Source organism: Methylovulum miyakonense HT12 (assembly GCF_000384075.1).
In the GTDB taxonomy this organism is placed as follows: Bacteria; Pseudomonadota; Gammaproteobacteria; order Methylococcales; family Methylomonadaceae; genus Methylovulum; species Methylovulum miyakonense.
Genome location: NZ_KB913025.1, coordinates 4037067 through 4267752, shown reverse-complemented (window position 1 = coordinate 4267752; position 230686 = coordinate 4037067). Strand labels below are relative to the sequence as shown.

Genomic DNA, 230686 nt, shown 5'->3' with positions numbered 1-230686 from the left:
TGCCGGAAGCCGTGCAAGTCGTCCAACGCCGTGCCGTGTTGCCTATTACGGAATTGGTTTTGCCAGGAAATGACGAACCTTTACCGAACCTCCTCGCGATCACCGATCCAGGCACTTTACGTCTGGATTTGCAACGCGCACCGTTGTTTGCCGCGACTATCACCGCCGCCCCTGATCCGGATAAATGGCTGCTTGCCTTGCTTAACCACCATATTATCCGCGACCACATCAGTGGCGAACTGGTGCTAAAAGAAATCCAGCAAATTCTAAACGGACAATCCCAGCACTTACCGCCTTCCTTACCCTACCGCGATTACATTGCCCAAGCCCGTGCCGTGTCGGTGGGTGAACATGAAGCTTTTTTCCGGCAACAATTGGGGGATATAGACGCACCGACCGCGCCGTTTGGATTTTTGGATGTCCAAGGTGACGGGACGCAAATTTCTGTGGCTAGCCTAGAGCTAAACACGGGATTGTCGGATGCTATCCACACCATCGCCCAGCAACTGGGCGTGTCTGCGGCGGTCTTGTTCCATGTCGCGTGGGCGCAGGTGTTGGCGCATTGTACCGGGCAAGATGCCGTAGTGTTCGGTACCGTGTTGACCGGACGTATGCAAGGTTCGGGCAGTACAGGGCAGGCTATGGGCATGTTCATGAATACCTTGCCTGTGCGTGTCCAGCTTGCAAATTTAACGCCCCGCCAAGTGGTTGCTGATACCCAGCAGCGCTTGATCGGATTATTGCATCATGAACACGCGGCATTGGCTTTGGCACAACGTTGCAGTTTAGTCCCCGCTTCTTTGCCATTGTTTACCGCGATTTTAAATTATCGCCATAGCAAAACCACTGATAACGCCATGCCAATGGCTTGGGATGGCATCCAGTTACTGGAAGCGGAAGAACGCACCAATTATCCGATCACGATGTCGGTGGATGATTTTGGGCAAACGTTTAGCCTGACGGCTCATTGTGTCAAAGGCATAAACCCTGAACGACTGGTTGCTTATCTGGAGACAGCGATTAGCCATTTGGCTGATGCGCTTAACACACATAGCGATTGCCCGGTCCGTCAATTGGCTATCTTGCCGGAACCAGAGCGGCGGCAATTGCTAGTGGAGTTCAACGCCAGTTATCAACATTTCCCGCAAGATATTTGTGTCCATCAGTTGTTTGAACGGCAAGCGGAGCAAAACCCTTGCGTCATCGCCTTAGTTTATGAAAACCAAAGCCTCAGCTATGCAGAGCTTAACCAACAAGCGAACCAGCTTGCCCATCAGTTGATTGCTTTAGGTGTTAAGCCAAATGACCGCGTCGGGATTTGTATTGTGCGGGGGGTGGCTTTGGTGGTCGCTGTTTTGGCGATACTGAAAACAGGAGGCGCTTATGTGCCTTTAGACCCGAATTATCCTAGCCAGCGTTTAGCTTATCTGCTTGAAGATAGCGCACTTGTTGCGCTAATCACCCAAGCCGATAACCAAAATCGTTTGCCTAAGTTGACGTTGCCCGTAGTGTTGGTGGATGAGGATTACAGCGCATTCCCTACCGATAACCCATCCAGTAAGACGCTGGGTTTTAGTTCAGACAATGTGGCTTATGTCATTTATACCTCAGGGTCTACGGGTTTGCCCAAAGGGGTGATGGTCACCCATAAAAGTTTAGGCAACCTGATTCAGGCGCAACCTGAGCTAGTGTCTGTTAACCCCGATAGCCGCATTTTGCAATTTGCCTCCTTGAGTTTTGATGCCAGCGTCTGGGAGCTGTTCACCGCTTTATGCCACGGGGCTTGTTTATGTCTGGCAAGTACTGAAGCTTTAGAGCCAGGTGGTCATTTAGCAAAAACTTTGTTGGAGCAGCGTATAACCCACGCGCTGTTGCCGCCATCCGTCGTGGCTCTCTTTCCCGATCCAGAAGCCTTTTCCCAATTGACCTTAATTGTCGGCGGCGAAGCTTGTCCACCTGCTTTGGCAAGACGATGGGCCAGACACTGCCGCTTGGTGAATGCCTACGGGCCAACCGAAGCCACTGTGTTTGTCACCCGTTATCTTTGTGCTACTGAACATGATGGTTCAGTCCCGATAGGCAAACCCATTCCGAATACACGTATTTATATTCTGGATGCGTATCTACAACCCGTGCCGATGGGTGTGACAGGTGAAATTTATATTGCCGGGGCGGGGTTAGCTAAAGGGTATTTAAACCGCCCCGAATTGACGGCTGAACGATTCATCACCAACCCGTTCCAGGCTGGTGATAGTCAGTTTGACCGCTTGTACAAAACGGGCGATTTGGGCCGGTGGCTAGAAGACGGCAATATCGCATATCAAGGGCGCAATGACTTTCAAGTGAAAATCCGGGGATTCCGTATCGAATTAGGGGAAATCGAAGCCCAACTTAGACAATGTGATGGCGTTAAGGAAGCGGTTGTCATTGCCCGCGAAGACCATCCGGGCGATAAACGTTTAGTGGCGTATTTGCTTGCCCAAGGGCACGCCAGTTTGCAGATTGCCAATGTCCGCGACCAACTGGCAAACGTGCTGAGCGAGTATATGTTGCCCAGTGCCTACGTCATCCTTAACGAATTGCCACTGACGGCTAACGGTAAACTGGATAGATCAGCCCTGCCAGCGCCGGATATTGCATCGCAGTTGCAAAACCAATATTTAGCGCCTCAAACTGATATGGAATGGGCTTTGGCGGCGATCTGGTCAGATTTGCTCCAGCTTGCCCACATTGGCCGCCATGACCGTTTCATCGAATTGGGCGGGCATTCGCTGATTGCGATTCAAGTCATGACTAGGCTCAACACGCAATTTGCCATTAACTTGCCATTGAAGGTGTTATTCGAAGCCGACACTATCGAAAAATTGGCGGAACGGGTTGTGATGGCGGTTAGCTTGAAAAATCAAAAGCTTTTGTTAGCAGAAGATGAATTTGCATACGAGGATATAGCATTATGACGCTAAAGGATTTGCTCGCCGATTTACAGGCTTTAAACGTCCAGCTTTATGTCGAGGAAGGAAATTTACGTTGCAAAGCCCCCGTGAACACCTTGACCGACGCCCTCAAAGCCCAGCTTAAAAGCAGAAAGCAGGAATTGCTGGAGCTGTTGGCACAAACAAACAATAACGAAGGGCAGATCAATCCTATTCCCCGCACTGCTCCGTTACCGCTTTCGTATGCCCAGCAGCGTTTGTGGTTTTTAGACCAAATGGAACCTGACAGCGCGTTTTATAACATCCCGATAGCTTTGCATTTGCAAGGCCAATTGAATAGCTTGGCTTTGGCGCAAAGTGTCGCTGAAATCATCCGCCGTCATGAAAGCTTGCGCACGACGTTTATCAACGTCAACGGGGAAGGCAGGCAAGTGATTGCCGATAGCTTGCATGTGCCGCTCAAACACGTTGATTTATCGGGATTACCCAAAACTATCCGGCAAGCTTTAGCGCAGCAACTTTGCCGGCAAGAAGCCAGCACGCCGTTTGATTTGGCGGGTGGGCCGTTGATCCGTACGCAATTGCTTAAGCTTCGCGAAGAAGAGGACGGGCAAGAGGTGATTTTTCTAGTGACCTTACACCACATTATTGCTGACGGTTGGTCGGCAGGTGTTTTGACGCGGGAATTTAGCAGTTTGTATCAAGCGTTCAGTGCAGGTGGGCAATCGCCGTTGGCGGAGCTTAGCATCCAATATGCCGATTATGCCTATTGGCAACGCCAGTGGCTGAGCGGGGCGGTTTTGCAAAAGCAAATCGACTATTGGCAGCAAACCTTGGCAGGAGCACCTAATTTATTGGCGTTGCCTACGGATTATCCTAGGCCACAACAGATGCGTCACCACGGTGCCAGCCATAGTTTTAATATCCCCTTTTTACTGTCAGAACAAATCCAAGCGTTAGGAAAACAGCACCGGACAACCTTATTTGTTGTGCTATTGACGGCGTTTAGTGCGTTATTGAGCCGTTACAGCCAACAAACCGATATATGTATCGGTACACCAGTCGCCAATCGCCAGCATCCAGGCACCGAAGGGCTGATTGGCTTTTTTGTCAATACCTTGGTGTTGCGGGCGGATTTAGCCGCTGATCCGTCGTTTGCCAGCTTGCTGTTACAAATGCACCAAACCGTGTTGGCGGCGCAAAGCCATCAAGATTTGCCTTTTGAACAACTGGTGACGCTGTTACAGCCCGAACGTAGCGCCAGCCATAGCCCTTTATTTCAAGTGCTGTTGAGTGTGGAAAACTATACCGCTCCGGCATTACTGGCCTTATCTGGTTTGCGTATCGGTGGACTCGAAAACACAAGCGCTAACGCCAAATTTGATTTGAGCCTACATATTAGGCAAACCGCAGAAGGTGGTTTGGCTTGTCAGTTCGAATACAACACCGATTTGTTTGCGGCAACGACAATTGCCCGCTGGAGCCAGCATTTTGTCAATTTATTGGCAGGCATTACCGAACACGCAGATGCACCGCTGTTGCGTTTGCCAATATTGACGGAAACCGAAACCCAACAATTGCAAATAGACCGTAATAGCTATATTGCGGCTGGGCATGGACAAGTTTGCATACACCGATTGTTTGAATTTCAAGCCGGACAAACGCCCGATGCGGTTGCGCTTACCTATGAAAACCAGCAATTAAGTTATGGGCAATTAAATAGGCAAGCGAATCGCTTGGCTTATTATTTGTTGGCTATAGGTGTCCGTCCTGATGACCGCGTGGCGATTTGTGTGCAACGGGGTTTGGATATGGTCATAGGTTTGCTGGCTATCCTCAAAGCCGGGGCGGCGTATGTGCCATTAGACCCGCATTATCCAGAAGAACGCTTGGCGTATCTGCTTAAAGACAGTGCGCCTAAGGCTTTGTTGACGCAAATCCAGTTATTGGCGCAAGTGTCTGCTTTGGCTTCCCCTGAGGTGACGGTGGTTTGTTTGGATGAACTGTCGGCACCGCCAGTAGGGCAGGACGTTTCAACCGCTGATATAAATTTTGCGGGTTTCCCCGACACAAACCCCGCCATTGTGGCGTTACATCCCGAACATTTGGCTTACATCATCTACACCTCCGGTTCCACCGGACAACCCAAAGGGGTTATGGTCAGCCATGCCAATGTCACGCGTTTGTTTGCCGTCACCCAAGCGCAATTTCAATTCTCTACCGATGATGTGTGGACATTATTCCACTCGTTTGCGTTTGATTTTTCGGTATGGGAAATCTGGGGGGCATTGCTGTATGGCGGACAATTGGTGATCGTTCCGCACGACACTGCGCGTAACCCCGACGCTTTTTATCAAGTGCTGTGTGACCAACACGTCACCGTGCTAAACCAAACGCCTGGGGCATTCCGCCAGCTTATCGCCGCCCAAGCCCAAAATCCCTTGCCGCATCATTTGCGGATGGTCATTTTTGGTGGCGAAGCCTTGGATTTCCGTAGCCTTGCCCCGTGGCTGGCCCGAAACACCTTGGCAGATACCCAGCTCATTAACATGTACGGGATCACCGAAATCACCGTCCATGCCACGTATAAAAAACTCAGCGAAACCGACATCCGTTTCGGGATGGGCAGTAATATCGGCAAGCCCTTGGCTGATTTGAAATTTTATTTGTTGGATGCCCATCAACAGCCCGTACCGCTGGGAGTGACGGGCGAGATTTATATTGCCGGGGCAGGTGTGGCAAAAGCTTATTTAAACCGACCGGAACTCACCGCTGAACGTTTTCCCGGCAATCTCTTCCCGCATGACGGCAACCCTTGTTTTTCGCGTTTGTACAAAACCGGAGATTTGGGGCGTTGGCTTCCCGATGGTAGCCTGGAATATCTGGGGCGTAACGATTTTCAAGTCAAGATCAGAGGCTACCGTATTGAACTGGGCGAGATAGAAGCCCAGCTTTGTTTATGTCAAGGTATCCGCGAGGCTATCGTTATCGCCCGTGAGGATGGGGGGGGCAACCAACGCTTAGTCGCTTACTGCATTCCCGAAACAGGCCATGAAGTGGATGCTTCAGGTTTGCGCGGGCAATTGGCGGATCGCCTTGCCGATTACATGCTGCCTAGTGCCTATGTCATGTTAAGTGCGTTCCCGCTGACCGCCCACGGCAAACTGGATCGCCAGAAGTTACCAGAATCTGATGGCGGTTCGGTCGTTAGCCGTCCTTACCAAGCCCCGCAAACTCAGACCGAAAAAACCTTAGCGACGATTTGGCAAGCATTATTGCATCTTGAGCAAGTCGGGCGTTATGACCATTTCTTTGAGTTGGGTGGCCATTCTTTATTGATTGTCACCCTCATTGATAGGATGCGCCAACAAGGTTTAGTGGCGACGGTGCGCACGGTTTTTGTCAATCCGACTTTAATGGATTTGGCGGCGGCTAGCGAAGGTGTGGATAACAACACGAAAGGGCATTTTACCGTACCACCCAATTTGCTTACGGAGGCTTGCACGGCGATACATCCCGAGCACTTGCCCTTAGTTAACCTGAGCCAAGCGGAGATTGACAGGATTGTCGCTTGTGTTCCTGGAGGTGTCGGCAATATCCAAGATATTTATCCGCTAGCGCCTTTGCAGGAAGGCATCCTTTTTCACCATCTGCTGGCAACGCAGGGTGATGCGTATTTAGTGCGCTCTTTGTTAAGTTTTAATGATCGTCCGCGTTTGGATGCTTTTTTAAAGGCGTTGCAAATTGTTATTGACCGCCATGATATTTTACGTACTGCCGTCCATTGGGACGGCCTAGCCCAGCCAGTGCAAGTGGCGCAACGCCACGCTTTATTGCCGGTTATCGAGTTGGTTTTGCAGGGTGACCATATCCGCGCCCAATTACTCGAGCATTCCGATCCATGGCAATTGCGGCTGAACATCAGCCGTGCGCCGCTGTTCGCCGCCTATATCGCGTTTGATCCGCACAGCAATGAATGGCTGTTGGCCTTGGTCAACCATCATTTAATTGATGATAACTACACGTTGCAATTGATCCTTGCCGAAATTCAGCTGATTTTACAAGGCCGTAGCGATCAATTACCGCCTGTGTTGCCTTACCGGAATTTCATCGCCCAAATGCACCAAGTTTCGGTGGCGGAGCATGAAGCCTATTTCCGTGCGCAACTGGGTGATATAAGCGAACCCACCGCGCCATTTGGCATAACCGATATTCAAGGCGACGGTCAGCAAACTAGCCAAGCCGGGTTGCTATTGGATGCCGAATTATCGCAACGCATTTACGGTACTGCCCAGCAATACGGCGTTAGCCCAGCGGTGTTGTTTCACTTGGCTTGGGGACAGGTTTTGGCGCAGTGTTGTGGTCAAGACGAAGTGGTCTTTGGTACGGTCTTGTCGGGGCGTTTGCAAGGCACAATAAGTGTGGGGCAGGTTTTAGGTCTGTTTATCAATACCTTACCGATACGCATTCCCTTAACGGGTCGTAGCGTCCGACAAGTCGTGGCAGACACTTACCTGCGCTTAAGCGGTTTGCTAGACCATGAACATGCCACTTTGGCTTTGGCGCAACGGTGTAGCTCGGTTGCGGCAGGATTGCCTTTATTCACCACATTGCTGAATTACCGCCATGCGCAGTTATTCGACGGGGCAGATGCCACCGACCCTGACGCTTTCCATTGGGATGGAATACAAGTGTTGGGTAAAGAAGAATGGACCAATTATCCTTTATCGGTTGATATTGATGACTTGGGTAAGGCATTTAGCCTACAAGCCCAATGCGTAATTGGTATCAACCCTAAGTGTATTGTCGAATATGTAAAAACCGCAATCACTGGTTTGGTGGATGCCCTTGAGAAATCGCCGGACGTTGCGATAAGCGTTTTAGATATTTTGTCCGAACCAGAAAAAACCCAATTGTTGGTGGAATTTAACCATACGGCTAAACCCTATCCTGATAACTTGTTAGTCCATCAGTTGTTTGAACAACAAGTGCAAAAAACACCGGATGCAGTCGCTGTTGTGTATGAAGGCCAAAGCCTGACGTATCACTTGCTTAACCAAAAGGCCAATCAGTTGGCGCATTATCTACGTAGTAATGGCGTCAAGCCAGATAGTGTGGTCGGGATTTGTGTCGGGCGATCAGTGTTGATAGTGGTTTGTGCTTTAGCTGTGCTGAAAGCCGGAGGGGCGTATTTGCCTTTAGACCCTGAATGGCCGGAAGAGCGTTTGCAATTGATGGTTGAAGATAGCCAGATAGTGGTTTTGTTGACGGATCAATCCATTAGCAATATTGATCAGGCAGTCATTATTAATTTGCTGGAGCAAAGCCAAGCCATCGACGCCCAAGCTAGAGATAATCCAGTCAATCGCGCCACAATGAGTAATTTGGCTTATGTGATTTATACCTCAGGGTCAACTAATCGGCCTAAAGGCGTTATGGTCAGTCATGGCAATTTGACCAATGCCTATTTTGCTTGGCGAGACGCTTACCAACTAGCCACAAAGCCCCGTACCCATTTGCAAATGGCGAATTTTTCTTTTGATGTCTGTACGGGCGATATGGTCAGGGCGTTATTGTCGGGTGATAAATTAGTGATTTGTCCGCGTCCGCTCTTATTGGATGCCCCAGGGCTTTATGGCTTGATGTGCCAAGAGCAAGTCAATGTCGCTGAATTTGTGCCGATCGTCTTAAGGAACCTGATGCAATACCTGGAAAAAGCAGGCAAGATTTTGGCTGGTATGGATTTATTGATCTGCGGCTCGGATACGTGGACATTCGCGGAATACCAGCATTATCAACGTTATTGTGCCAGCACCACACGGCTAATCAATAGCTATGGCCTGACCGAAGCGACGATAGACAGCACGTATTATGAAAATACCGGAACCACACTGGATGATGAGGTATTACCCATCGGGCGGCCTTTTGCCAATACCCGCATTTATATATTGGATAAATTCCTCAAAAACGTCCCGATAGGCGCGGTAGGCGAACTTTATCTTGCTGGAGGCGGTTTAGCGCGAGGGTATTTGCGCCAGCCCCGACTGACGGCGGAAAAATTTATCCCTGATCCTTTCAGTACCAAACCTAGCAGTCGTTTGTATAAAACGGGCGATTTAGCACGATACTTGCCCAACGGGGCGATTGAGTTTTTAGGCCGTAATGATTTCCAAATCAAAATCCGGGGGTTCCGTATCGAATTGGGCGAAATTGAAGCGCAATTAGGCCGTTGTCCAGGTGTCCGTGCGGCGGTCGTTATCGCCAGCGCTGATAGTACAGGTAATCAACGTCTGGTTGCTTACCTGACTGCTGAAAGCGGTCACGAGCTTAGCCCTTCTGCTTTACGTGGGCAACTTGCACAGCATCTGGCGGATTATATGCTGCCGAGCGTTTTTGTTGTTTTAAGCGAATTTCCGCTTAATTCAAATGGCAAGCTTGACCGTAAAGCGTTGCCAGCACCGGATGACAGCACTGTCATAAATCGCAATTACCAAGCCCCGCAAGGCCAAACCGAAATCCTTATCGCCAAACTATGGCAAGAACTTTTACAGTTAGGGCAGGTGGGGAGACAGGATCATTTCTTTGAATTGGGCGGGCATTCTTTGCTTGCTGTGCAATTCATTTCACGTTTGCAACAAGCTTTGGGTGTCGAAGTTGCCTTGCGTACGCTTTTTGCCCAGCCGACCCTGCATGAATTTGCTGCGGCTTTAGGCAATCATTCAGCAAACCGCAATCTAGTTCCCATCCGTACCAGCGGTACGCTGCGGCCTATATTTTTGGTTCATCCGGCAGGTGGTGAAGTCAATTATGTCCGTGACATGATGCCTTGGCTGGATGAAAACGTGCCTGTTTATGGCTTGGCGGCTTGTGGTTTTATGTCCGATGAAAGCCCCCTATCGACTATCGAAGAAATGGCGGCACTGTACCTACAAGCGATACGCTCAGTGCAAACGGAGGGGCCATATCGCCTAGCCGGATGGTCGGTCGGCGGGACAATTGCCTATGAAATGGCAAGCCAATTGATAGGTGCAGACCAAACCGTGGAATTTGTCGGCTTGCTGGATACGGGTTTTGAATATGACGCTGATGCGCCAGAAAGTGAGATCGACATTTTGTTAGGCATGATCCCTGACGATGCGCCTGAGAATGTTTTTACAGAATTAAACAGGCTGGCTACTGCGGCTGACCTCAACGCCATGCTGGATTATGCTTTAAGCAGCGGAATCTTATCCGCCGATATTGATAAGGCCACCGCCTTACGGGTATTGGCTGTCCACAAAGCGATCGCCAACGCCGCCAAGACCTATGCCTTAAAACCCATCCCGGCACGGTTGACTTTATTTGCCGCCCAAGGGAACCGTTTTGTTGAGGAAAATTGTGCAGGTTGGCAAGCTATTGCTGGCGGGCGTTTGCAAGTGATCCCTGTCGAAGGCGACCATATTTCAATCACTCAATTGCCGAATGTCCAGCATCTTGGTGTTGCCCTAAATAAGGCGTTAACCCATTGTGAAGACCCCGTAACCTTTCCTGAACAACGCTATGCTCCGGCAATCTTGATGCAAATGGGCAATGCAGCCATCAAACCGCTGTTTTGTGTGCCAGGGGCAGGGGCGGGTGTCACGTCGTTTTATGCCTTAAGCCAAGCCCTAGATCCACGTTTGCCTATCTATGGTATGCAGCCTAGGGGCTTGGATGGTGAACTGGTGCCCCATATTGATGTGGCCTCGGCGGCCTTGGCTTATATCAAAGCGCTACGGGACATTTCACCGCATGGCCCGTACCGCTTGCTGGGGCATTCTTTCGGCGGTTGGGTGGTTTTCGAAATGGCCTTGCAATTGACTGCCCAAGGCGAGCAGATTGAAACGTTAGTGGCTTTAGACACCGATGCCCCGTTAATGCCAAACCAACAAAAGCCACGCTATACCCAAATTGGCATGTTAATGGAATTGGTGAAGTTATTTGAGTTGGCGATTGACGGCACCTTAGGATTGGCTGCCGAGGATTTTGTCGGGTTAAGCCGCGACCAGCAACTCAACCGTTTATTGTGCCGTTTGATTGACGTGAAACTACTGCCGCCCAGAACCCATATCAAAACCTTGCAAGGGATTGTGCGGGTCTTTGAAACCAATGTGAATACTTGTTACACACCCGAAAAGGAATATACCGGCCCTTTGCATTTGGTGACAGTCACTGATGCAAAAAATGCGTCTGAAATAAACGGTCAGGAAGACTATTTACGGTCATGGCGACGGTTTGCACCTAAGGCTACCGTATTGGAAAGTGCAGGAAACCATATAACTGTATTATCGGCATCCCATGTAGGCAAATTAGCGGAAGTGATGAATGGTTTGCTGCTTGGCAAACGCCAATAATCAAAGGTTTTAGATAGTGAGGGGAATGGGGTAGCAAGATGATTTGCTACCCCTTTTGCGTGAGAGGTATTAGTTTGTTACGCAATCAAACGAAGTGCTAAAAGTAGTGTCTTGGCTGCCAGCACCACACACGAATTTTTCAACAAAATACTTGGTTGAATGGCCTTGTTTTTTGATTTCACCAACCACGATGTAGCCATAAGCCCCCGCAGTAGGGTAGTTGAAGGTTTTGGTGTAACCAGGTGAGCCTTCAATATCAATTTGGTTAAGTCCGGTCAACAAAGGGAAAAATTGAATGATCGGGGCATTAAAGTTTTCTGTAGCCAATTTGATCGGTAACGCGGTAATTTCAACTTTGTCACCTGCGGCTTTGTCCAAATATTCAGCCGTATCAAAATCACCCGGTACACTATTGCGCCACGCAAAGAAGTCAATACCATTCGGTTGACCAGCAATCGCTGGCTCGACATGTGAGCCTACGCCGATGAAATAATTGTTACCCAAGCCTCTAAGTTCATGCGCTTGTGCGGGTAAAGCAAGAGCCGCTAACGAAACAATGGCAGCAATCAAAGGTAATTTTTTAATAGTAAAGGTGCTCATTTTTGACATGGTTATTTCCAATAAAAATTATGTTGTGCGGATTGAATAAAGAGGTTAGTCAACCAATGCTTCCTTATCCAAACCAATTAACAAGAAACCGTATGAATTCTTGTGCTTGAAACCAAAGTCGCCGGTTTCAATAGCTATGCTGCATATCACATGCCAATTATTAGCGATGGGGTAATTTATTAAAGTAATTATTCAAGCTATTGTTATTATTGTGCTTTGATTTATGTTTCAGGGTATTGGATCAGCCTATAACGAAATTTCTAGCAAAGGCTTTAACTTTAATAGCTAAAAGAACCGTAGCTTTAACAAGGGCTTTTCTTAAAAATACACCCCAAAATAGGTGATATAACCTACTCCAGTTTCTAAAACGTTCCCCTAAGTCCTTCACGGTCAGGCACTACCTAATGAATGTGTGATATGGCCTAAATAACTGCGTGATATGGCATTAATTGAAGGGCTACAGAAAATTGAATGGAAGCGCATAGATACATAAGACCGGATAACCCTTGGATTCCGCTGAAAGGGTGGCAATTGAGACGCGTGGTCGCTTTCTTAGCGGATTGAAGCCTACAGCATAAGTACATGAGCAAAAGTTCTAGGGCTACGGCTGCCCGTCCTTAAAGGGGAGGGCAGTCGTTTTGTGCCGGAAAACTTATTCGTCATTGCTTATCGTTGGCTTAATGATCGTTGATGTGTTTTTGGAGATTTAGGAGGAATTATTGCGCCAATAGCTTAAATTTAGGCTATGTCACCGTTAATTATGGAATCACCCCCCCCAAAGCCCTGTCTGATCAGTTAACTGCCATTTGACGAGGACAAGCCCATGATTGCCGAAGACTTTAAGGAATTGCTGTCAAGCCTGTGCGGGCTTAGCCACCATCAGCGAAACGTGGCCAAGGCCGCACTTGACCGTCAAACCGACCTGCCCGAAGTCATAGAAGTGGTTGAAACCCGCTTTGAGCTGAAACCGGCTTGTCCGCATTGCGCGGGTATCCTGCTGTCGAGGTACGGCTTCGCCAGCGGCCTGCAGCGCTACCGTTGCCAAAGCTGCCGGAAAACCTTCAACGCCCTGACGGGATCGCCCTTGGCGCGGTTGCGCCATAAGCCCAAATGGCCGGGTTACTTGGCGGCGTTGGCGGAGTCGAAAACGGTGCGCGAGTCCGCCGCCGAGGCGGGCGTCCACCGTAACACCAGTTTCCGGTGGCGGCACTGGTTCCTGGACGGTATCAGCCTGGACTACCCCGGTGCGCTCGAAGGCATCACCGAAGCGGATGAAACCTATCTCCTGGAATCGGACAAGGGCAAGCGGAACTTAAGCCGCCAGCCCAGGAAACGTGGGGGCAGCGCCCAGAAGCGCGGCATCTCCGACGAACAGGTCTGCATCTTGGTGGCGCGTGACCGCTCCGGCCACACCCTGGATTTCGTCACCGGCAACGGCCAGCTGGCCAGGACGCGTTTGTCGGAAGCCCTCAAGCGGCTGCTGGCCACGGACGCGCTGCTGGTCAGTGACGGCAACCCCACCTACAGCGCGTTCTGCCGGACGGAAGGCATCAGCCACGAAGCCGTCAACCTTAGCCAACACCAGCGGGTCAAAGGGGCTTACCACATACAGAACGTCAATGCCTACCACAGCCGCTTCAAGCTGTGGCTAGACCGCTTTCATGGTGTCGCCACCGACTATTTGCCGCACTATCTCGGCTGGCGGCGGGTCTTTGAGCAGCACCATAACCCAACACCCCAATGGCTGCTCAATGCCGCCTTGGGGAATTTTCAACAATCAACGGTGACATAGCCTAAATTTATGGCTATGTCACCGTTGATTGTGGAAGCCTTAAATGACGCGGCTTTCAGCGAAAGCCGCAATCCGCATTAAATAAGGCTATGTTTGCGTTAATAGTTGAATCTGAACTTTTGTACTCACCCTGGTCTCATTGGGACAGGGGGTGGAACAATGAAGACAAAAGCCTATTGCGAGTGGTTGGAAGGGGTGGGCCGCCTCACCCGAAAGCAACGGACAGCCGTGCTCGTCCAGCTGAATGCGGCGGAATCCCGTGAAGCCATCGTCAGTGAATTGGAGAGCGGACACCTGCGCCCGTGCCCGCATTGCCAGAGCGGGCGACTGGGCCGCTGGGGCAGGCAATCGGGGTTACAGCGGTTCCGCTGCCGGGACTGCGGAAAATGTTTTAATGCTTTAACGGGCACCCCGCTTGCGCGGTTGCGGCATAAAGAGCGCTGGTTCGATTATAGCCAAGCCTTGATTGAAGGGCTCACCGTCCGTAAAGCCGCCGAGCGTTGTGGCGTGGCTAAAACCACGAGCTTTCGCTGGCGGCACCGTTTTCTCACCGAGGTGGCCGGGCTGAAGGCGACTGGCTTGACCGGCATTGTCGAAGCGGACGAAACCTATTTTCCGTTGTCATTCAAAGGCTCACGACAGTTACCAAGGCCGCCGCACCGCCGTGGCCATGCGGCCCATCAACGCGGGACGGGGGACGGTCAAGTGCCGGTATTGGTGCTACGTGACCGTCATGGTACCACCACCGACTTCAAACTGACGGCGGCCACGCAAGCCGAAGAGGCCGCCATTATTGGCCGCGTCGTCGCAGCGGACGCCGTGCTATGCACCGATGGCGGCGCAAGTCTCAAAGGCGCGGCGCGTCAGGCGGGTATTGCGCATCGTGCATTGAACCTATCGGCGGGGATTCGTGTGCTGGCCGGGGTTTACCACATCCAAAATGTCAATGCGTATGACAGCCGCCTCAAAACTTGGATGCGGCGGTTCCATGGGGTCGCCACCAAATACCTTGATAACTATCTGGGCTGGCGGCGCGGACTGGAGCGATGGGGCGAACAAATCACCCCCGGCGTCATCCTGCAAGCCGCTGTGGGGCGTTGCGTACCTTTCCAACTATTAACGCAAACATAGCCTTAAATAAGGCTTTGCGCCGAACATAAAATTTTTTCAACAACTAACGGTGACATAGCCAGGGCAATCGCGCTATTCAACGCCTTTCCCGAAGATCAGTTCTGCCCGGTAGCGGTCACTCAAACAAGCCCGGAGCTTACGTTTGCGTAGGCTGTCTTTAGTGGGCGCAGTATTGTTCAATAAATTCAGCGCCGCCCGCCTGACCAAAGCCAAGTTTTCCGGCGCATGGTTTGTCCTCGTCCGGTTTCGGTCTTCGCCAAACTGTACGTCCAGCACCCAATGCTGCCTGTTTTCAATAAGCCAGTGCTGCCGTACGGCTTGGGCGAAACGTTCCAGTCCGCCGAAAGAACACAAATAATAGCGGGATTCCACCGAGGTTTTGTCCCCGGCGATCTGGGTAGATTCGACCCTGCCGACCGCCGTCAAGCCTTTCCATTCCGGCTTTTGTTCGAGCCAGGCGATCTGGCTGCTTAATGAGTAACGGCGGATTTCGATGCGTCCGTGGTCTTTCTCCACGGTTTCGTGGACGGGCAACCGCCCTGCCGCCACTTCCGTCTCCAGCCACAGACTGACATCGTCGCACAAGTCTTTGTGGTTGTCCTTCAGGGCCAGGACATAATCCGCTTTGGCATCGACAATGAGTCCGGCAATGGCTTTTTGGCAGCCCATCGCACTTGTGCCCCAGAGGGTATCAATCGACACCACCGCGCCTTCAATGTCCAGCATCGACAACAGGTCGGGGATGGCGGTAATCTCGTTAGTTTTCTCCCCCACCGCCTGCTGCGCCAGCACCCAACGCGCCTTTGCCGCATAGGCGCTCAGCAAATGCACGGCCCTGTCGCCAGCACGGCTGCCGCGTAGCGTCTTGCCGTCCAGGCAGATTTGTTCGCCCGACAGGCTGGGCAAGGCGGCCTGGGCCCAACGCATGAACGCTTCCCGAAACACATCGGGGTCGATCCGGCCCAACACATCGCTTAAGNTGTCATGGGAGGGTATGCCATTGGTCAATACCAGGAAGCCACGCAACCAACTCTCTTTTTCCTTGGCAAATTCCTCCATCCCCACCCAGTCTTCTATGCCACTGAGCACCGCGCACAGCACTATCATTAGGATGTCGCTTAACCGGTGCAGTTTGTTTTTTGTCTCGCGGCGGGGGTCTTTAATTTCTTGGAAATACGGCTGTGGATTGGGCAGCATCCTTGTTCTCTCTGCAAATCGCCTATTTTATTACCCTTGTTACGTCAAGGGATAGAGGTAGCGCGATTGCCCTGGCAAGTTTCCCTCCCAATTTGCTGTTTTATCTCTACAAGCTCTCCCATTTTGTCGCCGGTAGCCTAAGCGCATTTCAGGCCACCGCAACAACGGCAATCTGCCTATTCAAATCCCGCCATCCCAATCAACAATGCCAGTGTGCATGGGGTAGGCATCCAAGTGACGGCTGGCGATGCTTTCAGCCCGGAACGGTCAAAAATTATTGGGCTTACCACTGCCCCTACGACCTCGCCATAATGGAAATGCGTACGGATTGGCTTGGGTTGTTGCCGGCCACGTTATCAGAACGTAAACAACAAATAGATCATTACAAAGCGTTGGCCCAGGCCGCGGCGGAAAGCGGGCTGGTGTCGGTAACCCATTATAAGGCCGGAAAGACGGGCCAGGGTTATGACCTTGGAGTGGTGCCCATTTTAACGTTTCATTGGTCTTCCGAAATGGCGCGCTTAGCCGGGCTGATATTAGCGGAGGCCGCCATGTCGCAAATGAATGAGCTTAAGCAATGGTTGTCGGCGATAGAAGCGGGCGCCAAGCCAGACTGCCGTGAATGCTTCCCGCCCAATATTTACCTTGTCCAACACGGGGACGCGGATATGCAGATGGTGGTTTGGCCTACGGTAGGAGAATAAGAACTAAGGTACGAGTTTAAGGAGGAAGGGATGAAGCTCACGCAGGAATTGATCGCTGGCTTCAGTCCGTACCGGACATCCCATCCCAACCGCTTCAGGCTGTTCGAGCTGAAAGAGCGGCGATTGGTGTTGTTTGCTTTGATATTGTCAGTCGTCTATTTGACCCAAAAAGTGGGTGATTTGGCTTATGCTAACGCACCAAAATTGCCATTACCTATCCTAAATGGTAGAAAAATCACAAAACTATCACAAAAGCATCCCCAAAAAGTGAATTGCCAAGCTTGTGCTTGCTGGTGATAATGCCGGAAACTTTACCTTGGCCTTACTATGAAACGACTGCTGATTATTGAAGATGACCCGGATATTGGCGATATGCTCGACATTAACTTGCGTGATGAAGGTTTTTTAGTCGAGCTGGCTATCGACGGTTTAAGCGGCCTGCATAAACTGAAATCGCAACACTATGATTTGCTGGTGCTGGATTTGATGCTGCCCGGTTTGGATGGCTTGGAAATTTGCCGGCAAGTCCGGCTGATGCCCCATTATCTGCCGATTATCATGATTAGCGCGAAATCCCAAGAAAACCAGCGGGTGTTGGGCTTGGAGCTGGGCGCGGACGATTATTTGGGCAAGCCGTTTTCGGTGTCGGAATTGGCGGCTCGCATCCGCGCTTTGTTCCGGCGCATTAATGCCCTGGAACATAGTCTACATGTCAAAACCGGGGTGCTGAGCTACCAAGATTTGCTGATTGATCCGCTCAAGCACGAAGTTAAATTGGCCGGGCAAGCCGTGACCTTGACCGCCAAGGAATTTGAATTGTTGTTGTTTTTTGCCCGCCATCCGGGCAAGGCTTTCACGCGTTTGGCCTTGCTTGACCAAGTCTGGGGCTACCAGCATGACGGCTATGAGCATACGGTCAACTCCCACATCAACCGCTTGCGTGGCAAAATCGAGCGCAACGCCGCCAAACCACAATTCATCCAAACTGTTTGGGGCGTGGGTTACAAATTTGCCGACGGCGGGGATGCCGTTTAATGAAATTGAAATCCCTGTACAGCCGCATCGCCTTGACTTTTGCCGTATTGATCCTGTTATTTGGCGGCTTGTGCGGTGCTTTGGATTTTTTTGCCGCCAAACGCCACCAGCAAGAAATCGTGCAAAGGCTCAGCCAAGACCTCGCCAAGCACATCGCCGACCATTGGCCCTTAGTGAAGGCCAATAATCTGGACACCGCCGCCATCGGCGAGCTGTTCCACATGCTGATGGTGGTCAACCCCAGCATTGAGGTGTATTTGTTGGATAAAGACGGCGTGATTAAGGCGCATCAAGCCCCACCCGGACGGGTGCAACTGACGCAAGTTCGGCTAGAACCCATCCGGGCTTTTTTGGCACACCAGCCCTTGCCCCTGTCCGGCGACAATCCGCGTATCCCAGAACAGCCCAGTGTGTTCAGTGCGACGGCCTTGCAGCAAGACGGCATCCCGGTGGGTTTTTTGTACATCATCCTGACGGGCGACGCTTACCAGCAACAAGCGGATCAGGTTTGGCAAGGCCATGTTTTCCAGAGCGCGATATGGGTAGGGATGGGTGCTTTGCTGTTGACCCTGTTGGTGGGCTTGGGTGTGTTTGCGGCGATTACCCGGCGTTTGGATGCGTTGACTTGCACCGTGGCGGCGTTTGAGGAGGCGGATTTTGTCGGCGGCTTGCACGTCTGCCCAAAAATCACCGCCAGCGGCGACGAGATCGGCGTTTTGTCGCGCACCTTCGAGCGCATGGCGGAGCGCATCGGCAACCAGATGCAGCTGATCAAACACCAAGACGAGCTGCGCCGTGAAATGATCGCCGATGTTTCCCATGACTTGCGGACACCGCTTACGTCGCTGCAAGGCTATTTGGAAACCGTGTTGCGCAAGGCCGATGATTTGCCGTTGGCAGAACGGCAACGCTATTTGTCGGTGGCGGTGCGGCAAAGCCGCAGGGTCAACTTATTGGCGGGCGAATTGTTTGAACTCGCCAAGCTGGAATGCGAAGCCACCTCTCCTAATTGCGAGACTTTTTTTATCCAGGAATTGGCGCAAGACGTTCTGCAAAAATTCCAGCTCGCCGCCGAAACCAAAGCGGTGAACATTAGCGTAGTTTGGCCGGAAGAACTGACGCCGGTGTTTGCCGACATCGCCATGATCGAACGGGTGTTGACCAACTTGCTGGATAACGCGCTGCGCCACACGCCCGCCAATGGCAGCATTACGGTAACCGTCAAACCCGGCCCCGACACCGTCAGCCTCCGCATTGCCGACACCGGCGAAGGCATCAGCCCGCAACAACTGGCAGGGCTATTTGACCGCCATTCGCCGTTACGGCAAAACGCCAGCAAAAAACACGGTGGCGGCGGTTTGGGCTTGCTGATCTGCAAACGCATTGTGCAATTGCATGGCAGCGGCATCACGGCGGACAGCCAATTGGGGCGAGGTACGGCATTCAGTTTTAGTTTGCCGACCCGAATGCCGGATTAAGCTATTTACAACCTTTTGTAATGAGCCCATTCGTGGCGGGAAATTGCCGAGGGCTGTCCTGGCAGCAGCGGCAATCCCACCTAATCCATCAGTGCCGCCGCCATCGCCGTCACGTCAATCGGGCATGCGCCTTTCATTACTTGGGCAATCGCCGCCATCCCTTCCAGCAGCACAAACAGCTTGTAAGCCAAGGCTTCGCCGTTAACGGTATCAATGGCGTACGCCAATTCCCGTAATACGCCCAGCTCCCATTCCTTAAAGCGTAGGCACGCTTGTTCAATACCTTGATCTTTGCCTGCGTACTCGCCCATTGCATTCACCGCCAAGCAGCCGTGGAAATTGACATCGCCGAACCAGCTTTTTGCATTCTCGAACATTGCCAGGATATTTTCCCGCGCCGAACGGTTTTGCCTATCCAACAACGTTTCAATGTGTTGTTGGTATTGGGCTTGGTAATGCGCCAAGACTGCAACCACCAAATCATTTTTACCGGGGAAGTATTGGTATAAGGTACGCTTGGAAATGCCAGCCTCGCGCATGATTAGGTCTACGCCGGTGGCGTAAAAACCGTTGTTTTTGAATAGCCGGAAGGCGGTTTCGACAATCAGTTGGCGTTTCGGGCGGTGTTTTTCAGGGGGCATGGCGGGCGGTTGTCTTAAGAAATTAAAACGATAGCATAGTAACAAGGCGAGGTTCAAGTAAAAAGTAAACCTATCAGTTTACAAAATGCTTGACGAAGTAAACCGATTTGTTTACTCTTATTACAGGTAAACAAATCGGTTTACTTTTTAACCAAAACACTTAAGGAGCTAAGTTATGCAACGTATTAATCCTGTTACCCAGCCTGAAGGCAAAGCTAAAGAATTGCTGGACAAAGTCCGGCACATGATGGGCGCCACGCCCAATCTTTTCACCACGTTTGCCCATGCCCCCGCTGCGTTGGAAGCGTATTTAGGCATGATAACCGCGCTGGGCAATGGTACGCTGGATGCCAAATTGCGGGAGCAATTGGCCGTCACTGTAGCTGGCTACAACGGCTGCAATTATTGCGCGTCGGCGCATGTCTTTTTGGGTGGCAAGGCGGGCGTAGGGCGCGATGAACTGGTCGCCAACAGCAAAGGCCAATCCGCGGACAGAAAAACCCAATCAGCCTTGACTTTTGCCCGCGCCTTGCTGGAAAAACGCGGCAATGTCTCCGACGACAGCTTCGCAGCAGTGCGTGCGGAGGGCTTTAGCGACCAGGAAATCATCGAAATTTTGGCGCATGTGGCCATGAATACCTTCACCAATTTTTTCAACAACGCGGCAAAAACCGAGATTGATTTTCCGTTTTTTGATATTAATGCCGCTTAAAACGTCATGAGGCAGAACCAATAGGTTATGCCGCAAACTGGGGAGGCGTGTGCAACGCCTCCTTTACTTGTAAGCCATCAGCACGGCAAATCACAAGCATTTGAAGGTTTTGTGATGGATTTGTGATAATTTCCGGCGACAATAAAGTTTCGTCCGCCCCTTTATCCGTTCCGCCACTTTTCAAAGACTTTTTATGACCGAACATAACCCTACCGAAGCCATTCAGTCCTACTACGGACAAACCTTGCAATCCAGCGAGGACTTAAAAACCAGTGCCTGTTGCACCTTAACGGCCATGCCTAAGCATTTGCAGGTCTTGTTGGCGGATGTGCATCCTGAAGTCAGCGAGCGGTTTTATGGTTGCGGCTCCCCGCTGCCACCCGCATTAACAGGGTGTACGGTGCTGGATTTAGGTTGCGGCTCAGGACGCGATTGTTATGTGTTGTCACGCTTGGTCGGCGAGCAAGGCCGCGTGATCGGCGTGGACATGACCGCCGGGCAATTGGTGGTCGCCACTGCCCATCTTGATTGGCACCAACAGCGTTACGGCTATGCCCAGGGCAATGTCGAATTCCGTTTAGGCCATATTGAAGATTTGGCGGCCTTAGGAATTGCCGACAATTCCATCGACGTTGTGGTGTCCAATTGTGTCATTAACCTGTCTGCGGACAAACCCAAGGTGCTGGCGGAGATATTCCGGGTGCTGAAACCGGGCGGCGAGCTGTATTTCTCCGATGTCTATGCCGACCGCCGCATCCCGGACGCGCTCAGGCATGATCCGGTGCTGCTCGGCGAATGCCTGGCAGGGGCGTGGTATTGGGAAGATTTCCGGCGCATGATGCAGGCCTTGGGCTGCCCTGATATGCGGGTGGTCAGCGCCACGCCAATCACTTTGGATGATGACGAGGTGGCTGACAAAATCGGCATGGTGAACTTCCGTTCAGTGACAGTTAGGGCATTCAAGCTGCCCTTGGAAGACCGTTGTGAAGATTTTGGACAAATCGCTGTTTATCATGGCGCGATACCCAACCATATCCACGCTTTTGCGTTGGACGACCACCACTTGTTTGAAACCGGCAAGCCGTTACGGGTGTGCGGCAACACCGCCGACATGCTGGCCTTAAGCCGATACTCCCCGTATTTCACGCTCATCGGCAACAAAACCACCCACTTTGGCCTGTTTGATTGCTCACCGCCCAATCTATCTGGTTTGCCATCTAACACCGTGGCGGCTTGTTGCTGATGGCAAACGCCATGACCGCCGTGGCGATATTCGTCAAAACCCCCGGTTTGTCGCCGGTCAAAACCCGTTTGGCGGCAACCGTGGGCAAACAGGCAGCGGAGGCATTCCATTTGCAGGCCGCGCATACCGTCGCCGCCACGCTCAGCCAACTGTCACCCGCCGCGCAAGGCTATTTTGCCGTCGCCGAAACCGAAGCCTTAAACCATCCGCATTGGCAAGCCTTGCCGTGCATCCCGCAAGGCGCGTGCGGTTTGGGCGAGCGTTTGGCGCGGGTTTACCAGCATTTGCGGCAACGCCACGCCAGCGTCATGTTTGTGGGTGCGGACAGCCCGCAAATGACCTTGGCAACTTTGTCGGCAGGGCTGGCGTGGCTGGCTGGCAGCAGCCAACCACGCTTGGTATACGGCCCCTGTACGGATGGCGGTTTTTGGCTGGTTGGCGGCAACTGCGCCATTGATGAACGGATTTGGACAGACGTAAGCTACAGCCGCGCCGACACGGGAAGCCAGTTGCTTAAGCGCATCAACCACTTGGGCGAAATAAAACACTTGCCGCTGCTGGGCGATGTTGACGAAGCCACCGATCTGCCTGGCTTGCAACAAGCTTTGCGGGAACTGCCAGAAGCCTCGCCCGAACAACGCCAATTGCTGGATTTTTTGGCAAGCTTGCCTTTTCCTTCACCGCAATCTTGGTAACGACCATGCGCGACAGTAAAGCCTTGTTGCTTAATAGCGATTTCCCTGCCCTTAAACGTGGCAAAACTGACATCTTGCAATTGAATTTGGGTTATTTGTGCAACTTGAGTTGCCAACATTGCCACGTCAACGCCGGCCCCAAGCGCACGGAATTGATGGCGCGGGCTACCATGCAAACGGCCTTGCAGCTTGCCGCCCAAGTCGGCGCGACCACCTTGGATTTGACTGGCGGCGCACCGGAGCTGAACCCGGATTTCCGCTGGTTGGTCACGGCGGCGCGGCAACAAGGCCTGCATATCATCAACCGATGTAACTTGACGGTGTTACTGCTAGCAGGCCAACACGACACGGTGGCCTTTTTGGCTGCGCAACAGGTGGAAATCACCGCGTCCTTGCCTTGTTACCTGGAAGCCAATGTCGATGCCCAACGCGGCAAAGGCGTGTTCCAAGATTCCTTGATTGCGTTGCGCCAGCTTAACGCCTTGGGTTACGGGCAAGAAGGCACGGGCTTGGTGCTGAATCTGGCCTACAACCCGCAAGGCGCAGTATTGCCGCCGCCGCAAGCCGCGTTGGAACAAGCCTACAAACAGTATCTACAGAGTGAATTCGGCATCCGCTTCAACCGCTTGTTCACCCTCACCAACATGCCCATCCAACGCTTCGGCGCGGTGTTACAAGCGGGCGGAGAATTTGACCGCTATCTGGCCTTGCTCAAACACGCGCACCAGCCTGCCAATTTGGCTCAAGTCATGTGCCGGAGTCTATTGAGCGTGGATTGGCAAGGTTTTGTTTACGATTGCGATTTCAACCAATTGCTGGATTTGCCGCTGGGCGGGCGGCGCACCCATGTAGCGGATTTGCTGGGTCGGGCGGCCATCACCGACGACATCCGCGTCGCCGACCATTGTTACGGCTGCACGGCGGGGCAAGGTTCCAGTTGCCAAGGCGGGTTGGCCTAAGTGATGTGTGGTTTGACAAACCGCTTGCCGTAAAACCCCAGCCAAACTAGCACCAACCCTCCAAATTCCACAGGTCTGGCCCATGCCGGGTGTTGATACGGAGTCAGGCTGGGGTCGTCCAAATTCAAGCCCGTGGCATACGCCAATAGCAGCATAGCCGATGCCGCCCAGGCCACCGGATTGCGGTGTATACAAGCGAACGGCAACAACCAGAGTAGATACCACGGGTTAAGCACTGGCGAGACCAGCAACAAACCGCCCAGCAACAGGTCGGCGCGGGGCAGGGCGTGGGTTTCATGCCGCCAGTACCGCCAGCCATACGCCAAAGCCGCCGCCAGTAGCAATCCGCCCAACACCAGTTTGGACGGCAAGGGTGGCAATAGCAAACGCATCAGGCCATATAAGGCCGAGTTGAATTCAAAACCGTCCGCAAACGCTTTAAGCCCTGCCGCATCGGTCGCCCCTTGCCACCAGAACGGCGCGTACAAGGCGACAAAACCCAGAGCAAACGCCAGCCAAGCCCGCCATCGCCAGTTCACCAACCAAAACGGCACCACCACCCACGCCGCCGCCTTGGCTGCCGCCGCCAACGCCAACAGCACGCCCGCTTGGATCAAGTATTTTCGTTGACCTGCCACCCATGCCGCCATCAGCAACGCAGGCAGCAAACCATCCGGGTGGGCGGTGAAGGCAATCTCCTTGATGACTAATGGATTCCAGGCATACAGCAACACCTGGCGGGGCGGGGCAAGTTTCAGCAAATGCTGGATCAGCCACACATCAACTAAACTTAACAACGCTTGCAACGCCCACACCTGCCCGCTGGCAAGCCAATGCGCCGCCAAAAACAGGTATTGGAAAGTCGGCGCATAAATGGTCGGGATGTCGGGGTGGTTGATTTGCCCTAAAATGGCTTGCCACGATGTGGGGATGTCGGGGTCGGTAAAAAACGCTTCCGGGGCGACACCGTAGGGTGAGCCGGATACGGCAAAACGGTAGCCGTCCCATAAATAACGGAAATAGTCGTCTTCAAACAAGGGCAAACCCAAACAACCGATGACGCGGAACAAAACCGCCATCAGCAGCACCTGTTTCGCCGTGGGCGGCTTGCCATGCGCAGTGGACGCATACGCCCAGCCATAGCTGATAAAAGCACCGGCCATTATCAATAAGAATATCGGCAATTGGTTGTTATAGGGGCTGTGTGAGAAAACCATGAGGCCTAGATAGCATAAGCTCAGGCCGAGGGTGGCGAGTTTTATTGGCATCATAATAAACGTTACGCGCATTCCCAATGCTATCGCTTGGGAATGCGGGATGGGAAGCTCCAGCTACCTGTCATTCTCGAAGCTGTTGCTTTTGCTTGGTAACGACGTAAGGTCGGTCTTTTTCGTGCCTTTCGTGCCTTTCGTGCCTTTCGTGCCTTTCGTGCTGTTCGTGGACACCATGCTTTTTCTAGGATGAACGCCATCGGCAGACATGCGCTCACGAGTCTTCACGCATCTGCACAGGCGAGGCGGGCAGTTTGTCCAGCATGACCGTGCCGTCGGAACGCAAGCGCCCGAACGTCAATGTCCCGGTTGGGCAGCCGCTGACGCAGGCCGAACAGCGTACGCATTGCGGGTCTTCCATCGGCTTGCCTTTGTTGGCGAAGGCCATTACGTCTATGCCTTGATGGCAAACCGTGGTGCAGATGTTGCAGGAGATGCACTTGTTCTTGTCGGCAAAAATACGGAACTGGCTGAAGCGGGCGTAAATGTGCATCAAGGCCGCCAGCGGGCAGAAAAAACGGCACCAGGTGCGCCCGCTGAAATGGAAATACAGCCCTAAGCCTAAAATACCCGCCAAGAAATAATCGACCACCTCGGCATAATTGAGCGGGATACCGAACAGCTCGAATTGGTAAGCCGCCTGCAAAAATACCGCCGCTAAACTCTCGCCAACCGTTGTACCCGTACCAACCCAAGCGGCAATCCGCACGGTCAACAGCAGCAAGGCCACCGCCAAAATCGCTTGGCCCGCCAGGTTCAGCTTATTCCAAACCGGGCCGTGCGGCATTTTTGTGCGCTGCGCGTCGCCCAAAGTTTCCGCCAACGCGCCGCAGGAACAAATCCAACCGCAGTACACGCCTTTGCCGTAGCGGTAGACCAGCCACGGCAACAGCACAAAAGTTTGCAAAAAACCAATCGCCAGCCAAGTGTAATTCGGTTGCTCGGTGAACACATTGGCGATGAACAAGGGCCAGGCCAAGATGAAGCCGACGCTACGCCAATATTCGCGGTTGCCGGTTTGGTCGCTGTACGGGAACAATTGGTCTGCCAGCCAAGCGGCCGCGCCGCTGTCGAACGCCCCGAATTCACCGGCTATCGGCAGCACCACAAACGGCAATAAAAACAGCGGAATAGCCTGCACCGCAAACAGCGTTAAAGTTTGCCGCCGCACATAAGGCGTGGGGGTGCGGGCGATGCGGCGCAGACCAAATAGCCCAATCGCCAGCGTATAGGCCAACTCGTAATAAAACCCCGTCGTTGCCAACGTCGGTTGCAGGGCGCGTAGCCACGGAACGTCATCGGGCCAAGCGGAAAAATCTAGGTTGGCGGGGGTCAGGCCGTGCGCGAACAGCCAATCGAAAACGCTGCCGCTGCCGGATTTGCCGCTGTATAAAAACGCCACCAGCATTAACACTAAAGCCAAGCTGGCGAATTTGCCCGCCGACCACTGTCCGCGCACCGGAATGCCCAGCCGTTTGAGGAAGTCGATAGGGGCTTTGCGGCCTATCATCACGAATACGGCGTCGTTAGCCAAGGCGATCATCTTGCCGGATTGCTGTAGCTGCACTTGCTCTTCGGTGATGCTGACGACTTGGCTGGAAAATAGTATGTTCTCGCCCAATAAAGCTTGCGCTTTGGCGATATTGTCCGGTTTCGGGCGGCTAAACTCGCTGCCACGGTAGCTCAGCGCCACCACCGCCCCCGCTTCAAACAAGCTGATGGCGGTTTCCAGGGCGGAATCGCCGCCGCCTACCACCAGCACTTTGCGGCCTTGGTAATCGTTAGGGTCAAACAAACGGTTATGGACTTTGGCCAACCCTTCGCCCGGCACGTTTAGCGTTGAGTGTTCGCCATTGCGTCCGGTGCAGACCAGCACCCGTTTGGCGTAAGCGTTGCCTTGCTGGTCGTTGAATTGCAAAACCAAGCGTTTATCGTCACGCACGATGCTGTCGACCCGCCGTAACTGGAATTGGATATTGGCGGTGACAGCTTGTTGCTGTAACTCCGCCAGCAAGGCTTCCTTGCGGGTGGCGGTCAGTTTGATGTCGCCGGCGGGCTGGAAGGCTTTCGGATAGGTATAAATCGGTTTGCCGTTGGTGAAATTGGCGATGGTGGCAAACGGTTCCGAAGCTTCGTAAATGACGAACTTCAAGCCTGCCTTGTGCGCCGCCAAGGCCGCCGACAAACCCGCAACCCCGCCGCCGATGATCGCTAAATCATAGGTGTCGGGATGTTTTTTGCATGGCTCCATAAACGCCTGTTCGTCAATAAAGGCCTGCACCGCCTTGGCGCCGGAATCGACGGCGAATTTCAATAAAGGAATGCCCAGCAAATCGCCGGCAATACGAATGCCGCTGACGGCGGTCAAACCAGCAGGGCCGGTTTCCGGCAAGGGTTCCGGTATGCCCGCCGGCCAACGCAGATGCAGCCAGTGGGCGTAATATGTTAGTAGGTTCATGGGCAGTGCGGTGAGTGGGTAGATAGGTGGTAAAGGGATGGGGTAAGAGACAAGTTCAGCAATTCTCATTATGACACCCACAAGGCTGGGATGACGTAAGGGAATCCCAACATATAAGTAGTCGTGCATAAATTCTTTAACATTTTTGTCGGAGTCCAAAACCTGTTTTGGACTCCTGCATCAAAGCATTGCAACAACCGCTATTGTTAAAAAACGCTTGAATGATTACTTAGCTAATCCCATATCAGTTGATAACGACTGCGCGTTATTGAAGGACGCGTAGTCGTTGTTTTAGGGTTTTCACAGTGCTGGAACGGGGTTGTACCCCGTTCCTTAACGTTTTTAGTGACGCTTAGTTGGCTCAAAACGTTAAGGATGGGGTTTCAAACCCCATCCTGCGCTAGCATTCATCCATCCCTCTAAATTTGGCGGATGTCCGGCCATCATGGCAAACGATGAGACGGTAGTGACGGGTCGTCACACCACAAACAGCCCCGCCATTGCCGCCACCGCAAACGCATGACCATACCCAACATACTGATAGCCGCACCGAACACGCCGCGCACCGTGCCGCTGATTTTAGACTTGCCCAGCCGCACCAGACAATCCACTGGCGTTTCGACAACCGTGAAACCCAATTGTAAGGCTTTGACCTGCATTTCCACCGTCCAACCATAAGTGGTGTCCTGCATCCCTAAGGCTTGTAAGGCGGGATCACGGATGGCGCGGAACGGCCCCAAATCGCTGACTTTTGCCGACCAAAGTAGGCCAATGATCGTTGCCACCGCTGCCGTGCCGACTTGTTGCGCCCAAGTCATCGCCCCGGCCTGAATATAACCTAAGGTGCGCGAGCCAATGACCAAATCGGCGCCATTGGCAATATGCGCCAGCAAATAACCGACTTGCTGGGCATTGACCGAACCATCGCCATCGACAAACACCACCACATCGGTGGCGGTGATCTGGTCTATAGCCGCCAAACACGCCGCACCGTAACCACGCCGTGGCTCAAACACCACGCTGGCTCCGGCGGCTTGCGCCAAGGCGGCGGTAGTATCGGTGCTGCCGTTGTCAGCGACAATGACGGCATCCACCAAGGGCCTACCGGAGAAATCTTGCAAAGCAAACAAGTTACCGACGACTTGGCCTATTGCCAATTCCTCGTTCAAGGCCGGGATGATGGCGGTGATATGTAAATTCTGGTACATAGCTCATCCGCCTAAAAACTGAAACCCAGATTGATGCCCGCCAAATCATGGTAGGACGTATTGCGCCCGTCCACGACCTTGGCATAGACCACGGTGACTGAAGTGGCCGGGGTCAGTTGGTAGCTTAGGTTGCCGCCCACGATTTGATAATCCTCTTTCACGCCGGGAAACCGCGCAAAGGTGAAACCGGGTGCGCCAATGTCGATGCCGCTTAAGGATTCCTGCACTTGGTAGTTGACACCGATACTGGTTTTGGCATTGATGGAATAATTACCCTTCAGGCTGGCAAAAAAATTGTCCGGCACTTGGCCTTCCAACGTGCGGTAACTGATCTGGCTGGACAAGGAAATGCCGTTCTCGAAGAACCGTCCAATCAAGGCCGAAAATTCGCCGCCCGATGCGCCGTCGCCAATGGCATTTAACGCCCCGACTTGATAATCGCCACGGATAATCCCGCCCGCCCGTAACGTGACCGTCAGCGGCGCGTCGATCAATTCATCCAAAACCCGCCAGCGCGCGCCTAAATTAGTATCGGTCAAACCATCCAAGCTAGCGCCATAGGGTGACGGGCCGTCCGCAGGTGTGCCAATAAATTCGGTGGACGAATAACCCAAACTGGCATCTAAGGCAAGACTGTCACTTAAGCCATATTCGCCATAGAAATTTACGGTGTGCTGGGACAAATCGGCAGGCAGTTTGACCAGCTGGTTGCCCATAAAAAAACGGTCGGTAGTTTGGTAAACATAAGACACTGAGCCATTGATGGCACCGGGTTCTGGCAACCAGGGGTTGCTGTTGGCCTGTGCGGCCTGGGTCGCTGTCAATAGTGCCAGCACCGTGAAAATACTTTGTCTGCTCATGATCTTTTCCCCCGTTAATCCAGTTTATAGCGGCGTTTCAGATACACGACAGCCGCGTCGCGCTCGGTTTCTGACAGTTTCTGCGCCAACTCACTGGCTTTTGCCAGTTGTGCGACTAATTCGGTGGCTTTGGCCTCGTCTAACTCTTGACTGGCCAGCGGGCAACTGGAACACGCCAATTTGCGATAAAACGCCGACTTGCCCAAATTGTAGGCTTGGTTGGCTTGGTCGCCGCCGCTGATACTGTAAGAGCCGGAAGCAAGCACCGAACTAGCGGCGGCAAGGCCAAGCGCCAGTACGGTTAATTGAATAGCGGATGTTTTCATAGCTTTTCCCAAATTAAAAAAGACGCTGATCGGCAAGATCGGAAGCCATTATCGGCGGCAACTATCACGAAATTATCACGTAAAAATCAAATAAATGTGATTAGCCAAGCCGTCCTTTTGTCCTGATAATCCGTCCCAACACCACGCATTGGCGAAGGAGACAACGATGAAAATCAGCACCTTGGGCTTTCCTGCCCATGAACAGGCCAAATTGGCCAAACTGTTACCACTGGGCAAAAACCGGGTTTATCACCTGCAAACACTTGAAGACGGCGCCTTGCCAGCCGTGGTGCTGGTGTTTGGCGAACAACACTTGGCGCATCCGGCATTAACACAGGCGACGGACGGTTCCGGATGCGCCATCGCCGTGGTTTCAGCCAAGCCGCCGAGTGGCGGGCAATTGCACATCCCTTATCCCTTGGTGGCTTCCCGCGTGTTGCGGATATTGGACGGTATCGGCGAAAGCTTGCCGCCGCCAAGCGCAGCCGCGTCTGTGCCATATCCGCTTGCTTGCACCGATACCCGCCAGCCCCGTTACCGGGTGCTGGTCGTGGATGACAGTCCGGCCATGCAGCAAGCCTTGGCATTGGAACTGGGCAAACTGGAAGAGGCCATGAGCATTGATTTTGCCGACAGCGGCGAAGCGGCTTTGCAGCAAACCCTGGCGCAGCCTTACGACTTGATTTTTCTGGACATCATGATGCCGGGGCTGGACGGCTTTGAGACCTGTAGCCGATTGCGCCAGCGTCCGGCCTTGAAAAAACTGCCCATCATCATGTTGTCGTCAAAAACCTCACCGATGGACGAGGTGAGAGGTGTCATCGCCGGGTGCACCACCTATTTGACCAAGCCGATTAACTCGGCGCAATTCCAAAAAACCATGCAGCGCATCACCAAGTGGTTGGCGCAGCACGTCGACGAGGTGGCGGCCTAGTGGGCTAGCCAAATTTGTACGCCACTCCAGCCCCATTTATCACCCCATAGCGAAGCAGACATGAGCAAAAAAATCCTCGTCATTGAAGACACCGCCCCTGACCAGCATCGGTTGCTGGGCATCTTGCAAACAGCCGGTCGCCAGCTCCAAGTGATAACCGCCAACAACGGCGTGGAAGGTATAGCGAAAGCCCGCTTGCACCAGCCGGATTTGATTTTCCTGGACGTGCTGATGCCGGAAATGGACGGCTACTGCGCCTGCCGGCAACTGACCACGGTAGCAGAGACCCGGCATATCCCCGTCGTCATCGTTTCGCAAAAAAACCAGCAGGCCGATCAGGTGTGGGCGAAGCTGCAAGGGGCGTGCACGCTGGTTGGCAAGCCTTACAGCGATGCCCAGATTTTGGCGGAACTGGCGAGGTTGGATTGATATGGCGGCGACTTCTGAAATGTTATCTGCTACCGACAATCAGGCCCTTGGTTTACGCCACGGCATCGCAATCGGCGGCTGGCGGTTGTTGTTGCCCGCAGGCCAAGCCGCCGAACTAATCAGCCAGCCGGACATCACCCCTTTGGCCTATCTGCCAGTCTGGTGTCTGGGTCTCATCAATTGGCACGGCAATGTCTTGCCGGTGTTTGATTGGGCGGCCTTGTTGGGGGCGACTCCGACTGTCCGGCCTTACCGTGTACTGGTGTTGGGTACGGCCCCGCACTTTTGGGCGTTATGTTTAAAAAATGACCCGCAACGGCTAACGGCTTTGCAACCCCTGCCCTTGATGGAAGTGAATGCACCACCGCTATTGCAACCTTATCTGCTCGGCGGCTACGGCGACGGACAGCACACTTGGCTGGACATCGCCTATGACAGCCTGTTATGGCACTTAAAAACCTTGGCAAGCCTAGACGGGCTATCACCGGCAACCCTTTAACCCCAATCCGTGGAGCTTATCCCATGTCTTTATTCTCTTGGTTCGGCGACATCCGCTTGCCGATAAAATTCCTGCTGGTGGCAAGTTTTCTGGGTTTTGGCCTTTTGGCCTTGGGGCTGAATTACCAACAAACCTTAAGCCTGAACGGGCAAGCCTTGGCGCGTAACAACCAGCTTAACACCTTATCCAATTTGGTCGATGCGGTCACCATCAACGCTTTGGAAGCACGGAATGCCGAAAAGGATTTCCAACTGGGCAAAGACCCCAAACAAGTGGATGTGTTTGAACACAGCATGGATAAGGTCGAGGAGGCCTTAAGCCTGATTAGCGGACAGCTCCGCACCGATGCCGACCGTGGCGTGGTCGATGGTATTCAACAGCAGCTTGACCGTTACCAGGATGATTTCCACCGTAGCGCCACGGCTAAAGCCAATGACCCGCAACAAGCGCAATGGCGGGTCGGCATGGAAAACGCGATAGCCGCCTTGTCGCCGTTGATGGAACGCTTTTACCGCATCAAGCAAGACTACCAGACCCAAGACGCTGCCGTCCATAAACAGGAACAACGGCTTAGGCTAGAATGGTTCGCCATTGCCGCAGGTTTGATGCTACTGACCTTGGTGACGGCAGGCCTCATCGTCCGCTATGGCGTGTTAAGGCCTGTCGCCGACCTCCACCGAACCATCAGCCACCTTGCCGATGGCGACATGACCGCCCGTAGCCATATCCACAGCCGTGATGAATTGGGACGCTTGGCGACCACGCTGGACCGCCTGCTTGACGAGCGCATCCAAGTCCTGACGGATAAAGAGCGGGAGAATGCCGAGCTGAACCGCTCCATTGTTGCCTTGCTGGAAAATCTGTTCCGGCTGGGCGAGCGTGACTTGACCGTGCGGGTACCCGTCGCCGCCGATGTCACGGGTGTGGTGTCCGATTCGGTCAATCGGCTGGCCGAATCCTTCGCCGCCGTGTTGCAAGAAGTGCGGCGCGTCGCCGATGATGTTGCCGACACCTCGTTGTCGGTAAAAACCCAAGCCACTGACGTGATGGATTCCGCCGATCTGGAGCAACAGGAAATCGCCCAGACCTTGATTGGTTTGAACCAAGCGGTGACGGCCATGCAAAGCATTTTTGGCTTGGCGCAAAATGCAGGTGACATCTCCCAGCAAACTATCCACAGCACCGAAACGGCGGAACAATCGGTCAACCAAACCCTTGCCAGCATCAATAAAATCCGCTCCACCATCCAGGGTGCCGAAAAGAAAATCAAACGCTTGGGCGAACGCTCGCAAGAAATTGGCGGCATCGTCAAATTGCTGGACAATTTCTCCGAACGTACCCACATCTTGTCGCTGAACGCCAGTATGCAGGCAGCGGCGGCAGGCATAGCGGGCAAAGGGTTGATGGTGGTGGTGGACGAAGTGCAACGCTTGGCGGAAAACTCCCGCGAGGCCGCCGCCGACATTGAGGGCCTGGTCAACAACATCCAATTGGAAACCGCCGACACCATGCAGGCCATCAACACCGTTATCGGCGATGTCGTGGCCGGCACGCAACTGGCCCAACAAGCGGGCGACACCATGCAAGCCACGCGCAACAACACCGAATCGCTGGTCAGCGCTGTGGCGCACATCGCCCGCCATGCCAGCGAACAAACCGAAGTGGCGGAGCAATTGCGTTTTCGCGCCGTCAGCATTGAAGCCAGTGCGGCTTCCACCAACGCCAAAATGCAGCACCAGACCCAGTTATCGGAAACCTTGGTGTCCGCCGCCGCGCTGCTGCAAACGGCGATAGCCCAGTTTAAGCTCGCCGAGGCTTAAAGTATGGATACGCTTAGCAAAACCCTTGCCGCGTCGAAGCCTGCGGATGCTGAAACTGAAGATAGGCAAACTGCCGCCGTCGATCCGGCCTTGTTGGCCATGCTAGCCGGACAACTGCAAAGCCAATACCAACACTGGCAAGACAATCCCGACCTAGCCGCCCTCCGTGTCCTAAGCGCCGCCTTGCCGCCCGTCGCCAACGCGGCGGCGGTGCTGGAATGGACAGGGTTGGTGCAATTTCTGCAATTGTTGGGCGACAACTTGATGATCTTCATTGACGACCCGGAAGCCTTAAGCGACGACGGCGGCCAGTTGATAGGGCAAGCATTGCTGCTGCTAGCAGGCTATTGCCGCAGTCCCGATGACAGCGCTTGCCAAGACGCTTTGCTGACGGTTTTCGCCAGTCCCGAATGGCCGTATTGTTTGGATGACGACAGCACGGCGGAACTTGCCAGACAACTGCAACAGGTTTGCCCAGCCGTAGCGCAGACAGCCGAGCGGCAAACGGCTTGCGTGGCAGATGTCGCGCTGAATCTGGCGGCAGATGTCGATCTGCACTTGCTGGCGATGGTGTTTGACGAGTTGCCACCCTTGACCGAACAATTGGCGGCGACGCTGGACAGCTACCAACGCCGCCGCGACCACAGCCAACTCCGCACCGCCCAACGCCAGGCCCATACCCTCAAAGGCTTGGCGGCGATGGTGGGCTGTCTAGGCATCGTCAACCTGACCCATCATTTGGAAGACCTGCTCGAAGTCTTGGACAAAGAGGGCTTAACGCCCGATGCCGAACTGCTCGCCTGCCTAATGGCGAGCGCCGACAGTTTGGCGGGCTGGGCGGAAGCATTGGTGCAACAACAACCGGCCCCCGCCAACAGTGTCGCCGTCTTGCAACGGGTGTTGGATAACGTCTACCGCTTTCAAAGTGGCGGTTTGGACAAAGGTAACGATACGTTGCAAACAATGCCGTCTTTGCCGGAGAACATCGAAGCTGAGCCGTTGCCTGACGCACCACCCAGTCGGCAAGAGGCCAACGCTGACAGCGCATTTGTCCGCGTCCCGATGGCTTTGCTGGACGAATTGCTCCGTCTGGTCGGGGAAAACCACAATGTCTTGGCGCAATTGCAGGCCCAAAACGGGCAACTGAAAGCCGTGTTGCAAGGCCATCGCCGCCATTACCAGCATCAGCAACGGCTGTTGGCGGAACTGGAGCGCGGCTTGGGCAACCCGGAATGGACAGCGGGCGATACGGGCGGTTTCGATAGTTTGGAAATGCAGCAATTTGGCGTGTGGCAAAGCCTGTTACCGCAAGTGTACGAAGCCATCGCCGACAGTTTTGAGACCGACAAAGCCGCCTTGGCGTTGGCGCGGCAAAGCCAAGACACTTTGGCGAATTTCGCCCAATTGCATCAGGCCAGCTTACAAACCACGCTGGACACACGCCTGATAGCCGCAGACAGCGTGTCCGCCCGTTTGCGGCGCACCGTCCGCCAAGCTTTGCGGGTCAGTGGCAAACAGGCCGAACTGCACATCGCCGGGGCGGACACCTTGCTGGATAGCCAACTGCTGGCGCAACTGGCCGACCCGCTGATGCACTTGATCCGCAACGCCATTGACCATGGTTTGGAAACGCCGGAACAACGCCTGGCCGCCGGCAAGCCGGAACTGGGGCAAATCACCATTAGCTTTAGCCGCGGACACGACCATCTCACCGTCATTTGCCAAGATGACGGGCAGGGCATAGACCGCGCCGCCGTGCGCCGTAGCGCGATAGGCAAGGGTTTGCTGGACGGAGCCACCGACCTTAGCGACAGCGAAACCGACCGCCTGATCCTGCTACCCGGTTTTTCCACGCGCGCCCCCGCCACGGAATTGTCCGGGCGCGGCATTGGCATGGACGTGGTCAACCAAGACATCAGCCGTTTGCAAGGGGCGTTGGACATTCGCTCCAGCCCAGGGTTGGGTTGCCTGTTTACGATGACTTTGCCGTCCAGTGCCTTGTTATTAAACGTGTTACTGGTCGAGTGCGGCGGGCAAACCGTCGCCCTAACCGCTTACGGCATCCGGCAAGTGCTGATGTCGGCGGGTACAGCCGATGCCAATCGCTATCAGCACAATGGGGCAAACTACCTGTTATATCGGCTGGAAAACTTATGGGACAGCCCCGTGTTGCCCGCCACCAAAAGGGCCCGTGCCGGCGTGGTGTTGGTGCAAGTGGCGGTCGAAGATTGGGTCGCCGTCCATTTGACGGCAATTATCGGCCACCGCGAAGTCGTGCTGAAAAGCCCCAGCCCTTATTTGCCTGCGGTATCGGGTTTGGTCGGGGCGGCCACACTCAGTAACAGCCGCATCGCCCCCGTGCTGGATTTGCCCGCGTTGATCCGCCGCCAACGTCTGCACGGCAAACTCAACCACCATGCGCTAACCGCCGCCGCGCCGAAACTGCCGTTAATCTTGGTGGTGGACGATTCCTTAAGCGCGCGCAAAACCACTGCCGACACACTGCGCGACAGCGGATTTCAGGTCATCACCGCCGTTGATGGCGTGGACGCGCTTAAACAACTACGACACGCCCGCCCGGATTTGCTGGTCACGGATTTGGAAATGCCGCGCATGAACGGCCTGGAGCTGACCGCCTTGCTGAAAAACCAAGCGGAAACTAAAGCCCTGCCGATTTTGATGATAAGCTCCCGCTCCAGCGACAAACACCGCCAACAAGCCAGCCATGCAGGGGTTGACGGCTATTTGTCCAAACCGTGGGTGGAGGCGGAACTGTTGCGGCAGGTGGAAGCCTTGCTGGTTAAAAGCCATGAAAAACAAGTCGGGGCATGAACCTTGTGACAGTCGTTAATTAGTAAGCTCCGGCATCGCGAAACATAGAGGTCATTTTGCATGAGGATTTTAAACGTTCCGGCGACCGATCAATTACTGGGTCAGTTTCGGACTAAATATCTGGAATATATCTATGAACCGCAGGATTTGCACTCTGAGTTTCTGAATAGGGACGCGGCCAGTTATATTCTGTGGCAAGGGAACGAAGCCGTTGGCCATTTCTTAATAGCTGGCACCACGCTTCTCGAATTCTATGCGATAGACGAGCGCCTTGCCGAACCCGCTTTCGATCATGTCTTGCATGCACGCTTTATAACACGGGCCATTTGTAAAACGTTCGATCCTATGATTTTGTCCTTGTCCCTAGGTCGTGCGGTGCAGGCTAAACCCATTTCGCTACACTTCACGACTATCGCCGACACGAGTTTTCGACAAAATCAATCAATCACTGTCCGTCCGGCCAGGGTGTCTGATCTGGTTTGTATAAGGGCGATCAACGATGGTTTTTTCGACTCCGACGAGGAAGTCAGCAGCTACATCGAAAAGAGTCATCTGCTTTTATATGAGGAAAATAACAATCTCTTAGGCTGCGGACTTGTTCAGCCTGTGATTGAAGGCCGATCTTTCTATGATCTCGGCATGCTTGTGAATCCTTTCCGGCGCAGGCAGGGGGTTGGCGAATATATTGTCCGTCACCTTAAGGCGCGTTGTCTATCGAGAGGCCTTCGTCCGATTTGTTGTTGCGGGATAGAGAACTTGGCTTCGCGCGCCTGCCTTGAAGCTGCTGGCTTCCGTAGCAGACATCGGACAATTGAATTTAGTTTTTAGATGCGGCGAGCATTCGATAAGCCGTAGTTCGTAGAGATAATGACATACTGAACAGAGTGAGGCGCATCGTTCGCGGTTGATGCGCCTCCTATCGCCTACACTACTTTGGCCTATTTGGGATTAAGTCAAATGCTCTGGGTAGGCAAAACCACTTGCCTACCCGTCATAACTCACTGGCTTAATTCACGGCAACTAAACTCCTAGCGCAACCAAAATAGCTTGTGGTTCCACTCTTTTCCGATAATCGCCGCCAACGGAGCCGGCAAACAACACACGACCATCTTGGGCGATGACAAAAGTTGCAGGCACGGGGATTTCGCCGGATTCATCGCCATAAAATCCGTGAAAATCGTAACCCAAGTCAGTCATGGCCTGAATCGGCGCATGACCATATTTGAAAACTGTAGTGTATTGGCTGGCGACTTGGTTGCCGATATCGCTTAACACTTCAAACTGTAACTGATTGGTTTCCGCCATACTTAAGGATTTGTCCGGAGTCATCGGCGACACGGCAACCAAAGTTGCCCCGGCTTTTTTGATCTGCGGCAAGATTTGCTGGTAGTTAGCCAATTGCAAATTACAGTAAGGACACCAGACTCCCCGGTAAAAAGTCAAAACGACCGGCCCGTGCTTGAGTAAATCCGCTAGGCTAATGGTTTCCCCTTTAGCGTTAGGCAAAGCAAATAACGGGGCTTGGTCGCCTTTTTGCAATTTGAGGGGCGACGGATAGCTTACCGCCAGTTGTTGGGCATCGGCATTGAACACCGCCAATTTGTCCGCAGGCAACATCGTGCCGAGTTGTTCGATCAGGCCCTTGACGTTTTCTTGGTAGGAAGGAATGTTTGTTTCTGTTGCGGTCATGAGTAATCTCCTGTGATTGATTAGACGCAACAGCATAATATCCGCATAATATAACGCATTAAACAGAGCTATATACAAAACATAATTGCGTAAAACGCACAAATGGACATCAGCACCCTCAAATTATTTATCGCCGTCATGCGCGAGCGCAGTTTCACCGACGTCGCCAATGCCTATCGCCTTGCGCCCTCGTCGGTGTCACGCACTATCGCGGCTTTGGAAAAAGAACTGGGCATCCGGTTGTTTCAACGTAGCACCCGCAAACTGGAACCGACCGAGGCGGGTATGATTTATTTCACACGCATTTCGCCATTTATTGACGAACTCGTAGCAGCCCAACAGTTCGCCGCCGATGTCAGTAAAGAGCCGCGCGGTACCTTGCGGGTGACCACGGCAACTTCGTATGGGCAGGTAGCCATCGTGCCGCTGTTGCCAAAATTTGCCAAACGCTACCCCCTGGTCTCTATTGAGCTAGTTCTAACCGATAATTACCTGGATTTGATTGAAGACCGGATTGATGTGGCTATCCGCCTGGGCAAGCTGGAAAATTCATCCCATATTGCCAAACGGCTAGCCAAAATGGATTTTTATATTTGCGCCAGCCCTGAATATCTCGATGAATATGGTAAACCGGAGCGACCGGAACAAATCAAAGATCACAAATGTTTACTGTTTCCAAGAGCCGGGCATAGTTTGAATTGGTTGCTTAAAGACCGGCAACAAAATATTACGGAAATTGCCATCGGCGGCAAATGTTTGATCACTAATGCGCTGGCCATAAAACAATGCTTGCTGAATGGCATGGGCCTATCATTGTTGCCAGATTGGTTGGTCGGGCAAGATATTAACGAAGGCCGCTTGATCCATTTGTTTACAGACTATGTGGCTACAGCAACTGATTTTGAAAGTTCGGTCTGGTTGTTATATCCTTCGAGGGATTATCTGCCATTAAAAACGCGGGTTTTTATTGATTTTTTACAGACCGAAATGGGTTCATAAACTATGGCTACGCAATCATGAGCAATGCAAGCTACTCCGGCGGCTGCCAGTGTGGCGCAGTACGCTTTCAGGTCAATGGTTCACTTGGCGACGCATCGGTCTGCCATTGCCGCATGTGCCAGAAAGCATTCGGCGGATTTTATGCGCCGCTCGTTTCGGTGCGCGGCGCAAAGCTGACGTGGACGAGGGGTACGCCGAAGCAATTCAAGTCGTCGAATTTTGTCACGCGCGGCTTTTGTGGCGACTGCGGCACGCCGCTCACCTACGATGCCCCGGATGGAATAGCGCTTGCAATCGGTGCTTTTGACGAACCACAAAAAATTGTGCCCGTTGTGCAATTTGGTGTCGAGGGGAAGCTGCCTTATGCCGACCTCATTCCAACCCTCGCCAACCGGGTTACGACGGACGATCTCGCAGCGGCACCGTTTCTGAACGATATCAAATCGTATCAGCACCCCGATCACGACACGGATACTTGGCCGCCGATATGACAAATCTGTAGCCTATTCAGCGCAGGGATATTCGCTACGTGGGCGCGGTGCAGGTGATCCGCTGGCTATGACAACAGGTAATTTTTGCCGTGCCATTGGCTTTGCAGTCCTTTTTAGCTTGGCTGGGTGGGCGGACATCTCATTCGATAACCAGGGCATCGCCTTGGCGGTGCTTTCCGGTGCATTGGCATTCGGTGTCGGTTATGCCTTGTGGTATCAAGCTTTACGGGGATTGTCCGCTACCCATGCCGCCACTGTGCAACTAAGCGTGCCTGTGCTGGTGGCAATAGGCGGCATCATTTTTCTTGACGAACCGATCAGCGTAAATTTTTTGGTGGTGGGAACGGTAATACTGGGTGGTATCGCCATGGTCATCATCCCGGCTCACAACAAGGCAAAATAACGGCAAATTAGCTGGTTAAACCGGCTGATATGGATCGGTTTCTCGCCGCCATAAGCATGTACGGTGAAAATCGGCCATTGCAAGCCAGTGACACCCGCCAACACATGCACCAATTCACCTGTCTTGAGCAGAGGCTTGGCGACAACATCGGGCAACAGGACAATCCCCAGATGGCGCAGCGCCAAGGCCACGGCACTGGGTAAGCTGCTGACGCGGGCGCAGGGGGGTAGATTCAAGTAAGTGGTTTCTGGCTTAGCAATGTCGCAGACTGCCACTTTCGGCACTTGCCAAGACGTGGCAATCCAACGGTGTTGACGCAAATCGTCCAGCGTTTGTGGCACAGCGTTGCGGTTAAGGTAAAGCGGTGTGGCACAAAACACTTCGGTCATGGTGCCAACGGGCAAGGCGCGGTAGCTGCTATCGGGCAATGCGCCAACGTGCAAGGCCATATCCAACTGGTTGGCAATCAAATCCAACGTGGTGTCGCTGACGATCAGTTCTGGTTCTAATTTTGGATATTCGCTACAAAGTTGTTCCAGTGCAGGGATGACCACGTCCATTTCCAGGCTGTGCGGGAAGGTCACGGCAAAACGGCCTTGTGGGTCACCACTGGCGTTGGCAATTTCGGTGAACAGTTGGTCGACCTGGTCTTGCAGCAATTGGCAACGCAACAGCAACTTTTCCCCAAATGCCGTCAACGATACACCGCGTGTGCTTCGGTTTAGTACCCGCATCCCCATTTCCGATTCCAATTGCCGGATGTGCTGGCTGGCTGCCGATTTGGTGATGCCCAGCCCCTGCGCCGCTTGGGTGAACGAGCCTTTTTGGGCGACAGCGGCAAACACCATGAGCTTATTAAGATGCCGGATATTGTTCATAAAAACTTAACAGTAATTGAAAATATAAGCGATTGTGCTAAAAAAATGCCAGCTCTACAATGATTTTCCTTTTGTTATTTTAGAGAAAACTATGTCTGCTTATATTCTTGTCAGTTTCACGCCAACCAATCCCGATAAACTCCAGCACTATGCCGCTGCCGTACCCGCCACTTTATCACCCTACAGTGGCGAGATGCTCGCCAAAGGCCCTGCGGAAAATTTGCATGGCGACAGCGGATTTGCGCTACAAGCCCTGATTGCCTTTCCAAGTAAAACGGAGGCCAGCGCTTGGTATGTTTCGGAGGCTTACCAAGCGTTGCTGCCGTTGCGTGATGCCGCAATGGTTTGCCAATTCACTTTATTAGCTTGAGCGGGGGAACGCTATGAAGACATTTTCCCTGCATACATTGGACACAGCCCCCGAAGCGAGCAAACCTTTATTATCAAAAGCCAAGCAAGACTTTGGTTTCATTCCCAACTTGCTTGCCGGGATGGCGGAATCGCCAGCCTTGTTGGAAGGCTACCGGAGTTTGGCGGCAAGTTTTGATAAAACCCGATTAAGCGAAGCTGAGCGGCAAATTATTTTACTGACGACCAGCCGCGTTAACGGTTGCCGTTACTGTATGGCGGCGCACACCGTCATAGCCAAATCTGGGGGTGTGCCTGATGACGTGGTTACTGCCTTGCGCAACCAAACCCCGCTTGCCGACCCGAAACTGGAAGCCTTACGCCAATTTGCCGAAGTGGTGGTCGAACGCCGGGGTTGGCTTGAGGAGACGGATTTACAAAATTTTTATATGGCAGGTTATACACAGGAAAACGTGTTGGATGTGATTCTCGGCGTGGGCTTAAAAATGCTCTCGAACTACACCAACCACATCGCGCAAACGCCGCTGGATACAGTTTTTGCAAAAGCCGTTTGGCCAGCGGGTTAAAAAACTGGATTCATCGGTCACACCCCAGTGATGTAAACCGTCTAATTGAGTTCAAGGCTGCGATTCCCAAAGCCCTAAACTTGAGAGAACAACGATGAGCAATTGTGAACAGATCATTACCGCCGTCAACACGATGGCTTTAGCAATGGCAGAAGGCCGTTTGGATGACGTGCTGTCCGCTTACGAACCCCATGCCACGTTGGTGGCGCAACCCGATATGCCTGTTTCAGGTGTTGGGTTGCGTGAAGCGTTCCAAGGATACATTGCCATGCAACCGAAGTTTGCCATGCCCCAACATGAAGTCATCGAAGCAGGCGACATCGCGCTGCATATTGCCCCGTGGACGATGACCGCAATAGACCCGGTGAGCGGTAATCCGATAGAACAAAGCGGCTTGTCTTTAGCCGTTTTCCGCCGTCAGCCGGATGGCCAGTGGCTGATGGTTATCGACAATCCGTATGGTTCGGTGTTGCTGGATGGCTAAACGGCAATACTGCTGAAATTCAGCCATTTTAAATGTAGGGCATAAACTGACGTTTTTGCCCTACAACCCTTACAACTCAGGAACCAACATGTACATTCCCGAACAGTTCAAAGAAACAAATTCAGAACGTATCTCCTCGCTCATCAATGGCAATTCATTTGGAATGCTGATCACAGTGCCTGATGGCGTGCCGTATGTCAGTCACTTGCCCTTCATTTTTGACCACACCGCAGGCCTCAAAGGCAAGCTACTCTGTCACATGGCGCGGGCAAATCCGCAATGGCAGCACTTTTCATCAGACGGTGAGGTGCTGGCTGTGTTCCAAGGGCCACATGCTTATGTTTCCCCTTCGTGGTATTCGTCACTTGGCGTTCCAACATGGAATTACGCTGTGGTTCACTTGCACGGCAAACCACGCCTCATCGACAGTGAGTCCGAGCTTGAAGCCCTGGTTGAACGGCTTACCCATGTTTATGAATCCCAGATGCCAAATCCGTGGCTACCAAACCTTGCAGGTGAACGGCGAACAAAACTTCTCAATATGATTGTAGGCTTTGAAATTGACATCACAAACATTCAGGCAAAATTCAAACTCAGTCAAAACCGCCCGCCTGAAGACCGACAAAGTGTCGTTGAGAAGCTGGACCAATCAAGCAATCAAACTGAGGTCGCAGTTGCAACTCTCATGTCCAAGGTGCTCGATGCCGAGTTCTAAGATTGCACTCAAGCGGCTGTCGCTACCGCGCCCGCCCCTTAGCTTTACGATAATAGCCCCAATTAATCCAATTTTTGACTAAGGAAAACCTTTGCCTAAACCTGCCGGGCCCCAACATCCTGAACTGTTGGAACATACCGTACGCCGGGCCCAACAAGGTGAGCGCAGCGCGTTGGAAACCGTTGTCCGCGCCATCCAGCCCGATGTCCATAAGCTTGCCCTGCGATTTTTGTGCTGCCCGCACGATGCCGAAGATGCCAGCCAAGAAATCCTGATCCGTGTCATCACGGGCTTAAGCACTTTCCGTGGTGACAGCAGCTTCCGTACTTGGGTGTACCGAGTCGCCAGCAACGCCTTGCTGAGTTTGCGCCCGCAACGCTTGGAACAACAAGGCTGGGATTTTGTTGGTTTCGCCGCCGATTTGGCACTGGGTTTGGCAGACGGGGATGACCACCTCTACGATAGCGTGCTGTTAGAAGAGGTGAAAATCGGCTGTACCTTGGCGATGTTGCAATGCTTGGACAGGGGGCATCGGCTGGCTTACATCGTGGGCGAAATTATGGAGCTGGATCACAGCCAAGCGGCGGCAGTGCTGGATATTGCCCCCGCCGCGTTCCGCAAGCGCCTGTCACGGGCGCGGGCCGACATTATCACATTCATGCAAGGTTACTGCGGATTGGTCAATCCCGACAATACCTGCCGTTGCCATAAACGGGTCAGTACGGCCATCACCTTGGGTAGGGTCGATGCCGCACACTTGATGTTTGCCAGCTCGCCACAACAAGCCCGGCAATTCCCACAGGTGTTGGCGCACATCCGGCAATTGGAGATGGCAAGAAGGGCTGCGGCGTTGTACCAATCGCATCCAGAACCCAGGCAAGCCAACGATATTGACCAGTGGCTCAGGCAGTTGCTGGAGGAGGGAATTCAGGCGTATTAGACTCCGCATTACCATACCCATTGGCGTAGAGAACCTGTTTTCCCACGCTAGCTTTATCGCCAGACTAACATAATAGTTTGTTGTTCTTATCAATGGCATGGCGGGTTTTGACGGCAAAAATAACGATTATTTGAAATTTCCGGGATGCATCCGTGACAGTTAAACGGTCAACTGTAAGTGGATGCCACTGGTTTCTTTACCAACTTTATTTTGAAGTGGGCAATCGGCATTGCACCCGTGCGATTTTTTCCGTTTCTGATCTTTATGGGCCAAAAACGGCTTTTTGCAACGCCGCCAATACTGTCTGCAAATCCAGCACAGTTTGTGGATTGGCAAGAACCTCAGCTTCGGTCAGTTGCTTCCCGTATAAAGGAATGGTCAACGACGCGTCGTCTATGATGTTTGCCGACATCATGCCCACAATCTCCCGCAAGGCGGCGTAAGCATGAACCGCCCGTCCTGAAACATTCAGCAAAGCCACTGGCTTGTTGACAAACGACTCATTGCCGACCATCCAATCCAACGCATTTTTTATCACTCCGGTAACGCCGTGGGCATATTCCGGGCTGGCGATGATAAGCACATCGGCTGCGATGATGTGGTTTTTTAAGTCCGCAACTGGCTCTGGCAAAGGTTCTTCTAAATCAGGGTTGAACAGCGGCAAATGGCCTAAACATGGGTAGACAAGCACGTCAATTGCCTCAGGGGCGATGTTTGCGAGCGTCCGCAACACGAGGGTATTCAAAGACGCAGCCCGTAAGCTACCTGATAGGGCGAGGATGCGCAGTTTTTTGGCAGATGTCGGCATGGGATAAAATGTCTTCAGATTAAGTTGGGTTGAACCGCTAAGCACGCGCAATTGAATAGAACGCTCGGTCGCATAGCCTAAGCCGTGATAGGCTTCACCGAGCCAGTAACTTAAATCCCCGATCTGGGCATCGGCTTCGGAGCGGGAGACTTTCACCCAGCCCACCACAACCCCATCGGCCAGCCGTTGCAGCAAAAAATGCCAAGCCTGGCCCGCTGCTATATCGGCATGTGCATCAGCCATCTTTTCCGCCACGGCTTGTCCGCTCATAGGCTCAGGCCAAGCGGCTAACCATTGGCTGACAGCGGGCGTAAGCAGGTTGGAGACAGTCGTGGCATCATCAAGATTAGGTATGCGAAGGCGCAAGCGTTCAGTCGTGATGGTGGGGAGCAACTGATTCGTGTGCTTTACCAAAATAGCTACGGTCAAGTTTTGTCGGCGAGGTGTACCTACGCCAGCCGCAAGCGGATAATCCATTTGTTTTCCGGTCTTTTGATAACCGCGCCGCAGATAAAACGCAATCAACTCCGTCCTTGCCGTCAATACCGCCATCACAAACGTAGCCGGTGCCCATTCGCTAATGGCATAGTTTTCTGCGTAAGCCAAAAGCTGTTTGCCGACACCTGCATCCTGCCAGCTAGGTTCAACCGCCAGCATTCCGATATGGCAATCGCCATCGGCTTTTTTAAGATGCACACAAGCAAGCAGGGCATCTTGGCGATAGGCCAGCAAAATCCGCGAATCGCTTGCTAAGATTAACTCCAGCACCTGGGCGGCGGCAATTCTAGGCCCTGACACTAAAAGGTTTTCATGCGTCCACCCCGCTGCCGTTTCAGGACGGTAAGCTCGGTTAACCAAAATGACGATATTGTTTATATCAACAGATGTGGCAATTTTGAAACTATCTATGGGCATGGAGGAATTATTTGGCTAAAAAACAAACCAATTGCAATTCATCAACGTATTCGCCATTTATATAAACGGAGCCGGGTTCTTGGGCGAATTGGCTAAAACCCATCGCCGCATAAAGCCCTATCGCCCGTGGGTTGGTCGCCAATACCGTCAAATACACTTGCCTTAGACCGTTGATATTGCCCGCCAAATTGAGCGTTTCCTGGACTAAGGCTTTGCCAACGCCTTGGCCCGTTGCGGCAGGATGCACAAACATGCGCAACAACACTGCCTTATGGCGTGTTTTAAATCGGGTTTCGCGGTCAAGGCTGACTGTACCCACCAACTGCGTGCCAATGAATGCGCCTAGCGTGAAACTTTCAGCCGTGAAACGGGTAGGAATGCGCGGTTGCGCATCATCTTCCAAAGCCACGCGGAAATACGTTTGTTGTTCCGTCAGCGCGTAGATCCAGAGCTGGGTATATTCGGTATGATCGGCTGCTTGTAGCAATCTGATGTGCATGTTTATCCATAATCTCAGATCCATCACTGATCAAGGTGTAATGCTCAACAGTTGGAAACGGGTCATAAAAATGATGTAACAACGCCCGCCAAGTTTGGTATTCGGCGGAACTACGGAAACCTTGGGTATGGGCTTCCAACGTCAACCAATTGACCAATAGAATATAGCGGCTTGAATTTTCCAGGCAACATTGCAATTGGTGCGAAACATAGCCATCCATCGCCATAATAAGCGGCTCGGCTTGCCGGAAGGCGGTTTCAAATTCGCTTTCTTTACCCGTAATGATATTGAGTATGGCGACTTCTAAGACCATGATGATTGCCTATCAACAGATAAATTTGGCGAGGCACCACCCTCAATATCCGGCAAGTGCTTATACACGTCTTCAACACTGGCGTAGCGCGTCAAAACATCAATTACCACAGACAACGGTTCAGGCAAAATTTCGGCAAAATCACGTTCTAAACCGTCAACGATGGCAAAGGCCAATTGCTCGAACGGCGGAGTAAATTCGGCTTTTACACCTGGTTTATTGCCACGGGCATCGATACGGTACCAACCGTGGCGTTTGAGATAAACCGCATTCAAGCCATGCAAACAATACGGCGAACCCTCACCATCCAAACTCAAGCGTTGGTAACACAGCCCAGAGGGAATGGCGTTAGCGCGTAATAAGGCCGCCAACAAATGGCTTTTTGCATAACAATAACCCGTGCCATGCAATAGTACATCGGAAGCTTTACAGGTCACCGGATTCAATTGATAGTCCCAGCTATGTTTGATTTCATCGCGGACGAACACAAAACAACGCTGGCTAATCTGTTCATCGGCTTGGCAACTCTGGGCCAGCTCAGCCGCTTTTGCAATAACAGCCGGATGCTGCCAATCCAGATATTGGCTATTTTCGAGATAATGATTCATATCAAAGGGATTAAAGTGTGTCGGGCGTTGACCAATAATCAGTATGCGTTTCATAGGGTATGTCAACGAAGGGTAGCAATGTTGGCGGCCTTATACAAATCACATTTAATTGAATTCTCCGTGATCATTTCGTGATGCTTGGCTGGGCACAATAGCCGTGCCTCAGCCAATCGGCTGATTGATGGGCAAACCCTTTAATTTGATCCGGAGCATGCAAGATGAAATTTAGCAAAAAAACGAATGTATTTACCACCGCCCTGTTAGCCACGCTAGCCACTACGGCCTTCGCCGAGGGCTTGGGCGATAACGTGGTCCCGGCACCGCCTTCTATTGGTTCGGTCGTGCCATTGACCTATTTTGGTCCCGCCCCTTCCAGCGTTAACCCCAGTTTTATCGGCCCGCACCAGTTATTAACGGCGGGTAAGGTCAACATCAACCGCCTGACCGTCACTTTGCCGTTGTACAAAGCGGTGTCACCCGAAGGCGAGACCTATTGGTATGTGTTGACCGACAGTAATGACCAGGCCAATTCTGAAGCTTTGGGCCTGAACTTCTCCGGCAAGCTGACTTATGCCGAGACCGGGCGCGGCGTACGTCATGCGACGCAGCAGTTTGACGGCACTGTCAAGTTTACCACCGCACAAGCAGGCGTTGATTTCGCCCCCAGGTTCAAAGTGGTGCCTGGGGATGCACCCAACTTATTCCCGCCTAAAGAGTTCAAGCCCGGTTCAATCGGTCAGGAGAATTACAGCCCGTTGATGAAAATCGACAATGTCGGCGGCTATATTTACAACGCCCCGATAGTCGCCAAGGGCACTGAGGAACAGCTCAATGCCTTTTGCGATGCAAACCCCGACAAACGCTTAGTCCATGACAAGACCCGCCGGATATGCCCCGCCGAAGGCACGGTCGAATTGAAACTGACCCTAGGTTTTACCTTCTCGCGCCCCCTGCTGTATTTGAGCCTGGAAGCCAGCCACGAATTGCCTGCCACGATGGAACAAGCCACTTTTGCACCGGGTTTGCAGGATATTGGGGTGGGCCGCGATGACAGCGCGTTCAGTGCCGTGGAACGCTTGTTCGCGGTCGTCAATGGCCCGATGGGGAAAGACAATCCGCAACGCCAAGGCTTTAACAGCGCCTTGGCAGGTGAGGGCGGGCCATTGAACGTACTGGGGGGCATCCCGACTGTGGCGACTGACTATAGCCCATTGTGGGACATCAACGCGGTTGAGTGGACGGCGGACGCCATCAAAAAAGGCTACCGTTCGCGTGTCCTTGGCGAGTTTGAACTGTTGGGTTTGGTACAACAAGGCTGGCTGACCGGCCCTGGCGGGGCGAAATTTGGTTCAACCGGATTTATTGTCAATTGCCCACCGGTCATGCGTCTGCTGTAAGTTTTTCCAGTTTCTTTACAAAACCATTGTTACTGCTTGCTTAGATTTGGCTTTACGATTGGCCTACATGGCGGATAACATTCTTGCATAGGATGTTATCCCTTTAAATGTTGTGTTAACTGACGGCAATAGGCCGGCAGGTAAATTTTTTATAGGGATAAGGGGATGGCCCACTTAATCGACAGAAGACAATTTTTACACTTGGCGGGCATAGGCGGGGGCGTGGCTTTTGTCTCCGGCTTAGGGTTTGATGTGTTTGCCGCTGATGGCTTAACGGATGGTTTGCCCGTAGAGGATTTTTATTTCGTGCAACTGTCCGATACCCACTGGGGCTTTAAAGGCGCGGATAAAAACCCTGATGCGGCAGGCACCTTGCAAAAAGCGGTTGCGGCGGTCAACGCCCTGGACAAACCGCCGGACTTTGTAGTGTTCACGGGCGATTTGACCCACACCACCGATGATGCCCAAGAACGCCGCCGCAGAATGGCGGAGTTTAAGGCCATTGTCAGTGAACTTAAGGTCAAGCAGGTCAAATTTATTCCCGGCGAACATGATGCTTCCTTAGATAAGGGCGAAGCTTACCAAGCGTATTTTGGCGATTTGCATTACAGCTTCGACCATAAAGGCATCCATTTCATTGCCTTGGATAATGTCTCCGATCCGGCGGCACAATTGGGGCCAACGCAGTTGGCTTGGTTGCAGGCGGATTTGCAAGTCTTGCCCGCCAATACCCCCATTGTGGTGTTCACCCATCGCCCTTTATTTGATTTATACGCCAAATGGGATTGGACTACCCGCGATGGCCAACAAGCGATTGACATGCTGATGGCTTTTGAAAACGTGGTGGTTTTTTATGGGCATATCCATCAGGAACACCATCATCTCACCGGGCATATCCCGCACCACGCGGCAAAATCGCTGATTTTTCCACTGCCGGCACCGGGGTCTGCACCAAAACGCGCCCCGATACCTTGGGATCCTGCCAAGCCCTACAACGGTTTAGGTTTTAGGAATATCGAAGCCTATCCGTGGAAAAACTACCGTGTTGAAGAAAAGACGCTTACCTGAGGACTTAACTTATGAACCACTATTTGAAAAAATGCCTGTTATGTATGCTATTGCTAGCACCGCTGACGGCAACCGCCGATACCGGTCCCACGGTCATTGTTATAAAAGCCAGTAAATTCTTATTCCAACCCGCCAAAATCGAGCTGAAAAAAGGCCAGACGGTTATATTGGAATTTACCAGCAGCGATAGGATGCACGGTTTCTCCTTACCAGATTTTGCTGTCCGGGCGGATATAGAACCCGGAAATCCCCTGCGGGTTAGCTTCACCCCTGACAAGGCGGGTTCGTTTGTCTTCCGTTGCGACATTTTTTGCGGCGATGGCCATGAGGAGATGGCCGGGGAAATTATCGTGCGGGACGGAGGTTAAACGTTATGCCAGTTAACCGTAGACAATTTATCAGCCTGGCAGCCGGAAGTTTGGCATTCGGCCTGACCGGTTCTAGTCCCTTAATATCAGCAGCGTTAGGGAATCGCTGAATAAATCACTTGAAATGATATAATGGCGGGATCCATCCCCCTGACAAATAGACGCCCAAGCACCAAACCAGCTTCGCCGACCTCGACTGCTGGTCGGTCTGGTCAACCTGTACCTGCTCAGAAGGCCGTTGATGGCCGCCTAGGGGAAAATCCGTAGGCAGCGGAGACTACACTGGCCGTGCCTAGATACGGGATGCCGCTTGCGCCAAGCCTTCCAGCCATTCTTGATGGGCATTCAGCATAGGGTTGGGCTTGGTTGCGGCGAGCATCTTCGCGGGTTTGCCGATTTGGGTTTCCTGAGTGAGGATGCGCACCCGTCCACCGGAAAGGTTTTCAAACAGCCAAGCATGATGGACATCCAGCCGAGTTTCCGCAGTGCCTTCTACCCAACCGTGCCAAGCAACCCGCGCAGGTTCATTGTTCATGGGCGGTTGGTACTCGGTGACTTCCGCTTCTACCGGAAAACTGAAAGTGGTAAAGCGGAAGCGGGCGTTCAAAAACAATTGCGGGTCAGGGCTGTTATGAAAACAAATGTCAGAAACATTGCTGTAGTAGCTAGGCCATAACGAGGTGTCGTTCAACGCCGCCCACACCGTAGCGGCACTTAAGCCACTGATGATGAGTTCATTGGAGACGTAATTGTCGGTCGTGCCGGGCAAGTAAGTTTCGGGCCAGATGATGTGGTTCATGTTGTAATTTCCTTGAGGTTGTTATAACTGCGCTACGCTTTCGTTCAGCAGATGATCGGGGGCTTTAATCCGATAAAACGCATAAATATTGGTAACGCCATTAATGGCTAGGGGCGCTTCGTGGGAAAATTCCCCACCAATTTTTTCTATGGCTTTTCGTGAACGGATATTGTTGATTCCAACGTGAAACCACACCGTATTGGCCCAACGGAAGGCATGTGCCAGCATGAGCTGCTTCATTTCCCGGTTGGTCTGCCCGCCCCAGTGGCTTCTGGAAAGGAAGGTGAAACCAATCGCCACTTCCTGATGGTCAGCATCCCAGTCATAAAATCGGGATGAACCGATGATGCGCCCCGATAGGTTTTCAACCACTACCAAAGCCCCTGGGGAAGCGACGGCGCTGGCAAAAAAGCCACTCTCGAACACCTCGCGTTGATAACGTAGCGGATGTGGGTGCTGCTTCCAAATGAGCGGGTCAGCGGCAGCGGCGTATAAGGCCTCGAAATCCTCAGAGTAAAGCGGCCTGAGCGAAATGCTATTGCCGACTATGGAAGGTTTGAAATCAAAAATACGGGGATTGTTCATGATATTGCTGCCACAAAAATAAAATTAGACCCGCATACTGACGGCGATACGATTAAGTGCATTCATATTGGCAATGCCGATGGTCAGGTCGGATATTTGTGCGTCCGTAAAAATTGCTTTTAACGCGCTAAACGCCGCGTCACTACCGCCGTCGACTGTAATGGCGGTCAACGCTTCCGCCCAAGCAAGCGCGGCGCGTTCTGCATCAGAATAACAAGCCGCCACTTTCCAACCTGCTAGCATGTCGATGCGGGCATCGGTTTCACCCGCTTCCCGCAAGGCTTTGGCGTGCAGGCCGAGGCAGTACGCGCAACCATTGATTTGGGACACCCGCAGGTAAACCAATTCCAGCAAGTTTTTTTCTAGCCCTGATTGTTCAACAGCGTTCAGGCATTCGCGTAAGGCCGTTATCGCAGGTAATGACAAGTCAAAGTATTTTAGGCGGATGTTTTTCATGAAGTTTCTTGCAAATGGATAGAAAATGGTTTGGCTAACTCGTGTTACTTGTTATTTATCGGAATGGCTTGACCAGTAGCTCCGCATCAATTCGTGTGTCCACTGGGGCTGCGTGACCGTTGACGAGGCAGAAACGCTGTCATCACGGGTTTTTAGGTCAATGACGGGTGTGCCGTCGATGGCATCTAATTTCGCCACGGTTAGCCGCCTGTCTGAAACGGAGATAATCCGGCAGATGGTGCTGCCCAGTCGATTAGGCCGAGACTTTGCCCGCTGGGCAAAAACGCCAACAGCAGGCCAATCCGGGTTGTTTCTAGGATGACGGTTCGCAATGACGATTTTCTCTTCGGCAACTTGGTGAAACAAAAACAGCACTTCAACATGCGAAAAATCGGCAAGGCCAAGGAGCGCTTCTTCTGGAAAAGCGTCGGTCAATTCAATGACGGCAGTCGCACGGCTCCAGAAATCATCCTCTGCGGCAATTCTTGATTCGGAAACATAGGCGATGAGAACGATGGTGTATTGTGTAGTCATGGGCAAACTTCCGGCAGGTTAAGGCAAGGGTTGTCCTGTTCTGTAAAAGCATTTAAAGAATGGCGATGGCTGACGTTTCTTGATTTGGAATCCAAAACAGGTTTTGGATTCCAGCGCAAAGCTTGCACAAACCATCAATCAAAATGCTCAGGATTTTGGCTGTAATTTTCACCCACCGAAAACGCACAAATTTTCGATAAATGGCAATACGGAAGCCCGGTTTCTTCCGCCCAAGCGTTAAATTGCGCTTGCACTTTAGCCAAGTCGCCTTTCGATTTGACGGCGGGGGCAATGTCTAATCCGGCTTGGCGCAAACAGGCCACGACATCGGTGGACAGCACAAAAGCGTCCCAGCCTAAATGGCGCAGCAACAGTTGTCCGCTATTGCCGCCAAGCCGGTTGCCACGTTTGTTTAGAAGCGCCATCAAGCCGATTTGGTCGGATGAAGGCCAAGCCGCCAAAAATTGCCCGAAGCTGCCCTGTTCGTCGGCAATTTCCTTTACAAAAATGGCGTTCTCACGCACGGAGAATATTTTTGCCGCATTGCGGACGATGCGCTGGTCGCCCAGCAAGCCATCCCAGAATTCGTTGGGCTGGAACACTAAGCTATCTGGATTAAACCCTAAAAAGGCTTCTTCAAATGCAGGCCATTTGGCTTCTATCACTTTCCAGACAAAGCCGGCGCAAAACACCCGCTTGGTCATCTCCGCCAACACCCGGTCATCGCCAATGTGTTTAAGATCGTCCCGTAATGGCGACTGGGGCAATAAGGCATTTAGGGCTTGTTCGCCGCCTTTACGGTCTTGGGCGCGGGCAATTATGTCGTCAAATTTCAGCATTATTCAGCAACTTGAGAGTTAAGTTTTATATAAACATCATCCGCCTACCGGCGAGCAGATTTCCACCAAAGTACCATCAGGACAGCGGACATACGAAACTACTTGCCCCCACGGTTTTTGCTCAGGGGATTTTACTTCCGTAGCGCCTGCCGCCAAAGCGTTAGCGTGTGCTTTAACCACCGTGGCGGTCACCAAGGCGATTTCAAATCCCAGTGGTTTGCTGGATTCGTTTGCCGCCACAAAACCTGAAGGCAGGTTGATTTTTCCCAGTGCATGCGAGGCAAAGGCGAGCGTTGTCGCGCCGGTTTCAAGCTCGCCGTAGTTGCCAGTCTCGTGCAGGAAGCGGCGTGACAAACCGAATGCCGCTTCAAAAAATGCCAGTGATTCGGTAACGTTGGGGACGTAGATAATGGTATAGCCAAGTTTCATGTGTGTTCCAGTATTTGCCGTATAACGCCGCCATCACAGGTAGCAAAAGAGGGGTGAGAGAAACGAACGCAGCTTTTTGACATTCTGTGCATGGCCTGGTTAGGCACTATCCACCTCAAGCTCGTAAGTCGTGAATTGACTGCCATAAAGCTCGCTTTGAGACACGTTCTTTGCGATTTTACGCAAAAATTTATATTCCGGACGGGTATAAAGAAAATGGATAAATACGGTTTTATGATTAAAATCTTTAGCCCAAACCATTATGTCCTGGAATATTTTTACTCCTATGCCCCAATAACTTTCATCAATGACTATTGCAACTTCATATTTTCCATCTTCAAGCTGAATGCCACACCAGCCAGCCAAGTTACAAGTTAGCGTTAACTAAAACAGCTCTTACTTTACAACCGGACGCATCAACTTCAATTTTGCTAGCTATCCACGACTTTACTAATTCCACATCAAATAACTCATGATCGATAAGATGTTTCCTGAGTTTTTCCTTATTTAATAGAGGAATAAATTCCGCAGGATCTAGCTCTACGAATTTCACATATTCAATAGTGTTCATTTGTGCCTCGATAATTGACGGCCTAACAGCTGAATATACCGACGATGCGCGGTTTTATCGCGCTGGCTCCGGCGGGATGATGTCTTGGCATTAATGATCACTGCCAGCATATATCCACATCGGCTCGGTTTTGCCTGCCCTGGAAAACCCCAGTGACTTATAAAAATCAATGGCGTTACCGTCAGCGGTGAGCATTTGTTGGTGAAAACCAGTGTACTTTTCTTGCATAGCTTGCATCATTTGCTTTCCGACACCTTGCCTTTGATGGTTTGGGTGTACCAGCATGTGAGGAAAGTAAACGACAAGATGACCATCAGAGATTGCGTTACCGATGCCGATAAGATGTCCATTGAGGCGTGCAGTTACAAGACTGTGTGAGTTACGGAGTGCCGCCAATAGCTGTTCTGGCTTTTCAGCAGATGACCATTCATTTGCTCGGTATAGAGCAATAACTTCTGATTGCTCTAATGTGTCTTGCATTGATATTTCAGCGTACATAATGTTTCTTTTGATACCCAACAAGAGTTACACCGTTCTTTAGGACAAATTAGCAAGCGCTGGTTCGGGTGTAACTGAAACCCCTGCCGTTAGTAAAACGCCATCGCCCGGTGATTGGTCTGCGTACTTCATTTAGAAAAGCGAAAACACTGTCAAAAACAAGCGCAACAGGTAACTCTATTGTCTCCTGCCATGAATCATCTTGTCATTAAATTAAGTTATTGTTTAAAAATACCTTTCTCGTAGTTATCCATATTCGGCATGGGTATCGTGTTAGTTTGATCGAGATTCAGCAGGCGTAGCCGATAATTTTCCAAGTATTGGATGCGTTCATCGTTTCCCAAACCATTAAGCCCGTACACTACAAAAGATTCTAATACTTCAAAACCAGTGAAGCCGAAAATGCCCCGATGCAGAGGAAAAAGGATTTCCGCTATATCTGCATAGACACCGCGACTGGAATACACTTCATACGCCCCCCCGATGGTGATTGAGCACATAGCGCGCTTGCCATGCATCATTCCCTGATTAAAATATCGTCCGCCACCGTAAACCCGTCCGACTGCAAATACGCGATCAACCCATCCTTTAAGAATGGCAGGTAAACCCAACCACCACATAGGGAATTGAAAAATCAGCAGATCACAAGCAACGAGTTTGTCCATTTCTGCTTGCAGTTCCGAGTGATAACCATTCGTTGCGCTGGCGTATTTTTCTTCGGTTTGCAAACGAAAATAGTTTGGATCGGCCATATGAGTGAAATTCTGTCGTCCAGAAACAGGGTCAAAACCCATGGCATAAAGGTCGGATACGACGACTTGATGACCTATGCTAGCTAATGTTTCAACCGCACATCTTGTTAAAGCGCCGTTGAAGCTATTAGGTTCTGGGTGTGCGTGTACAATCAAGACTTGCATGGCTAATATTTCCAATTATAAATAAGGATGACAATGACTTGGTTAATCTCTTAAATACGGATTCATTGAGTTGTTACTAAATATGGATTGAATCTCCTCAAGTTTTGCTATATATGCACTGATTGTGGTGCCTACGCTTTCGAAACTTAATTACCTAGGTTGTTAGGATGCCAATTGCAATATTTTATCCCCATCGCCGCATAACCAGACATGTTAACCGTGTTCTAATTGGAAAAAATTGCCGCATAGTAAGGGGTGGGCGTATTCGCAAAGGTAGAAGCCAGCCTAGTTTTTTGGGTCATAATCAATTCCTGTCTATCAGTTTAATAAAAGGTTAATAAGTAATCATTGCCATCCTAATCGTTAGTCGCAATCACCTACAAAACCTTACCAATTTTTTTAAAAATTTTTGAAGCCCAATATCGAGAGTTTTTTAACATGATATATCCAGCAAATTAATCAAAGCTCAGGACAAAGCACCAAGTGCTTGTTCGGGTGCAATTTAAACCCCAGCCGTTGGTAAAACGCCATCGCCCGGTGATTGGTCGGACGTACTTCGAGGAAAATTGCCCCAAGGTTATTAGACCGTAGTGGATTGTCCGGCGTTTGTAGCGTGGTGAACAACTGCGTGGCATGGCCTTGTTGCCGGAAGGTAGGCATGACATACAGTTCATCGACAATGATGATTTCGCCACCGAACTCATTCGACCAAAACGCCATCAACAGTGCGTAGCCGCAAATTTCGCCGTTTTGTTCCAACACCACCGCTTTACCGCGTAGCGGCCTGGCAAACAGTTCCGCCAAGGTTTTTTCGATGATGGGTTGATGGCTATGCGGGTCTTGGCTAGGGTCTTCGTCGTATAAATTTGCACATAAGGCCATGATAGCCGCACTATCTTCCTGTTGGGCGATACGCCACATAAATGGATCCCTTGAATTTTGGTTTGGGCGGAAATCCAGCAAGCTAAGTGGTGACAAAGCTTGCCGGAAGACTGATATATCCCCTATTACAATAAACCTTCGGCCTGCAAGGCCGCCTGCACTCTCGGGCGAGCGGCAACGCGCTGTTGGTAATCAGCCAGCGTCGGCCACGCGGACAAGTCCAGATTAATCCATTTATGCCAATTCAATACGGTAAACAAATAGGCATCGGCAATCGAGAATTGATCGCCCATCAAGTACGCTTTGCCTACCAGTTGGTCAGCAACAAAACCGAGCTTGTCTTTCAGTTTTTTCAGATAGAACTCACTAGCTTGTTCGCCAGCATCTGGCATCAAAATCGGTCCAAAGGTTTTATGCAATTCGGTAGAAATGAAGTTCAGCCATTCCTGCAAGCGGACACGTTCCCAAGTGCCGTTGGCAGGAGCCAAACCAGTTTCCGGCTTTTGGTCTGCCAAATATTGGATAATCGCCGAACTTTCGGTTAAGCGTTCGCAGTTGTCCAACTCCAGCACGGGAACTGAAGATTTGGCATTGATGGCGTTGAAATCTTCGCCGCTTGCGGTTAGTTTGGTTTTTAAATCAACCTGTTCCAAGGTATAGGGTAAGCCTAATTCGCTCAAGACGATATGCGGGGACAACGAACAAGCGCCAGGGGTAAAGTAAAGTTTCATAATAAAGTCTCCTAAAAAAGTGTTGGTTGTCAGGCCCGACGGGTGCTATTTTAGTGACAAGGTTTTTATTAGCAACTAGGTACTTAAAAGTAACTAATCACCCTGGAGTAACCATTGGGAAAAGAAATGCAATTGATGGGTGGGTTTGACATCCGCGAATACAGTGCCATGCGCTGCCCGATGCACGGCTTGGTCAGCCTGCTCACTGGCCCGTGGACAACTTATATCTTGTGGCTAATCCGCACCCACAGCACACTTCGTTTTGGGCAGCTAAAAAAGCAGATGCCCGCCATTTCCGCCAAAGTGTTGACCGAACGGCTGCGGATGCTGGAAAGCGCGGGTATTTTGCTGCGCGAACAAGAAGCGACCATCCCTCCGAAAGTGTCGTATAGCTTTACGCAACGCGGGCATGATCTGGTTGCTTTATTGGATGAAATCAATGCGTTGGCCTTAAGGTGGAGTCTGAGCGACCCCGATAACCCGTTGGTATGTAACGATGATGCTGATGCTGATGATACGGAGGGCGGTAATTGAAAACGGGATAGGATACCCGTCTTAAACAGGTCATTGTAGCCAACTTTGTAGCGGTCAATTCCTTGAACGTTTATAGCTCTGCCGACTTAAGCCATTTGTCTGGTGGATTATTAGTTGTTTTGGTTTTGTTGCGAACCGCCGCAAAAGTGGATTAACGGTTGGCTAAGGTTAAGCATTATTGCCGTGTCAAATACGGAGTAATGTTTGCCATTGCACGCTCGACATACTCATCTTTCTCACCTACTGGCGCTACATAGTGCAGCGCCGAACGGGCGGCCTCTTCGCCTTCAGTGCGGGCAATCATCCAAGCCGCAAGGTACGGCGAAGCAAAACATCCTCCAGCTGTGGCAACATTGCCCGATGCGTAGAACGCTTGGTTCAAAACCTCGACGCCGGCTTCTTGAACCCACGGCTTGGTTGTAAGGTCAGTGCAAGCCGGTACATTGCCTAATATCCCAAGCTTGGCAAGAACCAGTGTCCCTGAACATTGTGCGCCTATAAGCTGACGCTGAGGATCCAAACGCAATGCCGACATTAAAAGCGGATCATTCACAATTTCCCGTGTTTTGATGCCGCTGCCGATAATCACCGCATCCGCTGAAGCCGCCTCCACCAAGGTCGATTGGGCATGAATGACAACACCGTTCATTGATGTGACAGTCGGTTCCGGGCAGCAAAGCGTTACTCGCCAAGAGGTTTTTTTAATCCGATTAAGCAAACCGAGGGCAATGAGCGAATCGAGTTCATTAAAGCCTTGGAAGGTCAGGATGGCGATATGCATAGGAAAATATCCATTTGATATGTAATTGATTTACAAGAGTATAACACGCTGATTATCGCTCTTTAACCAACATTCGCCACTGAAAGCGATGTCTGCAAACGTGTTGGGCGGATTATAAATTAAAGTTTCCTGTCCAACATTGCCTTTAAATTGGCATGGCTTGACCTCGGCAACAGGACGCAGCTAGTCGCCGTCCACCTCCGCTTCCAATTCCCGCTGCAAAGCAAGAATGGCATCCAGCAGTGGTAGCAAGCGTTCGCCAAAGCTTGTCAGATGATATTCCACCCTAGGCGGCACTTCGGCAAACACTACCCGCTCCAAAATCCCTAAAACCATCATGCGGCGGAAATAATAATTTTGCACTTTCGGGGTTAAGCCTTCCAGTGCACGTTCGATTGCGGTTGGTCGGTTAATACCTTCACGGATAAGTGCAAGAATACGTAGCGACCATTTACAGCCGAAGATGGCTTCTATGGTTTCGGCGACATTGAGTGCCGTCTTTGTTTTGAATTCGACATTTGTTCCTGCCTTGGATGCCGCAAATTTTGCCGTTTCTTTCATAAAAGATAGTCACCTTTCAAATTTGTACATTATTTTCAATTGGTTAAATAACCCGTAAAGTGCTTACCAACGGTAGCTTAACCCAAGATGCCGCGTATGCCTTCATTGGCTTTATATTTACTTTACGGGAGAAAACAATGAGTTTGCAAAACAAAGTGGTAGTGATTACCGGAGCTGGCAGTGGCATGGGCCAAGATGCGGCAATCGGTTTTTTTGCGGCTGGCGCAATAGTGGTGCTTAATGGCAGACGCGAACAGCCCTTGGCCGAACTGGCGGAAAAGCTAGACCCCAGCGGAGAACGGGTAGCTTGGCTGGCTGGCGACATAGGTCAAATGGCGATAAGCCAACAAGTCATCGCCCTAGCCATGCAACGGTTTGGGCAGGTTGATGTGCTGGTTAACAACGCCGGTATTTTCCGCACCTTGCCTTTTTTAGAACACACCGAAGCTGACTTTGATGCCTATTTCCATGTCCTCAAGGGCTATTTTTTTACCTCCCAAGCAGCGGTTCAGGCGATGCGTCAAGGTGGGCGCGGCGGTGCTATTATTAATGTCGGTTCTATGTGGTCAGAACATGCCATTGCCGCGACACCGTGCAGTGCCGCCGCCACCGCCAAAGGTGGGGTGCATGCCCTAACCCGCAGCTTGGCGATTGAATTTGCCTCCGATAGCATCCGCGTCAATGCCATAGCCCCCGCTGTGGTTGAAACACCGTTGTTTGATCCCTTACTGACCCCGGAACAATTAGCAGGGTTTAACAGCTTCCATCCTTTAGGGCGTAACGGTCAAGTACATGACACCACTGCCGCTTTTTTGTTTTTGGCTGATAACGACAAGTCAGGATGGATAACAGGCGCGGTATTGCCTTTAGATGGCGGCGTTACTGCCGGGCGGCATTGAAAGCATCTTAGCCGATTCTAATCCGGCATCCGATACATTGCTTCGGGAATTTCTGCTAATCGCGACTCATGGACCCGTTCACCCAAGCCGTAAAAGTGTTGGAAACTCATCAGCAAAGGCCGCCATCGGTTCGGGTCTATGCGGTCGGGATTGCCATCCAGCAAGATGTCGGGATGCAGGTGAACGCGGGTAATACGCATTTCAATGGCGACGAAAAGGCCAGCAACCCGTGGATCATCTTGCATCATGGCAGATTGCCCAGCAACGACGGCTTCCAGTTGAACTGGGCATTCCAATACAAGTGGCGGCGCAACGGTCAGCGACGGCACGGGCGTCAGCCCTGCTGTCTCGAATTTGCGGGGTTCATAGCGGTAACCCATCGCCATGCTTCATGGCTGGGATATTTTCAGTACCCGTCAACCGGGCCAACCTATCCACGGCGTCGACTTCCTTTACGGAGGCCAAATTGAGTGTACATTCGCCTGTCCTGAGCAAATTTTGCGGGGTTTGGGAGGAATTGGCAAAGCCCAACATACACCGTCAGCCGAGCCACCACGCCGAAGACATTGGCGCAAGGTTCGCAGTACCATCTTCATTGATGGTGCTGACTAAAATGACTGGAGTGCCAAAATAAAGGATCGGGGGTTTGCCGAGAATATGGGCGTGTTGCATGTTTGACTCCAAAGCAGATGTGGTTGTGGTTGAAAACAGCCACAGGTTATCGCGTTTGTTTGGCGGCAACACTCCGATAATTGCGCTTAAATTAATTGGTCGGATGCTTGGTTGGAGTTCTTCGCTATCGATATTTTTGGCTATGTCACCGTTAATTGTTGAAGAAATTTTATTTTCTGTGAAAAGCCTTATTTCATGCGGATTGTAGTTTTTGCTTAAAGCCGCGTCGTTTAAGGCTTCCATAATTAACGGTGACATAGCCATATTTTTTGATGTATGGATTAGTCCTTTTACTGTTAGGACAGTAACAATATCTTTACCCGCCGTTAGCGACCAGCTCCCATAAATGCGCGGCGACCAATGCCCGCCACGGCGCAAAGCCCTCAAGCCATTTCTGGGTCTGGTTTTCATCCATGACCCCATCGTGATCCAATAGCATTTGCAAGCCACGCCGGACAGCGGCATCGCCGTGCAGTGATCCGTCCAACCAACCATAGCCACGTAATAGCGCGTAATTGACCGTCCAAGGTCCTATGCCGCGGACCGCCAATAATTGTTGCCGGATTTGTGCTATCGACGGCTCTTCTTTCGAGATATTCAATACCAGTTCACCAGATGCCACCATTTGGCTCACCGTCAGCAAAGTTTGCGCTTTGCTTTGCGAAAATCCCGTCTGGCGTAACTCGTTTATGCTTAAATCCTTAACAAGTTGTGCATCCGGGTAGCAATATAAGCCGCTAGAATGCTGTAAGCCGACCAACTGGATTAATTTACGGCGTATTGAAACAGCGGCGGCAACGCTGATTTGCTGTCCGGTAATCGCCCAAGTTAAGGCTTCAAATACCGACGGTGCAACTGGCACCCGCAATCCGGATTGTTTCTGGATCAACTTGCCAAGCTGCGGATGTCGGGCAACGCCTTCCTCAAAAATTTCAACGGCTTGATCCAATCCCAGCATTCGGGTTGCCAATGCGGTCAATTCGTCAACTTTAGCTGAAGCAAGCGGATGATCGATGCTGAGTTCTATTTCAGCGCACAAGGGCAAGAAGCGGACTGTCAAACAAGCGGGGGCGCCCTGCCAGATAATCCCTTTACCCAAACAATTGCCCTCGACTGTTTCAGCAATCGCCAACGCATCGCGGTTATGGAAAGTCAGAATGTCCATCATTCGATAATTTGTTGGCAAGGGTAGCGTCGTGCATGACACAACGGTGGCATTCATTCTTCACTCTCCCGCCGTAACAACGCGGCTTTACGTTCCACACCCCAGCGGTAACCCGATAAACTGCCATCTGAGCGCACGACCCGATGGCAGGGAATCGCTACCGCCAGGGTATTGGCAGCGCACGCGCCTGCCACCGCGCGAACTGATTTTGGTGAACCGATGCGCTGAGCAATATCGGTGTAACTGACTTTTGCGCCTACCGGAATTTGCCGCAAGGCTTGCCAAACCCGCTGCTGAAAGGCTGTTCCGCGCAAGTCTAGTGGCAAATCCAAGCCAATGGCGGGCGCTTCGACAAAGCTCACCACTTGGGCAACCCATTGTTCGAATTCGCTATCGCCACCGATGAGTTCTGCTTGAGGGAAACGGTCTTGTAATTCCTCCGCCAAGCGGTTGGGGTCATCGCCCAAGGCAATTGCACACAGCCCGATGTCGCTAGCAGCGACCAGAATCGCGCCCAACGCGCATTCACCCAAGGCAAAACGAATCCGGCTATTGGTGCCGCCCTTACGATAATCGGAGGGCGTCATACCTAGCAATTGCGGTGCTTGTTCATAAAAACGGCTGTTGGCGTTATAGCCTGCATTATAGATGGCAGAAGTGACCGACTGGCTGGTCACCAATTGTATCCGTACCCGATGGCTGCGCTGGGCTGTCGCATAGGCTTTTGGTGTCAAACCCGTGATTGCCTTAAAAACTCGGTGGAAGTGGAAAGTGCTAAGTCCAGCAATTGCCGCCAACTCGGCGAGGCTAGATTCTGTTTCCGCTGTTTCCAACAAACGGCAAATGTCGCTGACTTTGTCGGCATGTTGTTCGCGCAAGGAAGGCTGATCCGGTTTGCAACGTCGGCAAGGACGAAAACCAGCGGTTTCGGCTTCTTCCCGGCTAGTATGAAAAAGCACATTTTCCGGTTTGGCGGTGCGTGAAGGGCAAGAAGGGCGGCAATAAACACCTGTGGTTTTGACCGAATAGTAAAACTTGCCATCGGCGTTTATATCGCGGGCCAGTACGGCTTGCCAACGGGGATCGTCTTTAGTCGGCAAGATGATGGTGTTGGCAGAGTTTGGCATGTTCGATCCTAGCAATCATGAATGCCAGCAATTTACGCTAATTTGAGGCATAAACCACTCTGGGTCTTGCTTTCAAATTTGGCTGTGTTGCTATCAAAAAGGTTACAAGTTAACTTGAGTCATTTACGAAGGAAACCCGCTCTGTAAGCTTGAGCGAAACCGCCAGGCCTTGATAAAAAACTAAACTTCAAAACCGCCAACGGAAGGCGCGTCCCTTTGACCGACTTGTTGGTCATAAAAGAAAACCAGGGCCAAACTTGTATTAAAGCCCAATATTGAGCTTGTTACGCCACTACAGTGGCAACATAAACGCCTGATTTATTTTAATTTTAGCAGCGCAGGTGAATTTAAGCGTGTCAGTTTCGCTGGCATTTCTAAACAACAAATGTTTTTTTGTTGCTGAGTCTTGATAGGAATCTCCTGCATGTAGCGTTTTTAACTTCTCACCTTCATATTGCGATTCCGCAACCCCCTTAATAACATAGCACAAGCCAATCACAGGATGGGTGTGTGCTACGCTGGCAAATTTAGGGGGAAACTCGACCAACATTAACCTGAGTTCTTCATCACTACCCGCAATACTGGCCCTTTCAATAACTTTTCGGGATACCTGAGTTGCAATTAATTTTTCCTCACTTGGCGAACTGCTTAAAATGACTGGGGAAGATAAGTTGCCAGCAACACTAGCACAGCCACTAAGAACTGTAATAGTGAGCGCAGAAATTATATATTTCATGGTGGGTTCGATTTCAAATTGAAGATGCCCTTGAAGTCCAATGGGGTAGTGGTAAAAATTAATTGAATACATGGCAGAGGTTTTTTTGATGCCATCTTTACAAAACAACATTACGTTGATTTTTACCATTACCCCAACCCAATTTCTACTTCGCGCTTAACCCTGGGATATGGCTGTTTTCAGTTCATCATTTGTCATTGCTTTCCCTGCAATACCCCAAGCGCCATCAACGGCATGAACAACATTGACCCAAATCTGATCCTTCGGGAGTTTGCCATCTGCGGCTTCAAATACGATGTTGGTCGCCTCTTCAATATAGCCAATTTGTATTTCACGAGTAGCAAATGCAAACGAAGGCACTTTCCACTCTACCCAAGCGGCTGGAAGTTCTTTGCCACCTGTAAAAGTCGCCCCGTTTGGCAATATATGTACTTGACCAGTAACTACTGGGGTCATCACTTTATTGCCTGTCAACCCATGCCATTTCAACATGGAATCTGTCAGTTTTTCGATTACTTGATTTACGGCCTCATTAGGTAAAACACCTGTGGTAAATGTCAGCGTAAGTGGCATGATTTTTCTCCTGTTGTGTTAGTCAAGATTGCTTTCACGGTCTTTAAATAACGACCGTAATCTATAATTACATAACGGTCGTTATGCTGTCAAGAATAACGACCGTTATTTTTTGATATAATGTGTTATACAAAAATTAAGGTGGAATGATGGCGAGATACAAACAAGACCAAAAAGAGCAAACACGCGAAAACATTATCGCGGCAGCCGGACGGTGTTTTAAAAAAAGTGGCTACAACGGCATTGGTGTTGATGGGCTTGCCAAAGAGGCAGGGGTAACTTCTGGGGCTTTTTATGGACACTTTGATTCCAAGCAAACTGCGTTCACAGCGGCGATTATCTCAGGGCTCAGTCAATTAGAAGTCGGCATCAAGCAGTTTCAAAATGAATACGGGGCAAAATGGTGGCCAGAATTTGCCAAGTTCTATATGAACCAAAAACGCACCTGCGACTTGGCTGAAAGTTGCGCATTACAAAGCCTGACTCCGGAAATAGGCCGCTCTGATGAAGCAATTCGTGAGATATTTGAAACAGAGCTGCTCAAGGTTCTGGATGCAGCTAATGAGGGTTCATCGCAAACCAGTAAGCAAACCGTCAATGAAAAAACACTGGTTAATCTAGCTATGCTGATAGGTGGCGTTACGTTGGCTCGTGCGGTTAAAGATGAGGCGTTAGCCACCGAAATTGCAAATGCCATACAAAATGTAATGCTTAATGAACAAAAATAAGACAAGTGCCTAACGTTACGGCAATGGACACGCCGTACTCACGCACCGGAATGGGCGGAAGCTAATACGGGCATTCCTACGACACCATCCATATTTTAGCGTATGGACATGCCACAACCCGACCTGCCGAAATTCGTATGGGTGTAGTTTTATTCACAGCAGGCGTTACAGCTGTTCAGGACTTATATATTATATTTCAATAACTTGCAGTAAGATGCACCCTATATTCGCGTGGCGAATAACCAAACTTCTTTGGCTCTATATGGCTTTTGGGGTCTTTTTAACCAAAACAGCCAATAACGAAAACAGCAAGCCTTTACCGCGTTTTCTGACATTATGGACAAACTCAAAAAAGCTCAGGTACAACGGCAACTTGGCCTGTGAAATGCCGCGATGCGGGCGCAGCCAGGAGCGCAGCAGCGACCAGAAGCCTTCCATGGTGTTCGAATGGACTTCGCAGAAGCCGTCACCATCTTCATCGCGGGCGTATTCACCCGCCGAATGGTTGACGGTCTTATGCGGGTAGCCCCAGGACTCCAAACGGCTATAAATGTTGTATTCGTCGGTATAGATTGGTGTGCCGGGCATAATGGTTTGTAAGATCAAGGGCTTGATGGTGGCCTGTTGGACGTTGTCGAGCATCCTGATGACGACTTCCCTGGTGCGTTGGATCATGCCGAAGACGGGCGGCTTTCCGTCGCCAAGGTGCCGCGCCCACGCGCACCTTGCAGGCGGCGGCAACGGGGCTTCCTTCCGGCTTCGGCGACCTTTTTAGGCTGGCCTTTGTGGCCTGCAACGATGTAGACTTCGTCGCATTCGGCCACCCCAGATAGGGTTATGGGCTCTTTTTTTTATCTAGACCTAAGCGCAGGTGTTCGGTCATATACTGTAGATCGTCCTTGTTCAAGTCCAGTTCTTGGGCGATCTGCCGGTTGGACAGGTCTGGCCCCATAAAGTACAGGCACAGCACCCAGGCCGACAACGGCTGGTGATGCCCCGACAAGACCGTCCCGGTCAGGTCATCGAAGCGTTTGCCACAGGCCTTGCACTGGTAACGCTGGCAGGTGCGTTGCGGGCTGTCGTAGCCGCGCCGGATCGTGTCGCCGCTGTCGCAATGCGGGCAGGTGACACCGTCGGCCCAACGCAACTGCCGGATGGTGGCATAGCATTGGGCTTCGCTGACTAGTTGTTTGATGGTTATGATTGAGGTTTCCATCAGACTATTTTATCAAAAGACCTCAAAACACATATTGAGCCGGATTTTTAAAGGTGCTGGATGAACGGACAATCGGTTTTGCCGATTTTCGCGGTAATATCCAGTATCTGAGCGTTGGCAATTTGCAAGCCAATCACCGTATTTCGCTGATTTTGATGGATTACGCCAATCGGCAACGCCTAAAAATTTGGGGAACGGTACGCATCGCCCACGCAGATACCGAACCGGACTTGCTCGCGCAATTGGAAGTGCCGACCTATCGGGCGCGGGTCGAGCGGGGCATCATCATTCATATTGAAGCTTTGGATTGGAATTGCCCGCAACATATCACACCACGCTACAGCCAAGCGCAAGTGGAAGCAATGATTGCGCCCTTATTGGCGGAGATTGAACGCTTGCAAACGATAAATAACAAATCACAAGAAGAGGAGACACCATGATAAAACTATACGAATTTGCTGTTTCCGGTAACGCCCATAAAGTCAGATTAATGCTGTCATTATTGGGTTTGGCTTATGAAGGCATCGCCGTCGATGGCCTAAACAAACAACACAAAACTGCCGAGTTTTTGGCAATGAACCCGTTCGGTCAAGTTCCGGTGTTGATTGATGGTGAATTTACTTTGCGCGATAGCAACGCCATTTTAGTGTACTTGGCAAGACAATACGGTGATGCGCATTGGTTGCCGAACGAACCCAAAGCCCTAGCGCAAGTGATGGCGTGGCTGGCAACCTCCGCCAACGAACTGGCTTGGGGGCCAAGCCGCTTACGGGTGCATTACAAATTCGGACGCGAGATAAACGTCGAAGAATCCGAGCAAATCACCGCCAATTTGTTGGCAATATTAGAAAGGCAATTGACGCATAACGATTGGCTGGCTTTAGACCATATCACCATCGCCGACATTGCCATTTACCCGTACATTGCCCTAGCACCGGAAGCTAATATTGACCTTACCGATTATCCCACGATAATCGCCTGGCTGCGCCGCATCCAAGCCTTACCGAATTATGTCGGTATGGCAGGCATGTGGGAAGTCTGAGCTTTATAAATGATTTTCCACGAACGGCACGAAAAGCACGAAAAAGCTTAAAAAATGGAATCCAAAACATGTTTGGACTCCAGATAATGCAACTCTAAAAACGTTTTGTTCGTGCTTTTCGTGTCTTTCGTGGACAAAAATCAAATCACCAGAGGAACAAACCATGACAACCATCGTAGAAGAACCCCGCCCACCCTTTCCACCGTTCACCCGCGACACCGCCGCGCAAAAAGTCCGTATGGCGGAAGATGGCTGGAACAACCGTAACCCTGAACGCGTGGCACTGGCTTACACCGCCGACAGCCAATGGCGCAACCGTAACGAATTTCCCAAGGGCCGCGAGCAAATTATCGAATTCTTGACCCGCAAATGGGCGACCGAACACGAATACCGTTTGATCAAAGAACTCTGGGCGTACACCGACAACCACATCGCCGTACGTTTTGCTTACGAATGGCATAACGACAAAGGCGAATGGTTCCGTTCTTACGGCAATGAAAATTGGGAATTTGCTGACAACGGCCTGATGCAGAAACGCTATGCCAGCATCAATGATTTGGCGATTGCCGAATCGGAAAGGCTGTTCCATTGGCCTCAAGGCCGCCGTCCTGACGGACATCCTGGTTTGGCGGAGTTAGGTTTATAAATAAGGGCATTGCCGTAGATATCCTTGGAAAAACTACCGTCTTGAAGAAAAAACGCTCACCTAGGAGTTATCTATGAACCACTATTGGAAAAAATGCCTATTTTATTTGTTATTGCTGGCACCATTGGCGGCAACCGCCAATACCGAACCTCCGGTTATTGTCATAAAGGCCAGTAAGTTCTTATTCCAACCCACCAAAATTGAGTTGAAAAAAGACCAGACGGTCATTTTGGAATTTACCAGCAGCGATAGGTTGCACGGCTTCTCCTTGCCGGATTTTGCCGTCCGTGCCGATATTGAGCCGGGAAAGCCCATGCGGGTTAGCTTCACCCACGATAAGGCGGGTTCGTTTGTCTTCCGTTGCGATATTTTTTGCGGCGATGGCCATGAAGAAATGGCCGGGGAAATTATCGTTCGGGACGAAGGTTAAACGTTATGCCAGTTAATCGTAGACAATTTATCAGCTTAGCAGCCGGAAGTTTGGCATCCAGTCCGTTCATCTCTGCAGCGTTTGTAAAGCCAAAGATTAAAGCCATTGCTTTCGACGGTTTCACCGTGTTGGACCCCCGGCCTATTTTTGCTTTGGCGGAATCCCTTTTTCCTGAACAAGGTGTTGCCTTAGGCAATAGTTGGCGGATCAGACAATTTGAATATAGCTGGTTGCGCACCTTATCGGGAAATTATGTCGGGTTTATGCAAGTCACCGAAGAGGCCTTGGTTTTCGCCGCCAAATCCCTCAAGCTCCAATTGACCGCAAGCCAGAAGCAACAGCTCATGGATAGTTATTATGCGCTACGGGCTTGGCCTGATGCCTTGCCGATCCTGAAGTCGTTAAAAGCGATGGATCTGCATTTGGCATTCTTATCCAATTTACCTGTGGATGTGCTGGATGCTGCGGTCAAAAATTCGGGTTTCACGGGGCTTTTTGACGCGCATTTAAGCACGGACAAGATACGGGCGTTCAAGCCTGATCCCCGCGCATACCAGATGGGTGTCGATGCTTTCCACTTGCAACGGGAAGAAATCGCTTTTGCCGCGTTCGGTGGCTGGGATGCCGCCGGAGCAAAATGGTTTGGCTATCCTACCGTTTGGATTAATCGTCTGAATGTCCCGCTTGAAGAGTTGGGTGTCAGTGCCGATAAGACTGGCAACGATTTACGTGTTTTGCAAGATTTTGTGGAGAATTATTAGGGTCAAATTGTATTTATGGGAACTTGGGTGAGTTACTTTTATTTGTTCTGCACCATTGTGTTGGAGTCAATCGGCGTCGCTTTGCTGAATAAATCAGACGGGTTTAGGCATTGGCAATATCTGCTTGGCGGATTGCTTTTTTTCAACATCGCGATGGCGTTAACAAGGTATGGATATGACCATTGCCAATACCACATAGGCGGGAGCCGGAATTTTGATTGTCGCCATGTTGGGGTACTGGCTTTTCCATGAGCGCTATCAAGTCATGCAATATGTCCATATTGGCTTTGTTTTGATCGGGATTATCGGCTTGAATGTGTCTGGATTTGGTAAATAAACGGCCCTATGGAAACGCACACAATCAATTTCTGGAAAATGCCTGATGCCGATAAACGCGTCTATTTTTTTGCGTTCCTTGCCATGATGGCTTTTGCTGGCAATTCCTTGCTGTGCCGTTTAGCACTGAAACACGCAGTCATTGATGCGGCGAATTTTACGACGATCCGGATCATGTCCGGTGCCTTGGTGCTTGGCTTGCTTGTCCGTTTGCGTGGCGGTGTCTATGGCACGGCAGGGAGTTGGTGGTCGGCGTTGGCGTTGTTCGTTTACGCGGCGGGATTTTCTTTTGCTTATAACCATTTGCCTACCGCGCTTGGGGCCTTATTGCTGTTTGGTGCCGTACAGGCCACCATGCTGGGTTACGGGCTATGGCATGGCGAACGCTTGAGCCGGAAACAAACCGTGGCGATTATCTGTTCCTTTGCTGGTTTCGTCGCTCTCCTGTCACCCCCATTTGCCGCACCGCCGTTGCCCAGTGCCTTATTGATGACCGCCGCAGGTGTGGCTTGGGGTGTTTATTCTTTACGCGGAAAACAGGCCGGAGATCCGCTGTTGGCGACAGCGGGCAACTTTTTACGGGCATCCGCCTTTGCCGCTGCACTTAGCTTGGTGTTATGGGCAGGGCTTTTGCCCGATAAAATGGGTGTCGTTTACGCCATCGGTTCCGGGGTATTCGCTTCTGGATTAGGCTATGCCATTTGGTACAAAGCCTTATCAGGCCTACCTGCCACCCATGCCGCGACCATGCAACTCAGCGTGCCGGTCTTTGCGGCTGTAGGGGGCGTGATATTTCTGGGTGAAGCCATCACCTTACCTTTTTTCCTCGCTTCGACGGCGATACTGGGCGGCATTGCGGTGATGATTTTTGATAAGGCCCAAGCCCCGTGATGCCAGCATAAGCTTTTCAGGATTACGCAATAACTTGTCCACTACGGTATTACAGGTTACTATTTCATTGAATTTGTTCAATTAAGTAGAGTAAGCCCATGCACAGGACTGCAACTAGCCCGCCGCCATCCGCATTTTTTATTGCTGGCCATCTGGCCTTGGATTTTATTAATACCGAGATGGGGTCTGGGGACGCTCGCGTGGAGTGCCTGACCGATGATGCCCAAGTGCTGGCATGGCTACAACGTGCCAGCGTTAGTGTTGACATGGCCGGGTTGTCGGCCCACGGGTCATCGGGTGCCTTACACGCCGCTGCACTGGAATTGCGCGAAACAGCCAAACAACTGTTGTTGGCGCGTAAAACATCGGCATACGAAAATCCTGTAATCCTTAACCGATTTCTGGCCCGCAGTTGCCACTATCAGGAATTGCATTGGGAAAACGGGAACCCGCCTGCATGCTTGCATCACCAGCGCATCAGCACCTTGGTAGACTTGCTGGTGCCTGTCGCCGAAGCCATTGCCGAATTGGTCGTTAGCAGTGATTTTAATCTGGTCAAACAATGTGAAAACCCCGTTTGCACCTTATGGTTTTATGACCGCACTAAATCTCATCAACGCCGCTGGTGCGATATGTCCTTATGCGGCAACCGCATGAAAGTCGCCGCTTTCCGTGCTAAGCTTAAAAGCAAATAACCTCCCCAAAATATCCCCGTCATTTTTGTTTGCTGCTGTTTTGGCCACCACCAAAACAGCATTAGCGTCGTCTTACGTAAAACCAAGTAGGGCCTTAAGCCTTTTAACCCACTAAAACACTTAGCCATCCCCTATTTTTCAAGCCGGAATCGTCCCGAGCTGACCTTCGCTTTCTACAAGCTTTATTTTTCACCCCTGCCATTCGTTTTATTGTTCTAACCATTATTCCAAATCGAATAAATCAATTTATTTTCAATAAGATGACTTCATTTCATGGCAATGGAGAGCCGATGCGCCGCGCTTCTGTCTAGGTATTCTCACGTCCAAAATATAGTAACCCATAAAAATACATTTGACAGGTTACAAGTATATTGTCACTATTAATACGCAATTTTAATGGTTACAAGGTCGTGTCATGGACAAAACAAAAATACTCTTTTCAGTGGCCGCCGCCATTTCGGTATCGGCGGTATTATTTTTTCAACCGCTTTCAATGGCTTCCGCTACGGCGGCAAAATTGTCAGCAACCCACCATAAGGAAGTCACAATGAACAAAACTTACTATCGCTATGCAAACGTCAAAGGCCTTAAGGTTTTCTACCGCGAAGCGGGCGACCCGAAAAACCCGACCATCGTGTTGCTGCATGGCTTTCCGACCTCGTCACACATGTACCGCGAACTTATTCCGGCTTTAGCGGACAAGTTCCATTTGGTTGCGCCGGACTATATCGGCTTTGGCCAGTCGGACGCACCGTCAAACACCGATTTCAAATACACGTTTGCGGCCTTGACCGAACATGTCGACGGTTTGCTTGAGCAACTGAATGTGCAGTCGTACATTTTGTATATGCAGGATTACGGTGGCCCGGTAGGTTTCCGGTTGTTTGCGGAACATCCCGAAGCGGTAAAAGGTTTTGTGGTGCAAAATTCCAATGCCTATATGGAAGGGGTAGGGGATGCGCCTAAAAAAGTCTTCCTGCCCTTATGGGAAAAACGCGATGCCGCATCCGAAGCTGCCGCCCACAGTTTTTTAACCGCAGACACGACTAAATTCCAATATACCTTTGGCGCGAAGAATCCTGATGCCATCAGCCCCGATAACTGGACGATAGATCAAGCCTTGCTGGATCGGTCAGGTACGGCGGCTTACCAAATCGACTTGCTTGAAGACTACAAGACCAATGTCGGTGCGTATGATGCTTGGCATGTGTTGTTTAAAAAATATCAGCCCAAGACACTGATCGTTTGGGGAAAGAATGACCCGTTCTTTATTCCTGCAGGAGCTGAAGCCTTTAAAAAAGACATTCCGGCGGCAAAAATAGTCTGGTACGAAACCGGGCATTTCGCGCTTGAAGAACACGCCGAGGATATTGCTGGCGAAATTAAAGCGGCTTTTCCAACTAAATAGTTGCCTTGAATGGGGGGGAGTCCAAAACTTGTTTTGGACTCCAGAAGTAAAAATCCAACCCGGCTAGGAATAGCCGGAAACCAAAGGATAAAAACCAATGACTCAAAAACGTACGGTGATTGTCACGGGAGCCAGCCGTGGCATAGGCCGGGCAACAGCCATCCGTTTAGCACAGGATTTTGACCGGGTCGTCGCGGTCGCGCGAAGTGCCGAAAACTTGCAAAATACGGCGGAAGAAATCCGCACAGCGGGAGCGATACCACTTGTATTGGTTCAAGATATGCGCGATGACATTGCCGCGCAACGCGTGGTTTCTGAAACGTTGGCGATGGGCGGACGGATAGATGCGGTCGTCAATATCGCCGGGGCAGTGCCACAAACCCATATTCTGACCATGACCGATAACGAATGGCAGGAAGGTTTGGCGCTTAAATTCCATGCGGCGCGGAAATTGGTGATTGCCGCTTGGCAGGCCTTGCAGTCCAGCCAAGGCTCGGTTATTTTCATGTCGGGCGCTATGGCAGTTACTCCCAAGCCTTCTTTAGCGGCAGTCGGATCAATTAATGCCGCTATTGCCGCCTTAGCGAAAGCGTTTTCCGAGCAGGGCATTGTCGATGGTGTGCAAGTTAATAGCGTAATGCCAGGGCCGGTAATGACTGACCGTCGCCACAAGATGTTGGAGAACTTTGCCCGTGACCGTGGCTTGGATTATGAATTGGCAGTGACGGTATTTACCAAAGAAAGCGGCATCACCCGCTTTGGCAAACCGGAAGAAATTGCCGCCTTAATTGCCTTTGCCTTATCTCCCGCAGCCCGCTGGATGACAGGTTCGACGTTAAGGATGGATGGCGGTGAAGTAAAAGCGGTTTAATGATGCTCCGGTAATGGTATGTTTTATAACATTTTAGACTGACAATTGAGAGGCCATATGCGTGTATTTAAGTCCATGCCCACCTGTAATGGTCAAGTAAATTTGGACACTTGTTTGCCTCAGCCTTGTCTGCGTCCGTCACGGAATAGGGAAATCGCCATGCCGTTACAGAAAAATACAGGTGCAGTCCGCCGTTTTGCCAAACTGACGTCGTTTGCCGCTTGGTTGCAAAATCTTCTTGGTAAACTGACACAGCCACCATTCCGGCTCATCCAAATTGGCTCGGCGTTTTGGCAGTCTCTCGTGTTGTATTTAGCAAAGGTTTTTGCAATAGAAATAAGAGGAATTGCCATTCGGGATGCCTCTTTAAAAAAGGCCGTTAAATTTAACCGTAGACTGAAGCGTTTTATAAATTAGTTTAAATCATATGCTTACGTGTTTTTTACATGATTAGTTTAATTCCAATTACAACTTTAGTTTAACGAACGCCCACCTCGTGGCTTTCCGGGGCGAGATGGCGTTGGTAAGCACCCCAGTCGTCCGTATAGAAGCGGCGGATGCCGAACGGTTCAAGCAAGGCCTTAAGTTCTTCGAAGACCGTGTCTTTGCGCTTGCCGAACACATACGCCAAAATGGTGTTGGTGGTGTGGTCGACCGCATACCAAAGCCAGCGCTGGTTGGACTTGCCGCCGACATACGACCATTGTTCGTCCAGTTCGGCCTCCGGGCAGGCCATTTCCAGCCGTACCGCCAGCTCCCTGTCTGTTCCAGGCCATAAGCATCTACACATCTTTGATTAGTTATTTTAAAACAAGTAGTTAGCATGTTTTACGAAAAGTGCCAATTTCATAAAAATCAAATGGTTGCAAAACTTGTGTAGATACTTATGGTTCCAGGCCGGAAGTTGGGGTTCATCCGGACGATGGTGCCGACTTTTTTTTTTTAAGATGCGGATGACCGTGTTCTTGCTGATCTTCAGCACCCGCGCCGTGTCACGGATGCCGCTGCCGTTGATGGCCATATCGACGACCTGTGGCTTGACACCCGGCTCAAGGGCTTTATAGCGGTAGCTGAGCATGAAGGTTTTGGTCGCGCACTCCGGGTTCCGGCAGCGGTATCGTTGAACTCCCAACGCGCTACGCCCTGATTTCATAATTTTGTTGCTGCCGCAAGTCGGACAGGTAATTTCTTGATAGCATGTCATAGACTGCTATTTTAAGACAAATTACAGATTAGACCCACTACCGACAATTTATTCGTGTTTGTTATCAATCACCTTGGTAAACCCAAAAAGATTGTCACATGGCTACTCAAGGGCAAGAAACGTTAGATATGGAATATTGTGCCGATAGCATAGAGGTTGCCGTTGCCGTCAGCTTTCAAGTCCAAGCTATAACAAGAGGCTGAAATGTCCACCCAATCCATTGTGAATAACTATTCCGATGAGGTTGGGGTTAGTTGAGGAAGGATGTTGTTTTACTCAAAGACAAAACGTCTTGATCTATCCGTATTCAAATATTAACCGCCATGCAATTGCCAAAATTCGGTAGGATTAAGAATGGGATAACGGTCGGCCAAGACCAATAAATCCTTATCGCCTGTGACCAGATAATTGGCCTGGGCAGCCAACAATGTGCCGAGGACTGGCTGGTCAGCGGCATCACGTAAATTCGGGTCTACGGTTTGCACTGGCTCCACCAGATCGGCCAGAAAAGACAGGCTATCGACAAACTCGCTGATTTCTAGGTTTGTCCATCCTAGACGATGGTTGAGCTTGGGCAATACCCGCTGCAATTCATCCAAGATATACTGGGACAGTACCACATCCACACCGCCGCTTCGCCACGCGGAAACAATTTTTCCGGGAATGGAGGTTGGATAGGCCGTGCCGGAAAGCAACACGTTGGTATCCAAAACAATTTTCAATCGCGCCATATCAATTAGCCGGATGCCGCACATCCGCAACCAAGGCATCGATTTCAGATAGCCCCTCATCCTGAGGCACCTCTGCATAGGAATCGGCAATGTGTTGGCTCAGTGTATCGAAGCGGTCCTTGAAACGCCGGATACGTTCGAACATAGGCGCATCAACCAACGCCGCCACGGTTTTACCGTCCTTTTTGATCACAATAGCATCATGGCGATATTGGACTTGGTTCAGCATTTCACCCAAGTTTTGCCTGAACGTGACCGCGCTTACTTCATTAATCATGTCGTCACCCATAGGTTAAAGTAATTATATTGGTCATTATGACCATATATGTCAACCGTTATAGTTGCCTTATTTGTAAGGGGTAGTTTGTACAAGGTTAGTTATCTATACTAAGCGTTTAATAAAGTGAATTATATTAGCGTTAAACTGAAAGGATTATTTATAATAAAACCCATCCGACACAGTTTCCGCACCTACACGATTGATATGCCAAAACTCACCGACACCTACGCCCGTGCCTACGACTGCTGCGACGCGGTCTTCACCGAACTCGGGCGCTTCCCGACCATCGACCTGATCCGCGAGCGCATCGGCGTCAACAGCCCGGTGACCATCAAGAAGGCCATGAACGAATGGACGCGGCATTTTGCCGAACAGCATTTTGACAAGCTTAACCGCCCGGATGTGCCAGTGGCGCTGGCCCAGGCGATGGAACAGGCCTGGAAGTTGGCGGTGGTCGAGGCGGAAAAAGCGTACCTGCAAAAGGAGCGGGGTTACCAACAAACCGTGGCCGACCAGCAGGCGGCGATGGACGCCTTGGCACAGGACAAGGCGGGCTTGGCCCAAACCCTGGCTGCGGTGGAGGCGAGGTTAGCGGAAAGTGAAGGGCAGGTGGTGGCGCTGCGCGGTGAATTGGAGGCGCAAGCGGAAACCGTCCGGTTGCTGTCGGGGCAACGGGACGCTACGGAACAGCAGCTCACCCAACAACTTGCGTTGGCGGTGGAACAGGACTTGCGTTGGCGGCAACAGCAGGAGCAGGACCAGGCGTGGTTTGCCCGCCGCATCCTGGAGGAACGGCAGTTTGCCGAGGACAAGCTCAAGGACAAGCTGGAACGCCAGGCTTTACAGGTTGCCGTCTTGAGGGAGTCGGAAGCCGCTCTACAAAACACGGGCATCGGCTTGCGGCGGGAGCTGCGGCGGCTGGAGGTTGCGTTGGCGGAAAGCCAACAAAATATCAAGCAACCGTTTAAGTTCAAGCCAAACAGCAAGACCCACAAAAAGGCCGGGCAAGGGCAGGGCGGGTAGGCAATGGCCAACGCTTGGCAATCGCAAAAGCGGCGGCCGGAAAAACCCGGGTGCCGCTTTTGCCGAATCCGTATTGATGCTGGCGTGTGGCCTGTTTGCTCCCATTGTAGGCCGTTGGACGGACATGCGGTTGATGTCCGAACGGCAAGCGATGGGCTTTAGTTGACGATAGTATGCCCACGCTGGCGCATACAGGTTTTGAATGCCCGTTTAAAGGTCTCGTTGGCCTGATAGCCTTCCCATAAGCCGGCGGGGATGGCCAAAATGGCACCGCCCGCTGCGCCGGTCGCGGCACTGCCCGCGACCGCACCAATTGCTGCGCCGCCCGCTGCGCCCGTGACGGCGCCAACACCGGCGCCCAGGGCGACTTCTTTGGTGATATCCGATGCCTGGGCTGCCAGTGCCTTACACTCGCCCATGTCGCGCTGGGTGGTGTCTGGGTGTTGGTCCAAGCGGGGATCGACAATCGGTTGCCAGCCGCTCATGGAGGCGCACCCCGTGGCCAATGCAGCCAGCACCAGCAGGGTTGATAAATGAGCTGTTTTCATGTTTTTTTCAATAGTCGGTATGGGTTGGCCTTTATAAACAGATGCCTATAGAGGGTATTGGATAAATCCGTATCTGTAGAAACCGTTATTTCATCAAAGCGTGCGCTGACCCGCGCCAAGGTGGATGGCCATAAACCGGCCACTCAACAGAGAGCAAACGACGTCAACGGACACCTCACAGGTTTTTGCAATCGGGCACGCCTTCCAGTTTCGTGCAGGGCCAGTCTAGCCTGCGAAGATGAATGGGGGATGAGTGCAGCATTAAAATAACATTAAAGTCCGGCGGCTGGGTCACGCCCATCCCTGGCGACATTTAAACAAATCACCCATCAAATGCTGTCCCCTGCGTCTGGCTAGGGAGAGCATGGATTAGTTTAAAAGGAAGACTGGGACGCGGTTTAGCTTGCAAACCCTTGAAGATTCAGTGCTGAAACATAAGCTTGTTGGCACTAACATTTTAAGCCAATGTGCCTGAAAATGTGTCCGGATTTACTTGGCCATTACAAAATTATTAGGTGCATATTGTTCGTTTACGGACTTTAAAGTTGTGTTCATGTATTGAATGTCCACCTCATTTAATTGTGCAAAACTTGGGCTTTCCTCAATAAGGCTTTTTACTTGATCAAAAGGCATATCGTAGCGGTCGATATTCAGCTCGCCTATCCTGTTTAAAACATTTACCGAAAGATCATCTCTTTGCAACAAACTGTCTATTGTTTTACTTACGCTGCTATCAAATCGCCCTGCATAAGTAATTTGACATAAGTTTTATGGTATAAAATATAAGCTTTTTGAGCCACCGCCCCCATGCCACGTTTAAAATTTGTCCGGCCACTCAGCGACACAGACAAGCAAGAGTTGGATGCGCTTTACAAGACCCACCCAAACTTTAAGGTGCGAAGACGCGCCCACGCCTTGTTGCTGAGCGGCAGCGGGCATACGATAAACCAGCTACAAGCCATTTTCCAGGTTGACCGTGACCCTATCAGCCAGTGGATCAACCGCTTCAACGCGCAAGGTGTCGGCGGGCTTGGGGATTTGCCGCGCTCCGGGCGGCCACCGATTTACACGCCCGAAGAAATCGCACTGTTCCGGGCCCAATTGGACGAAGAACCGCGCCAAATCAAGCAGGCCCAAGCCCTTCTGGAGGCCCGGACCCGGAAAAAGTCGGCGACCGGGACGTTAAGGCGCATTTTAAAAAAACCGGTTATTCATGGCGGCGGTGCAGGCGCTCCGTAAAAAGCAGGCGTTGTGCCGAGGGCTTTGCCAAGGCCAAGGACATCCAAACCGCCCTGAAAAAATGGGACGATGAAGACAAAATCAGCCTGTTCTATTTTGACGAATCCGGCTTCAGCACCACGTCCTCCGTGCCTTACGCCTGGCAACCCAAAGGCCAGACGTTGGAAATCCCCTGTTTCCATAGCCAGCGCCTCAATGTCCTGGGGTTTGTTTCCCGGGACAGCCGGTCTTTTTTCCACACCGTTGAAGGGAGCGTCAAAACTGAACAGGTGGCCGGAGCCTTCGACCAGTTCGCCGCACACTATGGCGACGGCTACGCCGTCCATAAAAAACCGTGCGTCGTCATTATTGACAACGCTTCCATGCACACCAGCCGCGCCTTTCTGGCACGCCGCGACGACTGGATGGCGCAAGGTGTCGTGTTGCATTATCTGCCGCCCTATAGCCCTGAGCCCGACCTGATCGAAATCGTCTGGCGCAAGATCAAGTATGAATGGCTGCCCCTATCGTGCTATGCCAGTTACGGGACATTGAAACAGGCCGTATTGGACATCCTTTCAAAATTCGGCGATGAATACCGGGTTACTTTTGTGTAATTACTTAATACCATATCATTATCAATGAGTTGAAAATGATACGGTAAACACAAAAAACAAATAATTCAGTCGAAATACCACCCAAAATCTATCTTATTCAAAAAGTTTCAAATTTAGTTACACGTTTGTTCTAAATTTAGTTCGTTGGACGGATGCTGGAAATCTTCCTTTGACAGCCCGACCAGCCGTTTGTATTCTTCGGGGTTGTCAGTGGGTAACTGGGCATACGGTTTCATGGCTTTTTGGCGGTTCAGGATAAGGCTTGCTATTTTAACCTGACGGTATATAGGGTCAGCAACATTTAGGAAGGCTATGTCACCGTTAATTATGGAAGGCTTAAACAACGTGGCTTTGGGCGAAAACCACAAGCCGCATTAAATATGGCTTTTGTCAGAAAGTAAAAAATTTTCAACAATTAACGGTGACATAGCTTTTAGGAAAGATGTCTACTAAGTTAGGACTTTCGCTATACCCTGCAAAGCAGTGTGGAAAATTTGCCAGTTTTGGCAAGAAAAGAGCGTCAAAATTTACCAGAAGATTTTGTTATCCTATTGTTTTTAAATAGCCCGTAGTCGAAAATTACTGGAAAAGGTGATGCTGGTTAGTGGTAAATATTGCAAGCCGTTTTACACTCAGGTATTTTAATGAGGTGGCCCTGCCATCCCATTGTTGTACGATTGACTAAAGCAAACGATTCAGGAATAATGACCGGAGATTGCCGGAGCAGATGCCTGCCCATCTTTTTAAGCCCCTCAGATGGGTAACTAGGAAGTGTTAGGGCTTTGCGAAAAGTCAGCATACCGTTTCGCCTATACAATAACATCTGTGAAAAACTATTTTACCTGTCAACTATCGTCATCTTCCCATGATTACCAAAATTCCAGATTCCCCTGAAGCGACCCTGAACCTGACACCCGAAGAACGGGAGTTTGTTGAAAAATACAAGAATGACGCAACCCGCTGGGCGATAGGCAAGGTGGCGGAAGGCCTCTTTGGCGAAACGATTGCGGCAGCGCTTTCCGGGTCGCTATTCAACGTGATCGGCATCGGCATCACCGATACAGCGGAGACATACCATCGGGAAGTGATGGAGGAGATGCGCAAGATTGAGGGTCAGATTAGCGCGATGCAGCAGGCGATCAGCGAGTTAAAGAACGCGATTATCATTGTTGGTAACCTGATCGAAGCCGAAGTGTTGGCTGATCGGCTCCAAATGCTGGTTCTTGAAGCTAATGTGATCATAGAGCACTTTAGACTGATTAGCAACGACATCGCCGACCTGCCCAGCGAAAAAGGCGCGGCGGCAGCGCTTGATTTGTTTGGCCGGCTGGGGCAGCCCAACGATACCGCCGTGGCGCTCGCAATGAGCAACATCAACAGCATCCTGCTCACGACCTCGGCAGCCAATCCGGGGGTGCTGGCACGACTGGCAACATACCTGCACGATCAGATGACGACGTGGGCCGCCACGCCTGCTAACTACACTAACCGCCCCTGGGCCGATGGGACACCTGACGGTTGCCGAGTGTATATGGATACGCCAGTTCTGGTGGCCAGGAAGCTACATAACGGTGCCCTCGACGCCGCCAGGGCTGTGTTGCCCGTGGTAGGGGAACTGTTCCAGCAGGTGTTGGCCGTACAGGTACAAGGGCTTGTCTTTCTAGGGGCTGCGTGGCACAACGGCCCGCAGCAGCCGGAGTTGCTGACGCAGATCCAGATGCTGATGACACAGATTGGCCTGATGCAAGGCTTTCACGCCTCTGCGTCGGCCCTTCTCAATCAGACGGCCATTAGCAACCTGCGTACCTACGGGGTGCGCCCGAGACTACGGCTGCGCCCCTCGTATACCAGCCACGACGGCTCGTTTCCAGTTCCGTTCGACGATGCCTGGATTTTATGGGATGAGCTAATTGAACAGAAGCCATTCGGCGAGTCAAACTCGCAGTTTTCCATCGTGCGTAATCCTTGGGACGCCGGGCAGGATAATCCGTTGACCTGGCGGTTATACCGCAACGATTACTGCCCGAGTTGGACGTGGGTTACATCCTGTGGAGCGCCCTATTACAAGTTGCCCAAGTTCGAAGACAAACCATTACCCCTTGTGTTCGACGTGCTGAATACGTTGCCGTCCAAGATTCCGAGTCCGGCACTGCAACACTTGCTCAGTATTAATCCGAAATGGGATCCATTCAGGCGAAATGACCGGAGAGAGTAATAAATTTGGTTTTGTCGCAAATATTTACAAGAGCCTGGGCCGGCCTGATTGGCGGGCAAAGCTAGCCTGCCAAATGGATAAATTGCTGTTAGGCGGGAAGTCCCTTCCCGGCAAGTTGTCCCTTGCGGATCATATGGGCGGTTTCGATCCCATTGAGGGTGGCCTGGGCGGCACGGAAAGTTTTGAACCCCAACATTGGCTCGGTTATCTTTTTGATACCCCTAGGTTCTGTTGACGTTTCATCGTAGCCATAAGAGCACGGAGGCAAATGACAACATCCCCCTGTAATTAATGGCTTTTTTCTCATATCTGGTGGCAATCCTGCGGTAGTGCTTGAGCTTGCCGAACATACATTCGATGACGTGCCGCTCCTTATAATGGCAATAATCGCAGTCAATTTCTTCTTTCCTGTTCGATTTGGGCGGGATGACGGCTTTTATCCCCCGTATTTCCAACCACTCCCGTAAGGCATTGGTGTCGTAGGCCTTGTCCGCCAAAACGGCGCGGGCACTGAGGTTTTCCAACAAGGGGATAGCCTGCCTGCACTCCGCCCCTTGGCTGCCCGTCAGGATGAATCTGACCGGTAGCCCCAAGGCATCACAGACCGCATGGATCTTGCAGCCAAAGCCACCTTTGGAACGCCCCCAACGCCTCTTCCTTGGCGGAGCTGTTTGCCGCCCCCGCCGCACAGGCATGTGCCCTGATTACCGACCCATCCATGGAAACATCCTGTAAATCAGCGGCTTCGGAAAAATATCCGAGGAGTTTCTCCCAAGCCCCATTCGCGCACCAGCGCGAGAAACGTTTGAAGATGGTGTTCCATTTGCCGTACGTTGGCGGCAAAACCCGCCACTGCGCCCCCGAACGTAATATCCACAGGCAAGCCCCAACGAACCGCTTGCATTGCTCGGGACAGCCGACATGGATGCACGGCAATTGTTTTAAGAACGCCAATAAGCGGCCCCACTCGTCATCACTCAGCTCTATTCGGTTCATGCCATCCAAATCGGATAATCTTAACCTATTCGACAAACGTCAACAGAACCTAGTACTCAGTCATTTTTTTATTGTCGGGTAAAGTTTTTTCAATTTTACCCGGGCATCTTCACTGGTAAATCGCCATTCCATAGGCTGAGCAATAGCATTTCTTTGTTCTTGCCAAGCTGCGATTTCCATCCTTAATGTTTCTTGATCCGGAATGCACCGATCCAGACATTGGCGAGACAAGATGCTCAATTCTATTTCCGCCATATTTAACCAACTGCCATGTTTGGGCGTGTAGTGGATTTCCAATTTATCCAGAATTCTTCGCGCTTCCTCAGGGGCGAACGCCTTATACAGCGATGCTCCCGTGTGGGTGTTCAAATTATCCATAACCAGTGTGATGCGCTCAGCACGAGGGTACTCGACATCAGCCAGGTTGCGGATTTGATGCGCCCAATCCACCGCCGTCCGTTGATCCGTTACCACCACATGCCGTTTCCCCTCTAACGGTTCAAAAAATAGGAACAGATTACTCACCCCATTACGTTGGGTGCTAATAAACAAAAGGCTCTAAAGTTTCACGGGATTTTTGCTAACTTATTGTTCATAAAGGTCTACAGACGATTTTCAACTTCTCAAATTTTAGCTGATTTTAGGAATGTTTTTTTGAGAGCCTACAACCCGACGGAATCGACCATTTTTTCATCCGAGAAATCATATTCCCCCTGCAAGTTAAAATGGCTCCACCGCATGACGGAATCATTGCGGATGGCTTCCGTGAGTTCATTCTTCCGCTCTTCGTTATTGTCCTTGCCCAGTTCTTTGGCAAGATAAAGGTAGTTCCAACAAATCAGGGTGTTTTTGATGAGCCGGCGGCAGCCTTCCGCAATGTCCTGGTCTTCTTTTTCGCCTTGGCTGAACGCGTGGTCGTTGCCCAGTGAAATCGCCTTGGACAATTTATTCGACCCCTCCACTTTGTTGAGCTGCTTCTCAATCGCTTGCCTGAATTCAAGGTCGTCTGCATACTTCAGGATAAACAGCGTCTTGGGAATCTTCCCAAATTCTTTCAATGCCTTATAAAGCGGATGTTGCTTGGAGTAGGAATTCAACCGCCTAAAAAGCTGCGATGCCGTCGTCTTTTTCAGTTTGATGGTCGCAATAAACCGCAACATGTCGTCCCACTGGGTGCCAGCAATTTCCTCATTGATATACCGGTCAGGTTGAAAGCCTTGGGTGTCTTGCCCCGTGGTTTTCGTTTTTCCGTTCCTGAACGCATACAGCTTCTGGCGGCCCAGCCCTTTGATGCGAGGTGCAAACGTGAAATTCAGGAAATAAGTGGCGGCAAATACCACTTCCGAATAACCGTGCGTGTCCGTTGAATGAATATCGCTTTTTATAACATCGTTGTGCATCAGGCCATCAATGACATAGGCCGCTTCACGCTCGGCGGAACTGATGACCGTGGAATGCCACATCATCTGGCGCATATCGATGAAACTGATTACGCTTGCGCCTTTGTCTTTCCCCAAATATTTGAAGGAATAGTTGGCGTTGAGTGAATCAACAGACACCCCGACTTTTTGCCCATCACTGGATGTGTGCAACTGGCCGGCTTGGTTCCGGTAAATGTCCGGTATCTCCATCTTATCCATGAATTGTAAAATGCGGTCATTCGCGCTTTGGACGTTAGCCAACGAAAAATACCAATTCAGCGTGTTGTCCAATTCGTTTTCATTGATCTGCCTGGAAATTTGCGCCAGTTTACGGTGGCCAATATCGCAGCCATAGGCCATGATCCCCGCGAAGAAAACCTTCTTGGCCGGTTTTGTGTGCCGGCTCTTCATCTGCCAATGTTCAAATTCATCCAGGAAACCGGCCGCGTTATCAACCGTCGCCAGCGCTTCAAGCAGGGGGATGTATTTCCGCTCCGGAAATATCCCGGCCAATGGCAAGCTATCCACTTCCTCAAGCTTGGGTGTTGAAACATGGAACGTGCCGTCGCTGCGAAACGTCAGGTAGGGATTGTCGCCAGCTATGAAGCGGTTATTGGTTTCCCCGTAACGGCAATCAACGGCCTGGGACAACGCTTTCAATGTTGCCTGGCAATCAGAATAGTGGCTTAATTCCGCCCTTTGCAAGTATTCATCCCGGTTTTCATCCCAATCGGGTTTCGGGATCATATAATCATCCAGGGAACGGTATTTTTCTGAATGCAGCAGGTTGAGTACGCCGGATTTGATAGCATCTGCAACCGCAAGATAGAGTAGCGCCTTATAGAGGGACACCCGAAACTTGCCGTCTTGAGCGACTATCAAGCTTCGCTGCTCAAGCGTTAAAAAAGCAATCGGCGCCTGCTTGTCGATATTTCCAGACTTGTTCTGGTAATACACGATGGCTTCCAGTAACAAGGGCTTGCCGCAATTCGGATCAAAAATCGCTTGCCGCACAATATCGGCAACGCGGCCTTGGAGTTTGAGGGAGCGTTTTTCGAGCAGGTCATAGTAACCAATACCCTGTTGCTGAAGAGTGGCCAGTTCATCCTTGAAATCGTTGATGCGCTGCTCGTCAATCGAAACAAAGTTGTGCTAACCCGATGAAAATATATTTCATTGTATTCAATATGTTAAAAATTCCATCGCTAAAATTAGCACACTTTTATTAGAACTCAAAACGAAATAAAGTCATGCTAATATTGTAAAGGGAAATAAAGTCGTGCTAATGTGATAATGAACTAAACCTATTGTTTTAATTACTAAATCATGAAATAATTTTTTCAAAGCTAACGGGGCGAGTTTTGGAAAGTCTCCATTGAGAATGGGGAGGTGAACCCGGTTTTATGAGCGGCTTTGAACAACCTATTTATCCTAAAGTCGGCCCTGGCGGGCACCGGTTTGAAAGCTTCAGTCCTAAGCTCAACCGCCGGGTGGTGTTCTTTGACCGATGGAATGTGGACCAATGGGTGCTCCTGGAAGCTGACCGGGAAGTCACGCGGTTTTGTGAACGTCCTTGCCGGTTACAACCCAAAATTTCCCAACGGTTGGTGGATTTTTGGGTCAAAACCCATACGGGGGCATACGGTTTGCTGATTCAAACCGCACAGGAACCCCCCTCAGACGCTGACAAGACGAAAGATGCACCTATTGAAGAGATCCGTACCGTTGCCATTACAGATTTGACCGCTTGCGGACAGCGTATTCAAAATTGGCGACTGATCTTGCCCTATCTCATTGCGAACCGTACGTTGATCACCCAAGAGTGGACTGATCCGGTGATGGATTTGCTGCATAAACCTCAAACGCTAGGGAGTGTGGAACATCATTTCCGTGGCCGGGATACCGTGCTAATTCGTGCGGCGCTCTTTAAATTGCTGCATCAGGGACACCTAGTGTCCGAAGATTTGGACAAACGTCCCTTGGATGCCTTAACCCATTTCGAATCCGGACATGGGCAAACGTAACCGGATAGATCGACAGTCCATCGATTTGACGGGTTGGCCAAGCGTTGACCGACGCCAGTTGTCGTCTGTGCAACGTGACATCTTTGACCGGAGAGAAAATGCAATACAGCGCTATATTGCCGGTCTTACAACGGTGGATATTGCGAAACAAACCGGCGTGGCACAAAATCAACTGGCCACGCTTTTAAAACGTTGTCTTGAAGTTCATGGTGATGGCCGCCTATTCGGGTTTAGGGCCTTAATACCCCATGTCAGGGTAAAAACGTATCAACGCCGACAAACACCGGATCCAACATCTGACACGACCGGCAACGCCGGTTTATTTTCACAGCTGCTGAAAGCTTATCCTGATTTGGAAGTGATGATCCGACGTGAGCTGCATGCACGAAAGGTGCGGGTCACTGGAGAACCGCCAAAACTTCGTCTGCTAGGCATTGAAGGTTTACATCGGCGTTTTGTCCAGCAATGTCGGGAATTGGGGCTTCGGCCTAGGGACTATCCACTGTGCACCCAAGAACAAGGCATCCGTTCGTTATCGGCTTTCGTCAAACGCTGTTTACATGAAAACTTTGAGCGGGCGGCGCATTATGCCGGGGCCACCCATATTAAAGGCCCGGCATCAATGGATCCACATCTGGCCGCCATGGCCGCGGTGCGGCCGCTGGAAGCCGTCGAATTCGATGGCCATTTGCTCGACATACCGCTGCAACTGGGTATCCCGGATCCCATAGCCGGTGAGCGCATCGTGCCATTAGAACGGGTTTGGCTGCTGGCGGTGATCGACGTGGTGAGCCGTGCCGTCTTGTCCTACCATTTGGTATTGGAGCGGGAATACCGGGCGTACGATGTAATCCGCACGCTGGAAAAAGCGCTCATCCCGCACCCGACACATACCTTCACATTGCCCGGATTGGCCTTACCGGCCCAGGGCGGATTCCCGAACCAATGCTTTCCGGAACTCGCCTACGCCACTTGGGATTGTCTTCGTTTTGACCGGGCGAAAGCCCATTGGGCTGATGACACCTTACGGGTGCTATGTGATTTCTTAGGCTGCATGGCGCACAGTGGCCCGCCTTATCAACCCAATGAGCGGCCGTTTATTGAACGATTTTTTGGCACCTTAACGACCCATTTTTCCCATCGCCTACCGGGAGGGATGAAAGCGAAACTAAAATCGTTGCGTCATCCAAAGCCTGGCGAAGGCGTGCCGATGACGCTGGCCGAATTGGAAGATCTGCTGGAAATCATGGTGGCACATTACAACGGCAGTCCCCATGGGAGCTTGAACGGCCGCACCCCCTTGGAAACGTTAGCGTATTATTTACGGGAAAAACACTCACCCTTACGTTGGTTGGCGGAGCCCCGCCGGCGTAACCTCTGTCTCATGCAAATGCCAAGGCAAGCCATCGTACGCGGGAGCGTGGGCAGGGGAGTGCGGCCGTAGTGCACTTTCTCGGTGTGCGTTACAGCAACGAACGGTTAGCCCATCTGCCCAACCTGATCAATCAGCCGATCCAACTATATTACCATCCGGACGATTTACGCACCTTGCAGGCCTTTTACCCGGACGGCAATGAACTGGGGACGCTCTACGCGGCCCATCCCTCGCGGGAGATCCGCCACAGCGAAACCTTACGTCGGGACATCTGCCGCCAGCGCCGGGCAGGGCGGTTGAAACTCAGGCAAGGTGAAGACCCGATTAGCGCGTATATTGCCATGCAACAAAAATCCGCGCCTAAGAACCGGCACGCGGCCAATAAATTGGCCGATGCGCAACGCATTCGTGACACAGCCGACGCCGTCCCGGAACGGCCCACAGTTTCGGACAATCCTCATTTGGTCGACGGACCGGTCAAGCCAAAAAAGCTTCCCATCGGCAGTGGCCATGTCTTCTAAACGGCCTTGCGATCTCGACATTCATCCCATCAGCCAGCAGACCTACCGCATTGCTACCCCGGCGATCGTCGGGTGTTATGCCTTACTGCAAGAATGTTTGCGCTACCGGATACCCGGTGCGTTAATCTATGGTCGCCCAAGGCTAGGAAAAACCTATGCGATCGATTATCTGCGTTTGCTGCTCAAACGCGATGCCCCAGAGATTGCCAGTTTCCACATCCAAAGCCAGCACAAGGTCGGCCACTCGGAAGGCGGTTTTTTTGCCCACATGTTAAGGGCCACGGGTTATCCGGAGCCAGACCAAGGACGTAACAGTGTCAAACGGGCACGTTTGACTGCCCGCTTACGGGAAGCCGCGTTAGCGCACCGCAGCAACCGCTTGGTCATGCTGTGTGATGAAGCGCAGCGCTATAGTTATAATGAATACGAATGGTTGCGTGATATCCATGACGAACTGGCGTTGCTTGGGATTCGCCTGCATACCCTCCTGGTGGGCCAGCCGCAGTTGTTGCACCAGAAAAACGCCTTTCAATTGCGCGGGGATGAACAAATCGTCGCCCGTTTCATGATCGAAGAATTTAAGTTTTACGGCATTCGCAGTGCCGAAGAGACCGCCACCTGCCTAAACGGCTATGACCAGACCGAATACCCGGAAAAATCAGGTTGGACGTTTACCCGTTTTTTCTATCCGGACGCCTATGAAGCGGGGCTTCGGCTCACCGAGTCTGCGCACTTGGTGTGGAATGCGTTTGCCGAACTCCACCATCAGGCGGCGTTGCCAGGCCCACTGGAAATTCCCATGGAGTATTTCAGCCGCGCCGTAGAGAGTGCGCTGTTAGAAACAGCACATTTGGATGCGGCAGATTTTAAGCCTAATCCCGATTTATGGCGTTTCGCGGTTAAACGTTGCGGCTATCTGAAAGCCCAGCGTGCCGCTGAAAATAACGTCAAAGGGGGCTAATCCATGCGGCATCCGATCATGGTGCTGGATCCGATCCACACGGGCGCATTGAAACTGCGCTACTATCCCGCCAACAGCTTGCAACCGGGTGTCTCCGCCTGGATGATCCTCACCCATTTGGCCTTGGCCAACGGACTGTCCGCCGCTGAATTAAACAGTTTGCTTTGGCTTCCAGTGCTGAAGAGGCCACCCCGGCCCTTTGATTACGACCTCAATCTGCCGGGGTGGCGGGTCAAACATCGCTGCCCGCCGTTACAAGGGGCTTGCTGCACTTTACAGAACGCCACTGGTTTTTCTTCCGGGCATCCGATGGCGGACTATCAGTCCACGACCCTTAGGTTTTGCCCCGAATGTCTTGCCCTCGGCATTCATTTGCCGATTTTTCAATGGGCCTTTATTTCCGTCTGTCCCCGGCATCGCCTGCCGCTGCTTGTACGTTGCCAGCAGTGTCACCAGCCAGTGGCTTATCGGTTCAATGCCGACACCTTCAAACTTCCCGGCCATTGTCCCTGTTGTTTCAAGGCCATGCTGGACATCGCGGCTGTTGACCGGCTCAATCGCCAAGCACAAAAAATATTTCTAGGCTTGCTCGATTTTACCCGATCCTTACAACAATCCCTCAAACAATGCCATGATGCCAGTAACTTAAATGGCTTAACTAGCTGGTTTAAGGCTTTTCCCGCCCACTATCCCGCGCATCCTCTGCGGCACAAACAACCCCAAGCGTGGCTGCGTGCCACCCCCGGGTTTTATCGGCCGCACTGCGCCACCGCGGTAGCCGATATGCACCGCTGCTACCGTAGCATTCGTCGAGGGTTATGGCGCCAACTTAACCGGACTGAACGTCAACAATTGGGCTATTGGCGGCATGGACATCCGGAACTGGAGTCCCGGCCAGTTCCATTGCCCCTTAACCGTCGGCAAACCACCTACCTGTTCTGGCGCATGCTTTGGGAAGGGCGCTCTAAGCCTGGGTCATTGTTTCAACGGACAGAGGCTCCCTACACGGGACTATGGGTGTGGCGATTGTTTAATTTGCCGCCGGAAGCGTACGGAAACGAGGCAGGGACAGCCACTATACAACCCGAAGAGCTCCAAGCCTTCACTGAGGCGCTCTGCCACACCTATTGGCAGTGCGAATCCCTGGCCAACCGAAAAACGGCGGGGGGCCAGTTTTGTTTTGATCGTCACTGGATCGGGATACCTTCTAACTTTCTTCCGGCATCGCCGTTTTTTCAGGCCAGGCCTGGATGATGAATAAAAATTAAGGGGGAGTAAATCCGGTGCAAGGCGGTAAATATCCGCAGGGAAGCAGAAATCGATTTCTTCAAACTATCAACATTAGCACAACTTTACTTCGCTTTTAGCACAACTTTGTTTCGATTGACGCTTCCTTTCGTGCCTACGCATCAAGCACATCGTTACCGATATGCCTGCAAGGCTCGATACCAGGCTCGTGGCTAGCGATTACCTGGACGGGATTCGCGCCCGCTAGTTTATGCAGCATTGCCAGGCCGCAACGGTTAAATAACCCCATCTTGGGTGAATACTACCTTAATCGTCACCGTCATCTGCCGTGGCGGTTTCGCCATCGGTGCTGCGTCCCGTGCCGCCCGTAGCGCCTGTTGATCGAGCTGGATCGAGCCGCTACTCTTACTGATGGACAAAGAACCCAGCAGAATGTTGCCGTTCTCGGTAATGGTAAAACGGATCGTGGGTGCACCTACGTTGCCGGTGTCCCGGGCTTCCTCCGGGTAGTCCAGATGGTTCTGGATATCCCGTTTAAGAACGGCGAGATACTTGCGGATCAGGTTGGCTTCTGATTCGCGCGGCTTTATGGTTTGTTGTATTTGCTGTGACTCGGCACCCGCAGGCACTGCCATTCCGCTTACGGGCTGTGCAGGCTGTAGCGTCTGCCGCTCTGATGGTTGTTTCAACGCCTGCTTTTCTTCTTGTTTGGGTTCCAGTTTCGGCTCAGGCTTGGCCTTTTCCTTAACCCGAACCTTGCGGATGGGTTTTTTCTCCTTTTCGGGCGCTTTTTTTGCTGCTTTCTGAGGCAGCGGCGCGGCGGCTTTCTGAGCAGTGTCAGGATTGGTTTCGCCCCTCTGCTTTTGTTCAACTTGACGGGTGTTGACCATGCCAACTAACTGCACCACTAATTCTTCATGCTGCGGCGGTTTGCTCCGCTTTTTAGCGAATACGCCTATTACAATAAAGGTATGCAGCACCAGCGAAAGAGTCAAGCAGAGCAACTTAAAACGGCTGTCGAATACGAACGTTTTTATCCCTGATTTGAGTCTTGTCACTTCATTCCCTGTTCTTGCCTGCGGTGTGTTAGTTGTCGTTTTGGGTTCAAAATCAGGCCTTGTATTTGCCGGTCTCGACGCCTTCTTTAAGAATTCAGAAAGTCAGGCCAACCTGGGCCCGGATGCGGTAATCGTCTTGATTTGCCAGGGCGACCGGGATCGGTCCAATGCTGCGCGCGAACTGCACCAGTGAATTGAAAGGCCCCCAGCCCGCATAGTAACCGACCCCGATGTCGGACAACTGGATATCGCTCACCTGGGTAAAACCGACATTCTCTACATAAACACCGCCGGTGTCGGCGAACACTCCGGTCGAATGCTTAAGGCCTCTCCACATCGGCAGGCTGTAGCGTAGCTCTGTTCCCACCATAAAGCCGTTGTCGCTGCTAATCGTCTCGCGGAAGACCTTCACGCCATTGCAACTGCTGCAGGTCAGGTACATTTGCTCGATGGGATCGAGATTCTTGTCCAACAACGCTTTCTGTAGACTGACCGTGGCATTCAGACTCCATAGCGGGGTCAACGAGACCATACCGGAAAAATCGAGATTAAGCCGTGCGTAATCCCCGGCAGTATTAACCCCGGCCTTGTTGAATGCTTCTTGCTTAGGGTCGTTGTAGTCGAGATTACCGAAGGTGAAAGCCGCTATCACATTGCTGTAACTCCCTCTCCCGAATACAGAACCCCAGCGTTCATGGCGTAAGCTTAAGGTGCCGGTTTCCGCCTCTCTGGACGTGACGATTCCCGAAAGGCCGACTTTGTCGTGCAGCAACTTTTTCGCCAGCCCGAATGACATGTAGAGGCTTTCGACGCGGCTGCGCAGCAGCGGATAGCTCAGCGATGACGTAAAGAAAAAGGCATCCCCGGTCGCGTCGAGATTGTCATAAATGGATCCCAGCTCGTAGGTTGTCACCGCCGCCGAAATTTCCTCCCGGAGGCCGTTGTCCATCAACGGAAAGTTATATGATCCGCTGCCGTTGACCAGGCCCGTGCCGTCGCTAACCAGCCCGCGGACATTGAGCTGATCGGCGAAACCTAACGGTGAATTCAACGATACACCGCCGCTCAAACGATACTCGCCGGTGAAGCGAGACCCTAAGTTGTCGCCTTGCAGATAGCCCTGCACCCGCTTATCTTTGGGAACACCGACGCCGAAATCGGAGGTGCCGAACGTCTTGCCTCTAGTGATCGTGAGCTTAGGCAGGGCGGCGCCGGGCATGTCGTCGACGAGCAGCATGGCGCGCTCGAGGTCGGCCCGCGACACCGCATTATTTCCTTGCAACGAAGCGAAGTTGCCGAGCAGCAAGCCGTCATTAACCAGCGACTGGTTATCGAGGGTGAACTTGCCAAATTTTCCGACAATGATACGGATGGTCAGCACCCCCGACCTGGCATCCTGCTTCGGCACATAAGCCCGCGCCACCAAGTAGCCTCGACTGCGGTAAAGCGCAGTGAGCTTGGCGGCGGCTTCCTGAATCTGGACCATGCTAAGCGCACGTCTCTTGTAAGGGGCTAGCTCGGCTTGCAACTCGGTTTCGGGAATGAACTCTGCGCCTTCCAGTCGGAACTCATTCACCATCAGTGTTTCACCTTTGGGCAGTATCAGCGGACGCGTTTCCTGCTCAATAATTTCCGGCTCAGGCGCCTCGCGTGGTTCTGGGCGGCTTAATGGTTGCGCTTCTTTGACCGCCTCGCCAGCGCCATAGTTGGGAATCGCGGGCGGGGCGGCTAATGCTGCAACGGAGTCGGTTAAGCCCGTAACCAGCACGAAAAGGGTCAATAGCCGGCACTTTGGGGTGGCAGAGTGAAGGTCTCGGTTCATTAGGTTAATTTTGATAAATAAGGGCTGGAAAAAAGATCGGCAAGCGGAACAATGCATCACTATCGTTTTTGATACCGATTTCATTGCAAATCCCTCTTGACAGTTGCTTCATGGTCTTTTAATTAAATACACGCGGCTTTTCGGGGCATCTTTCACCGCGCAACACAAGGATTGCCCTATTCTCATGTTGAATTATTTGCTTTTGTCCTCTTTTTCATCCTCTTCGTCCAAGTCATAAGTTACGCCATCAACCTCAATACTCCGCACATGCGCGGAATAGCTGGCTGGCTCGATTTGAACAATATTGTTGTCAATGGGGGCTGGGGGGGTCGCTGCGGACGAGATATTGGCGTTAGCTAGGGCATCGGGGCCAGCGTACCGTTGAACCTCCGCTGTCCGTGTCGACCCCAACTGCGATGCAGTCCGGGCGGCATCGGCTTGCTGGGCAGCTTGGGTAGCCGCTTGCTCAGCCTCCTGCTGGGCGGCTTGGGCAGCCGCTTGCGCGGCCGCCTGTTCCTGCGCCGCTGCATCGATTCGCTGTGCGGTGGCCTGGTTGTTCAAGGCTTGCGCCTGGGTGCGCGCATCGCTTGCGTTCTGCGCCTGTGACGACGGCTGCCGCCCTTGGTTGGGAGACGGGTTCTGGTCAGTGGTGTTTGCAGTACCCTCGTTTGAAGGGGTTAAATTACCAATGTCACCAATGCCGAAATTCTGGCCGGTGGTCGCCGAATTGAAGGTATTTCCGGTCAAAACGCCGTTTGTGTTATTGCCGGCGAAACCACCGACATCATATGCGTTATCCGCATTAACCCGCCCGAACGCGGACGAATTATTGATCTGGGCAGCGTAATTCTTCCCTACAAAACCGCCGATAAGGCCGAAACCTCCCTGATCCGGGCCGCCGATCACCGTGCCGGTTACGGATGAAGACGAGGTCGAGTTGCTGATGACGGCGTTGGCATTGAAAAACCCTGAAGTATTTACACCGGCGAATCCGCCAATGTTGCCGAGAGCGATGGGATAACCTTCGGGGGTTTGCGCCACGACAGTAACCGATCCGCTGGAGGAGGAGCCGCTGATCAGAGAGTAGTTGGTGCCAACGAAGCCGCCGAAGCCGATATCGGAGCTAGGATCAACTGTGGCGTTATAATTGGTGAATGTCAGGTTCAGCGCGCCTCTGGCGTAGGAGTCGAGAATGACGCCGAAGGGAAATGGATTGCCGGATTCGTCGGTAAGATTGCCAGACGAGTAATTCAAGCCGACGAAGCCGCCGACGGTCAAAACATCCTTGGTCGTTACCGCCACATCCGCCCCGGAGCGGTAAATAGTCCCATCGCTATACCCGATGAAGCCGCCGACATCAACCAGCGCGTGCAGGCTTCCGAAGTTGTCGGTGATCGCGCTGGCGCTTACCGTACCGCGCGCATAGCTATTGCCGACAAAACCGTGGTTTCGCCCGACCAACGTACCGACATAGCTGAACGACCCCGTCACATTGATATTGACCAGGTTGAGGTTGCTGACGAAACTGCCCTGGAAAACTTCTCCGATCAAGGCGGTGCCATAATTGGCTCCGCTCTGGTCGTTGATGGTCAGGTTTCTGATGGCGTGGCCCAACCCTTCCAATCCAGCCGTTATCCACCCCGCGTTTGAGTCGTAGCCACCCAGCCAATGGATCGGCCATTTAGCAAAGGCTGTTGAAGGTGCTGTCAGGTCAGCGGCCAGTGCGTAATAGCCGATGCTCCCAAATTCCGGAGCAGTATTCGCATCGATCACACTTAAGTCATGCGCCCCCGACCCGCCGATGCTGGTGATCAGGGTGTACCGATTGCCGTTGATGGTCAAAGGGCTTTCGGCCTGGTTGTTGACGAAATCGAGCCGACCCACGAATTCCTGTTTGGTATCGTCAAATAGCGGGTTGAAGCCCCCCAAGGGTGCGCCGTAAGTCGGTGTCGGAACGCCGTTGGCGTCTTTGCTGGTATCTTTAGCCGTGTTATAAGTCGCCACCAGTTCGGCATGGTTGCTTACCGTCATCACCGCATTGAGGTTGATGAGCTTGGCCGCATTGAAAGTCACCCGACCGTCGGCCCAACTTACGGCATCGTTAACGTTGATGTTATTGCCGGCGAAGCGCCAAGCGCCAGGCGCCGTCCAGGTGTGCGGTGCATTAAAATTGATGTCGCCGCCGGCGGTCGCGGTCAAGCTAGCGACGTTCGCCGATGACGGCGCGTTGAAATTGACATCCGCTCCGGCGCTCAGGGCGAGACCGCCGTTCGCACCGGTGATCGGCGCATTGATGTTGACGCTACGGGTGGCGATCAAGCCCAGAATAGTGTTGCTAGACCAATTCACCAAATCATTGACGTTGAGGTCGCCGCTATTGCCGCTGCCCTGGGTTGAGGTTAAGGTCAGGTTATTGCTAGAGAGCGCGTTGCTGACCGCTTGGCCGGTCATGTCGCCACCAGCCGCGGCGATGGTGAAACCGTCCGGGTCGATGAGCCAGTGACCGATCCGACCGGCCGCCGCCTGGGTGGTGATGCGCGCGCTGTCGGCGACCTTAACCTGGTCGCCGCTGGTCTCGATGAAGCCGCCGTCGCCGTCCTCCGGCGCTGAAGCGTCCAGTGTGCCGTCGATATGGGCACTGCCGCCATAGGCATGGACGACGATCTCGCCCTTGAGGTCGCCCAGTGTGTGCGCCTCCACCAGCCCGCTGTTGTTTACTTGGCTGGCCAGCAGTTCGTCGGCGGCGCGGGCGGTAAGGAGCACCTTGCCGCCATCGGCGTAGATAGCCTTTCTGTTCTCCACCAGCGCATTGAGTGCGCCTTGGTCTAAGCTTACATTCAGCAGCGAGTCACCGTTGAAATTGAGGGTGATCTTCTCGCCCGCGCCCAGCGCCACCGTACCACGGCTGGCAATAATGACGCCTTGGTTCAGGGCCGCTTCGCCAATCAACGCCACGTAGCCGCCGTCGGTCGCGCTGAGGGTGCCCATGTTAATCACCGATCCGCTGCCACCAGTGTCCTGAAAAATGTAGCGGCCAGCCTTGAAGTCGGTGCTACGGATAACCAGCGTGCTTGCCACCAACCCGGCGGCATTGACGCTGCTGCCTTTGGTGAACAGGACGCCGCTGGAATTGATGAGAAAGATCTGACCATTGGCGTTGAGCGCTCCGTCGATCACGCTACGTTCATTGCCCAATACGCGGTTGAGGGTGATTGAGGAGGAACCGGGCTGATGAAAGTTGACCGTTTCCCCTCCGCTTATTGAAAAGCCCTGCCAGTCAATCTCCGCCTTGTCCGTGTGCTGGTTGATGTCGGTCACCGCCCCCGTCTGACCGATCTGTGCGCTACCGCTGACGACTATAGCGCCCGTGGGTGAGGCAAGCGTCGTTATGGGGCTGATCCCAAGCCCGGCCGAAAGGGCTAGGACAAGCTTGTGGCGCGGAAACAGTTCGCGGATGTGCTGAATTATAACCATTTTAATTACCCACTCTTCGTTATAACTATTAGTACATAGGTTGAAATATTAACAACGCAATTTGCTTGCCAGTCTAATAAGCCGTAGTGATAACCAGCAGCACTATAACCGGAAGTCGGTCAATTGCAGGTCTATCCAAAGCCAGCTTACATGTATCTCTCACATCGCCGACTTTTTCCAGGGCTATCGTAAGGTAATCGTTATATAGTAATACCTATAATGCAACGCAATTGTTGTATATTTTGTTGTCAAATCAACAAAAGTTGCCTAACAGCAATATCCTGATTCGGAAAATACAGTTGGCTATAAGTACTTGGGGACACCTTAAGGTAAGGAAGCTAACGGCGTTTACTGGGAAAACCGACTAACGCCGCCAGCTCGCGCCGACGGCGTTTGTTTCTTTCTCGAAACTGTTTGAAGTTACCATCGGGTCGCACCGACGGTAACGTTTCAAGTTATAAAGTCGTTGCGTAGCAATAACCCTTAATAACATTTTGAGCAGAAGTAGTGCCCAGGTAATTACGAAAATTAGTCAACAACGTATCGGATCCACTGCCGGAAGGTCTGGCGCTGTTAACTAACTGAATTCCATATTGCGCAATTTTTGCATGGGGATAAGTCGGATCATTCCAGGCATAAGTATGATGGGAGCCGGTGAACGTCTTCGTCGAGCCGGATTGCGTACAAATGGAGGACTGATGAATAAACCCTTCTTTGATAGATCCTGTACTCGTAATAGCCGATTTGGTTAACGAAATATTCGCCCTGACGTTGACAAAAGCCGCCCCGTTCGGATAGGTGGTTCCGGCAAGAGGCGGATAAGCGATAACGCCGCCGGATATCGTATTCAATACGGTGGCTGCGGCAGTGCCATAGGGTGCTGTGGAAGGGTTGGCCAGCACGAGATTTTGCGTTAATGGATAGACTACTCCGGCACTGACGTTAATCGACGGCGACCAAAATTCCAACTCACCTACGGCATACAGCCATTCCGTACCGGAAACAACGAGCGTTGGATGAAGGCTCACGAGGTCGTCTGGGCGTTTTTTATCGGCGGACAGGAACATGTCATAAGTGTTCACGCCGTTGTTGGCGACGATGGTATTGTATAAAACACCCGAACTATCTGGTGTTACGTTAATAGTATTCCCTGGGTTACTGTTTAGAAAGTTTTGTACGATAATACCTAATGTTGTATAGAAATTCGCAGCTACCGCTATATTGATAGTACCCGAGGCGTGGGCGCTGTGATTGGCTAATCCTCCGCACAGCAAAACGCTCAGGATCCACATATTAAGTTTCTTTAAAATCATATAATTTACCTTTTAATGAATTTGTTTAAGACTCAAGCCAATATTTGTAACTGGCTTGCAGCCATCGTTTCGTAAAGACATTTCCGTGGGTTTCTTTAGTGGTAACAATGTTCCGCCAAGGTGTCTTTTCCTGTCTTGGCGCCTTCTGCGAGTGCCGTGCCTGTAAGAAAGCTGACAAAGTCTGTCAATTCTTGGTATTGCGCAGGATTAGACTGATTAGCGCTATTGACCAGTGCAACCCCAGCGAGTTGAATATCTAGTCCCAACACCGAAGGAATAACCCATTGTTTGGCGCCCGGTTCGAAGTGTTTCGTGCCATCCAGCGCATTACAAATCTGATTTAAACCGGTAAAAGCTAAATCGGTTCCGCCGTCGACCTTATCGACATACCTCACTGAGCCATAAGCGCTCACCGAATCGATCGATTTGACGAGAACTCCGCTATTGTCTAACTTGCTATACCAACTGCTGGGCTTGCTGCCACCGAGGAGTTTTTGCGCCGAAAGCCCATAAGGGTCATTTAGCGCAGGATCTGGGATCGATACTGTCAGAGAACTAAGTTCTAGCTTGACATTATCCACTGTCCCGTTAGTGAGAACGCTCTGTATATTGGCCACCTTCTCTGCGCTGCTGTAAAGCACCAGCGAATCTTTGGCGAATTTGATGAGCTGACCATCAAGCGAGATGCCGTCAGCGATGATAGCGTTCGGCGAGGCGGTGGACTTAGACAGGAATAGATCGGGGCCGGTACCCGTTGCGGCGGCAGCGATAATGGCGGCTTGTGCGTCGGTATCAGACATGATTTGTAACCTTACGTTATAACCCAGCCCCAGGTCGCCGGTTACGCTGAGAAAGTCAGAAACCAAATCGGTCGCTACACTTCCTACTGTCGGCGAAGCATAAATTGTGATCGTACTAGTGGCCTGAACATTGGGCGAAAGCAGCGCAACCATTGCTGCCGCTATTGCAAAATGCTTCGCATTACGTATAAACATCGGAATTCCTCTCATTTAGATAAGTAATTAATAGAACAACTAGAATCCTTCCTCAACCGGCGCTAATCCACCCGCTGTAGCTTCCTTATTCGTTATATACTTTAGTATATAATGTTTAGTCTATATGGAAATCCATTTGTTTGTCAATTGATTGACTGCTTCTTTACAAGCGCGCCAACATTTTTCGCGAAAGCTGAAATGGGATCCGTCCGATTTCAGCGGCGAAAAATTTGCTGGCGGTTATTGCCTGTTAATCAACATGCAAAAATTACCAGGGAATCGGGGAAATCAACGTAAGCGCTCATTTAACAGCGTCTGGAACAACTGGAAGAAAGAGGAGATGATGGTGTCCACGTACAAGAAGGTGGACACCTATGACAGAGAAGAAGACGACATTGTCGCGATCATTGATCGCGGGGCACAAGCGGGATGGAAGGTGCTGCTATGACCCGGAAGCGAAACGGGAGTTGGTCGAAGCCTGTTTGCGGCCCGGGGGATCGGTGGCTGGGATAGCGCTGGAACATGGCATCAATGCCAACTTGCTGCGTAAGTGGATCGAGCGTTATCGTGAAAAGGTCACTCCGGTAACCGGCATTCCATCAACTTGGCCGGCCTTTGCACCGGTTCTGTCACTGGCGGCACCGGAGCCGACGGGGTCATCCCTCAGTGTGGTTTTGCCGAATGGCGTTAAACTGGATTTGCAGGGTGTTGAGCCGACCGATCTTCCGCCCTTATTAAACTGTTTGGCCGGCTTGCCATGTTCCGCTTCGAATCTGGATTGAAGGTCTACTTGCATCGAGAACCGGTGGATGGCCGCAAGGCTATCAATGGCTTGGCACTGTTAGTCGAGCAATACCTGGGATTGGATCCTTTCGCACCGGCGATCTTCGTTTTCAGCAATCGCTGGCGGGATCGGATCAAGCTGCTGCTATGGGACCGCACCGGCTTCTGGCTGATGATCAAGCGGCTGGGGAAGCCGATCGTTTTCGCTGGCCGAAGGACGCTGCGGTCGTAGAACTCACCGTGGAGCAGTTGCACTGGCTGTTGGCGGGTATTGATTTGGCGGCGATGCGGCCGCATCCGGAGAGAAATTATACAAAAGTGGGCTGAAGCGATGTCATAAAGCCAGTAGAATAGGCCCATGACGACGACCATCACCCTTTCCACCGGCGAATACCAAGCCTTGCTGGCCGAGCAGCAACGTCTTGCGAATCAACTCCGGGTGATGACGGTCGAGCGTGATTTGCTGAAAGAGCGGCTGGATGCCTATCTGCGCCGATTCTTCGCGGCCAAGTCCGAGGCGCGGGCGAATCCGGCTCAGCGTGACCTGTTCCTGAATGAAGCCGAAGCCTTGGCGCCCGTACAGCGAAGTATTTTTGTTACTACATGTACCCCAATTCCTCTATTATAAATCAATAGGTTATTAGTTGTTTGTTTCAATAAAGTAACAATTTTACTTCGTATGCTTGCGAAGTAAAATTGTTACTTTTCGAATATCGCGAAGTATTTTTGTTACATTCTGTATGCAATGTCAATTTCGTAACTTGATTTTTGAAAAGGGGAGGTTGCGAAATGAGTTACATTAAACCACTGGAGACGGAACGTCCTGCCTGTCGTGATCGATTTGATGCGTTTAGCCCCAAGCTGGGCCGTCCATTGACCCTATTTTCATATAGCCAATTCAACAACGGCTTTTGTTGTAAGCCTTGCCTTCGGTAAAAGCTTTTGCGAACGGCCAGCTTTGCTGGAATCCGAAGACCAAAAACCTGTTTTAATTGATTTCTGGATTCAGGGCGCCACCGCCGAGTTCTTTCTTGTCAATCCGAGATTATGGTACGCCAAAATTAAAGCAGTCCGGTGCCTCTCACTAAGTCGGGTGAACTGATTGACGATATCCACCAAGTAATGTGGCGCTCTTATCGGCGCTGCCAATGGTTGGCCTAGTGGATGCTGCAAAGGGGAGGCATTCTGTTGATGCCAAGCGTGATGAAGTTGATCATTCCAAGGCTATATATTCGCCAATCCAACAAAAAGTAACAACGATACTTCGCAATTTTCGTTGCAATAAAAATAATGATAGTAAAAACAGTCTGTTGCATTTTAGCTTAAAGTTCTGGATTTTTGATTCTATGGGTTTACGTACGGAGCGTTCTGGATGTTACAAAAAGTAACAAAAATACTTACACAAAAATAACAAACATACTTCGTTGGACGGCTTTTGACTCCGCCAAAGCGGCCAAATAACCCAGCCATTTTGGCTTATGGCGCAACCGCGCCAAGGGCGTGCATGTCAGGGCATTGAAGGTTTTCTGGCAGCTTTGGCAACGGTAGCGCTGCAGGCCGCTGGCGAAGCCGTACCTCGACAGCAGAATACCTGCACAATACGGACAAGCAGGTTTCAGCTCAAAGCGGGTTTCAACCAGTTCTATGACTTCGGGCAGGCCGGTTTGCCGGTCAAGTGCGGCCTTGATCACGCTGCGCTGATGATGGCTAAAGAGGTTTGACAGTAATTCATTAAAGTCTTCGGTAATCATCAACTTATCCCAGTCAAATGGCGGTTAAATGATTCGATAGGGCTTTAGCGGGATGATTCCATAATTAACGGTGACATAGCCAATAATTAACACTAGTCAGTCGATGCTGATGCCAAAACATTACAAATAAGCTGTACTCCAGAATTCCAGGCAGCACTCCAGAAAAGCAATAATTCCAGAATAAAGATTGCTAGATAAAGATCATAGTTAATATCTGGTTTTAAATATAGGTACACAATTACAAATGCCCCTAAGAATATATAAGCCAGCGTTGTTAGATCTCGGTACATTAGCCACATTCGATGAGCATGGGAAACGGTTTGGATTTTTTCATTAGCTTTGAATAATCTGTACCAAACCTTATTTTCAACTACTGGCGTTAAAGTCAATTGATCCTGCAATTCAGGAAGGTCTGCTTTCAGCCGTTCATAATCTACTCTGATATCACGTTGAGCATAGATTGAAAATGCACGATGGCCAGGCGCCGCATAGGGCCAGCGTAAATACACTAGTGCATCTTTAACCTGCCTTGGAATAATCAGGCTCAATGCTCCGATAGCCACAGTCGATACTGCCGCAGCTAACCCGGAAAGTTTCCAATTGGTCATAAATGACCCAACCACTTGAGTATCAATTTCTATACTTTGCGAAAAAAAATACAATAGCCCAGTATTTATCAATGTCATGGCAACGATGCTTGGCATGTTGATCATTTTTAATGACGGCATTCGGAGTTCTCCAATGGATTTGTGATTGGGCCTGGTACTGATATCAGCCCTTCTGGTCGATAAATTAAACAGATGCTTGGGACGTTACCCCGCTCTCTTGTCAGATCTACCAATGTTCTTTTGTCTGTCCCTGATGCGCCGCCTCCGTTCGGGTGACTGTGCCAAGTCCCCAAATAAGTGAGCGTATGGCTAGTGGCCTTTTCAAGAGCACTAATTTGCTTTTTCAAACCTTGAATACCAAGAACAAATTCGTCAGTTCGAAATTCACTATCCATAGGAGGTGGAAGAAGACCCGTTACATAAATTGTTCGTCTACCCCAATTGATGTGCCCGATTAAGCCGCCTCCGGTTTCCAAGGGTTTGTGCTGCTCAGTCTCCATGCGCATTCGATCTTTTAAGGCAAAAGGAATTCTTAGCTCCCATTTTGATTTATCTCCAACGTGGATGACTTCGATTTTGGTCGTGGATTGACGCATCCAATTGACTCCTAAACAATCTTCGGTAAGCAATCCGACCAAAAGTTCTCCGTCCTTCGGAATGCCGTTATCGAGTAACTGTGATGTCCGCTCAGCAATGCCAGCTGAAAATAGTGAGATTTTTGCGTCAGACATTTTCATCGAAAATGATGTGCACCCTTGACCGGTGTTTATTCGGTCAAATTTTGTGGATTGATATAATTTAGTCCCAATCGTGCTGGACTCCCAGCCTAGTTGATAAAGCTGGGCAACCAAATCGTCGACCCTTGGATTTCGGTCTCTTCCTTCTAGGCCAAAAAAACCAATCTGCCCGCGACCATACAGCGCAATTTGAAGGAGTGGCGCACCGAAATTCTTTGGGCTGACCACGCAAAGAGCATCTTGCACAGAACTGGAAGCCGTCGCGTCGATAATTAGCCCATTACATTTTGCAAACAGGTCTGGCTTATTTTGTAGCCTGAAAATGACATCTTCCAGGGATTTACTCACTTCAGTAACATTGGCACCAACTTGCTTTAGTAGGTCTTTAGTTAACCAAACCTTGGGGAGCATGAATTCGGCCGCAGCAAAATTTGCTACGGCATGTCTTGCGTTGTTATGTGGCGAAAAACAATCTTTGTCATAAAGCCTAAATGGACCATGTCCAGAGCGAGCGAGATGCAATGCAATTTTTGATCCCAAGCTGCCACAGCCGATCATGGCAATTTCTTTGCGGTGATCTGCTTTGTTGAAATTACGATCCGAGGTTTCGGCTAATAGCTTTGGATTCACTTTCCGAATTTGTACTAATGGAAAAACCGTTGTTCGGGTTAATTGCAATCGGTGGTCTTTGTCAGAAGTAAAAGTAATTCCATAAGGAATGACTTCAATGTCACTGTCTTCGCCGATTAGATTGCAGGGTCGTTTTACGGTAAATATGACAGCAATATCCAATTTTTGCTCTATTAGAGGAAGGGAGATTTTTTCGCTAATTTCCTTTAGACGAATTTCCAGCCCAGATCGACAGCCATAATTTTCGGCTCTAACCAGCAACTGTTCAAGGCTATTGACATCGTCCGGTTGATAAATAGAAATTGTGTTTTTGATTCCACCTGAAACCACCAGCCCCAGGGAATAATTTGTCCCAAATTGAGATCGTTTAGTGTTGCCTATTTCGAAGTGTCGAATAGCTTCGCCGATGGTCGGATAGAACATACTTTCATCAATAATTCGACCGGAATGTCCTATAACAGATTGCCAATATTCATACCGAATATATTGGCATAATGGCATTTTCGCTTTGGTAATCCGCTCACGAATGATGGATATTTCGGTAACAATCGATCCTTCAACGCTATCCCTTCGAATTGGTTCCCACCCTTGTCCGGAGCAATCCAGTAACTCTCCAGCCGCAGCTTTACTTAACCAATCGGCGAGCTGGTTGATTAAGCCGTTTATCCAGTCCGGTTCATGCAATAAGTCGTCAAGCCTACCTTCATAAATGCAAGGCGAGACCAATTCGCCTTGTCTGCCCGGATTAATATGCGGGTGGGCTCGATTGAAATCTGCACGCAAGAAAAGCCGAGGGGAGAGGCTGGGGAAAGCTGCTGGAAATAAAATCTTCACCCATTCGATTGCCTTAACACCGGTTTTAGTGATTCCTTCATTAACAGCATCTCGTGGCAACGGGACAATCAAGTTGATTTCGATTTCCCAGTTTCCATGCTTGTCCTCACTGGGACTGATGTCTGCATTTTTCACGGAAGGATGGGCTAGGATTTGGCTAATTGCTTCTTTCACAGCGATTGGCGGATCCTTTGAGAGCAATCCCACAGTATTAACCATGTCGCTTTGGTTTTGCACCTGAGGCAAGTCCAGCACCAAAGGTAATGTTGCTAGCTAGTTTTGGACTTTTTTGGGGGCCTCCAGATGTCAGTGTAATTTCAATGACCTCTTGATCTTGAGTTCCTGTACAGACAAATTCACCATCGACATTCTTGGCGATGGCTTCATATTGTTTCTTGGCCCCCCAGCACGGCGGATCGTTATCATCGTCTTTGATGACATTACTGCTGGCGATAACCGTAGCGTAACGTTCTGCTTGTGAGAGTGCCGATTTGGCTTCTTGGTCCACTTTAGGGTTTTTAGAACGGCTCCAACTGTCTTCCGACAAACTATGCCAAGAACAATGATGTGGCGATAACAAGATGTCATAACGTAAACAGTGCGTGTCATATCGGTGTTTCTGCCATAGTTTGCGCCAGATTGCGACTTCCGCGTCGCCTCCACACAAAAACCGGTTGGTTTTAGCGCCGTAAGGCCGTGATGCAATCTTAAATTGCAAGATGACACTTGAGTGATTCTTGGATAACCGATCTTCTTCTTCAATATCCTTGGACTGCAAGGGGCCAAGCACAAACACTTCGACCATTTGAGTTTCACGTTCATTAATCTTGGTAAATGTTTTGTCTACCTCAGTCAATATTGCTTCTAGGCCATCTGTTTTGTTGTCTTCATCTTTACCAATAACTCGGATGCGATCACCGGCTTCGCCGATTTTTTGGGTTTCTTTGTACAAATTGACGCGGCGCTTTGCTTCAGTATTAAACGCTTTGGCATCTTCGCAAAGTGTATGCCCGGTTCGACGGTCTGCACGCCGCCAAACAATAGGGGATGACCAAATTTCTTGAATGATAATTTTCGCTTGCTCTCCATCCTTAGGCTCTTTGTAGCAATCAATTGCGCCAAGATGGAAATGTTTGCTTAAGCCTCTCAAGTGGTCTTGGTCTGGATGGGTTTGGAGAAAGACATCAACGTAGGGGCGTCCATTGGAATCGTTATTAAGGCGATTTCTCAGTTCGCTGGAGACGTCGAAATAATCTGCATTGGCTTCGTCGTCCGCGCTTTCACGGATGTTCATGTCGATCAAAATCTTGGTTTGGCTGGCATCATCAAGCTCAATCAACGTCATATCGCCGTTGCCAACCGGAAAAAAAGTAATTTTTGTACTCAATTCGAGTCTCCACTGATATTTAATAAACACTATATATTATGATTTTTAAAAATAATAACACAATATATAGTTACTAATGGCAATATAGGGTTGCCATATAATATTTCAAGGCAATGTTAAAAATAAAATAAATTGCATCAAAGTAATTGACGCAAATGATGTTATCACGACTGTTTATATTGTCAATACTTAAATTGCATCAAATTGCATGATGCAATTTAAGCAGGTATGATGGCTGACAAAATATATCTATTCACTACTAACCATGAAGCTCCTAAAACAAATTGCCACAATCCGAGCCGGATATGCCTTTAGAGGAAAAATAGAAGAAGATCAAAACGGAAATGTCCACGTGATCCAGATGAAAGATGTTGATGTTGGGAAAGGCATTGATTGGACTGGCTTAGTCGTGACTGATTTGCCAGGGAAGAAACAACCGGATTGGTTGAAAAATGGTGACTTGTTATTTGTGGCCAGAGGCAACCGCAATTTTGCGTTGCTATTCGATGAAGTGCCGTTCGATACGGTGCTTTCTCCACATTTTTTTCATTTGACTGTTAAGCGCGGAGTCAACATTTTGCCAGGTTTTTTGGCATGGCAGATTAATCAAGAACCGATCCAACACTATTTACAAAAATCATCCCATGGCAGCATGGTGCAAGCTATTGGTCGGCAAGTGTTAGACAATATGCCCGTTGCGATTCCATCGCTTGAAAAACAACAGGCCATATTGTCGGTTAACCACGCATGGCAACAACAACTCCGGGTAATGGCGGCTTTAACTGACAATATGCAGCGCACCATGACCGGGATAGCCAAACAAATACTACGTGAAAATTAAAAAAACCAGAGAACACGCTATGAACGAAAACAGGGAACCGATCAAACAGGATGACATTAACAAAGCCGTCTGGGCCGCGTGCGACAGCTTTCGCGGCACTGTAGACCCCAGTATCTATAAAGACTATGTCCTGACCATGCTGTTTTTGAAATACATATCCGATGTATGGCAGGATCACTACGACCAATACCAAAAAGAACATGGCGACGAACCGGAGCTGATTGAAGAACTGTTGAAAAACGAGCGCTTCGTCCTTCCCAAAGCGGCAGGTTTTTACCATTTGCTCGAGCATCGGCATGAACCCGGTAATGGCGAACGTATCGACCAAGCCTTACATGCCATCGAAGAAGCTAACATCAGCAAACTGCGTGATGTGTTCCAGGACATTAGCTTCAATTCCAACAAACTGGGCGACGACAAACAGAAAAACAACATCCTGCGCCATTTATTGGAAGACTTTAACAAGTCCACCTTAGACTTGCGTCCGTCCCGAATCGGCCAGTTGGACATCATCGGTGGTGCTTACGAGTTTTTAATCAAAAACTTTGCCGCCAGTGCTGGCAAAAAAGCGGGCGAGTTTTATACCCCACCGGAAGTATCCGATTTGATAGCTGACATCTTGGAACCCCGCGAAGGTGACGAAATAGCTGATCCGGCTTGTGGCTCCGGCTCATTGCTGATGAAATGCGGGCGCAAAATTCGGGAAAACTTCAACGGCTCCAAAAAATACGCCTTGTTTGGGCAGGAAGCCATCGGCTCCACTTGGGCACTTGCCAAAATGAACATGTTCCTGCACGGCGAAGACAATCACCGTATCGAATGGGGCGACACCTTACGCAACCCTAAATTGCTCAATCCCGATGAAAGCTTAAAACATTTCGACATCGTCACCGCCAATCCACCGTTTTCTCTGGAAAAATGGGGCTACGAAGAAGCCCAGCATGACCGTTTCAGCCGTTATCGGCGTGGCTTTCCGCCCAAAACCAAAGGTGATTACGCCTTTATTTTGCACATGATCGAAACCCTTAAACCTGGCACCGGGCGAATGGGTGTGGTCGTGCCGCACGGCGTGTTGTTCCGTGGTGCCGCCGAAGGCCAAATTCGAAAAAAATTGATTGAAGAAAATTTGCTCGATACGGTTATCGGCCTGCCGGAAAAACTATTTTACGGCACTGGCATTCCTGCCGCTATCTTGATTTTCAAAAAGCGTAAAACTGACGAAAAAGTGCTGTTTATTGATGCCAGCCGTGATTACCGCGACGGCAAAAACCAGAATTTTCTTCGCGCCGAAGACATTCAAAAAATTGTCACCACTTACCGCAACAGACAATCCATTGATAAATACGCCTACTTAGCGAGCCTTGCCGACATTCAGGAAAACGACTTCAACCTGAATATTCCGCGCTATGTCGATACCTTCGTGGAAGAGGCGGAAATTGACTTGCTGGCGGTACGCAAGGAGCGTGAGCAATTGAAGGCGCAATTGGCGGAACTGGAAATCGAAATGGACCACTACTTGAAAGAGCTGGGTTATGACGCTTGATGCTGCAAACAACCCGCTGTTGTCGGAAATCCGGCACATCATCGAGCAGGCCCGTCAGCGGGTGCATCAAACCGTCAACAGCGAAATGGTGCAAGCCTATTGGCATATCGGTCGCGTGATTGTCGAAGATGAACAGCAAGGCCAGCAACGCGCTGCTTACGGCAAACAGCAATTGCAACACTTGTCGGAACAACTGACACGCGACTACGGCAAAGGTTTTGATGTTTCCAATTTGCGTAACATGCGTCGGTTTTATCAAAGCTTTCCAATTCGAGACACACTGTGTCTCGAATTGAGCTGGAGCCATTATCGTGTGTTGTTGCGGCTGGAAAACCCGCGTGCCCGCGATTGGTATAAGCAAGAAACGTTGGAACAAAACTGGAGTGTACGGGCTTTGGAGCGGCAGATTGGCGTGCTGTATTACGAACGCCTGTTAGCCAGTCAGGATCGCACCGCCGTCGAGCAAGAAGCACAGGCAAACACCACGCAACTAAGCACCAGGCCAGAAGAGTATCTGCGTGATCCTTATGTGCTGGATTTTCTGAATTTGCCAGCACAAAGCTTCTTGGAAAGCGAGCTGGAACAAGGTTTGATTGATAACTTGCAACACTTTCTGCTGGAGCTGGGCAAGGGCTTTGCCTTCGTTGCCCGGCAACAACGCATCAGCACCGATGACCAAGATTTTTACATTGATTTGGTGTTTTACAACTTCAAGCTCAAATGCTTTTTACTGATCGACCTGAAACTCGGCAAGCTGACTCATCAGGATGTTGGGCAAATGGATAGCTATGTGCGGATTTACGACCGACATAAAAAAGGCGAGGACGACAACCCGACCATCGGCCTGATCTTATGCAGTCAAAAAAGCGAAACCATCGCCAAATATTCGGTACTGGCGGACAACCAACAATTGTTTGCAGCTAAATATCTGCCTTATTTGCCGACTGAGGACGAGCTGAGATTAGAGTTGGAACGGGAACGGCAAGCGGTACAGCAGCGATTGACAGTGAAGGGAGAACGCCATGGTATCTAAAGGGTGGACGCGACAGAAAGTAGGTGAATTATTTGATGTTCAATTAGGCAAGATGCTGAACCAAGAAGCAAAAATGCAGCATCCACAATTTCCTTATTTGACCAACTTTAACGTTCAATGGGGAAAATTTTACATGGATGAAATGAACGAAATGCACTTCACTGAAAAGCAAAGAGAGAAGTTTTCTTTAAAACATGGCGACGTGATTATGTGCGAGGGGGGGGAAGTCGGACGTTGTGCAATATGGAACGAACAATTATCAACTTGCTACTACCAAAAGGCGTTACATAGATTGCGAACTAAGGGGAATATTCTTCCAGAATATTTTCAATATTATATGGAGTCATTAGCTGGAAAAAAATTACTTGATGACTATACGACTAGAACAAGCATTTCCCATCTAACGAGAGAAAAACTGGTAAAGCTGCCTGTAAATTTACCGCCGGTTAGTGAACAAAAGAAAATTGCAAAGATCCTGTCCGTTTGGGATCAAGCCATCTCGACTACAGAAAAATTGCTGGATAATTGTCAGCAACAGAAAAAGGCTTTGGTGCAAATTTTGCTAAAAAGTCAAATACGTTTTCCAGAATTCGAAGATGAATGGAAGAGATATAGACTCAAACAAGTTTGTGACTTTAAAAAAGGATATGGACTTTCAAAAGATCTTATTTCTAGCAACGGCAAATATAAATGTATTCTTTATGGGCAGCTTTATACGAAATATGGAGAAGTGATCAAAAATATCGTAAGCCGGACTAATTCTGAAGAAGGAACGAAATCTGTTGCGGGAGATATTTTGATACCATCATCCACGACAACAACTGGCATTGATTTAGCTAATGCAGTTGCTTTGCTAGAGGATGACGTTTTGCTTGGTGGCGATATAAATATTTTGCGTCCAAACCGTAATTTAGTATGTTCAATATTCATAGCCCATTTATTAACCCACATAAAAAAGCATCAAATTGCTTCTTTCGCTCAAGGGGTTACTATTATTCACCTATACGGTAACGATCTGAAACACCTTAATATTGAACTTCCAAAACTAGAAGAACAACAAAAAATTGCCCAAGTGCTTACCGCAGCCGACCGCGAAATCCAAACCCTACAACAAAAGCTCGCCTGCCTGAAACAAGAGAAAAAAGCCCTGATGCAACAACTACTCACCGGCAAACGCCGCGTGAAGGTCGATGAGTCATGAATACTGCCGCCCGCTTCGCCGAAATCGACCGCCTAAAATCTCGTCTGGACAGCTTGCGCCCGCTACCCGAACACACCGTCCGCACGCTACACGAACAGCAAGTGTTGGAATGGACTTACCATTCCAATGCTATTGAGGGCAATACCTTAACCTTGAAGGAAACCAAGGTGGTGCTGGAAGGCATCACCATCGGCGGCAAGCCGTTGCGCGAGCATTTCGAGGTCATCAACCATAAGGAAGCCATCGATTATGTCGAGGCCATCGTAAAAAACCAGGAAACCTTGAGCGAGTGGCAAATCAAATCCATCCATCATTTGGTGCTGAAAAATATCGATGACCGCAATGCCGGGCAATACCGCAAGGAAAACGTCGTCATTGCCGGTGCCGAGCATTTGCCACCGAATTATATTCAAGTGCCGGAAGCGATGGCGGGTTTGGTGGATTGGTATCGGCAAGTGACTGGTTTGAATTTTCCCTCGGCAAGTGCTCCATGCTTTGCTCTACCTCCCGCATCCTTGCAGTCGTCACCCCAACCCTCTCCCGTTGGGGAGGGAGCTTTATTGATGCACGCAGTGGAATGCGCAGCCCGTTTGCATGTCGATTTCGTCGACATCCATCCGTTTGTGGATGGCAACGGTCGTACCTCGCGGTTATTAATGAACTTTGAACTGATGCGCCAAGGCTTGCTGCCCGTGATTATTCCGGTCGAAAATCGCTTGGCCTATTACGATGCCTTGGATACCGCGCATACCCGTGGCGATTACAGCTTGTTTATCGAATTAGTAGCCAGCTTGGAGCAAGCCACCCTAGAGCGTTACTTGCGGATCGTAGAAGGTTCAGTTCCCTCTCCCTCCGTACCCACAGGGCATAAAGGAAAGGGCTAGGGTGAGGGGATAAAAATGAAAGAACTCGCTAGAGCCTTAAGAAAAAATCAAACCGATGCTGAAAAATTGCTGTGGTATCGGTTACGCAACCGACAGTTAGAGGATTGCAAATTTCGTAGGCAGCAGGTTATAGGATCGAATATAGCTGATTTTCTGTGCTTGGAACCAAAATTAATTATCGAATTGGATGGTGGTCAGCACGCTACTCAGCAGGATCAGGATGAACAGCGCACCCGTTTTTTGGAGTCTTTGGGGTATCGGGTGTTGAGGTTTTGGAATCATGATGTCATCAGGGATATAGAGTCGGTATTGGAAGCGATTCGATTGGTTGTTAATGAGCTTTCTGAAAAAAAGCCCTCTCCAGAGGCATGAGTATCTACACAAATCTAAAAGCTCCTTCTCTCAAAGGGAGAGGGAGTTAAATCGCAATATAACCTTATGTTTTTATTATGTTTAATACTTGTGTAGATACCTATGCTCCAGATAGAGAGGGCTGGGTGACGACTGCGAGGACGCAGGAGGTAGAGCAAAGCATGGAGCAATTGCCGAGGGGAAATTACAATAAGGAAAATTGCTTATTATTATCCCCTCATCCCGACCTTCTCCCTGGGGGAGAAGGAGCTAATCAATGAGCATCATCCCTGAAACCAAGGAAGTCTTCAGTTCGCAAATCCCTGCCTTGCAGGTGTTAATGGCGATGGGCTATGAGTATCTGTCACCAACGCAAGCACTGGCCTATCGTGGCGGGCAAACGTCCGAGGTGTTGTTGCGGTCGGTGTTGATAGCTGAATTGCGCAAACGCCGATTCAATTGGAAAGGCCAAGCGTATCCGCTCTCTAATAATGCCATTGACGACATCGTGCGGCAGTTGGCTTCGCCCGGTTTGGGCGAAGGTTTATTGTCCGCCAATGAGCGGCTGTATGATCACTTGACCTTAGGGTTGACCGTGACCGAATTCATTGACGGTAAAAAAGCCCAGCCCACCATCGCCCTCATTGATTGGGAAAACCCAACCAACAATCGCTTTCAGGTCACTGACGAATTTGACGTGTTGAATGCCGGAGGCACTGGCACAAGACGGCCCGATGTCGTTTGTTTCGTCAACGGTATTCCGTTGGTGTGCATCGAAGCCAAGCGCCCCGATCCGCATAACCCGCACAAAGATATGCTCAAGGAAGGCATTTCCCAGCACCTAAGGAACCAGGGTGTCGCCGAAATTCCGCATTTGTTTGCCTACAGCCAATTGCTGTTATCTGTGAATGGCTTGGATGGTCGCTATGGTACGACACGGACGCCCGCCAAGTTTTGGGCGTTATGGCGGGAAGAATTGCTGAAAGATGAGGAATTTGACGCTATTAAAAATACGCCATTATCAGATGCCCAGACTATTCAATTGTTTGGGCATAGACCCGATGGGATGGGTCGGCATTTCGAAAGCCAAGCCGCACAAGGCAAGCTATTGCCCACGGGTCAGGATAAGTTGATTGTCAGTTTGCTGAAGCCAGACCGTTTGCTGGAGTTTATCCGCTTTTTTATCCTGTTCGATAAGAAAAACGGCAAGATTGCCGCCCGTTATCAGCAGTATTTTGGCATCAAAAAATTGCTAGGTCAGGTGATCCGCAAAGATAGCCGTGATGCCCGTCAAGGCGGCGTGATCTGGCATACTACAGGGTCGGGAAAGTCATTTACGATGGTGTTTATGGCTAAGGCTTTGATATTGCATGAACAGTTAAAACTGTGCCGCTTTTTCGTGGTGACTGACCGAATTGATTTGGAAACCCAATTGAGCAAAGTCTTTGCCAATGCCGGTGCGCTGGCTTCCCCTAGGGACATCGAAAAAGCCAAAGCCACGTCCGGCAAGGATTTGGCGCAGCGCATCAGCCACGGTAACGAGCGGATTTTATTTTCGATTATCAATAAGTTTGCTACCGCTTCCAAGCAGCCGGAATGCCACAATTCCAGCTCTGATATTATCGTTTTAATTGATGAAGGCCATCGCAGCCACGGCGGCGAAACCCACGAGCGGATGCGCTTAGCGTTGCCCAACGCGGCTTATGTTGCCTTTACTGGCACACCGTTACTGAAGAACGATAAAACGACCAATAAATTCGGCCCCATCATCCATGCCTATACCATGCAACGTGCGGTGGAGGATGGCACGGTAACGCCCTTACTGTACGAAGAACGCGTACCGGAGTTGGGCACCAATTCCAAGGCCATTGATTTGTGGTTCGAGCGCATCACCGAAGGGCTAACTGACAAGCAACGCGCCGACCTGAAAAAGAAGTTCGCGCAAAAAGGCCAAATCTACCAATCCGATAGCCGTATCGAACTGATCGCACACGACATTGCCGACCATTTCGTGAAAAATGTTGCCGATGGCCTCAAGGCGCAATTGGCAACCGACAGCAAACTGTCGGCGATCCGTTACAAGAAATATCTCGATGAAACAGGCTTGGTGTCCAGTGCCATTATCATGTCACCGCCCGATACCCGTGAAGGCCATGATGAGGTGGACGAAAGCTATAAGCCTGAGGTGCAGCAGTGGTGGTTAGAGCAGGTCGGCAACCAAAGCGAAGAAGCTTACAGTAAAGAGGTCATACGGCGGTTTGCTGAGGAAGATGATCCGCAGATTTTGATTGTGGTCGATAAATTGTTGACGGGATTCGACGAACCCCGTAACGCGGTGCTGTACATCGACAAGCCGCTGAAGCAACACAATCTGATCCAAGCGATTGCCCGCGTCAATCGCCTACATGAGTCGAAAAAATTTGGTCTGCTCATTGATTACCGGGGGATTTTGAAAGAACTGGATACCACTTTGGAGGCCTATCAAAATTTAGCCGAACGGACTCAAGACGGCTATGACATCGACGATTTGGCGGGTTTGTACCACCCCGTCAGCACCGAATATAAAAAATTACCTGGCTTGCATGACAAGCTATGGGCGATTTTTAAGGACGTCAATAATCGGGCGGATTTGGAGCAGTTCCGGCAGGTTCTGATTCCGCATTACCAAACCGATGATGCAGGTGATGGTTACGATGCGAAGCAACGGGTACGGGAAGATTTTTACGAGGCGTTGACAGCGTTTAGTTTATGCCTGGAAGTCGCGCTGGGATCGGGTAGTTTTTACGAAGACCGTAGCTTCAATGAGGAGGATATTCGCATCTATAAACGCGATGTGCGCTTTTTCAGTCAACTTAGGCAAATTTCCCGCCAAGATGCGGGTGAAACGATTGACTATTCAGACTACGCGGCACGAATCAAAAAATTGATTGATAAGCATGTGGTCGGCGAAGGTATTCGGGAGCCTGAGGGTGTTTTTATCGTCAACGAGCTAGGTAAACAAAAGCCTGAGCAATGGAGCGATGAAAAAATCCGTAACGAAACCGACATTATCCGCACCCGGTTGAAGAAAACCATCGAGCAAGAACTCCAAGACGACCCTTATACACAAAAGGTCTTTTCGGAACTATTGGAACAGGCTATCCGCGAGACAGAAGCCATGTTCGAACACCCGTTTAAACAGTATGTCTTTTATAAGGATTTGGAAGAAAAGCTGGCTCGCCGCGAGGTGGTGGATATACCAAGTCCATTGGCTAAAAATTCGCACGCAAAGGCTTATTTCGGTGTGCTCAAATTGGTTATCGGCGAAGACGCTTTTGTTGCCATGTCACCCGAGGAAATAAACCATTATGTCGGAGAAGCTTTTGCTATTGACGAAGTGGTTGATAAGGCGGTTGCGGAAAACTCTGTCAATCCGCAAAATATTGAAGCTGAAATTCGTAAAAGTTTATTGCCACGGTTGTTTAAGCTGATTGGCATGGATAAAGCCAAGGAAGTGATTGAACATATCGTGCAAATTACCCGTGTCGGCCTGTCCAAAGAACGCTAATGCAACAGACCATTCGCTACGGTAGCGAGGAAATCCATTATCAAGTCACTTTTCTGACCCGTAAAACTTCTAAGATTGTCATCCATATCCATCCTGATGGGAGGGTACAAGTGGATGCACCGGAAGATGCTGACTTACAGCAGATTAAGCAAGCGGTATTGAAGCGTGCGCGTTGGTTATCCCTGAACTTATTCCGTATTCGTGAAGCGCGATCGGAAGTATTGCCCAGACAATATATTAGCGGCGAAAGTCATTTTTATTTGGGGAAGCGGTATCCCTTAAAAATAGTGGCGTTGGCCAACAATCATCCGCCTACGGTGAAATTGTTGAGAGGGCAATTACACGTTGCCACTGCCGACCGTTCCAGTGAAAAAGTGAGGCAACTGTTAAAAGACTGGTATGCCTCTCACGCCCGTCAAGTTTTTCATCGCCGCCTAAACGCTTTGGTGCCTAGCGTGTTGTGGCTGAACGGCGAATCTCTCACGATTAAACTGCTGACAATGAAGAAACAATGGGGAAGCTGTTCGCCTCAGGGACATATCCTGTTGAATCCGCATTTGATAAAGGCTCCCACAGAATGTATCGATTACGTGATTATCCATGAGCTTTGCCATCTAAAGGAACACAATCACAGTCCCGAATTCTACAGACTATTAAGTTTACAAATGCCCGGATGGAAACAAATTAAGATTAAGTTGGACGGGATGGCTGAGTTGCTGTTGAATTATTAAAATTTCTTACGCTGTTGAAAACAGCACTCCTAAAAATGCTTATTAAATCTTTTTCTTGTTGTCTAAAAAATGAAGGTTTTTTAGACAATCGGCAAAACGCGCAATATCAACGGCTTGCAAGTCCAGCAATTTTGTCTAACAATAGGGGCATGAAATACGGTTATGCACGGGTCTCGACCGATGACCAAAAAGCGGATTTACAGATTAACGCCCTGACTAAGGCGGGGTGCGAGTATATTTTTACCGACACGGCCAGCGGCGCAGTCGCCAAGCGGCCAGAATTGACGCGCTGCCTTGAATTGCTACGGGCTGGGGATACGTTGGTGGTCTGGAAGCTCGACCGTCTGGGGCGGTCTCTGTCGCATTTGGTGGCGGTGCTGGGTGAACTGCAAGGCAAGGGGGTGGCCTTCCTGTCCTTGACCGAAGCCATCGACACCGGAAGTGCGGCGGGGCGGTTGATGGGTCACATACTGGCGGCACTAGCCGAGTTCGAGCGGTCACTGATTATCGAACGCACCCAAGCCGGATTGAAGGCGGCGAAGCGGCGCGGCCAGAAGCTGGGGCGTAAACCGTCACTCTCCAGCGAACAGGTCAAACACGCGCGGGAATTGCTAGACAGGGGCGAGAGTCCGGCTGCGGTCGCCAAACTGCTCAAGGTTTGCCGTGCCACACTTTACAATAGCGTGAAGGCTAGGAATTAAGCACATGTTTGAACATTTCTAAACTCAAGTTTATCATCATTAAGGTGAATATTATGACAGATAATGACAACAAAATTCGCCAAACGGCAATTTCAGGACGTGATTCAAAACAAGTAGGGCATGACAATAAGGAAACAAATATAAAGCTATATATTAGTGTGTTTTTTATCTCTATAATAATTTTTTCTATCTTAATATGGCTTAAATAAAGCTTAAGTAATTTGACATAAGTTTTATGGTATAAAATATAAGCTTTTTGAGCCACCACCACCATGCCACGTTTAAAATTTGTCCGGCCACTCAGCGACACAGACAAGCAAGAGTTGGATGCGCTTTACAAGACCCACCCAAACTTTAAGGTGCGAAGACGCGCCCACGCCTTGTTGCTGAGCGGCAGCGGGCATACGATAAACCAGCTACAAGCCATTTTCCAGGTTGACCGTGACCCTATCAGCCAGTGGATCAACCGCTTCAACGCGCAAGGTGTCGGCGGGCTTGGGGATTTGCCGCGCTCCGGGCGGCCACCGATTTACACGCCCGAAGAAATCGCACTGTTCCGGGCCCAATTGGACGAAGAACCGCGCCAAATCAAGCAGGCCCAAGCCCTTCTGGAGGCCCGGACCCGGAAAAAGTCGGCGACCGGGACGTTAAGGCGCATTTTAAAAAAACCGGTTATTCATGGCGGCGGTGCAGGCGCTCCGTAAAAAGCAGGCGTTGTGCCGAGGGCTTTGCCAAGGCCAAGGACATCCAAACCGCCCTGAAAAAATGGGACGATGAAGACAAAATCAGCCTGTTCTATTTTGACGAATCCGGCTTCAGCACCGCGTCCTCCGTGCCTTACGCCTGGCAACCCAAAGGCCGGACGTTGGAAATCCCCTGTTTCCATAGCCAGCGCCTCAATGTCCTGGGGTTTGTTTCCCGGGACAGCCGGTCTTTTTTCCACACCGTTGAAGGGCGCGTCAAAACTGAACAGGTGGCCGGAGCCTTCGACCAGTTCGCCGCACACTATGGCGACGGCTACGCCGTCCATAAAAAACCGTGCGTCGTCATTATTGACAACGCTTCCATGCACACCAGCCGCGCCTTTCTGGCACGCCGCGACGACTGGATGGCGCAAGGTGTCGTGTTGCATTATCTGCCGCCCTATAGCCCTGAGCCCGACCTGATCGAAATCGTCTGGCGCAAGATCAAGTATGAATGGCTGCCCCTATCGTGCTATGCCAGTTACGGGACATTGAAACAGGCCGTATTGGACATCCTTTCAAAATTCGGCGATGAATACCGGGTTACTTTTGTGTAATTACTTATAAGCGATGCTACCAAACGCTCTTCCTGTTTAGAATCCGGTGTTATAGACACTAGCCAGCTAAAGAATAAAGCTGTTAACAGCAATAAAATGAAGAGCAGGCGATTAATCCCCTCTTGCAAACTACCAAAACCAATTTGTAGGCGTTGCCGATGTGTTGTTGCAATCATAACCTGCCAGCCGATTTGCAGCCATAGACCTAACCAAGCCCAAACTGGGCGGGACAAAATGGCTGTGTTCCATCTTTGCCAATGCAAGCGCGTATAACGCCATTCGCAGACACACAAGCGACGCAAGCCGAAGCCAAATTGTGCCATTTGCCGCCACCAATGCAAGGCGTTATCGCTTCTGTCCAGTGTTTTTGCCCACAAATAAGCCAACATCGCAATGTCTGTACTTAGACAAATTTGCTGCCAGAACACCAAGTTTTCGTCGTGATAGGGTAAGAATTTTGCCTGCATCCACCAGAACATGAACACAGGCCAGATGACCAGCGATATTAGGCTGATGCTTACCATAATTAACTGCATGATGGTGCTACGCCGACCTAGCAGCCAGTGCATAAAAGGCAAATTACCCAAACGTCGGCGGATGTTGTCTTGCATATCGAACGATTCTTTTGACAAGACTTCTTCAAATTTGAAGGCGAGTTGGGAGAACAAATAATGCTGCACTAGGATGTAAAGGTGCATAAAAAACAGGAAGGGCGGCATAAACCAGTAAAAGCCCAAGACTGGTATTTCGACATCTAACAAAGGCAGCTTGACAGGCGATATACGCAGGATTTGTTCATGATCGGTCGCTACGACAATTAAGCTTAAATACAGCAACAGCGTTAAAAAAGCGATAGTGAAAAAACGCAAGTCTTTCGCTTCGGAGCGGATAGTGGAGAGGAGCATGTCTACTGCGTTTGATGGCATGGTTATTCCCATTAAGCGTGGATTAGATTAGACGTTAAGGATAGGCTCGACTTCCAGCCCAAATTGGCTTAGCCGTCCCTCCCCTGCATTTCCGCCATAAAACGTTTGGCTTCCACTTCCCGATTAAAGCAGGCGGGAGCGGCCAAAATCGGGGGCAAACTCAATTGGATTACGCAACCCGTTGATAGGCGTCTTGATTTTTTCATAATCCAGGCACCAAATTTCCATGGGTTATGTTAATAATAACTCACGGTTCGCTCATTCAAACGGCCAGTTCACCAGATTGCTCCGCAATGCCCGATAAAGGGTGGACGGGAATCCAAGCAACACTAAAATGCTCGTTTGTACGGCATTTAGTTGCGTTATACCACAGCACACCGCGCCATTAACATTGACCCTCATCAGATTAAGGCCGCAAAATGCCCATAACATCATTTCGGTGGTGGGTTTGGCTGTTGCCCGCTTAGGATTTCCGTACAACGAACTAAATTTAGAACAAAAGATAATTTATAAAAATAATATAAATCATTAGGTTAAATATCTGTTAATTTAATTTGTTCTGACTTTTACTTCGCTGTCTTGGGAAGTAATTTTGAAACTTAATGAATTTTGCGAAGTAAATTTAGAACTTTTTGAACAATTCTAATTTGGCCACATACCAAATGCATCTACATTTAGGAAAGTAATCGCCAAAGGCCTCCTTCGGGCGACATCCCTCAAGAACGTTTATGATAAGCCCCCTCTTTTTTTAACTCATTATTCCACATATTTGTATCTGGTTTTACCGATAATTGATTCGGAAGCGCAGCCCAGTCTTTTGAAAACAGCCATTTTCATTCAAAAAGTTCTAAATTTACTTCGCAAAATTCATTAAGTTTCAAAATTAGTTCGAAAATTGTATTAATATTACATCATTATCAATGAGTTGATAATGATACGGTAAACACAAAAAATAAATAATTCAGACGAAATACTACCCAAAAACTATCTTATTCAAAAGTTTCAAATTTAGTTACACGTTTGTTCTAAATTTAGTTCGTTGTACGGGTACCAGCGATTAAATTGATTGCCATAATCGCCATTTAAAACAGCACAAAGGACTCTTCCCAGTTACTAACAGGCTTTATCATCGCATAACGTCTCTTTACAGAATTCAGGCGAATTTACCCCCGGTTTTGGCCGCTCCCCGTCGGTTCCGCAAAAAGCACCAATAATACTTCGCATTTTATAAACAAGTTCCAATATTACTTCGCAATGGCCATAAAACAATAAAGAAAGTTATATGAATCATAATGATATGCGGCGACTAAAATAGGTGAATTTTGGACATGGCGCATCTTTACCACTGGCAACACCATTTTCTGCAAAATGTTCCAAAAATACTTCGTTGTACCAGGGCAATCGCGCTATTCAACGCCTTTCCCGAAGATCAGTTCTGCCCGGTAGCGGTCACTCAAACAAGCCCGGAGCTTACGTTTGCGTAGGCTGTCTTTAGTGGGCGCAGTATTGTTCAATAAATTCAGCGCCGCCCGCCTGACCAAAGCCAAGTTTTCCGGCGCATGGTTTGTCCTCGTCCGGTTTCGGTCTTCGCCAAACTGTACGTCCAGCACCCAATGCTGCCTGTTTTCAATAAGCCAGTGCTGCCGTACGGCTTGGGCGAAACGTTCCAGTCCGCCGAAAGAACACAAATAATAGCGGGATTCCACCGAGGTTTTGTCCCCGACGATCTGGGTAGATTCGACCCTGCCGACCGCCGTCAAGCCTTTCCATTCCGGCTTTTGTTCGAGCCAGGCGATCTGGCTGCTTAATGAGTAACGGCGGATTTCGATGCGTCCGTGGTCTTTCTCCACGGTTTCGTGGACGGGCAACCGCCCTGCCGCCACTTCCGTCTCCAGCCACAGACTGACATCGTCGCACAAGTCTTTGTGGTTGTCCTTCAGGGCCAGGACATAATCCGCTTTGGCATCGACAATGAGTCCGGCAATGGCTTTTTGGCAGCCCATCGCATCAATCGACACCACCGCGCCTTCAATGTCCAGCATCGACAACAGGTCGGGGATGGCGGTAATCTCGTTAGTTTTCTCCCCCACCGCCTGCTGCGCCAGCACCCAACGCGCCTTTGCCGCATAGGCGCTCAGCAAATGCACGGCCCTGTCGCCAGCACGGCTGCCGCGTAGCGTCTTGCCGTCCAGGCAGATTTGTTCGCCCGACAGGCTGGGCAAGGCGGCCTGGGCCCAACGCATGAACGCTTCCCGAAACACATCGGGGTCGATCCGGCCCAACACATCGCTTAAGGTGTCATGGGAGGGTATGCCATTGGTCAATACCAGGAAGCCACGCAACCAACTCTCTTTTTCCTTGGCAAATTCCTCCATCCCCACCCAGTCTTCTATGCCACTGAGCACCGCGCACAGCACTATCATTAGGATGTCGCTTAACCGGTGCAGTTTGTTTTTTGTCTCGCGGCGGGGGTCTTTAATTTCTTGGAAATACGGCTGTGGATTGGGCAGCATCCTTGTTCTCTCTGCAAATCGCCTATTTTATTACCCTTGTTACGTCAAGGGATAGAGGTAGCGCGATTGCCCTGGTGACATAGCCAAATTTATTGCTTTGCTACTCAAGCTAGCCCTTATGTTTTAAAAATGCAGCTTGCTGTTTCTTCAACCACAGATACACGCCAGTGACCGACAGCATTGCTACCGTTAACCCAATCAAACACACCAAAATTTGGTAAGGTAAGCCGCCAATACGCGCCATGTGCAAAGCGCCAAGCCAATTTGTGATGGTGTCGCCCGTTTTTTCTCCAGTCGGCAGATATAAGGCCACGAAAGCCCCGCTTTCTGCATCCAGCCATAAAAGACTGGAACCAGCCGATGCGCTGACATCCCGATCCGTTACCACCCAATACAGATAAAGCCCTTTCAAGGGGTTATAAAGGAATTTTTGTTCTGCCAGCACCGTAAAACCTTTTTGCTTCGCTTGCTCATGCATTAACTGTTTAGCGATTGGATAAGCCGCCCTAAAATCCACTGCGGGAGCGTATTGGGCTCGCGGAAGATCGGCAATGGGATAATCATTAAAATCAGTCAATTCAGAAAATTGCTTCATGATTGGGGTGTAAACAGGCTCAAGCATATTCAGATAAACGCTAGACCACGCAAATACCAACAGCATTAGCCATGTCCATAAACCTCCGGCACGGTGCAAATCAAAATTACGGCGTTGGTTTGAACCCCGCCATTTGATTTTCCAAGCAATTTGCCAACGTTGCCAAAAGTTGCGTTGGGGATTTGGCATGTTGATCGTGTTGGGGAAAGTTGCCGGAGACTTTTTCTTTAGAGGCGGTAAAGTCAGGTAAAAACCGACAAAACAATCCACCGTCCAAAGGGTTGCGGCAATGCCAAATAACCAAATGCCTATTTCCCCCAATACTAAGGAGTAGTGCAGTTCAACGATAAAGGGCAAGAAATTCTGACGGGTTAAAGGCCAGTATCTTAAGCTGCTAGCTGGAGCCAGCTCAGTTTGCCCAGGGATGGTTTCCCCAGTATAGGGATTGAATTTGATGATTTTAGGGGAATTGTCTTCAGAGGAGGAAGGCAATGGCTCAATAACTACCGTATATATTGCTCCAACTTCGCGGGGGGCTAAGCTGACACTATTGATCTGGCCCCTTGTGTTTAATGCTAAGGCCCGTTCACGTAAGGTGAAGGGATCTAGCATCGGCGACGATTGTGCCGCAACCCGCTCTAGCGGATTTAGCCAAGCATCCAATTCGTGATAAAAAGCCAAAACGCTGCCTGATAATCCGGCAACAAACAGAAAAAAGGCTATATAAAGGCCTGTATAACGGTGTACCAATACCCAAAAATAACGTGTCATGAACGTGGTTTAGATGGCTAATTACGGACTGCCGAAGCGGATTTTCTGGCTATTTTTCCGTCTTCGAATCCACGCTTTATTGAATGTGCCGATAAAAAGCACTGGCTTCTAACAAAAGATGGAAGCCAGTGTAAATGAGGGATACGGTTAATATTGGATACTAATCGACCCCATAAACGTGCGCGGGGTGCCGAAATCGACAATGCCTGAATTGGCGGCACCAATTGAATTTAAGCCCGTAAAATACTGCTTATCCAACAAGTTATTGACGTTTAATTGCGCGGTCACTTTCGACTTGCCGACATCCAAACTATAAGCCGCCAATAAATCTACGGTCGCATAACCGGGGATTTTTGCCGCTGGCGCATCGCAGCAAGCGTTTTGTCCGTCCCGGATGGTCACGCCACCACCGAACTTAAACCCTCTCAGGCCGCCGTCCTGAAACTCGAAGGTGTTCCACAAGCTGCCGGTGTTGCTGGGGACATTCCAAAAACGCGTCCCCACCGCTTGGTAAGAGTCGAAAGTCGCCTCGCCGGAACCGGAATCAATGATGCGGGCATCGGTGTTGGCATAGGTGGCGATCATATTCCAGCCAGGCAAAATTTCGCCTTGGATGTCCACTTCCGGGCCCCGGCTGCGGATAGCGCCAGTGAGGACGGAAATGCCTTGGGCTGCTAATACGCCGTTGGGGCTAGGCGTGGCGACATTGGTTTTAGTCAGATCATAATAGGCCACGGTGGCGCGCAGGCGGCCATCGAAAAACTCGGTTTTAATGCCGCCTTCATATTGCTCGGCGCTGGTCGGCGGCGCCAGTGCGCCAGATTCCAAAATCGCCCCCGCTTTGTTGGGGCCGAAGCTTTCCACATAATTGGCGTAGAGGCTGAGCCAGCTCTGTGCTCGCCACAAAATACCCACCCGTGGCGTGACCGCATCATCGCTTAAGGCCGTGGCACTGGAACCGCCACCTAAAATGTCACCAAAGCGGGTCAGATTGTCCTGATGGATGTTTTGGTAGCGGATGCCGCCCATGACGTGGAACTGATAAGGCAGTTTGATTTGGTCCTGCACATAAAAACCGTATTGGTCGGTACGGTTATCCACTTGGCTGATCGGGCTTAAAGGTTGTGTAAATGGCGTGCCGGGGTGGACAGGATTGTTTATATCAATGGTTGACGTATCCCAGATGAAGTTTGCCGGGTCGCTGAAGCTGGTGGCTTCATGATGGCCATTGTCCAAACGGTAATAATCGCCACCAATCAATAAGGTATGGTGCAATGCGGCGGTGTCAAAATGCCCGATTAGGTCAAGGTTGGTGGAATAGGTGTTGAATTGGCTTTCAACGCCCCACAATTGGCGGGTGACGCTGCCGCCACTCCCGTCAACCGGATAAACAAAATAAGGGTTATCAATGTTTTGCTGGTTGACGGAAAAGCGGTGTTTGACCGACCAATCATCGTTAAATTGGTGCGCTATATTGAACCCCCCATAAATGGTTTCCCGCGTGGTCGGCGTGTATTCGCCGTAATTGCGGCTACTGGGGGTGCTGAACAGCCGGTCTAGCGGCAGGAACGCCGTGTCCAAGCCCAGATGCTGATGGTTATACTCCATTTCCAAGGTCGCTTGGGTCCTGGGGCTGATGTTCCATTTCAACACTGGCGCCATGAACACGTCTTCCTTATCGACAAAATCGCGGAACGAGCCGCTGTTTTGGTAGGACAGGTTCATCCGGTACAACAAGCTTTTATCTTGATTAATTGGGCCGGTGGCATCCAGCATGGTGCGGTATAGGTTGTAAGAGCCGAACTGTTGGGTCGCCGCGTAATACGGAGTTGCCAAGGGTTGTTTGGTGACAACATTGATCATGCCGCCCGGCTCCACCAAGCCATATAATATAGCCGCCGGGCCTTTTATCACTTCGACGGATTCGACATTCGCCATTTCCCGGCTGGACACCCCTTGTTGCAGACGGAAACCATCACGGAAATAGGTTTGCGATTCAAAGCCCCGCAAAATGACCGATTGCCCTGTGCCGCCAAAAAAACCGCCTTCATTGCCACCGGAGCCGTTGGTCGTGACCCCGCTGACATTCTTCAAGGCTTGGTCGAGGGTGATCACCTGTTGGTCTTTCAAGACTTGTTTGGAAATCACCTGTACGTTTAGCGGGGTTTCCATGACCGGCGTGTCGGTTTTTGTGCCTCCCGTGGCTTTGGGCAGGACGTAATTTGGGTTATAAGGGTCGTCCGGTCCGTAATCCGTGGTGCCGATGACCGTCATTTGTTTCAAGGTCGGGGTGCTGCTTTGGGGCGATGGTTGGGCGTTTGCCTTGGCCTTTAGTTTGGCTTTTGCCGTTGGGTTATCCGCCACTTGCGTATTGGCAGAAATCATGGGGGGCTCGTTTTGCCCAAACGCAAGTGCCTGGATAGGTAGGGCGGTTAAGTTTAATAGCGGGATTGCCGTTAGCCAGTAGGCCGATTTAATGCGGTAATGCGGTTTCTTGAGGTAAAAAAGGTTAATTTTCATTCTGCCAATCGCCTTATTGCTAAGTTAAAAACACTTGTCGATAAAGACGCGCCACTCATGGAAGCACCTCATGCCCTGGCAACTAAATTTTGGGCCATTTTTAAGGCTATGTTTGCGTTAATAGTTGAATCTGAACTTTTGTACTCACCCTGGTCTCATTGGGACAGGGGGTGGAACAATGAAGACAAAAGCCTATTGCGAGTGGTTGGAAGGGGTGGGCCGCCTCACCCGAAAGCAACGGACAGCCGTGCTCGTCCAGCTGAATGCGGCGGAATCCCGTGAAGCCATCGTCAGTGAATTGGAGAGCGGACACCTGCGCCCGTGCCCGCATTGCCAGAGCGGGCGACTGGGCCGCTGGGGCAGGCAATCGGGGTTACAGCGGTTCCGCTGCCGGGACTGCGGAAAATGTTTTAATGCTTTAACGGGCACCCCGCTTGCGCGGTTGCGGCATAAAGAGCGCTGGTTCGATTATAGCCAAGCCTTGATTGAAGGGCTCACCGTCCGTAAAGCCGCCGAGCGTTGTGGCGTGGCTAAAACCACGAGCTTTCGCTGGCGGCACCGTTTTCTCACCGAGGTGGCCGGGCTGAAGGCGACTGGCTTGACCGGCATTGTCGAAGCGGACGAAACCTATTTTCCGTTGTCATTCAAAGGCTCACGACAGTTACCAAGGCCGCCGCACCGCCGTGGCCATGCGGCCCATCAACGCGGGACGGGGGACGGTCAAGTGCCGGTATTGGTGCTACGTGACCGTCATGGTACCACCACCGACTTCAAACTGACGGCGGCCACGCAAGCCGAAGAGGCGCCCATTATTGGCCGCGTCGTCGTAGCGGACGCCGTGCTATGCACCGATGGCGGCGCAAGTCTCAAAGGCGCGGCGCGTCAGGCGGGTATTGCGCATCGTGCATTGAACCTATCGGCGGGGATTCGTGTGCTGGCCGGGGTTTACCACATCCAAAATGTCAATGCGTATGACAGCCGCCTCAAAACTTGGATGCGGCGGTTCCATGGGGTCGCCACCAAATACCTTGATAACTATCTGGGCTGGCGGCGCGGACTGGAGCGATGGGGCGAACAAATCACCCCCGGCGTCATCCTGCAAGCCGCTGTGGGGCGTTGCGTACCTTTCCAACTATTAACGCAAACATAGCCATTTTTAATGGCTATATCTGGAGTTTGGGGGCTTTTAACTGAGGTGTTTTTAACCTTAAAAAAATAATGGAAATCCTTTGTTGAATCCACGACATAAAAACTGATAGCATTCGTGCCTTATTAACGATTAGGACAGGCCCCATCCATGAAAACCGATGATATTGCTAGTGTAAAAACCTATTTGCTTGATTTGCAAGATAGAATTTGTTCAGCATTGGAAAGCCAGGAGCCTGAGGCCCGATTTCTTGAGGAGCGGTGGGAACGCCCTGAAGGCGGCGGTGGCAGGACGCGCGTGTTGGCTAACGGGGAGGTGTTTGAACAGGGGGGGGTTAACTTTTCTTCGGTATCTGGCATCCATTTGCCGCCTTCAGCGACAGAAAAACGGCCTGAGCTGGCAAACCGCCAATTCCATGCGATGGGCGTGTCGTTAGTGATCCATCCTAAAAATCCGTATGTCCCCACTTCCCATGCCAATGTCCGTTTTTTAATTGCCGAAAAAGCCGGTGAACCCACCATTTGGTGGTTTGGTGGCGGATTTGATTTAACGCCTTTCTATCCTTTTCACGAAGATGTCATCTATTGGCATAATACCGCACAGGAAGCCTGCCGGCCATTTGGCGATGAGGTTTACGGCACCTATAAAAAATGGTGTGACGAATATTTTTTCCTCACACACCGCAATGAAACCCGCGGTGTCGGTGGTTTGTTTTTCGATGACCTGAATGAATGGGGGTTTGAAAAATGTTTTGCGTTTATGCAAAGTGTCGGCAACCATTATATTGACGCTTACTTGCCGATTGTGCAAAAACGCAAGGACACCCCTTATGGTGAGAGGGAACGCGAATTTCAACTTTACCGCCGTGGCCGTTATGTGGAATTTAATCTGGTTTATGACCGTGGGACATTGTTTGGGCTGCAATCCAATGGCCGCACTGAATCTATCCTGATGTCCTTGCCGCCTGTCGCGCATTGGCGGTATAACTGGCATCCTGAGCCGGGTAGTCCAGAAGCGGTGTTGTACGAGCATTATTTGCAGCCACAAAATTGGTTGGGCATTTAAAAGCCAATGTCGCTATTAGCCATTCAATTCCTCTCAGGTTTGTTATATGCCAATGCGGGCGAGTGGCTGATGCACAAATATATCCTTCACGGGCTAGGGGGGAATCCGCAGAGCTTTTGGGCCTATCATTTGCAGGAACATCATGCCGTTTGTGCCAAACACGCAATGGTTGATCCCGGATATCAATCGGTTTGTCTGACAACATGGAACACCCAAAGCAAAGAGTTGGTCGTTTTGATGGGTATTGTGTTGTTGCATTTGCCCTTATTTTTCTTGTTGCCCGCTTTGACCAGCGCCATTTATTTGTCTTTGGCGCTTTATTACTACAAACATCGCAAGGCCCATCTTGATCCGGTCTGGGCAAAACGGCACTTGCGTTGGCATTATGACCATCATCTTTGCAACCAGCTAGCTTGTGGCGGGAATTGGTGCGTGACTTGGCCTTGGTTCGATCATTTGTTAGGGACCCGGAAATATCCCGAAGATGGGTTATATTGACACGCCGAAACCGACTCACTAGACTAGCAAGCCAACGAAGCCGCCATCCTTTTAGTGCGTGTATCTGCACTAAAACAAAAAACTAAACAACCCCTATGACCATCACGCCTGACATCATTGGCTATATAGCCGCTACGCTGACCACCAGTTCGTTTTTACCGCAAGCCATTTTGACCATTAAAACCAGGGATACCGAATCATTGTCCATGGGCATGTATAGCCTATTTACTACGGGGGTGTTTTGCTGGCTGGTTTATGGCGTTTATATTGCTGATAAGGCGTTGGTCATTGCCAATATCGTCACTTTCATCTTGGCAGCCACAATCCTCTCCTTTAAAGTCTACAACGACTTTTTGAAAAAAAAATAACCCCTACCAAATCAGTATCTTGACTACATGCATCTTTGCATTGTTTGTGCAATGCCAGTTTTTTCTCGGCCTTAAATATTCAAGTGAATGATGGCCGCCCCGTTTTTAAACCTAGAATGAGAGTGATATGACCAACACAGTGACATTGACCCGATTTATCATTGAGCAACAACGTGAATGGCCTGATGCCTCAGGCACGTTTACCCTGCTTTTGAATAATATCGTCACCGCCTGCAAACAAATAGCCCATAAAGTCAACCGGGGGCAGTTGATTGGTGTGTTGGGCAGTGCCGGATCGGAAAATGTGCAGGGTGAAGTCCAGAAAAAATTGGACATTATCACGCATGAGATTATGGTGAACCAGTTGATCTGGACGGGCCATCTGGCGGGCATGGCTTCAGAAGAAATTGATGATGTCATCACCATCCCCGCCCATTATCCAAAAGGCAAGTATCTGGTCATGTTCGATCCGCTGGATGGTTCGTCAAATATTGATGTCAATTTGGCGGTCGGGACTATTTTTTCTGTCTTGCGTTGCCGTGAAGGCATAGAGCCAACCCTGGATGATTTTTTGGCGAAGGGTTCCGAGCAAGTGTGTGCGGGTTTCGTCATTTATGGCCCGTCAACGATGCTGGTGTTGACGACAGGGCAGGGGGTCAATGGCTTTACTTTGGATCAGGATATTGGTGAATTTATGCTCACCCATCCCAATATGCGCATCCCTGAAGAAACCAGCGAATTTGCGATAAACATGTCCAACCAGCGGTTTTGGGAGCCGCCCGTGCAACGCTATATCGAAGAATGTGTCCAGGGTAAGGAAGGTGTGCGCGGAAAGGATTTTAATATGCGTTGGGTGGCGTCGTTTGTCGCCGATATTTACCGGATTTTGACGCGTGGCGGGGTGTTTCTGTATCCGATAGATAACCGCGACCCCAAAAAACCGGCAAAATTGCGGATTATGTACGAAGCCAATCCAATGGCGTTTATTATTGAGCAAGCGGGCGGTTTATGCACTACCGGATACGAACGTATCCTGGACATCCAACCGTCAGGCATACACCAAAGGGTGCCCGTCATCTTAGGGTCTAAAAATGAAGTGGAACGCATCATCGCTTACCATCTGTCCGCTTAATGCGTTCTAGTGCCCAGTTAGAGTGTTGAGTTGTCAGTGTTATTTTCGTAGGGGCGAGCGGTTGCTCGCCTGATCGCTGCGGATTTCGGTACAGGCCATAAACAAGGCGGACAACCGTCCACCCCTACGGATTTAGACTGGCCCGACAAAAAATCAGTGACTAAGCACTAGGCCGGTAAAGGGCCTCCAAGATTAAAATACCATTGGAGGCCGTTTATCCTACTGGGGCCCTATTGGCTTTGTTGCTTTATTTCTTCCCGTTCCTGCCGTGCGCTTTCTTCCAGCACTTGTCCCACTTGTTTGGCTTTGCTTAGGGCTTCCGCTTGTGTGGCGATGCCTGGTGGTTTTTCAGGTTTGCCCTCTGGAGAGGGTTCATTGCTACACCCGGCCATGTTGGCAACGATTAGCCAACATAAAGCCCTTAATGTCAATCTTGTCATATTGCGTTCCCCATTCTGATGGTTATGGCAGTTGCGTCATTTCTGCGGATTTATTGTAATCAACACCTACGCTAACAATAAAACTGGTGGCCTCTTCAATGTTCATCGCCGATTTGATGATTTTTGCTTGGTCAACAATCACGGTAAACCCCGAAGTTGGATTCGGGGAGGTCGGGATAAACAGGACATATTTGTCTTCATAGCGATTGGTCACATAAGCCGGCACCCAAATCCCCGGGCTAGGATATTCGACATAAACCACTTCTTTGCCGACTTTTTGGTCATGCGAAGAAAACATATTGATCAATTTGCCGACAACACGGTAAATCGTGTTTAGGAATGGGATTTTTTCAATCATTTTATCGAAAATCGTAATGACCCAAGGGCGGCCTTTTTTGACGATTTTCTGGCCGATGGACACGACAATGATAAAACTCACTGCGAAAAATAATGCCGTATAAAAATAATTATCGGCATAGTCATGCACGATACTAAATAAATCCGACACCAGTTCTTTTATAAAAATAATGATTTGCAAAATTACAACGATGGGCAAAATGGCCAGGATGCCAATCAGAAAGTAATTTAAAAGCTTTTTAGTCAAGGTTTGCATGTGTGTTCTCCCGAATATGGCTAGTTATGGCTATTGGCATGAGTTGGCCAATATCTGTACTGATGAGGTTGTAATTATTTTTCTTATCATACTTGGTGGTTCTAGTCGTTTATTGATTATTGCCGGGCTACCCAACCCAAAACAATGGTTGCAATTATAAGCCAATTTCTTGTCGGTAGCGGCTTATCCTCGCCCTTAAGCCAGTTCACAAACATCTGATGGATATACAAATCAGGCGTTTTCTCTGTAACTAATAGGCCGGACGGTATATAATCGGGGGCTTTGATTGAACCATTTACCACTTTCACACCGGAAAAAGACATGCTCGGTAAGCTAGTTAAACTTGTTGTAGGGAGCCGTAACGATAGGCTGATAAATAAAAAGAAAAAGTTGGTCAAAAAGATCAATGCCTTAGCTTTGGAATACGAAAAACTGCCTGATGATGACTTAAAGGCTAAAACTCAAGTTTTTCGTGATCGTTTAAGTGCAGGCGAGCGTTTGGACAATCTTATTCCAGAGGCTTTCGCTGCGGTTCGGGAAGCGTCTACACGGGTTTTTAGCATGCGCCATTTCGATGTGCAGCTAATCGGCGGTATGGTCTTGAATGACGGCAGGATTGCCGAAATGAAAACGGGCGAAGGCAAAACCCTGATGGCGACGCTTGCCGCGTATCTCAACGCGTTGCCAGGACGTGGCGTGCATGTCGTCACCGTCAACGATTACCTTGCCAAACGTGACGCCGAAAACATGGGCAGGCTATACAGTTTCTTGGGCTTGACCACAGGTGTGATCCTCGGGCAAATGGACGCACAATCAAGACGCAATGCCTATGCGTGTGACATCACTTACGGGACCAACAACGAATTCGGTTTCGACTACCTCCGCGACAATATGGCATTCAGCCTGGAGCAAAAAGTCCAGCGTGATTTGTATTTTGCCATCGTCGATGAAGTCGATTCGATCCTGATTGACGAAGCCCGGACACCTTTAATCATTTCCGGCCCGACCGAAGACAGCACCGAAATCTACATCAAAGCCAACGGCATCATCCCCTCCTTAACCGCGCAAGAAAAAGATAGCCCCGCCGGTGATTACACGGTTGATGAAAAAACCCGGCAAATCCACCTGACCGAACAAGGCCATGAGCGCGTCGAACAGCTTATGGTGGAACACGGCTTGATGGTTGAAGGCACCAGCTTATACGACGCCACCAATATCCGCTTGATGCATTACCTCAACGCATCCTTGCGGGCGCACATCCTGTTTAAAAGGGATGTTGATTACATCGTCGCCAATGATGAAGTGGTGATTGTTGACGAATTCACAGGCCGTACGATGCCTGGCCGCCGTTGGTCAGAAGGCTTGCACCAAGCGATTGAGGCCAAGGAACGCGTCACTATCCAAAATGAAAACCAAACATTAGCTTCGATCACTTTCCAAAACTACTTCCGTCTGTACGAAAAATTATCGGGCATGACCGGAACCGCCGATACCGAAGCGTTTGAGCTCAACAAAATTTACGGGCTTGAAGTGGTGGTCATCCCCACGCACCGCCCGATGATACGCCGCGATTTGGGGGACGTGATATTCCTGACCGCGGATGAAAAATACCGTGCCGTTGCCGATGACATTAAGGAATGCGTCACCCGCGGGCAACCGGTTTTGGTGGGGACGACTTCCATCGAAAATTCCGAGCGTTTGTCCGGGCTGCTGGTGCAACTGGGCATCAAACATGAAGTGTTAAACGCCAAGCAACACGAACGTGAAGCGCATATCATCGAGCAAGCCGGACAGCCTTTTGCCGTCACAATCGCCACCAATATGGCGGGGCGGGGAACCGACATTGTCTTGGGGGGTAACCTGGAAGCCGAACTTAAGCTTTTGGGTGCTGATGCCAGCGAGGCTGAAAAAGATAAAATCCGTGGGGCTTGGCTAGACCGGCATACCCAGGTCATCGCCAGCGGCGGACTGCATGTCATCGGTTCGGAGCGCCATGAATCACGGCGTATTGACAACCAGTTGAGGGGGCGTTCAGGCCGTCAAGGTGACCCGGGTTCAACGCGGTTCTATTTGTCCTTACAAGATGACTTGATGCGTATCTTTGCCTCCGAACGGGTCGCCGGACTGATGCAAAAATTAGGCATGGGCAATGGTGAAGCGATTGAGCATCCGTGGGTCACCCGCTCCATAGAAAACGCCCAACGCAAAGTTGAAGGCCGCAACTTTGACATCCGCAAAGAAATTCTGGCTTATGACGATGTCGCCAACGACCAGCGTAAAGTGATCTATGCCCAGCGCAACGAAATTATGGCGGCGGCCGAAATTTCGGAGATCATCACCGCGATCCGCGCGGATGTTGTCAACCACGCCATCACGGAATACATCCCGCCCAAAACCATGGCGGAGCAATGGGCAATTGAAGAGCTGGAAACCCATATCCAGCAAGAATTTAATGTGCAAATCCCGATACGGCACATGCTGGATGAAGACCATTCCTTGCATGAGCTGAGCTTGCGCCAGCGCATTGTCGAAATACTCGAACAAAACCATAAGGATAAAGAGCAGAGTATTGGTGTGGACATCATGCAACATATTGAAAAGTCAATTATGCTGCAAGTGCTTGATAGCAATTGGAAAGAACATTTGGCGGCAATGGATTATTTGCGCCAAGGCATACACTTTAGGGGCTATGCCCAAAAAGACCCTAAGCAGGAATACAAGCGCGAAGCGTTTGAGATGTTTAACAGCTTGCTTGAGCATATCAAGCATGAGGTTGTGACCATCCTGTTTAAGATCCAGCTCAGGCAGGATCAGGATGCGGAAGTGCTGGACGGGCAAATGCAAACGCCCAAAGAAATGCACTTCGACCATGCTGAAGTGCCTTTATTCGATACTGACACGGCGGCGCAATTGGACGTTGGTGATGATGACGCCAACCTGCAATTTGCTGGCTATGACAATAAAAATATAGGCCGTAATGACCCTTGCCCTTGTGGCTCCGGTCAAAAATTTAAACAATGCCATGGCAAAATCAGTTAAGCGCTAGCTGAAAATTCCGGTTTAAAAGGCCGGGGGCACGAGTGGTTCGTGCCCCCGGCCTTTTTTGTTTGGATAATGTGTAAGCCAGCCATTTTATTAGGGTTTGTTGGCCTTTTAGTGCCGCTCCGGCCGCCTTAATAAGCCAATTAAACTGTGTTATTTAACGCATAATGCTATGTCATATCACGCATTACTTAATAAAAACCCAGCAATACAATAGGTTGTGTGTTTACATTGAAAAATGTGTGTGGCATATCACATGGTTTGGTGGCCTGTCCGAATAATATCAATCGTTTTCAATAGGGATTAATCGGTTTTTCCCTCTTGCCCCCTACCATCAAGTGTTTGGTTTGCCTGCTCAAGAAAAGTAAAAAGTAATCTAATATCAATAGGATATATTTAAAATAAAACGCCTGTTATTGATTGGCATGTATGGTGCTTATTTGTAATTGTGAACCTAATATCGGCTTTGCTGTTTTTTATGTTCGCTAATATAACAACCTATAATGTCTACAGGAGTATTCGATGAAAAAAAATAAACTGGCAAAACAACTGGCGCTCTTATCAGCAGCAATATTGGTGTCCATTACCGCCCAAAACGTATTGGCACACACAGGTATCCGGGATGTTGTTCCAGAAGGCGTAGTGGCTTATAACGCATTCAACGTTTCACATGGTTGTGACGGCAATGGCGATTCTTCTGTCGGAAGAACCAAAAATATCATTGCCATGTCAGCCTTATTTCCTAACGCCGCTGACCCTGCCTTAGCGGTTGTCACTAAACTTGACCCTACCACTGGCGCGCCAATGGGCACTTTGGCGGATTTGTCCGACGATATTGCCGGTGTGGTGGCAGGCGTGGGCTTTACAGGTTTGGGGTTAAATACCATCCAACCTAACTTGTTCGCAAATTTCGTCCCTAAAATTGACAAAAACACCCTATTGGGGGCGCACGCAACGCCGTTAAAAAGAGGTTATTTCACCAACAACGGCCCGCTCCCTTACGCTTCCGCACCGATCTTCCAAGAAGTCACCAGCAGCGCCGCATTTTCACCTTTTGCGGTCGGCCCGATCAACTTTAAAACCACTTCATGTGCCAAAAGCCTAAAAGTACGGATTGCGGAAGTCAATTATTGCTTAAGCGGTAAGGCCAGCAGAAAAAATCCTGCTAGGGCAGATGTCTGGATTGGCCATTTGACCACTAAATTCAATGACGCAAACGTGATGCCTTATAGCCAAGCCGAGATGGATTCAGGATTGGTTTACTGGCCAACGATGACAGTTGCCCGTGATTTAGTTAAAAACCCGTTAGACCCTGCTTGTGGCGCCGGTTATAACTTGGCCATTGAGCCTGCAGACGCGGACATTGATGCTAATTTGCCTATCCCCTATAACGAAGGCAAGGGTGGCGCGCGTCAATTATATTGGCCCACCAGCAATTAAAAAAATCATAACGTGACACTGTGCCAAACCTAGGCTTACTGGCACGTTATTTGATTTAAGTAGTAAAATGATTGGTTTTTTAGGTAGATAACCGTTATGGATATCTGCCTTTCAATCCGTTTTACGCGACATGGGATGTCACTAACCACAAGTTTTCGGATTTGTGGTTTTTGTTTATAGGCAAAATAGAATTGACTGTATTGAAAAAACCAATTTTGGCAATTTGCGGCTGTGTATTGGCGTCGACGTTAACGTTAGCGGACGGTAAACCGGCCGGATTTGCCCTTACCCAAGCCAATGCCCAGCAAATGAAGCTGGAAGTTACGCAAACCCCATTGCCTAAAGCACTGGAGGGAATTGCCCAAACTGCCGGCATTACCTTGCATTACTCCGGTTTGTCTGGCAAGCCTGTCAATGCGGTTTGTGTGGGGCAAAGCGCCAAGCAAATCCTTGAATGTTTGCTTGATAAAAAGGCCAACCTGGTTTTCCGTTATGGACAGGAAAAAGCGATGGCGCATGGGAATGTCCTTGTGGAAGCTTGGGTGCTGGGGAGTGATACAGGGCAAGGAGGTGCTGGTGATGTGGTTACGGTAAAGCCACCGGTCGATACGGGCGATCATCCGCAGGCCCGGACACCGGACGGATCAGATATGGGCCATTTGCTTGACATGGCACAAGCTGACGATCCTGAACGTCGTGCCGAGGCCATAGCCACACTGGCTTTACAGAGGCAGGCAAGCGATCCGGCCATCCGCAATGCGCTCGAAACCGCACTAACGGATAAATCAGCCGAGGTGAGGGCGCAGGCCGTGTCCGCTTTGGCTAAATATGGCGATGCGGACGCCGCCGCCGGATTGGCTGCCGCATTACAAGATAACGATGTTTCAGTACGTTTGATGGTCGTCGATAGTGCCGATGGGCATCCGGCCTTATTAGAGCAAGCACTTAATGATAGCGATGAAACAGTCCGCACTTATGCGTCCACCAAATTGGAAGCACTGGCGGCCCGTTAACACTATTCTGCAATTATCTGGGTACAGGTCTTTGCAGGGGTAATAATTAAAACACGAGGAACATGATGAAAAAAATATCCCCAACTCCGATTTTGTCCGCGTTGCTGTCATTAATGGCATTAGGGCAAACCCAGCTTGCTTCAGCGCATGAAATTTATGGGACATTGGGTTACGCCAGCGGCTCGATTGACCAATACCAAATCCATTGTTTTGACAACGGTGATGGCAATGGCGCCAATGACCACTTGTACATCAATGTAAGCGATACTTTGCCTGTCGCCGCACCTTTGGTCAGCATCCAAATCCAACGGGCGAATATAGCCAAAAACCTGACTGACGCCGTTGATGGCAACGCCACTTCCAGCCCCAGCGTCAATTTTAAAGGTGGCGGTACCGGAAATGATTTTTACATCCTGACGGTTGATAAAACTGCGGCGGGCAATGAAAATTATAAAGTCGAACTCCATTGCCTAAGCAGTTCTGGGGATCATGTGGGTACGGAATTTCCTATACTTACTGACCAGTAGTTAGCACGGCTAACTGCCCTAATCCAGTGATGGCTATCAGAATAAGGGCCGTTAAATGATTCTTTAACGCCACGCAAGCATACGAGGAAAAATTTATGAACTCCAGTTTCCCTAAAAATACCGTCTTAAAAAATACTTTTGCAATGGCTTTGTTGTTGGGGCTTTGCAGCCATGCCAGCACCACCCTGGCGGTAATAAAAAATGGCTCGTTAGGCAATGCCAGCGGTGCAACCGACTATTACCAAGTGACCTGCTCGAAAAATGCCAACGGTGACACCCATCATTTGTCACTAAAGTTACTTGATTTGTTACCGGTTGCTGCACCTAAGGTTAGCGCCCAAGTTATCAAAGGCCGGTTTGCAGCCAACACCACGGACGCTGTGGATGGTGATGCGGTGACCAGCCCGGCGGCCAACCCGTGGACCACCATTATCGTAAATAAAGTGCCTACCAAGGTTTTTAATAGCGGCAATGGTGTGTACGATGTTAGGGTCAATAAAACCTCGGCCGGGGTGGAAAGTTACCAATTAAATTACAATTGCCTGAATAGCGCAGGTAAAACGACAGGAATCGCCACCAAATTCCTACAAAACCAATAATCCAAAACCATTGTGCATAGATGGGCAAATACCTGGCTGTCTATCGCCAACTAGTTAATTTATAAAAATAATAATAATAATAATAATAATAAATGAATAAACCTATCTTAACCCTGCTATGTATAGCCTTGGCGATATTTTTTATACAAACCGCACATGCCGTAGAGCAGGGTGATATTATCCCCGACTGTAAGCTCAATTCCTTATCCGACGCCAAAACAACCACCCTTAAGCAGTTTCAAGGCAAGGTGCTTTATATTGATTTTTGGGCATCTTGGTGCGGGCCTTGTGCCAAATCATTCCCTTTTTTGAACACCTTGCATGACGGGCTTAAAGGTGATGATTTTCAGATCATCGGCATTAATCTGGATGAAAACCCCAGCGATGCCCAAGATTTTCTTGCCAAATATCCCGCCAGTTTTACTGTGGTTTCGGATGTCCAGGAACAATGCGCCAAACAGTTTGCCGTGCAAGCGATGCCTTCCTCTTACTTGGTTGACCGTAACGGCATTATCCGCCATATCCATCTGGGTTTCCGGGCAGATGAAGCCGGGGAATTGAAGGTTTTAGTTGAAAAGCTGGTAGCTGGACATTAGGCCTAGCCAACTGTTTTTGAAGGATATGCAACAATGCCAAGAAAACTCATGTTAACCCTAATAGCCACCGCGGTTTCGGCTAGCTGCTTACCCGGATGCACGCCCTTGTCACCTTGGCAGCGCGGGACACTCGCCAAGCCGTCCATGGCTCTTGAGCCCACCCCCATGCAGGATATTTTAAGCGAACATACCCATGGCAGCCGTGAAGCGGCGTCTGCCGGCAGTTCTAGCAGTGGAGGCGGTTGTGGCTGTTACTGATAGGGTCAGATATTTCTTAAAAAATGGCTTCTTGCCATCGCCCAGTAAACGCAAGCCTGCGCCAACTGTGAGCCCGTCTTTGCAAGCCTTGACCGTTGCGGCCTTAGCATTGCCCGGCCTGATATTGCCCGCCGCCCATGCGGCTGAAGAGGATGAGGTTAATTTCCAATATAGCCATTATCAGGAAGGCAAGCGCAAGTTATACAACGTCAAAAACACCCGCAACCCGATTGAAGTTGAAAGCGTGGTGGGTAAGGCCAGGATAAGTTTGACTGACCGTATCAAATTTGCCTTTAATTATATTCAGGACACTTGGTCAGGGGCCACGCCCATCACCACCTCGCCATTGGCGGCCAACGGCAACCGTGCCATCCTCGCTGACACCCCATCAGGGAAAACCATCACCACCGGAGCCTCGCCTTATATCTATGGCCAGATGCTTTTAAATAAAAAATTTGTGCCGATTGTGGTCGATCCGCAAGGAAAAGCGATAGGCCGGACATTTCTGCCCGTACATGTGTTATCGATGGCTTCGCCTGAAACACGTAAGCAAGGTGATTTTACCTTAGGTTATGAATGGGATGAGGCGGCTGTCAATATCGGTGGCGGCATCTCTATAGAAAACGACTATGAATCGCGCTTTGGTAACATCAATGGCCGCTGGGATTTTAACCAGAAACTGACCACCTTAAATCTAGGTTTGAGTTATACCAATAGCGACACGGCGGCCCGTATCGACCATGACGCCGAAATCTATTTGGTTAAGGACGCTTATGACCAACAGATTGAAAAATCCGGCAATATTAACGTCTTGCGCGGTAATCGCCAGGATTGGGGAACCAGCTTGGGGTTGACGCAAGTCCTTAATAAAACCGCCCTAGTTGAAACCAGCATTGGCTATACCCGCAGCACCGGTTACATGGAAAACCCTTACAAGGCCACCACCATCGTGTTTGCCGATCCAAAGACCCTAGGCACTGATTTCTCCAACCCGAATGCGATTGTCGGCCAAGTGCGCGCTTTTCTGGAGCAGCGCCCGGATGAGCGCAACCAGGTTTCGGTAGGTGGCCGTTATATCCAGCATATTGGTTTATTGGACGCCGCACTGCATTTGGATTACCGGTTTTTCCACGATGACTGGGGCATTAATGCGCATACTTTTGAGGCGGACTGGGTGCAACCTATCGCTTCCACATGGACGGTGACCCCTAAAGTGCGCTATTACTCCCAGGATGCCGCCGACTTTTACTACCCTTATATCATTGCCAAACAGGCTTATTCATCAACCAACCCCAATAAGAATTTGCCCGCCAATTTTTCCAGTGACCAACGCTTGTCCGCTTTTGGCGCATTAAGCGGTGGCGTGGCCATCAGTAAAAAACTATCCAAAGCCGTGAGCATTGAAGCGGGGTTTGAATACTACACCCATGCAGGTTCATTAAAAATGGACGGTGGCGGTGAAGGCCGTTACAGCGATTTTAATTACTATCAGGCCAATGCCTCGTTAAATGTCAACTTGGCGGCGTTAAATAGTGGTGGCGGCTCTTCCGGTCATGCCCATGACCATCACGGGCACCATTCCGGAAGCCACGGCCCTGCGGGTGTCATGTTTGGCCACATGCTGAATAAGACTAACGAGGTCATGGTCGGTTACCGTTATATGTACAACCGGCAAGCAGGCGATATGCTGCACGGCACCCATCCGGCCAGCGACCAAGCCATCCGGAAAAACGCCTGCCTCACGGGATATACGAAAAATTGCCGGGTGACACCGACCGAGATGGACATGCACATGCACATGCTCGACATCATGTATGCGCCCACCGATTGGCTGAACTTGATGCTGATGCCGCAATTTGTGGATATGGAAATGAACATGCGGATGTTGGACGGGCTCACCTATAACCCGTTCCAGGATCATGTGCACAGCGATGGCGACCACAGTGCGCATGCCACAGGCGGGGTGGGCGACACCGGTATGTACGCGCTGTTTAAGTTGTTTGATAAGGAAGGGCATCATGTCCATGCCACCTTGGGCTTAAGCGCGCCAACAGGTGATGTGGATATTAAGCTGAGGCCTATGCACCATAAAGACGGGGGCTATATCCACTACGGCATGCAGCTGGGCAGCGGCACTTGGGATTTCAAACCCAGCGTGACTTATACCGGCAAGCTCAACCAATGGTCGTGGGGGGCGCAATTTAATGCCACCACCCGCCTGCAAAATAAAAATGGCTCCGGTTACGCCTTAGGTGATATTTTTCAAGGGACTGCGTGGGGAAGTTATCACTTTACCCCGTGGCTGTCGGCTTCAGTCCGTGGGGTTTATACCGGCCAAGCTGACATTGACGGCAAATTCAAACCCGTTTCTGGCGTCAGCAATAATGTGCTGGTCAAGAACGTCAACCCTGGCTCAAAAGCCAATTACAGCACCGGCCCGATGGATTACACCGGCAGCTATGGTGGCCGGTATTGGGATATCGGGTTTGGCCTTAACTTCACCGTCCCGTCCGGCGATTTGCAAGGCAACAGCCTAGGCGTGGAATGGCTGCAACCCGTGCAAGACGATGTCAACGGCTACCAACTGGACAGGGAAGGCGCGTTATCGGCCACTTGGAGCGTGATGTTTTAAGACAAAATGGAATTTTACCAACACGGCTTCAAGGCGATGGGGACACCTTGTGAAATCCAGTTATTTGCCACAACACAGGCCAAAGCCAAACAGGTTGTCGATGCCGCCGTCGCCGACATCCAGCGATTGGAAGCGCGCTATTCCCGTTACCGCAGCGACAGCTTTTTGTCCGCCATCAACCGTGCCGCCGCGAGAGGCGGCAGCATCGAAGTCGATGCCGAAACGGCCGGGTTATTGGATTACGCGATGACGTGCCACCAGCAAAGTGATGGTTTGTTTGACATAACGTCCGGCATATTGCGGCAGGCATGGCGGTTTGATTTGGGCACATTGCCGGATCAGGAAACGATACAACACCTGTTGGCAAAAATCGGTTGGCATAAAATCCGTTGGCAAAATCCCGTATTGGAATTTACCGTGCCGGGGATGGAAATTGATTTTGGCGGCATTGTCAAAGAATACGCCGTAGACCGTGCCGCCGCCTTATGCCAGTCACAAGGCATCCGCCACGGCATTGTCAATCTCGGTGGCGACATCAAAATCATCGGCCCGCGTGCCGATGGTAGCCCGTGGCGTATCGGCATCCGCCACCCCCGCCAACAGGACGTCCTGGCGGACACCTTATTGCTCCATCAAGGCGCCTTGGCCAGCAGCGGTGATTATGAACGCTGCATAATTATTGGCGGCAGCCGCTATGGGCATATCCTCAACCCCAAAACTGGCTGGCCTGTGAAACACTTGGCGGCGGTCAGCGTGGCCAGTGATTTCTGCGTGATTGCCGGCAGCGCGTCAACCATCGCCATGCTCAAAGAAGACCAGGGCCCGGCATGGCTGGAGTCACTCGGTTTGCCGCATTATTGGTTTGATGTCGAGGGCAGGACGGGTGGCCCGTTGTTCTCCCAATGCCGTTAAGTTAATAAATAAAATCATGATGTTATGCAATTATGTAGATTGGGTCGCCTAATGCGCCTACTGTTGGTAGCAATAGCGTAACCCAACGATTGCCGTTCGGATGCTGTCGGGTTACGCTATCGCTAACCCGACCTACCTAATTATTTAATTTTTCAGATAAAAACAATAATACAAAGACATGAATGACAGCGCCCAACTTTTCCACCGCACCGGACTTTTCCTGACCGTCTTCACCACGGGAGCCTCCGTGATGGTGATCGAACTGCTAGGAACCCGTATGATCGCCCCGTTTTACGGGGCCAGCCTTTACGTTTGGTCGTCGCTGATTGCCGTGACCATGATTGCCCTGGCCATCGGCTATTTTGTCGGCGGACGCTGGGCGGACACCTCAAAACGCACAGGCCTATCGCTGATCATCGCCTTGGCTGGTATTTTCACTTTGTTGATCCCGTTGTTGACCCGTACGGTCTTGTTGGCCACCGACCCGCTAGGGCTTCGTGGCGGGGCGTTTGTCAGCGCGTTGGTTCTGTTTTCGCCTAGTTTGACCTTGCTTGGCATGGTCGGGCCTTTTGCGATTAAGCTTGCAACTTCACAGCTTGAAGGCGTGGGCAATAGCGCGGGGTCGATTTACGCCGTCAGCACCGTCGGCAGCGTGGTCGGCACCTTGGTGCTGGGCTTCTTCCTGTTCCCCTTGCTGGGTTCACGGCAAATCTTGATTGGCACCGGGATCATATTGCTGGTCCTGGCGGTCGCCATCGCCGTTTATGAGCAAAAAAAACTCAAAGTCTCCGTCGCCATCCTGCCTAGCCTCGTGATCGCCGTCATTGGCCTGGCCTTGTTGCCCAAAATTGTCGGGGCAGGGCACCGCTATACGGGGGGCAGCCAATTCCAGATCCAATCCGAACGCGAAAGCCTCTATGGTTGGGTGCGCGTCATTGACCAAAAAGCCCGTGACTTGCGTTTGCTGACTTCTGACGCGTCAACCATCGGCGCGTCCAGCATCAGCGACGGACAAAGCCGCTTAAGTTATCAGGATATAGTGGGTTTGATCCCCGCCCTGGCCCCGCAAAAAATGCACCGCGCCCTGATCATCGGCCTAGGGGCGGGGCACATGGCAAAAGTCCTGCATGACCGCTATAACATCGTCACAGACACTTTGGAAATCGACCCTGCCGTCGCCCAAGCCGCCGTCGATTATTTTGCTTACCAGCCCACTGGCAAGGCCATCATTGGCGACGCGCGTTATGAAATCCGCCACTTGACCGGGCCTTATGACCTGATTATCCACGATTGTTTCACGGGCGGTTCCGAACCGTCGCACTTATTGACCGTGGAAACCCTAGCGCAATTGCACGGCTTGCTTTCCGAACAGGGCATACTTGCGTTGAATTTTGTCGCTTTCGCCCAAGGCGAACACGCCAACGCCTTAGCCGCCGTGTCCAAAACCCTAGCCGAAGTGTTCCCGCAACAATCCGTGTTCATCTCCGAACCCGGCCGCGATTTCAATGATTTCATTTTCCTGGCGACCAAAAAACAGCCGATAGATTTGGAGGCGAAAACTTTGCTGGGCAGCCAATCCGCGTGGCTGAAAGAGCGGTTGTTCCCGGTGGACAACCGCAATGGCGTCTTACTGACCGACAACCTCAACCCGCTGGAACACTTACAAACCGCCAAAGCCGAACATTATCGGCATGTGATTGTGGATTGGTTTGGGCCGGAGTTGTTGGTTAGGTGATTGGTTTTAATTGAAAAAAATATAGAATAATGCCTTAGCGCACCTTAATGCGCTAAGGCGGATTACTGACGTAAACCCATCTTACGGGTTATTTGTCCTCATCGTTTTCTTCGGCATCATCAACGCCGTCGTTGCCTTCATCACTGTCATGGCCATCATCAATACCGTCGTTGTCCATATCGTTGTCGGTTTCGTTATCGACACCGTCGTTATCGTCATCGGTGTCGGCATCATCGTTGACACCGTCATTGTCGTTGTCATTGTCAACATCATCAACAACACCGTCATTATCCGAATCATTGGCAGTGTTTTCATCGACGCTATCCATGATTGAATCGTTGTCGTCGTCGTTGTCGTTGGCATCGGCAACACCATCGTTATCGTCGTCTTTATCGTTGGCATCGGCGACACCGTCGTTGTCATCGTCTTTGTCGTCAACATCGGCAACGCCATCGTTGTCATCGTCGGTATCCTTGCTATCTAAAATACCGTCCTCATCGTCATCGTTTTCGTCCAAGTCTTTGACATCGGGGATACCATCATTGTCATCGTCAGTATCGTTTACATCTAGGATGCCGTCATTATCATCGTCGGTATCGACATCGTCGACCTTGCCATCGTTGTCATCGTCATTGCCGGCTTCGTCGTTTTTGTCAGCGACACCGTCATTGTCATCGTCATTATCTTTGGCGTCGGTAATGCCATCATTGTCATCGTCTTTGTCATTAACGTCCAAAACGCCGTCGTTGTCATCGTCTTTGTCGTTAACGTCCAAAATGCCGTCGTTGTCATCGTCTTTATCTTTGGCGTCAGCAATGCCGTCGCTGTCATCGTCGGTGCCGTCCAGTTTTTCATTGACATCAGAAAGGCCATCACCATCATCGTCTTTGTCAAGATTGTTGGGTATGCCGTCGTTGTCGCCATCGGTATCGGATTCATCGGCGATGCCGTCATTGTCATCGTCAGCATCGGCGGTGTCAGCGACGCCATCATTGTCATCATCAATATCATTTTGGTCGGAGATGCCGTCATTATCGCCGTCATTGTCTTGGCTGTCGGTTTTGTCCGCGATGCCATCGTTATCATCGTCCAGGTCTTTTATATCGGGGATCCCATCATTGTCGTCGTCAGTATCTTCGGCATCCAAGATAAGGTCATTGTCATCGTCCTTGTCCTTGGCGTTGGTGATGCCATCATTGTCGCTGTCAGTATCGGTATCATTGGTTGTTGCAAAGGCGACGCTGCCTAGATTTGCCCACCAACCTGTGGTGGGGGCAATGGTTGGGGCTATCAATAATGCGATAGCTGCTGTTAGGGCGAGTAGCTTAGGTTTATTCATTATATTATCCTCGTGGTTATAAAAATCTGCCCGGAGGCGTTCCGGGCCATTTTGTGGGAAAACTAATTTTTTCTGATTTTCTGTATGGCTAAGAATAAAAGGTAAAACTAGTCGCCCAAAAATTCGTTATTGGCCTTGAACTCAGCTGCCGGATATTGGGTGATGAACCGATAGGCCGGGAAGGTGTGCCAATAATGATGGTGGGACTAAAACACTTGGGGTAAGCGTCTTGATAACAACATAAGCTAATTACATGCCACAATAAAAAATGAAAAAAATTAAAGGTTATCATTAGCTTAAAGGTTTGTTGGCAAATTGTTGGTAGCTTGGCTTTTAGGCTCCAGGAACAATTTTTGCCGGGTACTACCTTTTTTGCAGGGTATTCGGCATCGAGACTGTGAAAGTATTGCAAAATGCTCTAAGAATTAATGATTCTCCACAAAAAACACGAAAAACACGAAACAATTAAATAATAACTTTCAATAAGTTATATTTAATCTGGTTTTACACTTTCGTGTTTTTTCGTGATTTTCGTGGACATAAAATAATTCTTTCACAGTCTCCATCGCTTATGAGCATTGTTAGGGTATCCGCACCTTATGGGCGTAGTTTCTTACTGCATAGACCAGGTAATGGATGCCGGCAATAGGCAGGTTGTCCGTGGGTAATGTTATGGCTTATTATTCCTTCATGGTTTTTTATCGGCTACCTGGTGTTTTTTAGCAACATCACCATCAGTCAATGGCTTTAAAGGCATCGCTTCGCAAAAAAGCAAAAACAAAAACTAAATCCCATGGCCAGGGCAATGACGACTTGCACGGCATTTTTATAAAACTGTTATGATAAAATGCCCGGCTTGCCTACCCGCTTAACTTCGCCACTATTTTTACAACCCATCAACATCGACTAATGGCCTACGAATCACTGCTGCATGCGCTCCAAACGAAAGGCAAGCTTTCGGCTTCGGAATTGAAAAAAGTTGAACGGGTTAAAAAAAGCTCGATGGGCGACAGCCTTCCGCAATTGCTGGTGAAATTGGGTTTATGTTCGGAAGCGGATGTCGCCGACGCCTTTGTCGAATCCGGCCAGTTTGAAAAAATCGTCCCCGACCAATACCCTATGGAAATGCAATTGCCGGACAGCGTGTCCTTACGTTTCCTTAAACAATTCCATGTGATTGGCTTGCATCAGGATGAGCATGATGTCACGGTCACGATGATGGACCCCGAAGACCAGTTTGTCATTGATGCCTTGAAATTGGCGACGGGCAAAAACATCCATGTCAAGGTGGGTTTGCTATCGGAAATTGATACCGCGCTGGAAGTGCAGTATGGCGAAGGCCGTTCGCAAATGGACAAAATCGTCGATGGCCTGACCATGGAAGACATTGGCGAAGAGGATTTGGAGCATCTGAAAGACTTGGCCAGCGAGGCGCCCGTCATCAGAATGGTGAATTTGATTATGCAGCGGGCGATAGAGACCAAAGCCTCGGACATCCACATCGAACCCTTTGAACAGACCTTGAAAGTTAGGTTGCGTGTCGACGGCGTATTGCAAGAAATTGAGGCGCCGCCTGTCAAATCCACGGCGGCGGTGATTTCGCGCATCAAGATCATGGCGAAATTGAACATCGCCGAACGCCGTCTGCCGCAAGACGGGCGTATCAAAGTGCAGATGCTGGGCAAGGAATTGGATTTGCGGGTGTCCACCATCCCGACCATGTACGGCGAAAGCGTCGTTATCCGGTTATTAGATAAAGAAAACACCGTGCTGGATTTCCAGGCCTTGGGGTTTGCGGGCATCCATCTGCAACGGTTTTTGGATGTGCTGGCCTTGCCGCACGGTATTATCCTCATCACTGGCCCTACCGGTAGCGGTAAATCCACGACCATGTACGCGGCCTTGAAACAGCTCAACACCTCCGCCCGGAAAATCATTACCGTTGAAGACCCGGTCGAATACCAAATGGAAGGCATCAACCAAATCCAGGCCAAGCCACAAATCGGCCTGACCTTTGCTTCGGCCTTGCGCTCCATCGTCCGCCAAGACCCTGACGTGATCATGATCGGCGAAATGCGCGATTTGGAAACCGCCCGCATCGCCGTGCAATCGGCGTTGACCGGCCATTTGGTGTTGTCCACCTTGCATACCAACGACGCCGCTGGCGGTGTCACCCGTTTGCAGGACATGGGGCTGGAAGAATATTTGCTCACCTCCACCGTCAACGGCATCCTGGCCCAACGTCTGGTCAGGAAGCTATGCGTCCATTGCAAAGCACCATTTGTGCCGCCGCCGGAATTGGTCGATGAATTACGTTTGCGCCGTTTCGCGCCGGAAGGCGAGATTGTTTTGTACAAACCCGTGGGTTGCCCGGCTTGCAACGGCATGGGCTATCGCGGACGGATGGCGATCATCGAATTCCTGCCCATGACCGACCCTGTCCGTAAACTCATCCTGGCGCGTGAGGAAGCGGGCGCGATCCAAAAACTGGCGGTCGCCGAAGGGATGCAGACTTTGTATGAAAATGGCTTGGATAAGGTGGTGCAAGGCGTGACGACCTTGGAAGAGGTCATGCGCGTGACATCGGAAGCTTAAGATGCCGTTATTCACTTACAAAGCCATCAACGCCCTGGGCGAAACCGAGGAAGGTTTGCGTGACGCACCCGATGAGGCGCAGTTGATCGCCGCCCTGCAAGCGGAAAATTATATCCCCATCAAAGTCAGCACCGCCAGTTCGCGCTCGTTTTTGGGTTTTGGTTTAGGTGCTAAACAAAACAAACTCTCGCAAAAAGACATCCTGCTGTTCACCGGGGAATTGGCGACCTTGCTGGAATCGGGCCTGCCTATAGACAAGTCACTGATTGTCCTGATGGATTTGACCGAAGACAATGAACGGCTCACCAAGCTGATTTCGAAAGTGCTGGAAAAAGTCAAGGGCGGCACCTCCTTGGCGGATGCCTTGGAAATGCAGGCGGGGATTTTTAGCAAGTTTTACCTCAATATGATCCGTGCGGGTGAAGCGGGCGGCGGTTTGGGCGAAGTCCTGAACCGTTTGGGCGAATATCTGGAAAGTTCGCAAGAATTGAAGGACACGGTCAGCACGGCGTTGATTTACCCGGCGATTTTGCTGGTGATGTCGTTGGCTTCGGTGTTCATCATGCTGACCTTTGTGGTGCCGCAATTCACTGAAATGTTTGAAAGTGCGGGCAAAGACCTGCCGGTATCGACACAAATTGTCGTCGGTATGGCAGAATGGCTGCAAAGTTACTGGTGGGCTTTGCTGGGGATATTTTTTGGCGTGTCCAGTTACATGAAATTCCAAATGGCGGATCCCGTGCGCAAGAAGGTCTGGGACGGGCGGTTTCTGAAATTACCGTTGTTTGGTGAGGTGCTGTTGAATAAGGAAACCGCCAATATCAGCCGCACCTTGGGAACTTTACTGGGCAACGGGGTTTCCATCATCGCGGCCATGGTGATTGTTAGGGAAACGGTTGACAATCTGGTCATTGCGGCCGCGATTGGTGAAACCGAAGAACAATTGAAACAGGGCAAGCATTTGTCCGATGCTTTGCTGGAAAAAGCCATTTTCCCGAAAATGGCGATGCAAATGGTCAAGATGGGCGAAGAAACCGGACGTTTGGAAGAAATGCTGCTGCGCGTGGCGACGATTTACGACAAACAGTTGCGCGTCGCTATCCAGCGGATGTTGGCGTTATTGGAACCGGCCCTGATTATCACCTTAGGATTGATGATTGCGGGGATTATCGTCTCCATCTTGCTGGCGATTTTAAGCGTCAATGATTTGGCGTTTTAGTATTTGTCCACGAAATGCACGAAAGGCACGAAAAACGGAAGAAAATTGCTCGTTCCCACGCGCTGCGTCACTGCCCACAGTTAAGGGTTTAATTTAAACGAAACAATACGTTGTGAATTCGTAGGTCGGGTTAGCGATAGCGTAACCCGACATTTTTACTAACCCGACTTACAACTCTACGAGTCGTGGACAATAAAACAATATCAACACATCACAGGAACACATCATGAATAAAACCAAAATCCAGTCCCAATCCGGCTTCACTTTGCTAGAGCTGTTGGTGGTGTTGGGCATTATCGCCATGTTGGCGGGCATTGTCGGCCCGCAAGTCATGAAGCACATGGGCGAATCCAAAACCAAGGCCGCTAAGGTGCAGATTGAAGATTTGTCCGCAACATTGGACATGTACAAATTGGATTTAGGCCATTACCCCACCACCGAAGAAGGCTTGAAAGCCCTGATCGAATCCCCCGACAGCGCCAAACGCTGGAACGGGCCTTATCTGCAAAAAAACAAAATCCCCTTAGACCCTTGGCAAAACGAATACCATTACGCAGCCCCTGGCGAACACGGCAAATTTGATTTGTACTCTTATGGCGCTGACGGCAAGGAAGGTGGTGAAGGCGAAGACCAGGATTTGGTCAGTTGGGAATAATGCCGGGCATTATTTTAGTATGGCCATATCACCCGTTCCGTAATGTTTCAGATGCTGATGAACGCGGCAAAATGTAACGGACGGGGCGATAAGTCCCATCCCCCGGTACAATCGGGAATAAGGGCATTCCCCGTTTGCTTGCCTAAATTAGGCAAATCTAAAGGCTTCACGCTCATTGAACTGATTGTTGTCCTGGTGATTGTGATCTTAGGGTTCGCTGCGATAGGCATTAGCATGTCTTCCGGACACGACACCGCCGAAATCAAGGCGGCGGCCCGTGATATTGTCTCGGCTTTGCGGTTTGCCAGAGGCGAAGCCCTGATGAACCACGAGCAAACCACCGTCGATTTTGATCTGGAAAACAATAGCTATACGGTCAGCCACAGGGACAAGGTGTACGGCATTCCGCAAGCCATTAGCCTGACGGTGGTCACCGCCCAAAGCGAATTGACCGGGCAAGGGCAGGGCAGCATCCGCTTCTTTGCCGATGGGTCGTCGACTGGCGGGCGCGTGACGCTGGAGCGGGAAACCGCGAAATGGCAAATCGACATCAATTGGCTGACCGGGGCGGCTGAACTCAAGGACACCTTAGATGACGGCCAAGGTTAACCGGCATGGATAAACAACACGGCTTTTCCTTATTGGAAATCCTGATCGCCTTTTCAATTTTGGCCATTTCATTGGGGATTTTGTTAAAAATTTTCTCGGCGGGCGTCAACACGGCGGCCGTTGCGGAAGACTACACGGTCGCGGTGCAATTAGGCGAATCCCTGATGGTTAGGGCGGGCGTGGAAACGCCGCTACAAGCCGGGGAAGTGTCTGGCCGGGATAATGACAAATATGCCTGGCGTGTCGTTGTCGCCCCCTACCGTTTTAGCCCTGACGACGTCGATGTCAGCCTGATCAAAACCGAGCTGTTTAAGGTTGATGTGGTCATCAGTTGGGACGATGAGGATGGCGGCAACGGCAGGCAGCTCGAATTGACCACGTTAAAAGTGCGTAATAAGGCAGTGGCGTCGTGAAGCGTATTAAAACGGCGCTAGGCTTTACCCTGATGGAAGTCCTGATTGCCATGACGCTGTTGAGCATTATGGTGGTGTTGCTGTTTGCGAGCCTAAAAATCTGTGCACAAAGCTGGGAAAAAGGCGAAAGCAAAATGGCCGAAGTCAACGAAGTGGCGGTGGTTTACCATTTTTTCCAGCAGCACTTAGCTGCGGCCAAACCCTTATGGGATGATTTCAGCGTCAAGGAACAAAGGACCTTGGCGTTCCAGGGCGATGCCCAATCCTTGCAATTTGTCGGCGATTTTCCTGCCAGTGTCGGTAAGGCGGGGGCGCAGCTGTTTGCATTGCATTTGCAGGAGCAGGAAGAAGGCAATGTCATCAATGTGAGCCTGACACCATTTTTGCCAAGCCCCGAAGGGCAAGAGCTGCCTAAAGAAGAAATTGTTTTGGTCAAGCACGTCCGCAAGGTGTCCCTGGCTTATTTTGGTATGGATGAAAATACGGGCGAATCCAGTTGGCAGGCCCAATGGTTACAACGGGAATCCCAGCCGCAACTGGTTAAAATTAGCATTGAATTGGAAAATGCGATCTATTGGCCGGATATGGTGGTCGAACTGAAAGTCGCCAGTTCGCAAATTGATGCGGACGTGACCTCAGGGGCTATGCAAAATGAAGAAAACCAGCCGGAGCCAGGGCCGGAAGAAGCGGAACAATGAGCCGTTTCCCGTTAACCGCCAGGCATTGCCAACGTGGCTTTGCCTTAGTGCTGGTGTTGTGGGTGTTGAGCCTGTTGACCATTATGGCAGGCAGTTTTGCCCTGAGCATGCGGCGGGAAGCGACGCTGGTGGCGGGGATCAAAAATACCGCCAAAGCCACCGCACTGGCGGAATCCGGTATCGCCATTGCGGAAACCATGTTGTTGCTTCCCGAACAAGGCAAGCGCTGGCTCACCGATGGCAGCATTTATCAGATTAATACCGAAGATGCGTTTACCGGGACAGGCGGAACGGGCGGGCAAATCCGCATTAAAATGTTGGCGGAAACCGGCAAGATAGACATCAACAAAGCCGAGCAAAAGTTATTGGAAAGCCTGTTCCTGCAATCGCCGCTGGCTGATGATGAAAAGCAACGGGGACGCTTGGTTGCGGCCATATTGGATTGGCGGGATAAAGATGACCTGGTGCATATTGACGGGGCTGAAAGCAAGGAATACCAGGACGCCAATTTGAGTTACCAGCCTAGCAATAAGCCTTTCCAAGCCATTGAGGAATTGCGGTTGGTGTTGGGGATGGATGAAGCGACTTACCAGTGGCTGCTACCCTTAATCACGGTCTATTCCGGGCAGGCGCAAGTCAATGCCCAATTGGCCAGCAAAGCCGTCTTGTCCGTGTTACCCGATGCCGATCTGGCTATGGTGGAGGACTATATCCGTAACCGCCGTGACAGCATCTTGAACGGCCTGCCGATACCGGCTTCCCCTGTTGCCGATGCCAAAAATGCGCCGATGGCTGATAGTGAAGTGTTGACTATCCTCTGTGAGGCACGCATGGACGATGACGCTAAGGCGGTTATCAGCGCCGTCATTAAAGCGGGCGGTGAGCAAGACAAACCCTTTCAGGTTTTAAAATGGCAAAACCTGATGGCAACCAACGAATCCTTATTTGCCGATGCCGCAAGTGAATTAGTCATAAGAGAATATGCTGAATCTGAATTCAACCATTGATATGGATTTTAAACGCTTCCTGCGCTGGTGGCGGCGGGAACTGGATTTTCTGATCCCCGAAAAAATTAAGCAACTGGTCAATGACCGGCAAGGTTTTATTATCATCAGCCCTGAACCTGCGTACTTGGCATTGGCTTACGGATTGGATGGGCAAGTCCAGCCGTTAGCCAGGCTGGAGCGTAATGAGGCCGGCATCGCCCAGTTTAAAGCCTTGCAGGATAGCGACGAAAAATTCGCCAAAGCCAGTGTGATAATCCGTTTGACCGGGCAGGACGCCATCCATAGGGAATTGACCTTACCCGCGGCGGCCAAAGAAAACCTGCAACAAGTCGTCGCTTACGAACTTGACCGTTACACGCCGTTTAAGGCCGGCCAAGCCTATTTTGCCGCAAAACTGCTTGAGGGTGGCAATGAACCGGGGCAAATTAAGGTGGTGCTGATCCTTACCCCCCGTGAACTCCTTGACGGCCTTTGCGAAGACCTCAATATGATGGGCATATCACCGCTGTTTGCTGATTACCAAGGCTTCCCTAATGCGCTGGATGACGGTTATGGAGCCTACAACTTGTTGCCGGAGCGGTTCCGGCAGAAATCCGCCACCACCCCCCGTTTAATCCATTCGGCTTTACTGGCCAGCACCCTATTGTTGTTGCTGGCGACATTGGTCTTGCCGGTCACCATGCAATACCAAACGGTCGATGCGCTGGCTGAAAAAGTCAAGGCCATCGAAAAGGATGCCAAAAAAATTAAGGCATTGCAGCAGGAAGTCGATGCGGTGATCAATGAAACCCAAAAATTGTTGGATGAGAAGCGGGCCCGTCCGGCCGTGGTGATGATGCTCAATGAACTGAGCCGCCTGATTAAGGATGACACGTCCCTGGCTTATTTGCAGTATTCGGACGGGCATCTGCAAATCCAAGGGGAGTCGCCTGCGGCATCGACCCTGATTGGGGTTTTGGAAACATCGGACTTGTTCAACAACGCCCGTTTTGTCTCGCCCGTGACGCAAAACACGGTCAGCAAGCTGGAACGCTTCCAGATCACGACTGATGTCACCCAGGCCGGAGGAGCTACCGATGAAAATCCTTAAACAGCCCGTCAATACCGAACGGTGGCTTGCCGTTGGTTTGCTGGTGGTTGTCGTGCTGCTGGTCGGCATGGTGGTCATCGCCCCGGTGGTCAGCAAAAGCCTGGAGTTGAATGAGAAGAAATCGGGCTTGTTGTTCAAGCTCCAACAATACCAACGGATTTTGGCTAAAAAAGATGCGGTGGTCGCCAGTATGGACAAAATCCAGGCGCAGCATGACGAACAAGGTTATTTCAACAGCCAGCAAACGGATGCCTTGGCTTCGGCGGAAATGCAGAACTTCATCAAAAAGACCATCGTTGACGCAGGCGGGCAGTTAAGCAGCACCCAGGCGATCCCGGTCAGCGTCAAAGACGGTTTCAGCCGTATTACCGTCAGGGTCAGGATGACGGGTAACAGCGAAGTGTTGCGGGCGGTGTTGTATAAAATTGAAACTTCGACGCCCTTAATCATTATCGACCAGATCGACATAAGGCCCATGCGTGGACGCCGGAGCATGGTCACCCATAAAATTGAAATGAGTAATGACCTGAATGTTAATTTTCAAGCCGTCAGCTTTATGAGAAAACAGCCCGAATGAACAATAAACTGGTGAAGGTGTTGGGCGCAACCTGCGGCGCATTATTGTTGGTTATCCTGGGCGAATGGTTTTATGCCAAGCTGGGCCAACAGCAATTATTGGATACCCAGCTACCCATTGATAAAAAAGCGTTGCCCGATGAAATGCCGGGCATCAACCTCACGGAACATGACGAAGGCAGCTATGCGGATTTGGTCAACCGGCCCTTGTTCATAGAAGGCAGGAAACCGGTCAATGAACCGCCGCCCGACACGGTCAAATCCACTGACGTAGAGGTGAAATTCGATTGGTTACTGAACGGTGTCTACACCTCAAAAAAAGGCCCTTCGGCATTGTTGACCCATACCACCCCTTTAAAAACGCGGAAAGAGAATTACCGCCGGATCACGGTCGGCACTTTGCTTGATGGCTGGACGCTCGCGGAAATCAAAAAAGACCGTGTGATATTCACCCAGGACGGCGAACAGAAAGAATTGCTTTTACGTAAGCCTAAGCCGAAACAATTGCCTCCTAAACCCGGCAATCCAACGCCGCCAGAGCCAGGCGAACAACCCGAAGGTGCGCCACCTCCCGCTCCGGAAGAAGAGCCGGAAGATCTTATGCAAGAACCTGAATCGCCAGAAGACCTTATTGAGAACACTGAAAATGAATAATGCAAAAAAAATAACGGTTGCATCGTGCCTTATTGCGATGGGCTTGTCGTTGAGCAGTTGTGAGTTGCTTGCCCCTAAATCGACCAAGCTCCTGCCTTTGAACCCTACGGCGCAGCAACCGGCAAATGCCAAAGACGCCGAGGTTTTTAAGGTGCTGCAAAATAAACCGGCCAGCGACACCGTCCGTCCGAAAGCCCAAATTTATCCGGGTACCGACCGTTATATTGGCGCCCCCCAAACAGGGACAACAAGCTGGCAGGGAAACGCCACGGGCGCAGAAAAACAAGGGACATACGACCTGAATTTTGATGATGCCGATCTTGGGGAAGTTGCCAAGGCGATCTTAAGCGATAGCTTGGGGGTCAATTACGTCCTTAGCCCTAAGGTTGTTGGTAAAGTCACTTTGCAGACTACCCATCCGCTCACCAAAGCAGAATTGTTGCCGACATTGGAGATGGTCTTGCGCATGAACAACGCCGCGCTGGTCAAGGATGGCAATATCTACCATATAGAGCCCGCCGCCGATGCCCTATACACCTCGGATTTGTCAACGGGCGGCGGCAGGGATGGTTACCAGACCCGTGTCATCCCGGTCAGGAATGTCGCGGTTGATGATATTGCTGAAGTCATTAAGCCGCTAGTCCAAGAGAAAACCATTTTAAATGTGGACCCCACCCGCAATATTATCGTGGCATCGGGTACGCCGGATGAAATGTCGCGGGTTATGGAAATGGTCGGCACTTTCGATATTGATGTGTTGAGGGGGCGTTCGTTCGGCCTGTTCCCGTTAGTGCATAGCGACCCTGAGGCGGTCATCAAGGAATTGGAAGAGGTTTTTATCGGTAGCGGCAAAGCCGAAGATTCCGAGTTTTTCCGTTTTATCCCTATCGAACGCATGAACGCGGTGATGGCGATCACCCATCAGGCCCGTTATTTGCGGGATATTGAAAATTGGGTGTTGCGTCTGGATAAGACCAATACCGCCAGTGGTGGCGGTGTCAATGTCTATAAGGTGCAACATGCCGACGCCGAAGAATTGGCGGACACCTTGAACGAAATTTTCACGGGCGCACAAAAACAAGACCGTTCCGCAAAAGTGGCGCCTGGACAAAAAGCCACTGAAATGACCAATAAAAGTTCTGATACGAATAATCAAGATACGAAAACGGCTGCTTCCAGTAGCAAAAAAAAATCCAGCAAAACGGGCGGTAGTAGCCGAGGTTCCGGCAGTACAGGTACGGCCACCGTCGCCAATGTCGATGATGTCAGGATTATCTCCGATAAGGCCAATAACGCCTTGATTATTGTCGCCACGCCACGCGAATATGAAGTGATATTGCCTGTCATCAAGCAACTGGATATTTTGCCGTTGCAAGTGTTGATTGATGCGACGATTGTATCCGTAACGTTAAATGACGACTTAAAATACGGGATACAGTGGTTTTTGGACCATCAGGGCAGCAGTATCGGGAGCAATTCAAGTAAGGATGCCGTTACCCTGGGCAGTGTTGCCAGCGCAAGTGCGGCGGCGGTGGCTAGCGGCGGCTTAAGTGCGGTTTATAATTCAGGCGTTGTGAATGCCTTATTAAGTGCCGTGGCCGCCAAAAATAACCTTAATGTCATTTCTTCACCTTCGCTAATGGTGCTGAACAACCAGGAAGCCATCATAGAAGTGGGTGACCAGATACCTGTTTTATCAAGTTCTTTGTCAGGTGTCAGCACAACCTCAACATCCGGGCTGGTTTCCAGTAATTCGATCCAATATAAGGATACGGGGGTCAAGTTGGAAGTCACCCCGCGGGTCAATGCCAATGGCATGGTGATTATGGAGATTAAGCAAACGGTGAGTGATCCTAAGAAAACGACGGTGAGCGGCATCGACTCAGCGACGATTTCCAAAAAAGAGATTGAAAGTTCGGTGGCGGTGCAAGACGGTGAAACCATTGTCTTAGGTGGTTTAATTAAAGAAGACAATACCTATAACCAATCAGGGATCCCTTTTCTTCATACCCTGCCGTGGGTAGGGCCGTTATTTGGTAGCACCGAGAACAATAAGGACAAGACGGAATTGGTGGTCTTGATAACCCCGCGTGTCGTCAAAAGCAAACAGGATTCAAGGTTGATTTCCACCGAATTTAGGCGAAAACTGACAGGGATTTATCACTGATAATAAAAAACCCCGGAGGCCTAAACCTTCGGGGCTTATTGTTGCTTCGTAACGCCGGGTATCCAGGCAAGCTCGCTTTCGCTTTAAAACGTAATGATGCTGTCGCCGTCACTCACCAATACAATATCCGCAGGGCGAACGGCAAACAAACCCACGCAAACCACACCGGTGATGTTGTTGATGATGCGCTCCAATTCAATTGGGTTTGAAATGCTCAGGCCATGCACGTCCAAAATATGGTTGCTGTTATCAGTCACGCAGCCTTCGCGGTAGACGGGTTGTCCGCCCAATTTCACCAATTCCCTGGCGACATAGCTTCTGGCCATGGGGATCACTTCCACGGGTAGCGGGAACTTGCCCAGCACGTCCACACGTTTGGAACCATCGGCGATGCAGACAAATTTTTCGCTGGCGGCGGCAATGATCTTCTCGCGCGTCAACGCCGCGCCGCCGCCTTTAATCAATTGTTTCAACGGGTTGATCTCATCGGCCCCGTCAACATAAACCTGTAATGGGCCGACTGCATTCAAATCTAAAACAGGGATGCCCACTTTTTTAAGATGTTCGGTGGTGCCTTCTGAACTCGATACCGCGCCTTCAATTTCGCCTTTCATGTCGGCCAAGTAATTGATGAAGTGCTTGATGGTGGAGCCTGTGCCTACGCCGATGATGCCGACATCTTTCACATAAGGTAAGGCGGCATGGGCAACTTTTTGTTTTAATTCATCTTGTGTCATAAGGGTGCTAATTCCTGTAAAGTGTTTGGGGTGTGCGATAATACCCCAGAACTTAGGATTATTCAGCCCATTTTTAAACCATGCCCCAAAAATACATAGAAAAAATACTCCGCGCCAAAGTCTACGATGTCGCCATAGAAACCCCCTTGGATTTCGCCCGCTCCCTGTCAGAACGCCTACAAAATAGTGTGTATTTAAAACGTGAAGACTTGCAGTCTGTGTTCTCGTTTAAATTGCGCGGTGCGTACAACAAAATGTCCCTGCTGGATGCGGACGCCAAACACCACGGGGTTATCGCCGCCTCAGCTGGCAACCATGCGCAAGGCGTGGCCTTGGCGGCAAATCGCTTGGGCATCCAGGCCTTGATCGTCATGCCCACCACCACCCCCGAAATTAAAATCAAATCGGTACGCTCCATGGGCGCGGAGATCGTGCTGTTCGGTGATTCCTACAGCGAAGCGTATGCCCATGCCCAGCAATTGGCGGAAGAAACCCGGCGGGTCTTTGTCCACCCTTATGACGATCCTGATGTCATCGCCGGGCAGGGCACGGTGGCGATGGAAATCCTCCGCCAACACACCGCCGCTCTGGATGCGATCTTTGTCCCTGTTGGCGGCGGCGGTTTGCTGGCGGGTATCGCCGTTTACGCCAAATTTGTTCGCCCCGACATCAAAATCATCGGTGTCGAACCGGATGACGCCGATTGTTTGAACCGCGCCTTGCAAGCCGGTGAGCGCATCGTCATGGAACAAGTCGGCTTGTTTGCCGATGGTGTCGCGGTCAAACAAGTTGGCGCGGAACCTTTCCGGTTGGCGAAAAAATACGTTGATGAAGTCATCACCGTCAGCACCGATGAAATTTGTGCGGCGATCAAGGACATTTTTGACGATACCCGCTCGATAGCCGAACCCGCCGGCGCCTTGGCGATAGCGGGTTTGAAGAAATATGTCGAACGCGGACAGATCAGCGGGCAAACCTTGGTGGCGATAGATAGCGGCGCGAACATCAATTTCGACCGCTTGCGCTATGTCGCCGAACGGGCGCAAGTGGGCGAGCACCGGGAAATTTTGTTGGCGGTCAGCATCCCCGAAGTGCCGGGCAGTTTCCTGGCGTTTTGTAAGTTGTTGGGCGGGCGCAGCATCACCGAATTCAATTACCGCTATTTTGATCCGGCAATGGCGCAAGTGTTTGTCGGCATTTCCAGCAGCGGTTTGGAAACCGACCGCGCCACCATCATCGGACATTTGCAAGCCCACGGTTTCCCCGTCACCGACATGACCACCAATGATTTGGCGAAAGAGCATATCCGCTATATGGTTGGCGGACATGCGCCGTGTGAACTCAACGAAATTATCTACAGCATCGAATTTCCCGAACGTCCGGGTGCGTTATTGAAGTTTTTGCTGGAATTGGGCGGGCGCTGGAACATCAGCCTGTTCCATTACCGCAACCACGGTGCGGCCTTTGGTAAGGTGCTGATGGGCTTGCAAATGCCCCAAACAGAACAACGGGCATTTGAACAGTGTTTGCATGGTTTGGGCTTTGTTTATCAAGAAGCCACCGATAATCCGGCTTACCGCTTGTTTTCTGGCGGGATGCGTTAGTCTTCCCTAATCCATGACCTGCCGAAGGGCTGTGTGCCTGCCAGTATGCAATGGGCTATGCCATATGGGCCACGCTGGTTTTTTCGAATGTTTCCGACAGTTTCAATGCGGACAAGCCGCCTTGCGTGGGCAAGGGGTAGATGCCAGGGTAGGCGGTGTCTTCAAAATTAGCGTCATCGGCAAAAATGATATTCAAGTTGGCGGTCATACGGTCGGGCAAGCGGTACCACGGCACTAGACTTTCGTCCTGTGTGCCTAGCGCACCGCTAGTGTGGAAGTCCAGTTTGCCTTGCCCGTTGCAATATTTCATCAGGGTATAGGCGTTGGTGATAAAACGTAGGCGCTTCCAGCCCCTGAGTTTGGCATGCCAACGCGATTGGTCTTGCACCAAGTTTTCGAGTAAAGCCGCGTAATTGCCTTGGCATAGCACCGATTCTACTTCGTAGGCAAAGGTCAAGGCCTGGCTAAACGTCCATTCGGCAGGGATGCCCCCATGCACCAGCGTGAAATTGAGTTTGGCATCGTGATGGATAAACGCCCGTTTGCGCAGCCACTTTAACAACTCGTCCCGATCCGGTGCCTTAAGGATGTCGTCCAGCGTGTCACCCGCTTTGGCTTGGGCAAAACCTTCGGCCACCGCCAATAAATGCAATTCCTGGTCGCCCAACACCGTAACCGCCTTTTTACCCAAGCTTTTGACAAACCTGAGCACGGACAGCGATTCCGCCCCTTCGTTGACTAAATTGCCAGTGAACCATAAACAGTCGTTTTCAGGGTCAAACTGGATTTTTTCCAGTAATTTTAAGAGGGATTGGTAATTGCCTTTTACACTGCCGATGGCGTAGGTGGTCATAGTGGTTTAGTTTCCAAATGTAGGTTACCTAAACGGGCATCAATTTTAATGCCATATCCTAAAAGCCATGCCTGATAGGCCCTTAAATTGGCGGCCTGTGGTTTTATCAATGTCCAAGTCATTGATAGTTTGTGCGGATTGACCCTTGGCCATGAATAAAACGGATAATTCCAGTGGGCATGGGTCGGGCATGATGCGGGTTGGATTGTCATTTTGTAATAAAACCTCCTGCTTTTTGGCCGCATTGTCGTTAACATGACTAGGAAAACTGGGGGTCTAAGCCGCCCATGGTTCGGCAAGGCTCTTCTGGCTGAAGCCGAAGGGTCCAACACCACTGCCATTAAGTTAATGAATGTATTTTAATATTCAATTGGTTACGATTGGCTTATGTGAAACATTTTTCGGTAGATCGGGTTTACCCAAAGGGCATAAAAGCGATAGCGTAACCCGGCAGCATCCGAGCGGCAATTGTTGGGTTACGCTATCGCTAACCCAACCTACGTTATTATAAGTATTTGATTTTTATATTTATCTATTAACTTAATGGCAGATGACCCAACACGGATGGCTTAAGCCAATTGTATTTGAAATGGAGCCTGCCACGCTTATCCTGCCACTGTCTTGGTTTAAATATTGCTGAATAATCCTAATAATCAATCAACTGAGATTTTTATTATGGACAAGATCGGGATATTTTACGGCACTGAAAAAGGCATGACGGCGGCGATGGCCCAAGTGATGTACCGGGTGTTAGGGGATGAGATTGCCGACGAGCCTGTCAATGTCAACCGGGCGACCGTGCCGGGATTGTTGCAATACAAGGCCTTGATATTAGGTGTGCCCAGTTACGGGGTGGGTGAATTGCCAGGCAGGACGACGGGCAGCGACGAGGGCAATTGGGAAGAATTTTTGTTCCGGCTAGATGAGGCCGACTTGTCAGGAAAGCGCGTCGCCCTGTTTGGCTTGGGCAACCAGCAGAAATATTATGACCGCTTTGCCAGCTCGTTGATCCATTTGTACCAATATGTGCGGGCTTATGGTGCCGAGGTGATAGGTGACTGGAGCACTGAGGGTTACCATTTCACCCGTTCGCATTCGGTCATCGACAACCGCTTCGTGGGTTTGGTGCTGGATCATCACAACCAGCCCGAAATGACCAAAGACCGCATCATCACTTGGCTGGGGCAAGTCAAACCCGGTTTGTTGGAGAAACTGGCTCATGCCTGAACTAAGGAATAAACAGGTTATATGCCTAACCCTCCCATTAATCTAAACGAAATCACGCAGCAAACCATTGCCCATTATGACGGCCATGCCCAGTTGTTTTGGGAAGGGACTAAAGGCCATGACGTGTCGCAAAATATCGCCGCGTTTTTGGGGGCTTGCCAGCAAGATAAGGTCTTGGACATCCTGGATTTTGGCTGCGGGCCGGGCAGGGATGTGCTGCATTTCAAAGCCTTAGGCCATCGTCCGGTGGGTTTGGATGGCAGCGCCGCATTTTGCCAAATGGCCGTGGGCCTGACGGGTTGCCCGGTGCTATGGCAGGATTTTTTGGAGCTGGATTTGCCTGGCCAAGCCTTTGACGGCATTTATGCCAATGCCTCGTTGTTCCATGTGCCCCGCCAGCACTTACCGGAGGTGTTGGGTAAATTACACCGGGCCTTACGGAACGGAGGGATATTGTTCACTTCCAACCCTAGGGGGGATGGCGAAACCGTGCAAGGCCAGCGTTACGGGAATTATATGGAGCTGGAAACCAGCGAACGCTTTTTGGCCGCCGCCAATTTTGAAATCCTGCATCATTATTACCGTCCGGAAGGCTTGCCCCGTGACCGGCAACCGTGGTTGGCGATTGTCAGCAAGCGCAAGGATAATTCAATCTGAAAAACGGCGGCTGACTGGGATGACGTTGCGGAAAGTCAGGTTGATCCGCCCGTCGGTCAAGTTGGGGTCTGGGGGGACGCTATGCAGCCAATGGTGTTGGAAATCCGGCTGCATGACCAGCAAGCTGCCGCTAGGCAATAAGACTTGCCCTTGCCGGGCTGATTGTTTATGCCGGAATTGCAGCGGGCGTTCCGCGCCCAAGGTCAATGACGCGATCAAGGGTTGCCCGCCTAGCTCCGGTTCATTGTCCGAATGCCAACCGACATGATCCCCGCCGTTGCGGTATAAATTGACCAACACCGAATTGAACGAAAAATCCAAGTGCGACTCGACCCGCGCCCTGATCGCCAATAGCAATGGTGTCCACGGGCGGGTTTCCAATAGGTTGTTGCTATAGCTATAGCGTATGCCGGGATCGGCGTGCCAAGTTTGTAACCGGGGCAGGATAAATTGCCGCCCGGCGACGACATAACGGTTATCAGGCCAGCCTTGTCCGTGCAGCAACTGCTGGTACAGCCGCACGCTTTCGGCGGCATCGTAAAAACCGTCAATCAGCTTAAGTTCAGGGCCGCTTGGCATCCGGCAATCCCGTCAAACCGGGGGCTGTTGGTTAAGGTGCATGGCCAGCGCGGTGTCCATGGTCGTCACATGCAGTGCAAACCATTGCGGGAGCCTGTCCCTGACAAACGAACGCCCAAACGCAACCAGCCCTTTGTCAACCCGCGACTTGAACTGCTTGAATTCCCCAAGCACACGTTGGTGTTCGCCCTTATGGTCAATGAGCGCCGGAAAAGCGGATTGCGCCATCCATTGGTTTTCGCGTTCAAAATGCGCTTCGGTGTGCTCGTACAATTCTTGGAACAGCGCGGGGAAGTCCGCGTTAGTGACGGTGTCCAGCGCATTTAGCAGGTTGATGAATTCTTCATGATCCTGGTCAATCGGCCCATACGGTACGGTCAGCGTTCCAGTTTTTTCCAGCAATGCCATTTTTGCCCCTTTCTCAATTCAAAAACGTGCCCAACAAAAAGCCTGTCAGTTTACACGATAACCTTCTTCCATCAACACCCGCCTGACCACCGGGCGCGTCAGCATCAGGCGGTAGTGTGCCAAGCAGTTTTCCGGCAACGCCACACCCGTTTTGTCCGCCCAAAATTCGACATAAAACAAGGCGGCATCGGCGATGCTGAATGCGCCCAGCGCGTAGCCTTGCGGCGGCAACATAGCGTTGACGATGGCAAAGGCCTGGTTGACGATGGCCAGCCCCTGGGCTTTGACGGTCTCATTATCCGATTCATTGACGGTGAATTTGCCGGTGGTGAATATCCTCGCAAAACCCTGCCCGTGGATTGTGCCGACCACATAATCCATCAGCTCAATCGCCCGTGCGTCGCCGTCCGGGTCGCCAGGCAACAGCTTAGCCTTGGGATAGCTGCGGGCCAGCCAATAGGCGATGGCCGGGAATTCGGTCAATGCGCTGCCGTCGTTGCGCACCAATGCCGGGATGGTGGCTTTGGGGTTGATGGCCAAATACTCCGGCGTGGTGTGGTCGCCAGCCATCAGGTTGACCAGATGCGCTTCAAACACCAGGTCGAGTTCTTCCAATAAAATATGGATGCCGGTCGAGCAGGAGCCGGGGGTCATATATAATTTCATGCGGTTTTCCTAAGGGGTTAGTGTTATTGGCATTCCAGGACATACGCATTGGCAGCTAAGGCAAAGTTTTGCCACAACCCGGCGATGCCATGTTTCACCGCATTGACATAAGCCTTGTCCGGCTTATGTTCATCGGGGAAATTGGACAAGGCGCAGGAAGTGCGGTGCCTGTCCACGACAAACAGTAGGAATTCGTCAACAAAGCCATCGAAAGCCGCCAATATCTGTTTGGTCAAATCCGACAAGCCCCGGTTGACGGGACTTGCTGCGCTATCTAACGGCAGGGTTTTTAAATACACTAAGGCTTCATCATAAAACTGCCCTAAAACCGCCAGCACATTGCGCTCGAAGCAGCCGTCCCATTGTTGCCGCGAAAGGTCTTGGGCGAGCAATTGCCCGTAGCGGTTTTTCAACAGCGGTTGTTGTCCGGCGATATGCCGATGGAATTGGGCGATGCTGTCGTTGTTGATGGGTGTGTTCATATTCGGTTGTCCCCGATTTAAAGTGTCAGTGCGGTAAAAACCCGTTCGCTGGCTTCCAGAGCCCCTTCCAGATAGCCGCCGTGTGTCTGCGCAGTTTCCGTCCCACAAAAATACAGCTTGTCTTGCCAATGGTCCAGGCGTAGCGGACGGTGCCCGTAGGCCGGGTGGCTGGCTGGCGGCATTTGGTCGTGCCGGGTTGCGGTAAACGTTTCCGCACTCCAATCCTGGATGATGGCCTGTAGCGGGTGGGCCGCTTCCGCACCGAATAGCCGGGCCAGTTGCTGCACGGTCCAGGCTTCAAGATGGTCACGGTGGCTTGCCCTCAGTGCGGATGGCAGGCCGAAAAATCCGAACAAGGCGGCGGATTCGCCATGTGCGGGGCAAGCATCATAAACCTCGGCCAGCACGGTGCCGGGATAGTGCAGCCAGGCATTCCCGGAATAGCCCTGGCGACGCCAAAACGCTTCCCGGTATACCAGCAGGGCTTTGGCGTGACCGGCCATCCAGGTGGGCGTGTCCTTCATCAGCTGGCGTAAGTTAGGCGCGAGGGCGGGTTCGAACATAACGGAATCGGCCAGCAGCCGGGGTGGCACGGCCAACACCACTTGTCGGGCCTGGTAATGGGCGAGCCCCTGTCCGGTTTTAAATTCAAGCCCGATATGGGTTCCGCAATCCGTCAAACGCAGCAATTGATGTTGCAGATGCAGCATAGGATCCGGCAGCCCATGCGCCAATCCGGCGACCAATTGCCCGCAACCGCCTTTGATACGCCACGCGTCGGCGTGGGTTTCGGTGTCGGTAAACATCTGTGGCATGGCGTTAGGGCCGGCTTGATACAGGCTATGGCCTTGATCCCATTGCCGGAACAGTTCCAAGCCCAGGCGTTTGGCCAAGGCCGCGATGCGGGGTTGCTGGCCGGGCCAAACCCAAGTTGGCCCTAGATCGACAGTAACCTCATCACGGGTGGATGGCGGGTTTAGCATATGGGAAAGGATGCGGCCGCCGCAACGGCCGCGGGCTTCAAAGACCGCGATGTTGCGATGGCTTTCTAACAGGCGGTCGGCCAGTGCCAAACCCGAAAGCCCTGCGCCGACCACCGCAATCGCTAGCATGCGCCGCAACCGCCCGCTGTTGTGCCGCATAACACGGAATTGCTTTGCCAGTGCGGCAAGGCGGGCGCTTCGGTGCTGGCAGCCGGCAGGATCAGTTTTTTGCGGAAAATATCCCAAACACTGTCATACCGTTGCTGCACCCGGATGCTCCACCCCCAAACGATGGGCAGATGCAGGGGTGTCCAGATATGGCGTTCAGGATCATCGGGCGCGGCGTTTTGCATGAAATACCCCGTGTATTTCTCCAGGACGCTGACGGACGCGACGGCTTTTTTATTAAATTCGGACGGGATAGGTTGCGTCACGGCGGTTATAAAACTAAACCGCTGCCTATCACCCTGTTGCTGGAACGCGCAAACCGGTTTGACCGCCCGGTTATCGTTGGCATCGTCCAGATACAGCACAGGGCCACCCGCCGCTTCGGTGTCGAGCAAAACCCAGGAGCCACCTTCTTCAAATTGTAATGTCCGCGACGATTCCACTAACTGCACCCAACCCAGTTGGCTAGGGAAAGCGCGGGTGGCCCATTCCAAATCGAACCGGGGGGCAATGGCCAGGACAGGCTGGCCATTTTGCATACGGACTTCTGGCCCGTCCAAACCCGCATCATGTAAGTTTAAACGGTTATGCCCAAAAAACGCTGGCGCTCCAGAATCACCCTGCAAGCAGTTGCGGACAACGGGGCTGAGCGAATCCACATCCCAAACAAAACACCGCACCGGTTGCATGCTCAAGTCGACTGGCTCGCTCCCTGCCGAATGGGCGTCCAGACGGTAGGCGCCGACGATGCCGCTTTGCGGGTCATGGCTGGCGGCAATGGCCTGTCCGGCATTCTCCGTCAAAACCGGGAGGGTTAGGTGGTACCGGCGGCCCGCTTGGATTCCCGCCACTTCGGCAAGCGGGGCGGGCTTAACGGGGATATTGAGGGGGAGCGGTTTATTCATGGTTTTGCGGTGCTTGGCTTTGTCGTATCACGTTAAGGGAAAGGGGCATTCAATAATGAGGCCAACTTCCGGCGGTTTGCCAGGCATCCCGCTACAAAGCCTGATAGCAAGGGGCTTCACGGGCATTTGGCCAGGGCTGTTAAGCGGCTAACCGCGGCTGACTGATGTCATAAACCCGACAAAGTGGATAAACACAGCTACTTCAAATTGATTGACGTGACCAATGCCCTGCAAAAACCTGCATTGTGCCAATGACGCAGCAGCCTTAAAAAGAACCTGATGGTTAGGCGTTGCTTGGTATGAAATTGTTGGGTAAGGCCAGCGCCATTACGGCAGTAATTGCCCAGGCCGTTAGGCTCTAAAGCAATTTATGCCATATAAACGTAGCCAATTTACTGGGCTGTACGTCATCCTAAACAGCGCTTCCAAGCCAGTTCTTGGCGGCAATTGCAAATAAGTTCATATAAATAAAAAAAATGTCACGAAATGGTAATAATTCATATCAACCCATTGTGCATATGGCTTATCATCAGGCCTCAGGGTAAGGTAGATATTAGTTATAAACCAAGTTAAATCAATTTGTTATCTATGAAATTAAACTACGGGCATCCTTTTGGGCGGGCTGGTTTTTGATTCGATGGCAGCATTAACTTATGCCTTATTAGCCCTGATTTTTTGTTGGTTTTTTCAACAACCTGCTTAGTGACAATAATAAAAATCGGTTTGGTTGGCCTCGCCGCCCAAACCCTATTAAGGGGGAAGAAATGAGTGAAAAGAATGAAATGCTTGAAGCCGTTGTGATTGGCAGTGGTTTTGGCGGTGCGGTCAGTTGTTGCCGGTTAGCGCAAAAATGGCAAGACAAGGTGCTGTTGCTCGAACGCGGCAAACGTTACCCGATGGGATCGTTTCCGCGCACGCCCCATGCGATGGCGGATAACTTCTGGAGTCCTTCAGGCGATCAGGCCAAACGGCCTAAAAACCTTCGCGAACGTAATTTGCGCGGGATGTTTGATATCCGTAACTTTACCCGCATGGATGCCCTAGTATGTGCAGGTTTGGGCGGCGGCTCGCTGATTTATGCCAATGTGTTTCTGGAGCCGCCGGAAAAAGTCTTTGAATGCGGCTGGCCTAAGTCCATCAACAAAACGTCTTTACAACCTTACTACGAAATCGCCCGCTCCGTGCTGGGCGCACGTCCTATCCCGTCTTGGGAACATGAGCCACGCCGTAAAATCGTCCGCACGGAATTGTTCCAAGCCTTTGCCAAAGACCAAAACCGCACGTCTACTTTGGCGGACATTTGCGTTTTTTTCGGCAACAATTTCCAAAAAGCTACGGATATTGGCATCCAAGAAACCAACCGTTATGGGGCGACCCAAACCTCTTGCACCTATTGTGCGGAATGCGATGTGGGCTGTAACACCCATTCCAAAAACACCGTTGACCTGAATTATTTACATGTCGCCGAACACGTCCATAAAGCAAGGATAGAAACCGAGTCGGTCGCGGAGAAAATCATCCCCCTCAATGCGCAGGGTAAAGAAGACACGATGGCCCAAGGTGAGTTTGGCTATCGCGTGTATTACCGCCATCTCGACCGGGGCGAAACATCCGTCGATACCCAACGTGTCGTCGTGTCGGCGGGCACCTTGGGTTCCAATGAATTGTTGCTGCGTTGCCGGGATGTCTATGGCTCCTTGCCACGGCTCAGCCAACGCTTGGGCAAGCGTTTTTCCGGTAATGGCGATTTCCTGTCGTTTGTCGTGGAAGGCCAAAAGCCCGCCGACCCCAATTACGGCCCGGTCATCACCCAATATACCGACTACAACCTGTTCAAAGACCACGACCCTAACCGTGCGTTTATCCTGGAAGATGCCAGCTACCCTAATTTCGCCGCCTGGTTTATCGAAGGGATGCAACCTGGTTTAAATCCCTTGGATAGCCTGAAAAAAGTGTTCAACATGGTTTTTTCGTTATGGCGGCGGTTAGTGCAAACCGTGTTCGGCGGCAAATGGACGGGGTCGTTGGGCGACTTGTTCCATCAAATGTTGAAAGGCGACATGTCTTACCGCAGTGTGGTTTTGTTGTGCATGGGACTGGATAAAGGTGACGGGGTATTGACCCTACGTGACGGGCATTTGGATTTGGATTGGCCGCAAAAATCCAGCATGCCGCTCTATGACGCCATTCTCGATAGCGGCCAACAATTTAAGGCTTTTGTCGAATCCCATTGCTTCTTCCCGTTGCCTACCTGGCTTTGGCCTTTCCGCAATAACATCACTGTCCACTCGCTGGGCGGTTGCATCCTCGCCGACAGCCCTGAACAAGGCGTGGTCAGTTCCCACGACCATGAACGCGGGCAAGTGTTCGGTTACCAAGGCCTGTATGTTGCGGATGGTTCGGTGTTGCCGACGGCGGTGGGGGCCAACCCTATCGCCACCATCTCCGCCGTGTCCGAGTGGATAGCGGAAGGCATCACCGGCGCAAAACACAGCGATGACCTGGCGGCATCAACCACCCATTCTGGAGCATCAAAATGAATGCACAAACACACTCCCAAGCCATCGGTTTCCAATTCACCGAAGAAATGAAAGGCTATCTCGCCGCGGGTGAAACGTCTTATCAAGATGGTTTCGACCAAGGCAAAGCGGCGGATAACTATTTTATGTTCCACCTCACCATCAAAACCGATGATGTCGATGCCTTTTTAGCGTCCCCCGCGCATCAGGCCGAAGCCATTGGCTATGTCCAAGGCAATATCGTCGGCGGCCAGCGTCCGGTGTTAAAAGGCGTTTTTAATTTATTTGTCGATACCGCCGACCTCAACCGCAAGGAAATGCGTTATCGGCTGTTTATTGAGGACGAATCAGGACAGCCATTGACCATGAGCGGCTTTAAAAGCATCCAGGACAATATTGGCCCCGATCTATGGCAGGACACCACCACGCTGTTCACCAATTTGTTCCGTGGGCATTTGCAGGCGGAAGAAGAAGCGGAAGCGGAATTGTTCGCGACGGGCATCTTGCATATCTTGTTGCCTGATTTTATGCACCAATTGACGACCATGCGTGCTGATGCACCGACGTTCAAAGAGCGGCTAGGGGCGATGGAACGCTTCGGCAAGTTTTTCTTCGGGGTCTTGTGGGAGACTTACGGGCCGTCCCTGATGCCCAAAATGGGCAGTTTTGAACGGGAAATCCCTTTGTACACCACCGAAGGCGTGAAAAATGCAGAAATCACCACCCATCCCTACAACACCGCCGACCGTTTGGGGCAAAGCTTGCTACGGTTCAAACGTGCGCCTTGCCGGGATGTGGTCGTGCTGATTCCTGGGCTGACTGCCGCCAGCGATATGTTCATCATGCCGGAACACTACAATTTGACCTCCTATCTGCTGGACAACGGCTTTACCGATGTCTGGACGATGGACGGGCGGATCAGCAACCGCCAAACCTACAACCTCAGCCGTAACCGTTACAACGTCGATGACTTGGCCTTGTATGACCATCCCGCCGCCATCGCCACGGTGCGCAAGGCCGTGGGGCCGGATGCGCGTATCCACGTCATCAGCCATTGCTTTGGCGCGTTGTCGTTTACGATGAGCTTGTTCGGCAAGGCGGTCACCGACATACATAGCCTTATCACCAATGGCGTGGCATTGACTCCGAGGATCCCGCCCTTTGCCAAGTTTAAGCTCGCCGCCGGGCCGTTTATGTGCGATTACGTCTTGGGCGTTGAATACCTGAACCCGTGGTGGCAACGCCAACCGGGTTTTTCTTTCGGCAAACTGCTAGGTTGGTTGGTGTCGGCCTTCCACCACGAATGCGATTCGCCAGAATGCCACATGACCAGTTTCATGTGGGGCTATGGTTTTCCGGTGTTGTTCAAGCATGAAAACCTCCATGACATCACCCACAGGCGGACTGGCGACTTGTTTGGCGGCAGCAGCGTCAATTATTACCGGCATGTGCTGAAAATGGTCAAGGCCGACAACACCGCCGTCAAATACCTTCCCGGTGACCCGCGTTACCAGAGCTTGCCGGACAATTACTTCGATTACGCTAAAGACATCCAAACGCCCATGCTGCTGGTGACCGGACAAGAAAACGCCTTGTTCACCGATTCCAATATCGTTTGCCACCAACGTCTTGAGCAAATCGTCCCAGGCCGCCACCAACTGCATGTCTTCCCGCATTATGGCCATGCCGATGTGATTATCGGCAAGAATGCCGCCCAAGACATTTACCCGCGTTTTCTTGAATTTCTGCAAAGCCACCAGCACTAGGAATAAGCCGATATGAACACTCAAGCCCCTTTACCCAAAGATTTCTACCTGCTGAACCAACCTGGCTTTGCCGATCCCGATGACCCTGACCGTCCTAACCGTTTGTGCATTTGTTTCAGTGACGTGCATTTCACGGATGGCACGGTCGGCAACCAAAGCGCCGATTCCGTGGTATGGGAAAACGTCTTCAACCGGATTCAAGACTTATGCACTTTACATAATATCCAAGAGCTGACGCTGCTATTAGTCGGCGATGTCGCGGATATGATACGTACGGCGGAATGGTCGGAAAACGGCGTTTATCCGTGGGAGCGCGACGATTCGCGCTTCAACGGTATTCTGCAAAAAATCATGCAGGGCATTATTGATAAGCACAGCGGCGAACCTAAACCTTGCGACAAACCGGGCTTTTTTTATTGGCTAAAAAAACTGCCACAAATGCTGGAAAAGTTAAATTTACAGGTTAAAGTCCAAACCTTGGTGTTGCTGGGCAACCATGACAAAGAAATGTTCGCCGACGATGCAACCTTAAAAATGTTTTATGAGCAGTGCCTAGGCCAGCCTGTCCCTGAATTGACTGAGGCTTATCGCCGCTGGGTCGGGAAAATGTATTTCGGGGACGAAAACCATTATCTTGATGACACGCAACATGTCCCGTGGCTGCCCTTTTATTGGGCTGACCGGGGTTTTAGGCTTTTCGTGACCCACGGTCAATGGCGCGACCAAGACAATAGCCGTGTCATAAAAGCACAAGGGCCATTGCCCGGTTGGCAAGTCTCCGATGGCTGGAATCTGGATACCTGGCGGCAATTGAAATACGCCCCGTTCACGGCGGCTTGTTTTGGCGATACCGTTGCCGCCGGGGTATTGTCCGGGTTTATTTATACCACCAAAAAGAAACTGAATGCCTTGATCGGGCCCACCCAAAGCAACCAACAAACAACACCAGTAAAAGTAGAAATTGAACGCCTCTGCAAGACTTTGGATGAGTTGGATTTATACCGCCCCACCTATGCTGCGGTAGGACGGATCATTAAGGACACTTGGCGTTTGCGTAAAAAAGGCAAAGAGTTTGCGGGCATCAGAAAAATCATCGAAGACGAATTGCTCAACTCCATCCATACCTGGCTAGGCTGGGACTTTACCTTAGAAAGCGCCACACCGACCCTCAAAATCGGCCTGCGTATCGCGAAGCCTATAGTCAGCGTGATGTCTTTGCTTGGCTCGACCATCGAGTTGGGATTTTTATATCTGATGATGTGGGGCATGACCCAACTGAAACAAGGTGTGTTCAATTTCGGCGATGCACCGTCTTATAAGGATATGAAAAAGTTTCCGACGTTCTTAGAAGCCTACCGCGATTATGGTTTCCGTATCCATGGCGAAGGCCACACCCACATCCCTTTGCAAGAAGAACTGTATTTCAAACAACCGGATAAACCCGAAGACCGCAAAAGCTATACCTATATCAACTTCGGCACATGGCGTGACCAAATTGTCATCGCCCAGAAAGGCAAATATCGCCGGCGCGGTGTCGGGCGCGCCCTGTGCGTGCTAGATCTGGTCTCAGACACCAGTGTCGAGTGCATTAAGGAAAAAGACCTCAACAAACGCGGCTACGCTTATTGGATAGAAGACATCTTGACCTGGGGCGATCACTTCGACCGTTTTTAAGGCAGGATTGGATTCGCTTCTTTTTGACATTCCCTCCTTATCGTTTTGGTAAAACTGCCGTTATCTGCAATGAAAGCAGTGGTCATTTAAAGGCCTTCTTACTGGCTTTTGGCGACAGCATCTTTTTCAACGGTGATGAGGGCTACAAAAAATATTCGGAGGATTTATGAACAGTTGTTTGACGTGGTTTTCCAGGGTGTTGTGGCTAAGCATTTTGGCACATCTAGGCTATGCGGGCCTGTTGATGTTCGCACCAGACGGTTTTGGCGGAGTCATTGGTGCGGAATATGTCGAGTTTGCTTATGCCTATGTCGCTAATGTCGGCATGTTATTGGCGCAAATTTGCCTGTTTGCCATTTGGACGGCAAACGATCCGCAACGCTACCGGATTTATGCTTGGCTGTTGGTATTAATCCATGTCGGTATGGCGGTGTTTTTAGCTATCGGCATGGGATTTAGTTCGGCGTTTGGCCTATTTGCCGCGCTGGATGTGGTGCTGGCCTTAGTGTTAGGTGGCCTCTTATACGCTGGGTTGCCGGAAGCAGACGATGGCTTTGCCCAAGCCCTTGGCACATCTGGCCCTACGCCAGAAAATAGCTATTTGCTTTGGTTTTCCAGAATGACTTGGCTAGGCATGCTGGCCAATATGGTCTTCGTGATTCCTGCCTTAGCCGTGCCTGAATGGTATGGCGGATACCTCAACACCCCCGATGTTGCCGCCACTTATTCGTGGCTACGTTACGCCGGAGTGGCATTATTGCTGGCGACGGTGCTGTACGCACCTGCCGCCCTTGATCCCCGGCGTTACCATGTGTTTGCGTGGCTATCGGTCGCCGCGCGGCTGTTCGCCGCGGCATTTTGGATTTGGCAAAACGCCTTCTGGAGTTTTGTCGGCCCGATGGCGACGTTTTTTGTCGCTGACGGGACGTTTGGCTTGATATTCGCGTATTTGCTCCAAACTGGCATGCCAGAAGAATACCGGATCAGCTGCGCCAATCTGGCGAATTTACTGGCGCAATGGCTAGATTTACTGGCATCAAAATTCGACACTTTGCTGAAAAAAGTGGCGGTGACAGCTTGCCTGTTGGTTCTCGGTGTAGTGGGCTATGCGTTTTGGGCCAATATGCTCCGTACCGAGCCGGAAACCGTTTTTAGTAGTGCTGAAGAGCAATTCAAATACGGGGCGATTGGTTTAGGCATGCAGGCGCGTGTCCCTTATTATATCTGGCAGGTGATGCCGGAACTGTGCGCCAACCTCTTGCCAGAACCGCGCAATGGTTGGGCGTCTTTGGGCTTGTTATACGAAGACGGTAAAGATTTGCCGGTAGGTTTCGCGAAACGCACCATCGGCTACCCTAGCGTGGAACCGACCTGTTCGGCTTGCCACACGGGAAGCTATCGCGCAACGGCGGGCGGCAAACGCGAAATCACGCTGGGCAGCCCTTCGCAACAACTGGATTTACAAAGCTTCCAGTGGTTTTTGTATGGTTGCGTGGCGCAACCGGACTTTACCCCCGATAACGTGCTGGCAAAAATCCGCGAGAAAAACCAGCTTTCCGCTACCGAGGCCTTGTTTTACCAATACCTGATCATACCGTTCACCAAACAAGCCTTACTGACGCAACAAAAGGCTTATGAATGGCAAAAATCACGGCCTACACAAGGGCGGGGACGGACGGACACCTTCAATCCAACCAAATTTAATGTCTTCCATCAGGCCGATGACCATACCATTGGTACCGTGGACTTACCGGCGATCTGGAACCAGCGCGCGAGGGAAGGCTTGTCCCTGCACTGGGATGGCAACAACAATTCCATTTATGAGCGCAACTATGCCGCGGCCATGGCGGTAGGCGCAACGCCTTATTCGGTATTGCCCGACCAGTTCAAGTTAATCACGGATTTTGTGTTGCAGTTGGCACCGCCCAGCTATCCGTTCAGCATCGACCAAACTAAACTGGAACATGGCTGGCGGCTTTACCAAGACAATTGCGGGGGCTGCCATGATTTGGGCACACAAAAAGTGGGGACGGTAACGCCCGTTAATGCAATAGGCACAGACCGCCATAGGTTGGATTCGTTTACCGCCAATCTCGTCAAGACCTTCCATAGCATCCAGGAGCGGCAGTTTAAATTCGATGCCTACAGCAAAACCGACGGTTACAGCAATTTGCCGATTGATGGCATCTGGATCCGGGCGCCTTATTTGCATAATGGCTCGGTGCCGGATCTGCACGCGCTGTTGCAAGCCCCCGGCCAACGGCCCAAGCAGTTTTACACAGGTTATGACGTGTATGATCCGGCCAAGGTTGGTTTTATCACCGATGGCCCGGAAGCCAAGCAATATGGCTTTTTGTTCGACACCACCCAGCCGGGTAACGACAACAGCGGCCATGCTTATGGCACGGACTTAAACGAGGGGGAAAAGCAAGACTTGCTGGAATATTTAAAGACACTTTAAAGTTGCCGTAGGCCAGGGATGGCTTGTCCTTACACTGGCAAAAACGCTTGCACACCTGACTATGCCCGCCACCGCGGATGGATGGCGGGCGTCAGGATAGCTAATGCGGATCCTTGAATTGGATGCTATGGAAAATGCGTTCTGCTAACGGGCGTGAAACCTTACCCTCGAAGTTCAGGATCATCGTGAAGTGCGTCGGGACGGGGTCGCTTTCGTGCACTTTAGGCACGACAAGGAGCATTTTAGAGCCAGTGCCCAATAGGCGCGCGGGCCTGCCATCAATGGCCGTTTGCTCTTCGGCCGCTCCGTCCATGCCGCTTACGGAATTTTCGTACCGCCCCATATCGAAGGTGAGCGTCAACCCGCCACCCCGATAGAGCGCCGCCAACGAGTCTATCGCCTGCACGGGTTGGGGCGACAAGTAGCCGGGACGCGAGAAGCAGAATGCGCCACCTGGACATTCGTCCACCCATCCGTCAATTGGCGATACCGCGGATTGCTGGCCGCTATTCGGCGGCGTAGCGGGGCGGTTGCCGCTGTCGCAGCCGACGGCGGCAATGCCCGGCAGGAGGCAAGCGGCGGCCAACCATTGCGCCCTGCGGGGCGGCAAGCCGTTTGCGGTGGTCATGGCACGCGGCCTAGTTTTGCGCAGTGCATAGCTTCCCTCACTTATGGCAAATCTGGTCAGCTTCAGGCAAGCCAGCTAGCCGTGCTTTACGTGACCGGATGCTGGCAGCGATAATCCCCACTAGCAGCAAGATTGCTGATGAGGGCTCGGGGATCGCCTCCGCCGCCATGATCAAGACGGGGTTGATCGTGATAAATCGCTGCCCGCCTGTGTCCGTTTGCACTAAGGGGCTGGCGAGGATAATTGACACTTCGGTTGCGTTCAGATCCATGAATCCGTTGATGAACGGGTTCATAAGGTCATTGCCAGTGCGATGACTGAGGCCGAGGTTATGCCCCAGTTCATGCGCAAGCAACTGGTTTCCAACGGAAATGATGCCGCCGGACGGGATACTGTTGTCCGCGGCATATAGTGACTCGACGACGAAGTTCGGGCCGCCAACTTGGCCGCAGCCTATGATGGACGGATTGATCGAGCCGCAAGAGCTAATGGTGTCGACATAGTAAAAATTAACGATGTTTGACAAGCCGGTATGCAAGCTGAAAAGATCGCCAATTTCGGCATCGGTGCTGATATCCAGCAAATCGGGGCGGACAAACTGCGTTGTCGGGCCGATGCGGATATCGACGGTGTTGGTGCCAAAACTCGACTGCGAAAAAATGGCGTCCAGGCCGGATTCATTGATTGTTACGTAGGCGGCGTTCGCCGTCAATGGCGCGGCCAGCATGGCGGCGATAAAACACAAAGACTTAATTTTCATTTTTATATCACGTTGATTAAAGTAGTTGACGGCACCTCGCTTGTGCCGCAAATATCATACCATGCAACTATGTTAATAGTTGCGCGGAGATAAGGGCTTGCGTGGCTGACGCTTTAATCTAAGAGGGTAGGGCTTCTTAGGCGGTAACAGGCCATTCTGATCGATATACACTAATCAGGACACATTTTTTGAAGTATTCTACAGAGAAAAAGGTGTAATCTGATGCTCTGTACATGACAAAAAAATAGCCCGTTGAAAATATGGCAAAATACTGAATTTTTGCGAAATAGGACAAGATGCCACACTTCAACGAGCTATCGACTATGTTAAACCAACACTTTCACTGGAACAAGGCAAGGATGGATTGTCTGGTCGGCATGGTCATCGCGTTATTTTTTCAAGGAAACCATTAACTTAACCAAGCTCGCCAAGGCGTTTCCCGGTAAGGCCAAAGCGGATTCCCATTACCGGCGGATGCAACGCTTCATCAGCGACTCCGGTGCCGTCGGGTTTGACCGTGTCGCCTGGTTTGTCATGAAACTGTTTGGTTTCCTTGACACCGATTATTACCTGACCTTCGACCGCACCAACTGGCAGTGGGGTAAGAAAGACATCAATGTCCTCATGCTGGCGGTGGTCTACAAAGGCATTGCGATACCCGTGTACTGGCTATTGCTGAACAAACAGGGCAACTCCAGCACCCGCGAGCGCATCGCCCTGTTGAAGCGGTTTGTCCGAGAATTCGGCAAAGGGCGCACCATCAAATTCTTGGCCGACCGTGAGTTTGTCGGCGAAAAATGGTTCGGCTGGCTGCAAGGCGAAGGCATCGACTTTGCCGTCCGGGTCAAGAAAAACACCCGGGTGACCAACGGGCGGGGGTGTTTTGTCCAAGCCCGGCAACTGTTCCGTACCCTGAAGCCTGGCGAAACTCTGGTGCTGGCGGGCGCACGAAAAATGACCGGCACGGCGGTTTACCTCTCGGCTTTGCGTTTGGACGACGGCGAACTGCTGATTGTCGCGACCGCCAAGCCCAGTGTGGACGCCATTGAAACGTATGCGTTGCGTTGGCAAATCGAGACCCTGTTTGGCTGCCTGAAAAGCCGGGGTTTTAACTTGGCTATGTCACCGTTAGTTGTTGAAAAAATTTTATGTTCGGCGCAAAGCCTTATTTAATGCGGATTGCGGCTTTCGCTCAAAGCCGCGTCATTTAAGGCTTCCACAATTAACGGTGACATAGCCTTTAACTTTGAGGACACCCATGTCACCGACCGCCGCCGCATTAAACGCCTGCTGGTGGTCGCGGTGATCGCCTTTTACTGGGCGCACCGCGTGGGTGAATGGCAACACGAACAGGTCAAGCCCATCAAAATCAAAAAGCACCAACGCCCTGCCAAAAGCATTTTTAGGCTGGGGTTGGACATAATTAACGGAGCCTTGTTTCAGTTGGCGTATGGCTTTGGGAAGGCCATTGAGGCTTTGTTTGGCTTCCTTCGTGAGGATAAGGCCACACCCTTTTAGCTGATTTTTGTCATGTACAGAGAATCTGATGACAACTAAAACCAGAAAAACGTATACCGAAGAATTCAAGGCAGCCGCCGTGAAATTGGTGGCTGAAGGCAAGCAATCAGCTCCAGAAGCATCAAAAAGCCTGGGCATTGGGGAAAGCACGCTGTACAAATGGATTGACCAACTCAAGCCAATGGGGGAAAAGGACAGTAAAAGCATCAAGGTGAATGACGAGCTAATTCGGCTACGCGGTGAAGTAGTTGAACTGAAAAAGAAGCTGGCACTGGCGGAGGCGCATCGTGAAACCGCTAAAAAAAGCGGCGGCATGCTTCGCTGCCCGAACGCTATGAAGTATGCCTGGATTAAAGTGCAGCATCACCAGCACGCCTTCAATGTCAATGCGATGTGCGAGATGCCGGGCGTAATGCCCACAGGGCACAAGTGCGAAGCGGGGATTACGCGTGGAAAAATAGCCCGCAATCTGCCCGTGACAAAGAAGATATCCGATTGGGCGAGTTGGTTAAAAAATCATGTGATGAAAGCCGTCATACCTACGGCAGAAAACGAATCCAAGATGATGTAAAAGATTGGGGCGAAAACGTCAGCAAGCGCCGTATTGGTAATACTGATGTCCAAATTGGGTTTATGGTGCAAAACGCGTAAAAAATTTAAGGCCACCACGAACTCCAAACACAATGAGAAAATATCACCTAACTTATTGAATGGAAAATTTAAAGCCGACAAGCCCAATAGCGTTTGGGTCGGCGATATCACGTATGTTTGGACTCATGAAGGGTGGTTTTATGTGGCAACCGTGATTGACTTGTACTCCCGCAAAATTGTGGGCTGGTCGATGTCGGACAATATGCGGACACCACTGGTCAATGATGCTTTGAAAATGGCAATCTGGCAACGGAAGCCCCCTAAAGGCTTGATTTGGCATACCGACCGTGGCAGCTAATATGCTTCAAAATCCTATCGGGCCTTGCTTAAGAAGCTGTCTGGCAAAAAAAATAAATGTTAAAGTCAAGCATTTTTTAGGGTATGGAAAATGGGCTATCCAAGCGATTTGACCGATAAAGAATGGGGGCTGATAAAACACTACTTTGAACCAGAAGACCCGCGTGGGAATGCCTGCAAGCATGACCGTAAACAGGTTGTCGACGCGATATTCTATTGGGCGAAATCCGGCGTGCAATGGCGGATGCTGCCCAACGACTTCCCGCCTTGGAAGACGGTGTACGACCATTACAGCCGCTGGAACAAGGGAGGCGATGCTGAAAAGCCTGAACGGGCGATGCCGGAAGGAAGCCGGGCGGAACCCCGGGCCGAGCTACGGCATCATCGATTCGCAAAGCGCAAAGACCCGGTACAACGGCGAAGAGCGCGGGATTGACGGCAACAAGAAGGTCAAAGGCCGCAAGCGGCATATCGTCCTCGACATCCTGGGCAACCTGCTGCATGTCGGAGTCCATGCCGCCAACATCCACGACACGGTGGCGGCGGGCGAGGTGATGCGCCGTGCGAAGGAGCTTTACCCCGGCATCGGAAACTTTTCCGGCGATGCGGGCTTGTATCTCTCCAAAAATGATATATTGCCTAGCTAGCTTTATATCGAACAAAGCGCATGACCAGAGTTTGTATGCGGGCTGAGACGAAAAGTCTGTGAAGTAGGTAAAACCCATGCGCTTCCTTTCTTAACTGATGTTACGCACCCCCATCCCAAAAAGCGTATCATTTCAGGATGGATAAAGAAAAAACAGAACTCTACACAGACTACCTGATTTGCAACCAAGGCTTGGCGACGGCGACCAGCCTGTCGGCGATGCTTGACGGTGAAGTCAGCCATGACCAGATAACCCGCCACATGTCCGCCAGGCTGTATACCTCAAAAGACTTGTGGGTTGATGTCAAACGCACCGTGCGCCAGATCGAGAAGGATGACGCGTGCCTGATCTTCGACGACACCGTCCAGGAAAAGGCCAGCACCGACGAGAACGAGATCATGTGTTGGCACTATGACCACTGCAAAGGCCGCNCNGTCAAAGGCATCAACCTGNTGAACGCGCTGTACCACAGCGGGGACGTGTCGGTTCCGGTCGCCTTCGAAGTGGTGCGNAAACCGCATCAGTTCAGCGACGTAAAAACCCGCAAGGTCAAGCGGGCGGCGGAGTTCACCAAGAATGAACTGATGCGTTCGATGATCGCCACCTGCGTGGCGAACGCCATCAAGTTCCGCTATGTCCTGACCGACAGCTGGTTTGCCGCTAAGGAGAACTTCGAGTTCATCCTCAAGAAAGGCAAACACTTCATCAGCGCGCTCAAGGACAACCGCTTGGTGGCATTGACCGAAACCGACAAGAATGAAGGACGCTATGTACGGATCAGCCAGCTGGAATTGGCGGATCAACAATCGGTGCGCGGCTGGATGAAGGGCTTCAACCATGAAGTGCTGTTCGTCCGGCGGGTCTTTACAAACAAAGACGGCAGCACCGGTTTGTTGAATCTGGTGTGCAGCGATTTGGCGTGCGACGGCGGACAAGCATCGGCTCTCTACCAAAAACGGTGGAAAGTCGAGGAGTCCCATAAGTCACTGAAATCCAACGCGGGGCTGGCCAAGTCGCCCACCCGCACCGTCACCACACAAAACAACCGCATCTTCATGTCGATTTATGCCGTGTTCAAGCTAGGTTCTGTTGACGTTTCATCGGAGCCATAAGAGCACGGATGCAAATGACAACATCCCCCGTGTTTCCAACCACTCCCGTAAGGCATTGGTGTCGTAGGCCTTGTCCGCCAAAACGGCGCGGGCACTGAGGTTTTCCAACAAGGGGATAGCCTGCCTGCACTCCGCCCCTTGGCTGCCCGTCAGGATGAATCTGACCGGTAGCCCCAAGGCATCACAGACCGCATGGATCTTGCAGCCAAAGCCACCTTTGGAACGCCCCCAACGCCTCTTCCTTGGCGGAGCTGTTTGCCGCCCCCGCCGCACAGGCATGTGCCCTGATTACCGACCCATCCATGGAAACATCCTGTAAATCAGCGGCTTCGGAAAAATATCCGAGGAGTTTCTCCCAAGCCCCATTCGCGCACCAGCGCGAGAAACGTTTGAAGATGGTGTTCCATTTGCCGTACGTTGGCGGCAAAACCCGCCACTGCGCCCCCGAACGTAATATCCACAGGCAAGCCCCAACGAACCGCTTGCATTGCTCGGGACAGCCGACATGGATGCACGGCAATTGTTTTAAGAACTCCAATAAGCGGCCCCACTCGTCATCACTCAGCTCTATTCGGTTCATGCCATCCAAATCGGATAATCTTAACCTATTCGACAAACGTCAACAGAACCTAGAATGTTTGAAGATTAAACATAAAACCAACACTCGGGCTAAGCTGTTTATAAAAGCGAATCAAATGGCGTATGAAGAGTTACAGAAATTACGGGCTGCGTAACATCAGTTTCTTAATACTGAATGGTATCCAAGTCCTTCCCCGATGGGAAAGAGGCTGTATGAACAAGCGGAGCACGGGAAAATGAACATAATAGGTGTCGATGTCAGCAAAGCCAAACTGGATTGTGCTTGGCTAAAAACGGATAACAAAATCAAGGCCAAAACCGTCAACAACACACCGGAAGGCTGGCAACAATTGGTCTTGTGGGGCCAGCAAAACGCTGGTTCTGAAATTGGCGGCCTGCACTTTGTGATGGAAGCGACGGGCATTTACCACGAAAACCTGGCGGCATGGCTTTACGGCCACGGCGCCAACGTGTCCGTGGCCAACCCCGCCCACGTCAAGCATTACGCCCAGAGCTTGGGCGTGCAGACCAAAAACGACAAAAAGGACAGCGCCGTGTTGGCGCGTTACGGGCAGCGGGAACAGCCAGGCCTCTGGCAACCTGCACCCGCGGAAGTCAGGACGCTCAAAGCCTTGCTGGCCCGCCTGGCGGCGGTCGAAAAAGACCTGCAGCGTGAGAAAAACCGCCAGGAGAAGGCCATCGTGGCGGACACGCCCGACACCGTCCTGAAATCCATTGCGCACATGATCGGGCTGTTTGAGGCCGAACAGGCGGCCTTAGAAAAGCTCATTGACGAACACATTAAGAAGCACAAAAAACTAAAGGACAACAAGGTGTTATTGGAAAGCATACCCGGCGTGGGCAAAGTGATTTCACGGCAGATGCTGATGGTGTTGGGTTCACACCAGTTTGCTAGTGCCAGCCAATGTGCCACCTATCTCGGTTTGGTGCCCGTGCAGAAGGAATCGGGCAGCAGCCTCAAAGCCCGACCGCAACTGGCAAAAAACGGCAGCCCCAAGATACGCGCCAAACTCTACATGGCGACCGTCACCGCAACCCGCTATAACCCTGACATCAAAGCCCAATATGAACGCCTGACCGGAAAGGGCAAAAGCAAGATGTCAGCTCTGGGGGCTGCCATGCGGAAGCTGGTACAGATTTGTTATGGTGTCATCAAACACCAGCAACCCTATCAACCACAAATCACCTAAATCGGTGCTTGTGATTGATTTGGAGAGATGGTATCTACCGTGGCACGGCGGTCAAGTACGCCGACGGGGAACTGGGTGTCACCCTGCACATCTCGGAAAAGATCAAGGACGGCTTCGCCGTCCTGCCCAAGCGCTGGGTGGTCGAACGCACCTTCGCGTGGCTAGGTGGATTCCGCCGTCTGGCCAAAGATTTCGAGGTGCTGGCCGCTTCCGCCGAAAACGTCGTCCGCGTATCGCCATGGTCAAAATAACGCTTGCAAAATGTGTTTAAACTTTTACCAGACAGCTTCTAAAACTCATGCCATTCGGCAAAGCATGAGCCGAAAAGGCGATTGCTGGGATAATGGTGTGCCACGAAGGCGCAAAGAAGGACGTAGTCCTTCGAGCAGCTATGCTGCATGAGAGATGAGGGTCGGCCCCTCGGAGTCGGGTTACAGGACTTGGCTTCAAACCACCACAAGCTGCTATGGTCAAAAGCCATGGTGGTGAGCGTTGTTGGAAAAGGCACTTCAAAAGTGTCAGGTAAGGATTAAGCAGATGAACGCAAGTGAACAGCCAATGACATGTCGAAAAGCAAACTAACCAACGTCAAAACCGGATAGCGTTGTTGATCCGGGACAAACCCAGACAGTACCTGTTTATGGGCTGGGTGGCGTTCGGCGTAGAGGCTGCATGAGCTTAATCCAGGCTCTTGTGTGGAACGTGGGAACCTGCTGGCTGAATGCCAAGGGAAGAGAAGTGGCTATTGTCAGTAACTTTGCAAGTACCGATGTCAGCCAGAGGGGCGGAGCAACCCGTAGTAGTGATGAAAGCGCTGTAATGGCGGTGGAGCGAAGGGGTTGCGTTATTCAGCCAAAGGCTATTGCCAACCAGTAGTGGGAGGAGCAATAAACTTTGGCAAAGTCATTCGAACTATCCAAACATGCCGTATGGGATGCCTATCTGGTGGTGAAAGCCAATAAGGGTGCCGCCGGCATAGATGGGCAAACCATGGGGGATTTTGAGGCTGATTTAAAGAACAATCTGTACAAGATATGGAATCGGTTGTCGTCAGGCAGCTACTTTCCGCCACCGGTACGTCGTGTCGAAATACCCAAGTCAAACGGTAAGCTTAGGCCATTGGGCATACCGACTATCTCGGATCGCATTGCCCAAATGGTCATCAAGAATCGGCTGGAACCCCTCGTGGAAACACACTTTCATGATGATTCCTATGGCTATCGCCCCGGAAAGTCGGCGCTCGATGCCATTGCGCAAACACGGCAACGCTGTTGGCGGGACGATTGGGTGCTAGATATGGACATCAAGGGATTCTTCGACGCCTTGGATCATGGCCTGGTCATGAAAGCCGTGGCCAAGTACACCGGTTGCCAATGGACGTTGCTGTACATCGAACGCTGGTTAAAGGCCGATGTGATAATGACGGATGGAGAGCGGATAAGTCGTGATCGAGGCACACCACAGGGTGGTGTCATCAGTCCGTTGCTGGCTAATATCTTTTTGCATCTGGTCTTTGATAAATGGATGCAAACGCATTTTCCTTGTATCCATTTTGAACGCTATGCCGATGACATTGTGGTGCACTGTCGCAGTGAGTCCCAGTTGAAAATGGTAGGGCGGCAAATCAGGCAAAGGTTTACCCGTTGCGGTCTTGAGCTCTGTCAGGAGAAAACCAAGATGGTGTACTGCAAGGACTCAAGTCGGGACGGGCAATATCCAAATCAGAGCTTTGATTTTCTGGGTTATACATTCAGACCCCGAAGCGCCCGCGATAGAAACGGCAAGTTCTTTGTCAGCTTTTCACCGGCCGTCAGCCGTAAGGCGCTGAAAGCCATGAGGGCAAAGCTAAAAGGGCATCCGTCGATAAAAGCAGGGTACAGTTAAAGTGTTGTGGAATTGGCTAAGACCATTAATCCGATCATACAGGGATGGATCACTTATTACGGAAAGTTCAGAAAATCGGCGATGTCGGCCATTTATAGCTACATCAACGAAAAGCTAGTGGGCTGGGCGAGGCGGAAATTCAAATCGCTACAACGCCGGAAATGGCGTGCCAGCCAATGGTTGCGGGAGCTATATCGACAATGTCCGACATTATTTGCCCACTGGCGGGTTTGGAGTTGGGTGGCTGGATAACAAGAGCCGTATGAATCGGGAGGTTCACGTACGGTTCCGTGAGCAACTGAAGGGGGCGGTTCCCTTCGGTTGACTCGACCGGTGGCAGAAAGTTTTTTTCACACGCTTAAAACGGAATTGATTTACCACGAGCGTTATCAAACAAGGGAACAAGCTCGACGTTCTATTTTTGAATATATCGAAGTCTTTTATAACCGCTTACGCCGCCATTCCGCTAATGGCTCATCATCGCCTGCGAATTTTGAAACATATAGAAAAGTCGCTTAACTTTTTGTCCTGATAACTGTTGACCGATCAAGCACCCGACTGAAACAAGCCCGAACCCGCGAAAACAGCCAGCCACAACAAACCAGAAAAACCAAGCAGCCCACCATAAAAAAATGGAATGCAACCCCGCAAGCCAACAAACCCAAAACAAAAACCAATCCCGATAGGCTGAAAATGGCGGACAAAAACCCAACCAACAACCGCACAGCAAAAGGCCAACCGACAACCCGCCAAAAACCCAAAGCCAACAAACCGCCAGCAATGAAGGGAACGACAAGGCACGATACCGAACGAGAAACCGCCAACAGCACCCGACAGCCCAAACCAAAAAAATCACAACCCACGAAACATGGACGGAAAAGACAGTGCCTACAATTTGCAGATGCGGACGGTTACGATTAAACCAACCCGCAGAGAAGCCCAAAGCCAACCGACAGCCCGAAAACCACCCGCGCCCCACAAGCCCGGCTGGCAAACCCCAACCCGCCCAGACTAAGACCGCCCAACGTTACGAGACTGTGAAAGTATCTAAAATCCAGCGGATCTGTAAAGCGATTCTTAGCCGCATTTTTTAAATCGCGCCGGTTATTTGTCTGTGACAAGCCGTTTTTAGTGGAAAAAGCGCTTGCCCCGTCTTTTTTTACGCATATTTTGCATTTTTTAGGGCGTTTTCTGAACGCCGGGCGCAATGACCCCTGAGCGCACCCACACCGAGAATGTTCAGTATCCGGGTAAAGTTATAAGCCATGGCCATCAGGCTAAATTCCCCGCGGCATTTTGCCAGTCCGCGCATCAGGAAATGGTGCATGCCGGCACGGTGTTTGAGGGTGCCAAAAGGATGTTCAACCATGACCCCGCGCCGTTTCATGCGGTTGGGGTTTTGGTGCATGCGTTGCTGGTGGCGTTCGGCCACCGCCTCATGTTCCCAGCGGGTGATTTGCCGGGCGGCCGCTTTTTCGGCCAGGCACTGTTCGCGTAGCGGGCACTGGCTGCAATCAGAGGTTTTGCTTTGGTAGCGGCTGATCCATTTGTCGTTTTTTTGCAAAGGCTTGCCGCGTAAGGTCAACGGCTTGCCTTGCGGACAGGTGTGCCGGTCTTGTCCGGCATCGTAACTGAACCGGTCTCGGGTAAAACGGCCTTGTGCGGCAATGGCTTTGGATTTGTCGGGGATGGCGACGTAAACGGTGAGGTTTTGGTCTTCGCAGGCTTTCAGTTGGTTGCCATCATACGACTGCAGGGATGCAGGAGGTAGGGCAACGCAGGAGCAGTTGCCGGGTAACCGCTGTCGGCAAGGGCGCTGAGGTCTTCTGATTACAACAGGTTCTGAGCTTTTTCCAGCATCGGGGCCAATTGGTACCCTCTGGGGCATAAATGTAAATGGGTGTCGTTGCCGTCTTGACAAACGTCTTCGGCGACTATCAGTTTGTGTTTGGCGTCCACGACGATTTGCACATGGTAGCCCGCCACGGTTTGTCCGCGCTTGCTGAGTAGCCGGGCATCCGGGTCAACGGTGGCGACCTGGCTGTCACCGCTGTCTTTAAGTTGTTGCCGCAAGGCTCTTTTTTCGGCTTGTTTGGCCTGTAATAACGCGAGCTTTTGTTGCAGCTGTTCGTCGTCGACCAAGCTGCCTTTGCCTGCGGCATCGTCGGCGCGGTCTTGTTCGGCGAGGGTTTGTTGGTAGTCGGCAATTTTTTTGTCCAAGCAGGCCAGGTGTTGCTCCAGTTTGGCATCCGTATAAATCCCCTGTTTTCTGGCATTGGCGTTGAAAAAGCTGCCGTCAACGGCGACCTCCCCGCCCCCGAACAGGGACAATTCCTTGCACAACAGCAGGAAGTCGCGGTGGGTGGCCTTTAAGGCGTTGCTGTTCACCTTGCGGAAGTCGGCGATGGTTTTATAGCCCGGTTGCAAGCCTTCGGCCAGCCACATGGCTTCCAGGTTGCGGCGGGTCTCGCGCTCCAGCTTCCGGCTACTGCGGATGCCTTGCAGGTAACCATACAAATACAGCTTTAATAAGGCTGACGGGTCGTAAGCGGGTTGGCCTGCGCTGATAACAGGCCGGGTATTTTGAAAATCCAAAGCCTGCAAATCCAGGCTGTTGACATACACATCAATGGCCCGCACGGCATTGTTCCCGCTGACATAGTCATCAACACGGCCCGGCAATAACATCTCTTGTTGCCGGTTTAAGGTCGGTTGGTATCGGCGCGGTGGCATAATGGTTTTGAGGCTGTGTTGTGGGTGGATAGATTATAAGGTATCGGGTGGTGGAATACTTTCACAGCCACTTACGGTAAGGGGCGCGCCGCTAACGAAAGCGAAACGAAGCCGCCGAACCTTGATAAAAAACCGAACTTCAAAACCGCCAACGGGTGGCGCGTCACCTTGACAAACTTGTTAGACCAGGCAACCGCACCAAGGCCAAACTGCCACCTAATTAAAAAGGCTTGGTTTAACCCGATGCTAATTTTGGCACTAAACCCTGCGATGACCGAAGTTAAAATTAGGCAAACTGAATTGACCACTTTCACAAAGAGCGCCTAGCGTTGGAAGAACCAAACTGTCAGTAGCTTTCTGACGGCTCTGTTGACAGAATTAGAATTGTTAGCCAATGCAGTTATGGTTTTAGGGCTTGTTCATCGTGACAACCATCTTACCGCCTGATTGAAAAATAAACTCTCCCTTGTTGTCCTCAGTCCTTGGCTTTGTATAGAAATCAGGTCCGATGGAGCCGTCGCCGTTTTGGGTTTGCGCCCACAAATAGTAAATGCCTCGCTCGGTTATGTTGACTGTCTGAGCCTTGTTTAGATCACAATTCAGAGCCGACCAAGCTTTAATTAGCTTTGCAGAATTGCAAGGCTCGCTACATTTTTGCAGCATTACTATTGCGTTCTTTGATATTCCGCTAAGTTTAAGGACTATTTTTGTACCAGCTTCAAGATATGCAGAAGAAAAAGCAGTGGCTCGCATTGTGGGTTCAACAACAAACTGCACCTGTTGTGCAATGCTTGCTTTTGAGGTCGAAAGTGTTACCAAAACGATAAGGAAAAGTGCAAAGAAAATGCGCATAAGGCTCCTAATGTCTAACGTTACGGTAAGGGGTGCGCCGCTAACGAAAGCCAAACGAAGCCGCAAAACCTTGATAAAAACCAAACTCCAAAACCGCCAACGGGCGGTGCGTCCCTTTGACCGATTTGTTGGGCAAGATGGAACGCATTTTGCCCCAAAGATGGCAACAACTAAAACAAAAACTAACCCCGACTGCTTGACGATGATGGCACAAAACCAAACCCGACAAAGCAAAACCAACCGGAACAACCGAGGCAAACGGCCCAGCCACCAATGCCGGACAACCCCCCTGTCACAGCACCCGACAGCCCAAGCCAAAGAAAACATAACCTACGAAACCTATGCGGGAGAGGGCAGAGCCAACAACCCGCAAAATTCAGAGATGCCGCTCACAATCCAACCCGCAGAAAAACCACCTACGGCCTAAAACCCTGACAAATGAAAACCAATACATCCAACGCCGAACTAAGTGGCGCGTCCCTTTGAGCGCTGTGTTGTGTAATTATTTTTTTCGCGTAGAAAAATCATTACCACTAAATAATTCTTTATTTTTACAAACACATATGAGCTTTTCGATTTTCCATCATCGGACTCGACAACCCAATGCTCGTTCTCTTTTTCATAATTTGCTGCTAACGAAATATATTCTTGAACTCTCCAGCCGTGGAGATTTTTAATATAATTATGAGCTTCATTATTTGGATTTGTGTTCCCAAATAAATAATTATCCAAAATATAGCTTTCAATAATAGCAAGCTCTTCATCTAAATCAATTGGCTTAATACTAACACTATTTTTTTTACAATATTCGCGTATTGCGGATTCAACAGATTGCTCCTCCAGATAAATCATATCAGCCGAAAACCAATATCTGGTTCCACTATGCATATCGTTCATGTCACGCATAGCACTTAGGTACCCATTTAGTGAAAACACCAACCTTCTAATATCGTTTTCAACCATTACAGTTTTTATGTTGCAGACGCCCAACGTTACGGTAAGGGGCGCGCCGCTCACTAAGCCTAGATGAAGCCACCGAACCTTGATTAAAAACCGAACTTTAAAACCGCCGACGGGCGGCACGTCCATTTGACCGACTTGTTAGGCCCAATAATAGCCGCCAAAGCCCAGCCGCCACCCAACAAAACAGACCGGATTGTCCGAAGTGCGGCGAATGCCAAACCCAACGATGACCTAACTTTAGCACCGGAGCTAAAACCGGGCAACCTGAATAAGCAGGGGTAACTGGTAAGCAACGGAGACCACAAAACTTGCAACGCTACCGAACGACAGCCATTAAACCAAAAGGCTTAATTTTGTCCATGCTGACTATAATTTCGAACCAGAACGACAGACGCTCAGACGAATTAAAGACCAAACGATGCCCACTGCATAAAAAAGAGTTGCCCATATGATTAGTGGCAGAAAAATCAACCCCGAACCTGTGCCTGCTTTCGCCATCAAATGGGAAAGATAAGCGCCGGCTATGGGAGCCAAGTGTCCTAACATAATTACTAGGGATGCACCGTGAGGCTTGGACTTGACCCAATGACCTATCACATAAGCGCAAGATACCCGCGAAATAAAAACGACAACCACTCCGCAATAGATCAACCATCCAAGTAGAGTAGGAGTTGTATTAAGAACATTCACTATCTTAAGAAAGATAAACGAAATGGAAGCTGTGAAAAATACTGCAACATGAAAAGATACAAGTTCTAGTCGAGCAACCATGATAGCCCAACGTTACGGTAAGGGGCAGCCCGCCCGATGGCCTACAGCAAAGCCGCTTACCTTTGATTAAAAAACCAACTTCGCCAGCCGGAATGGCGGGCAGTCCCTTTGACCGACTTGTTGGGCATAATGAAAGCACAATTGCCCTAAGCAGGTAACACCCTAAAAACTAATCTTAAAACCGATTGCGTCAGGCTAGATTCCTTTACCGCAATATTAGTCCAGAAAAATCCGATACATTACTTTTGTTTAGGATATTTTTTCGACCCTATGCTTGCTAATGAGTTAACCGAAAACGACGACGAACTATATCAGCACTCCAGATAGTGGCTGATAGAACGATGAAACCAGGCACTAAACCTAGTACCGTCAATTGCATTGTTTCGTAAGGAAATTTCCCCAGCCTGATTGCGAGAATAAGATAGTAAGCCCATACACCAACGACTGTAACTGTAACAAAGTAAACGAGCCACTGAGACCACTGCCATTTTAAACACGATCCAATACCACCAATTGCCGATAGCAACCCAAGGACGCCAACCCACCAAATATTCTGCGTAATGCTCGACCAAAAAAGCCAACATCCACCACAGATGAGCCATACAGATGCTAATAAGATTCTTGGGCCAAGCGATAGCGACATAGATATGCCCAACGTTACGGTAAGGGGCTGCCCGCGTGATTGCTTGCAGCGGAGCCGCTTACCTGTGAAAAAAACTGACTTTGCCAGCCGGAACGGCGGGCAGTCCCTTTGACTGGCTTGTTGGGCAATGAAGGTGACGCGCTTTGCCCCGCACCGGAAAAGCCTGCTGCACCGCAGTGCCGCACAACGACTAAAACACCAACACCGACAGCCCGCAACGCCCGGCAGAAAACCACCACCCAGCCACGCAAAACGGATGGCAACCCCGCAACCCGCCAGGCACAAAACCCCAAAACCAGCCTTGGCCGCTTGAAGCTGACCCCCAAAACCCAAACCCGACAGGCCGAAAGTGAAGGCGAAAAACCAAACAGGGCAACCGCGAGGCAAAAGCCAAGCTTGAACTTTGCCCAAAACCTAACCCAAACAAACTGCCAGAACCCAGGGAAACGGCACAGCCACCGATGCCGGACAACACCCCCGCAACGGCACTAGCCAGCCCAAGCCACAACCCCAACTACACGCAAAACAGAGACGGAAACGGCAGTGCCAACAACCCGCAGAATTCAGGGATGACGCTTAACCCAACCCGCAGTGTAACCAAGCAACGGCAACCGACAACCTGAAAACCACCCACGGCCTACAAACCCGACAAACAAAAAGCCAACACACCCGAACCCAGACTGCCCAACGTTACGGTAAGGGGCGCGCCGCCAACGAAAGCCAAACGAAGCCCCAAACCTTAATAAAAAACTGAGTTTCAAATCCGCCAACGGGCGGCGCGTCCCTTTGACCGACTTGTTGGGCTAAAGCTGTGCAGATAAACTATCCATTAAAAGAATCACTTTGGAATAGTTCTAAACGCATTATCGGTATCGTCACCAGTGTACTTTTTTAGCCTTATCGCACATTCAATTAAAGCAATTCTAGCGAAATAAGCTGCTTTATCTCGCTGCTCGGAAAACGACTTTAGTCTTTCATAGTGTGTACCATGCAATATCTTCGACCTACCATCGCCATATATATTTTCGACGAATTTTTTGAGAGTTTTTGGATTTTTTCCTTTAATAACCTCAGTTGTTTCGCTTATCTGAAAAAGATGTTGGAACATATCAAGGATGGGTCGATAACCTCCAGCTTTAGCGAGTATATCTAAAGAGCTAACAATTTTTGCTAATGCAATTGCATCATTTTTTTCTCGATTCCCTTCGCCAAACCAATCAAGAGCAGTCGCCCAGCGATTTGCAAGCTTAGGATACGCGTGCCTTTCGGGCATTACCAATGCCTCCAGCATATAACCAAAGGCATCCAGAATCTCCGACATTTCCTCTGTCCTATTTTTTACTCGTATATAGTCGAGGTAAGGAATGCGGTCACTTAGCGAACTTCCGGGTAACCATAAGAATCCATTTGTTTCTATTAAGCTACTACTACCAAAAGGTTGCAAACGTTCATCATAAAGAGCTTGTTGGTGAAAAAATGCTCGGTCTCCAAATGCTAAAGAGACAGAGTCTAATGCAGTTTTGCATATCAGTTCAGCGAGTTTCCGAGAAAGCCCCTTTTCATATCCTTTTAGTGAAATTTTTAATAAAGATGGGCATTTGTTTATGCTTCCGTAAACATTATTAGCTAAACCAACTAATGGCGTAGTGCTTGATGGGTTATTTAGTGCATCCTTAAGAATTTCCTTCCATTTGAAATTTGCTTCGGGTTCATTCCAAAATTTTTCTTTTGCATTATCTGGGAAATCGACCGAATCAATCCACTGCTCTCTGCTTATAAATGTTACAGGACCAATTGTGAAAGGTGTCTCCTTTTCCATTCCCAGTGTCCACGCAGGAAAGTAATGGGTATATTCCTTGGAAAGCCGAGAAGTCTCAAGTTTTATACGACTAACGAGTTCAGTATATTCACAAGAGGTATCTTCAGCTAAGCTTGTTTCTGCATGGTAGTCAGCAATACATTGCCTAACAATGCCTATAAAAGTCTTAATTTCAATAACAGATGAAATATCTTTATTATTAAGGTGAATAGTGGACGACAGACTACTTAAAGCAATTCTTGCTTTGTTTGTGAATTCACGTTGCAGTCCATTTTTTGCAGTAACAAAGTCTGGTATGCCTGATTCGTTGTCATATAAAAATTCACTAGAATTATTTTTATCCAACTCGGCAACTAATTCGTCAAAGTCTTCTTTGGAACCCATTATTTTTCTCTAAGAACGATAGCAATGTTTAGACAATTTATGCATAGACATTCATGTGCCCAACGTTACGGTAAGGGGCGCGCCGCCTACAGGACTTAAACGAAGCCACCCAACCTTGATAAAAAACTAAACTCCAAAACCGCCAACGGGCGGCGCGTCCCTTTGACCGGCTTGTTGGGCTTGGCAGTACCCGCCCAAAGCCTAGCCACTATCGACCAAAACAAACCGCTTTTTCGCGTTGATCCAAGTTGACTTAGGTTCTTCAATGTTTCTGTTCATCAGGCAAGTTCTCGGGTGAGTGCGAGAATATGGTCTGCAATGTTTCAATGCCGATGGTACCGTCTGCAGGAATCCCGTTACTCGACTGATATCGCGTGACAGCCTCTATAGTCGATGGGCCAAGCACACCATCGATATCCCCTGAATAGTGGCCTTCGGCCTTTAGAACCTTTTGGATATCGCGGATCGTCCGGGGGAAGTAAATATAGTTACCAGATACCTTTACGGGATCATCAGGGGTCGCAACATCGACTGGAACTTTCCGAGACTGCGTCGGCGTTAGCACAAAATATGGGCTGACCGCGACAAGGATAGCGACTAAGAAGTTCGTGCCCATAAACACATAGATAGAGTGAAGAATGCCTTTTCTTGGATTAGCCTCTCGGTGTTGTTCTCGATATATTAGTTGGAAAGAAAGAACAGAAAGCAAAAAACAAAGTCCTGACAATCCGACCTGAAGGATATCGACTATTGGTAAGCCTTTAAAAACTGTATTCATACGGTTTGCCCACTTGCCCAACGTTACGGTAAGGGGCGCGCCGCTAACGAAAGCGAAACGAAGCCGCCGAACCTTGATAAAAACCAAACCTCAAAATCGCCAACGGGCGGCGCGTCCCTTTGACCGACTTGTTGGGCTTAGCCTTGACCACAAATGCTTAACTATTGCTGGACAAAACGGTTTAGCAAACAAGATGACAGCTTAGACTTGTGCATGAAAAACATGCTCGATAACTTGAGCAGGGAGAGTGATTCGATCAAATAAAGATGCAGGATACAAATAATCTTCGCCAGATTCATCAATCACCCGGATTTGGTGGTGTTTTGCCGCATCAGCATCCGCCAAAATTTCATAAAGCTTGCGGGTTTCCAGCGAAACCTCATAACCACGGTTATTGATACAGATTGCGAATTCGTGTTTGTTCATGGTTGTATGTCAATATAACGTTTGATTTTAAATTCCCGTTTGCCAATGCCCGATGCTTCGTACCAATGAATTTCTGCTTCGCGTAGCGTTCCGTCTTGCAAGCGTACTGTGGCAAAGCCCTTACGCTTACGCCACAAACCCTGCCCATGAATTTTACGAAGCCTCGGTAACTCCCTAATGCCTGAGCCACGAGCAAAAGTTTCGGGATGCCTGATGTAGCCAATAATTTCAAATTCCATTTTCGAATTGTAGCGCAATACACCAGAAACACCCAACGTTGCGGTAATCCGCAGGTTGCACAAGGGCAACAAAAACAACACTTAAGAAAAACAGGTTGAGACAACTGCTGCCTTTCCGTCGCCACGAACTTACAACCCGGACAGCCCAACAACCCCGAACCCAATACATTACAGCCTAATTAGGACTACTTGTACGAAAAGCCCGGCCTGCTTCTACAGACCGGGCGCATGTTTTAGTTTTTATTTCAGCCAGTTAGCTATTAACTGTAAAACCGTTAGTAGCATGGTCAGGTTGATTTCCAACTCAAACTTTGGTGTCTTAATTCTGAGCATCATGCTCTCCTTAATAACTCCTCACCAATTTAAGGAATTGGCACCTTTCAGGCTCCATGCCCGCCACTACGATCTTTGTAGTGGATTCGCATAGGTAGCCCTCTAGGCTGTTTGATATGCCCAACGTTACGGTAAGGGGCTGCCCGCGTGATGGCCTACAGCGGAGCCGCTTACCTGTGAAAACTAAAAACTTCGCCAGCCCGAATGGCGGGCAGTCCCTTTGACTGACTTGTTGGGCATATGAGGATATTTGGGCCCGAACCCGAAAAGCCCGCCGCACCGCAGTACCGCACAACGGGAATGAAACCAAACCCGCCAGACCGGCCACAACCGACTACGGCTAACCCGAAACCGCTAGCCACAACGGGCAAGCACGACAACCCGGCCATAAAAAACTGACTGCAACCCCGAAAAGCCGACAGCCACGAAACAAAAACCAATTCCGACAGCTTGACGATGACGGCATAAAACCCAGCCCGACAAAGCAAACGTACTTGAACAATCGAGGCAAACGGCCTAGCCCGATGGGACACAACACACCCAATACAGCACCCGAAGATGACACTTAAGCTTGAGAGAAGGGTTAGATATTAATATTTGTCATCGCCCCATTCTGACATCTCATTTAGTTCGATCCACGCGCCTTTTTGTTTTTCGAAGAAGTATACCGGGCCACCCGTTGGATTTGTCCTTCTTGGTAATGGCGCAAGCCACGCGCCAATAAAACCTATTGGGTTCTTCTCGATGCGAAACACATAATGTTCTTTATGTTTAGAAATCAAATATTGTATTTCTTTCCAATCAGATTTCGTGACTTCGAGTTTTGATACGAGGCCAACGTCGTTTGGGGAAAGAAAACTAGATTGCCCTGAATCCGCCTGAGACGCTAGTGAAAATAGAAGCGACACTATTAAGAGCGGCTGTTTCATAAATGCCCAACGTTACGGTAAGGGGCTGCCCGCGTGATTGGCTACAGCGGAGCCGCCTACCTGTGAAAAAAACTAACTTCGCCAGCCGGAATGGCGGGCAGTCCCTTTGACTGGCTTGTTGGGCATGAGGATGACGCTTGGCCCGAACCCGGACGACCCGCTGCACCGCACTGCCGCATAACGGGAAAGCACCAAACCCGCTTGCCATGACAAGCCAGAAAACCCAACAACCCAGCCATAGAAACGGATTGCCGTTCTGCAAGCCGATGACCACAAAACAAAAACCCATTACGACCGCTTGACGGTGACGACACCCAACCCAAACCCGGCAGGCTGAAAGCGGACGGCAAAAAACCAAACCGACAACCGCACAACAAAAGGCCAACCGACAGCTCGCGCCGAAAACCCCAAACCAACAAACCGCCAGCAATGAAGGGAATGACAAAAACCAATGCCGGACAAAAAACCTTCAATGGCGGCAAGCCGCTCAAGCCACAACTTTCACAACCCGCGAAACAAATACGGAGACGACAGTGTAGCCAATCCGCAGAATTCAGAGATGACGCTCAACCCAACCGGCAGAGAACCCAAGTAAAGCCAACCGACAGCCTCCACGCCGCCGCCAACTTACAAGCCCGACGGACAAACCCCAACCCGCCCGGACTAAGACCGCCCAACTTCGAGCTAAGCACCGATTCCTCGGCGACCTGAACGGAAGGGGGATTTGGGGCTTGCCCGTTGGTTGAAAGGTGTGGGGCTGACCGGAATCGTGTGCTTTAGCGAGTTGTTATACCACGCGACAGGGCAGACCCCAATAAACAAAAATGCCGCCAAATTTTGCAAAACACCGGTGGGTGAAGCGAAGCCGCCTGAGGTCGCATCAACGCTTCCAGTTATGCACCTCAGGCGGCTTCGCTTCACTAATAGCATTTTTGGCGGAATTTTGCAATTTTTTGTTTAATATCAATAGGGAAGCTTGATCGTGGGGAATAACGTTACGGTAAGGGGCGCGCCGCTAAAGGACTTAAACGAAGCCACCGAACCTTGATAAAAAACCAAACTTCAAAACCGCCAACGGGCGGCGCGTCCCTTTGACTGACTTGTTGGGCTTAGCAACACACAACTGACCCCCAACAACGGAAAAACGCCCTATTTACTGCGCCACATTTAACGTGAAACATAACAACGAAAAACCGCCTTGGCAACAACAAAAACACAACTGCCGAACCCGCCCGATTAAGCTGAAACACCGGCAACGCCACCAACCCCGCTACGCCGGACGACGGGCGCCCCGAAACCAACCACCGCAACAAACAAAAAACCACCACTCAACCGCGAAAACGACCACAGCTACGCAAGGCGGGCAATAAAACCAGAAAACCAACCCCGACAGACGGAAGACTGACGACACCCACCTGAAAGGGCCAATTTTGGCACGAACCAAACCGCTGGCGCAAAACCCATTGCCCGAAGCGATGAGGGACGACACGCCCACTTAACCCCAAGCCGACAAGACACAGCCCAAAACGGAAAACGCCCCGCAAAACCACAAAAACCGGACAACGCCCACCCACCCAAACAACCGCTGCCGCAACCCACAACACACAAGCAAGAGCGCAAGCCAACAACCCCAAAATTTGGACAGAAGCGACAAAACCAACCCGCAGAAAAAACAGGTGGAGATAACAGCGACCTTTCCGCCACCACCCGCTTTCAGTAGCACAACCGCGCTAAACTGACCTAGAACAACACTGCCCAACGTTACGGTAAGGGGCGCGCCGCCTACAGGACTTAAGCGAAGCCGCCGAACCTTGATTAAAAACCGAACTTCAAAACCGCCAACGGGCGGCGCGTCCCTTTGACTGACTTGTTGGGCTTAACAGTACATAACTGGTTCCCAACTGCCGCATTTGAGGCGAACCTTATCAACAGCAGCCCGGCTTGGCAACGACAAAAACGCAACTACCGACCACTTGCCCGATTAGACCGAAACACAGGCAACGCCACCAACCCCGCTACGCCGGACGGCGACGCCCCGAAACCAACAACGGCAAGAACAAAAAATAACCCGGCCAGCTACACAAGGCAAACAACAAAGTCAGAAAACCAAACCCGACAGACTGAAAATTGACGGCACAACACAAAAACCGACAACCTTGGCGCAAAACCAATGGCTGGAAGTGATAAGCGGCTATGCGAGATCATTTCGCAGCCACTGCTCGCATTGCGCTAACGCTGCTTCGAATGAGAACATTGGCTCTTCGCGAATGAACTCGTCAGCGTTAGGTGGCCCGCGCCAAAACTCCAGCACCAAAGCACCGTCCCTGCGCCGGAGATCAATAGAGTGTACATGGCCCAATCCGACAGCGAATAGATACGGGACTTCGTCATCCTCGCGCACCGAGACGTGAACGCAAAGAGTCTCTAGCCTTTTCGCGATAGAGGATAGCTCGGTTCGGTCGTCTTTCATACGCGCATCACTAAGCGGCCCAACGTTAAGTAGACACCTTTTTAGGTGTATTGTAAAATTCAAATATAGGTGTATAACTCTTAGGCGCCTATATGTTTTTCAAGAATATATCCCATTCACTTTTTGTTAGCAACCTTTCTGTGCAAATAAGTTCTACACCGATTAATCCCCCTCCTAAACTCCTGGATCAGGTGCGTGACCGTATCCGTGTCAAGCATTACAGTATTAGCACCGAGAAGCTTTATGTGCAGTGGATCAGGCGATTTATTCTGTTCCATGGCAAACGGCATCCGTCTGAATTGGGTGCGGTTGAGGTGGAGGCGTTTTTGACGCATTTGGCTGTTGAGGGCCATGTTTCGGCTTCTACCCAGAATCAGGCGTTGTCAGCATTGCTGTTTTTGTATAAAGAGGTGTTGCTAATTGATTTGCCGTGGTTGGAGGATGTGGTGCGGGCGAAGCGTCCGCAGCGGTTGCCTGTGGTGCTGACGCGTACGGAAGTGCGGGCGGTACTGGTGCGGATGAAAGGGGTGTACGCATTGATGGCGAATTTGCTGTATGGCACGGGGATGCGTTTGATGGAGTGTGTGCGCTTGCGGGTCAAGGATGTGGATTTTGAGCGTGGTGAAATTATGGTGCGGTGCGGTAAAGGCGGTAAGGATAGGGTGACGATGTTGCCGTCCTCGGTGTCGGCAGGGTTGCAAGCGCATTTGGTGCAACGGCGGGCTATATTTGACGATGACAAACGTGAGGGTAAGGCGGGTGTTTATTTGCCGGATGCCGTGGCCCGGAAGTATCCGAATGCGGCGGCCGAATGGCCTTGGCAGTATATTTTTGTCTCCGGCAGTTATTCGGTAGATCCGCGCAGTGGCGCAGTGCGCCGCCATCATATTGATGAGAAATTGCTGCAACGGGCGATGAAGAAAGCCGTGCAGGCCGCAGAAATTACCAAGCTAGCCACCCCGCATACCTTACGGCATTCGTTCGCGACACATTTGCTGGAGGCAGGTTATGACATCCGCACGGTGCAGGCGTTGTTGGGCCATAGCGATGTCAGCACGACGATGATTTATACCCATGTGCTGAATAAAGGTGCTTTGGGGGTGTTGAGCCCGTTGGATCAATTGTAAGCGGGAGACTTCGGCTGATGGTGTCACAGCAGGGCGAGGGCTTTTTTCGTCCTTAATGTGGTATGCCCATAAACGTTACGGAACGGGGTGGAAACCCGTTCCGGCTTGGGCGGTTATCCCGTCCTTAAGTTTCTGGGAATTAGTGGTTTGGCAGTAACTGTTTTTGAAAAATCTACGTCCTTGTAGGCAGGATTCCGGCAATTTAAGCAAATGACGGGTTCCGGCGGAAAGTTTGCAACACGGATAAGGTCTTGGCGTTACTCGGGGCGTTTGTTGCGGGCAGCCCGATGAGAGCTTACTTTACCGCAAAACTTTCACCACATCCGCATGTCCCCGTCACGTTGGGGTTGTTAAATTGGAAGGCTTCATTGATGCCTTCACGGCGGTAATCCAATTCGATCCCGTTGACCCATTGCAAATCCTCGTCTTTGACGATGACCTTGACGCCAAACCCTTCGAACACCCTATCATTTTCGTCCAGGTGATCCGCATAATCTAGGGCGTAGGCGTAACCGGAACAGCCGGATTTTTTGACCCCCAGTTTTAAGCCAATGCCTTTGCCGCGTTTTGCCAATTGTTTTTGGATTTGACGGGCGGCACTTTCGGTTAGGGAAACGGACATAACAAACTCCTATGCTTGGCAAACCAAGCCTTTTAATACAGTGATAAATTGGGAAATTTCGGCTTCGGTGCTGGATTGGCCCAAGCTGAGCCTAAGCGCACTTTTAGCCAGGGCCGGTCCGACGCCCATGGCCGTTAAAACCGGGCTGGGTTCGCTACCGCCGCTGGCACAGGCGGAACCACTGGATACGGCGATGTTTTTTTTATCCAGTTTCATCAGCAGCATTTCGCCATCGACATGGGGCAGGCCAAATTGTACGGTGTTGGGCAGCCGCAAGGCCGATTGGGCAAAAATGGTAAGGCCAGGGATTTCTGCCAATCGGGCTTCAAGTAGGTTCCGTAGCGCCAAAAGCCGTTGGCCGCTTTCTGCAAGCCCGGCTTTTGCAAGTTCCGCCGCTTTGCCAAACCCCACAATCGCCGCGACATTTTCTGTGCCTGAGCGTAAATCCTGTTCTTGTCCGCCACCGACGATGAGGGGATTAATGGGGACGGATTTGTCAAAAACCAAGGCGCCGCAGCCTTTTGGGCCATAGATTTTGTGGCTGGATAAAGACAGCAAATGGACATTAAGCTGCTTAAATGATACGGGGACTTTACCGGCCGCTTGCACCGCATCGGTATGGACGATGATGCCCTTATCCCGCCATGCCCCGGCATAACGGGCGACATCTTGTATGACGCCAGTTTCGTTGTTTGCCAACATCACCGAAATGAATTGTGGTTGGAAGGCGTCGAGTTTAGTGAGGGCATCTTCGGTGAGCAAACCATCTGCGTCAACGGCAATGACCGCCAATCCATGCCCTTGTCGGCCCAAACGTTTCGCCGGTTCGCTGATTGAGGGGTGTTCGGTGGCGGCGACCGCCAACTTGCCACCTACCGGGATGCTGGCCAATGCCAAATTGTTGGCTTCTGTGCCGCCGCTGGTGAAAATGATTGATGCCGCAGTGGTGTCAAGCAAAGCCGCGACTTGTTCGCGGGCGGTGTCCACTGCGCTTCTGGCTAATCTGCCATGACGGTATAAGCTGGACGGATTGCAATAAAATGAGGTGAGGAACGGTGACATTGCCTCCAGCACCCGCCCGTCCAGCGGGGTGGTGGCATTATGATCGAAGTAGATCATGCCACTTCAGCATTCGCCCCGCTTAAGCGATGGATGTCAATGATGTGTTGGATGTCTTGATCCTGGCGTTTGGCAATTTCTTGCACTTGATGCTTTTCCAACAATTCCGCCAGGGTGATCCCTTTTAAATATTCCCTAATCTGGTCGCTCAAGCCCATCCACAAATCATGTGTCAGGCAGGCCTGATGTTGCTGGCAATTGGCTTCGCCACCACATTTCGTGACATCGACATGTTCATCGACCGCCGCAATAATATCGGCAATATTAATTTCCGTCGCTTCGCCACAGAGCGTATATCCGCCGCCGGGGCCGCGTACGCCTTTAACCATACCGGCACGGCGCAAACGGGCAAACAGTTGTTCAAGATAAGACAGCGAAATCGTTTGACGGGCGGCAATTTCTGTCAACGTAACGGGCTTAATTTGGCTGTGGAAAGCCAGATCCAGCATGGCTGTCACGGCATAGCGACCTTTAGTAGTTAAGCGCACAAGACTATCCTTTAATAAATCGTGTAATGTTTCAGTAACTATACTTAACCCACTGAAATAGTCAACTATCATGCTCATCAGTTGATAAGGAAAATACAGCAACGGCCATGCCATTAATTTTTGCCTATTGGCAGGAATCGGAGGGTGGCATGACTTTTTACCAACGCTGCCGCCAGTTTTTGATTAATAAAGGTGGATATAGCTTTCCCTAACTTCCTTCAATTCCAAAGCAATTTCCCTACGCAGACGGAAATCGCGTTTTGAATGGGAGATGTTGTAAGGGATGCGCGGGTTTTTTTCGTATTTGACGGCGGTGCGGATGATGCCTATCCATTGCCGTTCATTGTCTTCTATCTCTTTGAAACGGTTACGGATGCGCTCCAATTCCTGGTTGCAGTAAGTGATAAAGCCGGCGGCGTAGAACACGCTGTTTTTCAGATAATCTTCCAACGCCGTCAAATCGCCATTAATTTCTTCGACCACTTGCTCAAAATTAACGGGTTCCGGTGATTTTTCCAGTTCACCCGCCATTGTGGCGATTGGCTCGGAAACCTCTTGGAGTATGGCCGTTTTGGTTGTGCGGGTGCTTCTGCCTGCCACGGTTAGCGCGACATCGGCAACCGTTTCCGCCAATTCTTGGGCGCTTGAGGATTTTACGGCACGGGCCGTTTTATTGACGATGACAGGGATACGGCTGACCGCTTTTTCCCACAAACCATAGCGGAGGTAATTTGATAAGCGGCCTTCTTGCTTATGTTGCCCGTTGGCGTCTAAATAAAAGGCTTCCAGCGTTTTGATTTCGGCGGCGCGTTCATGCAGCAAGCGCTCGCGGGCTTGCAAAGGTTTGGCGATAAATGCCTCGACCGCCACCCGGCCAAAACGCAGGAACAGCACTTGGAAACCATGGCGTATCCGTGCCTGTTCTATCGCTTCGTCCATTTGCGAATGCAGCAAGGTTTTGCGCACGTCTTCGGTTTCCCACAGTAATTCCTGGGTTTTGCGGACGATTTGGTCTATCAGGGCTTGCAAGGCTTGGGCCAGTTCGTCAGTCAGTTCGGTCTCGAATTTTTGTTGGATTTCTCGGTACAGCTCTTCACGGATTTTGTAATTGCCTTCGCGGGGGTCGGGCATCGACATCGTGCCGCCTGCGGTGTAAATACGTTTTAGTTCATCCGGTTGTGCGGTGGACAATTGTGACAGCATCGCTTCGATTTTGGCATCGTAAGCCTGGTGCAAGGCCGCCAGCTCGTGGTGTTCCGCCCCTAGGGCGTCAGCTTCGGTGCGCCCTTGGATGCTTTCGGCGTACCAGACATCAAAATCTTTTTTGATGCGTTGCCATTCGCGCCCCCACCATTGGTTAAATTCCTTGCCCAGCAAATTGTCTTCATGGCTTTCGCTGTCGCTATCGGCAAAACTGGCGTAAATCGGCTCCAGCTTTTGCAGGATCTCATTGGCGTAGTTGCGCATATTATTGACCAGCGCGTCACAGCGTTTTTGCAAGACCACGGCGCGTTCGTTATCAATATAGTAACTCACGGATTCTTTCAAAATCGGCACGCCATCCGTGATGCCGAGCTTTTTCAGTTTGGCCTTGTCATCGGCGCTTTTGGAACGTCTGAGCGTGTCTTCGGAAGGGATGCCAAATTCAACCAGGTGCGCACGCGCACAGACCGGGATCAGGCGCCGCTCCGGTACGGCGGGCCAATAGGCTTTGTGTTTTTCGTAGGTTTCTTTAAAGTCGATAGGGTCATCCAGCGCGTCCACTTGCGTCAGCACGACAAAAACCTTATCGGCGACACGGATGGCGGGGTCTTCGGCATCGGTGACCATCAGCATTTCTTTTTCGGGGCCGGTGATGGACGGCTGTTTCATTTCTTTGGCGTAAATGATCGCGTCGCATTTTTTTAGCCGGTCGATGGCCTGTTCGGCGTGCATCAAAATGCCGGAGTTGAAGCCTGGCACATCATGGAAAATAATGTCGCGGTCGCTACGTAGGCGTACGGTCTTCAGTTGGATACGTTTGATCGCCAGGGATTGCGCACGGTTTTTGAAGATTGCCGATTGCAAATGTTCGCTGATTTCGCCGATGTCTATAAACGATTGGCTGAAACCGTTTTTCAATTTGGTGAATTCTTTAATGGCGTCCAAATGTTTTTCGGTGTCTTCCAGGTCTTCCTGAATTTCTTTTTTCTCTTTCTCGCTCAACAGGTTGCTTGCCAGCGCGTCACGGCGTTGCGCCTGTAAGGTGGCGATTTCTTCCTTGGTGTAATATTCGATCAGCAACATTTGGTCATGTTCGGTCTGCGCAGACCAGATCTCGGTGCTGGTGAAGGTGCAGCGTTCACGCGCCGATGGCAGGATTTCTTGGCCCAGCCAAGCATTAAGCAACGCGCTTTTGCCGGCTTTTTCCAGGCCAATCACGGCGACTTCAAAACGGTTGGCCCGTAACCGTTCCAATTGGTTATTCAGGCGCTGATGTTCGGTGTTGAGTTTTTGCAACAGTTCGGCAGGCAAATCCGCATGGGTTTTGCTACATAGCGTGTCCAGTTTATCGACCAGCACCGAAGTTTTTTCTAAGCGTATCAGTTGTTGCTGACAAGTTTCTAGCCAAGTAGCCATATAAGTTCCAAATTTGTTTAGTATAGGAGGCGGTGGGGAGTTTCGTTCTAAATGTCTGGTCGGGCGCCTTAAGTTTTGGAAGATGCCCATTATTAAGGCTGATGGCTTCAGTTTAACGCATACCGGAATATGACGGGGCTATTAAACCTTAAATTGGGGGTCAGATAAATAGATTGAAAATAGGATACGTTAGCATGGAAGCTATGTAAATATGGCGATAATTAATGCAATTGGCCTTATAAGTTACAGGCTTCAAAGGTGGTTTTTGACGTTAGATGGCGTCCAATATCTGTCCCGATTGGCGGCATGTTCCAGCCCGGCCGCCATATCGGCTACCCAACCGGCACAAATGGATTGCCGGGATACAGCCTGCAAGGATATAGGCTTTTCAAGACCCGTTTTCTGTCCAATCACCTTGCGATTTTAATAAAGCAATACGGTAGAAACGACAGCTGTTAAAATTGGCCATTTTGTTGCCGGTGGTTTTATGCAAAAACTCGTTATCTACAATCATGGTAAAGACAGCGTCCCTTGGGGTGAAAAAACCAAGGCCTTGGCGGAAGTTGCCAAACGGCAGGGGTTTACGTTTATCAGCCCGGATTACCAGGCCAGCAATGACCCTGACTTGCGGGTCAAACAGCTGCTGGCTATGGATGTGTCGGCTTACCAGGACATTGTTTTAGTGGGGTCCAGTATGGGGGCTTATGTGGCGACGGTCGCCTCAGAGCTTATCAAACCCAAGGGATTGTTTTTGATGGCCCCGGCTTTTTATTTGCCAGGCTACCAACGTACCGGATTCAAGCCGCACGCGGAACGCATTGAGGTATTCCATGGCTGGCAAGATGACATTGTCCCGCCAGACCATGCCTGGCGGTTTTGCCAGCGGCACCGCGCACGCTTGCACATGCTGGATGCAGACCATCGCTTGCTCAGTGTTTTGCCCATTATGGCGGATGCTTTTGACCGTTTTTTAAGGGAATGCCCTAGCTGATGATGGCAAGCATGCGACGGGCGTCAGCCGGTAAATCCGGCGCAGTGGGGCAGGGTGGCCAAAATGGATGGGTTAGTTAATAAACTGAGGGGGATAGATGGGTAGCGAGTCGGAGCTTCTTTGGGGCGTGTTGTTTGGTTCGGTCGGTTTTGGGTTCTTTATCTATGGTAAGAAACAGTCGATGCTGGTCCCGCTTGTTTGCGGTTTGGCGCTGATGGTGTACCCGTACTTTATGCCGAATGCCGTGGTGTTGGTTTTGGTCGGTTTGGTGTTGGTTGCCGCCCCTTATTTCTATCGTTTTTAGCAGGAATTGCCTACCAAAACCCTTATGAACCCATGGCTTGAGCAACTTATCGTTTTTACCGCTTCCCTGATTGCCAACACCTTTTCTGCCTTGGCGGGCGGCGGGGCGGGCCTAATCCAGTTTCCGGTGTTGATTTTTTTGGGCTTGTCCTTTAGCGTCGCCCTTGCCACACATAAGGTGGCTTCGGTGGCCTTAGGGGTAGGCGCAACGGTGCGTTATCTGAAAGAAGACATCGTGGAAAGGCAATTTGCCTTGTTCATGTCCGTTATCGGTGTGCCTGCCGTTATCTTAGGCTCGTTTGCGGTGGTCCATATTCCCGACGACATCGCTAAAATGGCGCTAGGCCTATTGACGATGTCCTTAGGCATTTATTCTTTCTTTCAAAAACAGTTGGGCCAGCACTATACACCGCAGCATCGTGACCAACAGGGCTTTATTATTGGTGGCGGTTTGTTGTTTATAATCGGTTTTTTGAATGGTTCGATTGCTTCCGGCACCGGCCTGTTCGCCACCTTGTTATTGATACGCTGGTTTGGCATGGATTATAAGCGTGCCGTAGCCTACACTTTAATTATTGTCGGCCTGTTTTGGAATGGTTCAGGGGCGGTGGTGCTGGCATTGATCGCGGAAGTGAAATGGGGCTGGATTCCCGTGTTGCTGTTGGGCTCTTTTATCGGCGGCTATTTAGGGGCGCATCTGGCGATTTTAAAAGGCAACAAGTGGATTAAACGCAGTTATGAAACCATCACGGTATTGGTCGGTTTGAAGTTGTTGTTTTAAGGGAATCAATCCGGGGGTAACCCATATTGTACAGCGCAGTTGGGTTACGCTATCCCCCGGTAATTGCTCCTGCATCCCTGCAGTCGTAACCCAACCTAATTTAAGACAAGGGTATCGGCTTTTCTGGCTTTGACGGGCCAAAGCCAACAATAAATTTAAGGCAGATGGGCACTCTGCCAATCAACATGAGGATTGAAATGGATAAACGTTTTATAGCAGAGTTACCTAAAACCGGCTTGGCGGGTTTAAAAGCCCATTGGCCTAGTGACCTGCAATCAGGCCTGTTGGTTTTCCTGATCGCTTTGCCTTTGTGTTTAGGCATATCGGTGGCTTCTGGTTTCCCGCCGTCAGCGGGCATTATCACGGCGGTTATCGGCGGCGTATTGGTGTCGCGGATTAGCGGTTCCTATTTGACCATCAACGGCCCGGCCGCCGGGCTGATCGTGGTGGTGTTGGCGGCGGTGCAGGCATTGGGCGAAGGCGATGCGTTGGCGGGTTACCGCTACACCTTGGCGGCCATTGTGGTGGCCAGTGTCTTGCAAGTGTTGATGGGCGTTTTTAAGCTAGGGCGCTTGAGCGCCTTTTTCCCCGCTTCAGTGGTCCACGGCATGTTGGCGGCGATTGGCTTGATCATCGTCATTACCCAAACCCATGTCATGCTAGGCGTTGCGCCGGAGCCCGGCAGCCTGTTTTCAAGCATCGCGCAAATCCCGCATAGCCTGTTGAACATGAACACCCAAACCGCCCTGATCAGTTTTTTAGGATTGGAAATACTGATAGTTTGGCCTTTGCTCAACACTAAAATTCCGGCGTCCGTCATGGTGGTGCTGGTGGGGATGCTCTTTGCGTGGCATTTCGGGCTTGATCAGCAAACAACCCTGGCGGGCACGGGTTATTTGGTGGCCATCCCTGACGATTTTTTGACCAGTTTCTGTTTCCCCGATTTTTCCAAAATAACCACGGTGGCTTTTTGGGAAGCGGTGCTGGGCATCAGCTTGGTCGGCAGCCTTGAAAGCTTGCTGAGCGCGGCGGCGGTTGACAAACTGGACCCTTATAAACGTACCTCTGATCTTGACCGGGATTTGACCGCCGTCGGGATAGGCAATGTGGTCTGCGGTTTGCTGGGCGGCTTGCCGATGATTGCCGAAATTGTCCGTAGTTCGGCGAATATTAACCATGGTGCAAAAACGGCCTGGGCCAACTTCTTCCATGGCTTGTTGCTATTGTTGTTTGTCGTGCTGTTTACAGGCCTGATACAACGTATCCCCTTGGCTTCACTGGCAACCCTCTTGGTGTACACCGGTTACCGCTTGGCTTCGCCCAAGGCCTTCGCCAGGGTAGGGGATATAGGCAAAGAACAGTTGGCCATGTTTGTGGTCACCATTGCCGGTGTGTTGGCCGTCGATTTGTTGTTCGGGGTCGCTTTAGGGATTGTCGCCAAGTTGGTGATTAGTTTGGTGAGGGGAGTGTGGCCGGGCAATTTGTTCAAGATCCATTTCACTATCGGGCCCAAAGCGGACGGTACCATCGTGGTCAAACTTTTGGGGTCTGCGCTTTTCTCAAATTTCCTGCCTTTGAAACAGTCGCTTGCCACCCTTGAACAGGGCAAGACGGTGGTTTTCGATTTCTCTGACGGTTATCTGATCGACCATACCGTCATGGAGTTTATCCATGATTTTAAGTTGAATTACGAAGCGCAAGGCGGGCAATGCCAAAAAATAGGCCAAGCGATGGAGACCTTTTCCGACCATGCGCTGGCGGCGCGGTTAATGACGGCGGATGACCGGAAATGATTTGATGGCCTGGGGTTAACTCCAATGCCGTTAACCCAACTTACCTAAAGGGCTATTCGCCGTAGGCCACAACTTCGCGTAAGACCGCTGTCGCATAACTCCCGGCCGGCAGGCTAAAGTTGAGTTCCAACACCTCGCCAGTGACAAATGACCATTGCAAATCAAACACATTGGCCCGCAAGGCACGGCGGTTCCGGTCAACGCCAGCGGCGGCCAAGCCAGCGGCCAGGGCAGGGTAGGTGGCGATAATGTCTTGTTCCAGTTGCCATGCGTCATCCGCTACATCGGCGTTGCCTTTGCCCCATAACACGCCACTAGGATGGATGTCCCCGATGTTTAGGCGGCGGGTGATGCCATCATCGGCTTGTGCGGATTTGAAGCAGCTATTGGTGCGGTCAAGGACGTAGGTGTCGCCGTTTAAGGCCCGGTTCCAGTTTTGCTGTTGGACGCGCCGGGCGAGCAGTTGGTTGAACAGGAAGGAGCGGGCGGCGGAAAGGTACAGGCTGCGTTGTTCGCGTCCGGTTTTTGCGCCTTCGAACATCGCCAAGGCTTTGTTGACGTTTTGCCCCTGGTGGCCGAAGCGTTGTTCGCCATAATAATTCGGGATGCCGTGGCTTTTGATTTGCTCCAGTTGCCGGGTGAGTGTGCCAATATCGCCTTGCCAATCCCGCACCGTGATCTGGAAGTGGTTGCCCGCCAACACGCCGCGTTTGAGTTTCCGCGCATGGCGGATGGTGTGCAAGACATGCAGTTGCCCCGAATTAAGCAAGGCCCAGTCCGGTCCGTTTCCGGGTTTGCCTGGCAGCCAGACACTAAACCATTGCCGCGTGACGGCATGGCGGTCTTTGAGCCCGGCATAACCGATATCACGTTGCCGGACGTTGGCGTGCCTCGCCAACAGCCTGGCGATGTATTCGGTGTTCTCGCCGATTTTTTCGATGTACAGGAACACATGTTCGCCGTCGCCTGAAGGCTCGAAGGCGAGTTGTTCGGTGACGATAAAGTCTTCGGGTTGGGCGCGGAGGGTTCCGGTGCTGGCGGGTTGGCCATAGGCGTAAGGCCAGCGGGGGATTTCGATCATGGGCATTAAGGTTGGTTTGTAGGTTGGGGGAATAGGCTTTGCAGGTTTCTTGTGCCCTGATTTTTTTTGCTAATGGTCCTGCGGCAAATCCAACCGGCATCATTCGGGTGGCAATCAAGCATTGCTTTCCCGGAAGCCTATAATGTTAGCGGGTGAAGCCGCATAATATCACCAGTTGTCGCCTTGCCGTTTTTTTCTGCCATCCGTGACCGTTTGACGTATATCGGTACAACAAAAGGCGCCGATGGCATAACAGTCACTATTAAAAATTTTGTGGCACCACTTAAATAAGCCGAAAATATGAGCGTTCAGAGTACACGCATGTGTCAATGTGGTTTTGATGATTTACGAGGGTGCCAATGGCTTTAATTGATATATTCCCTTGGAATGACAATTTCAATACGGGCTTGCAGAAAGTGGACGAACAACACCGGAAGCTAGTCCAATTATTGAATTTGCTGGCAAGCCATGTCGCTTTCAAGGCCGATATTCCTTCGATCGACGCCATTTTTGAGCAACTCGCCGACTACGCCGTTTATCACTTCCAAACCGAAGAATCCATTTGGCATCAGTATCTTCCCGATGACCCTTTGGAGGCCGCGCATAAGTCCGTCCACGACAGTTTTATAGAAACCGTATCCAAACTGAAAGCGGAAGAAACCACCAAACCCAGGGATGAGGTGATCGAAGAAGTCCTGGCTTTCCTCACCAATTGGTTAGCTTCACATATCCTCGAAAACGACCGCTATTTGGCTCAGGTGGTGCTGGCCAGGCAATCGGGCATGCCGCTGGAGCTTGCCAAACAGCACGCCAAGGAGCAGATGGGCGGCTTAACGAAGGTGTTGATCAGCATCATCCTTTCCGCGTATGAAACCGTCACGACCAATACCCTAAACCTGATGCGCGAACTGGCGCGGCGGGGGCGTGAAGAGGATGCGCTGCGCCGTAAGCAGGAACTGCTGCTGTTGCTGCTGGACACCAGCCCGATTGCCATCCGCATTGGCACCTTATCCGGAGATAAGGTGTTATTTGCCAATGCCCGCTATGCGGAACTGGTCAACGCGGAAATCAACCAAGTGATCGGTGCCCATCCGAAGCAGTTTTACGCCCATCCGCAAGATTACGACGATGTCCTTGACCAAATCAGCCAGGGCAAGGCCGTCACCGACAAGCTGGTTGAGCTATCGGTCTCTGGGGCGGGGACGGTTTGGACTCTCGCCACCTATTTGAAAATCGATTATGAAAACGGGCCGGCCGTGCTGGGCTGGTTCTATGACGTGAGCCGTATCCGGGAGACGGAAGCCTCGCTCACAGAAGCCTACAACTTGCTTAAGGCCATCATTGACACCGTGCCCATGCGTATTTTCTGGAAAGATAAGGACTTGCGTTATTTGGGGTGTAATCCCGTTTTTGCCCACGATGCGGGCGAAGCATCTCCAGAGGATGTGATCGGCAAAGACGATTACCAATTGGGATGGAAAGCGCAGGCGGTGTTTTACCGCACCGATGACCGTCAGGTGATGGATACGGGCATCCCCAAGCTGTTCTATGCCGAACCCCAGACCAAGCCGGACGGCGGCACCCTTTGGCTAAGGACGTCTAAAGTCCCGTTGCGCAACGCCAATAACGAAACGGTGGGGGTGCTGGGGGTCTACCAAGACATTACCGAACAAAAGCTGATGGAGGATGTGCTGAGGAAGCTGTCCCTGGCGGTGGAGCAAAGCCCCAGCTCCATCGTGATCACCGACCTTGATGCCCGCATTGAATTTGTCAATGAAGCCTTCGTTAGGGAAACAGGTTACAGCCGCGCCGAGGCGATCGGACAAAACCCAAGGCTATTGCAATCCGGTAAAACTCCCCGGAAAACCTACGACGAGATGTGGGAGGTGTTGGGCCGCGACAAAAGCTGGGAAGGTGAATTCGTCAATAAACGCAAAGATGGTAGCGAGTATACCGAAATGGCGTTGATTTCGCCGGTACACCAGCCAGACGGGCGTGCCACCCATTATCTGGCCATTAAAGAGGATATTACCGAACGCAAAATCCTTGAGCGCCAACTGGCAGACCAGCTCGTGTTCACCCAAGCGGTGATAGATGCCGAAGTGGATGGCGTGGCCGTCTGCCATAGTATTGCCGAAGCTCCCTATACCCGCTTTACGGTCTGGAACCGGAGCATGGAAACGCTCACTGGTTTTACTTTAGAGGAGATTAACCGCCTGGGCTGGTACCAGAGCGTTTATATTGACCCGGAAGTCCAAGACCAGGCCAGGCAGCGCATGGAGCGTATGCGCCAAGGTGACCACATCCGTGGGGAAGAATGGGTTATCACCCGGAAAAATGGCGAGAAACGGGTCGCCCAAATCTTCACAACCATTTGTGCCCATGATGCCCAAGGGCACCATGTGCTGGCGGTCATGCATGACATTACCGAGCGCAAGCAAGCGGAAACCGCCCTGCATGACTCGAACCAGCAATTATTTTCATTGCTCAATTCCATGGCGGAAGGGGCTTATGGTGTCGATACCCAGGGCAATTGCCGGTTTGTGAACCGTTCATTCTTACGGATTTTGGGTTATGAAAGCGCTGACGAGGTCATTGGCACGCATATCCATGAACTGATCCACCATTCGCATCCCGACGGCAGCCCTTATCCCGCCGCAGAATGCCGTATGTACGCCGCCTATCGCTGCAATGAAGAAATTTATGTGGCGGACGAAGTGTTCTGGCGTAAGGACGGTACCGCCGTACCCGTGGAATATTGGTCGCAGCCCATCATCACCGATGGCGTCATGACGGGGGCGATAGCCACTTTCGTTGATATTACCGGGCGCAAGCAAATTGAGGCCAAGCTCATCGAGAACGAATCGCGGCTACGGGCCATCATTGATAACGAACCCGAGTGTATCAAAATCATCGATGCCCAAGGCTATGTGGTGATGATGAACCCGGCAGGATTGGACATGATTGAGGCGGACACGCTAGGGCAGGTCATCGGCAAGCCAGTGCTTAATATGATCGCCCCTAAATACCGTCAGGCCTATGCAGAATTGCAGCAGCGTGTGCTGGCGGGCGAGGCCATGCAAATTCAATATGAAATCTTAGGGTTTAAAGGCGCTTGCCGATGGCTGGAGACCCATGCCGTGCCGATGAAAGAAGCCAATGGCAATGTCATGCTGCTCGCCGTCACCCGTGATATTTCCGAACGCAAGAAAGCGGAACAGCAGCTCCGTATCGCCGCCATCGTCTTTGAGTCACAGGAAGGCATGATGGTCACCGATGCCGACAACGTTATCCTTCAAGTGAACAAGGCATTTACGGACATTACGGGGTATAGTGCGGAAGAAATCGTCGGTAAAGACCCGCGCATCCTCCACTCTGGCAGGGAAGGCCAGGAATTTTTTACCGCTATGTGGGAAAGCGTCCATGAGACAGGGGCTTGGCATGGTGAAATCTGGAACCGCCGCAAAAATGGGGAAATTTATCCCCAATACCTCACCATCACTGCGGTAAAAGACCAGGAAGGGGTTGTCACCCATCATGTCGGCACGCTGACCGACATCACCTTAAGGAAGTCCGCCGAGGAAAAAATTGAACGCCTGGCATTCTACGACCCGCTGACCAACTTACCGAACCGGCGGCTGTTGCAAGACCGTCTGAAATCGGCCTTGGCTTCCAGTTTCCGTCATGGCCGCAAGGGGGCTTTGCTGTTTATCGACTTGGACAATTTTAAAACCCTCAATGATACCTTAGGCCATGACATGGGGGATTTGCTGTTGCAGCAGGTTGCCGAGCGCCTGGTCTTATGTGTCCGTGAAGTGGATACGGTGGCCCGCCTGGGGGGGGATGAGTTTGTGGTGATGCTGGAAGAGTTGGGCAGCTCGCCCACCGAAGCGGCGAAGCAGGCCGAAACCATAGGCAATAAAATTCTTGCCACCATCAACCAACCTTTCAAGCTCGTTGCCCATAGTTACCATAGCACACCCAGTATTGGCATCACCTTGTTCAACGGCCACGACCATTCTGTGGATGATTTGTTGAAACAGGCGGACATCGCCATGTACCAGGCCAAAATGTCAGGCCGCAACGCCCTACGTTTTTTTGACCAGCGGATGCAAGATACCATCACCCGTCGGGTCTTGATGGAAGAGGATTTAAGGAAGGCCCTGGCGGACGGGCAGTTTGAGTTACATTACCAGATCCAAGTGGATGGTTCCTGGAACCCGATGGGGGCGGAGGCATTGATACGCTGGTCACATCCTAAACTGGGTTTGGTGCCGCCCGCCGAATTCCTCCCCTTGGCGGAGGAGACTGGCTTGATCCTGCCGATTGGGCAATGGGTGCTGGAAAGCGTATGCGCCCAGCTGAAGGCGTGGCAACAAGCCCCCCCCACACGCGGCCTCGGGCTGTCATTGAACATCAGCGCCAAACAATTTTTTCAAGAGGATTTTGTCCTGCGGGTACAGGCGGCCATAGCATTTTATGGCGTTGACCCGAAATTGCTCAAGCTGGAACTGACCGAGGGCATGTTGCTGGAGAATATCGAAGAGACCATCGCCACTATGAACACCTTAGGGGACATGGGCATCCAATTCTCGCTGGACGATTTCGGCACTGGTTATTCGTCGCTGCAATACCTAAAAAAATTGCCGATAAACCAGCTCAAGATTGACCAGTCGTTCGTGCAGGACATTAGCATCAACAACAACGATAAAGTCATTGTGCGCACCATCATCGCCATGGCAAGCAATATGGATGTCGGGGTCATTGCCGAAGGGGTGGAAACGGAAGGGCAACGGCAGTTCCTTTTTGAAAATGGCTGCCTACATTATCAAGGCTATCTGTTTGGCAAACCATTACCGATTGCACAGTTTGAGCGCTTGGTCGGGGAGTGGGGGAGCTATAAAAAATAGCTTGCCCTCACGTTATATTTTCAAAATGGCCAAATGACGGACAGCAACCTCAATGCCATCAATACGGTGGCCAAAACCCGGTGGGCCTTAATAGGCGGTATCCGGGCGTTTTTAAGCAACACTAACCAAGCGGCGGCATAATGAAAAACAATCATCATCTCAAGGCACCAGACCTAGAAAAACTAAATCCGGGCACGCCCCTGCTGGACGAAGACACTGATTTTCAGATTGTCGCCGAAGATGCGCCAGTGATGTTGTGGTTGACCAATGCCGAAGGCAAGGTTGTCTTCACCAATTTAAAGTGGAAAAAATTCGTAGGGGCCACTACGGACGGCAATTTAAGCGGTAATGCCTGGCTGATGGCCTTGCATCCGGATGAACGGGAAAATTGCCTGGCGATTTTTAATGACGCCTTTGTTTCCCATCAACCCTTCGAAATGGAATACCGGTTACGCCGTTTTGATGGCCAATACCGTTATATCCTTGACACGGGCGAACCTTACATTAACAAAGAAGGCAAGTTTTCCGGCTATATCGGTTCTTCCGCAGACATCACCGAGCGCAAAAACTACGAAAATAAGTTACGCCATTCGCAAATGGAACTGACCCAGCACAACCGCGAAATGGCGCTGATCAACGAGCTTAACTCGTATTTGCAAGTGTGCCGCTCGCTGCAAGAAACCCATGCGATTGTCCATTATTACGCAAAACAGATATTTACTGACCAGAGCGGCGCGTTGTACCTGTTTGACGAAAACCATGGCATGGTGGAAGCCGTGGCCATGTGGGGCGATAAAAGTTTTTTCTCTGCGCCGGTCATTTCCCCGGATGACTGTTGGGCCTTGCGCCAAGGCCGCTTGCATGTCGTTGAAGAACCGGGCAATGCCATCCGCTGTAGCCATATTGACGGACAGGCCGTGCAAGGGTATGTCTGCGCGCCTGCCATCGCCCAAGGCGAGATGATCGGCTTCCTCTGCGTGACGTTGGGGGATGGCGGTGATGAAAAACATCCGGCATGGGCCTCGGTGGAATCCAGGACCCGCTTGATTTCCCTGGCGGCCGATAACCTGGCGATGGCCCTGGTCAGCCTGAAATTGCGCGAAGCGCTCCGTAACCGCTCCTTACATGACCCCATGACCCAGCTGTTTAACAGGCGTTATCTGGATGATACGCTGATCCATGAATTGGCCAATTGCCAACGGTTAAACAGGCCATTGGGCGTGATCATGATTGATATTGACCATTTCAAAAGCTATAACGACACCCATGGGCATGATGCGGGTGATTATGTGCTCATCGAAATCGCCGAGCTTATGCGTTCCAAATTGAGGGAAGGCGATGTTGCCTGCCGCTATGGCGGCGAAGAACTGGTCATGATCATTCTGGGTGCGAGCAAGCAGATAACGCTTGATAGGGCGGAAATGGTGCGGGATGCCATAGAAAAGCACGGGTTCATTTTCAAGGGTAAAAATTTGGCGGGGGTCACCGCTTCTTTGGGTGTCGCCGCATTTCCCGAAGATGGCAATACCGCCGCAGGCTTGCTGAAGGCTGCCGACACCGCGCTTTACCAGGCTAAAGAATCGGGCCGTAACCAAGTGGTTGCCAGCTCAAGGGGTGCCTAGGCATAGGCCATCTTTAAAAATGGATATCCAACTATCAGTGCCAGGGCAAGCGCATATACATACAACAGGGCAGGACGGGGTTTCAAACCCAATGCCGTTAAGTTAAGGATTTTTCCGTTCGTCCTGAGCCCGTCGAAGGAAGAATGGAAAAATCCGACGCCCCTAAGTTAAGCCGTTCATGCTTCGACAGGCTCAGCATGAACGGCTTAACTTAACGGCATTGGTTTCAAACCCCATACCGCGTTAGCATGACCCAGATTTGAAGAGGGCCAACGTAGGCGGATTAGGCTTTGTTTGTATTCCCCTACTAATGTTAGGATAACCCCATACAACAGTTAGGATTTGACATGAGTGAGTTGCAGACAAAAAACGGGTTGGTGGCGCGTATCACCGAATACCAGATCCCCCCGTTCCGCGATGCCCTGGTGCTGGGGCGTGAGGCTTCCATTGGTTGCCACGCGGTACGGCGGGCCCTGTCGTTGTTGGTTAAAACGCCTTTTACCCATATCGAACTCGATGATGAGGTCATCGGCGATATCCTGATCCGTGAAAACCTGTTGAGGCGCATGCCGCAGGAGCAGGTGGTCGCCTTCGTGCTGGAGCACATCAAACCGATGATGGGGTCGGAAGAAGTGTTGCAGGTCGACCTCGATATCGAGGTAACCATGATCGTCCCAACGTTATGAAGCGTCTGACTGCCGCCGATTGCCTGTGGCCACGCGTAAAGAAGGTGCTGGAAGAAGAACGCCACACGCATGAGGCGGAGGGCACGTTGTTTGCGGTCTTTGCGGATTCGCTGGAGGGGACTTTTTGTGGCCTGGCCAGCGAGCGCGACATCGCCGCCCATCCCCACTGGATATTCGCCGATTTGGTCGAGCATCGCCCGTTGTTCCATATTAGCCCGAAGACGTCCATTTCGACTTGCCTGGGGCTGATCAAGAAAAGCCAGTTGGAAGGCTTGCCGGTGGTCGACGAAGCAGGCCGTTTTGTGGGTGCCGTAACCCAAAGCAGCCTGCTGCGTGGCTTGCTCAAACAGGAACGCGAATTGCTGCGGCAAACCCGATATTATTTCCGTTTGGTCGAGGATGAACGCCGTAAACTCGAGCGTTGGTCAACCCGTCTCACCGAATTGCACGAAGCTTCGCGGGCTTTGCTCACCGTCCTGGCGCACACCTCCTTGGAAAAGGATTTGTTACAGATTGCCATTGAGGCGCTGGCTAAATTGCTGGAGGCACGTTACGGGGCTATCGGCCTTCTCGATAAAGAAGGGGGGCTGGCGGATTTTGTCACCGTCGGCATCAGCGCCGAGGAAGCCGTACTGATCGGCGACAAACCGAGCGGGAGCGGGCTGTTAGGTGTGGTGATCCGGGAGGATACCGCAATCCGTTTGGAGGATATGGCGGCGCATCCACAATCTGCCGGCTTCCCGCCCCATCACCCGCTGATGAAATCACTGCTCGCCGTACCCATCTCGCATGCCACCCATGTGTATGGGCGCATTTACCTGTGTGACAAGTGGAACGGCGAAGCGTTTACGGCGGAGGACGAGTTGCTGGCGATGAGTTTCGCCAATTCGCTCTCGCTGGTGCTGGACAACGCCCGCGAGATGGAAGAGATCCTCAAGGTGCAGACCAGCCTCGACCATTTGGCCCACCATGACGCGCTCACCGGACTGCCTAACCGGCTGCTGGCTAGTGACCGGCTGACCCTGGCGTTGGCCCATGCCCAACGTCAGGGCGGCCGGGTCGCCGTGCTCTTCATCGACCTCGACAATTTCAAGCAAACCAACGATTCTTTTGGCCATTCGGTCGGGGACCGGTTATTAAAAATAGTGGCCGGACGTTTGTCGGGCTGCACCCGTGCAGGCGATAGTTTGGCGCGGCTCTCCGGTGACGAATTCCTCCTCATGCTGCCCGATGTCAGCGATATCCAGGATGCGGCGACGGTGGCCCAAAAGATATTGGCGACCCTCGCGCCGTCGTGCCACATAGAGAATTACGAAATATTCATGAGCGCCAGCATCGGTATCAGCCTCTTTCCCGATGACGCCGTCAATGTGGAAGACCTGCTACGCTTTGCCGACACCGCGATGTTCCATGTCAAGCAGGGCGGCCGTAACAGCTACCAATTTTTCACCGAAACGATGAATGAACGGATCCGCCAGTATACCCGGATAGAAAACGCGTTGCGCCATGCTATCGGGCGGGATGAACTGGAATTGCATTACCAACCACAGGTGGAGGTGGAAAGCGGCCGCATCATTGGCATGGAGGCGTTGTTGCGTTGGCATAACCCGGAACTGGGGCCCATCTCGCCGGCTGAGTTTATCCCTATTGCCGAAGATGCCGGGCTGATCGGGGACATTGGCGAATGGGTGTTGCTGACGGCCTGTTCGCAGGGCAAACGATGGGCCGATATGGGCTTTGATGGCTTGCGTCTGGCGGTCAATGTTTCCGCTTTCCAGTTCCGGAAAAAAGATTTTGCCGTGGCTGTGCGGCAGATCTTGGCGGCAAGCGGCATACCGCCCGGTATGCTGGAACTGGAAATCACCGAGAGCGCCATGATGGACAAGATAGATGAAGTCATTGCCGCCCTGGACGAGCTGTATACGCTGGACATCGGTATATCCATTGATGATTTCGGCACTGGCTATTCATCGCTTAGCCGCCTGAAAAAACTTCCCATTAGCGTGTTAAAGATCGACCGGTCTTTTGTTAACGACGTGACCATTAACACCGATGACGCGGCCATCGCCATTGCCATCATCACGTTGGGGCATAGTTTGCGTTTGCGGGTGATTGCCGAAGGCGTGGAGACCCAAGACCAGCTGGCTTTTTTGGTGCGGCATGGTTGCGATGAAATCCAGGGCTATCTGTTCAGTAAGCCCGTGCCCGTGGACGAGTTCACCGCATTGTTGCATGAAGGCCGCCAGTTGCATTGAGCGCAGCTTGGGTTAAGCCATGGCCGCCTTGCTGCCCCGGTGGAATATATTTAGGCTTCAGCCAATTAAAACAATAAATGATTTATACAATAGGAGCTTAGCCATGGCATTTAACAGTCCGCCCCCTGAAGGGCAAACGCTTTTTGCCGACAGCACTATTCTGATTGTTGATGACCAACCTGAAAACCTGACTGTCATTAGTGAATTGTTGCGCCCGTTTTACCGGGTCAGGGCCGCCAATTCCGGGGCGGCCGCACTTCGGGTGGCCGCTACCGCCCCCCGTCCGGACCTGATCCTGCTAGATGTCATGATGCCGGATATGGACGGTTATAAGGTGCTCGAGCGGCTGAAAGAAAATCCGGCCACCGCCAGTGTCCCGGTCATTTTCGTCACGGCTTTGGGCGCGGAACAAGATGAGGAACGGGGGTTTGAACTGGGTGCGGTGGACTATATCACCAAACCTATCAAGCCCATTGTGTTGCTGGCACGGGTGCGTACCCGGCTGGAGCTCAAACACGCCCGCGACTGGCTGGCTGACCAGAACGCTTTTCTGGAAGCCGAAATCACCCGGCGGATGCATGATAATTTGCTGATCCAGGATGCCAGTTTATGTGCGTTGGCAGGGCTGGCGGAAACGCGCGACAGCGATACCGGCAACCATATCTTGCGTACCCAAACCTATGTCAATATCTTAGGCAAGCAATTGCAGCAAAGCCACGGGCGCTATGCGCAGGAACTGACAGACGCCCGTTTGGCGATGATTGTCAATGCCGCGCCTTTGCATGATCTCGGTAAGATCGGCATCCCTGACCATATCCTGCTCAAACCGGGCAAGCACACCCCGGAAGAGTTTGAGATCATGAAGACCCATGCCCGGCTGGGCGGCGAAGCTATCGGAACAGCGATCCAACGGGCCCTTAAACATCATGGGTTGCTACAGGATAGCGCTTGCCTGCCCGCCCTGAATTTCCTTTATGTGGCCCAGGAAATCGCCAATTGCCATCATGAAAAATGGGATGGCTCTGGCTACCCCGAACACTTGGCAGGCGAGGCCATCCCGATCTCCGCCCGCCTGATGGCGTTGGCCGATGTTTTTGATGCTTTGGTCTCCGTGCGCGTCTACAAACCGGCAATGCCTTTTGCCGAGGCACGCGACATCATCATTGCCGGGCGGGGCAGGCATTTTGACCCCGATGTGGTCGACGCGTTTATTGCCCGTTACCCGGAGTTTATCGAAATTGCCCAGCGTTATAAGGACGATACCGTTAATGGATAAGCATCCGGGACTGGTCCGACTCGCCCTACGCCTGATCGGGCATGGGGTATTGCTGGCCTGTTTCCTGTTGACAGGTGGCTGTAGCCCATCGGATGAAGAAAGCTATCAGCCACAGTACGGGGACCGGCCAATGCAGGCGGCATCCAAACCCAATTATCTGGTGGGTATCCATCCCTTACATAATCCGGTGCGCTTGTTTGAAGTCTACGGCCCCTTGGTTGACCGGCTTAACGCGTTGGTCCAAAACGCGCATTTTACCTTGGAAGCGTCGCGCAATTACGGGGAATACGAGAACAAACTCTATGCCCGCCATTTCGATCTGGCCTTGCCTAATCCTTACCAAACCATTAACGCGCTAGGACATGGCTACCGTGTGTTTGGGAAAATGGCCGATGACGGGAATTTTCGCGGCATCTTGCTGGTGCGCAAAGACAGCGGCATACATGATGTGACTGACCTGAAAGGCAAAGCGGTGAGCTTTCCGGCAGACACCGCACTGGCGGCCACGATGCTGCCACAACAATATCTCCATGATCATGGTGTGCCGATAACGGCGTACGAGCCCCGCTATGTCGGCTCCCAGGAATCATCGATCATGAACGTCTACCTCGGCAATACCGCCGCCGGCGCCACTTGGCCGCCACCTTGGCAGGCCTTCCAGCAAGACCAACCCGAACAAGCCGCACAATTGACCGTACAGTGGCTGACCCCATCGCTTCCCAATAATGGCCTGATTGCACGCGATGATTTCCCGCCGATAGTGCTCAAACAAGCCGCCGATGTTTTATTTGACCTGCAAAACAGCAAGGAAGGTAGGGAAATATTGGCCCGTATCCCATTGTCACGTTTTGAGGAGGCAACCACAAAAACCTATGATCCGGTGCGTTTGTTTGTTGCGCATTTTGATAAGACCGTGCGCCATTTACAGGAGTAGCAAGCATGTTTGGCTGTTTTCGGCGTTTCCGTAACATGTCTATCCGGTACCAGTTGATCAGTATCATTGCCTCGGCAATGCTTTTGCTGGTTTTGCCAATACTGGTTGGCCTGACCGTCAGGCAACAAGCTTTTTTGTACCAGCAAAACCGTGAAGCCGCCATGACGCTGGCGGAGACCATGGCGGTCAGTAGTGGCCCGTGGATGATGGCCAATGATGTCGTCGGGCTTCAGGAAATCATCCAGTCCGTAGCGCATGGGGCGGGCATTAACTATGCGATGCTGGTTGCGCCTGACGGCAGGGTCTTGGCGCACAGCCAACCTGAGCATATCGGCCAATACCTTCAGGATGCGGTTAGCCGGAGTTTGCAGACGGTAGCGTTGCAATCTGTCGTCCTGACCGAAAATAAGTTAGCCGTCGATGTGGCGGCTCCGGTCATGACCGGAAAACGTCTGTTGGGTTGGGCACGGATTAGCATGGGCCGTGGTCATTTGATCACTGTCATCCATCAGATGATCTATGAAGTGGTCTTGTTTATGCTGTTGGCCATTATCCTGATCTTAGCCACGGTTGATGTTGTCGTAACCGCGATGACCCGCGGTTTAAATCGGCTATTGGAGGGGGTGACACGGGTGGCGGAAGGGCGGCGCGAGTTCCGGCTGGCATTCAAGTACAACGATGAAATTGGCCGCCTGGCGGAGCATTTCAATCACATGGTCGCCACGCTGGAACAGAACGAGGCCGGGCGCGAACAGGCCGTGCAGCAGTTACGTGCGGCCTCGTTGTATGCCCGCAGCCTGATCGAAGCCAGCCTGGATCCTTTGGCCACCATCAATGAGGCGGGTAAAGTCACCGATGTCAATAAGGCGACCGAGCAGGTGACGGGATTGTCCCGCGACCAATTGATAGGCAGTGACTTTTCCGTTTATTTCACGGAACCCGAACAAGCGCATGTAGGCTTTAGCCAAGTGTTAGGGCAAGGCTTTGTGACGGATTATCCCTTGGCCATCCGGCATGTCTCGGGGCAAATCACTGACGTGCTGTATAACGCCAGCGTTTACCGGGATGCCGAAAACAACGTGGCCGGCGTGTTCGCCGCCGCCCGTGACATTACCGAACGGAAACGCAATGAAGCACAGTTGCGCAAATTGTCCCAGGCCGTGGAGCAAAGCCCGGAAAGCATTGTGATCACCAACCTCGACGCCCAAATTGAATATGTCAACCAGGCATTTACGAAGGTGACCGGGTATTCCTTAGCCGAAGCGGCCTACCAAAATCCGCGTATCCTGCAATCCGGCTTAACATCGAAGGAAACCTACGACGAGTTGTGGGCGACTTTAAAGCGGGGGGAGCTATGGAGCGGAGAACTGTGCAATAAACGTAAAAATGGCGAAATCTATTTTGAGTTTGCCCGTATTGCCCCGATACACCAACCGGACGGCAGCATCAGCCATTATCTGGCGATCAAGGAAGACATTACCGAGAAAAAACGCTTAAGCGAGGAACTTGACAGTTACCGTGAACACCTGGAGGAGTTGGTCGAACAGCGGACACGGCAACTGGAATGGGCCAAACAGGAGGCCGAGCAGGCCAATCAGGCCAAGAGCGCGTTTCTGGCGAATATGAGCCATGAAATCAGGACGCCGATGAACGCCATAGTCGGTCTGGCCCATTTGCTCCAACGTGGCGCCCACGATGCCGGGCAACAGGATAAACTGCAAAAGATAACCGATTCCGCACAACACTTGTTGGCGATCATCAACGACATCCTCGACATAGCCAAAATTGAATCTGGCAAACTGACCTTGGAAGCCATCAATTTTGATCTGGAAACCATCCTCCAGAATGTTGCCGGTTTGGTCATGGAGAAGATAAAAGGGAAGGGCTTGGAGTTGGTCGTGGACACCGGGCCGATGCCGGTAGCCCAATTAAATGGCGACCAGACCCGCCTGACCCAGGCATTGCTGAATTATCTCAGCAATGCCGTGAAATTTACCCGGCATGGCAGCATTATTTTACGCACCCGTGTCCTTGAAGAAAGCCCCCATGAAGTGCTGATACGTTTTGAAGTCCAGGATACGGGTATCGGCATAGACCCTGAAGCTGTCCCCCGCTTGTTTGGGACTTTTGAGCAGGCGGATAGCTCGACAACCCGCCGTTATGGCGGTACGGGTTTGGGTTTGAGCATCACCAAAAGCCTGGCCAAACTGATGGGCGGGGAGGTTGGCGTGAGTAGCCAGCCACAATGCGGCAGCACCTTCTGGTTGACTGCGCGGTTCAGGAAATCCCTACAGACAGTCGTCCGGAAACCGTCATTGCACTTGGAAAACCAACGGGTATTGGTGGCTGACGATAGTCCCGATGCACGCATGATTTTGGCGTATATGTTCGAAGCTTTACAGCTACGGGTCACTACCGCCGATTCGGGTGTTGAGGCATTGGCGGCTATTAAGGATGCGGATGGCGCAGGCGAACCGTTCGATTTGGTGGTGCTGGATTGGCGCATGCCAGGCATGGATGGTATTGAGACGGCGCGGCAAATCCACGATATGCCCCTATCCCGTCAGCCCAAACGGCTGCTGGTGACCGCTTATGACGAACCTTCCCTGGTGGAAATTGCCAGGAACGCCGGATTCCATGCCATTCTGGTCAAGCCGGTCACGCCGTCTATCCTGTATGACACGATCACCCGCATCATATGCCCGCCCGTCGGGCCCGCGTCGGTACAGGCCGTATCGGATGCCGAAGCGGTCTTGATTCAGGATTATGCTGGCACGCGGCTATTGCTGTGTGAAGATAACCCGATTAACCAGGAAGTGGCCTTGGCCTTGTTGCAGGAAGCCGGTTTTGTGGCCGACCTGGCTGAAAACGGGGCCGTAGCGGTGGAAAAGGCCAGGCAGACCGCTTACGACCTAATTTTGATGGACGTGCAGATGCCGCTTATGGATGGCCTGGAGGCCACCCGTCTTATCCGGGGGATACCAGGACGTGAATCAGTGCCTATCTTGGCGATGACCGCCAATGTGTTCAGTGAAGACCGGCAACGTTGTCTGGATGCCGGCATGAATGACCACATCGCCAAGCCAGTTAACCCTGAAGCCTTGTTTGCGGCCTTGCTGAAATGGTTGCCCTATTTGGCGTTGGTGCGTCCCCAAGTAAATAAGGGCATTACCGTGGCGGATACCCATTTGCGCCGCTTGCTAAGCGCTATCCCTGGGCTGGATATTGAGTCAGGGTTGCAGCTGATGCGCTGGAACGAGGAAAAATATATCGCCTTATTGCAGATGTATTTAGGGCATCATGCCGATGACGTTAAGCGGTTGCGCCAAAGTTTGGATGCAGGCGATATGCAGCAGGCAAATTTGCTGGCGCACACGGTTAAAGGGGCGGCAGCGACGCTGGGCGCACATCGGGTGCAGCATGCCGCCGCCCAGTTGGAACAAGCCGTCCGCGAAAGCCTCGGCCGTGATGAAACCGATCATTGCCTTGCCTCGCTCGAGGTGGAACAAGAGCAATTCTTGGATGGTATCAGGGCCCTACCTATTGCCGCCGGGAGCGTGCCTATGGCGGTCAATTGGGATGATGTGCGTATGGCGCTGGATAAGCTTGAAGCCTTATTGGCGGTTAGTGATGTTGATGCCAGTGCGGTGATGCGCATGGCCGCACCATTGTTACATTCAGCCTTAGGGGAGCAGGCGGCCACCCTCCAAAAGCAAATTGAAAATTTTGATTACGAGCAGGCTTTGGACACGCTGCATAGCCTGGAAGCATGGGTTTCTTCTACGCTTGGCCCATAAGCGGCAATCCTCCTATTTGAAACCCGGTTGCCAATTAACAAATTGGCAGGCCTTGATCTTCGCCAATAAGCGTTGGAGACTGTGAAAGTATTGCAAAATGCTCTAGGAATTAATGATTGTCCACAAAAAACACGAAAAACACGAAACAATTAAATAATAACTTTCAATAAGTTATATTTGATCTGGTTTTACACTTTCGTGTTTTTTCGTGTTTTTCGTGGACATAAAATAATTCTTTCACAGTCTCGTTGGCGTCGTGCCACTATTTCCCCTGTATGATTACCAAGCCAACCGCCCTTCCATAAGCCCATGGTTTTGGCAACCTGCCCGAACTGCCCCAACAGTTCTGGTGTCCGGGCTATTTCCATTGGATTCGGTTTTTGTTGCCCGCCGTCCCGCTAGAAGCAAACTGCGGGTCAAAATCCCTTCATTGTCAAAACTAGCCACCCGCCAACGCAATTGTTGATTGGATGGCACAGGTTTTCCCATACGTTTCCATCCTTTGGGCTAGCAGTAACGCCCTGGTTTAAGAAGGTGTTTTAAAAGTTGCTACGCGGTCTGATTGCGGCGTTGCGCAGTGCCCGCTTTCCGCATGTATGTCCCAGTACACTCCGGTTTTTGCGCTCCGTGCGGAACCGCCCACGACGCTTTTAAAACACGTTCTAAGCCAATTTTGATGATGCTTGCCGAACACCCCCGGTTGTGCGAGTTATTCGGGTAAGGGTCATCGAAACCCGGTCTACAAGAAGGCGGTTTTCCCAAAAAATTCGTTTCAAGAACCGTACAAATTCCTTTGCGTGCTTAGGGTATCTTGGGGAAACGGATCATGATTCCCTAGCAAGGCGGTCAGGAACTACCGGTTATTTTGTGAACAGCTATCCATATTTCGGTTTTTTTTCCATTTTTATATAAAAACGAAAGAAAAAATAAAAGAACTAAATTATTAATAATCAGTTGATTGGGGTTACCCAAAGCAGTCAGTGTGGATTTTTCACTTTTTTTTAGGTAATAGTCATTTTTTTTAATGCCGATGCTTTGTTAAATTGCGCCCGCAAGTTTCTATATCAGAAATTATGAATTTCAACTTAACGACAATTAAGAGTATGAAAATAGTTTGCTGGAACTTAAAAAACATCGGCCAAACCAAATTAGGCAATGCTTTTACCAACACATTCACCCCCTATGGCCTAGGCAATAATGTGTTGGATTATATGATGAAATTAGTGATGGGCGATGCGGCATGGAGCAACTTATGGGGGTTGGCGGGCCTATCGAACAATCCGGCGGATATTTTCGTAATCATTGAGTTGAAAACGGGCGGGCATAATAAAAATCAGGCGGTCAGCGGGACTTGCCTCCCGACAATCACGGCAATCACCAATGCTATGAACCAAGTGGCTGTAACCCGAAATATCAACAACAACTACCAGTATTCTTTCGCCACCCCAAAGATAACCGGTAACCATGAAACGGTAGGCGTAATCTTCAACAACTTGGTTTTTAATGCCAACCCCGCCACAATCTCCCTTCGTGATAACAATAATGCCTACATCAACCCGCGGACACCATTTATGGCGTCATTAGTGGAAGGCACGACCACCACGAAAATTGTCGGGATCCATGCGCCGCCAGTAAAAGGTGGTGCCAATGTAAGGTATAGGCCGCCAATAGATTATGTTAGAAAGTTGGGCATTGTGGGTGAGCTGGACCCCACTGCGGCTGTAAGCCCGACGGATTATTTTATTATGGGGGATTTTAACTGTAACCCGGGTTCTAGTTACACCAACGGCTTTGGGGTGGCCGTTACCGGTTTTAACCAGTTACTGGCATGGAACTACAATTCGCTTATTCCCAATGGCACACTTAGCAGCGTCAGGACAAGGGTTGCCAATGTCAATCCCCAGCCTAGCAATTACCTTTCAGAGGCGTATGACAATTTGTTGTATAACTTTAGTGTCGCTCCTGGGGGCATTTCCGAGTATGTGCTTGATCTCATAGGCAATGCCAGGAATGTTTCCCAACCGCTTAATCCGGTGGCGCTGTATCCCAACAATCTGGTGGCGGTTTTGAACAATTACAACAAAGTAAGCGACCATCTACCGATGATAATCGAATATTAAGGACTTGTTGAAATGGCTAACTGGAAATTCACCGACCAATACGGCAGCACTTATCCATCGTTGCAGTATTCCATACTCAGCCTGTTAGTGTTCTCCGAGCACTCGTTAAACGGTAATAATTTTACCGGCACATTGGATGTGGACGCTACCGGCACGGCTCTTAGCACAATAGGAACCATGCTAGGGATGGGCAGCATCCCGTTAAGCGGCACCGTGGACGCTACCGGTGCTTCCCTTACGGTTACCCTGCGTTCCACCAATGACCAGGATTTTACCCAAGCGATTGCCAATTGTATCCCCTTGATTGGCGGGAGCATCACCAAAAATGCCTGGTTGGATATCAACACCGTTTCATCCCAGACCGACCCTGAAGGCGATTCACCACCGACCGATGTGTTTAGCCTCGGTGTCACCATCGCCATCGGTTCAGCCAGTGTGGACATTAATACCCAGGTGCCTATGAATGGCGGGTTCTTTTACCTTTCCGGCGAATTTACCGGGGTGGGCATCAGCCTTAATGACCTGAATTTCTTGATGGGCCCGTTGGCCGAAGGCAATGCCTGGTTCCCTTCAACGGAGTTGGGGCCTTATTCTGCCGGGCAAACGTCTTTCGGGTTACTGAGCATGTCGCTACTTTGCTATGTGACCCTCGCACCGTCTTTCAGCATCTCAATCAATTCTGTCAACGTTGAAGTCGGCATTTCAAAGTTGCCGCTGATGGGCAACGCCCTTTATTTGGATCCCTTAGGCGTTTGGGTGACGGTCACCAATCCCACATCGGATGCTGCGGTGACGTGGGGGTTGCTTGGGTCGGTAAAGCTTTGCAATTATGCCAATCCGGGGCCGGTGGGGTTAAGTGACCCGGATTTTACCTTCGATTTCACCATGACGTTTCCTAGCTCAACGGACAACACGTTCGGCATCGCCGCCTATCTGGAAAATCCTGCCGGCAAGTCAGTGAATGTCATGTTGCAGGATTTGATGGGGCAGGGGACTAACGTAGGCATAGGCGACAACATCACGGTAAACAGTTTTGAGTTTGATACCAGTGCGGATGTGTCCACGGGCACTATCAATGAGTTTTCCACTTCGATTGTCATGTCGGGTGGTTTTGGCCTGTTTGAAAAAATTCCCCTATCGGTGGAGCAACTGTCCATATCGGTAGCGTACAGCGCAAGCTGAATAAAAACACACAAGACAAACCAATGAGCACAACACAAATATCTTTCAGCGCAGTTTTAAAAGTGGGGGAGGAAACCGTACCCCTGCTTTCAGAAATTGTTTTTGGTGACAGCAATTCGCAGGACGGGGTCAGTAATGGTTTTCTGTTTAAGCTGAACCGTCAGCCTGAAGATCCGCCTGTAACCGTTTATTTAGGGGATGTTATCGCCTTTATTGAAGACCAATTGGGGGTGGGGGCCGGTGGTTTGGCAAGCAACCCTGGGATGGACGCGCTTTCGGTGCTGTTTAAACAACCGGATGCAAATATTACCCCTGAAAGTTTCAATTCATCCAACCAATTGCTGGTGAATATTTACGAATTTACCATTAACTCAACCGATAAAGAGTTCTTGTTTTCCATCAACATTGATGTTGAAGGGGCTGACCCCACGAAAGGTATTATCGCCCTACCTGGCGAGCTTAACAATTGGGTGAAAATCAACAGCCTGGGAATTTCCTTCAGCGCCACCTCAAAATCTCCTTCATAAAGAAACATTGCCATGTCCACAGAAGTTGAATTAATTGCAGGGCTTAATCTGGAAATCGGCTCGGTGCCGGTTTCTTTGGGTGTCGGTTATCAAACGCCGGAAGGTAAGACAATTTATACCTTTAACGGATGCGTACAAGACGCGGAAATACCGTTGTCCAATTTTATTGGCTATGTGGGCAAACAGTTTGGGGTAGATGTGCAATTGCCGCCTGAATTGGATATTGAAGCCTGGATTGATTATTTGGTATGCCAAGTAATTTACACCAAACCTACGCAGGGGGACACGACCACTGAATTGGGCGCCGCAGGAAGTTTCGACTTAATCATCAACGCTAACCATTACGTCTTTAATTTTTATGCTGACACGATCCTTAGCGGCAATACGACGGGTAACGCTTATGTGGTGGGGGCATCGGTCAATGTAAACTTGGCGTTTGCCAGTTTGCCGTTAGTGGGGGATGTGCCGGGTTTTAACGAGTTGTCCCTCACCAACATTGGCTTTTCTTACACCAACGTGTCCGATAAGACAGTCGCTTTCAATATCCCGCAAGTGGGTTCTTCAGCCAACCTGCTATACACCCGTAATGACCCTGAGGCCAGGAACAAAAACACGTACAGCATTAAAACAGATGGCAACAAACAGAGTTTCGCCCTTAACAAGAAAGGTTTTTCATTAACGGCGGGTTTGTCAAAAAGCGGCAATGCCAGCAGTAATTTTGCCTTGCCTATGGCATTGCTGGCAACCCCCAAACCCAGTAGCCAGACACCGCCGCCACCTTTTGGTAGCGGCAAAACCAGCCCGCCCGCCACTTCAGTGCATTGGATAAACATCAATAAAAAATTCGGCCCGGTGGACTTGCAAAAAATTGGCCTTAACTACAGCAAAGGGGAAGCTTCATTTGGGTTTTCGGCGGGTTTTTCGTTAGGCGGCTTTTCCTTAGGGCTAGAAGAGATGTCCATCACTTTCCCTATGCCTTTGCCCGGTATGCCCGCAGGTGATACGGTTAGTTTTGATTTGCATGGCCTGACCATGGACATCAAAACGGGTGGGCTTGAAATTGGCGGCGCCTTTTTGAAAAGCACCGCAGAAGACGGGGGCACTGCTTATTATGGGCAAGTTATTGTCCAAGTAGGTAGTATCGGGTTTAAGGCATTGGGTGGTTACACACCCGCACATACAGCCAATGACCCTAACCATGCGGGCCAAAAAATCCAGATCCCTGCTTCCTTTTTCATTTATGCCAATATCAATGTACCGCTCGGCGGGCCGCCTTATCTTTATCTGAATGGTTTTGCCGGAGGTTTTGGTGTAAACGATTTGCTCAAGCTGCCCACCCTCGAGAATTTGCCTGGTTATATCCTATTGCCAGGCCCGAATTCTAAAGCCCCTCCACAAGGGGGCTCCGCTGCGGACACGATCAATACTGTGCTGCCGCAAATGCAGGAATACTTTATTCCCGATCCGGGGCAATATTGGGTGGCCGCAGGCGTTACTTTTTCATCGTTCCAAATGATCAACGCCTTTGCCTTGGTGACGGTTTCCTTTGGGGTGGATTTCCAAGTGGCTTTGCTTGGCAGCTGTTCCATGAATTTCCCTACGGGTGCGCCTACCCCGATTGCTTATGTGGAAATAGACATTTTGGCATCCTTTTCCCCATCGACAGGTTTGTTGGCGGTGGAGGGCATCATTTCCCCAGCTTCGTATATCTTTGGCAGTTTCTGCCAGATCACTGGCGGTTTTGCTTTTTATATCTGGTTCAACCCGCCAGTGATCGCCAATGGGCCTAAAACTGGCGATTTTGTTGTGACGCTCGGCGGTTATCATCCGGCATTTACACCGCCTGCTTATTATCCCAAAGTGCCTAGGTTGGGGATCAACTTTAACTTAGGGCCGTTCCATGTCACGGGCGGTTGTTATTTCGCACTGACCCCCGGCATGTTTATGGCGGGTGGTTCGATGAATGCCACATGGGATTTAGATGTCATCAAAGCGTGGTTTACTATTGGGGCCGACTTTTTAATTGCCTGGGCCCCTTTCCATTATGAAGCGGACGTCTATGTCAATGTGGGGTGTTCGGTCAATCTGGGTTTGGTCACGCTGAACGTGTCGGTTGGGGCCGACCTGCAATTGTGGGGGCCTCCGTTTGGCGGGGTTGCGGAAGTGGATTTGGATGTCGTTTCTTTCACTATCTCTTTCGGGGCGGCACAAGAACAACCGGAACCTATTGGTTGGCAGAATTTTAAAACCATGTTCTTGCCAGGGGACACACCTGCACAGCCCGCCCCCCACAAGGCCTTAATGGCGATGGCGGCAACGGCGGGCGAAGCCGCGGCATCCACCAATATCCTTAAGTCCACTGTGGCGGCTGGTTTATTGGGTAGCGATGTGAACGGCTTTGACTGGATATTGGATCCCGACCATTTCAGCATTCTGGTGAGTAGCACCCTACCGGCCAATACCCCGTTATGGGGCACCGGGGATCGCACAAGCCAACCGGTTTCCAATGACCCTGGCGATTATAACGTTTCCCCACCGCCCGTGGATGCGGCGCAATGGCCGTACCTGACGTTTGGCGATACAGCCAACCAGATGGACGGCACCCATATCTGGAACCCTACGGTCAATATCAAGCCCATGGCCCTTAACGGGGTCACTTCCAGCATGGCCATCAGCCTATTGAAGATGGATGACCAAGGCAATTATGGATACATCACCGCCGTGTCATTGGCCCCGGTGGTTTTGGATTCATCCGCCGCATTATGGGAGTCTTCCACGGGAGAAAAACCTAAGGTCACCGACCCGTCATTTTTGAAGGCTTGCCTAACCGGTTTTAACATCACGCCTTTACCGCGGCTGCCGAATCGGGTGAACGGGGTGTTGCTGATACAGCTGCTGTACCAGCAAGGCAACAACTATTATTTTTCTTACCAAGCACAAGTCATTGATGACGATTATGAAGTTAGCAGCACAGGGGAAGGCTCAGATACCTTGACGGTTACGGTTTCGGGCCAGCATACGGCTGAACTTAAGAATACCGGCTACGTGCTCAGTTCATTGGCAGACACCTGGGTGAGCAGCCAGAGGATGGCCATCTTCGAAAATCTTAACCTGCTGGGATTTTCAACATACAGCACTGCCAACCTCACCACATTCGCATCGCAAACGGCCCTGACCGATTGGCCTGAAGTGATGATGCTAGGTGAGAGCCTAGAAGCTTAACGGAAACGGAAAAACACACCATGAGCGACAATTCCAACAACCCGCAACTGAACCAACTGGTCTCGTTTATCCAGCATGACATTCCTGGGCTGGAAGACGGCAAGTACCAATTAAATGTTTCGCAGCAGGTGACCGATGCCAAAGGGCATATCGTTTCTGACGACTCGCTTTCGGTCTCTTACCGCTTTGCTGTTACCGGGGACCGTTTCCGGTTGAGCAAGCCCACGGAATTGGTGTATTCGGTTTTTCCCGCTGAAAATGCTTCAGGGGAATACAACACCGTACTGCCCAATGTGGTCTTTACCAAAACCACTTTCCCTTGGTCACGCTATCCGACCAAAACCCTTAACGAAGAATTCGATAATGCCCCCCCGTCTCCCGGCCAGGATACGGATGTGGATATGAGCACATGGCTTACGGTTATTTTGTTGGATGAGGATGATGTTGCCAATTATGCAGGGCAATACCCCAGTTTTAAGTTAACACCAGCAGATGCGGCCATCGGCGACCTGTTTTTAAGCAGCGCCAACCCGCAAAGCACATTAGGTACGAACTATTCTTATTTTTACGGTGTGACTGACCAAAGCAAGCCGTTAAGCACGTACCTTGATCCAGGTGACCAGCTGACGGATACCATACAAATATTGGACATCCCGCTGGAATTGTTTTTTAAAATCGCCCCTACCATCAACGACCTCAGCCTAATGGCGCACGTCCGCAAAGTCAGCCTGATCAATAAGCCCACCATGCCCGGCATATCGGATGTCGGGGAGCCTGAGGGCAGTTTCTCGATTGTGTTTGGCAACCGTTTGCCCAACCCCATGAAAAAGACTTATGCCTATTTGGTCTCTTTGGAAGAAATGGAAGATTTTCTACCTACCAGTGAAGACGGTGGTGCACCTGACAATCAGGATGGGTTCACGCCTGACATTTCAAAATTGTTGCGTTTGGCGGTTTTAAAAAGTTGGAATTTTTACTCCACTGGTGAAAGCGCGACGTTTGTGGACCAATTAAATGCCTTAAACAATGCCGCACCGCCAGTAAACCATGAGACCAATGCGGATCTGGCTGCCAACACCAACTTACGGCTCACTTGCCCGGAAGCGGCGATACCGATTGTAAAGGCCGCTTTGGGCATGGGCTATGTACCGCTCAACCATAACTTGCGGGCCGCCGAATACACCAGTGGCGTATTCACTATTGATAGGACCGTGTCTTGGTATCGCGGCCCGTTAGCACCTTACCAAATAGACAAAGCCGCCATTAACTTACCCATACCATCGCCAGACAAAGCGACCATTTTTGACCCCACTACGGGAATGTTGGATGTCTCGTATGCCGCCGCCTGGACTTTGGGCAGGCAAATGGCGTTGCAGGACACCAGTTTTTCCACCGCACTTTACAACTGGAAAAAAGGGGTGTCACAAGATGTGCTTGACAGTGTGGAGAATAGCGTCCTTTCAGAAAGCTTCAGTGCAGTGTTCGCAAGCATACCCGCACAATCAGCATCCCTAAAGTTAAAAACGGGCGAAACCACGCAAGGTGACACCTTGGCAGCGGATGTCCACGTAAGAAGGCCACTGCAACAGAAACCGCCCGCAGGCAGTTTCTTACGCAATGCCATCCTTTCTTTAAAACAGCCAAAAAACTAACAGCCATGCTATCACGTACGCTTGTCCAGCAA

General features: G+C 50.9%; 211 protein-coding genes and 11 pseudogenes (2 of these 222 only partly in view). 134 read left to right on the top strand and 88 right to left on the bottom strand.

Going from position 1 to position 230686, the window contains the following annotated elements; all coding sequences use genetic code 11:
* Together METMI_RS24895 and METMI_RS0120990 are read left to right on the top strand one after the other, a co-directional pair.
* Window positions 1-2957, top strand: the 3' end of a protein-coding gene (locus METMI_RS24895; RefSeq protein ID WP_019868267.1) for a non-ribosomal peptide synthetase. It extends 6799 nt beyond the left edge of the window; the window shows 2957 of its 9756 coding nt (coding positions 6800-9756); its start codon lies off the left edge, out of view; its stop codon occupies window positions 2955-2957.
* Window positions 2954-11305: a non-ribosomal peptide synthetase gene (locus METMI_RS0120990; protein WP_019868266.1), complete on the top strand. Its 8352-nt coding sequence runs from the start codon at window positions 2954-2956 to the stop codon at window positions 11303-11305. The genes METMI_RS24895 and METMI_RS0120990 overlap by 4 nt, the downstream gene beginning before the upstream one ends.
* Before the next feature lie 69 nt (window positions 11306-11374).
* Here METMI_RS0120990 and METMI_RS0120985 read toward each other — a convergent pair whose 3' ends face one another.
* The gene (locus METMI_RS0120985) at window positions 11375-11914 is read right to left on the bottom strand and encodes a hypothetical protein (RefSeq protein ID WP_019868265.1); all 540 of its coding nucleotides are present in this window, start codon (window positions 11912-11914) and stop codon (window positions 11375-11377) included.
* Window positions 11915-12737: 823 nt separating this feature from the next.
* On the opposite strand from METMI_RS0120985, the gene METMI_RS0120980 reads away from it, so the two are divergent.
* Together METMI_RS0120980 and METMI_RS0120975 are read left to right on the top strand one after the other, a co-directional pair.
* Window positions 12738-13706, top strand: coding sequence for an IS1595 family transposase (locus tag METMI_RS0120980; protein WP_019868264.1), 969 nt, complete (start codon window positions 12738-12740; stop codon window positions 13704-13706).
* A gap of 159 nt (window positions 13707-13865) precedes the next feature.
* Window positions 13866-14837, top strand: coding sequence for an IS1595 family transposase (locus METMI_RS0120975; RefSeq protein ID WP_019868263.1), 972 nt, complete (start codon window positions 13866-13868; stop codon window positions 14835-14837).
* 72 nt (window positions 14838-14909) lie between these two features.
* Here METMI_RS0120975 and METMI_RS0120970 read toward each other — a convergent pair whose 3' ends face one another.
* Window positions 14910-16034 carry an ISAs1 family transposase gene (locus METMI_RS0120970; RefSeq protein WP_019868262.1) on the bottom strand — a complete coding sequence of 375 codons (1125 nt, stop codon included), beginning with the start codon at window positions 16032-16034 and terminating at the stop codon, window positions 14910-14912.
* Between the two features lie 2 nt (window positions 16035-16036).
* Here METMI_RS0120970 and METMI_RS27255 point away from each other — a divergent pair, with 2 nt between their 5' ends.
* From METMI_RS27255 to METMI_RS0120950, 4 genes are read left to right on the top strand one after another with little or no spacing between them, the layout of a single operon-like run.
* Complete coding sequence (locus METMI_RS27255; RefSeq protein WP_156829932.1) at window positions 16037-16738, top strand: hypothetical protein; 702 nt, start codon at window positions 16037-16039, stop codon at window positions 16736-16738.
* A gap of 30 nt (window positions 16739-16768) precedes the next feature.
* Window positions 16769-17035: a hypothetical protein gene (locus METMI_RS0120960; protein WP_019868260.1), complete on the top strand. Its 267-nt coding sequence runs from the start codon at window positions 16769-16771 to the stop codon at window positions 17033-17035.
* Between the two features lie 30 nt (window positions 17036-17065).
* Window positions 17066-17773 carry a response regulator transcription factor gene (locus tag METMI_RS0120955; protein ID WP_019868259.1) on the top strand — a complete coding sequence of 236 codons (708 nt, stop codon included), beginning with the start codon at window positions 17066-17068 and terminating at the stop codon, window positions 17771-17773.
* Window positions 17773-19251, top strand: a complete 1479-nt coding sequence (locus METMI_RS0120950; RefSeq protein ID WP_019868258.1) for a HAMP domain-containing sensor histidine kinase — start codon at window positions 17773-17775, stop codon at window positions 19249-19251. The genes METMI_RS0120955 and METMI_RS0120950 overlap by 1 nt, the downstream gene beginning before the upstream one ends.
* 80 nt (window positions 19252-19331) lie before the next feature.
* On the opposite strand, the gene METMI_RS0120945 is transcribed toward METMI_RS0120950, so the two are convergent.
* The gene (locus tag METMI_RS0120945; RefSeq protein WP_019868257.1) at window positions 19332-19892 is read right to left on the bottom strand and encodes a TetR/AcrR family transcriptional regulator; all 561 of its coding nucleotides are present in this window, start codon (window positions 19890-19892) and stop codon (window positions 19332-19334) included.
* 175 nt (window positions 19893-20067) lie between these two features.
* Between METMI_RS0120945 and METMI_RS0120940 the strand changes: the two genes are divergently transcribed.
* Window positions 20068-20604: a carboxymuconolactone decarboxylase family protein gene (locus tag METMI_RS0120940; protein ID WP_019868256.1), complete on the top strand. Its 537-nt coding sequence runs from the start codon at window positions 20068-20070 to the stop codon at window positions 20602-20604.
* A 25-nt stretch (window positions 20605-20629) separates the two neighbouring features.
* On the opposite strand, the gene METMI_RS0120935 is transcribed toward METMI_RS0120940, so the two are convergent.
* Window positions 20630-20809, bottom strand: coding sequence for a hypothetical protein (locus METMI_RS0120935; protein WP_019868255.1), 180 nt, complete (start codon window positions 20807-20809; stop codon window positions 20630-20632).
* Here METMI_RS0120935 and METMI_RS0120930 point away from each other — a divergent pair.
* From METMI_RS0120930 to arsS, 3 genes are read left to right on the top strand one after another with little or no spacing between them, the layout of a single operon-like run.
* On the top strand, window positions 20798-21847 hold the full coding sequence (locus METMI_RS0120930) for a methyltransferase domain-containing protein (RefSeq protein WP_019868254.1): 1050 nt from the start codon (window positions 20798-20800) through the stop codon (window positions 21845-21847). The genes METMI_RS0120935 and METMI_RS0120930 overlap by 12 nt on opposite strands.
* Complete coding sequence (locus METMI_RS24890; RefSeq protein WP_019868253.1) at window positions 21847-22542, top strand: TIGR04282 family arsenosugar biosynthesis glycosyltransferase; 696 nt, start codon at window positions 21847-21849, stop codon at window positions 22540-22542. The genes METMI_RS0120930 and METMI_RS24890 overlap by 1 nt, the downstream gene beginning before the upstream one ends.
* A 5-nt stretch (window positions 22543-22547) precedes the next feature.
* Complete coding sequence (gene arsS / locus METMI_RS0120920) at window positions 22548-23501, top strand: arsenosugar biosynthesis radical SAM (seleno)protein ArsS (protein WP_019868252.1); 954 nt, start codon at window positions 22548-22550, stop codon at window positions 23499-23501.
* Here arsS and METMI_RS0120915 read toward each other — a convergent pair.
* From METMI_RS0120915 to METMI_RS0120890, 5 genes are all read right to left on the bottom strand, one after another.
* Window positions 23498-24772, bottom strand: a complete 1275-nt coding sequence (locus METMI_RS0120915) for a glycosyltransferase 87 family protein (RefSeq protein ID WP_198007952.1) — start codon at window positions 24770-24772, stop codon at window positions 23498-23500. The two genes, arsS and METMI_RS0120915, sit on opposite strands and share 4 nt — an antisense overlap.
* 214 nt (window positions 24773-24986) lie before the next feature.
* Window positions 24987-27230, bottom strand: a complete 2244-nt coding sequence (locus METMI_RS0120905) for an NAD(P)-binding domain-containing protein (RefSeq protein ID WP_019868250.1) — start codon at window positions 27228-27230, stop codon at window positions 24987-24989.
* A gap of 443 nt (window positions 27231-27673) precedes the next feature.
* Window positions 27674-28438: a glycosyltransferase family 2 protein gene (locus METMI_RS0120900; protein WP_019868249.1), complete on the bottom strand. Its 765-nt coding sequence runs from the start codon at window positions 28436-28438 to the stop codon at window positions 27674-27676.
* An 11-nt stretch (window positions 28439-28449) separates the two neighbouring features.
* Window positions 28450-29298, bottom strand: coding sequence for a transporter (locus METMI_RS0120895; protein ID WP_019868248.1), 849 nt, complete (start codon window positions 29296-29298; stop codon window positions 28450-28452).
* A gap of 14 nt (window positions 29299-29312) precedes the next feature.
* Window positions 29313-29624 carry a hypothetical protein gene (locus METMI_RS0120890; protein WP_019868247.1) on the bottom strand — a complete coding sequence of 104 codons (312 nt, stop codon included), beginning with the start codon at window positions 29622-29624 and terminating at the stop codon, window positions 29313-29315.
* A gap of 166 nt (window positions 29625-29790) precedes the next feature.
* Here METMI_RS0120890 and METMI_RS0120885 point away from each other — a divergent pair, with 166 nt between their 5' ends.
* The 6 genes from METMI_RS0120885 to METMI_RS0120860 are packed head-to-tail and all read left to right on the top strand — an operon-like array spanning window position 29791 to window position 36966.
* Entirely contained in the window at window positions 29791-30558 is a 768-nt protein-coding gene (locus METMI_RS0120885) for a response regulator (RefSeq protein ID WP_019868246.1), read from the top strand.
* Between the two features lie 60 nt (window positions 30559-30618).
* A complete protein-coding gene (locus METMI_RS0120880; protein WP_019868245.1) occupies window positions 30619-30987 on the top strand; it encodes a response regulator in 369 nt (122 codons plus the stop codon).
* Between the two features lies 1 nt (window position 30988).
* On the top strand, window positions 30989-31486 hold the full coding sequence (locus METMI_RS25835; protein WP_019868244.1) for a chemotaxis protein CheW: 498 nt from the start codon (window positions 30989-30991) through the stop codon (window positions 31484-31486).
* Window positions 31487-31509: 23 nt separating this feature from the next.
* Window positions 31510-33306 (top strand): methyl-accepting chemotaxis protein, encoded by a 1797-nt coding sequence (locus METMI_RS24880; protein WP_019868243.1) that lies wholly within the window; start codon window positions 31510-31512, stop codon window positions 33304-33306.
* Between the two features lie 3 nt (window positions 33307-33309).
* Window positions 33310-36138: a hybrid sensor histidine kinase/response regulator gene (locus METMI_RS0120865; protein ID WP_019868242.1), complete on the top strand. Its 2829-nt coding sequence runs from the start codon at window positions 33310-33312 to the stop codon at window positions 36136-36138.
* A gap of 60 nt (window positions 36139-36198) precedes the next feature.
* Complete coding sequence (locus tag METMI_RS0120860; RefSeq protein WP_019868241.1) at window positions 36199-36966, top strand: GNAT family N-acetyltransferase; 768 nt, start codon at window positions 36199-36201, stop codon at window positions 36964-36966.
* Between the two features lie 192 nt (window positions 36967-37158).
* On the opposite strand, the gene METMI_RS0120855 is transcribed toward METMI_RS0120860, so the two are convergent.
* Window positions 37159-37827 carry a peroxiredoxin-like family protein gene (locus METMI_RS0120855; RefSeq protein ID WP_019868240.1) on the bottom strand — a complete coding sequence of 223 codons (669 nt, stop codon included), beginning with the start codon at window positions 37825-37827 and terminating at the stop codon, window positions 37159-37161.
* A gap of 102 nt (window positions 37828-37929) precedes the next feature.
* On the opposite strand from METMI_RS0120855, the gene METMI_RS0120850 reads away from it, so the two are divergent.
* The 3 genes from METMI_RS0120850 to METMI_RS24875 all read left to right on the top strand — a co-directional run bounded on the left by METMI_RS0120850 (window position 37930) and on the right by METMI_RS24875 (window position 39720).
* A complete protein-coding gene (locus METMI_RS0120850; protein WP_019868239.1) occupies window positions 37930-38826 on the top strand; it encodes a LysR family transcriptional regulator in 897 nt (298 codons plus the stop codon).
* 17 nt (window positions 38827-38843) lie between these two features.
* Window positions 38844-39317, top strand: coding sequence for a GFA family protein (locus METMI_RS0120845; protein WP_029151856.1), 474 nt, complete (start codon window positions 38844-38846; stop codon window positions 39315-39317).
* 67 nt (window positions 39318-39384) lie between these two features.
* The gene (locus METMI_RS24875; protein WP_019868237.1) at window positions 39385-39720 is read left to right on the top strand and encodes a DMT family transporter; all 336 of its coding nucleotides are present in this window, start codon (window positions 39385-39387) and stop codon (window positions 39718-39720) included.
* Here METMI_RS24875 and METMI_RS0120835 read toward each other — a convergent pair.
* Window positions 39702-40598 carry a LysR family transcriptional regulator gene (locus METMI_RS0120835; RefSeq protein WP_019868236.1) on the bottom strand — a complete coding sequence of 299 codons (897 nt, stop codon included), beginning with the start codon at window positions 40596-40598 and terminating at the stop codon, window positions 39702-39704. The genes METMI_RS24875 and METMI_RS0120835 overlap by 19 nt on opposite strands.
* 91 nt (window positions 40599-40689) lie before the next feature.
* Between METMI_RS0120835 and METMI_RS0120830 the strand changes: the two genes are divergently transcribed.
* From METMI_RS0120830 to METMI_RS0120810, 5 genes are all read left to right on the top strand, one after another.
* On the top strand, window positions 40690-40968 hold the full coding sequence (locus tag METMI_RS0120830; RefSeq protein WP_019868235.1) for a DUF1330 domain-containing protein: 279 nt from the start codon (window positions 40690-40692) through the stop codon (window positions 40966-40968).
* A 13-nt stretch (window positions 40969-40981) separates the two neighbouring features.
* Window positions 40982-41533, top strand: coding sequence for a carboxymuconolactone decarboxylase family protein (locus tag METMI_RS0120825; protein WP_019868234.1), 552 nt, complete (start codon window positions 40982-40984; stop codon window positions 41531-41533).
* Between the two features lie 94 nt (window positions 41534-41627).
* Entirely contained in the window at window positions 41628-42017 is a 390-nt protein-coding gene (locus METMI_RS25830) for a YybH family protein (RefSeq protein ID WP_019868233.1), read from the top strand.
* Between the two features lie 88 nt (window positions 42018-42105).
* Window positions 42106-42732, top strand: coding sequence for an FMN-binding negative transcriptional regulator (locus METMI_RS0120815; protein WP_019868232.1), 627 nt, complete (start codon window positions 42106-42108; stop codon window positions 42730-42732).
* 91 nt (window positions 42733-42823) lie between these two features.
* On the top strand, window positions 42824-43672 hold the full coding sequence (locus METMI_RS0120810; RefSeq protein ID WP_019868231.1) for an RNA polymerase sigma factor: 849 nt from the start codon (window positions 42824-42826) through the stop codon (window positions 43670-43672).
* 262 nt (window positions 43673-43934) lie between these two features.
* Here METMI_RS0120810 and METMI_RS26550 read toward each other — a convergent pair whose 3' ends face one another.
* The 4 genes from METMI_RS26550 to METMI_RS0120790 are packed head-to-tail and all read right to left on the bottom strand — an operon-like array spanning window position 43935 to window position 46869.
* A complete protein-coding gene (locus METMI_RS26550; RefSeq protein WP_019868230.1) occupies window positions 43935-45395 on the bottom strand; it encodes a GNAT family N-acetyltransferase in 1461 nt (486 codons plus the stop codon).
* Between the two features lie 7 nt (window positions 45396-45402).
* Entirely contained in the window at window positions 45403-45894 is a 492-nt protein-coding gene (locus METMI_RS0120800) for a GNAT family N-acetyltransferase (protein WP_029151854.1), read from the bottom strand.
* Window positions 45788-46207, bottom strand: coding sequence for an antibiotic biosynthesis monooxygenase family protein (locus METMI_RS24865; RefSeq protein WP_019868228.1), 420 nt, complete (start codon window positions 46205-46207; stop codon window positions 45788-45790). Before METMI_RS24865 ends, METMI_RS0120800 begins: the two co-directional genes overlap by 107 nt.
* Window positions 46198-46869 (bottom strand): transglutaminase-like domain-containing protein, encoded by a 672-nt coding sequence (locus METMI_RS0120790; protein ID WP_019868227.1) that lies wholly within the window; start codon window positions 46867-46869, stop codon window positions 46198-46200. The genes METMI_RS24865 and METMI_RS0120790 overlap by 10 nt, the downstream gene beginning before the upstream one ends.
* Before the next feature lie 164 nt (window positions 46870-47033).
* On the opposite strand from METMI_RS0120790, the gene METMI_RS0120785 reads away from it, so the two are divergent.
* The 3 genes from METMI_RS0120785 (at window position 47034) to METMI_RS0120775 (ending at window position 49648) form a co-directional block, all read left to right on the top strand.
* Window positions 47034-48212: a hypothetical protein gene (locus METMI_RS0120785; protein WP_019868226.1), complete on the top strand. Its 1179-nt coding sequence runs from the start codon at window positions 47034-47036 to the stop codon at window positions 48210-48212.
* A 165-nt stretch (window positions 48213-48377) separates the two neighbouring features.
* On the top strand, window positions 48378-49280 hold the full coding sequence (locus METMI_RS0120780) for a metallophosphoesterase family protein (RefSeq protein WP_019868225.1): 903 nt from the start codon (window positions 48378-48380) through the stop codon (window positions 49278-49280).
* Between the two features lie 11 nt (window positions 49281-49291).
* Window positions 49292-49648: a cupredoxin domain-containing protein gene (locus METMI_RS0120775; RefSeq protein WP_019868224.1), complete on the top strand. Its 357-nt coding sequence runs from the start codon at window positions 49292-49294 to the stop codon at window positions 49646-49648.
* Between the two features lie 292 nt (window positions 49649-49940).
* Here METMI_RS0120775 and METMI_RS0120770 read toward each other — a convergent pair whose 3' ends face one another.
* The 12 genes from METMI_RS0120770 to gstA form a co-directional block, all read right to left on the bottom strand.
* Window positions 49941-50447: an SRPBCC domain-containing protein gene (locus METMI_RS0120770; RefSeq protein WP_019868223.1), complete on the bottom strand. Its 507-nt coding sequence runs from the start codon at window positions 50445-50447 to the stop codon at window positions 49941-49943.
* 21 nt (window positions 50448-50468) lie between these two features.
* Window positions 50469-51032: a GNAT family N-acetyltransferase gene (locus tag METMI_RS24860; RefSeq protein ID WP_019868222.1), complete on the bottom strand. Its 564-nt coding sequence runs from the start codon at window positions 51030-51032 to the stop codon at window positions 50469-50471.
* A 24-nt stretch (window positions 51033-51056) separates the two neighbouring features.
* The gene (locus tag METMI_RS0120760) at window positions 51057-51488 is read right to left on the bottom strand and encodes a carboxymuconolactone decarboxylase family protein (protein ID WP_019868221.1); all 432 of its coding nucleotides are present in this window, start codon (window positions 51486-51488) and stop codon (window positions 51057-51059) included.
* Between the two features lie 51 nt (window positions 51489-51539).
* Window positions 51540-52022 (bottom strand): SAM-dependent methyltransferase, encoded by a 483-nt coding sequence (locus METMI_RS0120755; protein WP_019868220.1) that lies wholly within the window; start codon window positions 52020-52022, stop codon window positions 51540-51542.
* A 134-nt stretch (window positions 52023-52156) separates the two neighbouring features.
* Window positions 52157-52861, bottom strand: a complete 705-nt coding sequence (locus tag METMI_RS0120750; RefSeq protein ID WP_019868219.1) for a DNA-3-methyladenine glycosylase I — start codon at window positions 52859-52861, stop codon at window positions 52157-52159.
* Window positions 52862-52897: 36 nt separating this feature from the next.
* Window positions 52898-53290: a VOC family protein gene (locus tag METMI_RS0120745; RefSeq protein ID WP_019868218.1), complete on the bottom strand. Its 393-nt coding sequence runs from the start codon at window positions 53288-53290 to the stop codon at window positions 52898-52900.
* A gap of 99 nt (window positions 53291-53389) precedes the next feature.
* Window positions 53390-53656 (bottom strand): hypothetical protein, encoded by a 267-nt coding sequence (locus METMI_RS27580; protein WP_198007951.1) that lies wholly within the window; start codon window positions 53654-53656, stop codon window positions 53390-53392.
* Window position 53657: 1 nt separating this feature from the next.
* Entirely contained in the window at window positions 53658-53861 is a 204-nt protein-coding gene (locus tag METMI_RS27575) for a hypothetical protein (RefSeq protein WP_019868216.1), read from the bottom strand.
* Between the two features lie 90 nt (window positions 53862-53951).
* Window positions 53952-54359, bottom strand: coding sequence for a GNAT family N-acetyltransferase (locus tag METMI_RS0120735; protein WP_019868215.1), 408 nt, complete (start codon window positions 54357-54359; stop codon window positions 53952-53954).
* Window positions 54360-54577: 218 nt separating this feature from the next.
* Window positions 54578-55276 carry an NAD(P)H-dependent oxidoreductase gene (locus METMI_RS0120730; protein ID WP_019868214.1) on the bottom strand — a complete coding sequence of 233 codons (699 nt, stop codon included), beginning with the start codon at window positions 55274-55276 and terminating at the stop codon, window positions 54578-54580.
* 459 nt (window positions 55277-55735) lie between these two features.
* Window positions 55736-56197: a GNAT family N-acetyltransferase gene (locus METMI_RS0120725; RefSeq protein WP_019868213.1), complete on the bottom strand. Its 462-nt coding sequence runs from the start codon at window positions 56195-56197 to the stop codon at window positions 55736-55738.
* Between the two features lie 86 nt (window positions 56198-56283).
* Window positions 56284-56889 (bottom strand): glutathione transferase GstA, encoded by a 606-nt coding sequence (gene gstA, locus METMI_RS0120720; RefSeq protein WP_019868212.1) that lies wholly within the window; start codon window positions 56887-56889, stop codon window positions 56284-56286.
* A gap of 126 nt (window positions 56890-57015) precedes the next feature.
* On the opposite strand from gstA, the gene METMI_RS0120715 reads away from it, so the two are divergent.
* On the top strand, window positions 57016-57423 hold the full coding sequence (locus METMI_RS0120715) for a winged helix-turn-helix transcriptional regulator (RefSeq protein ID WP_019868211.1): 408 nt from the start codon (window positions 57016-57018) through the stop codon (window positions 57421-57423).
* A gap of 175 nt (window positions 57424-57598) precedes the next feature.
* On the opposite strand, the gene METMI_RS0120710 is transcribed toward METMI_RS0120715, so the two are convergent.
* On the bottom strand, window positions 57599-58204 hold the full coding sequence (locus METMI_RS0120710) for a DJ-1/PfpI family protein (RefSeq protein ID WP_019868210.1): 606 nt from the start codon (window positions 58202-58204) through the stop codon (window positions 57599-57601).
* 183 nt (window positions 58205-58387) lie between these two features.
* The gene (locus tag METMI_RS0120705; protein WP_019868209.1) at window positions 58388-58765 is read right to left on the bottom strand and encodes a winged helix-turn-helix transcriptional regulator; all 378 of its coding nucleotides are present in this window, start codon (window positions 58763-58765) and stop codon (window positions 58388-58390) included.
* Window positions 58766-58902: 137 nt separating this feature from the next.
* On the opposite strand from METMI_RS0120705, the gene METMI_RS0120700 reads away from it, so the two are divergent.
* Window positions 58903-59664 carry an SDR family NAD(P)-dependent oxidoreductase gene (locus METMI_RS0120700; RefSeq protein ID WP_029151851.1) on the top strand — a complete coding sequence of 254 codons (762 nt, stop codon included), beginning with the start codon at window positions 58903-58905 and terminating at the stop codon, window positions 59662-59664.
* Window positions 59665-59681: 17 nt separating this feature from the next.
* Here METMI_RS0120700 and METMI_RS27570 read toward each other — a convergent pair whose 3' ends face one another.
* From METMI_RS27570 to METMI_RS0120670, 6 genes are all read right to left on the bottom strand, one after another.
* A complete protein-coding gene (locus METMI_RS27570) occupies window positions 59682-60050 on the bottom strand; it encodes a flavin reductase (RefSeq protein WP_198007950.1) in 369 nt (122 codons plus the stop codon).
* A gap of 154 nt (window positions 60051-60204) precedes the next feature.
* Window positions 60205-60579, bottom strand: a complete 375-nt coding sequence (locus tag METMI_RS27565) for a hypothetical protein (protein WP_198007949.1) — start codon at window positions 60577-60579, stop codon at window positions 60205-60207.
* Between the two features lie 73 nt (window positions 60580-60652).
* Window positions 60653-61558, bottom strand: coding sequence for a DNA-3-methyladenine glycosylase family protein (locus METMI_RS0120690; protein ID WP_029151850.1), 906 nt, complete (start codon window positions 61556-61558; stop codon window positions 60653-60655).
* The gene (gene ada, locus METMI_RS0120685; RefSeq protein WP_019868206.1) at window positions 61555-62628 is read right to left on the bottom strand and encodes a bifunctional DNA-binding transcriptional regulator/O6-methylguanine-DNA methyltransferase Ada; all 1074 of its coding nucleotides are present in this window, start codon (window positions 62626-62628) and stop codon (window positions 61555-61557) included. The genes METMI_RS0120690 and ada overlap by 4 nt, the downstream gene beginning before the upstream one ends.
* Window positions 62629-62920: 292 nt before the next feature.
* Entirely contained in the window at window positions 62921-63493 is a 573-nt protein-coding gene (locus METMI_RS25825; protein ID WP_019868205.1) for a cupin domain-containing protein, read from the bottom strand.
* Window positions 63494-63520: 27 nt separating this feature from the next.
* Window positions 63521-63937 carry a hypothetical protein gene (locus tag METMI_RS0120670; RefSeq protein WP_019868204.1) on the bottom strand — a complete coding sequence of 139 codons (417 nt, stop codon included), beginning with the start codon at window positions 63935-63937 and terminating at the stop codon, window positions 63521-63523.
* A gap of 146 nt (window positions 63938-64083) precedes the next feature.
* Between METMI_RS0120670 and METMI_RS0120665 the strand changes: the two genes are divergently transcribed.
* Window positions 64084-64665, top strand: coding sequence for a TetR/AcrR family transcriptional regulator (locus tag METMI_RS0120665; RefSeq protein WP_156829929.1), 582 nt, complete (start codon window positions 64084-64086; stop codon window positions 64663-64665).
* 258 nt (window positions 64666-64923) lie between these two features.
* Here the strand turns inward: METMI_RS0120665 and METMI_RS0120660 are convergent, their stop codons facing one another.
* The 3 genes from METMI_RS0120660 to METMI_RS0120650 are packed head-to-tail and all read right to left on the bottom strand — an operon-like array spanning window position 64924 to window position 65881.
* Complete coding sequence (locus tag METMI_RS0120660) at window positions 64924-65406, bottom strand: IS1595 family transposase (RefSeq protein ID WP_232215267.1); 483 nt, start codon at window positions 65404-65406, stop codon at window positions 64924-64926.
* On the bottom strand, window positions 65337-65489 hold the full coding sequence (locus METMI_RS28040; protein ID WP_232215334.1) for a hypothetical protein: 153 nt from the start codon (window positions 65487-65489) through the stop codon (window positions 65337-65339). Before METMI_RS28040 ends, METMI_RS0120660 begins: the two co-directional genes overlap by 70 nt.
* Before the next feature lie 11 nt (window positions 65490-65500).
* Window positions 65501-65881 (bottom strand): transposase, encoded by a 381-nt coding sequence (locus METMI_RS0120650; protein WP_029151848.1) that lies wholly within the window; start codon window positions 65879-65881, stop codon window positions 65501-65503.
* A gap of 53 nt (window positions 65882-65934) precedes the next feature.
* On the opposite strand from METMI_RS0120650, the gene METMI_RS24840 reads away from it, so the two are divergent.
* The 11 genes from METMI_RS24840 to METMI_RS28035 all read left to right on the top strand — a co-directional run bounded on the left by METMI_RS24840 (window position 65935) and on the right by METMI_RS28035 (window position 73378).
* Window positions 65935-66321, top strand: a complete 387-nt coding sequence (locus METMI_RS24840; RefSeq protein WP_019868201.1) for a pyridoxamine 5'-phosphate oxidase family protein — start codon at window positions 65935-65937, stop codon at window positions 66319-66321.
* Window positions 66318-66923, top strand: a complete 606-nt coding sequence (locus METMI_RS0120640) for a glutathione S-transferase family protein (RefSeq protein ID WP_019868200.1) — start codon at window positions 66318-66320, stop codon at window positions 66921-66923. Before METMI_RS24840 ends, METMI_RS0120640 begins: the two co-directional genes overlap by 4 nt.
* 163 nt (window positions 66924-67086) lie before the next feature.
* On the top strand, window positions 67087-67569 hold the full coding sequence (locus tag METMI_RS0120635) for a nuclear transport factor 2 family protein (protein ID WP_019868199.1): 483 nt from the start codon (window positions 67087-67089) through the stop codon (window positions 67567-67569).
* Between the two features lie 73 nt (window positions 67570-67642).
* A complete protein-coding gene (locus METMI_RS0120630; protein ID WP_019868198.1) occupies window positions 67643-67999 on the top strand; it encodes a cupredoxin domain-containing protein in 357 nt (118 codons plus the stop codon).
* 5 nt (window positions 68000-68004) lie between these two features.
* A complete protein-coding gene (locus tag METMI_RS0120625; RefSeq protein WP_019868197.1) occupies window positions 68005-68760 on the top strand; it encodes a haloacid dehalogenase type II in 756 nt (251 codons plus the stop codon).
* Window positions 68761-68775: 15 nt separating this feature from the next.
* Window positions 68776-69012, top strand: coding sequence for an SMR family transporter (locus tag METMI_RS28350; RefSeq protein WP_083930430.1), 237 nt, complete (start codon window positions 68776-68778; stop codon window positions 69010-69012).
* Window positions 69013-69105: 93 nt separating this feature from the next.
* Entirely contained in the window at window positions 69106-69987 is an 882-nt protein-coding gene (locus METMI_RS0120615; protein WP_156829928.1) for a DMT family transporter, read from the top strand.
* Window positions 69988-70085: 98 nt separating this feature from the next.
* Window positions 70086-70682: a CGNR zinc finger domain-containing protein gene (locus METMI_RS0120610; protein ID WP_029151847.1), complete on the top strand. Its 597-nt coding sequence runs from the start codon at window positions 70086-70088 to the stop codon at window positions 70680-70682.
* 415 nt (window positions 70683-71097) lie between these two features.
* Entirely contained in the window at window positions 71098-72090 is a 993-nt protein-coding gene (locus tag METMI_RS0120605; protein WP_019868192.1) for an alpha/beta fold hydrolase, read from the top strand.
* 97 nt (window positions 72091-72187) lie between these two features.
* Window positions 72188-72961, top strand: a complete 774-nt coding sequence (locus tag METMI_RS0120600; protein WP_019868191.1) for an SDR family oxidoreductase — start codon at window positions 72188-72190, stop codon at window positions 72959-72961.
* A gap of 159 nt (window positions 72962-73120) precedes the next feature.
* The gene (locus tag METMI_RS28035; RefSeq protein ID WP_019868190.1) at window positions 73121-73378 is read left to right on the top strand and encodes a hypothetical protein; all 258 of its coding nucleotides are present in this window, start codon (window positions 73121-73123) and stop codon (window positions 73376-73378) included.
* A gap of 64 nt (window positions 73379-73442) precedes the next feature.
* Here the strand turns inward: METMI_RS28035 and METMI_RS0120590 are convergent.
* The 4 genes and pseudogenes from METMI_RS0120590 to METMI_RS0120570 all read right to left on the bottom strand — a co-directional run.
* A pseudogene (locus METMI_RS0120590) lies at window positions 73443-73727 on the bottom strand (IS1 family transposase); the annotation flags it as partial.
* Window positions 73728-73892: 165 nt separating this feature from the next.
* Window positions 73893-74165: pseudogene (locus METMI_RS26540) on the bottom strand (IS1-like element transposase); the annotation flags it as partial.
* Window positions 74166-74479: 314 nt separating this feature from the next.
* Window positions 74480-74896: a putative toxin-antitoxin system toxin component, PIN family gene (locus METMI_RS0120575; RefSeq protein WP_029151845.1), complete on the bottom strand. Its 417-nt coding sequence runs from the start codon at window positions 74894-74896 to the stop codon at window positions 74480-74482.
* A gap of 1 nt (window position 74897) precedes the next feature.
* On the bottom strand, window positions 74898-75173 hold the full coding sequence (locus tag METMI_RS0120570; protein WP_029151844.1) for a type II toxin-antitoxin system Phd/YefM family antitoxin: 276 nt from the start codon (window positions 75171-75173) through the stop codon (window positions 74898-74900).
* 207 nt (window positions 75174-75380) lie between these two features.
* On the opposite strand from METMI_RS0120570, the gene METMI_RS0120565 reads away from it, so the two are divergent.
* Complete coding sequence (locus METMI_RS0120565) at window positions 75381-76199, top strand: DNA-binding protein (RefSeq protein WP_156829927.1); 819 nt, start codon at window positions 75381-75383, stop codon at window positions 76197-76199.
* A gap of 158 nt (window positions 76200-76357) precedes the next feature.
* Here METMI_RS0120565 and METMI_RS0120560 read toward each other — a convergent pair whose 3' ends face one another.
* Window positions 76358-76747 (bottom strand): glycine zipper family protein, encoded by a 390-nt coding sequence (locus METMI_RS0120560; protein ID WP_019868185.1) that lies wholly within the window; start codon window positions 76745-76747, stop codon window positions 76358-76360.
* Between the two features lie 489 nt (window positions 76748-77236).
* Window positions 77237-77449, bottom strand: a complete 213-nt coding sequence (locus METMI_RS27240; RefSeq protein ID WP_156829926.1) for a hypothetical protein — start codon at window positions 77447-77449, stop codon at window positions 77237-77239.
* A 105-nt stretch (window positions 77450-77554) separates the two neighbouring features.
* On the opposite strand from METMI_RS27240, the pseudogene METMI_RS28030 reads away from it, so the two are divergent.
* The 3 genes and pseudogenes from METMI_RS28030 to METMI_RS0120530 all read left to right on the top strand — a co-directional run.
* Window positions 77555-77932 (top strand): annotated as a pseudogene (locus METMI_RS28030) (helix-turn-helix domain-containing protein); the annotation flags it as partial.
* Window positions 77848-78582 (top strand): IS630 family transposase, encoded by a 735-nt coding sequence (locus tag METMI_RS27235; protein ID WP_232215326.1) that lies wholly within the window; start codon window positions 77848-77850, stop codon window positions 78580-78582. The pseudogene METMI_RS28030 and the gene METMI_RS27235, both read left to right, overlap by 85 nt.
* Window positions 78583-79447: 865 nt before the next feature.
* Window positions 79448-80797, top strand: coding sequence for a hypothetical protein (locus METMI_RS0120530; protein WP_019868181.1), 1350 nt, complete (start codon window positions 79448-79450; stop codon window positions 80795-80797).
* 88 nt (window positions 80798-80885) lie between these two features.
* Here the strand turns inward: METMI_RS0120530 and METMI_RS26530 are convergent.
* The 4 genes and pseudogenes from METMI_RS26530 to METMI_RS0120505 all read right to left on the bottom strand — a co-directional run.
* Window positions 80886-81020 (bottom strand): annotated as a pseudogene (locus METMI_RS26530) (IS6 family transposase); the annotation flags it as partial.
* Between the two features lie 16 nt (window positions 81021-81036).
* Window positions 81037-81793 (bottom strand): annotated as a pseudogene (locus METMI_RS28420) (IS5 family transposase).
* A 60-nt stretch (window positions 81794-81853) separates the two neighbouring features.
* Window positions 81854-82330 (bottom strand): annotated as a pseudogene (locus METMI_RS24820) (IS630 family transposase); the annotation flags it as partial.
* A 125-nt stretch (window positions 82331-82455) separates the two neighbouring features.
* On the bottom strand, window positions 82456-84228 hold the full coding sequence (locus tag METMI_RS0120505) for a Tn3 family transposase (RefSeq protein ID WP_019868178.1): 1773 nt from the start codon (window positions 84226-84228) through the stop codon (window positions 82456-82458).
* Window positions 84229-84617: 389 nt separating this feature from the next.
* On the opposite strand from METMI_RS0120505, the gene METMI_RS0120495 reads away from it, so the two are divergent.
* Genes METMI_RS0120495 through METMI_RS0120480 form a run of 5 tightly spaced genes read left to right on the top strand, consistent with a single transcriptional unit; the run spans window position 84618 to window position 89349 of the window.
* Window positions 84618-85238 carry a hypothetical protein gene (locus METMI_RS0120495; RefSeq protein WP_019868176.1) on the top strand — a complete coding sequence of 207 codons (621 nt, stop codon included), beginning with the start codon at window positions 84618-84620 and terminating at the stop codon, window positions 85236-85238.
* Window positions 85225-86682 carry a DDE-type integrase/transposase/recombinase gene (locus METMI_RS24815; RefSeq protein WP_051102371.1) on the top strand — a complete coding sequence of 486 codons (1458 nt, stop codon included), beginning with the start codon at window positions 85225-85227 and terminating at the stop codon, window positions 86680-86682. The genes METMI_RS0120495 and METMI_RS24815 overlap by 14 nt, the downstream gene beginning before the upstream one ends.
* Window positions 86682-87134 (top strand): hypothetical protein, encoded by a 453-nt coding sequence (locus tag METMI_RS25815; protein ID WP_156829924.1) that lies wholly within the window; start codon window positions 86682-86684, stop codon window positions 87132-87134. The genes METMI_RS24815 and METMI_RS25815 overlap by 1 nt, the downstream gene beginning before the upstream one ends.
* Window positions 87124-88095, top strand: a complete 972-nt coding sequence (locus tag METMI_RS0120485; protein ID WP_019868175.1) for an ATP-binding protein — start codon at window positions 87124-87126, stop codon at window positions 88093-88095. The genes METMI_RS25815 and METMI_RS0120485 overlap by 11 nt, the downstream gene beginning before the upstream one ends.
* 3 nt (window positions 88096-88098) lie before the next feature.
* Entirely contained in the window at window positions 88099-89349 is a 1251-nt protein-coding gene (locus METMI_RS0120480; RefSeq protein ID WP_019868174.1) for a hypothetical protein, read from the top strand.
* 269 nt (window positions 89350-89618) lie between these two features.
* Here the strand turns inward: METMI_RS0120480 and METMI_RS0120475 are convergent, their stop codons facing one another.
* The 5 genes from METMI_RS0120475 to METMI_RS0120455 form a co-directional block, all read right to left on the bottom strand.
* Window positions 89619-90401, bottom strand: a complete 783-nt coding sequence (locus tag METMI_RS0120475; protein ID WP_019868173.1) for a TonB family protein — start codon at window positions 90399-90401, stop codon at window positions 89619-89621.
* Window positions 90402-90495: 94 nt separating this feature from the next.
* A complete protein-coding gene (locus tag METMI_RS24810) occupies window positions 90496-92181 on the bottom strand; it encodes a ShlB/FhaC/HecB family hemolysin secretion/activation protein (protein WP_019868172.1) in 1686 nt (561 codons plus the stop codon).
* A 234-nt stretch (window positions 92182-92415) separates the two neighbouring features.
* A complete protein-coding gene (locus METMI_RS25810) occupies window positions 92416-95697 on the bottom strand; it encodes a two-partner secretion domain-containing protein (protein WP_019868171.1) in 3282 nt (1093 codons plus the stop codon).
* Window positions 95698-96152: 455 nt separating this feature from the next.
* Window positions 96153-97010 carry a substrate-binding domain-containing protein gene (locus METMI_RS25805; RefSeq protein WP_019868170.1) on the bottom strand — a complete coding sequence of 286 codons (858 nt, stop codon included), beginning with the start codon at window positions 97008-97010 and terminating at the stop codon, window positions 96153-96155.
* Between the two features lie 95 nt (window positions 97011-97105).
* Complete coding sequence (locus METMI_RS0120455) at window positions 97106-98005, bottom strand: molybdate ABC transporter substrate-binding protein (RefSeq protein ID WP_019868169.1); 900 nt, start codon at window positions 98003-98005, stop codon at window positions 97106-97108.
* Between the two features lie 151 nt (window positions 98006-98156).
* On the opposite strand from METMI_RS0120455, the gene METMI_RS27555 reads away from it, so the two are divergent.
* The 4 genes and pseudogenes from METMI_RS27555 to METMI_RS0120435 form a co-directional block, all read left to right on the top strand.
* The gene (locus METMI_RS27555) at window positions 98157-98453 is read left to right on the top strand and encodes a hypothetical protein (protein ID WP_019868168.1); all 297 of its coding nucleotides are present in this window, start codon (window positions 98157-98159) and stop codon (window positions 98451-98453) included.
* A complete protein-coding gene (tnpA, locus tag METMI_RS24795; RefSeq protein ID WP_040572809.1) occupies window positions 98380-98787 on the top strand; it encodes an IS66-like element accessory protein TnpA in 408 nt (135 codons plus the stop codon). Before METMI_RS27555 ends, tnpA begins: the two co-directional genes overlap by 74 nt.
* The gene (tnpB, locus tag METMI_RS24790; RefSeq protein ID WP_083930421.1) at window positions 98763-99020 is read left to right on the top strand and encodes an IS66 family insertion sequence element accessory protein TnpB; all 258 of its coding nucleotides are present in this window, start codon (window positions 98763-98765) and stop codon (window positions 99018-99020) included. The genes tnpA and tnpB overlap by 25 nt, the downstream gene beginning before the upstream one ends.
* 126 nt (window positions 99021-99146) lie before the next feature.
* Window positions 99147-99365, top strand: a pseudogene (locus METMI_RS0120435) (IS66 family transposase); the annotation flags it as partial.
* A gap of 820 nt (window positions 99366-100185) precedes the next feature.
* On the opposite strand, the gene METMI_RS0120430 reads toward METMI_RS0120435, so the two are convergent.
* The 4 genes from METMI_RS0120430 to METMI_RS0120415 all read right to left on the bottom strand — a co-directional run bounded on the left by METMI_RS0120430 (window position 100186) and on the right by METMI_RS0120415 (window position 104735).
* Window positions 100186-100539, bottom strand: coding sequence for an IS1/IS1595 family N-terminal zinc-binding domain-containing protein (locus METMI_RS0120430; protein ID WP_019868165.1), 354 nt, complete (start codon window positions 100537-100539; stop codon window positions 100186-100188).
* A 92-nt stretch (window positions 100540-100631) separates the two neighbouring features.
* Entirely contained in the window at window positions 100632-101267 is a 636-nt protein-coding gene (locus tag METMI_RS0120425) for a hypothetical protein (protein ID WP_019868164.1), read from the bottom strand.
* Entirely contained in the window at window positions 101255-103603 is a 2349-nt protein-coding gene (locus METMI_RS0120420) for a ThiF family adenylyltransferase (protein ID WP_232215325.1), read from the bottom strand. Before METMI_RS0120420 ends, METMI_RS0120425 begins: the two co-directional genes overlap by 13 nt.
* Complete coding sequence (locus METMI_RS0120415) at window positions 103560-104735, bottom strand: ComEC/Rec2 family competence protein (protein ID WP_019868162.1); 1176 nt, start codon at window positions 104733-104735, stop codon at window positions 103560-103562. Before METMI_RS0120415 ends, METMI_RS0120420 begins: the two co-directional genes overlap by 44 nt.
* A 265-nt stretch (window positions 104736-105000) precedes the next feature.
* Between METMI_RS0120415 and METMI_RS0120410 the strand changes: the two genes are divergently transcribed.
* The 12 genes and pseudogenes from METMI_RS0120410 (at window position 105001) to METMI_RS27215 (ending at window position 116867) form a co-directional block, all read left to right on the top strand.
* Window positions 105001-105576 carry a restriction endonuclease subunit S gene (locus METMI_RS0120410; RefSeq protein ID WP_029151838.1) on the top strand — a complete coding sequence of 192 codons (576 nt, stop codon included), beginning with the start codon at window positions 105001-105003 and terminating at the stop codon, window positions 105574-105576.
* Window positions 105577-105595: 19 nt separating this feature from the next.
* Window positions 105596-107119, top strand: a complete 1524-nt coding sequence (locus METMI_RS0120405; protein ID WP_029151837.1) for a type I restriction-modification system subunit M — start codon at window positions 105596-105598, stop codon at window positions 107117-107119.
* Window positions 107109-108152 (top strand): PDDEXK nuclease domain-containing protein, encoded by a 1044-nt coding sequence (locus METMI_RS0120400; RefSeq protein WP_019868159.1) that lies wholly within the window; start codon window positions 107109-107111, stop codon window positions 108150-108152. Before METMI_RS0120405 ends, METMI_RS0120400 begins: the two co-directional genes overlap by 11 nt.
* Complete coding sequence (locus tag METMI_RS25795) at window positions 108142-109353, top strand: restriction endonuclease subunit S (protein ID WP_019868158.1); 1212 nt, start codon at window positions 108142-108144, stop codon at window positions 109351-109353. The genes METMI_RS0120400 and METMI_RS25795 overlap by 11 nt, the downstream gene beginning before the upstream one ends.
* On the top strand, window positions 109350-110237 hold the full coding sequence (locus METMI_RS0120390) for a Fic family protein (protein WP_019868157.1): 888 nt from the start codon (window positions 109350-109352) through the stop codon (window positions 110235-110237). Before METMI_RS25795 ends, METMI_RS0120390 begins: the two co-directional genes overlap by 4 nt.
* Window positions 110238-110252: 15 nt before the next feature.
* Entirely contained in the window at window positions 110253-110609 is a 357-nt protein-coding gene (locus METMI_RS0120385; RefSeq protein WP_019868156.1) for an endonuclease domain-containing protein, read from the top strand.
* 256 nt (window positions 110610-110865) lie between these two features.
* A complete protein-coding gene (locus METMI_RS0120380; protein ID WP_019868155.1) occupies window positions 110866-114135 on the top strand; it encodes a type I restriction endonuclease subunit R in 3270 nt (1089 codons plus the stop codon).
* Entirely contained in the window at window positions 114135-114866 is a 732-nt protein-coding gene (locus tag METMI_RS0120375; protein WP_019868154.1) for a M48 family metallopeptidase, read from the top strand. The genes METMI_RS0120380 and METMI_RS0120375 overlap by 1 nt, the downstream gene beginning before the upstream one ends.
* A 149-nt stretch (window positions 114867-115015) precedes the next feature.
* A complete protein-coding gene (locus METMI_RS0120370) occupies window positions 115016-115567 on the top strand; it encodes a recombinase family protein (protein WP_029151836.1) in 552 nt (183 codons plus the stop codon).
* A 53-nt stretch (window positions 115568-115620) separates the two neighbouring features.
* Window positions 115621-115776 carry a hypothetical protein gene (locus METMI_RS27220; protein ID WP_156829922.1) on the top strand — a complete coding sequence of 52 codons (156 nt, stop codon included), beginning with the start codon at window positions 115621-115623 and terminating at the stop codon, window positions 115774-115776.
* A gap of 63 nt (window positions 115777-115839) precedes the next feature.
* Window positions 115840-116217, top strand: a pseudogene (locus METMI_RS28015) (helix-turn-helix domain-containing protein); the annotation flags it as partial.
* Complete coding sequence (locus METMI_RS27215; RefSeq protein WP_232215324.1) at window positions 116133-116867, top strand: IS630 family transposase; 735 nt, start codon at window positions 116133-116135, stop codon at window positions 116865-116867. The pseudogene METMI_RS28015 and the gene METMI_RS27215, both read left to right, overlap by 85 nt.
* On the opposite strand, the gene METMI_RS0120350 is transcribed toward METMI_RS27215, so the two are convergent.
* From METMI_RS0120350 to METMI_RS0120330, 4 genes are all read right to left on the bottom strand, one after another.
* Complete coding sequence (locus tag METMI_RS0120350; RefSeq protein ID WP_156829920.1) at window positions 116792-117793, bottom strand: hypothetical protein; 1002 nt, start codon at window positions 117791-117793, stop codon at window positions 116792-116794. The genes METMI_RS27215 and METMI_RS0120350 overlap by 76 nt on opposite strands.
* 1406 nt (window positions 117794-119199) lie before the next feature.
* Window positions 119200-120306 (bottom strand): ISAs1 family transposase, encoded by a 1107-nt coding sequence (locus METMI_RS0120340; protein ID WP_019868148.1) that lies wholly within the window; start codon window positions 120304-120306, stop codon window positions 119200-119202.
* A 109-nt stretch (window positions 120307-120415) separates the two neighbouring features.
* Window positions 120416-121672, bottom strand: a complete 1257-nt coding sequence (locus tag METMI_RS0120335) for a PepSY-associated TM helix domain-containing protein (RefSeq protein ID WP_019868147.1) — start codon at window positions 121670-121672, stop codon at window positions 120416-120418.
* A gap of 147 nt (window positions 121673-121819) precedes the next feature.
* Window positions 121820-124192: a TonB-dependent siderophore receptor gene (locus METMI_RS0120330; RefSeq protein WP_019868146.1), complete on the bottom strand. Its 2373-nt coding sequence runs from the start codon at window positions 124190-124192 to the stop codon at window positions 121820-121822.
* 178 nt (window positions 124193-124370) lie between these two features.
* On the opposite strand from METMI_RS0120330, the gene METMI_RS0120325 reads away from it, so the two are divergent.
* From METMI_RS0120325 to METMI_RS0120305, 5 genes are all read left to right on the top strand, one after another.
* Window positions 124371-125342, top strand: coding sequence for an IS1595 family transposase (locus METMI_RS0120325; protein WP_019864971.1), 972 nt, complete (start codon window positions 124371-124373; stop codon window positions 125340-125342).
* A gap of 147 nt (window positions 125343-125489) precedes the next feature.
* Window positions 125490-126404 carry an oxygen-dependent coproporphyrinogen oxidase gene (hemF, locus tag METMI_RS0120320; protein WP_019868145.1) on the top strand — a complete coding sequence of 305 codons (915 nt, stop codon included), beginning with the start codon at window positions 125490-125492 and terminating at the stop codon, window positions 126402-126404.
* Window positions 126405-126410: 6 nt separating this feature from the next.
* Complete coding sequence (locus METMI_RS0120315; protein ID WP_019868144.1) at window positions 126411-126902, top strand: hypothetical protein; 492 nt, start codon at window positions 126411-126413, stop codon at window positions 126900-126902.
* Window positions 126903-126997: 95 nt separating this feature from the next.
* On the top strand, window positions 126998-127270 hold the full coding sequence (locus METMI_RS0120310) for a SemiSWEET transporter (protein WP_019868143.1): 273 nt from the start codon (window positions 126998-127000) through the stop codon (window positions 127268-127270).
* Window positions 127271-127397: 127 nt separating this feature from the next.
* Window positions 127398-128402 (top strand): class 1 fructose-bisphosphatase, encoded by a 1005-nt coding sequence (locus METMI_RS0120305; protein WP_019868142.1) that lies wholly within the window; start codon window positions 127398-127400, stop codon window positions 128400-128402.
* 230 nt (window positions 128403-128632) lie between these two features.
* Here METMI_RS0120305 and METMI_RS27210 read toward each other — a convergent pair whose 3' ends face one another.
* Window positions 128633-128842: a hypothetical protein gene (locus METMI_RS27210; RefSeq protein ID WP_156829919.1), complete on the bottom strand. Its 210-nt coding sequence runs from the start codon at window positions 128840-128842 to the stop codon at window positions 128633-128635.
* A gap of 22 nt (window positions 128843-128864) precedes the next feature.
* Window positions 128865-129455: a DUF502 domain-containing protein gene (locus tag METMI_RS0120295; protein WP_019868140.1), complete on the bottom strand. Its 591-nt coding sequence runs from the start codon at window positions 129453-129455 to the stop codon at window positions 128865-128867.
* A gap of 321 nt (window positions 129456-129776) precedes the next feature.
* Between METMI_RS0120295 and secA the strand changes: the two genes are divergently transcribed.
* The 10 genes from secA to METMI_RS0120240 all read left to right on the top strand — a co-directional run bounded on the left by secA (window position 129777) and on the right by METMI_RS0120240 (window position 142209).
* On the top strand, window positions 129777-132494 hold the full coding sequence (secA, locus tag METMI_RS0120285) for a preprotein translocase subunit SecA (protein WP_019868138.1): 2718 nt from the start codon (window positions 129777-129779) through the stop codon (window positions 132492-132494).
* Between the two features lie 525 nt (window positions 132495-133019).
* The gene (locus tag METMI_RS0120280) at window positions 133020-133937 is read left to right on the top strand and encodes a hypothetical protein (RefSeq protein WP_019868137.1); all 918 of its coding nucleotides are present in this window, start codon (window positions 133020-133022) and stop codon (window positions 133935-133937) included.
* A 200-nt stretch (window positions 133938-134137) separates the two neighbouring features.
* Entirely contained in the window at window positions 134138-134950 is an 813-nt protein-coding gene (locus tag METMI_RS0120275) for a HEAT repeat domain-containing protein (RefSeq protein ID WP_156829918.1), read from the top strand.
* 62 nt (window positions 134951-135012) lie between these two features.
* Window positions 135013-135477: a hypothetical protein gene (locus METMI_RS0120270; RefSeq protein WP_156829917.1), complete on the top strand. Its 465-nt coding sequence runs from the start codon at window positions 135013-135015 to the stop codon at window positions 135475-135477.
* Between the two features lie 95 nt (window positions 135478-135572).
* Window positions 135573-136076 carry a hypothetical protein gene (locus METMI_RS0120265; protein ID WP_019868134.1) on the top strand — a complete coding sequence of 168 codons (504 nt, stop codon included), beginning with the start codon at window positions 135573-135575 and terminating at the stop codon, window positions 136074-136076.
* A gap of 92 nt (window positions 136077-136168) precedes the next feature.
* Window positions 136169-136672: a TlpA disulfide reductase family protein gene (locus METMI_RS0120260; RefSeq protein ID WP_019868133.1), complete on the top strand. Its 504-nt coding sequence runs from the start codon at window positions 136169-136171 to the stop codon at window positions 136670-136672.
* A gap of 48 nt (window positions 136673-136720) precedes the next feature.
* A complete protein-coding gene (locus tag METMI_RS26515) occupies window positions 136721-136930 on the top strand; it encodes a DUF4266 domain-containing protein (protein ID WP_232215265.1) in 210 nt (69 codons plus the stop codon).
* Window positions 136917-139562 (top strand): DUF3570 domain-containing protein, encoded by a 2646-nt coding sequence (locus METMI_RS0120250; protein ID WP_232215264.1) that lies wholly within the window; start codon window positions 136917-136919, stop codon window positions 139560-139562. Before METMI_RS26515 ends, METMI_RS0120250 begins: the two co-directional genes overlap by 14 nt.
* A gap of 6 nt (window positions 139563-139568) precedes the next feature.
* Window positions 139569-140474 (top strand): FAD:protein FMN transferase, encoded by a 906-nt coding sequence (locus METMI_RS0120245; RefSeq protein ID WP_019868130.1) that lies wholly within the window; start codon window positions 139569-139571, stop codon window positions 140472-140474.
* A 178-nt stretch (window positions 140475-140652) separates the two neighbouring features.
* Window positions 140653-142209, top strand: a complete 1557-nt coding sequence (locus METMI_RS0120240; protein ID WP_019868129.1) for a fused MFS/spermidine synthase — start codon at window positions 140653-140655, stop codon at window positions 142207-142209.
* Between the two features lie 88 nt (window positions 142210-142297).
* On the opposite strand, the gene METMI_RS0120235 is transcribed toward METMI_RS0120240, so the two are convergent.
* Complete coding sequence (locus METMI_RS0120235; RefSeq protein ID WP_019868128.1) at window positions 142298-143548, bottom strand: hypothetical protein; 1251 nt, start codon at window positions 143546-143548, stop codon at window positions 142298-142300.
* A gap of 909 nt (window positions 143549-144457) precedes the next feature.
* Here METMI_RS0120235 and gspE point away from each other — a divergent pair.
* The 11 genes from gspE to gspD all read left to right on the top strand — a co-directional run bounded on the left by gspE (window position 144458) and on the right by gspD (window position 155231).
* A complete protein-coding gene (gspE, locus tag METMI_RS0120225) occupies window positions 144458-146143 on the top strand; it encodes a type II secretion system ATPase GspE (RefSeq protein WP_019868126.1) in 1686 nt (561 codons plus the stop codon).
* Between the two features lies 1 nt (window position 146144).
* Window positions 146145-147362, top strand: a complete 1218-nt coding sequence (locus METMI_RS0120220; RefSeq protein WP_019868125.1) for a type II secretion system F family protein — start codon at window positions 146145-146147, stop codon at window positions 147360-147362.
* Window positions 147363-147588: 226 nt separating this feature from the next.
* Window positions 147589-148017 carry a type II secretion system major pseudopilin GspG gene (gene gspG / locus METMI_RS0120215; protein ID WP_019868124.1) on the top strand — a complete coding sequence of 143 codons (429 nt, stop codon included), beginning with the start codon at window positions 147589-147591 and terminating at the stop codon, window positions 148015-148017.
* Window positions 148018-148155: 138 nt separating this feature from the next.
* Window positions 148156-148626, top strand: a complete 471-nt coding sequence (locus METMI_RS0120210) for a GspH/FimT family protein (protein WP_040573269.1) — start codon at window positions 148156-148158, stop codon at window positions 148624-148626.
* A 5-nt stretch (window positions 148627-148631) separates the two neighbouring features.
* Complete coding sequence (locus METMI_RS0120205) at window positions 148632-149039, top strand: type II secretion system protein (RefSeq protein ID WP_019868122.1); 408 nt, start codon at window positions 148632-148634, stop codon at window positions 149037-149039.
* Window positions 149036-149737, top strand: a complete 702-nt coding sequence (locus METMI_RS0120200) for a prepilin-type N-terminal cleavage/methylation domain-containing protein (protein WP_019868121.1) — start codon at window positions 149036-149038, stop codon at window positions 149735-149737. The genes METMI_RS0120205 and METMI_RS0120200 overlap by 4 nt, the downstream gene beginning before the upstream one ends.
* On the top strand, window positions 149734-150744 hold the full coding sequence (locus METMI_RS0120195) for a type II secretion system minor pseudopilin (protein ID WP_019868120.1): 1011 nt from the start codon (window positions 149734-149736) through the stop codon (window positions 150742-150744). The genes METMI_RS0120200 and METMI_RS0120195 overlap by 4 nt, the downstream gene beginning before the upstream one ends.
* The gene (locus METMI_RS0120190; RefSeq protein ID WP_019868119.1) at window positions 150719-151834 is read left to right on the top strand and encodes a PilN domain-containing protein; all 1116 of its coding nucleotides are present in this window, start codon (window positions 150719-150721) and stop codon (window positions 151832-151834) included. The genes METMI_RS0120195 and METMI_RS0120190 overlap by 26 nt, the downstream gene beginning before the upstream one ends.
* Window positions 151821-152411 carry a type II secretion system protein GspM gene (gene gspM, locus METMI_RS0120185; RefSeq protein WP_019868118.1) on the top strand — a complete coding sequence of 197 codons (591 nt, stop codon included), beginning with the start codon at window positions 151821-151823 and terminating at the stop codon, window positions 152409-152411. The genes METMI_RS0120190 and gspM overlap by 14 nt, the downstream gene beginning before the upstream one ends.
* Entirely contained in the window at window positions 152408-153064 is a 657-nt protein-coding gene (locus METMI_RS24775) for a hypothetical protein (protein ID WP_019868117.1), read from the top strand. The genes gspM and METMI_RS24775 overlap by 4 nt, the downstream gene beginning before the upstream one ends.
* A complete protein-coding gene (gspD, locus tag METMI_RS0120175) occupies window positions 153057-155231 on the top strand; it encodes a type II secretion system secretin GspD (RefSeq protein WP_051102367.1) in 2175 nt (724 codons plus the stop codon). The genes METMI_RS24775 and gspD overlap by 8 nt, the downstream gene beginning before the upstream one ends.
* An 83-nt stretch (window positions 155232-155314) precedes the next feature.
* Here the strand turns inward: gspD and rpiA are convergent, their stop codons facing one another.
* Window positions 155315-155968 (bottom strand): ribose-5-phosphate isomerase RpiA, encoded by a 654-nt coding sequence (rpiA, locus tag METMI_RS0120170; protein ID WP_019868115.1) that lies wholly within the window; start codon window positions 155966-155968, stop codon window positions 155315-155317.
* An 80-nt stretch (window positions 155969-156048) separates the two neighbouring features.
* Here rpiA and ilvA point away from each other — a divergent pair, with 80 nt between their 5' ends.
* Window positions 156049-157572 (top strand): threonine ammonia-lyase, biosynthetic, encoded by a 1524-nt coding sequence (gene ilvA, locus METMI_RS0120165; RefSeq protein ID WP_019868114.1) that lies wholly within the window; start codon window positions 156049-156051, stop codon window positions 157570-157572.
* A 55-nt stretch (window positions 157573-157627) separates the two neighbouring features.
* Here the strand turns inward: ilvA and METMI_RS0120160 are convergent, their stop codons facing one another.
* Entirely contained in the window at window positions 157628-158425 is a 798-nt protein-coding gene (locus METMI_RS0120160; protein WP_019868113.1) for a symmetrical bis(5'-nucleosyl)-tetraphosphatase, read from the bottom strand.
* A gap of 675 nt (window positions 158426-159100) precedes the next feature.
* On the opposite strand from METMI_RS0120160, the gene METMI_RS0120150 reads away from it, so the two are divergent.
* The gene (locus METMI_RS0120150) at window positions 159101-159652 is read left to right on the top strand and encodes a flavodoxin (RefSeq protein ID WP_019868111.1); all 552 of its coding nucleotides are present in this window, start codon (window positions 159101-159103) and stop codon (window positions 159650-159652) included.
* Between the two features lie 21 nt (window positions 159653-159673).
* A complete protein-coding gene (locus METMI_RS0120145) occupies window positions 159674-160309 on the top strand; it encodes a class I SAM-dependent DNA methyltransferase (protein WP_019868110.1) in 636 nt (211 codons plus the stop codon).
* Here the strand turns inward: METMI_RS0120145 and METMI_RS0120140 are convergent.
* The 6 genes from METMI_RS0120140 to METMI_RS0120115 are packed head-to-tail and all read right to left on the bottom strand — an operon-like array spanning window position 160301 to window position 164500.
* The gene (locus tag METMI_RS0120140; protein WP_019868109.1) at window positions 160301-160888 is read right to left on the bottom strand and encodes an alpha-ketoglutarate-dependent dioxygenase AlkB family protein; all 588 of its coding nucleotides are present in this window, start codon (window positions 160886-160888) and stop codon (window positions 160301-160303) included. The genes METMI_RS0120145 and METMI_RS0120140 overlap by 9 nt on opposite strands.
* A 12-nt stretch (window positions 160889-160900) precedes the next feature.
* A complete protein-coding gene (locus tag METMI_RS0120135; protein WP_019868108.1) occupies window positions 160901-161296 on the bottom strand; it encodes a hemerythrin domain-containing protein in 396 nt (131 codons plus the stop codon).
* Window positions 161297-161341: 45 nt separating this feature from the next.
* Window positions 161342-161962, bottom strand: a complete 621-nt coding sequence (locus METMI_RS0120130) for a glutathione S-transferase family protein (protein ID WP_019868107.1) — start codon at window positions 161960-161962, stop codon at window positions 161342-161344.
* A 23-nt stretch (window positions 161963-161985) separates the two neighbouring features.
* Window positions 161986-162444, bottom strand: coding sequence for a hypothetical protein (locus METMI_RS0120125; RefSeq protein ID WP_029151835.1), 459 nt, complete (start codon window positions 162442-162444; stop codon window positions 161986-161988).
* 17 nt (window positions 162445-162461) lie between these two features.
* Complete coding sequence (locus METMI_RS0120120; RefSeq protein ID WP_029151834.1) at window positions 162462-163586, bottom strand: flavin monoamine oxidase family protein; 1125 nt, start codon at window positions 163584-163586, stop codon at window positions 162462-162464.
* Window positions 163550-164500, bottom strand: coding sequence for a hypothetical protein (locus tag METMI_RS0120115; RefSeq protein WP_019868106.1), 951 nt, complete (start codon window positions 164498-164500; stop codon window positions 163550-163552). Before METMI_RS0120115 ends, METMI_RS0120120 begins: the two co-directional genes overlap by 37 nt.
* A 764-nt stretch (window positions 164501-165264) precedes the next feature.
* On the opposite strand from METMI_RS0120115, the gene METMI_RS0120110 reads away from it, so the two are divergent.
* The 4 genes from METMI_RS0120110 (at window position 165265) to METMI_RS0120090 (ending at window position 172920) form a co-directional block, all read left to right on the top strand.
* Window positions 165265-167040 carry a GMC oxidoreductase gene (locus tag METMI_RS0120110; protein ID WP_019868105.1) on the top strand — a complete coding sequence of 592 codons (1776 nt, stop codon included), beginning with the start codon at window positions 165265-165267 and terminating at the stop codon, window positions 167038-167040.
* The gene (locus METMI_RS0120105; protein ID WP_019868104.1) at window positions 167037-168785 is read left to right on the top strand and encodes an alpha/beta hydrolase family protein; all 1749 of its coding nucleotides are present in this window, start codon (window positions 167037-167039) and stop codon (window positions 168783-168785) included. Before METMI_RS0120110 ends, METMI_RS0120105 begins: the two co-directional genes overlap by 4 nt.
* A 12-nt stretch (window positions 168786-168797) precedes the next feature.
* Window positions 168798-170459 carry a hypothetical protein gene (locus METMI_RS0120100; RefSeq protein ID WP_019868103.1) on the top strand — a complete coding sequence of 554 codons (1662 nt, stop codon included), beginning with the start codon at window positions 168798-168800 and terminating at the stop codon, window positions 170457-170459.
* Between the two features lie 166 nt (window positions 170460-170625).
* On the top strand, window positions 170626-172920 hold the full coding sequence (locus tag METMI_RS0120090; protein WP_019868101.1) for a c-type cytochrome: 2295 nt from the start codon (window positions 170626-170628) through the stop codon (window positions 172918-172920).
* Window positions 172921-173020: 100 nt separating this feature from the next.
* Here METMI_RS0120090 and METMI_RS0120085 read toward each other — a convergent pair whose 3' ends face one another.
* Together METMI_RS0120085 and METMI_RS24770 are read right to left on the bottom strand one after the other, a co-directional pair.
* Entirely contained in the window at window positions 173021-173548 is a 528-nt protein-coding gene (locus tag METMI_RS0120085; protein WP_019868100.1) for a hypothetical protein, read from the bottom strand.
* Between the two features lie 37 nt (window positions 173549-173585).
* A complete protein-coding gene (locus METMI_RS24770; RefSeq protein WP_019868099.1) occupies window positions 173586-174308 on the bottom strand; it encodes a PEP-CTERM sorting domain-containing protein in 723 nt (240 codons plus the stop codon).
* A gap of 363 nt (window positions 174309-174671) precedes the next feature.
* Between METMI_RS24770 and METMI_RS26510 the strand changes: the two genes are divergently transcribed.
* From METMI_RS26510 to METMI_RS0120050, 7 genes and pseudogenes are all read left to right on the top strand, one after another.
* Window positions 174672-175481: an IS4 family transposase gene (locus tag METMI_RS26510; RefSeq protein WP_156829915.1), complete on the top strand. Its 810-nt coding sequence runs from the start codon at window positions 174672-174674 to the stop codon at window positions 175479-175481.
* 6 nt (window positions 175482-175487) lie between these two features.
* Window positions 175488-175826 (top strand): hypothetical protein, encoded by a 339-nt coding sequence (locus METMI_RS28415; protein ID WP_019868097.1) that lies wholly within the window; start codon window positions 175488-175490, stop codon window positions 175824-175826.
* A gap of 28 nt (window positions 175827-175854) precedes the next feature.
* Window positions 175855-176397, top strand: a complete 543-nt coding sequence (locus METMI_RS25780) for a transposase (protein WP_019868096.1) — start codon at window positions 175855-175857, stop codon at window positions 176395-176397.
* Window positions 176398-176442: 45 nt separating this feature from the next.
* Entirely contained in the window at window positions 176443-176775 is a 333-nt protein-coding gene (locus METMI_RS0120060; protein WP_019868095.1) for a DDE-type integrase/transposase/recombinase, read from the top strand.
* A 90-nt stretch (window positions 176776-176865) separates the two neighbouring features.
* The gene (locus METMI_RS26505; RefSeq protein WP_232215263.1) at window positions 176866-177210 is read left to right on the top strand and encodes a transposase; all 345 of its coding nucleotides are present in this window, start codon (window positions 176866-176868) and stop codon (window positions 177208-177210) included.
* Entirely contained in the window at window positions 177092-177421 is a 330-nt protein-coding gene (locus tag METMI_RS28005; RefSeq protein ID WP_232215321.1) for a transposase, read from the top strand. Before METMI_RS26505 ends, METMI_RS28005 begins: the two co-directional genes overlap by 119 nt.
* Window positions 177422-177558: 137 nt before the next feature.
* Window positions 177559-178503, top strand: a pseudogene (locus tag METMI_RS0120050) (IS701 family transposase); the annotation flags it as partial.
* A 51-nt stretch (window positions 178504-178554) separates the two neighbouring features.
* Here METMI_RS0120050 and METMI_RS24745 read toward each other — a convergent pair.
* Window positions 178555-179113: pseudogene (locus METMI_RS24745) on the bottom strand (IS5 family transposase); the annotation flags it as partial.
* 235 nt (window positions 179114-179348) lie between these two features.
* Here METMI_RS24745 and METMI_RS0120030 point away from each other — a divergent pair.
* The 5 genes and pseudogenes from METMI_RS0120030 to METMI_RS26500 form a co-directional block, all read left to right on the top strand.
* Window positions 179349-180323, top strand: coding sequence for an IS110 family RNA-guided transposase (locus METMI_RS0120030; protein ID WP_019868090.1), 975 nt, complete (start codon window positions 179349-179351; stop codon window positions 180321-180323).
* Between the two features lie 14 nt (window positions 180324-180337).
* Window positions 180338-180574, top strand: a complete 237-nt coding sequence (locus METMI_RS27200; RefSeq protein WP_019868089.1) for a transposase — start codon at window positions 180338-180340, stop codon at window positions 180572-180574.
* Window positions 180575-181217: 643 nt separating this feature from the next.
* The gene (ltrA, locus tag METMI_RS24730; RefSeq protein WP_019868087.1) at window positions 181218-182207 is read left to right on the top strand and encodes a group II intron reverse transcriptase/maturase; all 990 of its coding nucleotides are present in this window, start codon (window positions 181218-181220) and stop codon (window positions 182205-182207) included.
* A gap of 6 nt (window positions 182208-182213) precedes the next feature.
* Window positions 182214-182459, top strand: a complete 246-nt coding sequence (locus METMI_RS28000) for a group II intron maturase-specific domain-containing protein (protein ID WP_232215262.1) — start codon at window positions 182214-182216, stop codon at window positions 182457-182459.
* 81 nt (window positions 182460-182540) lie between these two features.
* Window positions 182541-182726, top strand: a pseudogene (locus tag METMI_RS26500) (IS3 family transposase); the annotation flags it as partial.
* 640 nt (window positions 182727-183366) lie between these two features.
* Here the strand turns inward: METMI_RS26500 and METMI_RS27995 are convergent.
* Together METMI_RS27995 and METMI_RS27990 are read right to left on the bottom strand one after the other, a co-directional pair.
* Window positions 183367-184095, bottom strand: a complete 729-nt coding sequence (locus tag METMI_RS27995) for a transposase (RefSeq protein ID WP_232215261.1) — start codon at window positions 184093-184095, stop codon at window positions 183367-183369.
* The gene (locus METMI_RS27990; RefSeq protein ID WP_232215260.1) at window positions 184038-184940 is read right to left on the bottom strand and encodes a transposase; all 903 of its coding nucleotides are present in this window, start codon (window positions 184938-184940) and stop codon (window positions 184038-184040) included. The genes METMI_RS27995 and METMI_RS27990 overlap by 58 nt, the downstream gene beginning before the upstream one ends.
* A gap of 583 nt (window positions 184941-185523) precedes the next feature.
* Here METMI_RS27990 and METMI_RS27195 point away from each other — a divergent pair.
* Entirely contained in the window at window positions 185524-186219 is a 696-nt protein-coding gene (locus METMI_RS27195) for a hypothetical protein (protein WP_156829911.1), read from the top strand.
* 38 nt (window positions 186220-186257) lie between these two features.
* Here METMI_RS27195 and METMI_RS0119985 read toward each other — a convergent pair whose 3' ends face one another.
* Window positions 186258-186881, bottom strand: a complete 624-nt coding sequence (locus METMI_RS0119985; RefSeq protein WP_019868082.1) for a hypothetical protein — start codon at window positions 186879-186881, stop codon at window positions 186258-186260.
* A gap of 1396 nt (window positions 186882-188277) precedes the next feature.
* On the opposite strand from METMI_RS0119985, the gene METMI_RS0119975 reads away from it, so the two are divergent.
* A complete protein-coding gene (locus METMI_RS0119975; RefSeq protein ID WP_019868080.1) occupies window positions 188278-188661 on the top strand; it encodes a hypothetical protein in 384 nt (127 codons plus the stop codon).
* A 346-nt stretch (window positions 188662-189007) separates the two neighbouring features.
* On the opposite strand, the gene METMI_RS0119970 is transcribed toward METMI_RS0119975, so the two are convergent.
* The 5 genes from METMI_RS0119970 to METMI_RS0119945 all read right to left on the bottom strand — a co-directional run bounded on the left by METMI_RS0119970 (window position 189008) and on the right by METMI_RS0119945 (window position 193077).
* A complete protein-coding gene (locus METMI_RS0119970) occupies window positions 189008-190372 on the bottom strand; it encodes a HEPN domain-containing protein (protein WP_019868079.1) in 1365 nt (454 codons plus the stop codon).
* A gap of 262 nt (window positions 190373-190634) precedes the next feature.
* A complete protein-coding gene (locus METMI_RS25775; protein ID WP_156829910.1) occupies window positions 190635-191150 on the bottom strand; it encodes a peptidoglycan-binding domain-containing protein in 516 nt (171 codons plus the stop codon).
* A 201-nt stretch (window positions 191151-191351) separates the two neighbouring features.
* Complete coding sequence (locus METMI_RS0119960; protein WP_019868077.1) at window positions 191352-191576, bottom strand: hypothetical protein; 225 nt, start codon at window positions 191574-191576, stop codon at window positions 191352-191354.
* Window positions 191573-191815, bottom strand: a complete 243-nt coding sequence (locus METMI_RS0119955; RefSeq protein ID WP_029151832.1) for a hypothetical protein — start codon at window positions 191813-191815, stop codon at window positions 191573-191575. Before METMI_RS0119955 ends, METMI_RS0119960 begins: the two co-directional genes overlap by 4 nt.
* Before the next feature lie 923 nt (window positions 191816-192738).
* Window positions 192739-193077 (bottom strand): hypothetical protein, encoded by a 339-nt coding sequence (locus tag METMI_RS0119945; RefSeq protein WP_019868074.1) that lies wholly within the window; start codon window positions 193075-193077, stop codon window positions 192739-192741.
* Window positions 193078-193515: 438 nt separating this feature from the next.
* Between METMI_RS0119945 and METMI_RS27190 the strand changes: the two genes are divergently transcribed.
* Window positions 193516-193788 (top strand): hypothetical protein, encoded by a 273-nt coding sequence (locus METMI_RS27190; protein WP_156829909.1) that lies wholly within the window; start codon window positions 193516-193518, stop codon window positions 193786-193788.
* A 1899-nt stretch (window positions 193789-195687) separates the two neighbouring features.
* Window positions 195688-196674, top strand: a complete 987-nt coding sequence (locus METMI_RS0119920) for an integron integrase (protein ID WP_156829908.1) — start codon at window positions 195688-195690, stop codon at window positions 196672-196674.
* Window positions 196675-196969: 295 nt separating this feature from the next.
* On the opposite strand, the gene METMI_RS0119915 is transcribed toward METMI_RS0119920, so the two are convergent.
* From METMI_RS0119915 to METMI_RS0119900, 4 genes are all read right to left on the bottom strand, one after another.
* The gene (locus tag METMI_RS0119915; protein WP_019868069.1) at window positions 196970-197296 is read right to left on the bottom strand and encodes a HesB/IscA family protein; all 327 of its coding nucleotides are present in this window, start codon (window positions 197294-197296) and stop codon (window positions 196970-196972) included.
* A gap of 9 nt (window positions 197297-197305) precedes the next feature.
* Entirely contained in the window at window positions 197306-198415 is a 1110-nt protein-coding gene (locus METMI_RS0119910) for a cysteine desulfurase family protein (protein ID WP_019868068.1), read from the bottom strand.
* Complete coding sequence (locus METMI_RS0119905) at window positions 198412-198903, bottom strand: Rrf2 family transcriptional regulator (protein ID WP_029151830.1); 492 nt, start codon at window positions 198901-198903, stop codon at window positions 198412-198414. The genes METMI_RS0119910 and METMI_RS0119905 overlap by 4 nt, the downstream gene beginning before the upstream one ends.
* 183 nt (window positions 198904-199086) lie before the next feature.
* Window positions 199087-201522 (bottom strand): dynamin family protein, encoded by a 2436-nt coding sequence (locus METMI_RS0119900; RefSeq protein WP_019868066.1) that lies wholly within the window; start codon window positions 201520-201522, stop codon window positions 199087-199089.
* A gap of 487 nt (window positions 201523-202009) precedes the next feature.
* Here METMI_RS0119900 and METMI_RS0119895 point away from each other — a divergent pair, with 487 nt between their 5' ends.
* From METMI_RS0119895 to METMI_RS0119880, 4 genes are all read left to right on the top strand, one after another.
* Window positions 202010-202513, top strand: coding sequence for a YqiA/YcfP family alpha/beta fold hydrolase (locus METMI_RS0119895; protein ID WP_019868065.1), 504 nt, complete (start codon window positions 202010-202012; stop codon window positions 202511-202513).
* Between the two features lie 97 nt (window positions 202514-202610).
* Window positions 202611-202817, top strand: a complete 207-nt coding sequence (locus METMI_RS0119890; protein WP_019868064.1) for a hypothetical protein — start codon at window positions 202611-202613, stop codon at window positions 202815-202817.
* 24 nt (window positions 202818-202841) lie between these two features.
* On the top strand, window positions 202842-203597 hold the full coding sequence (locus METMI_RS0119885; protein WP_019868063.1) for a sulfite exporter TauE/SafE family protein: 756 nt from the start codon (window positions 202842-202844) through the stop codon (window positions 203595-203597).
* A gap of 197 nt (window positions 203598-203794) precedes the next feature.
* On the top strand, window positions 203795-205390 hold the full coding sequence (locus tag METMI_RS0119880; RefSeq protein WP_029151829.1) for a SulP family inorganic anion transporter: 1596 nt from the start codon (window positions 203795-203797) through the stop codon (window positions 205388-205390).
* A 52-nt stretch (window positions 205391-205442) separates the two neighbouring features.
* Here METMI_RS0119880 and truD read toward each other — a convergent pair whose 3' ends face one another.
* On the bottom strand, window positions 205443-206477 hold the full coding sequence (gene truD / locus METMI_RS0119875; RefSeq protein WP_019868061.1) for a tRNA pseudouridine(13) synthase TruD: 1035 nt from the start codon (window positions 206475-206477) through the stop codon (window positions 205443-205445).
* Between the two features lie 353 nt (window positions 206478-206830).
* On the opposite strand from truD, the gene METMI_RS26495 reads away from it, so the two are divergent.
* The 13 genes from METMI_RS26495 to METMI_RS0119800 all read left to right on the top strand — a co-directional run.
* Complete coding sequence (locus tag METMI_RS26495) at window positions 206831-211381, top strand: bacteriohemerythrin (RefSeq protein WP_019868060.1); 4551 nt, start codon at window positions 206831-206833, stop codon at window positions 211379-211381.
* 140 nt (window positions 211382-211521) lie between these two features.
* On the top strand, window positions 211522-213003 hold the full coding sequence (locus tag METMI_RS24715) for a sensor domain-containing diguanylate cyclase (protein ID WP_019868058.1): 1482 nt from the start codon (window positions 211522-211524) through the stop codon (window positions 213001-213003).
* A gap of 347 nt (window positions 213004-213350) precedes the next feature.
* Window positions 213351-213689, top strand: coding sequence for a hypothetical protein (locus METMI_RS0119855; protein ID WP_019868057.1), 339 nt, complete (start codon window positions 213351-213353; stop codon window positions 213687-213689).
* Entirely contained in the window at window positions 213686-215944 is a 2259-nt protein-coding gene (locus METMI_RS0119850) for an EAL domain-containing protein (protein ID WP_019868056.1), read from the top strand. The genes METMI_RS0119855 and METMI_RS0119850 overlap by 4 nt, the downstream gene beginning before the upstream one ends.
* 103 nt (window positions 215945-216047) lie before the next feature.
* On the top strand, window positions 216048-217220 hold the full coding sequence (locus METMI_RS0119845; protein WP_019868055.1) for a response regulator: 1173 nt from the start codon (window positions 216048-216050) through the stop codon (window positions 217218-217220).
* Window positions 217213-218154 (top strand): phosphate/phosphite/phosphonate ABC transporter substrate-binding protein, encoded by a 942-nt coding sequence (locus METMI_RS0119840; protein ID WP_019868054.1) that lies wholly within the window; start codon window positions 217213-217215, stop codon window positions 218152-218154. Before METMI_RS0119845 ends, METMI_RS0119840 begins: the two co-directional genes overlap by 8 nt.
* A 5-nt stretch (window positions 218155-218159) precedes the next feature.
* Window positions 218160-221951, top strand: a complete 3792-nt coding sequence (locus METMI_RS24710) for a response regulator (RefSeq protein ID WP_019868053.1) — start codon at window positions 218160-218162, stop codon at window positions 221949-221951.
* 1103 nt (window positions 221952-223054) lie between these two features.
* The gene (locus METMI_RS0119825) at window positions 223055-224071 is read left to right on the top strand and encodes an exonuclease/endonuclease/phosphatase family protein (protein WP_019868051.1); all 1017 of its coding nucleotides are present in this window, start codon (window positions 223055-223057) and stop codon (window positions 224069-224071) included.
* 12 nt (window positions 224072-224083) lie between these two features.
* Window positions 224084-225253: a hypothetical protein gene (locus METMI_RS0119820; RefSeq protein WP_019868050.1), complete on the top strand. Its 1170-nt coding sequence runs from the start codon at window positions 224084-224086 to the stop codon at window positions 225251-225253.
* Window positions 225254-225276: 23 nt separating this feature from the next.
* Complete coding sequence (locus METMI_RS0119815) at window positions 225277-225780, top strand: hypothetical protein (RefSeq protein ID WP_019868049.1); 504 nt, start codon at window positions 225277-225279, stop codon at window positions 225778-225780.
* 12 nt (window positions 225781-225792) lie between these two features.
* Entirely contained in the window at window positions 225793-229002 is a 3210-nt protein-coding gene (locus METMI_RS0119810) for a DUF6603 domain-containing protein (RefSeq protein ID WP_019868048.1), read from the top strand.
* 20 nt (window positions 229003-229022) lie between these two features.
* The gene (locus METMI_RS0119805; RefSeq protein WP_029151826.1) at window positions 229023-230654 is read left to right on the top strand and encodes a hypothetical protein; all 1632 of its coding nucleotides are present in this window, start codon (window positions 229023-229025) and stop codon (window positions 230652-230654) included.
* A gap of 5 nt (window positions 230655-230659) precedes the next feature.
* Window positions 230660-230686, top strand: the 5' portion of a protein-coding gene (locus METMI_RS0119800) for a hypothetical protein (RefSeq protein ID WP_029151825.1). The gene runs 906 nt beyond the window's last position; the window shows 27 of its 933 coding nt (coding positions 1-27); the start codon lies at window positions 230660-230662; its stop codon lies beyond the right edge, outside the window.

Excerpts from the sequence above, each read along its gene's own strand:
- METMI_RS0120990 (WP_019868266.1), top strand. The coding sequence starts at position 2,954 with ATGACGCTAAAGGATTTGCTCGCCGATTTACAGGCTTTAAACGTCCAG.
- METMI_RS0120985 (WP_019868265.1), bottom strand. The coding sequence starts at position 11,914 with ATGTCAAAAATGAGCACCTTTACTATTAAAAAATTACCTTTGATTGCT.
- METMI_RS0120980 (WP_019868264.1), top strand. The coding sequence starts at position 12,738 with ATGATTGCCGAAGACTTTAAGGAATTGCTGTCAAGCCTGTGCGGGCTT.
- METMI_RS0120975 (WP_019868263.1), top strand. The coding sequence starts at position 13,866 with ATGAAGACAAAAGCCTATTGCGAGTGGTTGGAAGGGGTGGGCCGCCTC.
- METMI_RS0120960 (WP_019868260.1), top strand. The coding sequence starts at position 16,769 with ATGAAGCTCACGCAGGAATTGATCGCTGGCTTCAGTCCGTACCGGACA.
- METMI_RS0120955 (WP_019868259.1), top strand. The coding sequence starts at position 17,066 with ATGAAACGACTGCTGATTATTGAAGATGACCCGGATATTGGCGATATG.
- METMI_RS0120950 (WP_019868258.1), top strand. The coding sequence starts at position 17,773 with ATGAAATTGAAATCCCTGTACAGCCGCATCGCCTTGACTTTTGCCGTA.
- METMI_RS0120945 (WP_019868257.1), bottom strand. The coding sequence starts at position 19,892 with ATGCCCCCTGAAAAACACCGCCCGAAACGCCAACTGATTGTCGAAACC.
- METMI_RS0120940 (WP_019868256.1), top strand. The coding sequence starts at position 20,068 with ATGCAACGTATTAATCCTGTTACCCAGCCTGAAGGCAAAGCTAAAGAA.
- METMI_RS0120930 (WP_019868254.1), top strand. The coding sequence starts at position 20,798 with ATGACCGAACATAACCCTACCGAAGCCATTCAGTCCTACTACGGACAA.
- METMI_RS0120935 (WP_019868255.1), bottom strand. The coding sequence starts at position 20,809 with ATGTTCGGTCATAAAAAGTCTTTGAAAAGTGGCGGAACGGATAAAGGG.
- METMI_RS24890 (WP_019868253.1), top strand. The coding sequence starts at position 21,847 with ATGGCAAACGCCATGACCGCCGTGGCGATATTCGTCAAAACCCCCGGT.
- arsS (WP_019868252.1), top strand. The coding sequence starts at position 22,548 with ATGCGCGACAGTAAAGCCTTGTTGCTTAATAGCGATTTCCCTGCCCTT.
- METMI_RS0120915 (WP_198007952.1), bottom strand. The coding sequence starts at position 24,772 with ATGATGCCAATAAAACTCGCCACCCTCGGCCTGAGCTTATGCTATCTA.
- METMI_RS0120905 (WP_019868250.1), bottom strand. The coding sequence starts at position 27,230 with ATGAACCTACTAACATATTACGCCCACTGGCTGCATCTGCGTTGGCCG.
- METMI_RS0120900 (WP_019868249.1), bottom strand. The coding sequence starts at position 28,438 with ATGTACCAGAATTTACATATCACCGCCATCATCCCGGCCTTGAACGAG.
- METMI_RS0120895 (WP_019868248.1), bottom strand. The coding sequence starts at position 29,298 with ATGAGCAGACAAAGTATTTTCACGGTGCTGGCACTATTGACAGCGACC.
- METMI_RS0120890 (WP_019868247.1), bottom strand. The coding sequence starts at position 29,624 with ATGAAAACATCCGCTATTCAATTAACCGTACTGGCGCTTGGCCTTGCC.
- METMI_RS0120885 (WP_019868246.1), top strand. The coding sequence starts at position 29,791 with ATGAAAATCAGCACCTTGGGCTTTCCTGCCCATGAACAGGCCAAATTG.
- METMI_RS0120880 (WP_019868245.1), top strand. The coding sequence starts at position 30,619 with ATGAGCAAAAAAATCCTCGTCATTGAAGACACCGCCCCTGACCAGCAT.
- METMI_RS25835 (WP_019868244.1), top strand. The coding sequence starts at position 30,989 with ATGGCGGCGACTTCTGAAATGTTATCTGCTACCGACAATCAGGCCCTT.
- METMI_RS24880 (WP_019868243.1), top strand. The coding sequence starts at position 31,510 with ATGTCTTTATTCTCTTGGTTCGGCGACATCCGCTTGCCGATAAAATTC.
- METMI_RS0120865 (WP_019868242.1), top strand. The coding sequence starts at position 33,310 with ATGGATACGCTTAGCAAAACCCTTGCCGCGTCGAAGCCTGCGGATGCT.
- METMI_RS0120860 (WP_019868241.1), top strand. The coding sequence starts at position 36,199 with ATGAGGATTTTAAACGTTCCGGCGACCGATCAATTACTGGGTCAGTTT.
- METMI_RS0120855 (WP_019868240.1), bottom strand. The coding sequence starts at position 37,827 with ATGACCGCAACAGAAACAAACATTCCTTCCTACCAAGAAAACGTCAAG.
- METMI_RS0120850 (WP_019868239.1), top strand. The coding sequence starts at position 37,930 with ATGGACATCAGCACCCTCAAATTATTTATCGCCGTCATGCGCGAGCGC.
- METMI_RS0120845 (WP_029151856.1), top strand. The coding sequence starts at position 38,844 with ATGAGCAATGCAAGCTACTCCGGCGGCTGCCAGTGTGGCGCAGTACGC.
- METMI_RS24875 (WP_019868237.1), top strand. The coding sequence starts at position 39,385 with ATGACAACAGGTAATTTTTGCCGTGCCATTGGCTTTGCAGTCCTTTTT.
- METMI_RS0120835 (WP_019868236.1), bottom strand. The coding sequence starts at position 40,598 with ATGAACAATATCCGGCATCTTAATAAGCTCATGGTGTTTGCCGCTGTC.
- METMI_RS0120830 (WP_019868235.1), top strand. The coding sequence starts at position 40,690 with ATGTCTGCTTATATTCTTGTCAGTTTCACGCCAACCAATCCCGATAAA.
- METMI_RS0120825 (WP_019868234.1), top strand. The coding sequence starts at position 40,982 with ATGAAGACATTTTCCCTGCATACATTGGACACAGCCCCCGAAGCGAGC.
- METMI_RS25830 (WP_019868233.1), top strand. The coding sequence starts at position 41,628 with ATGAGCAATTGTGAACAGATCATTACCGCCGTCAACACGATGGCTTTA.
- METMI_RS0120815 (WP_019868232.1), top strand. The coding sequence starts at position 42,106 with ATGTACATTCCCGAACAGTTCAAAGAAACAAATTCAGAACGTATCTCC.
- METMI_RS26550 (WP_019868230.1), bottom strand. The coding sequence starts at position 45,395 with ATGCCCATAGATAGTTTCAAAATTGCCACATCTGTTGATATAAACAAT.
- METMI_RS0120800 (WP_029151854.1), bottom strand. The coding sequence starts at position 45,894 with ATGCACATCAGATTGCTACAAGCAGCCGATCATACCGAATATACCCAG.
- METMI_RS24865 (WP_019868228.1), bottom strand. The coding sequence starts at position 46,207 with ATGGTCTTAGAAGTCGCCATACTCAATATCATTACGGGTAAAGAAAGC.
- METMI_RS0120790 (WP_019868227.1), bottom strand. The coding sequence starts at position 46,869 with ATGAAACGCATACTGATTATTGGTCAACGCCCGACACACTTTAATCCC.
- METMI_RS0120785 (WP_019868226.1), top strand. The coding sequence starts at position 47,034 with ATGAAATTTAGCAAAAAAACGAATGTATTTACCACCGCCCTGTTAGCC.
- METMI_RS0120780 (WP_019868225.1), top strand. The coding sequence starts at position 48,378 with ATGGCCCACTTAATCGACAGAAGACAATTTTTACACTTGGCGGGCATA.
- METMI_RS0120775 (WP_019868224.1), top strand. The coding sequence starts at position 49,292 with ATGAACCACTATTTGAAAAAATGCCTGTTATGTATGCTATTGCTAGCA.
- METMI_RS0120770 (WP_019868223.1), bottom strand. The coding sequence starts at position 50,447 with ATGAACCACATCATCTGGCCCGAAACTTACTTGCCCGGCACGACCGAC.
- METMI_RS24860 (WP_019868222.1), bottom strand. The coding sequence starts at position 51,032 with ATGAACAATCCCCGTATTTTTGATTTCAAACCTTCCATAGTCGGCAAT.
- METMI_RS0120760 (WP_019868221.1), bottom strand. The coding sequence starts at position 51,488 with ATGAAAAACATCCGCCTAAAATACTTTGACTTGTCATTACCTGCGATA.
- METMI_RS0120755 (WP_019868220.1), bottom strand. The coding sequence starts at position 52,022 with ATGACTACACAATACACCATCGTTCTCATCGCCTATGTTTCCGAATCA.
- METMI_RS0120750 (WP_019868219.1), bottom strand. The coding sequence starts at position 52,861 with ATGCTGAAATTTGACGACATAATTGCCCGCGCCCAAGACCGTAAAGGC.
- METMI_RS0120745 (WP_019868218.1), bottom strand. The coding sequence starts at position 53,290 with ATGAAACTTGGCTATACCATTATCTACGTCCCCAACGTTACCGAATCA.
- METMI_RS27575 (WP_019868216.1), bottom strand. The coding sequence starts at position 53,861 with ATGAACACTATTGAATATGTGAAATTCGTAGAGCTAGATCCTGCGGAA.
- METMI_RS0120735 (WP_019868215.1), bottom strand. The coding sequence starts at position 54,359 with ATGTACGCTGAAATATCAATGCAAGACACATTAGAGCAATCAGAAGTT.
- METMI_RS0120730 (WP_019868214.1), bottom strand. The coding sequence starts at position 55,276 with ATGCAAGTCTTGATTGTACACGCACACCCAGAACCTAATAGCTTCAAC.
- METMI_RS0120725 (WP_019868213.1), bottom strand. The coding sequence starts at position 56,197 with ATGTGGCGTATCGCCCAACAGGAAGATAGTGCGGCTATCATGGCCTTA.
- gstA (WP_019868212.1), bottom strand. The coding sequence starts at position 56,889 with ATGAAACTTTACTTTACCCCTGGCGCTTGTTCGTTGTCCCCGCATATC.
- METMI_RS0120715 (WP_019868211.1), top strand. The coding sequence starts at position 57,016 with ATGCAATTGATGGGTGGGTTTGACATCCGCGAATACAGTGCCATGCGC.
- METMI_RS0120710 (WP_019868210.1), bottom strand. The coding sequence starts at position 58,204 with ATGCATATCGCCATCCTGACCTTCCAAGGCTTTAATGAACTCGATTCG.
- METMI_RS0120705 (WP_019868209.1), bottom strand. The coding sequence starts at position 58,765 with ATGAAAGAAACGGCAAAATTTGCGGCATCCAAGGCAGGAACAAATGTC.
- METMI_RS0120700 (WP_029151851.1), top strand. The coding sequence starts at position 58,903 with ATGAGTTTGCAAAACAAAGTGGTAGTGATTACCGGAGCTGGCAGTGGC.
- METMI_RS27570 (WP_198007950.1), bottom strand. The coding sequence starts at position 60,050 with ATGGCGATGGGTTACCGCTATGAACCCCGCAAATTCGAGACAGCAGGG.
- METMI_RS27565 (WP_198007949.1), bottom strand. The coding sequence starts at position 60,579 with ATGGAAGCCTTAAACGACGCGGCTTTAAGCAAAAACTACAATCCGCAT.
- METMI_RS0120690 (WP_029151850.1), bottom strand. The coding sequence starts at position 61,558 with ATGAATGCCACCGTTGTGTCATGCACGACGCTACCCTTGCCAACAAAT.
- ada (WP_019868206.1), bottom strand. The coding sequence starts at position 62,628 with ATGCCAAACTCTGCCAACACCATCATCTTGCCGACTAAAGACGATCCC.
- METMI_RS25825 (WP_019868205.1), bottom strand. The coding sequence starts at position 63,493 with ATGGTAAAAATCAACGTAATGTTGTTTTGTAAAGATGGCATCAAAAAA.
- METMI_RS0120670 (WP_019868204.1), bottom strand. The coding sequence starts at position 63,937 with ATGCCACTTACGCTGACATTTACCACAGGTGTTTTACCTAATGAGGCC.
- METMI_RS0120665 (WP_156829929.1), top strand. The coding sequence starts at position 64,084 with ATGATGGCGAGATACAAACAAGACCAAAAAGAGCAAACACGCGAAAAC.
- METMI_RS0120650 (WP_029151848.1), bottom strand. The coding sequence starts at position 65,881 with ATGGAAACCTCAATCATAACCATCAAACAACTAGTCAGCGAAGCCCAA.
- METMI_RS0120640 (WP_019868200.1), top strand. The coding sequence starts at position 66,318 with ATGATAAAACTATACGAATTTGCTGTTTCCGGTAACGCCCATAAAGTC.
- METMI_RS0120635 (WP_019868199.1), top strand. The coding sequence starts at position 67,087 with ATGACAACCATCGTAGAAGAACCCCGCCCACCCTTTCCACCGTTCACC.
- METMI_RS0120630 (WP_019868198.1), top strand. The coding sequence starts at position 67,643 with ATGAACCACTATTGGAAAAAATGCCTATTTTATTTGTTATTGCTGGCA.
- METMI_RS0120625 (WP_019868197.1), top strand. The coding sequence starts at position 68,005 with ATGCCAGTTAATCGTAGACAATTTATCAGCTTAGCAGCCGGAAGTTTG.
- METMI_RS28350 (WP_083930430.1), top strand. The coding sequence starts at position 68,776 with ATGGGAACTTGGGTGAGTTACTTTTATTTGTTCTGCACCATTGTGTTG.
- METMI_RS0120615 (WP_156829928.1), top strand. The coding sequence starts at position 69,106 with ATGGAAACGCACACAATCAATTTCTGGAAAATGCCTGATGCCGATAAA.
- METMI_RS0120610 (WP_029151847.1), top strand. The coding sequence starts at position 70,086 with ATGCACAGGACTGCAACTAGCCCGCCGCCATCCGCATTTTTTATTGCT.
- METMI_RS0120605 (WP_019868192.1), top strand. The coding sequence starts at position 71,098 with ATGGACAAAACAAAAATACTCTTTTCAGTGGCCGCCGCCATTTCGGTA.
- METMI_RS0120600 (WP_019868191.1), top strand. The coding sequence starts at position 72,188 with ATGACTCAAAAACGTACGGTGATTGTCACGGGAGCCAGCCGTGGCATA.
- METMI_RS28035 (WP_019868190.1), top strand. The coding sequence starts at position 73,121 with ATGCCGTTACAGAAAAATACAGGTGCAGTCCGCCGTTTTGCCAAACTG.
- METMI_RS0120575 (WP_029151845.1), bottom strand. The coding sequence starts at position 74,896 with ATGGCGCGATTGAAAATTGTTTTGGATACCAACGTGTTGCTTTCCGGC.
- METMI_RS0120570 (WP_029151844.1), bottom strand. The coding sequence starts at position 75,173 with ATGATTAATGAAGTAAGCGCGGTCACGTTCAGGCAAAACTTGGGTGAA.
- METMI_RS0120565 (WP_156829927.1), top strand. The coding sequence starts at position 75,381 with ATGCCAAAACTCACCGACACCTACGCCCGTGCCTACGACTGCTGCGAC.
- METMI_RS0120560 (WP_019868185.1), bottom strand. The coding sequence starts at position 76,747 with ATGAAAACAGCTCATTTATCAACCCTGCTGGTGCTGGCTGCATTGGCC.
- METMI_RS0120530 (WP_019868181.1), top strand. The coding sequence starts at position 79,448 with ATGATTACCAAAATTCCAGATTCCCCTGAAGCGACCCTGAACCTGACA.
- METMI_RS0120495 (WP_019868176.1), top strand. The coding sequence starts at position 84,618 with ATGAGCGGCTTTGAACAACCTATTTATCCTAAAGTCGGCCCTGGCGGG.
- METMI_RS24815 (WP_051102371.1), top strand. The coding sequence starts at position 85,225 with ATGGGCAAACGTAACCGGATAGATCGACAGTCCATCGATTTGACGGGT.
- METMI_RS0120485 (WP_019868175.1), top strand. The coding sequence starts at position 87,124 with ATGTCTTCTAAACGGCCTTGCGATCTCGACATTCATCCCATCAGCCAG.
- METMI_RS0120480 (WP_019868174.1), top strand. The coding sequence starts at position 88,099 with ATGCGGCATCCGATCATGGTGCTGGATCCGATCCACACGGGCGCATTG.
- METMI_RS25810 (WP_019868171.1), bottom strand. The coding sequence starts at position 95,697 with ATGGTTATAATTCAGCACATCCGCGAACTGTTTCCGCGCCACAAGCTT.
- METMI_RS25805 (WP_019868170.1), bottom strand. The coding sequence starts at position 97,010 with ATGATTTTAAAGAAACTTAATATGTGGATCCTGAGCGTTTTGCTGTGC.
- METMI_RS0120455 (WP_019868169.1), bottom strand. The coding sequence starts at position 98,005 with ATGTTTATACGTAATGCGAAGCATTTTGCAATAGCGGCAGCAATGGTT.
- tnpA (WP_040572809.1), top strand. The coding sequence starts at position 98,380 with ATGACAGAGAAGAAGACGACATTGTCGCGATCATTGATCGCGGGGCAC.
- tnpB (WP_083930421.1), top strand. The coding sequence starts at position 98,763 with ATGTTCCGCTTCGAATCTGGATTGAAGGTCTACTTGCATCGAGAACCG.
- METMI_RS0120430 (WP_019868165.1), bottom strand. The coding sequence starts at position 100,539 with ATGATTACCGAAGACTTTAATGAATTACTGTCAAACCTCTTTAGCCAT.
- METMI_RS0120425 (WP_019868164.1), bottom strand. The coding sequence starts at position 101,267 with ATGCCGTCATTAAAAATGATCAACATGCCAAGCATCGTTGCCATGACA.
- METMI_RS0120410 (WP_029151838.1), top strand. The coding sequence starts at position 105,001 with ATGAAGCTCCTAAAACAAATTGCCACAATCCGAGCCGGATATGCCTTT.
- METMI_RS0120405 (WP_029151837.1), top strand. The coding sequence starts at position 105,596 with ATGAACGAAAACAGGGAACCGATCAAACAGGATGACATTAACAAAGCC.
- METMI_RS0120400 (WP_019868159.1), top strand. The coding sequence starts at position 107,109 with ATGACGCTTGATGCTGCAAACAACCCGCTGTTGTCGGAAATCCGGCAC.
- METMI_RS25795 (WP_019868158.1), top strand. The coding sequence starts at position 108,142 with ATGGTATCTAAAGGGTGGACGCGACAGAAAGTAGGTGAATTATTTGAT.
- METMI_RS0120390 (WP_019868157.1), top strand. The coding sequence starts at position 109,350 with ATGAATACTGCCGCCCGCTTCGCCGAAATCGACCGCCTAAAATCTCGT.
- METMI_RS0120385 (WP_019868156.1), top strand. The coding sequence starts at position 110,253 with ATGAAAGAACTCGCTAGAGCCTTAAGAAAAAATCAAACCGATGCTGAA.
- METMI_RS0120380 (WP_019868155.1), top strand. The coding sequence starts at position 110,866 with ATGAGCATCATCCCTGAAACCAAGGAAGTCTTCAGTTCGCAAATCCCT.
- METMI_RS0120375 (WP_019868154.1), top strand. The coding sequence starts at position 114,135 with ATGCAACAGACCATTCGCTACGGTAGCGAGGAAATCCATTATCAAGTC.
- METMI_RS0120370 (WP_029151836.1), top strand. The coding sequence starts at position 115,016 with ATGAAATACGGTTATGCACGGGTCTCGACCGATGACCAAAAAGCGGAT.
- METMI_RS27220 (WP_156829922.1), top strand. The coding sequence starts at position 115,621 with ATGACAGATAATGACAACAAAATTCGCCAAACGGCAATTTCAGGACGT.
- METMI_RS0120350 (WP_156829920.1), bottom strand. The coding sequence starts at position 117,793 with ATGCCATCAAACGCAGTAGACATGCTCCTCTCCACTATCCGCTCCGAA.
- METMI_RS0120340 (WP_019868148.1), bottom strand. The coding sequence starts at position 120,306 with ATGCTGCCCAATCCACAGCCGTATTTCCAAGAAATTAAAGACCCCCGC.
- METMI_RS0120335 (WP_019868147.1), bottom strand. The coding sequence starts at position 121,672 with ATGACACGTTATTTTTGGGTATTGGTACACCGTTATACAGGCCTTTAT.
- METMI_RS0120330 (WP_019868146.1), bottom strand. The coding sequence starts at position 124,192 with ATGAAAATTAACCTTTTTTACCTCAAGAAACCGCATTACCGCATTAAA.
- METMI_RS0120325 (WP_019864971.1), top strand. The coding sequence starts at position 124,371 with ATGAAGACAAAAGCCTATTGCGAGTGGTTGGAAGGGGTGGGCCGCCTC.
- hemF (WP_019868145.1), top strand. The coding sequence starts at position 125,490 with ATGAAAACCGATGATATTGCTAGTGTAAAAACCTATTTGCTTGATTTG.
- METMI_RS0120315 (WP_019868144.1), top strand. The coding sequence starts at position 126,411 with ATGTCGCTATTAGCCATTCAATTCCTCTCAGGTTTGTTATATGCCAAT.
- METMI_RS0120310 (WP_019868143.1), top strand. The coding sequence starts at position 126,998 with ATGACCATCACGCCTGACATCATTGGCTATATAGCCGCTACGCTGACC.
- METMI_RS0120305 (WP_019868142.1), top strand. The coding sequence starts at position 127,398 with ATGACCAACACAGTGACATTGACCCGATTTATCATTGAGCAACAACGT.
- METMI_RS27210 (WP_156829919.1), bottom strand. The coding sequence starts at position 128,842 with ATGACAAGATTGACATTAAGGGCTTTATGTTGGCTAATCGTTGCCAAC.
- METMI_RS0120295 (WP_019868140.1), bottom strand. The coding sequence starts at position 129,455 with ATGCAAACCTTGACTAAAAAGCTTTTAAATTACTTTCTGATTGGCATC.
- secA (WP_019868138.1), top strand. The coding sequence starts at position 129,777 with ATGCTCGGTAAGCTAGTTAAACTTGTTGTAGGGAGCCGTAACGATAGG.
- METMI_RS0120280 (WP_019868137.1), top strand. The coding sequence starts at position 133,020 with ATGAAAAAAAATAAACTGGCAAAACAACTGGCGCTCTTATCAGCAGCA.
- METMI_RS0120270 (WP_156829917.1), top strand. The coding sequence starts at position 135,013 with ATGATGAAAAAAATATCCCCAACTCCGATTTTGTCCGCGTTGCTGTCA.
- METMI_RS0120265 (WP_019868134.1), top strand. The coding sequence starts at position 135,573 with ATGAACTCCAGTTTCCCTAAAAATACCGTCTTAAAAAATACTTTTGCA.
- METMI_RS0120260 (WP_019868133.1), top strand. The coding sequence starts at position 136,169 with ATGAATAAACCTATCTTAACCCTGCTATGTATAGCCTTGGCGATATTT.
- METMI_RS26515 (WP_232215265.1), top strand. The coding sequence starts at position 136,721 with ATGTTAACCCTAATAGCCACCGCGGTTTCGGCTAGCTGCTTACCCGGA.
- METMI_RS0120245 (WP_019868130.1), top strand. The coding sequence starts at position 139,569 with ATGGAATTTTACCAACACGGCTTCAAGGCGATGGGGACACCTTGTGAA.
- METMI_RS0120240 (WP_019868129.1), top strand. The coding sequence starts at position 140,653 with ATGAATGACAGCGCCCAACTTTTCCACCGCACCGGACTTTTCCTGACC.
- METMI_RS0120235 (WP_019868128.1), bottom strand. The coding sequence starts at position 143,548 with ATGAATAAACCTAAGCTACTCGCCCTAACAGCAGCTATCGCATTATTG.
- gspE (WP_019868126.1), top strand. The coding sequence starts at position 144,458 with ATGGCCTACGAATCACTGCTGCATGCGCTCCAAACGAAAGGCAAGCTT.
- METMI_RS0120220 (WP_019868125.1), top strand. The coding sequence starts at position 146,145 with ATGCCGTTATTCACTTACAAAGCCATCAACGCCCTGGGCGAAACCGAG.
- gspG (WP_019868124.1), top strand. The coding sequence starts at position 147,589 with ATGAATAAAACCAAAATCCAGTCCCAATCCGGCTTCACTTTGCTAGAG.
- METMI_RS0120205 (WP_019868122.1), top strand. The coding sequence starts at position 148,632 with ATGGATAAACAACACGGCTTTTCCTTATTGGAAATCCTGATCGCCTTT.
- METMI_RS0120195 (WP_019868120.1), top strand. The coding sequence starts at position 149,734 with ATGAGCCGTTTCCCGTTAACCGCCAGGCATTGCCAACGTGGCTTTGCC.
- METMI_RS0120190 (WP_019868119.1), top strand. The coding sequence starts at position 150,719 with ATGCTGAATCTGAATTCAACCATTGATATGGATTTTAAACGCTTCCTG.
- gspM (WP_019868118.1), top strand. The coding sequence starts at position 151,821 with ATGAAAATCCTTAAACAGCCCGTCAATACCGAACGGTGGCTTGCCGTT.
- METMI_RS24775 (WP_019868117.1), top strand. The coding sequence starts at position 152,408 with ATGAACAATAAACTGGTGAAGGTGTTGGGCGCAACCTGCGGCGCATTA.
- gspD (WP_051102367.1), top strand. The coding sequence starts at position 153,057 with ATGAATAATGCAAAAAAAATAACGGTTGCATCGTGCCTTATTGCGATG.
- rpiA (WP_019868115.1), bottom strand. The coding sequence starts at position 155,968 with ATGACACAAGATGAATTAAAACAAAAAGTTGCCCATGCCGCCTTACCT.
- ilvA (WP_019868114.1), top strand. The coding sequence starts at position 156,049 with ATGCCCCAAAAATACATAGAAAAAATACTCCGCGCCAAAGTCTACGAT.
- METMI_RS0120160 (WP_019868113.1), bottom strand. The coding sequence starts at position 158,425 with ATGACCACCTACGCCATCGGCAGTGTAAAAGGCAATTACCAATCCCTC.
- METMI_RS0120150 (WP_019868111.1), top strand. The coding sequence starts at position 159,101 with ATGGACAAGATCGGGATATTTTACGGCACTGAAAAAGGCATGACGGCG.
- METMI_RS0120145 (WP_019868110.1), top strand. The coding sequence starts at position 159,674 with ATGCCTAACCCTCCCATTAATCTAAACGAAATCACGCAGCAAACCATT.
- METMI_RS0120140 (WP_019868109.1), bottom strand. The coding sequence starts at position 160,888 with ATGCCAAGCGGCCCTGAACTTAAGCTGATTGACGGTTTTTACGATGCC.
- METMI_RS0120135 (WP_019868108.1), bottom strand. The coding sequence starts at position 161,296 with ATGGCATTGCTGGAAAAAACTGGAACGCTGACCGTACCGTATGGGCCG.
- METMI_RS0120130 (WP_019868107.1), bottom strand. The coding sequence starts at position 161,962 with ATGAAATTATATATGACCCCCGGCTCCTGCTCGACCGGCATCCATATT.
- METMI_RS0120125 (WP_029151835.1), bottom strand. The coding sequence starts at position 162,444 with ATGAACACACCCATCAACAACGACAGCATCGCCCAATTCCATCGGCAT.
- METMI_RS0120120 (WP_029151834.1), bottom strand. The coding sequence starts at position 163,586 with ATGCGGCACAACAGCGGGCGGTTGCGGCGCATGCTAGCGATTGCGGTG.
- METMI_RS0120115 (WP_019868106.1), bottom strand. The coding sequence starts at position 164,500 with ATGAATAAACCGCTCCCCCTCAATATCCCCGTTAAGCCCGCCCCGCTT.
- METMI_RS0120110 (WP_019868105.1), top strand. The coding sequence starts at position 165,265 with ATGAGTGAAAAGAATGAAATGCTTGAAGCCGTTGTGATTGGCAGTGGT.
- METMI_RS0120105 (WP_019868104.1), top strand. The coding sequence starts at position 167,037 with ATGAATGCACAAACACACTCCCAAGCCATCGGTTTCCAATTCACCGAA.
- METMI_RS0120100 (WP_019868103.1), top strand. The coding sequence starts at position 168,798 with ATGAACACTCAAGCCCCTTTACCCAAAGATTTCTACCTGCTGAACCAA.
- METMI_RS0120090 (WP_019868101.1), top strand. The coding sequence starts at position 170,626 with ATGAACAGTTGTTTGACGTGGTTTTCCAGGGTGTTGTGGCTAAGCATT.
- METMI_RS0120085 (WP_019868100.1), bottom strand. The coding sequence starts at position 173,548 with ATGACCACCGCAAACGGCTTGCCGCCCCGCAGGGCGCAATGGTTGGCC.
- METMI_RS24770 (WP_019868099.1), bottom strand. The coding sequence starts at position 174,308 with ATGAAAATTAAGTCTTTGTGTTTTATCGCCGCCATGCTGGCCGCGCCA.
- METMI_RS25780 (WP_019868096.1), top strand. The coding sequence starts at position 175,855 with ATGACAACTAAAACCAGAAAAACGTATACCGAAGAATTCAAGGCAGCC.
- METMI_RS0120060 (WP_019868095.1), top strand. The coding sequence starts at position 176,443 with ATGTCCAAATTGGGTTTATGGTGCAAAACGCGTAAAAAATTTAAGGCC.
- METMI_RS26505 (WP_232215263.1), top strand. The coding sequence starts at position 176,866 with ATGGGCTATCCAAGCGATTTGACCGATAAAGAATGGGGGCTGATAAAA.
- METMI_RS0120030 (WP_019868090.1), top strand. The coding sequence starts at position 179,349 with ATGAACATAATAGGTGTCGATGTCAGCAAAGCCAAACTGGATTGTGCT.
- METMI_RS27995 (WP_232215261.1), bottom strand. The coding sequence starts at position 184,095 with ATGCCCCAGAGGGTACCAATTGGCCCCGATGCTGGAAAAAGCTCAGAA.
- METMI_RS27990 (WP_232215260.1), bottom strand. The coding sequence starts at position 184,940 with ATGCCACCGCGCCGATACCAACCGACCTTAAACCGGCAACAAGAGATG.
- METMI_RS0119985 (WP_019868082.1), bottom strand. The coding sequence starts at position 186,881 with ATGGACGTGCCGCCCGTCGGCGGTTTTAAAGTTCGGTTTTTAATCAAG.
- METMI_RS0119970 (WP_019868079.1), bottom strand. The coding sequence starts at position 190,372 with ATGGGTTCCAAAGAAGACTTTGACGAATTAGTTGCCGAGTTGGATAAA.
- METMI_RS25775 (WP_156829910.1), bottom strand. The coding sequence starts at position 191,150 with ATGAATACAGTTTTTAAAGGCTTACCAATAGTCGATATCCTTCAGGTC.
- METMI_RS0119960 (WP_019868077.1), bottom strand. The coding sequence starts at position 191,576 with ATGAACAAACACGAATTCGCAATCTGTATCAATAACCGTGGTTATGAG.
- METMI_RS0119955 (WP_029151832.1), bottom strand. The coding sequence starts at position 191,815 with ATGGAATTTGAAATTATTGGCTACATCAGGCATCCCGAAACTTTTGCT.
- METMI_RS0119945 (WP_019868074.1), bottom strand. The coding sequence starts at position 193,077 with ATGAAACAGCCGCTCTTAATAGTGTCGCTTCTATTTTCACTAGCGTCT.
- METMI_RS27190 (WP_156829909.1), top strand. The coding sequence starts at position 193,516 with ATGACAAAAACCAATGCCGGACAAAAAACCTTCAATGGCGGCAAGCCG.
- METMI_RS0119915 (WP_019868069.1), bottom strand. The coding sequence starts at position 197,296 with ATGTCCGTTTCCCTAACCGAAAGTGCCGCCCGTCAAATCCAAAAACAA.
- METMI_RS0119910 (WP_019868068.1), bottom strand. The coding sequence starts at position 198,415 with ATGATCTACTTCGATCATAATGCCACCACCCCGCTGGACGGGCGGGTG.
- METMI_RS0119900 (WP_019868066.1), bottom strand. The coding sequence starts at position 201,522 with ATGGCTACTTGGCTAGAAACTTGTCAGCAACAACTGATACGCTTAGAA.
- METMI_RS0119895 (WP_019868065.1), top strand. The coding sequence starts at position 202,010 with ATGCAAAAACTCGTTATCTACAATCATGGTAAAGACAGCGTCCCTTGG.
- METMI_RS0119890 (WP_019868064.1), top strand. The coding sequence starts at position 202,611 with ATGGGTAGCGAGTCGGAGCTTCTTTGGGGCGTGTTGTTTGGTTCGGTC.
- METMI_RS0119885 (WP_019868063.1), top strand. The coding sequence starts at position 202,842 with ATGAACCCATGGCTTGAGCAACTTATCGTTTTTACCGCTTCCCTGATT.
- METMI_RS0119880 (WP_029151829.1), top strand. The coding sequence starts at position 203,795 with ATGGATAAACGTTTTATAGCAGAGTTACCTAAAACCGGCTTGGCGGGT.
- truD (WP_019868061.1), bottom strand. The coding sequence starts at position 206,477 with ATGCCCATGATCGAAATCCCCCGCTGGCCTTACGCCTATGGCCAACCC.
- METMI_RS26495 (WP_019868060.1), top strand. The coding sequence starts at position 206,831 with ATGGCTTTAATTGATATATTCCCTTGGAATGACAATTTCAATACGGGC.
- METMI_RS24715 (WP_019868058.1), top strand. The coding sequence starts at position 211,522 with ATGAAAAACAATCATCATCTCAAGGCACCAGACCTAGAAAAACTAAAT.
- METMI_RS0119855 (WP_019868057.1), top strand. The coding sequence starts at position 213,351 with ATGAGTGAGTTGCAGACAAAAAACGGGTTGGTGGCGCGTATCACCGAA.
- METMI_RS0119850 (WP_019868056.1), top strand. The coding sequence starts at position 213,686 with ATGAAGCGTCTGACTGCCGCCGATTGCCTGTGGCCACGCGTAAAGAAG.
- METMI_RS0119845 (WP_019868055.1), top strand. The coding sequence starts at position 216,048 with ATGGCATTTAACAGTCCGCCCCCTGAAGGGCAAACGCTTTTTGCCGAC.
- METMI_RS0119840 (WP_019868054.1), top strand. The coding sequence starts at position 217,213 with ATGGATAAGCATCCGGGACTGGTCCGACTCGCCCTACGCCTGATCGGG.
- METMI_RS24710 (WP_019868053.1), top strand. The coding sequence starts at position 218,160 with ATGTTTGGCTGTTTTCGGCGTTTCCGTAACATGTCTATCCGGTACCAG.
- METMI_RS0119825 (WP_019868051.1), top strand. The coding sequence starts at position 223,055 with ATGAAAATAGTTTGCTGGAACTTAAAAAACATCGGCCAAACCAAATTA.
- METMI_RS0119820 (WP_019868050.1), top strand. The coding sequence starts at position 224,084 with ATGGCTAACTGGAAATTCACCGACCAATACGGCAGCACTTATCCATCG.
- METMI_RS0119815 (WP_019868049.1), top strand. The coding sequence starts at position 225,277 with ATGAGCACAACACAAATATCTTTCAGCGCAGTTTTAAAAGTGGGGGAG.
- METMI_RS0119810 (WP_019868048.1), top strand. The coding sequence starts at position 225,793 with ATGTCCACAGAAGTTGAATTAATTGCAGGGCTTAATCTGGAAATCGGC.
- METMI_RS0119805 (WP_029151826.1), top strand. The coding sequence starts at position 229,023 with ATGAGCGACAATTCCAACAACCCGCAACTGAACCAACTGGTCTCGTTT.